Below are 230,686 nucleotides of genomic sequence, written 5' to 3'. Positions count from 1 at the left end.
AGTCTTTGGCGGCCAAGTAATTGCGCACCTCGACAATAAAGGCAATGTGACCCAAGAAAGTGGTGAACTCTTCGCGGTTGATGGGATTGATACCAGCGCTAGCTTAAGCTCAGCTGAAGCAATCAAAATTGCCCAAAGCCAAGTCAAATATGATTTCAACGCCAAAAAAGCTGGTGGCGCAGAAGTCAGCAGCGAACTCAAAATCTTGCCACGCGAAGGCCAAGATTCAGTGATCGTCTTCCATGTTAGCTTGCACATTGAAGATGGCACCGAAGCAACTGCTCACCACGAGTTCTTCATCAACGCCAAGACTGGCGAAACCGAGCTGTACTACAACGACATGGATGGAGTCAACGCAACTGGAACTGGCAAGAGCTTGTACAGCGGCAATGTCTCAATTACTACCGATTTGGTGAGTGGGGTTTACTATCTGCGCGATAACTCACGCGGCGGGATGTACACCACTAACATGAACAACCGCACCACTGGCGGTAGCACCTTCACCGATGCTGATAATGTTTGGGGCACCAACACGACTGCTAATGTTCAAAGCGCTGGCGTTGATGCCCACTATGGCGCTCAATTGACTTGGGACTACTACTTGAGCAGCTTTGGCCGCCGTGGCATCGATGGCAATGGCTTCCGCGTGTTGAGCCGCGTGCATTATGGCAATCGCTATAACAACGCCTTCTGGAACGGCTCAAGCATGACCTATGGTGATGGCGATGGCACAACCTTCCGCCCATTGGTTTCGCTCGATGTTGCAGGCCACGAAATTACCCACGGTCTGACCGAAAAAACCGCTGGCTTGATCTATAGCAACGAATCGGGTGCTGCTAACGAATCATTCTCGGATATTTTCGGCACGATGGTCGAATATAGCAGTGGCTCAGGCGATTATCTGATTGGCGAAGATATCTACACCCCAGCCACCGCTGGCGATGCTTTGCGCAATATGTCGAACCCAGCTGCTGAAGGCGACCCCGACCACTACAGCAAGCGCTACACTGGCACTGGCGATAATGGCGGCGTGCACATCAACAGCGGGATTCAAAACCAAGTCTTCTATCTGTTGGCTCAAGGTGGCACCAACCGCACCTCTGGTCAAGCAGTAACTGGCATTGGCCGACCAAAAGCCGCTGCGATCTTCTATCGCGCCTTGACGGTCTACTTGACCCCAAGCTCAAACTTCAAGGCCGTGCGCACTGCAACCCTCAACGCCGCCCGCGACCTCTATGGCGCAAGCAGCGCTGAATACAACGCAACCGCTCAAGCCTGGACGGCTTGTGGCGTGCAATAAGCGCTAGCTAAATCTCGTTTCCAAGCACACGCTCCATTTGGAGCGTGTGTTTTTGTTACTTCTTCTATTGAATGCACAAAGTTGCTCAGATATGGTAAGATCAAGCCAGCGGCCAACCCCAAAGGAGCTTCAATGATGATAGCGCTCACCCAACCAAGCCTCAACCAACCATGGGATGAAGAGCATATCAAGGCTTTGTTGCGGTTTCCGCGCTATCCGCTACGCTTGTTGCAGGCCGATCCATGGCAAACCTGGCTCAATCAGCGCGGTGGTTTAGCAAATATTTACAAATATCTGCATGAATATGCTTTTGTTGCCAGCCAACAACGAATTTTAGCCGTTATTTTAGCAAGCCCCGAAGCTACCGCCGATTTTTATGCTGATCATTTGAGCATCAGCCGTACCACCTATTTTCATCGCCTCAACGAATTGCTACCCGCCGTGGCCTATGCCCTAAATACTTGGCAAATCGATCAGCCGCTGACCCTTGCAACACATTCCAAACCAACCTTGCCACAGCCACTAACCAGTTTGGTTGGGGTCGAACCAACCCTAGCTTTGCTCAAACCCTTGCTGTTACAACCACAAGTGCGGCTACTAACCTTGCTTGGCCATGCAGGCGTGGGTAAATCGCGCTTAGCCTTGGCCTTAGCTCAACAAACCCAATTTACTGCTTGCTGGTATCTCGATTTGGCCAATATCACAACCATGACGGCAATTGAGCCAGCATTAATTAGCTTAATTCAGCCAACTAGCCCAACCCTCAGTGGATTAATTCAGCAGCTCGACCAGCAATCCACATTATTGATTTTTGATAATGCTGAGCATCTATTTCCGCTGACTGAATTGCTCGAAAACGTATTAAGTAGCGCGGCTAGCCTCAAAATGTTAGTAACCAGCCGCCGCGCAATGCAGCTTTATGGTGAATACGAATATCAGGTTCAGCCCTTGGCAACTCCACATCCCGCCGATTATCTACCCCCCAGCGAGTTGGCCGAAATTCCAGCGGTGCAACTCTATTTGCAACGAGTACAAGCGGTCAATCCGCAGTTTCAGCTTGATCAAACCAATGCCCAAGCCATCAGCGAACTAAGCATCGCGCTCGAAGGCTTACCTTTAGCAATCGAATTAGCCGCCTTGCAAAGCAAATTTTTCGCCCCCCAAGCCTTGCTCAATCGGATTAATCAGCAGCAACGCTTAAATATTTTGCAACGCCCCCAACAGCGCACAGCCCGCCAACAAACCTTGCGCGGCACGCTCGATTGGAGCTTTGGCCTGCTCGAACCAGATTTGCAAAGCCTGTTTAGTCGTTTGGCGGTATTTGCTGGTGGCAGCACAATCGAAGCTGCGGCGGTGATTTGCGCGAGCCTTGAGCCACAACCAGAGCAAACTAGTGGTCTACGTTTGGAAAGCCTGCCCCAAGCAGTCGACCAAGTTCAGGCAGGCTTGATGGCCTTGGTTGATCAAAGTTTATTGCAACAAACAATCGCAAGCCATGGCGAACCGCGCTTTCAGATGCTCGAAGTTACGCGCGAATACGCCCTGCAACAACTCAACAATCGCGGCGAAACGCTGCTGTTGCAACGCGGCTATGCCTTGTATTATTTGCGGTTGGCCGAACATATTATGGCTTGGCAAGCACCGCAGCTTTTTCAACGGCGCACCGAAATGTTGCAACAGGAATATCGCAACTTCAAAGCGGCAATTCAATGGGCGCTCGACCATCACGAAGCCGATCTGAGTGTGCGCTTGGTGGTGCTGCTCTGGGATTTTTGGACTTATTATGGGCATCAACAAGAGGGTCGCCAAATTGCTGAGGCCGTGATTGCCCAAACCGCCAGCTTACAATCGCCATTACGTGCCCAATTGTTGCGCTTAGTTGGTTGGTTGGCCCATGATCTGGGCGAATATACCCTGATGCACCATTCGTTTCAGGCAAGTGTTGAGATGGCCGAGGGCATGGCCGACCACCATAGTTTGGGGTTGTCGCTACATGGATTGGGCGAATTGGCTCAGATGCATGGCAATTGGCAACAAGCGCAAAGCCAACTCCAGCAAAGTTTCACAATTTTCCAAAACCTTGAGCAACAGGAATTGCAGGCCTGGTCGTTAGAACATTTGGGGCGTTTAGCCTTAAGTCAGGGTCAGTTCGAGCAAGCTTATGGACTATTTCACAAAAGCCTCGATCTCTTTCAGGTGCTCGATTCAAGCTGGGGCGCGATGTTTGCCCTCGGCCATCTTGGCCAAGTAGCCTTGTATCAAGCCGATTTTGCCAAGGCTCAACACTATTTGGAAGAATGTTTACAGGTTAGCACGGCCACCGGAGCAAACCGCAGCGCTATGGTTTGTCAAACGCTCAATTATCTGGGCGAATTGGCATTGCAACAACAACGCTTGGAGCAAGCCAGCGAATTACTGCATAATTGCCTCAATTTGAGCCATGAAATTGGCTATCGTGGTTGTATTGAGCTAGCCAACTATAGCTTAGGTTTGTTGGCGTTGAATGAAGGCAAGCTGGCTCAAGCTCGCAACTACTTGCATGAATCGCTGCATTTACAACAAGCCTTGAACGAACAATGGCGAGCCTTGTTGGTAATTGAAGCCTGCGCTGAATATCTGAGCCAGCATCAACCACAAGCTGCGGCCTGCCTGTACCTTAGCAGCGAGCATTTACGCCAAAGCCTCGCGATTCAGCGACCACCGCTGTATCAAGCCAAATATCAACAATTAACTCAGCTATTGATTGATGATTTAGCCAATACCAAGCCCCTAGCTAGCCTTGAAAGCGCCTTAGATTTTGCGATTATCCAGATTCGCTAGCCTTGAAAGCGCCCAACTGTGCTACACTGCCTAGCAGAAACCACTACATTTGCTGTGAGGATGTTTATGCGCCGTTTTTGGATTGGGATCATCACGCTGATTGTATTGCTGAGTGGCTGCGATGCCCAGCAATTTCTGGCCACGCCAAAGCCCAGTAGCTCCAATAATTCAAATCAACCGCAAGCCGATGTTAATCACATGGCGTTGGGCAATCCTAGCGGAGCCTTGCCCGAAACCAGCAGCAGCGATAATTACTTGATCCAGCGCCCAGAATATAGCCTAGCCTACAATCGCAAACTGAATATTCTCAATTGGGTCAGTTGGCATTTGGATATTAGCGATTTGGGTAGCACCGACCGCAGCCAATTCACCACCGACCCCGATTTGCCTGAAGGCTGGTATCGGGTTAAGCCGACCGATTACACCAACAGCGGCTATGATCGCGGCCATATGTTGCCATCAGCCGATCGCACCGCCTCGGAAAGTATCAATCGCTCGGTGTTTTATATGACCAACATCGTGCCCCAAGCTCCCGACAACAACCAAGGCCCATGGAAAGAATTCGAGGATTATTGCCGCGATTTGGTGCGTGATGGCAAGCAACTTTATTTGATTGCTGGCCCCGAAGGCTCCGACGGCAGCATCGGCGATCCCAAAATTCGCGTGCCCAAGTATGTTTGGAAGATTGCGCTGGTGCTTGATGCTAACGATCAGATCAGCGATATCAATCGCAATACCGAAGTGATTGCCTTGCGCATGCCCAATCGCGATGGGATTCGCGATAAAGATTGGCGCGATTATATCGTTTCGGTTGCGACCATCGAAGAAAAAACCAAATACACCTTTTTCACCAATTTGAGCAGCGAACTACAAACGAGCCTCAAGCAAAAAGTTGCTACTCCCTAAATCATGCTTTTCACTCAACCCCTCGCCTACAATTGCCGAGGGGTTGGGGTGAGCAAGCGTCGCGCAATACTTGCCCGAATTGTTTGGGCTTGGCTAGCCGTCAAAATTAGTTCAGCCGCTTCAGCTGAGCCAAACTCAGCCAGCCCACTCGCTGCGGCCTCGCGGCTAGCGCATTGCGGGGCGGTTTTAAGCAATTCTGCCAACTCGCCAAAGGCTTGTGCTCCGCGAATACGTACCATTGCCACAGCGGCGTAGCTTTCAGCAAGTTTACCAGGTGCAGCCAACACAATCGTGCGAGCTGTAGCATAACCACAAGCTGTGCCAATTCGCCCAAGCAAATACGCCACCAACCACACGGGAGCTGTGCCTGCCTCAAATGCAGCAATCAGCAATTCGGCAGCGCAGGGTCGGGCATCCGCTGAGCAAGCACTGCATCAACCTGCTTGAAATTGGCGGGATCATGCAAGGCATAGCGTACCAACTCAATCGACGAGTAGTTGTGTAAACCATTTCTAATTAGATTGACGAAGGTCACAGTAATTCCTCTTGATTAATATTTGTTATCGGTAGACATCTTTATGCTTCTTTAGCTATTCCTCATGCATCACCCTAAGCTAAGCATTGCGGTTACATGCAGATCCTTGCTCAGCCACCAAGAATAGGTTGCCCGTTTTGAGATTATTGTTTTGCTGGCAGTCAGCAACGGCTTGCCCCAAGCATACAACGTTCACGGCTGCAAGCAAGCGTAGAAATCAATAATTAACAGCAATGGAAACGCTCCCACGAAATAGCCAGAATATGCTATGATAGCTATAATGATTTAATCCATGATCTCTGTTGATGCGTACCTAGAGCTAAGCAAAGGAGGTCATCCCCGATTAAATTCCCACAAGCCAGAACGTACCTAATAATTCGCAGTATGGTGGTATGTGCAATGTAGCGCAAGGAGACCCGATGATGGTTCGCCGAAATATGCATCGTTCGTTAATTAGCCTGTTGGTATTGACGCTGATTTTGGCTGCGTGTGGCAGCGAGAGCACCACAACCACGACCAGCAACACTGGCTCCACCAATCCCGCCGAAGTTAAAGGCGAAATTACAGTTTGGGCTTGGAATGTGGCCGCCAAGAGCCTCGAAGCAACGGTTCCCTCGTTTAACCAAAAATATCCCAACGTCAAAGTTACTGTCCAAGATATTGGGCGCACAGATGTCTACGATAAGCTGACTTCAGGCTTGCAAGCTGGCGGCGCTGGCTTACCCGATGTGGTCGCGATCGAATCCGACCGCATGGATGTGTATACGTCAACCTTCCCCGACGGCTTGGCCGACTTAACCAGCCGCGCTAGCAAATACGAAAAAGATTTTGATCCTTCCAAATGGGCACAATCCAAAATTAGCGATAAAATTCGCTCGATTCCCTGGGATTCCGGCCCAACTGGTTTGTGGTATCGGGTTGATATTTTCGAGCAAGCTGGCGTAGATCCTAAATCGATCGAAACATGGGCCGATTTGATCGCTGCTGGCGAAAAGATTTTGGCCGCGACCAATGGCAAAACCAAGCTCTTGCCAGTCGATATTGTGGCCGATGATGCTGGCTTCCGTATGATGACCAGCCAATTGGGCGTATGCTGCTATTTCAATAGCGATGGCAAAATCAACCTCAACAACGACAAATCGGTTCAAGCATTGACCTTGCTCAAAGAAATCAACGATAAAGGCTTAGTTGCCAATATCAATGGTTGGGATGGCACAGTTGCCGCGACCAAAAATGGCGATGTTGCCACGGTTCCATTTGGGGTCTGGTATAGCGGCACAATCATCGACCAAGCGCCAGATCTTTCAGGCAAATGGGATGTGATGTTGTTGCCAGCCTTCGAAAAAGGCGGCAATCGCGCTGCCAACCTAGGTGGCTCAACCTTGGCAATTCCGGCTGCAACCAAAAATCTCGATGCAGCTTGGTTGTTCGTTGAGCATGCCTTGGCCACCAGCGAAGGCCAAAACATTATGATGGAAAAATTCGGCATTTGGCCAAGCTATCAGCCAGCCTACAGCGCTGACCTCTATAGCAAGCCAGTGGCCTTCTTCAACAACCAACCAATTTGGAAACTGTTTGCTGATGAGATCAAGAACATTCCAGCAGCAACCTACACCAAAGATTATGCCAAAGGCCAAGCAGTTTTGGCTTCAGCTCAAGCCAAAGTGCTGAGCCAAGGCATGGACCCCAAACAAGCTCTGCAAGAAGCTGCTGCCGAATTGGCCAACCAAACTGGCCGCGAAATCGCCCAATAGTTCATACCCTCACCCCCAACCCCTCTCCCGCCATACGGGAGAGGGGAGTTTGAATTAATAGCCTTTGCCTAGGAGGGTTCTATGGGGTCGCAGCTACTTACACCAGCAGAGCGCCGCTACCAATGGCGACGGCGACTAACCCCGTACATGTTTTTGCTACCAGCATTGTTGATTTTTGGCATCTTTATGCTCTACCCAATTATTGCCTCGTTGCAATTGAGCTTTGAGAGCCAACTCAACCCCAACAGCGGCTTCAGCCTCGATAACTATCGGCGCTTGTTCGGCGACACGGTGTTTCGTAAAGCGCTGATCAACACGGTGTTTTTGCTGGTATTTCAAGTGCCACTGCAACTTGGCCTCGCAATGGTCTTGGCGGTGTTGCTCAATAGCGCGGTGCTCAAATTTCGCACAGCCTTTCGCTTAATCTATTTTCTGCCAGCAATCACGGCCTTATTTGCCGTGGCCTTGATCTTTCGGCTGCTGCTGAATGATGAAAAAGGCTTGATCAACTATGTGCTCAATGGCTTGGGCGTGCAGTCAGTGCCCTGGCTTACCAATGCTTGGCCCGCTAAATTCTCGCTGGTTATGGCAATTACGTGGCGCTGGACGGGCTATAACATGGTGATTTATCTCGCCAGTTTGCAGAGTATCCCAACCGAGTTGTACGAGGCGGCAGAGCTTGATGGCGCAGGCGCATGGGCCAAATTCTGGGCGATTACCGTGCCGATGATGCGCCCCACCATTTTGCTGACTACGGTGCTTTCAACCATTGGCACGTTGCAAATTTTCGATGAGCCATATCTGCTGACCCGCAGCGGGCCATCCAACGAAACCCTCAGCATGGCCACCTTGCTCTATCGCACGGCCTTCCAAAATGCCGAGTTTAATTACGCTTCGGCAATTGCCTATGCCATGGTCTTGATCATCGCCGTCTTTTCGCTTTTACAATTTCGCATCGCCCAGCGCGGGGAGGATTAAGCGATGGCAAAAACCAAGCTTTCCGATGAACTTGTGCCCAAGCCCTTTGTGAGCCGCTTCCAGCGTGGCGCGATCTACCTTTTATTAGTCGTTGGGGCATTTTTATCACTATTCCCCTTCTACTACATGTTTGTCCAAGCCTCGCAGCCCTCAAGCGAAGTGCTGCGCTTTCCACCACATTTGTGGTTTGGCAGCGCTGCTTGGTCGAATATTCAAGGCCTGTTTGACAATGGCTTTGGGCGTTCGCTATTCAATTCGGCCTTTATTGCGGTGGTTTATGCTAGCCTCAGCGTCTTTATCGCTTCGCTGGCGGGTTATGCCTTTGCCAAATTCCGCTTTCGCGGGCGCTCAATCTTATTTGGCATGTTTTTGTTAGTCTTGATGATTCCCTATCATGTCACCGCCGTGCCACTGTTTCAACTCATGGCCAAAATCACGCTCTTTGGCGATCCAACCTGGATCAGCAGCTATCAAGCGGTGATTTTGCCGGCGCTGGCCAATCCGTTTGGCATCTTCTTGATGCGCCAAAGCATGCAAGCCTTGCCTGATGATCTGCTTGATGCGGCGCGAATTGATGGCGCTGGCGAGTGGCGGGTTTTCACCAGCGTGGCGCTGCCAACTATGCGCCCAACCCTTGCAGCCTTGGCAATTTATTCGTTTATGTTTCAATGGAACAGCTTCTTCTGGCCGTTGATTATTATGCGCGACAAAGCCATGGAAACCCTGCCCGTGCGGATCAACGCCCTCGTTGGCTTATCAATTATTGATTATGGCCAATTGATGATGGGCACAGCGCTCACCACCCTACCAATTATGATGATCTTTATCGCCTTCCAGCGCCAATTCATCTCCGGCGCACTCGCAGGCGCAGTCAAAGGATAAATTATGAAGGATGAGGGATGAAGGATGAAATTTAACCGCGAAGAACACGAATTTTAGATTTGTTAAATGCCTAAATTGCAACAAAATGGTAGTAACCGATTGCGCAAAACTTAGTGTCCTTCGTGCTCTTCGTGGTTACAACTCAATCTCTTGCATTTTGGCTTCATCCTTCATCCCTCATCCTTCATCCTTTCAAAAGAGGTTTCTATGCCATTAGGTGTTTGTTATTATCCTGAGCATTGGCCCCAAACGTGGTGGGCCGATGATGCCAAACAGATGCAGGCCTTGGGCTTGGAGTATGTGCGGATTGGCGAGTTTGCTTGGGCTTTGATGGAGCCAGCCGCTGGTCAGTATGATTGGGCATGGCTCGACCAAGCAATTGAAACATTGGCGAGTCAAGGCTTGAACATTGTGCTTGGCACGCCCACCGCCACCCCGCCCGCTTGGCTAACCCATAACCAGCCCGATTTAATGCGGATCGATGCCCAAGGTCGGCGTTTAGGCCATGGTGGTCGTCGCCAAGCTTGTTTGGTCAATCCGCAGTACATCGAATATAGCCGCCAGATCGTCACGGCCATGGCCGAACGCTATGGTCAGCATCCGGCGATTGCCGCTTGGCAAATCGATAACGAAATTGGCAATCATGGCTCGGCGCGGTGCTACTGCGATCATTGCGCTGCGGCTTTTCGCCAATGGCTGAGCCAACGCTACGGCGATTTAGCAAGCCTCAATCAAGCATGGGGCACGGCCTTTTGGAGCCAAACCTACAGCGATTGGCAGCAAATTCCTTTGCCAAATGTACCAGTTGGCGGCGGTCATAATCCCTCGTTGGTGCTCGATTATCGCCGCTTTGCCTCGGATCAGCAGGTGGCATATTGTGCGATGCAGGCAGAAATTTTGCGCCAGCACTCACCAAATCGCACGATTTTAACCAACATTGCACCTGGCGACGATGAGATTAATTGGTTTGATATGGCGCAGCAAGTCGATACAATTGCTTGGGATAATTACCCGCATGGCTTTCCCGATTGGCAAACGGTGGCGATGTATCACGACCATATTCGCGGCCTCAAGCGTCAGCCATTTTGGGTGATGGAGCAACAGCCAGGCCAAATCAACTGGACTCCCACCAATCCGCCAGTGCCACCCAACCAAGTGCGGCTGTGGAGCTATCAAGATGCTGCCCATGGCGCAGCTAATGTGCTGTATTTTCGTTGGCGGGCATGTTGGTTGGGCCAAGAGCAATATCATAGCGGCCTGCGCGATCATGCCAATCGGCCAGCGCGTGGCAGCACCGAAGCCCGGATTGTTGCCAATGAATGGCAGCAGCATGGCCAGCCCGAAGCTGCGCCGCGCAAGGTTGCCTTGCTGGTTTCCTACGACGATCATTGGGCGCAACAACTCGATCCCCATGCTCAAGGCTGGAATTATTGGCAATTGCTGCGCACAATCCATCGCACGCTTACCAGCTATGGGGTTGGGGTTGATATTGTCCAGCGTGGCACGCCACTCGATGCCTATCAACTAGCGATTGCTGTCGCCCCAATGCTTGATAACCCTGCCGAAACTGCGGGCTGGCGCGAGTGGGTTCAGGCAGGCGGCACGTTGATCTGCACGCCACGCAGTTTAACCAAACGCCGCGACAATCGCACTGCTCCTGATGGCTTCCCCAGTGGCTTGACCGATTTATTTGGAGCTGATGTCGCCGAGTGGAGTGCCCTCGACCCAGCCAAGCCATGGGCGGTACAATTTGGCGAGACGAGCCACACCGCACCACTTTGGATGGAAGTGCTGAATGTGACCCATGCCAACACCTTAGCAACCTGGAGCAAGAGTTATGCTAAGGGTCAGGCTGCAATCACCGCCGCGACTTATGGCAAAGGCCTAGCGGTGTTGATGGGTTGCTATCCCACCGAAGAAATTTTGGGCGATCTGTTGCCACGGCTCTGGCCCGCTGCCCAACGCTTGCCCAGCGAAATCGAACGCATCGAGTTGACCGATGGCGTGTTGTGGTTCAACCATGGCGAGCAAGCCCAAAGCATCAAGCTCCAAGGCACCTGGCATGATTGCCTCAGTGGTGAGCAATGCAGTGGCGAGTGTTCAATTGAAAGTTTAGGCATTCGCTGGCTCAAACAACCCTAAATCAAACAAGCCCTGTTGAAAATCAACAGGGCTTTGTAGTTAATCCCAATCTTCGTGGTCGGGGTCGTGGTAGCGTGGGCGGGGCGGCGCGATTGAACTCATATAATCTTGCAGAATCAAAATAGCGGCTAATTCATCGACATGATCACGATGTTTGCTTTTTTTGATGCCCATGGCTTCGAGCGAACGCTCAGCCTCAACGCTGGTAAAGCGCTCATCATACAAGGTAATCGGAATTTTGGTGCGTTTTTCCAGCCCACGACTGAAGGCTTGCACCGCTTTGGCCTGCGCCCCAACCTCGCCACGCAAGGTCAAAGGCAAGCCAATCACCACCTCAACGACCTCGTTATCAGCAATCATTTGCAAAAGCTGAGCATAGGCTTTATCGGTTGGCTGTGCTGGAAGGGTTGGCTGGCCGCTGGCGATAATTCGGTCGGGGTCGCACATAGCCACCCCGATCCGTTTGTTGCCAACATCCAAAGCGATGATTCGGCCATGGGTTGGACGATCACTCATTCCTGCACCTGAACATTAATTTCGGCTGGATCGACGGGCAAGCGCTCGACTTCGGGAACTGACACAATATCACCAATCAAGCCGCTTTCGCGTAAGGCTTCCAACTGCGCCAAGGCTTCGGCTGGGGTTAGGCCTTTGATGCTCTCGGCGATTTTCAGTTTGGTGCTATCGGGCAGGCCAACTGCGGTTTTGGGAGCAACTTCGACCGTTGCCAGCAACAAACTAGCGCCTGAATCATCCAAGCGCACTTGGCTGCGCACAATGCTAGTGGTGTCAGTGCTGAATGATGGGTCTTTGATCCGCAAGGCATTCGGCAAAGCCCGATTCAACTGCTCGGCAAAACTGCCACGCACCGCCAAGCCTTGGAAATTCGCCGTCACGACCAACTCAAAGCCGCCATCGGTTTCGGGCACGGGTCGGGTTTGAATATCGTAAAGCGAAGGGTCTTGAGTCAAGGCATCGACATTCGGCAAAAATTCAACATCAGCCAAGACTTCGCCTTCTTGCAGCACGGTTTGCATTTGAGCAGGAATCGCACTGCGAAATTGAGCAACAGCTTGGGGCAACAAGGGCATCCAATCACTTTCGACTGGCAATTTCAGCAGCGCAGTTGTACCACCTTGAATTGGCTCAGGATTGATCGAAAAGAGCGCGCCTTCATAGCCTTCAATCGTCCAAACCGGATCTTGGCTAGCAGGCATGTTGTAGCGCGTACCACCAGCACTGGCCACAATTTGCAACGAACCAACCCCGCTGACAATTCCGGCAAAATTGCCTGTAGCGGCTGGAATCGTCGTTTCGGCTTGGGTCAAAAAGATAATTTCTTCGCCAGCCGAGTTGAGCACTCGTACCCGCGTATTGGCAGGAATTGGGTAGGCCTGCGTGTTGCGGTTATAAACTTCGAGGATGCCAGTTGCTGCTTGATCAGGTTGTTCGGTCGCCGTAATTACCGTACCACGCACGCTCACCGAAATTGGCACGTTGATCAAGCGCCCTTGAATCGCCGCCGAGCTTGGCTCGCTAATTGGGTCGGCTTGATAGTTGAGCCGCACATCTTCGTAGGTTTGGCCGCCCGAGGTTGGAGCTGGCCGCACCACCACGGTTACGCCGCTAGCCAATTTATTGCCAAACAGCAGCCATAACAACGCGATAATCGCAATCGCCCCCAAAATAACCATGCCCCACAAGGGATAATTGCGTTTGGGCGCGGTTTGTTGTTTGAGTTCAGCTTTTTCGTCAGCGCGTTTTTGCTCAGCTCGGGCGCGGCGAGCTTTGGCATCTTGGCGATGCATATCATCGCTGGTTAATTCAATATCTTCGGGGCGAATCCGTGGGCGGGCTGGCGCAGCGCTGGCAGTATCGCCACTCAGCGCATCAGAAAGATCGTTGAATGAATCAAAATCCCAGCTATCGTTACCACGCGCTTGTTCATGCTGACGCAAGCCAGTTTCGCCAGCAGTCGAAGCCACCGAAAGGCTATCGAGGGCATCAGCCCAATCGTCGATTTCACTGCGAGCTGGTTGGCTGGGTGCTGCCGTTGGGATCGGTTTGCTAATGCTGGGGCTGGTTTGCAACCGATCGGTGGTTGAAGCAGAGGGCAACCCTTCCAGCGAAGCCAAAAAATCTTCTTCGGGGCTAGCTGGCGCAACTGGTTTAGCTGGAGCTGGCGGAGCAGCAGGTGCTTTGGTTGAAACAACGGCTGACTCAATTTCAACCACCATCATCTGGCAGGTCAAAGCCGCTTTCACCACCTTGGGATCACTGGTATAAAGCGTTAACTCAATGCCCTCGCGATTGGCAGTTTCGCGCAAGCGATCACAGGTTTTACGGCTTTGTAACGAAATCGAGCCTTCGGGCATGAAAATATCAACATGCTCTGCTTTGGCATTGCGCACTTGCTGAATAATGCTATCAATTGGGTCAGCAAGGGCAATCGTGATCAGTTCAGTTTTGCCAGTTGTCATTGGGTTGCCCCCAAAGCTTTCAGAATGAACACACATCGGATGCTGTGGTGTTGGCAGGATCGGCAATATTGTACAACGATCTTATCCTGATGAGGGCAACACCACAGTTTGGTCCCTCATTGGGCGATTGGGGTGAGCTATGAGTGAACCATCACCCTTAGCCCATTCCTTTCAAGGATAGGTTTTAACCAATAGTATGGTGATCATCAAAAATCGGTGATCACCACCCTTCCGTCCCGCCTCAAGGCGGGAAACGCAGGGGGCTTTAATCCCCCTGCACCCCCTCAAGGACAATTCGGGAATGTCTCACATCCACCGATTCCGTGGTTCGAAACAGACCATGATTAAAACCTACCATTGCAAACTGGTTCCCCCTCGCCTCGCGTGCGGGAGAGGGGGCTATGGGTGAAGTTCCAGTTACAGCAAACCGCTGGCTTCGGCTAAGGCTTGATCAAGCGCAGCCACATCGCGACCGCCAGCTTGGGCAAAATCGGCGCGACCGCCACCGCCACCGCCAACTTTGGCCGCCAAGGCTTTGACTAAATTGCCAGCATGCCGACCAGCTTTGACTTGATCGGCGGTTGCAGCGGCTAGCAGCAAAGGCTTACCATCGATCACCGTGCCGAGAATCACCACGCCACTGCCAAGTTTATCGCGTAGTTGTTCGCCCAAACGGCGGAAGCTATCAGCATCGCTGGCTTCAACGCGGGCAACCACCAATGGCGTGCCAGCTTGCTCAATTTTTTGGGCGAGCAAACTATCAACCTGACCAGCAGCAAGTTCGCCGCGCAAGCGTTCGATTTCGTCACGGCGAGCTTTTTGGTCGAGCAACAGGGCATCGAGTTTTTCTTCGACTTTGCCTGGTTGTGCACCCAGTTTATCGCCGAGCGTGCGAATCAATTGAGCTTGTTGGCTGACCCATTCAGCAGCAGCGCGGCCAGTTACCGCCTCGATCCGCCGCACACCTGAGGCAACCGAGCCTTCGCTGACGATTTTGAAGAAGCCAATTTCGCCTGTGCGGGCAACGTGAACGCCACCGCAAAGCTCGCGTGAGCAAACTGGCGCTTCGCTGTTGGTATGGATGTGATCACTTGCATTGCCACAGCCAACGGTGACCACCCGCACCACATCGCCATATTTTTCGCCAAACAAGGCCATTGCGCCCAATTCGCGGGCTTGCGGCAAGGCCATTTCGGCAGCCTCAACCTTGCTATCAGCGCGAATCCAGGCATTGACTTGATCTTCAATTTGCTGGAGTTGTTCGCTGCTCAAGCCTTTTTGGTTGTTGAAGTCGAAACGCAAGCGTTCGGGCGCAACCAACGAGCCTTTTTGCTCAGCGTGATCGCCAAGCGTATCGCGCAAGGCTCGATGCAGCAAGTGGGTCGCTGTATGATTGCGCACAATATCGCGGCGACGTGCTGCATCAACCGTCACGGTGACTTGCTCGCCAAGGCTCACGCTGCCTTCGCTGACCTTGCCACGATGGACAAATACACCAGGTACGGGCTTTTGCACATCGTCAATCACGATGGTACCATGCGGCCCGACCAACACGCCACTATCGCCCATTTGGCCGCCGCTTTCGGCATAGCAGGGCGTGCGATCAAGCACAAAGGCCACTTCTTGACCACGTTGAACCGTGCCAAGCTCCTCGCCATCGAATTCGAGCGCCAAGACATGGCCCCAGCTTTCCAGCTCGTTGTAGCCAGTAAAGCTGGTTGGAGCCAAATTACGCTCAGCCCAGCGTTCAGTCACTGCGCCTTTTTTGAATTGGGCAGCACCACGGCCACGAGCGCGTTGAGCCTCAAGTTCAGCCTCATAGCCCGCCAAATCAACCGTCAAACCACGTTCGGCCACGATTCGTTCGGTCAAGTCGAGCGGAAAGCCATAGGTATCGTAGAGTTTGAAGGCATCAGCGCCACTGAAAACGGCTTTGTCAGCTTGATTGGGCAACATCGCTTCGAGTTGGCGCAAACCACCAGCCAAGGTTTTGTTGAAACGTTCTTCTTCGCCTGTCACAACCTCGGCAATATAGGCTTGTTTGCTGCGCAACTCAGGGTAAGCAGCGCCCATCATATCGATCACTGTTGCGATCGTTTCGGCCAAAAACGGCGCTTTGAAGCCGATGGTTTGGCCAAAATAGGCCGCCCGCCGCACCAATCGCCGCAACACATACGAACGACCTTCGTTACCAGGCCGCAAGCCATCGGCAATCATAAAAGCGATCGAGCGGCTATGGTCGGCGACAACGTGATAGGCCGAGCTATTGGCTTGATAATGTTCGCTACTGCTACCCAGTAATTCCATCACCGTGTGGATAATTGGCGTGAACAAGTCGGTTTCATACGAGCGAAACACGCCTTGCTTGACAATTGCCAAGCGTTCGAGGCTCATGCCGGTGTCGATTGATGGCTTAGGGAGCAGCGTTAATACACCGTTTTCATCACGGTTGTATTGCATAAACACCAAGTTCCAAATTTCCATATAGGTGTCGTCTTCAGAGTTAACACCTTCAGGCACTTGGTTATCAGGATCATCGCCAATGTAATAATGAATTTCCGAGCATGGCCCGCGTGGCCCAACATCACCTGCCGACCACAAATTATCTTTAGCATCGAAGCGCAGAATCCGCTCGGCAGGCATATAGGCCAGCCATAAATCATGAGCTTCTTCATCGGCAGGAATTTGCTCATCGCCTTCGTAAATACTGACCCACATACGTTTGGGATCAAGCCCAATTTCTTGGGTCAGAAACTCCCAGGCAAAGCGGATGGCATCTTTTTTGAAATAATCGCCAAACGAAAAATTGCCCAGCATCTCAAAAAAGGTGTGGTGACGGGGCGATGGCCCGACATTTTCAAGGTCGTTTTGCTTGCCAGAGATGCGCAAACATTTTTGCGATGAAACTGCGCGGCTGTAGGGACGGCTTTCGCGACCTAAAAAGACATCGTTAAACTGAACCATCCCAGCCACTGTAAACAACAGGGTGGGATTATCGGCAGGAATCAGCGAGCTACTTGGCACGACGGCGTGCCCTTGCCGCGCAAAGTAGTCTAAGAAACGCTGCCGTAGCTCTGAACCTTTCATTTAGGAAACCTCAGTAAAAAGGCTATAGGCATAAGGCTATAGGCTATAGCCACCAAATAATAAGTCGGTGATTGATTATCTTTTGCAAGCTATGGACACAAAAGCCTAGAGCCTAGAGCCAATAGCCTGATTGATTATACACGATGCTGATGGGCTATTTGTGCATCAGGTTAGGCTTAATTCAAACAAACTATAGGCTTCGTTGGTATTATGCCAGTTGAGTTGGGTGATTAATTGAGCCTGCCGACTGCCTCGCCAAATTGGAGTTAATAAATTTCCGCATTCGGGCAGGGTGCGAGCATGAGCCAAAAGCTGCGTTTGGGCGGCCAAATCACCCTCAATTTGGGCAATAAAGCCATCATGTTCGCAAATCATCCAGCCACTGCCATCCGCCAGCACATACAATTCTTGGCGCTCGGCACAGCGTTCAAGCTCAGCTTGATCGAGATTGCGCACCGTCCACTGATAGACATAGCGCCCCGCTTGCTCCTGCAAATTCGACGCTTGGCTCAGATCAACCAAACTTGGGTCGTGCGAAATTTCGGCTTGAGCAGCAGGCAGATCATTCAATTTGTACCACTCAATAAAGCCTACGTTGGCAAAATTGAGTTTTTCGGCCATCGAATGCATGCGCTGATTACTCTGCTCGGTCATATAGCCAAGCGTAGCTGCGCTCCAACTTTTGGCCCAAGCAATTGAATAGTCGATCAATTCGCGACCCAAACCTTGGCCTTGGAGCTCAGGATGAATGCGTAGTCCACCAAACCAAGCCTGAGTTGGCGAGAGCACTCGCAGGCGCAATACCACGACTGGCACTTGCCAACCTGCCATCTCGCCAACATACAAATGGCCTTGCGGCAACCAATATTCCCAAACATCGCCAATATAATCGGGCTGACCATTCCAGAGGGTGTTGCACCAAGCTACAATCGGCTCGCGATCAGCGAGGGTTGCTGGGCGCAACGTCATTCTATTTGAGATCGTCGTCGTCGTAGGCATGTAAATCATCAAACTCTATATCATCGAGATCGACGGCACTGCCGTCGCTATCAAAGTCATCAAGGTCAAAGCCAATTCCTGCCAAGCCCGAATCTTCTTCGAGGCCACTGGTGAGCGTATGCAAAGCCCGTTGCAAGGTTGTCGCATTTTCAGCTGCAAAATACGAGAGACTATTGGCATTCAAACGGGCCTGCTGGCCATCATCAAGCGGGCTAGCGCCCAGCAAAATGACGGGCATCGAAGCGATCGTTTTGCCATAGGTGCTCAAAAAGCGTTCGAGTTCGCGTTCGGCAAAAATCGATTGATCTTCGCTTTCCAAATCAAGCAGCAAAATCACGCCATCGGTATTATGCAATACATGCTGACGATCAGCGGCAGTCGATCCAGCCGAACGCAAAGTATGTAGCATATAAACTGGCTTAATATCGCCAAGGGCAGCATTTGCAGGACGGTAGCGAGCTACGAGGGTTGGTTCTTCGGCTGGCGGGGTATCCCACGTTACTTCGCGTTCAGCCAATGGAATCGCTGTAACCAATTGGGCGGCTAGTTTCACTGCATTGCGGGTAGGTGGACCAAACAGCACGACTTTGCAATGCCATTCATTTGTCTCATGATTGAGCCGTGACATAGCTCCTCCGAAATTCCACTGCAAAAACGATGGGCAGTCGCAAGGATTATAGCATTGTCTCGCAGCTTAGCGCTAGCCATCGACTTAAACCTAATCAGCAGTAAACCCAGTTATTCTTGGTCGATCTCTCTTACGACGACAATTCACAAATTGCCCTTTAGGGGGTGCAGGGGGATGAAAACACCCTGCGTTCCCCGCCTTGAGGCGGGGCGGAGGGGTGGTGATCCAGCTAAAACACAAACTTGCTCAAGAATGTATACGTTCTAAATATAAAAAGCCCTGCTCAACCGAAGTCGAACAGGGCGTTGATCAAGCAAGTTGATTAATCTTATGGCAAGGCATTCAGCGCATTGCGCACCAAATCTTGGTTCGCGCTAAAAATAATCACAAATTCTTGGCCACTGCCTTTAACCCCAACATGGACATCATCATCGCTTCGGTTTGGATCTCCAGCCCGAATCAATAAATCGCCATTTGGGTTAAGCGTGCCATTGAATAAGCTCAAAAATTCATCGCCATCGGCGGCGCTATCCCAGCGCAATGTCCATTGCAACACAGGCGTGAAATCGCTGCTGTGTTCATACAGGGTCATGCGACCGCCGCCAATTCCTGCTGCCGCAGCGTCCATATCGCCAGCAGTCGCGGTATATTCGAGCAACGATTTAACGTCAAACTCGCCAACTGTATTGGTCATAGCGGTTGTCCAATCAGCACCGAGCACTGGCAACAGATCAAATTGATCGGGCAGGGTTGGGTTATCGCGGGTAGCACTCAAATATTTTTCAGGGTGTAAAATTTGTTCGGTCGAGGTTGGTGGGTCTTGCAACGCCTTGGTCACTGCATCCCAACCACCTTCGGCATAAACTGCTTCAGCAAAAGCTAGGCCATCTTCATAAGGAAAGACTAGCCCATCGCGCAACACACCAGGCACTTGATCAAGAATGCTGCTGCTATCTTGTTGTTCTTGCAAGGTTCGCAATAATTCTTGCAACTCGGCAGGCGACATGCGCGGCACAAGATCGTTTTGCAGCCAATCACTCATTAATTTAGTCGCATCGCCTTCAACCAACGAACGAAAGGCCAATGATCGATCAGCATCAAATTCGCCAACTTTCAGGCCATCTTGCAAGTTAATCAATTGATCTTGCAAGTTATGATTGAATTCATGGGCATAGGTAATTTGATCTGCTGGTGGAAATTCACTATTTTCAGCAATAATATAAAAGGTATCAGTTTCGGGATCATAAAAGCCGCCGATTTGTTCAGTTTGCAAATCGATATACAATTGCTGCAAATCAATATCTTTTTCGGCTAAGCCAAGCATCCACAATTGGCTAGTTTCATGACGGAAATCTGCGGGGGTATTTTCGGTCTCCATCTCTTTGACAATATAATTGCGCAATTCATCGCGAGTGAGCATGCGCCGCGTGACTGGGCGTTCTTCTGGCAAACCTCGTAGCGCGATCACTTCTTGCTCTATTTGCTTCATTACTTCAACAATTTGCGCTGGCGGCTCCACGCCACCTGGGCCTGTCGGGGTCGGGGCAGTCGGATCAACCGTTGGAGTTGGGCCAGCTTCAGGCGTTGGCTCAAGCGCTGGGCTAGTTGGCTCAGCAATGCTGGTTGGCGGATTATTCAAACGCTCTTGTAAATCATTCACTTGGTCTTGCAACTGACGGTTTTTATCTTGCACCTCATCAGCAGCAGTAATTTGATCTTTCAATTTGCCAAATTCAGCTTGGGTAGTAGCATCGCGCGAGATAATTGTGCCGCGTTCAAACCAGAGCCAACCGCTAGCACCAAGCGCCGCCAACAGCAACACCACCAAACCAATAATTGCGAAACGTGTTCGATTCATGGACATTCCTTCAAAACTAGGCCGAGATCTCTCAAACGTGTATTGAGCATATCACAGCTTTGGCCGCTTGGAAGTGAAAAAGTGGTGAGCAGTTGGCGTTCATTTGCCGATTGCGTGTACAATCAATAGAGCGCGATTCACTCACAATGAGGTTCTTATGGAAAGTATTAGCGTTTTTTTAGTCGATGATCATTTGGTTGTTCGCCAAGGCTTGCGCGATTTTCTCGAACTCCAAGATGATATTGAAGTTGTCGGCGATTCGGGAATGCCGGTTGAGGCAGTTGGCCAGATTAAGCAACTGTTGCCCGACGTGGTGATTATGGATTTGGTGATGCCTGAAATCGACGGGGTAGAAGCCACCCGCCGCGTCAAGGCCGTCAGCCCCACCACTCAAGTGATTGTCCTCACTTCGTTCTCTGACGATGAAAAAGTCTTTCCGGCAATCAAGGCAGGGGCAATATCTTACCTATTAAAAGATGTTAGTCCGCTGGAATTAGCGCGGGCCGTGCGTTCCGCCAAACGCGGCGAGGCGGTGTTGCATCCCGAAGTTGCCGCCAAATTGATGCAAGAATTCTCTGCACCACGCAACAACGACCCCGATGCTGAAGCCCTAACCGAGCGCGAAATGGATGTGTTGCGCTTGATCGCCCGTGGCCATTCCAACCGTGAAATCGCTGATTCACTGATTATCAGTGAAAAAACCGTCAAAACCCACGTCAGCAACATTTTGTCGAAATTGCACTTGGCGGATCGTACCCAAGCCGCGATTTATGCCCTACGCCAACGCCTCGTCCCCATGGATGATCCCTTACCTGGACGCTAGTTTGGCGCAAGCCGCCGCTCAGTTGAGTGGCGGTTTTAGTTTTTTAGGCCGATTTCTCGTTAATTTTTTGCACATCCCAAACCCGCTTACTCCAACGACTGTAGAATATTTGATACTTCTCACCTTTGACCATTTCAAGATAGTGCTGTTGCTTAACTGATACGTTGCCAAGTTGTTGAAATTTCGCCGTGTATTCAACCCCAGGAATACTACGTCTCGTATCAAAACCGATAAATGTATCAATCACAGATTCAATCTTTCCTGTAATCAAATCGATAATTTTAAATATTACTTCTTTAACCAAATTCAGGAATATAAATAGAAACACAAAAGATATTATAACACCTACAAATGCATTATCAAAATTCCATAATAATCTTTTTATAGAATTACCTAAAAATAGATAGATTAATATTACAAAAATCACAAAATTTATAATTGACCATATAATTTCTTTACGTTGACTATTCGATAATTCAAATGGTTTTGACAAGTTTGTTAATGGCGTATGACTTGCTGATTCTTCATTGGTTAACTGATCAATAGTCGCTTGATTCGATTCAAGTTTGACCTTCCAAAGCTTTTTACTTTTTGGGCTATACATTATTCGATAGAATGATGACAATTCAACAGTATTATATATTTCTTGATCAACTTGAAAATCACCAAGACGCTTAAAAAAAGCCATATAGATGATGCTTCCTTTATGACCATGAAACCGATCTACTTTGAGTAATTGGTCCGATTCAACATACACAACCCCATAGACAAGATCATGTAAATGTTTATTAAAATATGTAGCCGCAACAATCAAACCGATAACGATCAACAATGGAATCAAGGTAAAATTTTTGGGTGAAACAAGCGTAAAGATTCCAATAATTGGCACTAAGGCAAATAATAATGGAAACAAGGCTTTAACAAAATGATACCAGCGTTGTTTGCCAGTCATTGCCATGCTTGGAGCCTGCTTTGAACGAAGCGTTGCAGGCTTTAATTCAGTTTTTTCGGCTAAATCTGGCCAGCCACAGCGTTCACACGTAGCTTGATTATCGGGAATTTTGGTATAACAATTTGGGCAATTCATCATTTTACTCCTTCGCTCATCGCATCAATAATTAGCTTAGCCAATAATTTAGGTTTAAGAATCGAGTAATTGTGCCTCCCATAACGTTCTAGTCCAGCGACTATACGTAATTTGATATATTTGATTTTCAATTAGATCTATATACTGTTGCTCATTAATATTCAGGCGATTATTTCCTTCAAATATTGCATAAAAACGTTTCCCTCTTCGGCCATAGGTAAATTCCACCCGAATCAATCGATCATTATCAAGCTCATTCGTATTCGAAATTAAATCTAATAGAGCAAGAACAATGATTCCTAGATTATAAAAAATAAAGATATATATAATAATTATAAATACATTCAAATCAGATAACTCTAAATTTGGATTAAAAATAACATATATTGGGTACAAAGAAACAAGAATACTATGTTTCATCAGTGTAAATAATAATTCTTTTCGCTGAATAAATGTCATTTTTCTTTGTTTATTACTTGTATTTTCCTGATCATTTGGTTTTATATCAGAAATCATGTTATCAGGTTTTTCATCTTCAATTTTCATACTCCAAATGATTTTACTTCTTGGGCTATACTGTATCTGATATATTGCTCCTAACTTAGCGTTATCAAACATCTCAGCATCAATTGTCACACAGCCAAGATCTTTAAAGAAACCAAAGTAGTAAACTCTGCTATTTTGAACACGCTCAACCCTAATGATTTGAGCTGACTTAATATAGGAATTTCCGTCAATTAATTCATGTAAACTAGGAATTTTATAAATACCAATAATTATAATGCTGATACCTAATCCAAATACTAACCAATTAAATTGCATTGGTAAAAGAATACCAAAAATAATAATACTTGGTATTACAAGCAGTAATAACCCAAAAAGGCTGCTCAGAAAAAAATTCCAACGTTGTTTGCCGTTTAGGGGCACAGCATTACGCTGAGCTAAACCTACCTTAGCTTGCTGCGATTGAGTGTTTCTTGGTACACCAGGCCCACCACATTTAGGGCAGCGGGTTTCACCTGATGGGAATTTGATATAACAATTTGGACAATACATAACCCTGCTCCATCGTTCTCACATGCTAGAACTTACTTTTCGCGTTTACTTCGCCAAAGATCAAAGCTTAATCGGCCAATTTTAGCCACTAGATAGAACCCAAAAATCCCGATCATCAGCCAATACAACCAGCCATATGAGCTGAAAAACCACCAACAAACAATGAGCATTATTGACCAAGGCACTAAGCCAACCAAAAAGAATTGCCAGGCTTGCTTGGCAGTCAGTGGCTGAGAACCAGGTGGCGCAACCACAATCTGCAAGGCTTGTTCGTCGATCATTGCGCCACAATTGGCACAATTGCCAGCCGCATTGGTGAGGGTCGCGTCACAATCTGGACATTGCATCGAGATTCCTATTCTGCTGAATTAGCCAACCTGTTGCATCGCCCACAGCCGTTTGCTACGTGGGCTATAGGTCACTTGGTAAATTGCGCCTTGGAAGGCTGCATTATAGTTTTCGCGGCCAATATTCAAGCGGCCAATTCGTTCGAAATTGCCATAGTAGGTACGGCTATTTTTATTTTTAACAACTTGGGTTTTGGTCAAACGATCAACTTGCACTTGGGCCACGCCACTGAAAAAATCGACCAAATTCATAATTGCTTGCCAGCCCATCACCAAGCCAAATAGCCCCAAAATAAACCAAAAAAAGCTAATCTCCTCGGAAAAGCCCGATCCTCCAATAAACCAAATGGGGATCGCCAAGATGATGAGTGGAAAAAACGCGCCAAATAGCAATTGGGTCTTTTGGCCGCTGGTCAACGGTACAGTTGTGGGCATGGCGTTGCCCATCATTGTGGCGTTTGGTGGTGGCGCAACGCTTTGCATCGGCGCTTGATCCCAGGTCGAAGCAGGCTCAGCAGTTGCTTGCTCCCATGAACCCAGCGCTTGGGTTGCTGGATTCGCAGGCATCGAAGCAGGCATAGTTGGCTCCCAAACCCCAGCATCATTGGTTTGATCGCGGCTCCAAGCATTGGCGGTTGGCGATTCACCAAAGGCGGCTGAAGAAGTTGCGGCTGCCGGCGCACGCAACGGCCAATCGCAACGCGGGCATTTTTCAGTGCTATTTGAAACATTGCTATAACAATTTGGGCATTTCATCAGCATTTCCTCCATTAATAGTGTACGCCTAGAAGCATCGCGTGTTGCGCTAGCCAACAGCGATCAGACAAAATCCCCCCAGATGGGCTAGATCGGGATAGTTCAAAATACCGATAGTACGCGCTTGACAGCGCTAATTTGGATTGCTATAATGCGACCGTTATCGATAACGGGATCGATAACGGGATCGATAACGAGGTCGGTACCACCTCTAAAACCCTCCCTTCCATTCGCCGTTTCAACTTAAACTACAGTGTTCGCAACTTGTGTTCGTTGGGTGTGCAATTAAGCTCATCAACAGCATTTGTGGCAAAACCCAAGCCACCACCCACGAAAACTTACTCCAAGGAAGGACATGACGATGAAGTCTCCTCGCGCGAAGTTCATGATGGTTTTGATGTTGCTCATGACGATGGTTTTGGCCAGCTGTGGCGAAGCCGCAACCCCAACCACTGCGCCAACCGATGGCGGCACTGGTGGCACGACCGCCAATACTGACAACAGCAAATTCACCATTGGGATCTCAATGCCGACCAAATCATCAGCCCGCTGGATTGCCGACGGCGATAATATGGTGAAATATTTCCAAGAAAAAGGCTTCAAAACCGACCTTCAATACGCTGAAGACGATATCCCAACCCAACTTTCCCAAATTGAAAACATGGTCACCAAAGGGGTCAATGTTTTGGTGATTGCGGCAATCGACGGCGAAACCCTCTCAGATGTTCTGCAAAGTGCTAAAGACAAGAAAATTCTGGTTATCGCCTACGACCGCTTGATCAAGAAAACCCCTAACGTTGATTACTACGCCACCTTCGATAACTTCCAAGTTGGTGTCTTGCAAGCTAGCTCAATCGAAAACAAACTTGGTTTGAAAGAAGGCAAAGGCCCATTCAATATCGAGTTGTTCGGTGGCTCATCCGACGATAACAACGCCTTCTTCTTCTACAATGGCGCTATGTCGGTCTTGCAACCTTACATCGATAGCGGCAAGTTGGTGGTTGTTAGTGGCCAAACTGGCATGGATAAAGTTGCCACCTTGCGCTGGGACGGTGCAACCGCTCAATCGCGTATGGACAACATTTTGAGCGCCTTCTACGGCGACAAACGGGTTGATGCAGTGCTCTCACCATACGATGGTATCAGCATCGGGATCATCTCATCGCTCAAGGGTGTTGGCTACGGCAGCGCCGACAAACCAATGCCAGTCGTTTCAGGCCAAGATGCTGAGGTGCCCTCAGTCAAGTCAATTATCGCTGGCGAACAAAGCTCAACCATCTTCAAAGATACCCGCGAGCTTGCTAAATCAGTGGTAGGCATGGTCGAAGCTTCGTTGTCAGGCAAAGAAGTTGCCGTCAACGATACCAAAACCTATGACAATGGGGTCAAAGTTGTTCCTTCACAATTGCTGGTTCCGGTGGTCGTCGATGTAACCAACTGGGAAAAAGTGTTGATCGACAGTGGTTACTACAAAAAAGAAGACATAACCAAATAATTCTGGCAGCAAGGTCTGTGTGTGGGCAACGCTCATGCACAGACCTGCTTGCATATGAACAACTTGGCCATCTTCTCAGCAAACGAGGCACAGGTTATGTCTGATGTACTACTTGAAATGCGCGGAATCACCAAAACCTTTCCTGGGGTCAAAGCGCTGAATGATGTCAACCTGCAAGTGCGCCGAGCCGAAATTCACGCCTTGGTCGGCGAAAATGGCGCAGGTAAATCAACCTTGATGAAGGTGCTCAGCGGGGTCTATCCCCACGGAACCTACACTGGCGAGATTATTTTCGAGGGCCAGGAGTGTCGTTTCAACGATATTAGCGCCAGCGAAAAACTGGGGATTGTGATTATTCACCAAGAACTGGCCTTGATTCCGTTTCTCTCAATTGCCGAAAATATCTTTCTCGGCCACGAAACTGCCTCACGCGGCGTGATCAATTGGAATACGGCAATTGCCAAAACCCAAGCATTGCTCAAAAAAGTGGGGCTGAGTGAATCACCCAATACCTTAATTACTGATATGGGCGTGGGCAAGCAGCAACTGGTGGAAATTGCCAAAGCGCTTGCCAAAGAAGTAAAACTGCTGATTCTCGATGAACCAACTGCTAGCTTAAACGAAAGCGACAGCGAAGCCTTATTGCAATTGCTCTTGCAATTCAAACAACAAGGCATTTCATCAATTCTCATTTCACACAAACTGAATGAGGTTTCTAAAGTTGCCGATGCGATTACGGTGCTCCGTGATGGCGCAACCATCGAAACTCTCGATTGCCACAAAGAACAAATTAGCGAAGACCGAATTATCCGCGGCATGGTTGGCCGCGATTTGAGCCATCGTTTCCCGCCGCGCGAGGCCACGATTGGCGAAACGATGTTTGAAGTCCGCGATTGGAATGTCTATCACCCACTCCACGCCGAGCGCAAAGTTGTCGATAACGTCAGCTTTACTGTGCGCAAAGGCGAAATTGTCGGGATCGCTGGCCTGATGGGTTCGGGCCGCACCGAATTAGCAATGAGTATTTTTGGCCACGCTTATGGTAAGCATATCAGTGGCCATGTATATAAAAATGGCCGTGAGATCGATGTTCGCACGATCCAAAAGGCCATTCGCAATGGCATTGCCTATGTCACCGAAGATCGCAAAGGCTATGGTTTGGTGTTGATCGATGGGATTAAAAATAATATTACCCTCGCCAATCTACCAGCCGTCGCCCGCAACTCGGTGATCAACGAGCCAAAAGAGTTGCGCGTCACCAATCAATATCGTGATGATTTAGCCATTCGTAGCTCCAGCGTCTTGCAAAAAACCGTCAATCTCTCGGGTGGCAATCAACAAAAAGTTGTGTTGAGCAAATGGCTGTTTGCCAACCCCGATATTTTGATTCTCGATGAGCCAACTCGCGGGATTGATGTGGGGGCCAAATACGAAATCTACACGATTATCAATCGCTTGGCGCAAGAAGGCAAAGCCGTCATCGTAATCTCTTCGGAATTACCCGAAATTCTCGGCATGTGTGATCGCATTTATGTGATGAATGAAGGCCAGATTGTGGGCGAGATGCCTGCTGCTGATGCCTCGCAAGAGAAAATCATGAAATGCATTATGCAGCAGGAGGTTAACCAGCCATGAGCGCTGAACTAAAAACCAATGAATCCAGCAAAGCGGCTGGTTTCAACTTCGCCACCGTTGTCGATTTCGTCAAAAACAATATGCGCGAATATGGCATGCTGGTTGCCCTTGTGATCATTGTGCTGTATTTCCAATTTCAAACCGATGGGGTCTTGCTGCAACCACTCAATGTCACCAATGTGATTTTGCAAAATAGCTATATCGTGGTGATGGCCTTGGGTATGCTGCTGATTATCGTGGCAGGCCATATCGATCTTTCGGTTGGCTCGGTAGCAGCCTTCGTCGGAGCAGTCGCTGGCTATATGCTGGTCGAAAAAGATTATCCAGTAATCGTCGCCTTTGCTGCTTGTATCGGCATCGGTGCAGCAATTGGCGCGTTTCAAGGCTATTGGGTGGCCTTCCGCAAAATTCCAGCCTTTATTGTGACCCTCGCGGGCATGTTGATTTTTCGCGGCTTGACCTTGGTTATGTTAGGTGGCACCTCACTTGGCCCCTTCCCTTCAAGCTTCCGCGAAATGAGCACTGGCTTTATTGGCGACCCAATCGGCGGAGCTGAATCAGCTCTCCACATCACAACACTGATTGTAGGCTTAGCCTTTGCGTCCATCATCGTTTACCTAGATCTAGTCGGTCGCAAAAATAGCCGCTCATTTAACTTCCCAGTTATGTCTACTCCATTATTTATCGCCAAAAATGCCCTAATCGTTGGGATTATTCTGGCCTTCTGCTATATCCTTGCTTCCTACGAAGGCTTGCCCAATGTCTTACTGATCTTGATCGGCTTAATCGCGCTGTATATGTTTGTCTCCAAAAAGACCGTGATTGGGCGACGGATTTATGCCTTGGGTGGCAACGAAAAAGCCGCTAAGCTCTCTGGTGTGCCAACCGACCGCCTAACTTTCTACACCTTCATCAATATGGGGGTTTTGGCAGCCATCGGTGGTTTGATCTTCACCGCTCGTTTGAACTCAGCCACGCCCAAAGCGGGCACCGGCTTTGAGCTTGATGTAATCGCCTCGGTCTTTATCGGCGGTGCATCAGCCTCAGGTGGCATTGGCACAGTCTTTGGCGTTGTGATCGGGGCGCTGGTGATGGGCGTACTCAACAACGGTATGTCGATCGCTGGCGTAAGTGTCGATTGGCAACAAGTGATCAAAGGCGCTGTGCTATTGGTCGCGGTCTACTTCGATGTATCCAGCAAAAATAAAGGTTAATTGCAGGTAGCCAAGGCATTAGTCTCGCTAGGCTAGTGCCTTCACCAATCTAAAAGGAGTTGCCATGAGTCGGCAAACATACGCGATCGGTGTCGATTTCGGCACCGAGTCGGGCCGTGCTGTGCTCGTTGATGTGCGCAATGGTCAAGAAATCGCCACGGCAATCTATCCCTATGCCAATGGTGTAATCGACGAGAAGCTGCCCGGCACCAACATTCGGCTGGAGCCAGATTGGGCACTACAAGACCCCAATGATTATCTCGATGTGTTCAAAATAACCATTCCTGCTATTCTCAAAGAAAGTGGCGTTGATCCAGCCGATGTGATTGGGATTGGGGTCGATTTCACCGCTTGTACGATGTTGCCAACCAAAGCCGACGGCACGCCATTGTGTATGCTGCCCGAGTGGCGCAACACTCCTCATGCTTGGGTCAAATTGTGGAAACATCACGCGGCCCAGCCCGAAGCCAATCAACTCAATCAGATTGCTCGTGAGCTTGGCTATAGCTTTCTTGATCGCTATGGCGGCAAGATTAGCTCGGAGTGGTTTTTCCCCAAGGCTTGGCAAATTCTCAACGAAGCCCCCGAAGTCTATGCCGCCGCCGATCGCTTGATCGAAGCAACCGATTGGGTAGTGTGGCAATTGACCGGAGTTGAAACCCGCAACGAATGCACCGCAGGCTACAAAGCCATGTGGTCGAAATCCGAGGGCTTTCCACCCAACGAATTTTTCAAAGCACTCGACGAACGCATGGAACAGATCGTCGATCAAAAAATGTCGCGCACACTCTTGCCGCTTGGCGCAAAAGCTGGCGGTCTCAGCCAACAAGCCGCCGAATGGACGGGCTTGCGGGCTGGCACAGCAGTTGCCGTCGCCAATGTTGATGCCCACGTCACCCTGCCAGTTACCGGCAATACCGAAATCGGCACGATGGTGATGATTATGGGCACCAGCACCTGTGACGTGATGAACGGCGAACATCGCGCTGAATTGCCAATTGTCGAGGGCATGTGCGGCGTAGTCGATGGCGGGATCGTGCCGGGCATGCTGGGCTACGAGGCAGGCCAGAGCGGGGTTGGCGATATTTTCGCTTGGTTTATTGAGCATGGTGTGCCTGGCAACTATTTTGAGCAAGCCAAAGCCGAAGGCCTCAATATTCATAGCTTGCTCGAACGTGAAGCCGCGACCCTTAAGCCTGGCGAGAGCGGTCTCTTGGCGCTCGATTGGTTCAATGGCAATCGCTCAACCTTGGTCGATGTTGAACTCAACGGCTTGGTGTTGGGTATGACCTTGGCCACCACTGCGCCCGAAATTTACCGTGCCTTGCTTGAAGCGACGGCCTATGGCAAACGCGAAATTATCGAAACCTTCAATCAATCGGGCGTGCCAATTCGCAAATTGATTGCGGCTGGCGGCCTGCCCGAGAAAAACCAGCTGCTGATGCAAATTTATGCTGATGTGACCAACTATGAAATTAGCGTGATCGCCAGCAAACAAGCTCCAGCGCTCGGTTCGGCCATGCACGGCGCAGTTGCCGCTGGGGTTGAAGCAGGTGGCTACGCCGATATTGCCAGCGCCGCCAAACACATGGGTCGGCTTAAAACCGAAACGTTCAAGCCCATTCCCGCCAATGTTGAAATTTACGACCAGCTCTACGCTGAATATAAAGTGCTGTACAACTACTTTGGCCGTGGCGAAAACGATGTGATGAAGCGGCTCCGCATGCTGCGTCACGCCGCACTCACGGCTTAGTTGCAGCCAGATTGGAATACGACAATGTTAGAAACAATTAAACACGAACTTTGGAAATTGCACCTTGAATTGCCCAAAAATGGCTTGGTGACTTGGACTTCGGGCAATGTCAGTGCCCGTGATCCTGAAACCAATTTGGTGGTGATCAAGCCGAGCGGCGTGATGTTTGAAGATTTGCGCCCAGCCGATCACGTAGTCGTCGATTTAAATGGTAATGTGATCGAAGGCGACTTAAAACCATCATCGGATACCGCCAGCCATTTGTATATTTATCGCCATCGCCCTGATGTGAATGGGATTGTGCATACCCACTCGCCATTTGCCACGGCTTTTGCCGCCAATGGCAAATCAATTCCGGTTTATCTCACAGCAATGGCCGATGAATTTGGTGGACCGATTCCATGTGCTGGCTTTGCCTTAATTGGTGGCGAAGAAATTGGCCAACAGGTGGTTGAGCACATTGGCACATCGCCAGCGGTATTGCTGCAAAATCATGGCGTTTTCACGATCGGCAAATCGGCCAAAGCTGCCGTCAAGGCTGCTGTAATGACCGAAGATGTAGCACGAACAACGTGGTATGCCTTGCAAATCGGCCAGCCCCAAGAAATTGCCAGCGATGACGTTGCCAAATTGCACTATCGCTATACCCATGTGTATGGTCAATAACACGAGGGGTCAGGGGCTAGGGGTCAGTTTGAAAAACGATAAGGGTCAGAATTTAGGAGCTAGGAGTCAGTTTAATTAATCCTGATCCCTGATCTCTCGTCCCTGACCCCTCAACTATAGAAAGGCCAGTCAATGCTTGACTTGAAACAATACGAAGTTTGGTTTATTACGGGCAGCCAACATTTGTATGGCCCCGAAACTTTAGAACAAGTTGCCAAACACTCACAAATTATCGCCGCTGGGCTTGATCAAAGCAGCACAATTCCGGTGCGGGTGGTCTTCAAGCCTGTGCTCAAAACGCCCGACGAAATTTACAATTTGGTGCTCGAAGCCAACGCCGCCAAAAACTGCATTGGCTTGGTCGCGTGGATGCATACCTTCTCGCCAGCCAAAATGTGGATTGCTGGCCTACGCAGCTTGCAAAAACCATTGGCTCACTTGCACACCCAATTCAACAGCGAAATTCCATGGTCGGAAATCGACATGGATTTTATGAATCTCAACCAAGCGGCTCACGGCGACCGCGAATTTGGCTTTATTGTCAGCCGTATGCGCCTAGAACGCAAAGTAATTGTTGGGCACTGGCAAGATAGCGAAGTGCATGATCGGATTGCTGCATGGACTCGCGCCGCCGCTGCTTGGCACGATGCCCAAGGAGCCCGCTTCGCCCGCTTTGGCGACAACATGCGTGAAGTTGCCGTGACCGAAGGCGATAAAGTTAATGCTCAAATGTGGCTTGGCTATAGCGTCAGCGGCTATGGCGTGGGCGATCTCGTGCGCTTTATCAACGAAGTTAGCGATGCCGATATCAACAGCACGTTGCAAGAATATGCCGAACAGTATGAATTGGCAGCAGGCTTGCAAACTGGCGGCGAGCAGCATCAATCGCTACGCGAAGCCGCCCGCATCGAGCTAGGCTTGCGCTATTTCCTTGAGCATGGCAATTTCAAAGGCTTTACAACAACGTTTGAAGATTTGCATGGCTTGGTGCAATTGCCAGGTTTAGGCCCACAACGCCTGATGGATCGCGGCTATGGCTTTGCTGGCGAGGGCGATTGGAAAACCGCTGCGCTGGTGCGGGCGATGAAAGTGATGAGCGCTGGGCTAAACGGTGGCACCTCGTTCATGGAAGATTACACCTATCACTTTGGCAGCAACGGCATGAAAGTGCTGGGCGCACATATGCTCGAAATCTGTCCATCAATCGCTGCGACTAAACCACGGCTCGAAGTCCATCCCTTGGGCATTGGTGGCAAGGCCGACCCAGTGCGTATGGTATTTGATGCCAAAACTGGGACAGCCGTCAATGCCTCAATCGTAGAAATGGGCAATCGTTTGCGCTTGATCAATAGCGTGGTTGATGCAGTTGAAACCGACCAACCCTTGCCCAAATTACCAGTTGCCCGCGCCTTGTGGCTACCCCAGCCCGATCTCAAAACCGCTGCGGCGGCTTGGATCTACGCAGGCGGAGCGCATCACACGGGCTTTAGTTTTGATCTGACCAGCGAACATCTCGCCGACTTTGCTGAAATTGCTGGCATGGAATATTTGCAAATTGATCGCAACACCAACGTTCAGCAATTCAAACAAGAACTTCGTTGGAACGATCTGTACTATCACTTGGCCAAAGGTTTGTAAACCCACGGCAAGCAACCCAAGTCGCAACGCTGCGCAACCTTGGCAACGATCGCCAACTGTGGTGGATTGGCGATCCTCTAGCCTTGAGTAGCAGGGCAACTTGGCGTGAGCAACGCTGGGACAAAATCGGCTATACTACCGACTTGCGTCCCAGCGATCTGAAATGCACCATGCTATTGGGAGTTCGCCATGACCATTCATCGTCCACAAAAAGTCACGATCAAAGATATTGCCAAACTGTGTAATGTTTCGACCCAAACCGTTTCGCGGGTGCTCAACAATCGGCCTGATGTTTCGCCGCAAACCCGTGAGGCCGTTGAAAAAGCCATCGCTGATATGGGCTATCAGCCAAGTGCCTTAGCCCGCAGCCTCGTGCAACAGCAAAGCTTTACCTTGGGGGTGATTACCGCAGGCTTGCAATATATGGGCGTGTCGCTCACGTTGAATGGAATTGCCGAGGAAAGCGAAGCCTCGAATTATGCGCTGTTGCTCAAGGAATTGCCGCGCTTTGATCTGACCAACATTGTGCCAATTATTGAAGCGCTCATGGCTCGCCATGTCGATGGAATTATCTTTGCGGCGGCTGAACTGAACGAAAATGTCGAATTGGTGCAGGCTCAACTTCCAGCAACCTGCCCACCGATTGTCTTTGTCAAAAGCCAACCTAATGAGCGCTTTACCACGATTGGCATCGATAATTATGGCGGTGCACGCCAAGCAGTCGAACATTTGCTGAGCATTGGGCGACGCGAAATTGGCCTGATTTGCGGGCCAATCGAATGGCTCGAAACCCGTCAACGCCGTAGCGGCTGGTACGATGGGTTAGAGGCAGCAGGCATTACGCCAACCCAGCAGCAAATTGGTATTGGCAATTGGTCGGCGGCCAGCGGCGAGCAAGCCTGTGCTGAATTATTCAAACGCTACCCGCAAATGGATGCCGTATTCGCTTGTAACGATCAAATGGCCTTGGGTGCGTTGCATTATGCCAGCAAACATGGCATTCGCGTGCCCGAAGCATTGGCAGTTGTAGGCTTTGATGATTTAGCTGAGGCCGCTTATTTTTCACCAGCACTCACCACGATTCGCCAACCATTGCGTGAATTAGGCCGCTTGGCCGTTCAAACCCTGTTGCAATTGATCAATCCGAGTGAAGGCCAAATGCCACCAGTTGTAACAACCATGCCAACTCAATTGATCGTGCGCGACAGTAGCCTGAGCTAGGCAATTTTACGGGTAACCAGCGCCAATTCCCAGACGATTTTGCTATGCTGGCTATAGGTTACAACATAATAATTACCTTCAATTACTCGTTCGTAGTGATATTGTTGCAGTTGTTGGTTGCCAATTGCACTAAAATCGCCATAAAACCGCCTGCCACCACGCTTGCGTACCTCTTGTAATGATTGCAATTGATCAATTTGCACTAGCACCTGACCGCTGATCCAATCGCGCACCAATTGCACGAGATAAAAGCCCACTACGGCGATCATCAGTCCGATTATGGGCCAAATCAAGGCTGAAACCTGCTTAAGTGCAACATGGAACGTGACAATAATGCCTATAAGAAATAGCAGCGCAACCAATAAGGTAACAATATTTCGCCGCAATCCTTGGCGTTGCTGCGTGGATAACGCGATGTGTTGGCTCATAATCAGGGGCTTGAGCATTCGTTTACAGTTGGGGCATTGATTAATATGCAGCGCAACTTTTTGCTGGCAACGTGGGCATTGCATGGCGATCTCCTCAAAACCAGAATTCGCCATGCAATACGTTCAAGGTTAAACGTTGGTTGCCTTCAAGACTTCCAGCACTTCGGCGGCCATTTCGTAGCGCCCAAACGATGGCATGATGTAGACCCCTTGGATGCGATCATAGGCCGAAGCTAGAATTTCTTGCGAAACTTGCACCCCAATCGCCCGACCATTAGCCCCGGCTTCTTTCATGCGTGCCAATACATCCTTGGGCAAGGTAATGCCTGGCACTTCGTTATGTAAAAATGAAGCATGGCGATAGCTCTGAACTGGCATCAAGCCCAAAATAATTGGAATTGGGAGCGAACCAAGTTTATCGAGGAAACGATCAAGTTCAGTCGCATCATACGAAATTTGGGTCATGGCATAGTGTGCGCCAGCCGCCACTTTTTGATGCAATCGATCAATTTCCCAATCGGGGTCTTCAGCGTTGATATTCAGCGCCACCCCAATTAAGAAGTTGGTTGGCGTGCCAATATCGTTGCCAGCAGTATCCACCCCGCTGTTCATACCCGCAATTACCTTAACCAGGCCAATGGTATCAACATCGAACACGCCCGATGTACCAGGATAGGCACCAAACGAGGGTGGATCGCCTTTCAAGGCCAAGATGTTGCGCACCCCCAAGGCATGCGCCCCAAGCAAATCGCTTTGCAAGCCCATCAACGAGCGGTCGCGAGTCGTAAAGTGCAAAATCGTTTCCATGCCCACTTGTTGCTGAATCAAGTTACACATGGGCAAGGCACTCATCCGCACCCGTGCCATCGGGCTATCAGCAACATTGATAAAATTGACTCCAGCTGCCTGCATTTGGCGAGCACCTTCGAGGCAGCGCCGTGGGTTGTGGCCTTTGGGTGGATCGATTTCAACGCTGGTAACAAAGGCACCATCAGCCAACATACGGCCAAGTTGGGTCGTTTCGGCGCTCTTGCTGGGCAATTGCACGCTTGGCGCTTCTTCATCAACAATCGTAATATTCAGTGTGCTAGCTGGATTCAGATCCTGCAAGGCGCTGTGCATGCTGCTAATATGCTGCGGAGTAGTGCCACAACAGCCACCAACAATCTGCACGTTCAATTCTTCGACCATCCGGCGGGCATAATCGGCCATATATTCAGGCGACGATGGATAAAATACGCGGTTATGGCGCTCGGTCGGCCAACCAGCGTTTGGTTGCGCCGAGATCGGAATCGTGGCATTAACGGCTCGCATGCTCTGGACGACCCGAAAGACCCGTTGTGAGCCAACCGAACAGTTGACCCCAACCACCGCCACGCCCAACTCAACCAGCTTGCGCACTACTTCCTCAGGCGTGTTACCAAGCACCGTGCGGCCATCTTCAGCAAAGGTCATCTGCGCCACGATTGGCAAATCGCCAACTTGTTTGGCAGCTTTAACCGCAATCAGCATCTCGCGTAAATCGCTAAATGTCTCGAACATCAACAGATCAGCACCCTGCTCCAGCAATGTACCAATTTGTTCGGCAAAGGCTTCGTGGGCTGCTTGCTCAGTCAAGGGGCCATAGGGTTGCAATAAAACACCCAATGGGCCAACCGCACCAGCAATCAAGGTGTTGGTGCCAGCAATCTCGCGGGCTTCACGAGCCAGCTTCATGCCGCGATGATTAATTTGGCGGACTTTATCGGCCAAGCCAAAAGGCTCCAGTTTGAAGCGATTTGCGCCGTAGGTATTAGTTTCAATAATATCGGCCCCAGCCTCAATATAACTTTGGTGAATTTCACGCACGACATCTGGCTGGGTCAGATTCAAGGCATCGAAGCACTCATCAAAATCAATGCCGCGACCATACAGTTGAGTGCCCATCGCGCCATCACACAGCAAGGCTCGTTGCCCTAGTTGTTCAAGAAATGGATTCGCCATAGCCTTAGTTCCTTGTCCATTGGTAAAGTTGTTGTCGCACGATCGCCGTTGATCGCCAGTAACTATAGCATACTGCTTAACATTTGCACGTTTCTATGAATTGTTCGTTATTTTGCTAATCCTCACCCTTCGCACCCTTCGCGGTTCCGCATTGACTCATCCCTAGTTCTCCACCCTTCCGATCCCCGATCCCCAACAACCGATCCCTGATCCCTAGCCTCTGACCCCTCGTTTTTGAGCTTGTGGCCGATTTTTTGCTATAGGCTCAGTATCGTTTCGTATGGAGCAACAATCGGTTTATGACAGTTCAAACGACTACGTGCTGCTCAACCTGCAATTTTGCCGAAAACCCGCCGAGTGCGCGGTTTTGTGGCAATTGCGCTAGTCCTTTGCCACTGCACTGTTTTAGCTGTGGCGCGGCCAATCCACCTGGCTTTCGCTTTTGCGGCACATGCGCCACTGGCTTGATTGAGTATATTCCTGCGGCCACAACACGGCGCGTGGTCACAATTCTGTTTGCCGATGTTTGCAACTATACCAACCTGACCAATCGGCTGGGTGCTGAGCATATGTATAGTTTGCTCGACCCATGTTTGCGACGCTTGGGCGAAACAGTACGGCGCTTCGAAGGTACAATCGATAAATTTACCGGCGATGGTTTAATGGCGGTTTTTGGCATGCCAGTCGCGCTAGAAGCACATGCTGCCCAAGCTGCGTACGCCGCATTAGCCATGTTTGAAGAATTAGCCGCCTACAACGAAACGATCGCTCAGGCAGGGGTGCAATTTCAAATTCGGGTCGGCTTGGCCAGCGGCGAAGTGATTGCTGGTTTGCTTGGTTCTGATCGCTATAGCGATTTGACCGTGATCGGCGGCCCAGTCAACTTGGCGGCGCGGCTGCAACAAGTGACCGATCCTGGCACGATTATGGTCGATGGCGATTCAGCTCAATCATTACAAACGAATTTTATGTTCAACGAACAGCATCCAGTTGCCCTCAAAGGTTTTGAGCAACCAATCGCTGCGGCTATTTTAGCGGGCAAACAATTGGCTCAGGCGGTAGTTGATGGTAGTTTTGGATTGCCCTTGATTGGGCGCGAAGCCGAATTGCAGAATCTGATTGGCGCAACCGAGCTATTACACAACGGTATGGGCGGCGTGATTGGCCTAACTGGCCGGGCTGGCGTTGGCAAAACCCGCCTGACCGCCGAAATTATTCAGCATTTGCATAGCCGTGAGGTCAAAGTATTGACCAACGATTGTAGCAGCGCCACTCGAATTGTGCCTTACAGTGCCTTTTTGGGCTTGATTCGCCAGCTTTTCCAGATTGATCATGCCGATTCTGCCGCCACAATTCACCATAAAATCCAATTGATGATTCATAGTTTGGGCAATATGCCGCTCGATCTTTTGCCTTACATTGAATATTTGCTCTCGCTCGATTTTATTGATCAAAGTTTGGTTGAGCGGGTGCAGCATCTTGATGCGGCTCAATTGAAGCGCCATGTCTTTTTGGCAATTCGCGAATTATTGGTAGCCTGTACCCGCCAACAATCGATGGCAATTGTGATCGACGATGTGCAATGGGCCGATGATCTGTCGTTGGAATTGCTCGAATTTATTGCCGAAACCTTTGATGCTTCGTCGTTGCTGCTCTATATGGTGGCGCGTGATGATGAAACACCGCAGATTCGCCAAACCTTCAATCGGATTTTGGCCCAAGCCCGCCAACGTGGTTTGGTGCTTGAACTTAATTCACTTAGTCCTGAAGCAGCCGAAGCCTTGATCAAACAAATTCTGCCCCAAGCCTCAGCCGTGATGATCGATCATTTGGTGCGCCAAGCCGATGGTGTGCCATTTTATTTAGAAGAATTAGCGCGTCATGCGCTGCATGCTGGCCTTGATATTCAAGCTCAAAGTAGCGATAGCCTACAAATGCCGTCAATGCCGCTTTCGCTACAAGCGCTAATGCGTTCACGTTATGATCGGCTACCCAACGATTTGGCGCATAGTTTGGCGCTGGCGGCGGTGATTGGCCGCCGTTTTAGCCAGCAACTACTCTGCCAACTACGGCCTGAGCAATCGATCAATCAGCAACTCCAACAATTGCAGCAACGGGGGTTTGTGCAGCCAATCGCCAACCATCACGATGATTGGGCATTTAGCCATTTGCTGCTGCAAGAAACAATTTACTCCAGCCTATTGCAGCAACAACGCTATAGCTTGCACGGCGAGGTTGCGCTAGCACTCGAAACCCACGATGAGCAACGGCCTGAATTGTATATCGATGCCTTGGCCTATCACTTCAGTCGCTCGCAGCTGACCCACAAAGCCTTGGAATATTTGCTGTTGGCGGCGCAACGGGCAGCCAGCCGTTTTGCTAACGACGACGCGCTGCGCTTGTATGATCAAGCTATGCCCTTGCTTAGCGAACTGGATCACCCAGCAACCGAGCAAGCCGTCAGTTTGTTTCATGGGCGTGGCGATGTGCTCAGTTTTGTTGGGCGCTACGATGAAGCACGCATGGCCTATCAGCAAGCGATCAGCCAAATTCAGCCAAGCTCGGAAAGCCAAGCAACCCATGCCACGATTTTGCGCCAATTAGCGGCAACCTATGAAAAACAGGGCAATTACGACGAAGCGATGCTGCATTTGGAGCAAGCTCGTTTAGTTTTAGCTGATGGAGCTTTGTTTGATCATGCCCGCATTGACTGTGATGCAGGCTGGATCGCCTTTCATCGCGGCAATTTGACCCAGGCTGAGCGGTTGCTCAACAATGCCTTGACCATCAGCGAACTGAATCAACACCATGGCTTGCAAGCGCTGGCCGCCAATCGCCTAGCGGGAGTCTATTGGCAACGGGGGAGTCTCAAAGCTGCCCAAGCCTTGGTCAACCAAAGTTTGGCGGTCAGTCGCTATTTAGGCGATTTACCAGCGATGAGTCGGGCACTCAACAATCTTGGGGTAATTGCGATGGAGCTAGCCGATTGGCATGCTGCCGCCAATTACTACGAGCAAAGCCTAGAAACCACCCAAGCTATCGGCGATTTGAATGGCCAGATTTTGGCAATCAACAATCGTTCACATTGTATGTTGATGCTTGGCTTGCTCAACGATGCGCTGCGTTTCTCGCAAATGGCCTTGCGTTTGGCCCGCCAAATTGGCGCAAAATTACATATGGCTACAGCCTTAATTCAACAAGGCACGATTTCGTTTTACGTTCAAGATTATCAACGTGCTCGGCGCTACTATTTACAAGCCGAGCAACTATTTCGTGAGCTAGGCCATTACGACCCCAAGCGGGTAATTTTGGCCGAAATGCTTGGACGAATTGGCTTTGTTGAAGGTCGGCGGGCTTGTGCCAATCGAATGGCAGCCCGTGCTTTGCGACTGGCCCAGCAACTCAATGAACCGCAATCGCTGTTTCGCAGCCAAGCCTTACAGATCTATTTGCAAGCCTATAACGGCCAACGTCGCCAAGCCAGCGAGGCGATCGATCAGCTGCTGCAATTATCGGTCAACAATAATTATTTGTTAGCATTGGGCTTAACCATTGGCGCAACGATTAAGCGCCTGAATGGCGATTACAATATTGCCCTAGCCCATCAAGAACGCGCCGATATTTTATTTGAGCAGATGAATACCCCTGCAATGCTGCGTGAATATGTATAAAATCCCCCTGATTCAAAGCTGAACCAAGGGGATTTCAGCAAGCTACATCGGGCTTATTGAGGGATTGCTTGTTTGAGGGTTTGCAATTCGGTAAATAATTTCGCCAAAATTTCGGGATACTCGGCACCATCAATCGTGGCGATCGATTTGCTACCCGTAGTCAGGGTATAGCTAAACATATCGCAGCAACTGCCCAAATCCCCATAACTTGGGTCAAGACTCGCAAAGGCCGGATCATTCAAAATCGCTTGGAGTGCGGTCAATTGTTCGGGCGTGGCATCGCCGACACGTAAGGTACTTGCAGCGCTCACGCTGGCTAATTCTAGTTTGCCATCACTCCAAATTGTTAGGGTTTCATTGATTCCAGCAATTCCACCAGTTTGGGCGAATGTCAGCAGCACTTCAGGGTTGGTTGCACTGGTTGCAATTGGCGCAGTTGTGGCGGTAGCTGGTACGCTGGTTGGAGTTGCGCCACCACAGCTTGCCAAAACCAACAACAGCAATCCAAGCCATAATCGTTTCATTCAGTCGTTCCTCGAACATAGGTCTCATAACGGGCAATTTTATATTGGCTGGGGCTAAACAAGATGCTGCCTTCGAAGCGGGCAGTTGCATCGGGCGAAAGCGTACTATTGCCAGGGGTGATCGTATCGACCCCAATAATTTCATCTTTTTCGTTGTAGGTTACCAGATAGATGATAATTGTTCGCGTGCGTTTTCCGCCTGTGTTGGTGATCTTGCCAGTTACCTCATAGAAAATTCCATCGGGGTTAATTGCTAAATCATCAATCTTCAAGTCAGGGTATTCAAAGGCACTGCCCAAGGCATTATCTAAACCAAATGCTTCATATTCAATTGTTTGATATTCAGGTGCATCGCTGAGCACCAAAATCCATGGTGCTCGTTCGCCCGGATTGACCACTGCGAGCACTCCATAACCTGTCTCAAAGTCAACTTCTTTGTTATCAACCAAAAAGGTTGCTTCAATTTTGATCGCACTTTTGGGCGTATCGGTGTTATTGGTCACCATGCCATACATCAATAAGGTTGTGCCAGCCCTACGCGAACCAATATTCGAAAGCGTAAATTCATCTTCAGCATTCGGATCGGCGGCCTGCGGAGTTTTCGCAGGTGGTTCAGCCGCCACAACCTCAGGCGTTGGAGTTTTTCTATTAGCAACTGCGGTGGCAGCACTGCCAATGGTTGGACGTGGGCGTTGGGTTGCCAGATCAGGAATTTGCACAAAAATATCGGGATCTTTGGGCGGTAGTTTTTCATCAAAAGCCGAATTTATTGTATAAACGCCCAAACCACCAATGATCACGATTGAGAGTAAGGCTAACCAAAACCATGGCGAAATGCCGCGCCGTGGTGGTTGACCAATCAGCACTGGATTCGCTTGGGGCATTGAGCCATACTGCGGTTGGGTTGGTCCTAAATTGCCAGTGTTTGGCATCGCGCCATATTGCGGCTGGCTGGGATGGCCAGCATAATTGGGCTGACTAGGATGTCCGCCATATTGCGGCTGGCTCGGCTGGGCTGCGCCATAACTTTGCTGGCTTGGGAAAGCAGCATAATTAGCAGGCATAGGCTGCTGTGGACGTACAACCGTTGGCCCTGAATAATTTTCATAGCCAACTGGAGTTGCCGCATTATTCATAATCGAGCGCAGCACACGGGCAATCTCGCCCATGCTTTGCGGGCGATTTTGCGGCGCTTTGGCCATCATCGCCATAATCAAGCCATCAAGGGCTGGCGGCAACAAGGCTCCGGTGGTGCTGGGGGCTGGCGGCTGAGTATAAACATGGCCAAACATAATTTGGGCCGTATCGCCCTCAAATGGCAAGCGTCCAGTTATCATTTGAAACAGCAGCACACCCAAGGCATAAATGTCAGTGCGGGCATCAAGCGGTTGTGCTTGAATTTGCTCAGGAGCCATATACGAAAGCGTGCCAATAATCATGCCACTTTGGGTTAATTGATGTTCTTTCGATTCGCTATCGGCCAAACGCGCCAAGCCCAAATCAACCAATACAGCGCTGCCATTGAGGCGAATCAAGACATTGGCTGGTTTGATATCGCGGTGCAAAATCCCTTGGCTATGGGCATATTCCAAGGCATCGGCTAATTCGGCAGTAATTTTCAGCACTTTTTCCAAGGGCATGCGACCTTGGCGCAACTCATCGCTAAGGCTTGGACCTTCGATCATTTCCATCACAATAAAGGGCATGCCTTTATCTTCGTCAACATCGAATACCCGCACAATATTGGGGTGCGATAGCTGTACTGCCACCTGGGCCTCGCGCAAAAAGCGCTGGCGAGCATCCTCGGTTGCATTACCCAAAATAATTTTAATTGCCACAGAACGCCCAAGTTGTGGATGGATCGAGCGATACACAGCGCCCATACCACCAGCCCCCAAGGGTTGGCCCAGCGTATATTTGCCTAAGGTTGTGTTGGTTAAATCTGTCATGATCGCCTCTTGTTGCATGCACCACGCCGATCCATCTTAGCACACCATAGCAAGATTGTATGTACAAACGATGAATATTGCTTAAACGTTCCTTCATAATTGACGTTTGGATGCACAGTTGTGTTTCCGTTAAAAAGCAAATGCCCGCTACGCACTCAGCGAGCAGGCATTTGACCAATTGGATCGCTAGTATTATTGAGCCGCAATCCGGATGGTAGCTTGTTCAAGCACCCCGTACAACCAGGTTGGTACAATCCCCAAACCAAAGATCAACAGGGTAATGGCGGTCATGACGATGCCAGGCCCAAAGCCAACCTTGATTGGTTCGTCGGTTTCCGCAGGCGCAAAATAGACAGCCTTGAGGAAACGCAGGTAGTAGTACAAGCTGATTACGGTATTGCTGACTGCGAAGATCACCAGCCACTTTGCGCCTTCTTGCCAAGCAGCAATAAAGACATAGAACTTCACAAAGAAGCCTGAGAGTGGTGGAATCCCCGCCAACGACAAGATTGCAACCGTTAAGAGCAACGCCAAGCCAGGCGCACGGCGGCCTAAGCCATTCAAGTTGCTAAAGTCGGTGCCACCCACTGCATCTTCGACCAAGGCCAAGATACCGAAGGCACTCAAGTTGGTGACGGTATAGGCAATCAAATACATCAAGAGCGAGATGCCGCTATCGCGTTGGGTGCCAACCAAGCCTAACATCAAGAAGCCTGCTTGGGCAATTGATGAATAGGCCAGCATACGCTTGGCATTTGTTTGGGGCAAAGCCGCCAAGTTGCCAACCAGCATGGTCAAGGCTGCCAAAATCGCGATCAGGCTCGTCCAGCCGCCAAAACTGGTACTCGTGCCAATTGCTGCCGTACCAAGAATGCTGGGTGCGCCGAAGCCGGTCACCAACACCCGATAGAGCAAGAAGAAGCCAGCGGTTTTTGAGGCGGTCGAGATAAAGGCCGTCATCGAAGTTGGCGCACCTTGGTACACGTCAGGCGACCAAGCATGGAACGGCACAATCGCAACTTTGTAGGCCATCCCCGCGAGGATGAACAACAGCGCTAAGATGGCAACACCTTGGCTTGGGCCTTCGGGGTTAACAAAGGCCAATTCAACCGCCGTTGCGACTGAACGCAAGCTGGTTGGAGTTGTGGTCATGGTCTGGCCATTCATCAAGGTCAAGCCCAAGAGCAAGCTCATGCCAAACAGCAAGATTGCCGATGAAAGCGCCCCGAAAATGTAGTATTTGGCCCCAGCTTCGGTGCTGACAGGGTTGCGGCGGAAGTAGCCAGCCAACACATACAACGGAATACTGGTCAATTCAATGCCCAAGTAAATCATAATTAATTCGCCGCCAGCGGTCATGAAAATCATGCCAAGGGTAGCAAATAAGATCAGAGCATAGAATTCAGCTGGGTTGTTCGAGGGCTTGGCTTTGCTGGTCAAAATCACTGTCACAAAGGCTGCGCCGATAAACACCAAGCGCCCAATGTGGGTCAGTGGGTCAACCACAAATGCCCCGCCCAGAATACTGCCATCAAGGCCGCTGCTGCGCAGATTTTGGAAGATACTGAAGTCGTAGAACTTCCAATCGCCAAACTGCACCCAAGTGAAGAAACCACCTTGGATCAGCACCATCACAAATGCCAAACCCAAGCCCATCAAGGTCATGCTGATAGCTTCTTCGGTACGATCGTTTAATGCTTCCTTGCCCTTCGACCAACGCGTCAGGACATCGCCAAGCAGCACCATGGCCGCAATCGCCAGTAGCAAAAACTCAGGGATGAGCCGCGTAAAATCAGCTATTTGAAAATTCACGTCATTCCTCCCTAACGTCCTGCTAGATCAATCATGCGCTGGGCAATGGGCTGGACACCGGTCGCAATGTAGTCCATGATGATGCTGGGGAATAAGCCAACCCCAACCACGACGATTGCCAAAACTGTGCCTGAGAATTTTTCTTGCCAAGTCAGCGGTGGCAAATCATGGTAGTGCGGGTCTTTGACCTCGCCCATAAACGCCATATAGCCAACCCGCAAAACATAGGCCGCAGTAATTGGAATCGACAAGGCTGCGACTGCCGCCACCAAGGGATATTGGTTCATCACGCCAGTGAAGATCGTGAACTCGGCCATAAAGCCTGCCGTGCCTGGCATCCCCATCGACGAGAGACTCGCAATAATGAAGACCACAAAGGCAAATGGCATAACTTTCATCAAGCCACCCAGTTCAGGCAATTGGCGGGTGTGAGTCCGTTCATAGACCATCCGACCAACCACCGCAAAGAACAAGGCGGTCATTACGCCGTGGGCAAACATTTGCATCACTGCGCCGTTGAGTGCGGTTTCGTTCATTGAGGCCAGCGCCAACATCACCAAGCCCATGTGGCTCACCGATGAGTAGCCGATCACATACTTGAAGTCTTTCTGAACCATCGCAATCGATGCCCCATACACGACGTTCATTAAGGTCATCACGGCAATACCTGGCAACCAGAATTGTGCGCCGTTTGGCATGAGCCACAGCGCTGCCCGTAATGCACCATAGGCTCCCAGCTTCATCAACACCCCAGCGTGGAGCATCGAAACCGCTGTGGGAGCAGCCACGTGACCTGTTGGCGACCAGGTATGGAAGGGGAACATCCCCGCCAACACGGCAAACCCAACAAACACTGGCAAGAAGAAGATTTTTTGGAATTCGAGGCTGAATACCCGTTGTGAAAGCTCGACCATATTAAAGGTACCGCCCACAACGTAAATCGCCACCATCCCAATCATCAAGGCTGCTGAACCAACCATCAAGTAAATGGTAAGTTTCATCGCGCCATATTCTTTGCGCGTCGAACCCCAAATCCCGATCAGCAGGTACATTGGCAACACAGCCAATTCATAGAACACGAACATCAGGAACAAGTCCAGCGCCATAAATACGCCGTACACGCCGACCACCAGCAAGAGCAGCAGGACGAAATATTCCTTGACCCGATCTTCGATATTCCATGAGATGAATGTGCCAGTGAAAATCACCAAACCATTCAACACAAGCAAGGGCAAGCTGATCCCATCAGCGCCAACCAAATAGGCCATGCCAAGCTGCGGAACCCAATCTAGCTTTTCGACAAACTGCATCTTGGTGCCCATATAGCCCGTTGCATTGGGATCATAGGCAAAAAAGACCAGCAAGGCGATGCCAAACGAGATTGTCGCAACCACTGCCGAGATAATCCGCATGGCTTGTTTTTGCTCTTTGGGCAAAAACATAATCACCAAAGCCCCAAGTAAGGGAATCAACCAGATGAGGCTCAGGTACGGAATGCCCGCTGGCAAACTTTCGATCAAATGCATCGTTTAACTCCGTCCACGTTACAGGTTTGTAAACACCTGAGCCATCACCGTGGCTGCGTAGTTTGATAAATCCATCAGTGGCTTGGGGAAAATCCCAAACACCAACAGTACAATAATCAACGGTAGGGTTACGTTGAAGGCCCAATCACCAACTTTGATGTCTGGCAAGTTGGTCAGCTTGTGGTTAACTGGCCCGTAGAAGATCTTTTGATACATTCGGATCAGCACCAAGGCAGTCACAATCAAGCCCAACACGGCAATTGTGGTGATTACTGGCTGCGTGCCCCACGCGCCACGGAAAATAAAGAATTCACCGACGAAGCCCGCCAAACCAGGTAATCCAAGGTTGGCAAACATCGCCACGCCCATAATCCCAGCAAAAATTGGCATAACTTTACGCAAGCCACCAAATTGATCAAGCTGGTACGTGCCAGTCCGTTCGTAGAGTTCGCCCGCGAGGAAGAACAATGCGGCAGTGCTGAAACCGTGGGCAACCATCTGTGCTTGCACCCCATTCATTGCTGAGGCGCGAATATTCACGGCTAAGTCGCCAAGACTTTCGGGCGCTGCCGAAGCTACTGCCGCCAAGCCAAGCAAAACATAGCCCATGTGGTTAATCGAAGCATAGGCGATCAAACGCTTGAGGTTGGTTTGAGCCAAGCCAGCGTAGGCACCAAACAAAATGCTGGCCAAAGCCAAGATTGCCAAGGCTGGCGCGAAGAATTTGGTTTGTTGCGGGAAGAGCATAATCATAATGCGGATCATGCCATACGCACCCATCTTCGACATCACGGCTGAGACAATCATCGAGCCACTGGTTGGGGCATTTTCGTAGGTGTCAGGCTGCCAGGTGTGCAATGGCCAAACTGCCAATTTCACCGCAAAGGCCACGAAGATGCTCCAGAAGACAATTGCTGCTGGAGTACCATTGCTTGTGCCCAAAATGCTGGTCAAACCAATATCTTCGACGGCGCTGAACAACATTGATTGCAAGGTTGCGCCGCTGGTGTAGCCTGCACCCAATTTTGGCGCAAGCAAGGCTGGATCAACGGGCAAGCCCTGACCCAAACGTGAGAGCACCACCAAATCGAAGGTACCAGTTGCCAGATAGATAAATTCGAAGATCAACAACATTGCTACCGAGCCAGCCATCGTATACACGAAGAACTTGAAGGCGGCGTAGCGGCGGTTTTCACCACCCCAGTTGTTGATAATAAAGAACATTGGCACCAAGCTGAATTCCCAGAACAGGAACAACAGCAAGAAGTTGAGCGATACGAAATAGCCCAACATCGCCGATTCCAACAACAACATCAAGGCCAAATAGACGTTTTGGCGATGTTTGATGCGGAAGGCCGCCAAGATACAGACTGGCGTTAACGCTGTGGTCAAAAACACCAGCGGGAAGTTCAGGCCATCAAGGCCAACAAAATAGTCAGCGTTGAAAAATGGAACCCAGCGCACCCGATCCACTTGCTGGATCATGGCTTGATCGCCAGCGACAGAAGCGAGAGTTGGATTAAACCCACCGCTAAGCCACAAGAAGAGCGTGAGCCCGAGTGGCACCAAGCTCCACGCAAACACCCCCCAAGCAATCGTGCGGCTGTTTTCGGCTGGCTTGGGGAATACCAAGGCCAGCAACATCCCCACCAATGGCGAAAGGGCAATTAGCGTGGTGATGCTCCAATCACTGAATTTGATAAATTCGTTCAGCATTCGCTCACGCTCCTAGAAGGCATACATATAAATCAAGGCCAACAGCACCACGCCACCAAAGATGTAGGCACCGTAGTCTTGAATTTTGCCCGTGGCCGATTGACGCACACCGTCGCCCACCATAATCGTACCTTCGCCAATATCGTCGGTGACGGTATTCAACGAGAAGTCGTCGATGATGAAGTTGACGCGGCCAATAAATAGCGTTACCAAGCCAGTCAAGTTGACCACCCGATCAACCACATGGCGGTCGATCCAGTTCATGACGTGGCCTGCGCCATAGGTTAGGGCAATAAAGGTCTTGTCGTAAATCTGGTCAATGTAGAAGCGATTTTCTAATAATGTCCAGATTGGCCCCAAAGCGCCAGCCAAGGGGTCACGATCGTTGGCATTTTTGAAGGCATTGCGATAGGTCAAATAGCCTAAGCCAATCCCAACTAATGCCACCACGGTTGCAATTCCTGCCACCATCGGATCAGGGGTAGGAATATGACCACCTGGATTCACATAATCGCTAAACCAGTGAATGCCAAAGAACAAGCCTGCATTCACAAAGCCTGCGCCAACCGCAAACAAGCTCAAAATGATCAACGGAGTCGTCATCGAGCGTGGCGATTCGTGTGGATCATGCGCTTCGTGATGATGGTGATGATCGTCGTGGTCGCCATGACCGTGATCGTCGTGACCATGAGCCGCAGCGTGGGCAGCTTTACGTGGTTCGTAACCACGGAACTTGCCAAAGAACACCACCGCAATTTGGCGGGTCATATAGAACGCCGTCAAGAAGGCAGCGGCAGTCAGCACGCCATAAATCACATAGTGGTGATTGATGAAGGCATCAAGAATAATTTCATCCTTCGACCAGAATCCAGCGAAGGGGAAAATCCCAACCAAGGCCAAGTAGCCTGCCATATAGGTCAAGAAGGTTACTGGCATGAATTTGCGCAAGGTACCCATGTTGCGAATATCTTGGGCTTTATCTGGATCATGGCCAACGGTCGCTTCCATCCCGTGGATCACCGAGCCAGAGCCAAGGAACAAGAGTGCTTTGAAGAAAGCGTGGGTCAGCAAGTGGAACAAGGCTGCAACCCAAGCGCCAATCCCCAGTGCCGCCACCATGAAACCAAGCTGCGATAAGGTCGAGAAGGCCAGAATGCGCTTGATGTCATATTGCGCCACCGCAATCAGGGCTGCGAACAAGGCCGTGAATGCGCCAATAAAGGCGACCACTGGCAACACTTCGCTGACCGCAAAGATTGGGAAGGTGCGAATGACCAAGAACACCCCAGCCGCAACCATAGTCGCAGCGTGAATCAGCGCTGAAACTGGCGTTGGGCCTTCCATTGCATCGGGCAACCAAACGTGCAGCGGAAACTGCGCCGATTTGCCAACCGTGCCAAGAAACACTAAGCCCGCCATCAATGAAGCAGCGCTAATTCCAGGAATCAAACTAGTCGCAGTTTTGATGCTTTCCAAAAATTCGCCGTTGTAGATTTGGCCTGATTCGTGGCCGAAGGTCAACGAGCCAGCCTTGTTGTAGATGTACATCATCCCCAACATCATGCCCACATCACCAATCCGGGTGGTAATAAAGGCTTTTTTGGCAGCTTCGCGAGCCGAAGGCTTGAAGAACCAGAAACCAATCAACAAGAACGAACACAGACCCATCAACTCCCAGCAGATAAAGAACAGCAATAAGTTATCTGCCAGCGTCATTCCCAACATCGAAGCGGTAAATAACGCAATATAGGAGAAGAAGCGCGATTGGCGTTGGTGGCCTGCGGGGAATTCATCGTGAGCCATATAGCCCACTGAGAAGAGGTGAATACACCATGCAGCCAGCGTTACCATTGCCAACATCAGCACCGTAGCACCATCTAAGCGATAGCCAAAGTTAAAAAACCCAGAGCCATCTGGTGCCCATGCAAACGATTTAGCATAGAAATTCCCAAATGTTGGAATTGCGGTTTCCGCATGGCCACCTTCAGCGGCAGCTTCGCTAGCCGGTTCTTGGCTAGCTGCAGCAACCAATGGTGCATTAGGGAATCCTTCGCTGATCGATTGTGCCAAAACACCCCAGGCAATCACCGTAGCCAGGCCAAGCAAGACTAACGCCGTGGTATACGACGCTTTGCGCGAGCGCCCAATCGGTGGCACGAGGGTGATCAACACAAATGCTGCCAATGGCAGCAGCGGAATCAACCACGCAAGATCAAAAAACGGCATTGATCAGTCCCCTACTTCGAGACGAATTACAAAGGGTGGTCAAAGTGGTTTCCACTCTCGCCGGCCTTTGCAATGCGTCACTATCCTTTAAGTGTATCTATTTCGTCAGCGTTAATCGTCAGGCGAGCACGATAGATTGCAATCACCATTGCCAAACCAACCGCCACTTCAGCAGCGGCAACTGCGATGGTAAAAATTGCAAAGATCAAGCCCGCTGTGCCCGTTGGTTGTAGGTAGCGCCAGAAAGCGACTAAGTTAATGTTAACTGAATTCAACATCAACTCAATCCCCATCAGCATCCCCACGATGTTGCGCCGCGAGAGCGCCCCAAACAGGCCGATGCAGAACAATCCGGCAGCGAGGGTAAGCACCCACACTAATGGGACAGAACCAACCATCGTTTTCTCCTTATGCCTGTTCGGAATCGAGCAGAATAGCCGCGCCTTCAGCCTCACGCGGCATAACCGCACCTTCAGCGTCACGAGGCTCGACAATCCCACGTTTTTTCAACGCAATCTCTTCAGCCAAGGTCAGCACACGGCGGCGGCGAGTTCGTTCTTCATAGGCAATTACAATCGCCCCAATCAAAGCCATCAACAACAAAATTGAAACAACTTCAAAAGGCAAGAGGTATTCACCCATAAACGAGCGCCCAATCTCGGTAGCGGTCGCAACTTGCAAGCTAGCCGCAACCCCTTCAACCGGAGCTGGGCCAACTTGAGCCAGTTTCGAAGCTTCTTCCCAAGTTGAGCCATGCTGCCAGAGTGTTGGCACAATCACTCCGAATAGCCCCAAGGCAATCAACAGGGCTACCCACCAGCGCTCAAACACCACGCGCACACCTTCACCAGTAACTTGGCGTGTGAGCATGATAGCAAACAAAACGAGGATTGAAACAGCCCCCGCATAGACCAAAATCTGGACAACTGCTAAAAATTCAGCTTCCATCAGCAAATAGAGCGCTGCCACCCCGATAAACGAGGCAATCAGCCATAATGCTGAGTGGATGATGTTTCTGACTGTCACGACCATAATGCCCGAACCGAGCGTCAACAGGGCGATAACAATAAAAACACCTACCGCAATCGGGTTCATCAAGCTAGTCCTTCCGTATGAAGGATGGAGCAATCGCCCCATCCTTCACGCTTGCGCTTTTACGATAATCCAAGAGCAAGTTCTTCATCGGTTGTGTATAAGTGTTTCTGGACGTTGCGGTTGGTCAGGCGCATAATCAGCGCGACAGCCCCAGCATTGATCAAGAGGGTCAGCCCCACGGCAATTGCCAAACGCCCCCAATTGGTGGCATCAGCAGTGCTTGGTGCACCAAACCACTCGGTCAATTTCGGCCATTGTTGATCCCAGCGCAGCAGCGCTACCCAGAACGAGGCGCTGAGAATGTTGACCAATACCAAGGGCAGCAAGAACTTCCAAGCAAAGCCCATCAGTTGGTCAACCCGCAAACGTGGTACTGTCGCACGGATCAAGACCATGATAAAGAACAACGCGAAGGACTTGAGCAGGAAGTAGATTAATGAAAGCAAACCACCAGCAAAGCCACCCAGCGCATCAACCCCAGGCCCGTTGCCACCACCAAGGTAGAGGGTCGCGGTGATAAAACAGACGGCTAAGTTGCTCATGTAGTTTGAGAGATAGAAAACCGCAAACTTCATGCCGCTATATTCAGTCATATAGCCTGCAATAATTTCTGAGTCGGCTTCAGGAATATCGAAGGGTGTGCGTTCGCCTTCGGCTAAGCTGGCCGTGAAGAACAAGGCAAAGCCCAACAAACCCACTGGTGAGAAGACATACCAGCCCAAGCCCGCAAAGTCATTTTGCGCTTCGACAATCTTTTGCAGCGACATCGAGCCAGTCATCAATACCACGGGGATAATCGCCATAACTTGGGGAATTTCATAGCTGATCAATTGCGCAACCCCGCGCATCCCCCCCAGCAAGGCAAATTTGTTGTTGGAACCCCAACCAGCCATCATCATGCCAATGCTGTGCAAACCGCCAGTGGCGATCACAAACAATACCGCTGCGTTCAAATCGACGGGGAACATTCGGCCCCACGGAATAACCGCAAACGAAAGCACGGTTGCCCCCAGCATCACCACTGGAGCCAAAAAGTGCACAATTCTATCTGCTTCACGGGGCGTTGCATCTTCCTTGGTCATCGTTTTGATCGCTTCGGAAATTGGCTGCAACAACCCTTGAGGACCAACGCGGTTGGGGCCGCGGCGGTCTTGCATATACGAAATAGCGCGGCGTTCATACCACGTCAGGAACATCATGCCAACCGAACCGCCCACGAGAATGAGGGTTACTTTAATGATGCTGGCAATCAGAACACTCAGCCATGATGCAAAGCCTAGTTGTGTTAGTGCATCAGCCATCGATTATTCTCCTCGTTGGGCACGTTTCGCAGCGCGAATTGCCTCAAGCTTGGCACGTTTGTCTTCCGACATGTTCTGACCAATCGCGGCAACTGGGCCACTTGGCGCGGCGCTGGCTGCTGGCGTATCAACAACTGTTTCCACAATTGGCGCAGCTTCAGCGACTGGCGCAGCAGCTGCATCGCCACCACCACGCTTCGCAGCGTTGGCAGCACGAATTGAAATCAGCTTGGCAACTTTTTCTTCTGGCATGTTTTTGCCAATTGCTGCCACAGGGCCACGTGGCTTAGCGGCAGCGGCTGGCGCTGCGCCTGCTACGGGAGTTGCAGCAACGGCAACCGCAGCACCACCCTTGACCTTTTGGCCATGGTCGCGGCCAATCGCGCCTGGGCGGCGTTTGATATTGTTTTGCAACTTCTTCATGGCTTGTTCTTTGACATCCGACCACATGGTTGGCGCAATCGCTTCGTAATACGAGATTGGGCGCAACAAACGGTCGTAGTTCACATCAAGCTCTGGGTGGTTGCCGGTTGATAATTCAAAATCATGGTCCATTTTGATTGCATCAAATGGACAAACTTCGGCACAGTAGCCACACGACATACAGGTGTCATATTCCAACACAAAGTTGGCAGCGGCTGGAACTGGCTTACCAGTTGCTGGATCTTTCGCTTGGGTAATGTGAATCACCTGTGGCGGGCAGATCCGCTCACATTGGAAACATGAAGTACACAATTCATGGCCAGTTGCATCATCGTAGAGCAAAATTGGCATGTTGCGATAAGCTTCAGGCAGCACCAGCCGCTCTTCGGGATATTGCACATTGAATTGGCCTTCGGTATCGGCGCGGTCGCTGTTGGGTTTGCCAAACAAAGCTTTGCGGAATTTGCGAAACACAATTCCCAAGCCTTTGGTCATCCCCTGACCAGCCCGAAAATCCGCGTCATTGCGTTCAACAACAAACACGTCTTCAGTTGCTAAGTGGCTCAACGTCATCGGTCTACCTCGCCCATCACGATATCGATACTACCCAAGATAACCACAACGTCGGCAATCGAGTAGCCTTTGCACATATCAGCCAGCGATGAAAGGTTGATAAACGATGGAGCACGTACTTTATAGCGATACGCGCTACCTGAGCCATCGCTCACAAGGTAGAAACCAAGTTCGCCTTTGGGCGATTCAACCCGCGCATAGGCTTCGCCAGCAGGAGCTTTGAGGCTTTGTTGCTTGACTTTGGGGTTGATAAAGCCACCAGTTGCGTCGGGCAATTGTTCGAGCGCTTGCTCCAAAATTTTGTACGATTCGCGCATTTCGGCGATCCGTACCAAGAAGCGGTCGTACACATCGCCAACTGTACCAACTGGTACTTTAAATTTGAAGCGATCATAAACGGCGTAGGGTTCGGCTTTGCGAATATCATAAGCAACGCCCGAACCACGCAGCACTGGGCCAGTCACGCTATAGGCCAGCGCCAACTCTTTGGGCAACACGCCGATATTACGGGCACGAGCCAAAAGAATTTCACTGTTGAGCAACAAGCCTTCAAAATCGTCGAAGTAGTGCGGTAAACCCTGCATCAACTTCTTCAATTCGGTGATGAACCAATCGTCGATATCGCGTACCACCCCACCAAAGCGGCAGTAGTTACACATCATACGAGCACCCGACACATACTCAAACATGTCGAGAATTTTTTCCCGTTCGCGCATACCCCAGAGCAATGCCGTTTGCCACGCGCCCATGTCGCCGAGCATAAAGCCCATTGCGGTAGCGTGGTTCAAAATTCGCGAAAGCTCATCCATAATCACACGAATGTATTGGGCACGTTCAGGCACTTCAACGCCGGCAAGCGTCTCGACAGCCCGGGCATAGGCATGATTGTTGACCATCGAATTAAAGTAATCGAGGCGGTCGGTGAAGGGCATATTTTGCAAATAGGTATTGACTTCACCAAGCTGCTCGTGATTACGATGCAAATAGCCAAACACTGGTTTAAGGTCAACCAAGGTTTCGCCATCGACAGTCACCAACATCCGAAACACACCGTGAGTCGAAGGGTGCTGAGGACCAATATTAATTTGCAGTTCTTCAGTCTTTAGCATTGACTATTCTCCCGTGACGTGAGTATATTTATCGCCCGTCTTGGGGAAGTCTTTCCGCATTGGAAAGCCCTTAAACTCATCCCACATATAGATCCGTGCCAGATTTGGATGGCCAGGGAACACCACGCCATACATATCGTAGGCTTCGCGTTCTTGCAAATCGGCACCAGGCCAGGTGGGCGTTAGCGATGGAACAATACACTCTTCTGGGCTACGACCAATCCGCACCCGCACCCGTAGGTCGGGGCCACCCTCAGCAGCGTTATAGAATTGATAGACAACTTCGATTAACCCTTGTTTGAGGTAATCGACCGCTGTGATGTTAGAAAGCAAATCGTAGCCAAATTTATCACGGATGAAGTGGGCAACTTCGACAAGTGCCTCAGCCTTAACCACTGCATCAAAATCGAGCAATACGGTTTGGCCTTCGCCATGAGCTTCGGGTTGGTCGGTTGCTTGGGTATCCCAACGGGTATCTAGGGCGTTGGGCATTTCGGTTTGCAGGATCGAGCGCAGTTCGCCTCTAGCCAGCAATGCCATGGGCTACCTCCTCGATCGTTACCGTGCCAGCCCGCAACATTGGCTTGGGCTGATTGCCTTCCAAGGCTTTAGTTGATGCATCGCGTTCGCCTTTGCCACCCAAGGCTGGGCTAACAAATGGCGGCATTTTGGGCGTGCCACCCACGGGGTCAGCCGTCCCAGGAATTCCAGGCACTTCCAAGCCTTCAGCGCCAAAAATTGGCACTGGAAACTCGTTGACCACGCCTTCATCATCGCCATACCAACGCACTTGTTGCAAGGATTGCACATCAATTTGCGCTTGCAAGGTCATCAAGGCATGCAACAACGCTTCAGGGCGAGGTGGGCAACCTGGAATATACACATCAACCGGAACATATAAATCAACGCCGCGCACCACATTGTAACCATCGCGGAAGGGGCCACCAGAGGTTGCACAAGCTCCCATCGAAATTACATAGCGTGGCTCAGGCATTTGGTTAAACAAACGAACAACCTGTGGAACCATTTTCTTGGTCACAGTCCCAGCAACGATCATCACGTCAGCTTGGCGGGGCGAGGCGCGAAAGAGTTCCGAGCCAAAGCGCGAAATATCATAACGCGAAGCAGCTGCGGCAATCATCTCAATCGCGCAGCAAGCTAACCCGAACTGCATCGGCCACACCGAAGAGCGGCGACCCCAGTTGTACAGCTTATTGATGGTCGTAAACAGCACCCCCTGCTGCTCAAGATCCATTTGCGTTTGTAGATCAGACATACGCCCTCCGGGCAAAATGGTGAATTGAATTAGGCCAAGGCCCAGCGCAGCCGCGCCGCCTCCGCGCCGTCACTCCCCTATTCGTCGCTTAAATCCACTCAAGTGCGCCTTTTTTCCAGGCATACACCAAACCGATGGTCAGAATTGCTAAAAAGACCACCATTTCAAAGAGGGCAAACAAGCCCAGTTGCCCATAAGCCACTGCCCATGGATACAAAAAGACCGTTTCGATATCGAAAATCACAAAGGCCAAAGCATACAAGTAGTATTGAACTTTGAATTGGACCCAGATATCGCCAATCGCCTCCAAACCACACTCGTAGGTCGAAAGCTTGACTGGTGTGGGTCGGTTGGGCCGTAAAAAGGCCGACAGCACCAGCGGCAAGAGCGGAAAGGTGATCGCGGCAAGCGCGAAGATCCCGATAAACGCATAGTTTGTAAGCATAGGTCGGTCTCCTAGTGATGCCTGTTACAAACACACAAAGAGCGAGACGGGTAAGCCCCAGTACTCGCTGTACATAATTGCACTAACACCGTGCAGCCATTGCGAAGTATATCACAGGCAGATTAAACTGACAAATAACTTTTAACCCTCAAGAGGTGGTTTTTAGCCCTTTATAATCAGCTATTTTGAAAATATAAAATTATGTCAAGTTCTCATCTGAGGTGATGCCAAACGCTGTAACTGCGGGTTTTAGAGGCTAAAAAAGGGGCAGCAGCATCAAGCTATTGTCAATGCTGCTGATCAGGGTTAACGTGAAAGTTTGAGCTCGATCCGCCCAATCCGAATGATGTCGCCATAGACAATTGGGGTTGGATCAGCGACTTCAATATCATTAATAAAGGTGCCGTTGGTTGAGCGCTGATCTTCGAGCCACCAGCTATCACCACGCCACTCCAATAGCGCATGCTCCGAGGATAAAAATGAGTCGTTCAGGGCCACATCGCTATCTGGCCGCCGCCCAATCATATTGACCGCGCCAAGCTCAAAGGCATAGCCACGCTGCAAACCAGTATCGCCACTCGACATGACAATCAGTTTGCCATATAAATTTTGCGCCGCTCCCGCCAGCACGCCCGCACCACCAGTTCCTGTGCCAACTACCTGCAATTCGCGCCGAATAACCCGCACTACCTGATACAAAAAGAAGTACAAGAAAAAGATCACGCTAATTCGTAAGAGCAAGATTACAAAATCAAGCGTAGCACTGGTGATGCTCTGACCCATTTAGGCCTCCTCAAAACGCAATTCCAAGCCGCCGAGCGACACAATATCGCCGTTGCGCAGTTCCCGTTCTTGCACCGGATCACCATTAACAAAGGTTCCGTTGGTCGAACGCACATCGCTGACCCAAAAACGTCGCGCCCGATAGCGCAGTTGGGCATGCTCGCGCGAAACCCGACTATCTTCTAAAATCAAGTCGTTGTTCAGGCCACGACCCAAATTGGTCACCGATTTTTTAACTGGAATCCGGTGTTCGCCTTGGTCAGTATACAAGATTAAGTTGGCTTTTGGCGTAGCTGGTTGGCCATTCATTGCCGCACCATTTGGCCCGATCATTTGGGTATTGCCGCCCAAGTGCGCTGGCGCTTCGCTGATTTGACCATCGATCATAATTGAGCGCTGCTTAACCGCCGGATCAGCCACCAACTCCACATTTGGATGGTTGATCATGGTAAAACCACGCTCACGGGCTAGCTCAGCCAAATAACGCGCCATCTCATGCTGCAAATTGGTTTTAACTGGCTCAAACGCCTTATAATCATCGGGATGCAAGTGCGCTTTATAGGCATTCGGCACCAAAATCCGATCCATACTAATCGTTTGTTGGCTTTCCATGGCCCGCTCAAGGCGCTTGCCAATTTCGGCTGGCTGAATTGGGCTGCGGAACAAGCGTGCCACATTGCCCTCAACCATTCCTTCCATAAATTGTTCAAAGCGTGATAATGCACTCATCGCTATTCCTCCGTGCGCAGGAGTTGACTAAGCAGCAATCTGCGATAGATCAACCAAGAATTGTTCAATCGCCGCATCGCCGCGTAGATGAAAAACCAGTTTAGTCGCTTTAGCCTCAGCTAGGCGTTTCAACACCTTTGGTCGTCGAGCCTTTGGGTAATTCCAAACAAAGTCAAAGGCAACAGAATCAAGTTTTTCAGGGCAATCTGGCGCTAAATCAGGCCGCGAACGCCCATGATACATAACTCGGCGTTTGACTACTCGCCATAAACACAATAAGCGTGGCTGATCAACAAAAATAATAGTATCGGCATAAGGCCAACGTTCATCGAGCGTTGCTGAATAATTGCCATCCATAATCCATTCCGACGCTTGCACCAATTCGCGTTGTTGCGCTCGCCATGTCTCGCGATCTGGCTCAACCCAATTTGGTCGCCAAAAATGGCTATCGAGATGAATCACTGGCAAATTCAAAACTGCCCCAAGCCGCTTGGCCAGCGTACTTTTGCCCGAACCCATAGAGCCAAAGATCAAAACCCGTCGAATCGCTTTCACTTAGCTGGCTCCTTGACCGCCGCCCCCAAATATGAAGGTTCTAGGCTGGTCAAATCGTCGCGTTCGCCCGCTTGCAGCCGATTCCAAGCGATCTCGGCCAAAAAACCAGCGCGGCGCAAACCAACCGCTGGCGATGGAATCACGACCCCAGCCCCTCGCGCTTCGTTAATTGATAACGCTAAACGAGGGTCAACATCACCGCAAACTAAAGCCAATTCAGGAATTGCCGCCAACAATTCTTCGCGCGAAACATTGCGTTCAACCCCGATTCGCGTCCAAGCTCGGCGTAAGCGATATTCAGCCATGGCATAACGATCGCGGCCAAGTTTGATCACCGCAACCACGCTGCGCCCGATCCGCTGATGAGGATAGGCCAAGGTTTCAAGGCTGCTAATGCCAAGCAACGGCAAATCGTGGGCCAAAGCTAGGCCTTTGGCACTGCTCATGCCAACTCGAATGCCGCTCCACGAGCCAGGCCCAACCGAAACTGCAACCCCAGTTAATTCAGCTGGGGTCAAATCAAGGTTGCTGAGTAATTGCTGCGCCATTGGCAGCAATTGGCTGGAATGGCCGCGCCCAGCAAACCAATTGGCTTCAGCGCGTAATCCAGCGGCATCGTACACGGCAACCCCAGCGGTGTCGGTGGCAGTATCAAAGGCAAGTAACATAACAATCTCAATCTAACAACACAGGCAGAAGGCCCAATTATTTACCACGTAAGCGCTGGATCAATTGCTTATAGCGCTCGCCATGCGGCTTGAGTCGCATCATCCGTTTGGTTTCGGCTAAGTGATCGATCCGAATTTCCAGATATTCACTGGGCAACGAATCGGCGACCCGTTCAGCCCATTCGATCACACAAATAGCGCTATCGTCCCACAATTCTTCCAAACCAATCGAATCGAAATCCTTGGCATTGCCCTCAAGTCGATACAAATCGATATGGTGAATACGGGTACGACCATGGGTTTTATCGGCAGTATAGTTATTGACTAAAACAAAAGTTGGGCTGGTAACGTCTGCTTCAGGGATACCAAATGCGCTGGCAATGCCCTTGGTGAGGTGGGTTTTGCCCACGCCAAACGTCCCAAACAACAGCACTAAATCGCCAGCGGTTAAGGCTGCGCCGATCTGCTGACCAATTCGCACCGTGTGGGCTGGCCCATGGCTAACCACATCGATGCTATCAGGCTCTAAAATGGCAGGAATACGTGCTTTCATAGGCTCAATTGTAGCATATGCTGGCTGAAAACGGGCATCATCCCAATTGCCATGGTTGCTATGCTCTACGCTACTTGTCAAGCCGATCAACGCCGCTTTAGCATAGCGCCTAAATTAGCAAACACCGATGATATTTCGCTGAAATCATTATGTTCAGACAATCTTCTAACATTGGCCTACTATGTTTTTAACAAGGCTCTGCTATGCTAACTGCAACGACAACTGAATAGGGAGGTTTCGCACAGATGAATTTGAATATTTACACCGAAAAATCACGCGCAGCTATTTTTGATGCCCAAAGCATCGCTTCTCGCAACGGCCAAAGCGAAATCACACCAGAACACGTTCTTGTGGCCTTGCTCGAACAAACTGATGGCGTGGTTCCGCAAATTATCACCAAAATGGATCGCGATCCGCAGGCCTTGGTCGCTGCGGTTAATGATGAAATTCGCCGTTTGCCACGAGTTAGCGGCACGCAAATGCAGCCTGGCATTGGCCAACGCTTAGATCAAGTATCGCAAACTGCTGAAAATGAAGCCAAAGGCATGGGCGATGAGTATGTTTCCACCGAACATCTCTTGCTTGGCTTGGCCAGCGAACGCGCCAAAGGCCCATCGCAACGCTTGCTGACCTCGTTTGGCATTACCAAAGATGCGATTCTCAAAACATTAACTGCTATCCGTGGCAATCAACGGGTCACCGACCAAAATCCTGAGGGCAAATATCAAGCGCTCGAAAAATATGGCCGCGATTTAACAACGCTGGCCCAACGCGGCAAGCTTGATCCAGTCATTGGCCGCGATGAAGAAATTCGCCGCACGATTCAGGTGCTTTCACGCCGTACCAAAAATAATCCAGTCTTAATTGGTGAGCCAGGTGTTGGTAAAACCGCGATCGTCGAGGGCTTAGCAGCACGGATTGTGCGCGGCGATGTGCCCGAAGCGCTGCGTAACAAACGTTTGATCGCACTCGATTTGGGAGCGCTGGTTGCAGGCGCAAAATTTCGCGGCGAGTTTGAAGAACGGCTCAAAGCTGTGCTCAGCGAAGTAACCTCGGCTGATGGTCGGGTAATTTTGTTTATCGATGAGTTACATACCGTAGTTGGGGCTGGCGCTGCCGAAGGCTCGATGGATGCCTCGAATATGCTCAAGCCCGCTTTGGCTCGCGGTGAACTGCACACCATCGGGGCAACCACGCTTGATGAATATCGCAAATATATTGAAAAAGACCCAGCATTGGAGCGCCGTTTCCAACCGGTTTTGGTCGGCGAACCAAGTGTCGAAGATACCATCTCGATTTTGCGCGGCTTGAAAGAACGCTACGAAACCCATCATAACGTGCGAATTACCGATGCAGCGATTGTCGCCGCCGCAACCTTATCCAATCGTTATATCGCTGATCGCTTCTTGCCCGACAAGGCGATTGACTTGATCGACGAAGCTGCTGCCAAACTACGCATGGAAATCACCAGCGATCCGGTTGAACTTGATGAGATCAAGCGCAAACGCATGCAATGGGAAATCGAGCGCGAAGCCTTGAAACGCGAGAAAGATCCTGCATCCAAGGAGCGCTTAGAGCGGCTCGAACGTGATTTGGCCAACTTGCGCGAACAACAAGCGGTGCTTGATACCAAACTTTCCAGCGAGCGCGGTGCAATCAATGCCATCGCTCAACTAAAGGAAAAAATCGATCAAACTAAGGTGCAAATTGAGCAAGCCCAGCGCCAATATGATTACAACCGGGCTGCCGAGCTGCAATATGGCACGCTCAACAGCTTAGAGCAACAGCTCGGCGAGGCCGAAGCCAAAGTTCGTGATATGCAAGAACATGGCATGTTGCTCAACGAAGAAGTCTCCGAAGAAGATATTGCTCAAGTTGTCGCCAAATGGACGGGCATTCCGGTTTCCAAGCTATTGGAAGGCGAATTGCAGAAACTGGTCAAGATGGAAGAACGCTTGCATGCCCGCGTGATCGGCCAACACGAAGCGGTCAAAGCCGTTTCCGATGCAGTGCGACGTTCACGGGCCGGCTTGCAAGATCCCAATCGTCCACTAGGCTCGTTCTTATTCCTTGGGCCAACTGGGGTTGGTAAAACCGAGTTGGCACGGGCATTGGCTGAATTTCTGTTCGATGACGAAGCAGCGATGGTGCGGATCGATATGTCGGAATATATGGAGCGTCATGCCGTGGCACGGCTGATTGGCGCACCTCCAGGTTACGTTGGCTACGAAGAAGGCGGCCAATTAACTGAGGCCGTGCGCCGTCGCCCCTATAGCGTGGTGCTGTTCGACGAAATTGAAAAAGCCCATCCCGATGTGTTCAACACGCTGTTGCAATTGCTCGATGATGGTCGCCTGACCGATGGCCAAGGTCGGTTGGTCGATTTCACCAATACCGTGGTGATTATGACCTCGAACATCGGCAGCAATCGGATTCAAAGTTTGGTTGATGATGAAGAAGCGATGCGCGAAGCCGTGCTAGAAGAACTGCACGACGAGCTACGGCCTGAATTCCTTAACCGGATTGATGATGTGATTATCTTCAAGCCCTTGACCCAAGCTGAAATCAAACATATCGTCGATATTCAGGTTGATCGGCTGAGCAAACGCTTGAGCGAACGTAAACTTAAATTGGTGTTGAACGAAGCAGCTCGTCAGCACTTAGCTCAAGTTGGTTATGACCCAGTGTTCGGCGCACGGCCACTCAAACGCGCCATCCAGAGCGAATTACTCAATCCATTGGCTTTGGAAGTGCTCAAAGGTAAATTCCCAGGTGGCACAACCGTCAATGTTGATGTTGAAAATGGTAAACTCAGTTTCGACTAAGTGCTAGCAATCGCAGCCCTCATCAGTAGCTTGATGGGGGCTTTTGTTGGTGCGAAAAATGCCCTATACTAGCTCCATTCAGCCAATTGTCGATGGAGCAGTGTATGCCCTTTCGTCGTCCACGTCGCGGGCGGATCAGCCCAATTCGACGTAAACAAGGAGTTTCTGTGGCCGAAACAAGCGTAGAAAAAATTACAGCCGCCGCCAATGGCTTGCTGATGATGAGCGAAACCGATGCCCCCTTCACGCCGTTTGCTTGGGATGCTGCCACCCCATTCAGCCCCGAAGCCCTCGCCAATGGCCAGCCCATCCAAACCATTAGCCTTGAGCAATTCTTGGGCAACGCCACAACCGTGCAAGATTGGCATGGCGAGGCTGAAAAAGCTACAGTTAGCCAATTTCAGCAGTTGGTCGAAGTGCTCAAGGCCGAATTAACCGACATCCAAGTTTATCGTGTGGGCGAGATTAACATCGATGCCTATATTGTGGGCAAGGATAGCGCAGGCAATTTGGTTGGTTTAAAAACTCAGTTGGTCGAAACCTAGACCAAAAACCATTGCACCAAAAATGGTTTACAACGCCGCCGCAGCCGATCGCGCAAATTGTAGAGATCATTGGCCTGCAAGCCGAGCTGTTTCGCCAAAGCTGTAATGTTGTTATCCTCGCACAACAAGGCATACCAATATTGCTGGGCAATTGGATACAGCGGATCATCAACCATCGCGTGAACTTCAGCCGCCATGTGCCGTTGAAGTTCACAGCGCTCAACATGCTCATCGGGGGAAAGATCGGGCGAAGCAATCGTGTCGCCTAATTCACGTTGATGATCGCGCCCGTGGCTTTGGCTAAGATAATAGGTTTGATCTTGGGGCTTGGGCGTATAAACATTGCTACTTTCGTGGATTCTGCGTCCACCACTACCACCATGTTTTTTAGCATCCTTGGCTCGCCACCAATGAATAATCGCCCGATCAGCGATGGTGTGAATATAGCTACGCAAACGAGCTTCAAAGCGAAATTGAGGCAGCGAACGTTTGACATTTTCGTAGGCTACTAAATCTGGTGAATGCTCACACAATTGCGAGCCATTGCCCAGCGAAAAGCGCTTGCAACGATACCAGCTCAAAATCTCATCCATAATCGAGACCCAAATCAGTTCATGACTAGGATGTTGTGGATCGCAGGCGGCGGCGACCGTGGCATAATCGTGATAGACATTGACCACCACATCAGCAAATTTGGCAGGGTTGGGGATTGGGTTGCGTTGCAAGATTGCACAACTGCGCTGGCAAAGAAGCTGGCATCCCGCCCCATCCAAATTCCAGCACTGTTGTTGATTCAAATCAGCTACTATATCAGTTAAGTCGTCGGGCTTAGTCATATGCTGCCTCATTCTAAACATAATTCAATTACTACAATCGGCTGCACTGCATAACAAATGGTAATGCTAGGATGATTTGCAGAACATGGCGGCACACGCGAATTATTCTCTCGTAAAATTGGGATAGCGTAGGCTCCTTATTTCAATCATTTTAATAAGCCAGCAGACAATTGGTGAACAAAATGACGGTAACAATTGATAACAGTTGTTGGGGATAGCGCTATTAAAGCACGATCTATTTATATATCACAACAGTTCTTAAGGACTTATTGTGGATAGGACTAAGTGCTAGGCATGGCCTATATCCAACCAGCTTTGTCAAACTGAAAACGAGGACTAGAGCGAATTAGGCTAAATGAACCCTTAAAAAGTGTTAGAAAGCCACGTTGACCAAACCCTTAGCAACCACTCAAGCCCATTTCAAGAAAGCAAACCTATGCCAGAGCAACCAATCGTCCCATGGAAAGTGCGTGCTTGGCACTGGATCAAGCAATGGTGGCAAGATATTGTCCATGGCGCTGATCCATTTGCGACGCTCACGGCAATTTTGGCCTTGTTTACGGCATTAATTGGGGTTATGGGCGCAGTTAATTTGGATTATGGTGGTGCACCAACCGCAGTTATTTTGCTGGATTTTGGAGTTACGCTCTGTTTGGGCGGCTTAGCCTGGTGGATGTTTCGCCAACCCAATGCGCTTTGGCCACGCTGGATTGTAGTTGCGGTGCTCACGCTGGCCTGTTTTTATGTGCTGGCGACGATTCCCTCGGATGCGGCGGTAGTGGTCTTGACGATGTTGCCAATTTTGATGGCGATGTTAGCGAGTCGGCGTTGGTGGCCAATCGCCTTTTATCCGCTCTCAGTCACGATTGTTGCGTCAATTCATGCTGGCGGTTGGCGCGTGTTTACGCCAGCAATCATCGCATTCAACATTTTGGAGTTTTTGATGCTCTGGGGGGTCACGTCGCAGGCAGTCCAATTTGCCAAAGCGCGGGTCAAAACCGAAGCTCAACTGAGCAAAGAGCAGCAAGTTCGCCAATTTATGCGCTTTTTTCAGCACGAATTGCGCTCCTACAGCAATAGCCTTGATGTGCTGTTGCCAATGCTCAATCAGCATCTTGCCGAACAAACAGTGATCGATCACAACGCGATTCACCCGCAAGAGTTGGTGCGCGTATTACAAACCACCGCCGATTCAATTCGCCAACTAACCACCGAATTGTTGGTGCTCACCCGCGAAGGCCAATTACTGCCGCAGCAACGAATGCCCATCCAATTATTGCCGCTGCTGCAAACTGAACAAGCTGAATGTCAAAGCGAAATGCAACGCCATGGCTTGAATTCGACGATTCAGATCGATTGCCCCGCTGATTGTATTGTGGTTGGCGATGCACTTTTTTTGCGCTTGGCGATTCATACGATTTTGCAAAACGCAATTGAGGCGTTGTTACGCTACCCTGGCGAAGGTCAAATCTTCATTCAGGTTGAACAAACGCCTCAATCAACACAGATTGTGATCTACGATACGGGCAAGGGCTTTCCTGCCGATTTGCTTGATCATTTAAATCAGGCTCAATCATTAAACCAAGCCTTGGGCTGGACGACTAAAATGGGTGGCAGTGGCTTAGGTATGCCCTTGATTCGCCATGTGGCGCTCTTGCATGGTGGCACTGCCCAGTTTAGCAATCGGCCAGAGGGCGGTGCACAAATTAAGCTCAATTTGCCGCAGGTTTAGCGATCGTCAAACGAAATAGCAATGGTGCACCAAAAGTCGTCCATACACCAATGATCAAATAACGGATACCATCAGCAATCAGCGTTTCGGGCAAAACGCTTTTGAGCAGCGCCCGCAACACAAATACAATGCTAATGCCCAGCCCAATTTTGATCAATTGCCGCCACCAAATCGTTTGCACCTGAAATTGAGCGTAGCGTTGTTGCAAACCCAACGTGCCCAACGAACCAGCCAAAAAGCCAAGCATCTTAACTCGATCAGCACCAGGATCGACCAATAAGCCAATTAAACTGATCGCGGCAAGCGCTAAGGCCAAGCCTTCTTGCTGTTTGCTTGGCAAATTGCTGATAATTGGCGTGAGATAGATACTGGCAACCACAATTAAACTGCCAAAAAACCAACCACCAAGGATATCAATCGGCCAATGCACACCCAAATAGAGCCGCGAAAAGCTAACCAGCAAAATCATAATGCCAGCCATGGCCCAAGCCCAGCGCTGGCGCAGCCACAATCCAACAAACGCCCAAAAAACCAAAGTATGTTGGGCATGGCCGCTGGGAAACGAAGGACTCCACGAGCCATCATCTTCGAGCGCGGTAGCTTTAGCGCCTTCACTCAATACAAATCGCTCAGGATGGGCAGCGGCAGGTCGAGCAGTATCAAACCAATCTTTCAGCCAAGCATTGGTATAAAACGAGCCAAGCAACATCACCAACAATCGAACGCCTAAGTTGATTCCAACACACCAAAAAATCAGCGGCCCAAGCAGCAGGTAAAAATCCTCGCCGCCAATATTGGTAATCCACAAAAACAGCCGATCAAGCACTGGGTTATGCCATTGCTGCAAACGTTCAAGCAAATCGAATTGCATCGCCAACCTCACTAAGATGATTGGCGCAATTATACGTTAATCAAAAACGGCTCCTTGGCAGCAACCAAGGAGCCGAAGCACTGGACGAATAAATGAGTTTAGCGACGTGGGCGAGCCAAGGTTGGGGTGATTTTCACACCGCGAATTTGGGTTCGACCAAGGGCAGCCAACACGCGGTTTGCAGCATCATCTGGCACATCAACAAAGGTGAAGTTATCGAAAATGTCGATTGCGCCGATTGCGCGGCCTGGCAAGCCTGATTCGTTGGCAATTGCGCCAACAATATCAGCTGGGCGCACACCTTGTTCGCGACCAATATCTACAAACAAACGGGTCATGCCTTCTTCGCGGAACGAGCGGCCACCGTTGTTGCGATCACCACCGCGTGGCCCACGGGCAGCACGATCGCCACCGCGATCGCCACCACGTTCACCAGCGCGACCATTATCGCGGCGATCGCCACGGCGACCATTATCGCGACTATCGCGGCGATCACCACGGCGAGCATCGAAGTTGGCTTCGTCTTCAACCATTTCTAAAGGATCTTCGGCGGTCAAATCTGGTTCGCCAAGCATCATCTTGAAGGCAGCAGCAGCCAAATCGGTTGGTGAATATTGTTCGGCCAATTCTTCAGCCAAGACCAAATATTGCTCCAAACCACCTTGTTCGTTGTGTTGCTCGATCAATTCACGCAAGTTATCTTTGAATGCTTCGCGGCGGCGGGCAACCACATCGGCAATTGTTGGCAAGCGCAAGCGCTGAATTGGAGCACCAGTCATGCGTTCGATCGTGCGCAGTTGGCGGCGTTCGCGTGGAGTTACCAAGGTTACGGCAACACCCGAACGGCCAGCCCGACCAGTTCGGCCAATCCGGTGAACATAGGCCTCAGGATCAAGCGGAATATCATAGTTGATCACGTGGCTGACATGTTCAATATCCAAACCACGGGCAGCAACATCGGTTGCAACCAAGATTTCCACTTGTTCTTCGCGGAAGCGCTTCATCACGCGATCGCGCATAGCTTGGCTCAAATCGCCGTGCAGCAATTCAGCGCCATAGCCACGAGCCAACAATTTTTCACCAAGCTCATCGACCATGGCCTTGGTGCGGCAGAAAATAATCGCCGAGGTTGGCATTTCAAGGTCAAGAATCCGTGTGAGCACTTCAAATTTATCGCGTGCGCCAATTTCATAATAGACTTGACGAATTTGCGGCACAGTCAATTGTTCGCGTTCGATCGTCACCATTTGGGGTGATTTCAAGTATTTGCGAGCCAAACGCGCGATTTCATCGGGCATGGTAGCTGAATATAAAGCGGTTTGGCGATCCTTGGGAGCGCGTTCCAAAATATATTCAATATCATCAACAAAGCCCATGTTGAGCATTTCGTCGGCTTCGTCGAGCACCACGGTGCGCACGGTCGAAAGATCAAGCGTGCCACGTTCCATGTGGTCCATCAAACGGCCAGGCGTGCCAATGACGATATTGACCCCACGCTTCAAAGCGCGAAGTTGGCGATCAATTGGTTGACCACCATAGACTGGCAAGGCACGAATATTCAAATATTTGCCATACGCTGAAATAGCATCCGAGACTTGGACGGCTAATTCGCGCGTTGGGGTCAAGATCAAGGCTTGCACACCCATGGCTTTGGGATCAATCCGTTCGATCGTTGGCAACGAAAAAGCAGCGGTTTTGCCGGTACCTGTTTGCGCTTGGGCGATAATATCATTGCCACTGAGCATCAAACCAATACTTTGGGCCTGGATTGGAGTTGGTTCTTCATAGCCAAGTTCAGTAATTGCCCGCAACGTCGCTTCGCCTAGCCCAAGTTCCGTAAACGTAGTCATTAAAACGAGTATCCTTTCGGTGAATGTAGGGTTAACAGCCCGTTGCTGTTACCGTCCCGCAGCGTGCGGAGTCGCCCTAACCCCCCGAATGGCAAGCAAGCGACGCGCACGACACAAAAAACGCGGGGGCTACACCGCCCGCGTTTTCGTTCTCTGCTTAGCGTTAGATCCGATTATAGCATGATTTTTTGATTATGCCAAAACGCAGATAGGTGCATCTTCTTAATTTTTGATTGCGCTGGCTCAGTTCAAATATTGTTCAATTTGCTGAAGCCAGGGGGTTTGAATTGCCTGATTGGCAGCTTGTTTGAGCAACATTTGGCCATCGGGCTTGGCTTGTTGCCAACGGGCAAGCGCATATAAATAGGCCAATTGAGGATCATCAGGGCTCGTTTGATAGAGCGGCGAAATCAAGTCTTCAGCTTCAGCCGCCAACGAGCATTGCAACGCAGTATTGGCGACAACCCGCCGTGCCAACCCATCCACTGGCGTATTCAGCGCTTGGCGGGCATACTGCAAGCCACTGCTACAGCGGCGCAAGGGTGTATTGATATAAAAATTAGCAGCCTCTAGGGCCAGACTACCACTTAATGGGCCAGTCGCAATCGCTTGATTATAGGCAGCGACAGTGCCATTAAAATCGCCTTGGCTTAGGCTGATCGTCGCCGCAACTAAATAATTTTCGCTACTAGCTGGCTCCAAATTAACCGCTTGTTGCAAGGCAGCAAGTGCCAAATCGAGCTGTTGGCTGCTAGCGGCAATTTTGGCTTGGGTGCGCGGCAGGGTCGCAACATTTGGCCATTGCGCTTGGGCCGTGGCGATTAATGTTAAAGCCGTGGCACTATCGCCAGCACTCCAATGCAACAAGGCGCGTTGGTTAGCGGCAAAACTCGCCATTTGATCACTGGCAGGAATTTGGCTAAGCAACAGATCGGCGGCTTGCCACAAACCCTGTTCACTCCATAAACTGGCCACCCCAAGCATCCGTTGGGTTGGATCTTGGGGCACAAGTTGCTGCATCCGTTGAATTCGTTGTTGCCACTGCCATGGATTCGCCAAGCGTGGGCCGTTGGTTTGCGGTTGAATTTGGGCTAAAAATTGTTGCGCAAGGTTTGGATCATTGGGCAATGCCAACTCAACGCTGCGCAGCCAAGCCCAATTCTGCCAAGGCTGGGGCAAGGCTTGAGCCTGATTTAATTGATTGGTCGCACTAATCAAATCGCCCACACGCAGCGCTAATTCAGCCCGTAGCAAGTGGCTCCATGGATCAGATTCTAAAGTACGGATTGTTGTTTGAACCGCAGCTTGATCGCCACGTTGCAAGCCAGCCCAGCCATAGAATTGCCAAGCTTGTTGGTGTTGTTCAACATTCAGAGGTTGGCGAAATACCTCGATTAATTGATAATCAGCCGCTTGCCACTCGCCACGGGTCAAATACAATTCAGTCAAGGCTAATTGATTGGGCACACTTGGCCGGGTTTGGTTTAATTGTTGATATAAGCGAGTTGCTTGATGCCAGTTGCCAGCTAAACGCGCTTGAGCCGCTTGCCGCGCCAAACTTGGTGGCTGCCGAATAAGCCATACCAACCCAATAATAATGATTAAACTGGCTCCAAGCCAACGCCAAATCCGTGCCACACGAGCCTCCCCAACCAGATTTAGGCCTATTATCCACGATTTTAATAAAGAGGCTAGGAGCTAGGGGTCAGGGATCAGAAGTTTTGATCTACGACAAGCACGAAGAGCGTAGAAACCGCGAAGAACACGAAGGCTGATCTTGCTATAGCCCACATCCAAGAGCCTAAGCCTAATTCCTGAAGCCTAGTGCCTGATCTCTGACCCCTAGCAATCAATGCTAAAAAATCGTTATAATAACACAATTGTTCGATAATCAGTCGCAAGAACGACCATAAATAAGCATAAGCACAGTATAATTAATGATGTGATTTAGGAGGTCGTATGCCACCATTAAAAGTCCATGCACCCTACGAACCGCGTGGCGATCAACCACAGGCGATTGCCCAATTAGTCAATGGATTAAATAGCGGGCTTGTCCACCAAACCTTATTGGGGGCAACAGGGACTGGCAAAACTCATACAATTGCGCGGGTAATTGAGCAAGTTCAACGGCCTACCTTGGTGATGGCGCACAACAAAACCCTCGCAGCGCAGTTGTATGCTGAGTTCAAAGAATTTTTTCCTGAGAATGCCGTAGGCTATTTTGTCTCCTACTACGATGCCTATACCCCCGAAGCCTACGTGCCATCGAAGGATTTGTATATTGAAAAAGAAGCGCAAATCAACGAAGAAATCGATCGTTTGCGCCACGAAGCAACCCAAGCGCTGTTTACCCGCAGCGATGTGATTATCGTGGCCTCGGTTTCGGCGATCTACGGGCTTGGCTCGCCAACTGATTACGGGCAAGTTGCGCTCAAGCTTAAAACTGGCGAGATTCGTAATCGCGATAAAGTGCTGCGAACGCTGATCGATCTGCAATTTGAGCGCAACGATCTTGATTTTCACCGTGGCACTTTCCGCGTGCGTGGCGATACGCTCGAAATCTTTCCGGCCAATGCTGAAAGCGCCTTTCGGATCGAGATGTGGGGCGATGAAATTGAGCGCATGGTCGAGGTTGATCCCTTGACGGGCGAGATTTTGACCCAAAAAGAGCAAATCGAAGTCTTTCCAGCCAAGCACTTTATTCCCAACGCCGACAAAATGCAGGCAGCAATTGGCGATATTCGGCTTGAGCTTGAGCAGCAATTAGCTCATCTCGAAGGCGAAGGCAAAGTGCTTGAAGCGGCACGGCTCAAACAGCGCACACTCTACGATCTCGAAATTATGGAAGAATTGGGCTACTGCTCAGGGATTGAAAACTACAGTCGGCATATGGATCGGCGCAGCGAAGGCCAAACGCCATGGACATTGCTCGATTACTTTGCTGATGATTTTCTCTTGGTGATCGACGAATCGCATATTTCAGTGCCGCAAATTCGTGGGATGTTCAATGGCGACCGTTCGCGTAAGCAAACCTTGGTCGATTTTGGCTTCCGTTTGCCCTCGGCGCTTGATAACCGCCCCTTGATGTTTGATGAATTTTCCAAGCATGTGCATCAAGCAATTTATGTTTCAGCTACGCCTGGGGTCTACGAATATCAACATCATGAACAGGTAGTTGAGCAAATTATTCGGCCAACTGGCTTGCTCGACCCTATGGTTGAAGTGCGGCGCACCCGTGGCCAAATCGACGATTTGCTGGGCGAAATCAAACAGCGGGTTGATACTGGCTCGCGGGTATTGGTCACAACCCTAACCAAGCGCATGGCCGAAGACCTGACCGATTATCTCAAAGAAATGGGTGTGCGCACCCAATATCTCCACTCTGATGTTGATACGATTGAGCGAATCGACATTCTGCGTGATTTACGTTTGGGTGTTTTTGATGTGCTGGTGGGGATCAACCTGTTGCGCGAAGGCTTAGATTTGCCTGAAGTTTCGTTGGTGGCAATTCTCGATGCTGATAAAGCGGGATTCTTACGCTCTGAATCATCGTTGGTCCAAATTATTGGGCGGGCTGCCCGCCACATCGATGGCACGGTGCTGATGTATGCCGATACAATTACCCCTGCCATGGATTATGCAATCAGCGAAACCCGTCGCCGTCGCCAAATTCAAGAGCGCTATAATCAACAACATGGCATCGAACCCAAGGGGATCGTCAAAGCAGTACGCGACTTGACCGAAGGCATGAAGAAAGTTGCTGAAAAACCAGCAGCCTACCAAACCGCAGCCAACCCCGACAGCATGACCAAAGAAGAACTCTTCAAAGTTATCAACGAGCTTGAAAAGCAGATGAAACAAGCCGCCAAAGATCTAGAGTTTGAAAAAGCGGCCTTGCTGCGCGACCAACTGACTGAAATGCGCCAAACCCTAGCCTTGATCGACAACACGGCCTTGCTTGAGAGTGTTAATCACAAGCCACGGGCTAGAGCAGTGGTCGTGGCTGAAGATCCAGGCAAGCGCAAAGTCAAAGGGCGTTCACGCGGCAAACTTTAATCGCAATGCGCGGCTGGTTGATTAGAGCTAGCCGCGCACCACCACCCAAACTGCTACCCCTAAAAAGAGTTGAACCACCGAGCTACCAATTAATAAAGCAAACGCCCCAGCCCGTGACGTGCGATAGACCAAAGCCCCAAAGCCAGCATTGATCAGCCAAGCGAGCAAGCCAACCAAGGGCAAGGCTAATAGTTGTTCGCGGGCTTCGACTCCACTAACCGCACCAGTTGCATCAATTCGGATTGGCACTTCAAGCGGCAGTTGATTATAGCGCCAAGCAATTAAGCCCCAAACTGCAAAATTGAGCAATAGCCCAACCACCAGCGCCCAACGCACCGCATTATTCAACCAAAAATCATAGGCAATCCGCGTGGAACGCACCACCCCTTCACTTTGAACTTGCACCACCCCCAAATTGAGGCGGCTTTCGACCTCTTGGATGAAGCTATCACGTTGGGCTGGGGTAATGACATAACTGCCGCCAGTCGTGCGCAAAAGCAGGGCTTGTTCGGCGGGTTGGGTACTAAAGAAATTCAAAACCTGCTCATCATTGGCCTGACCAACGCCACTGGTATAGCCAAAACGCGTGAGCAACCCAGGCTTTTGCTTGACATCAACACTTGGCTCAACCGCTGTAATCAAGTTCATCGGCACAACCGCAGTATTGCCCAACCAGTGAATCGTCAAGGCATTGCGATCAACGCGATAGTGCAAGGTTAAGGCACTGCCAACCCGATACAGCATAATCACGCTAATCAAAAAGCCCGAAACTGCTGATGCAAACCAAGCAAACGTCGTTAAATCGATGCGCCATGCGGTTGCAGCGCCAGAAATATCAGCGAGCAATTGCATCGTTGCCCAAATCGTTGCGCCAATGATCAGCACGGTAATTGCTAGGGCAACCCATACCCGCATCGTTCGTTTGGCCCACCATCGATTCATGGAAACTCCTCAGATTAAACAACAAGTGGCGGGTCGCCATTGACCCGCCACTATTCTACCTGTTTTTGCTTATGGTGTTGGCGTTACTGCTTCCGTTGGAACAGCCTCGCCAGTTGGAGTTGCAGTAACTGCCGCCGGATCGGTAGTTGGCTGCGGAATCGTGGTTGGAATTGGCTCGATCGTTGGGGGAACGGTCGTTGCGGTTGGCTCAGGGAAACGTTGCACAGCGGCAGCAGTCCGTTTTTCCTCAACCCACTTAAGCACAGCCTCATCGCGCTTGGTGGTCAAATCAGTTTGACTTGGGCGCAATTCACGCTGATGCACCAAAATAATGTGCCAGCCTTGGGTCGATTGATAGGGCTTGCCAATTACCCCAACTTCTTGGGTTGAAATTGGCTGGGTAATTCCCAAGGCATCAAATTGAGTTAGTGGTCGCATGCCTGTGGCTGGATTATCGACTGCATTATCGTTGGTATTCAACACTTGCACATCAGTAAAGCTAGCCGTATCGGTCAACTGGGCAGCAATATCATCGATTTTGGCTTTGGCTTGCGCCCATTGGGTTACAGTCATGGGGTTGGTTGGGTCGGTAATATTCGCAGTTACGAAAATTTGCTGCGCATCGGCATAAATTTCCTTGGTTGCTTGATCTTCGGTAACCAACTTTTCGCCAAGTTTTTTGCGTAGCAATTGCAAGCGTTCTTGGTGCAACACAAAGGCCTTAAATGCTTCGCGATCAAATGGCAAGGTTGCCAAGCCATAGGTCGAAGTTTCTTCGATAAATTCGCGCAACGTGCCAAAATAGGTCGTGACTGCCGAATCAACCCGATTGCTAGCTTCGCTGAGAGTTGGGGTTGACGTTGGGGTCGGAGTCAACGAAGCAGTATCAGTTAAACCAGTGGTTGAGGTTACTGGCGCAACTGGGTTCATCACTTCGTTGGCGGGAGCAAACTTGGTTGCCAAGCTTTGTTGCAATTCTTCATCGCTGACCGTAATGCCTTCAGCGACAGCATTGTTTTCAAGCACCTTATCATTGATCAGCTGATCAAGCACAGCATAATCAAGCGGCGCATTCTGATCTTTCAAGCCTGCAATATAATTGGTAACATCGGTAGCAAATTGCTCAGTGCCTTGCAATTGATATTGGGCATATTGCTGAATTTGTTGAGCCAAATTAATCGCTTGTTGGGCTTGCATAATTTGGCGATATTGTTGATATTCGGCGTTGGTAACTTCAACCCCTGCAACATTCGCAATCGTTTTATTAGGGACAATCACCTTCTGAATGACCAACCCAATCCCAATCAGGAGCACCGCCAAGCCAACCGCCGCAGCAGCGATCAGCAATACACGAGTGCTTTGCTTGCGTTCTTGATCCGAGCGAGCACGTTGCCGTTTGTTCAGGGGCTTCGGGTGCTGCACATTATCGGTATGTTTTGCCATAATCCTTGCCTACTCCATTGGGGAAAACTAAAGTAAAGCAGGCACAGCGCGAAGTTCGCGACTGTGCCTGTGCTTCATTAAACCAACAACGCAGAACTAACCGCGGGTATTTTCAGAAACGAATGGCAACAGCGCCAAGTGACGAGCGCGTTTGATTGCAACATTCAATTTACGTTGATATTTAGCACATGTGCCAGTGCGGCGGCGGGGCAAAATCTTGCCGCGATCCGAGACCATCCGTTGCAAGCGCTTGATATCTTTGTAATCGGGCACAATCCCCTCAGCCGTGAAGACACACACTTTGCGACGGGGTGTGTATTTGCGGCGACCTGCCGACTTACGGCGTTGATCTGACATGCGAACGGCTCCTTGTATGTTCTAGTAATTCAAATTCAGCAGTTTTAGAATGGGATATCGTCATCGCCGATATCTGGCTCGTTGAAACCACCACCACCGCCGTAGCTGCCACCACGATTATAATCATTGGCGGAGTTATCGCGGGGTGGGCGTTGATTGCCACCAGCTTGGTAGCCGCCGCTGCGCGACTGGCCTTGGCCTTGCTGTTGGTCGGTACGATCAAGAATGATCATATCGCTGGCAACCACTTCGGTACGAAAGCGCTTTTGGCCGCTATCGTCATCCCACGAGCGGGTTTGCAGCCGACCCTCGATATACACGCGGCTGCCTTTGGTCAGATACTGATTACAGATCTCGGCCAATTTGTTCCAGACCACGACCGAAAACCACTCGGTTTCATCGCGGGTCTCGCCATTGGGGTCTTTCCACTGACGACCAGCGGCGACAGTGAAGTTGGTCACAGGAGTTCCTTGGGGCGTAAAACGCATTTCAGGATCTTTGCCCAAGCGACCAATAATCATCACTTTATTTAAATCTTTCGCCACGGTTTCCTCCCCGTTGGTTTTAGCGCTTGGTTTCGTCGCGGATCAACAAATAGCGCAGGATTTGTGGAGCCAACTTCAAGTGGCGTTCGACTTCAGTCACGCGATCAGCGTTCAAGCTGAAGTGAGTCAAGAAGTAGAAACCTTCAGTGTAGTCGTCGATAGGATAGGCCAATTTGCGGCGGCCCCAAGGAGCGCCTTGTTCGGTGCTAGCTACTTCGCCGCCTTGAGCTTTGATATAGCCTTGGATGGTCTCGATGGTCGTGTTGAGTTCTTCCTCGCCACCCAAATCAGGGCGCAGGACGGTCATCATTTCGTATGCACGCACGATGTTTTCACCTACATGAAACATTAAATTGCCACCGTTTCATGGCACGGGGCCGCCAATATCCAATTGAGTTATATGCATGGAGTCAAGGGGTTGCGTTGGCAACCAGCACCAATATGGCGCGAGGAGGATTCGCAATCGAACCACTCGAAGACTCCTTCCTTCGGGTTTGCCCCGTTTTGCCATGGGTTTGGTCGCCACAAGGCTACGGAGCAGAAAGGCCGCCGCAGTATAGCATAAAAGCCAGCATAGAGCAAAGCGCCTAGAACATAAAAAATGAGGGTGGTTGTTAGGAATCAGCAGTTAGTTAATTTTAATCCACGAAGGACACGAAGGGCACGAAGGGAAATTGGCTACAGGCTTTTGGCTCTCGGGGATTGGTTGAAATTTCATCAAATATTCCGCTAGCCTATTGCCTTCAGCCCATAGCCATTCTCTGCGCCTCTGGGTTAAAACCTGATCCCCGATCCCCGACAACCGATCTCCATTTGTTATCGATTCCGTCGTCGGCTCGTGATTGCTGGTGCAGCGGCGGCAATTGGCTCAGCCTTAGCAGGCTCTGGTTGGGGCGGCGCACCAGCCCGAATATGCAGCAGCAAACTATCGAATGGCTCTAGAATCAAGGTCAAATTCAACAAATCATCACGTCGCCAAGTATTGCGCCCAGCATATTCGACTGCTTGGCCGCGCACTAAATCAAACAAATGATAGTCACCTTCGGCCATGTGCATGCGATCAACGGGCATGCTCAGGGTGGCAGTGCGCCGATGTGGTCCCATATTCAGCACCACAGCCAAGCGTTCTTCATGCCAAACTCGTAGCACGCTCCAAACCGAGGGCATATCGCAGGGCATTACATTAAACAGTTGCTTGCCATGACGCAAAATCGGGTAGTTGGCGCGAATGCTGAATAATTGTTTGAGCCAGGCTTCTTGTCCCACTTCTTGTCCCGTCCAAAGCATTGGCACAAAGCCGCAGCCAACCATGCCAGTCAATAGCAACCGCGCCAAACGCGAACCACGTACTGCATCGGCGATCGGGTTGACATCACGTGTATCGTGGGTTTCGGTAAAACAAACCCGAATCGAGCCCTTGGGTAAGGCCAAAAAGTGATCTTCGAGCCATTCGCCCAATTCGTAGGGTGAGAGCACGCCCAAGCCAGCGTGGAAAAACATCAAATGCGCTAGATAATCGTAGGCAAAATCGTGATTAATTGGAAACAACGGGCCATACAATTCGCATAATAACGCTGCTTGCGGGTTGATTTGGCGCAAGGCTTGGCGCATGCGCTCAACAATCGTCAATACGCCAAATGAGGTGCTAGCAGCCATGCGCTCCAAGCGCCGATCCCAATTCGGCTCCTTGCGATGTGGCGCATCAACTCGCCAACCATCAATCTGATAGGTTTGGGCAAAACGAGTTGTCCAATCAACATAGAAATCTTGAACTTCAGGATTCGCCCAATCGAAACTGTAGGTATCGTTCCAGCCGTGCGATGAAACCAAGCGACCGCGCTCATCGCGACAAAACCAGCCTGGCCGCTCTTGCACATAGCGGGCAGTGCGCGAACAACCTTGCACCACCAGATCGCATAAAATTCGCATGCCCAAAGCGTGCGCTTGCTCAACTAAGGCCTTAAATTCTTCAGCAGTGCCCAAACTTGGCTCAAGCTGCTCAAAATCTTCGATCGCGTATGGCGAGCCAGAAGCCTGCCAGTTCATATCCCACGGCTGGCCCGAAAGATTGTTATAGCGCCAAATTGGCATGAGATTAATCGTATCGAAGCCCAAATCGCGCAAACGGGCTAGCTCTTGGCTGAATTTGGCAAAACCACCCCATAAACCAACGTGGGTTTCATAGATGTTGGCGGCACAAACCCAATCGGGCACATCGGGCAAGGTTTGCACGCCCAGCACAGGCCAAGTGTTATGAAAGGCATGCATCGCATCGTACCAATTGCCATGCACCAACATGCAATATTGCGTGCCGCCGCTCAGCGTGGCATCGGGCGCGAGCCAGCCAGCAATTTCAAGCTCGTGGCCGACTGTTAATGCCAAATCGTTGCCATCAATATCGGGCCAAGCCGATTGGCTTTTGCTCCAATACCAACAGAGCAAATTATCGCTCTCGCTGGTGCTGTGCAAGGCCAATAACCCAGGTCCGCGATCTGGTGCATTTTCAAATAAGCGTCCGCGGCGAATGGCGGGGGCAATTGCCTGAGTCGGTAATGCGCCACGCCGCAATTTTGAAACTGCGGCAATATCGAGCCGTGGCCGAAAACTATTGCTAGGCGCTTCAAACCGAGCTTCGCTATAACTGCCAACTCGCGCATAGGGCCAACTCAGCCGTACCCAATGCACCCGCGCCTCGTTGCCACCGCTGTTGGTCACAGCGACCGAGCGCCGAATCAAGGTTCCAGTAATTTGCAAGCTATCGCTGATGCGCAAAAAGCCCAAGCCAATATTGATCGTTAATTCAGTTACGCCGTCAACTTCGCGGCCATGATGGCTTAAATAGCGGGGAAAATGAGTTTCGCTGACCCAACCATCGGCTAATTGCACATCGACCGACATACCAATGCTGCCGATATTCAAAATGTTGGCTTGGTTGGGGCGACGCAGCAAGGTGAGCATGCCCGTTGAGGTGGAAAACCCAAGCTCCATCTCGGCGGTGCTCACAACCAAATTTTGCTCATGCTGATATTCGTAATACATACAACATCTCGCACTGATAGGGCAATTGCGACCTATGGTTTAGCGCAGCAAACCAAATTGACTTGCCAGCCGTAATCAATCATTAAAATTGCCCAAATATCCATCAGCATACCACAGCTTAGCCCAAGTTGAGAGTTTTCATCAAGCTTTTACGGCTGGCTTGACAGGTTTTGGCAGCTTTGGCGTGCTAGAGTGCTAGCAGAAATTGAGTTGGCAATGCGGCCAGCGGTTGCAACGAAGCACCACCAACCATTGTTGAAAGGACAAACTCATGCGTCAACCTGAACGTCCAGTTGGGATCGTTGGGTATGGAGCATATGTTCCGCGCTATCGAATTGCAGCCCAAGAGATTGCTCGAGTATGGGCCGCTGGCGAAGGAGCATTGCCAATTACATCAAAAAGTGTGCCTGGCCCCGATGAAGATACTATTACCATGGCGATTGAAGCAGGTCGGAATGCGCTCAATCGCGCCCAAATCGACCCACAGCAATTAGCCGCTGTGTGGGTTGGCAGCGAAAGCCACCCCTATAGCGTCAAACCCAGCGGCACATTGGTCGCTGAAGCCCTAGGCACATCGCGCTGGATCAGCGCCGCCGATTGGGAATTTGCCTGTAAAGCTGGCACCGAAGCCTTGAGCGCAGGCATGGGCTTGGTTGGCAGTGGCATGGCCGATTATGTGCTGGCAATTGGCGCTGATACGGCCCAAGGTCGGCCAGGTGATGCCTTGGAATATACCGCTGCTGCCGCTGCTGGAGCGTTGATCGTCGGGCCAGCTCAACAAGCGATCGCCACCATTGAAGCCACCCTTTCGTATGTTTCTGATACCCCTGATTTCTTTCGCCGCGCCGATCGGCCTTATCCGATGCATGGCAATCGCTTTACCGGCGAGCCAGCCTATTTTCACCATGTCAGCACTGCGGCCAAGCAATTGTTGGCCGAATTAGGCCGCACTGCTGCCGATTATCAATATGCTGTGTTTCACCAACCGAATGTTAAATTCCCGCAAACTGTCGCGAAACAGGTGGGTTTTGCTCCAGAACAATGCCAAGCGGGCTTGTTGGCGGGCGAAATTGGCAACAGCTATTCGGCAGCCTCGATGATTGGTTTATGTGCTGTGCTCGATGTGGCTCAAGCTGGCGACCGCATTTTGCTGGCTTCCTATGGCAGTGGGGCTGGCAGCGATGCCTATTCGTTGGTGGTAACTGAGGCTTTGGCAACGGCTCGTCATTTAGCACCACCCACCAGCGCCTATCTCAAACGTCGGCAATTAATCGATTATGCCACCTATGCCAAGTGGCGCGGCAAAATTGTTGAGTAAAGGGGTAGGAGCATGCAACAGGTTTTTATTGCAGGCACAGCTTGCACCGCCGTTCGCGAACATTATGATCGTTCATTACTGGATTTGGCGTTAGAGGCGCTGCACGGCGCGGTTGGGACGCTTGACCCAAATTTAATTCAGGCTTTGTATGTTGGCAATGCGCTAGGCGATACGCTGAGCGAGCAAAGCCAACTAGGCGCGTATATCGCTGGTGCGGCTGGCTTGAACTGTGAGGCTGTGCGGGTTGAAGCGGCTGGCGCTAGCGGCGCATTGGCGTTGCGCCAAGGTTATTTGGCAATTGCCAGCGGCCAAGCCGATGTCGTGGTCGTGCTAGGTGTCGAAAAAGCCACCGACAAACTCGATGCCGCCTTGCAAGCTGCCTTGGCCTTGGGCTTGGATGGCGAACTTGAACGGGCACTTGGGCTGACATTAACTGGGGCTTGGGCACTGTTGATGCAACGTTATTTGCATGAATATCAATTGCCAGCCACCGCCTTCGCGCCATTTGCGGTTAATGCTCATACTAATGGGGCGGGCAATCGCCATGCGCTGTATCGCTTTGCAATCAATGCCCAGAAATGGGCCAATGCAGGCCAAATTGCCGAGCCATTGAATATGCTCGATTGCTCAACCGTGGCCGATGGTGCAGCAGCAGTGGTGTTGGTTAGCCAACGCTATGCCCGCGAAGTAGCGCAGCCAATCGCAATTGTGGGCAGCGCAACCAGCAGCAGCAACGTTGCCTTGGCGCAACGGTCTGATTTGTTGTGGCTTGAAGCGGCAGCAGCCAGTGGTAACAACGCTTTGCAACAAGCTAAACTCAAACGCGATGCCATCAATATTATCGAATTAAGCGACCCGCATGGAATTGCCGCTGCTCTGAGCTTAGAGGCACTTGGTTATGCTGAACGTGGCCAAGCTACGCAACTGGCCGCCGAAGGTGTAATTGCCAAGGATGGGGCATTGCCTTTGGCAACTGCTGGCGGTTACAAAGCTCGTGGTGATGTTGGTGGCGCGACCGGAGTCTATCAAGTAGTTGAGTTAGTGGCCCAATTGCGCGGCCAAGCCGGAGCCAACCAAATTGCCAATGCCAAAACTGCGCTGGCCCAATGCTTGGGTGGCGTTGGGGCAACTGCCGTGACTCATATTTTGCAAGTAGCGGAGGTCTAGATGAATTTACCAAAACAATGGCGACTCAAAGGCCAACGCTACCGTCTCGAAGGCCAGCGCCATAGCGATGGTCGGGTGCGTTTTCCGGCTCAGCCAGCCAAATTGGGCGAGGCCAGCGACGCTTGGCAGCCTTATCAATTAGCCAGCACTGGCGAACTCTATTCGTGGACGGCGCAGCGCAGCAATCGTAGCGAATTCGACCACGAGCCAATCGTACTTGTCGGCATGATCAAGCTGGCTGATGGTTGTATGCTCACTGCTCAATTAACCGATTGTGAGCCAAGCGAGTTACAGATTGGCATGGCGATGGAAGCCGTGACCCGCAGTTGGGGTAAGGTCGGCGACGATGATTTGTTGGTCTATGGCTATAAATTCCGGCCAAAACTCGTTGATTAATTGATCCACGAAGATCGCGAAGTTTTCATTAAATTAAACCGCGAAGGACACGAAGAGCACGAATGTTGAGTTAAGTGGAAGCTTGAAATTTATAAAAATGACAAAGAACCACTTAACCCAACTTAGCGATCTTCGCGTCCTTCACGGTTAAAAACTCTACTCGACGGTTGCGCGTTCGCGGCGTTCGAGGTGAATCAGCAGGTGGGCAATATCGGCAGGGTTGATGCCTGCCAAGCGTGATGCCTGGCCCAAGGTTGCTGGGCGGAAGCGTTTGAGCACTTGTCGCGCTTCGATCCGCAAGCTAGGAATCGCCTCGATATTCAAATCGGCAGGTAAGCGCCGATCTTCCATTTTGCGCACTCGCTCAACCGAGGCTTGCTCTTTGGCAATATAAACCGCATATTTGGCGCTTAGCTCAACTTGCTCGGCTACATCGGCCTCAACTGCTGGCAGATCAGGCTGGACTTCGGCCAATTGGGCATATTTGACCCCGACCCGCCGCAGAATATCTTCGCCTGAAGCAGGTTGCAACAATGGCTCGATGCCAGCATTTTGCAGGCGGCCATTGGTTTCAGAGCTAGGCGTATAGCGCAAACCACGCAGTTGCTGGGTTGTTTGATCAATTGCCCATTGTTTGCGCTCAACGTGCTCAGCCCGTTCAGCACTGACCAAACCAAGTTCAGCCGCCAACGGGGTAAGCCGCAGATCGGCATTATCGCCACGCAACAACAGCCGATGCTCAGCCCGCGAGGTAAACATTCGGTATGGTTCGCGAATTTCCTTGGTCACCAAATCGTCGATCATCACGCCAATATAGGCTTGGTCGCGGCGCAAAATAAATGGCGCACGCTCGGCGACCTTCAAGGCTGCATTAATCCCCGCCATCAAGCCTTGAGCGCCAGCCTCTTCATAGCCAGTTGTGCCATTAATTTGGCCAGCAAAGAAGAGATTTGGTAGACGCTTGGCTTCCAGCGAGGCGGTAATTTCGCCAGTTGCGACGGCATCATACTCAATTGCATAGCCAACCCGCATAATTTCGACCTTGCGCAACGCCGGAATCGAGCGCAACATAGCCCATTGCACATCTTCAGGCAGCGAGGTATTGCAGCCCTGGACATAGATTTCGAGAGTTTCCCAGCCTTCTGGCTCAAGGAAAAACCCATGCGATTCTTTATCGGCAAAGCGCACAATTTTATCTTCGATCGATGGGCAGTAGCGCGGCCCAACCCCCTCGATCACCCCGCTAAACATCGGGGCACGATGCAAGTTATCGCGAATATGCTGATGAAACTCGGGCGTAGTGTAAATATGATAGCAGGGCAATTGTGGTTGCCAGCCATCAAGCATTGGCTCAGGGTAAATTGGGTTGGGCGGGCCATGCACCAACGATTCAGGCCGCTGACCATCATAATTAAAGCCAAAATACAGTGGTGTGCTGGAACCTGGCTGAATTTCTAGCCCACTAAAATCGACAGTGCGGGCATCGATCCGTGGTGGCGTACCAGTTTTCAAGCGCACCAGTGGAAAGCCCAACTGGCTCAGATCGCTCGAAAGATTGATTGCTGGTTGCTCGCCCATCCGCCCAGCAGGGATGATCGATTCGCCAGTGATCGCGCGGCCACGTAAAAATGTGCCCGTGGTCAAAACCAAGGCTTTGGCCCGATATTGCCAGCCCGTTTGGGTTTCGACGGCAAAACGCGCCCCATCGGCTTGGTCAGCCAAGGGAATAATGCGCTCAACCATGGCCTGTTTGAGCGCTAAATTTGGCTGAGCTTCAAGAAACTCTTTCATGGCCTTGGCATACAAACGCTTATCGCTTTGAGCGCGTAAGGCTTGCACGGCTGGGCCTTTGGTTTCATTCAACAGCCGAATCTGGATTAGAGTGCGGTCGGTGATGACCCCCATCGCGCCGCCGAGTGCGTCGATTTCGCGCACAAGGTTGCCTTTGGCTGGGCCGCCAATTGATGGATTGCACGACATGTGCGCCAATTTATCAAGATCGATCGTTAGCAAAAGGGTTTGCGAACCCATACGAGCAGCCGCCAAAGCCGCTTCACAGCCCGCATGCCCGCCGCCAACGACGACCACATCATAAGTTAAATTTAGCATAGCTCAACAAGACATAAGTGAAGGACACGATAGTTTATTGTACCGCAAACTTGATATTTTGGGGATGCCAGAGCATAGAGCAAAGAACATAGAACATAGGAGTGATGATCGACGCTCGGAATTCGGAACCGCGAAGAACACGAAGAACGCTAAGCCTGAGTTGATCCATTGTTTGAATTGCCAACAAATGTCTTAGCATGATAAATCTAAACTTAGTGCCCTTCGTGTCCTTCGTGGTTAAATTTCATCCTTCATCCTTCATCCCTCATCCTTTCTCAATGTTGGTGTTGCTCAGTCAGGGTGCAATAGAGTTGCGGCGTGTTACATGAGCATTCAAGTTGCAAGGTGGCATGGCCAATATTGTAGCGATGGCAAAGCACTTCGTTGATGGTGCTAATCAATTGAGGGCTACGCTGTGGGCCTTGTTGATCGGTTACAACGTGGGCTGAGAGTGCTCGCATGCTGGCGGTGATGCTCCAAATATGCAAATCGTGAATCGCTTGCACGCCTGGAATGGTTTGTAAATCGCTGACCACTTTTTCAACATCAATATCGCGTGGCGTAGCTTCCAACAACACATCGATCGAATCGCGCAGAATTTGCCAAGCATGCCAGATGATAAAGCCAGCAATTAATACTGAAACAACGGGATCAAGCCAGCGCCAATTGGTGAAGAAGATTATAACCCCGGCAATCGTTGCGCCAATGGTCGAAAGCACATCACCCATCAAATGCACAAAAGCGCTGCGCAGATTCAGATCGTTTTCGCTGCCACGATACACCAACCACGCCGTGCCAGCATTCACCAAGACCGCCAACAACGAAACCCCAATCATTACGGGAGCATCAACTTCCAAGGGGCTGCGCAAGCGCTCAATCGCTTCCCAACCGATGCCTAAAGCGATGCCAACTAAGGTCAGCGAATTAACAAAGGCCGCCAAAATACCAGCGCGGTGGTAGCCAAAGGTTTTGCGGGCATGGGCTGGGCGGCGCGTTAGCCAGAGGGCAATCCAACTCACCAACAGCGCCAACACATCGCTAGCATTATGGGCAGCATCGGTGAGCAAGGCCAAACTATTGGCCCACAAACCAGCAACAATTTCGACTCCCACAAAGCCAAACGTGATTGCCAAGGCCCAAATTAAGCGGCCACCGGCATCGGCAGGCACGCTATGATGGTGATGATGTCCGTGGTCGTGATGTCCGCTCATCGTTCTTCCTCCAACACAGCTAAAATTGGCGCAACCGATGGATCAGGCGTAGAGCCATGGCGAATATGATTCAGACAAACTAGCACGAGCACTCGCACATGGTCATCATCAAGGCTATAAAACACTAATTTGCCTTCGCGGCGTTGTTTGACCAAGCGCAACTGGCGTAGCACCCGTAAATGCTGCGAAACCGCCGACTCGGAATAATTCAAAATTGCCGCCAGATCAGCGGTGCAAAGCTCTTGCTCAAGCAAACAACCAACAATTTTGACCCGCGTCGAATCGGCTAAGGCTCGAAAGGTTTCGGCCATTAAAAAATAGCTTTCGTCGTCGTGGAGCATTTGCCGCCCACGCTCAACCATCGCCGGGTTAATTCCATCTTCATGTTCAACCATGCGCTAAACCTCAAATGAACGATTGCACAATTGCTAAATTATCAAATCGAATACAACTCGTCAAGTATTTCGCAACCTTTTCTTTTAGACCACGTATCAAATTCATAAAGTTCAGTCTTGACTGAACATGTTAAACGTGCTACTCTTGTTCAATCAGTACTGAACAGGATGAACTATGGCCATAGATAATCTACAAGCACGTTTAGCCTATGCCGAGCGGATTGCCGTTTTTTACGAAAAAGCTGGGGGAATACCGCGTATGGCTGGTCGAATTATGGGCTGGTTGTTGATTTGCGATCCACCGCAGCAAAACGCGGCGGAGCTTGGGCAGGTGTTGAGCGCTAGCAAAGGCTCGATCAGCACAATGACGCGCTGGTTGTTGCAAATTGGCTTGATCAACAAAACTGCCGTGCCGGGCGACCGTCGCGATTATTTTGAGATTCGCAAAGGGACATGGGCCGATTTGCTGGCTCAACAATTTCAAGCGGTCGGCGCTTTTCGCGAATTAGCTACCCAAGGCTTGGATCTATTGACCAATCCTGAAGGCGAAGAAGGCGCACGGCTGCGCGAAATGCGTGATTTATATACATTTTTTGAGCGTGAATTACCGTTGCTCATTGAAAAATGGCGCAGCGAACGAAAGGAATGACCATGACCACGGTTGTTCAAACCACGAATCTGACGAAAACCTATGGCAAAAATCGTGGAATTGATAGTTTAAATTTACAAGTGCAGCAAGGTGAAGTTTTCGGGTATTTAGGCCCAAACGGCGCTGGCAAAACGACGACAATTCGCACTATTTTAGATTTTATTCGGCCAACCAGCGGCACAGCCCAGATTTTTGGTCTTGATTCGCAGCGCGATTCGGTGGCAATTCACCAGAAAATTAGTTATTTACCTGGCGAATTGGTGATGTATGAAAAAATGACTGGTATGGAGATGTTGCATTATTTTGGCCAGCTACGCGGCAATGTGAGCCAGCAAGAAATTAAGCAATTGGCTGAGCGTTTAGAGCTTGATTTAAAGCGACCAATTCGCACGCTCTCCAAGGGCAACAAGCAAAAAGTCGGGCTTGTGCAGGCATTTATGGGCAAACCTGAGCTTTTAATTCTCGATGAACCGACTAGCGGGCTTGATCCATTGGTGCAGCAAACCTTTTACCAACTGGTGCTCGAAGCCAAAGCGACTGGCCGCACGGTTTTCCTCTCGTCGCACGTGATGTCGGAAGTTGACCATATTTGCGATCGGGTGGGGATTATTCGGGCCGGCAAGTTGTTGGCAATTGATACAGTTAAGGCGCTCAAAGAGCGGGCGCGGCGCACCATCGATCTCTATTTTGCCCAGCCAGTTGAGCCAAGTGCATTTGCCCATATTCCTAATATTGATGGCTTGCAAGTGCTTGGCAACCATGTGCATTGTGCTGTGACTGGCTCGATTGACCAGTTGATCAAAACTGCGGCCCAATTTGAATTACACGATTTGGTCAGCCAAGCCACTGATTTGGAAGATATTTTCTTGGCCTACTACAAAGGAGAAGTCAGCGATGTTGCGTAATATTTTTACCAAAACCATTTACGAACGCCGCCGCTCGCTTTTGTGGTGGGGGCTAGGAATTATTCTACTGATCGCGATGCTGATGGGGTTTTATCCAGCGATGCGTAACCCCGCCACCAGCGAACAGCTTACCAAAGCCATGGAAGCCATGCCCAAAGAAATGTTGGCAGCCTTCGGCGTAACCGATGTCGCCAATTTGATCACGCCAGCTGGCTATATTCAAGGGCGTTTATTCGGCTTTATGCTGCCGCTGATCGTTATGATTTTTACGATTGGGCTTGGCTCACGGGCGATTGCTGGCGAGGAAGAAGCTCGCACGCTTGATTTAATTCTGGCCCACCCAATACGGCGTTCAACGATTGTTTGGCAAAGCTTTGCCGCGCTGAGCGTGCTTACGATTGCTATGGGCTTGATTACATGGCTCAGCTTGTGGATTGGCGCAGTTTTGCTGGATATGGAGATTGGCGTTGCCGAGCTAGGTGCTGCATCATTTAACATGAGTTTGATGGCGCTGTGTTTTGGGTCAATCGCCTTATTAATTGGGGCGGCCACAGGCAAACGCGCCATGAGCATGGCTGTCGCAACGATCTTGGCGGTGATTGGCTACTTTGCCAATTCGCTAGCCAGCGTGATCGATTGGCTTGAGCCATTTCAAAAACTCTCGCCATTCTATTACGCCGATTACAACCAACCATTGAAACACGGCTTCCATTATTTGCCAATTTTGGTCTTGGGCGGTGTGATCGTGCTGTGTGGATTTGCTGCGGTTAAATTATTCGAGCGCCGCGATGTGGCGGTGTAGCAATTAAAATTGATCAGGCGGTTGGATACAGATTAATCTTATCCAACCGCTCTTTTTTATGTTAAGCGAACGACTCGATCAGCCAAGGCTTGCACGGCGGTACGATGGCTAATCAACAACACAGTTTTATCCACCAGCAGAGGCTTGAGCGCGGCTAACCAAGCAGCTTCGTTGGCATAATCAAGTTGGGCGGTTGGCTCATCGAGAATTAAGATTGGGGCTGGTTTAAGCAGCACCCGCGCCAAAGCCAAGCGCTGGCGTTCGCCGCCACTTAATTTGGCTCCTTGCTCGCCAATCCATGTCTCTAAGCCAGCCGGAAGTTTGGCCAGTAAATCACTGAGTTGGGCGACTTCTAAAGCTTGTACTAGATCAGCTTCGCTGGCAGCGGGATTAGCAAGGCGTAAATTATCGCGCAAACTGCCGTTAAACAGCTCGGTATGCTGCGAAACATAGCCAATTTGCTGATATAGATCGGCCAAACGCAACTGGCGAATATCACAATCGCCCAGATAAATCGCGCCTGCTTGAACATCCCAAAAGCGCAGCAACAATTGAGCAACGGTGGTTTTTCCCGCTCCACTCGGCGCTTGCAAGGCGACAATTTCGCCTGGAGCCAGCGCAAAGCTTAAATCGCGCAGCACAAGCTGGTTTTCTACATAGCCAAAATCCACATGCTCAAACCGAATATGGCTTGAAGTTGGTAAGCTGCTTGGCTCAGCAGGATCGCTGACCGCTGGCGGGGCATCGACCAACTCAAACATGGCCTTCGCCGCTTGTTGGCTACTTTGCCAAATATGTGCTGCTTGAATCAGGCTACCCAACGCCTCAAAACTGGCCAACGTGCTTAGTCCAATTACGCCCAAATAAAGCGGATCAAGCTGGCCTTGATCAACAAACCAACTGCCCAGCGCCAACAGCAACAACGTGCTCAACAACACCAAAGCATTCAACAAGCTGGTGCTGGTAATCCGTGCATTGGCCAAACGACGTTGGCTGGTCGCGAGTTGCTGGCTTAATTGAGCGAGCTGCTGCTGCACCAATGGCTCAGCATTGGCCGCTATAATATCAGCACTACCCGCAACCGCTTCAACGACTGCCTGATTCAAAGCCTGTTTTTGTTGATTAACCTTGGCTCCAGGTTGGCGGCTTTGCCACAGGCTCAAGGCTGGCACGCTCATCCCAATCAAGCCATGGCAGAGCAACAACACCAAGCCCAATTGCCAAACAAACGAGCCGATCAAGAGGCTGGTTGCCAAGGCGACCAATAACGCCACCCATGGCGGAGCAATCGCCCGCACATACAAATGTTGCAAGCTATCGATATGGCTAATCGTGCGCGTCAGCAAATCGCCACGGCTGTAGTGCAACAAACGGGCGGGAGCGAGCGGCTCCAAGGCTGCATATAGCCATGAACGCAATTGAGCCAAAATCCGAAAGGTCAAACGATGCGAAAGATAACGCTCAGCATAACGCAACACGCCACGGGCAATCCCAAAGAAGCGCACGCCCAAAATCGCCACCTGCAACTCAGCAATCGAGGGCATTAGGGCGGCTTTGGCAATCAAATAGGCCGAGGTCGCAATTAAGCCAACGCTACTGCCAACCGTGGCAAAACCCAGCCCAATCACAAAGAACACCTGCCAACGTTCGGCATAGAATAATTGTAATAAACGCTTCAAGCGGTTAATCCTTTATGATCTACACGATGCGAGAATGGCTGAAACCGCGAAGCGCACGAAGGATCAGGCTATTGGCTTGTGAGATTCCAACCGATATCCGATAGCCAATAGCCCAAAGCCATCTTCTCCTCTGCGCCTCTGCGTTAAGCTTGCATTTCTTGGTCAACCTCATGCGAAAATTCGATGATTGTGCGTCCATGCCATAGCTCGGCCAAATTGCGCCGAATTTGCTGGGCAGTTGCTCGATCGAGATGGGCAAACGGTTCGTCGGCCAGAATAATTGGGCAATCTTTGAGCATGGCGCGGGCAATCGCGATCCGCTGGCGCTGACCACCACTTAAATTGGCTCCACCTTCGGCTACCAATGTGGCATACCCCGCTGGCAATTGCTCAATAAATTCATCAGCACAAGCCCAACCTGCCGCCTGCTGAATCGCCGCAAGGCTAGCAGCGGGCTTAGTTAAAGCAATATTTTGAGCAATCGTGCCATTAAAAAGATAGGGGTGCTGCGGAATATAGGCGATCATGCTACGCCATTGGGTAAGATCAAACTGATCGATCGGCGTAGCTCCCAGCTTGATCTCGCCAGCAGTTGGCTGAATTAAGCGCAATATTGCTAATACGAGGCTGGTTTTACCTGCACCACTAGGCGCTTGAATAACGCTATGCTGGCCGTGGGGAAAGTGCCAATCGCCTTGTTGCAGCACGTTTGGCCCATCCTCGGCGTAGCAAATTGCTAAATTGTGTACGCTCAGATCGCCCAGCACTGGCTGAATCTTGCCCATAGTTGCAACAGCTGCTCGTGGCTGAGCCAAAAAATGATTAATCTGCTCGGCAGCCTCAAGCCCTTGCATGCCAGCGTGATGTTGCGCACCCAAGGCCCGAATTGGTGCATACACTTCGGGAGCCAAAACCAGCACCAACAGGGCATCGTAAAACTGCAAACTGCCATTCAGCAAGCGCAAGCCAATTTCGACCGCAACCACCGCCGTACTGAGGCTGGCGGTTAATTCCAGCACCAAAGCCGAAACGAAGGCAATTTGCAAAACTGCTAAGGTTGCGTCGGTAAACTTGCGGCTAAGTTGGTCAATCTGTTGAATTTGGGCACGACTGCGGCCAAACACTTTGAGCGTGGTCAAGCCTTGCAGCAAGTCCAACACGCGGGCATTCAGGCGACGCAATTGCACCCAACGCTGTTGGCTCAGATCACGGGTATGCAAGCCGACCAGCACCAACATCACGACACTAACTGGCACAGTCAAAGCCAGCACGATCGCCGATAAACGATCATAGGGCCAAACCCAAGCGATCATCAACAATGGCACAATTGCCGCCAGCATGCGTTGAGGCAAGTAGCCCGCCAAATAATCATCGAGCAATTCGACCGTTTCGCCTAGAATTTGCACTCGTTCGCTAGCAGATTGTTGGCCTTGAGCTGGACCAAGCGCCAGCATCTGCCCAACGAGGCGTTGGCGGAGTTGTTGCTTGACGTTTTGGGCAAAGCGTTGAGCCGCCGATTCGGCCAACCATTGCAAGCCAAAACGCAGCAGAACAACCAAGCTCATCGCCCCAAACCATGGCCACAGCTCAGCCAAACCCAAGCCATCGCGAAAAACGCCTGCAATAATGCTAGTTAAGCCGATGGCAATAGCGACTGTGGCCAAGCCAACCAAGCTGTGCAAGCCAATGCTCAGCCACAACCAAACTTTGCTCGGCTGAAGATTCGGTTTAAATTGGGCCTCAACTGTTGCCATGGTTTGCCTTTATAGAACATAGAGCAAAAAACATAGGGTTGGGAATCGGGCTTTAACGCAGAGGCTTGATAAGGATGAAGGATGAACATCAGTGTAAATCTGTGCCAATCTGTGGCTAAACATACACTTCGTATCTTCACAGTTTCAAGCCCTTCGTGTTCTTCGTGGATCAAAACTTAACTGGCCCCTGAAGCCTGAACCCTGACCCCTTAGTTCAATAGGTCAATTTCGATTTTGTGCTGACTCGTTGCCGGAAAACCCAATAGGTCCAAGCCTGATAGCCCAAGACAATCGGCACAAAAATCAAGGCGACAAAACTCATAATTTTGAGCGTGTAAGGGCTTGATGAGGCATTGTAGATCGTTAGGCTCCAATTCGGGTCGAGGCTCGAAATCATCACCCGTGGGAACAACGCCATAAAGATCGTGATCACTGAAAGCCCAATTGTTAAACAGGTCATGATAAAAGCCCAACCTGTTTGCTTGGTATGCACAAACCAACCAGCACCCAACAAGGTCAACAACGCCGACACTGGAATAATCCCTGGATTTACGCCCAGCCGACTAAATGTGTCGGTTGCGGTGTAGGTTGCCACAATAAATGCCAAAATCAACACTGTGGCCACAGGCCCGATGCGCTGGGCTAATTTCAACGAACGCTCGCGCAGCTCGTCTGTGGTTTTCAAATTGAGAAATAAGGCTCCGTGCAGCAAAAACATGCTCAGCGTGGTCAAGCCCACCAGCAAGGCATATGGATTCAGCAAATCAAAGAAATTGCCCACAAATTGCTTATCGGCATCAATTGGCACGCCGCGCAACAAATTGCCCAAGGCCACGCCCCAAAGCAAGGCGGGCACGGCGCTGCCGAAGAAAATCACCCAATCCCAAGTTGTGCGCCAACGTGGGTCGGCGACTTTACTGCGATATTCAAACGCTACCGCCCGCACAATCAAGGCACAGAGCATTAAAAACAAGGCCAAATAGAAACCGCTAAACAAGGTCGCGTACCATTCAGGAAAGGCCGCGAAAATCGCCCCACCTGCGGTCAGCACCCAAACCTCGTTACCATCCCAAAATGGCCCAATTGTATTGATAACCACGCGACGCTCTTGATCGTCGCGGCCAAGCCATGGCAAGAGCATGCCCACGCCATAATCGAAGCCTTCAAGGATGAAAAAGCCAATAAACAGCACCGCTACCAGCACAAACCAGATACTATTCAGATCCATGGCAGACCATCCTTTCAGCTTAGAGCACTAAATCAGCTTCGACCGTCGCAGGGCTAGCATCGGGAATATGATTGGCTTCGCGCACGATCAAAAAGACCATCACGCCAATCAAGACCAGATAAATCAGACTAAACCCGATTAACGAGGTCAGCACGCTGCCGCCAGAAACCGCCGTCGAAACTCCATCGCTGGTGCGCAACAAGCCATAGACGATCCATGGTTGGCGGCCCATTTCGGTAAAGATCCAGCCGCTGGCGTTGGCGATATAGGGCAAACTAAGCGCCAAGGTCATCAGCCATAAATACCAATTTGGGAAGTTCAAGCGCTTGCGTAAGCTGAAAAAGAGGCCAATGATCGCCAACCCAAACATAGCCATGCCTGAGCCAACCATAGTCCGAAACATCCAATAGGTCATAAAGACATCGGGGGTGTAATTGCCAGGGCCGTAGGTTTGCTCAAATTCAGCTTGGAGATCTTTGATGCCTTTGACTTCGCCATCAAAGCGGTTGTAGGCCAAAAAGCTCAGCAAGCCTGGCACTTTGACCACGAAACGATCGCGTTGTTCGGGCACATCGGCCACCGTAAACAACGACATTGGCGCGGGATCAGCGGTTTCCCAGAGCGCTTCGGCGGCGGCCATTTTCATTGGCTGCACTTTGATCATATATTGAGCTTGATTATGCCCAACCACCATCACCAAAATTGTTGAAACCAAGGCATAGCCCAAGGCCAATTTGAACGAGCGCTGAAAAATCAGGCGATCGGCAGGCTTGGGCTGTTTGCGCAATTGCCATGCGCTAATGCCCAAAACGAAAAATGCTGCCGTAACCATGGCGGCGGTAACGGTATGCGGCCATTGCACCCACACATGGCCGTTGGTCAGCAAAGCCCAAAAATCAGCCATTTCGGCGCGACCATTGCGTAACACATAGCCAACTGGCTGGTGCATAAACGAATTGGCGATCAAAATCCACAAACTGGAGAGCATCGTGGCAATCGCCACCAGCCAAATCGAAGCCAAGTGAGCGAGCTTGGGTATGCGATCCCAGCCAAAGATCCAAATTCCTAAGAAGGTCGATTCAATAAAGAAGGCCATCAAGGCTTCGATGGCCAATGGAGCGCCGAAAATATCGCCGACAAAACGCGAGTATTCCGACCAATTCATGCCAAACTGAAACTCTTGGACAATCCCGGTGGCCACACCAATCGCAAAATTGATCAAAAACAGATGGCCCCAAAATTTGGTCATACGTTTATAGGTGATATCGCCAGTGCGATAGTAGATGGTTTGCAGCAAAGCCACAAAGAATGAAAGCCCGATTGTTAGCGGCACAAACAAAAAGTGATAAACCGTTGTGACGGCAAATTGCCAACGAGCAAGAATCAATGCATCCATACGACGTACTCCTTGAGCATGGATTGTAGGAATGTCTGCCGCAGATGCTTGCTGGCTAGGTGGTTGTAGTCAACATGCACTAATTAAATGGTATCGAATCGCGGGGCTGGCATGGTGGCTAAATCGGCATAATAGCGTGAAGATCCCGCTACCTTAGTGTTAATTTCGTTAAGCAGGTGGTCAGGCGGCCAACGATACTTAACGCATCAAAGCCAAAAATAGGAGCATTGGTGCTTGCTAAATTTCCCTAATAGTACGATTATGTGTAGAATAGAACACGCCCCCAAGCTGTGGGTTGACCAGAGAACTGAAGGTTTCGCCCAATCACCAACGATTTTGCCTGTGGGGGTTGCCATGGCAACTCAGAAAAAATTGCTCGCTTCACGGCCTCAGATAGCCTTAGTTAAAATGAGCGAACAATCTGTGCAACAACGAATAACCGGCGCTTTAGCCGATGAAATAGGGGCGCGTCCGGCAACCTCAACCGCCGAAGCTCGCGCCGCCGCCGTGATCGCTGCCCAAATGCGTCAAGTTGGCCTCGAAGTTGGCGTGCAAACCTTCTCCGCCGCTGCTGCGCCAACCGCAGGCTTGGGCTTATTGGCGGCGATCGGTTTGTTGGCACTCGGCTTAGGCTGGTGGTTTCCCTATCCTTCTGTCGCCTTGATTGCGCTGCTGCTGTTATTGGCAGGCCGCGAATTGCATGGCCCGCCTGTTTTGGCAGGTTTGTTACGTCAACGCCCAAGCCAAAATGTGATTGGAACACGGGCGGCAACCCGTACTCCGCGTGCTCGCATCGTATTATTATGTCACCTTGATTCGCCGCGCATGCTCTCGCCACGCCGTGCCAGTTGGCTACGGGTTTGGTTGCTAACGATTCCATTTGGATTTAGTTTGAGCCTGATTGCGCTGGGGGTAGCGATTTTTCTGCCTGCTTGGCATAGTGTGCTGTTAATTCCAGCGTTCTTTTTATTGCTCAGTTTGCTGGTGGTGATTCGGCGTGAGTGGAAGGCCGATTGGACGGTTGGCGCGGTTGATGCCGCCGCCGTTGGCACGGCAATCGCATTGGCAGCCGATTGGCCGCAACGTGAAGATGTTGAGCTATGGGTCGTGGCGCTGGGCGCAGGGGCTGCCGCTGGTTCGGGCATTCAAGCCTTATTGAATACATATCCCTTCCCCAAAGCCGAAACGTGGTTCGTGAATCTGCCGTGGCTGGGCCGTGGCAACCTCACGATTGTAGCGGGCGAAGGGTTGTGGCGCGAACGCAAACCTGATCCGCAACTCACCAAAATGTTCCACGAACTACAATCTGCCAGTGCTCCACTGATTCGCTCGGCCTATCGAGGCGAACGCTTGGATAGTGCTCGGCTATTGGCCATGGGCTATCACGCGGTCAGCGTGGTTGGCTTGAAATCCGATGGCACAGCAGCGGGCTTCCGTCAACCAGACGATGAAACCCGCTTACTTTCTGTGCCACAAATGGAATTGGCCTTGCGCGTGTTGCGGCGGGTGCTCGACCGCTTTGCCCGCAGCCATAGCAACGAGCCGCAATTACCCTAAGCAAGGCGTTGCTTGAGACTTGGCGCAAACCGAAATACCGTCAGATCCAACACCAGCATAAACAACAACGAAGCGCCGACCAAGGGGAAGGCCAAGCTTGCCAGCACCACCATCAGCAACACGGGCTTCCAATGAGGGAAGTTGGCTGGTAAATTGGGCGCACCCAAGCGGCCCTCAGGGCGACGCTTCCACCACAACACGACCCCTGAAACCGACAGCAGCAACACCGTCATGGCCCCAAACAAGGCTAAAAGTTGGTTGGCAAGCCCGAAATATTTGCCTTCGTGCAGCGAAATCCCCATGCTGACAGCTTTGGGAACCATGGCATAATCGCGCCAGCGAATGTCGGCTAAAATCGCGCCGCTATATTGATCGACGTGAATTGTGGCTTCATCAGCAGGATCATTGGCCACCGCAGCAATGGTGTACACGCCTTTTTCGCCATCAGGTGGGCTAACCGTAAAGCTGGCAATCACCCCACGCGCTTTGGCGACTTCAATCACCGAATCGAGCGTGACGGGGGTTGCGGCTTGTGGGCCTTCGGTAGCGCTGCTTGGCACAGGTGCACTCGCTCCATCACCGCGATGTTCAGCATGATCAGGGTCAGATTGAGGCAATGGCGCTTGTTCAACTGCCCACGGCACAACTTTGTCGGTCGTGGTGTTGAGGCTGCCTGTCAGCACTGTTGATTCAGGAATATTGCTCCAAAGTTGATTGGGGTAACCGCTCCAAACATTAGCAAATTTATCGCCCCAATAACCTGTCCACGGCAAGCCCGAAATCAGCAAAAACAACACAATCAACGAGGCATACATCCCAGGCACGGCATGCAAATCGCGCCAGAAAATTCGTTTGTTTTTGCTGCGCAAGCGTGGCAGCCAAGTGCCCCAAATGCCACTTTTCGAGCGAGGCCACCAGAGATACAGCCCCGAAAGTGTCAGCAAAATCGCCCAGCAAGCGGCTAATTCAATAATCCGATCGCCCGTTGTGCCAATCAGCAACTCGCCGTGCAATTTCAAAGCAACCGTTTGTAAATTCCAATCTTCATCGCGCTCGCCAAGTACTTGGTTGGTATAAGGATTAACGAAAACCGTCAGATTACGGCCATCGCTGGTGCTCATACTAATTTCGGTGCTGCGATCATGGGCATCGCTTGGACGAATTTTGCCAACGCTGGCAGCGGGATAAGCAGCTTGGGCAGCGGCCAATTGGCTAGTGTAGCTTTGCGCCGAGCCACTGGTGTGTTGGACATTGATCAAATTGCCGTACATCAAACGGTCAAGTTGGGGCTTGAACAGATAAATGCTGCCAGTTACGGCTAGGACAATCATCAGCGGCACAACAAACAAACCGGCATAGAAATGCCAACGCCAGATTGCGCGATAGAAAACAGATTGCGAACGGCGTTCGTCGGTGGTTGCTCCGTCGTTGGTGGTTGTGGTAGTCGTCATTCAAAAACCTCGTTGTGGTGCTGGTTGGAGCCACAGGCAGCTAAACCACCTGTGGCGATCGACATTAATACTGTTGTTGCAGACTGCCACCTGGATCACGCCGTTGTGGGGTTGCAGGCTCTGGTAACCATTGTTGAATTGCCGTTATGAGATCGTCGATTGGGTTGCTGCGCCAAACCACCGCATGCCCATTGACATAGGCGCTAGGTGTGCCAGCTAGGCCATTGGCAACTTGCCAACGACTAAACGCCACGATTTCACGGCCAAAATCGGGGCGTTGAAAACAGGCTTCAAACGCTTGACGATCGAGGGTGGTTGCTTGCAGCACTTGAGCTTGGGCTTGTTGACGCGGGTTGGGTGCGGTCAGCCAAGCCGCATCCCGCATCAACGCATCGTAGGCTGGCCAAAATTGACCTTGGCTGCCAGCACATACGCTCATCACCGTGACATCGACCGACCACGGCGAAACTTCAGGCATCGCCAACATATGAATACGCAAGTAGACATCGCCTGAATCGATAAATTGGCTGAGAAAGCCCTTCGATTCCATGGCCAAATGCAGGTCACGGCAATGGCTACAAGTCAAATCGGTATACAAATCGAGCACGATTGGCGCAGTTGGCTTGCCAAGGCTCCAATCGGTGGTCGATTCGCGGGTAAATTGGGGGATTGGTGCTGCGGCAACCGCAGTTGGTTGGCTCGTTGGAAGCGTTGCTGGTGCAGTTTGATCTGGCATTTGCCAAACACTCAGCATCAACACCAGCACACTAATCGCGATGCTAGCCAAACCGCCAACTAAAAAACGGCGTTGGCTAGGCACAATTACACGGCTTGAGAGCATAGGTGGCCGCCTTACTTCAAACTTAATAAATAGGCCACCACGTCATCAACCTGTTGTGGAGTTAAGGCATCGCCATAGCCTGCAAACATCAAGCCTTGGGCAAAACCATCAACCACAAAACCATTGGGATCAACAATTGAGCTATGCAAATATTGGCTGGCATCCTGACCTGCCACCCGAGTAGCGGCGCGATCAGCAATTCCAGCCAAGTTTGGGCCTACCGTTTGCGGCTTACCGGCCTCGACCACATGGCAGCTCAGGCATGGCGGCCCACCAACAATCGCGGTTGTACCATCAAAAATCGCTTTGCCAGCAACAGCATCGCCAGTGCTTGCGCCACTATTACTTGCTATTGGCGCGGTCGTTGGAACCCCGGCAAATACGCCTACTTCTGAATCTTTCGCTGCCGAACCACAGGCAACCAAACCAAGTAAAGCCAAACCTACCAAGGCATAGCGCACACGCAAAAGAATTGTCATGCTCGGAACACTCCCAAACTCAAAAACCCTCACCATGCAGCGCACGATGAGATCACAAAATCATTAATTGTGGGTTGAGTTGGGTTTAGCGCGGAGGGGGTGTGGTCAATTGAAGTTGAAACGAATCAAAGGGGCGTTGAATCAGCCAATTCAAACGGCGCAAGCTGTGCAAAGCGATGACGGCAATTGGCCAAAAAGCAACCATCGCAAACATTGCCACCAAGCTCGTGCCCATACCGGTTTGGGCTAGGCCGCTTGGCGTGCCACTTGGAGTTGAATTGTGCTGAGTTGTAAGTTCGCAGACGAACATGCTGGCTTGATGCGCCGCTGGCATCGTTGGCATTGGTTGGTGTTGCAGCAGACAGTGAATCACACATCCCAATGGGCACACCAAAGCCAGTTGGACAATCATTGCCCAACCTAAAAGAGTGCGCCACGATAGCGTTATGCGTTTTTTCTGGTACCACCCACGCATACAGATTTGCTTCCGCCTGATGTTGCCGCCGAATTGAGCGCTATCTTAACATAGTTTAAGCGGCTTGCGATCAGGTCTTAACTTGATTCAGTAGATCTCTCAGTAGAATTTTTGCATTTTCGATTTTTGTTTCGCCACCCTTCCGTCCCTCCGTCGGAGGGAAACGCAGTGGGTTTTCATCCCCCTGCACCCCCTAAAGCACAATTATTGGGTTACCATCAGACTGTGAATGTATCCAACGTATCTATTTACTAACAGCAATTACACCACTGCTTTTGTTTTCGCCCAAGCAAGGTATCATGGTTGCTAGCATTATTCAGCGTGAGGTAGCGTCGATGCGCATTTTATATTTAGGTACGCCTGAGATTGCGGTTGCACCGCTTGAGTTGTTGCATGCTAGCGGCCATGAGATTGTCGGTGTGGTAACCCAGCCTGATCGTCCGGCTGGGCGCAAAAATGTGTTGACTGCGCCGCCAGTCAAACTTGCCGCTGAACGCTTGGGCATTCCAGTTTTTCAACCAGAAACCCTCAAAGATCCGGCTGCGGTCGAACGTTTACGGGCGTTTGAGCCTGAGGTTGGGGTGGTGGCAGCCTATGGCGAAATTTTGCGCAAACATGTATTGCAGATTCCAGCCTTGGGCTATTTGAATATTCACCCGTCGATTTTGCCGCTGTATCGTGGACCAGCCCCCGTAACTGGGGCGATTTTGGCAGGCGATGACTTGGTTGGCGTTTCAATCATCAAGCTAACGGCCAAAATGGATGCTGGGCCAATTCTTGGGCAGGTAGTGATGCCGTTAGCCAAAACAGCCCGCGCTGGTGAATGGACGGCCCAACTAATGCGCCAAGGTGGCGAGTTACTGGCTCAAGTGTTGCCAGCCTATGCTGCGGGCCAAATTCAGGCTCAAATTCAGGATGATAGCCAAGCTACTTATACCCAAATGATCAGCAAAAACGACGGCTTGATCGATTGGAATTTGCCAGCCTTGGTGATCGAACGTATGACCCGCGCTTATGATCCTTGGCCTGGCACAGCAGTTAAACTCAACGATCAGCCATTTAAAATTCTGCGAGCCAAAGCTCATACCAGTTGGAGCGGTAACGCTCAACCTGGCATGTTGATCGAGCAGCAAGGCCAAATTTTGGTGGCAACTGGCAGCGGTGCACTCGAATTGCTCGAAGTTCAGCCCGCAGGTAAACGCCCTATGGCTGCCAGCGATTGGCGACGCGGAGCCAAAGATATCGAGCATCTCTAGCTTCAAGCGCTGATATTTAACCGCGAAGGACGCGAAGAACGTAAATGGTGTAATGAGTACATGCCTGAATTGCATTTAACTATGCTAGCACTTCAAAACCAACATTCGTGCGCTTCGTGTTCTTCGTGGTTAAAAACAACCTAATCCTCAGCAATCGGTTGCCAGCGATAGGCATCACCATCGGGCACGACATAGCCAAAACTTGGCGTTGGAAAATGGCATGGGGCAACTAAGGTTTTGCCATCACTGACCTGCCGCAAGACCGCTAGGCGAGTGGCATGCGCTTGATTGTTATCAACATCCAACCCAGTAGCAAAACTTGGATGAAACATTTGAATTGGGTTGAAAAAGATATCGCCTGCAATTAACACTCGCTCACCAGTGCCATGATCGATCAACAGCCCAGTGTGGCCCGGGCTATGGCCTGGAGTAAACCAAGTTGTGATGCCTTCAGCCAATTCAAAATCAGCCTCAAAAAATTCTAAATAGCCCTGCTCGTTTAGCCACAACACCTGATCTTGCAAGTAACCAGCGCGTTCGGGCGTATGAGTTTGCATAAATTCAATCAGGCCTTGTTCAGCTTTATGGGCCAAATAGCGGGCATTGGGGAACCGCGCTTGCAATTTGTCATCAACATAATGCGTATTCAAGCCAACATGATCAACATGCAGATGGGTTAAGAACACGGTATCAATTGCCGTAGCATCAATTCCCATCAAACTTAATTGAGCCTCAAGCTGTTGACTGCTCAGCGCTGGCGTTGGTGGTGGCGCTTTGCCCAAACCTGTGTCAACCAAAATCGTGCGACCAGCCTGTTGAATCAAATAGCAATGCACTCGTCCCAGCAAGGTTTCAGCGTTATAAAATGAGCTAGGATAGGCCGCACGAACCTTATCCCAAATTGCGTCGCTGACCGGCAGCATCGGCCATGGCGTGGTGACATCAACGATTGCCGTAATTGTGGTAGGCCCAAGTTGAATTGTGCGCTGTTGCAGCTCGGTTGTCATCAATTAATCCTTTCGTTTGGGTCTATGCTATACTTGTTGAATATGTTGAATTGACGTTCAACTTGATTATATTGAACTATGGTTCAATTTGTCAAGAGGTAATTAATCATGACTGATGATTTAAAATCACCCAAAAAACCCTCGGCGCAACGATCTGATGCGCAACAAAACCATGGCCGGATTATGGCGGCGGCCAAAGCACGATTTGCCAGCGATGGGCCAAGCGCCGCCATGGATGCGATTGCTCGCGATGCAGGCGTGGCGGTTGGCACGCTCTACCATCATTTTGGCTCCAAAGAAGGCCTTTTGAATTTGGTGATTCAGGAGCATTTTCAGGTGGTGACCGATTTTCTGGCGAGCTTGCAAGATTCGGCTGATCCTTGGTGGGCGGTTGAGCAGGTGGTGCGGGGCATGGCTAAACGCCAAATCAAAGATCGAGCTTTTAAAACCATGATTCACCAACATAGCAATTTGATCGAAACCACCAGTCAAGCCAAACGCGGCTTTGATCCAGCGATTCAAGCCTTAATTGATCGTGCGCAAGCGGCTGGTTTGGTACGGCCAGATTTACGAGCTGGCGATTTATCGGCCTTGTTGGCGGGCCTGCCAATCGGCGACGATCAAGCTGAGCAACGCGAACGCTACCTCTTGATTGTGTTGCAGGGGATCAAAAGTGAAAACGCATAAGCATGTATAATGGGGCGGGCAGACTCCATTTGGTGAGTTTGCCATTGAATTTGCTTGCTCAACAACGCATGAAGGAGCGTTTTCAATGCAATACGGCACAAAATTAGCCGAAGGCAAAACCAAGATTATCTATGCTCACCCTGAAGATCAAAGCTTGGCTTATATGGTCCAAAAGGATTCGATTAGCGCTGGCGATGGGGCTCGACGCAATGAAATCGACGGAAAAGGCGCGATCAGCGGTCGCACCTCGGCTAATGTCTTTGCCTTGCTCAACCGCAGTGGCGTGCGCACCCACTATCAATCCGACCCTGAACCTGGGGTAATGCTGGTTGAACGTTGTGAAATGTTGCCCTTGGAAGTAGTCATGCGCCGTTTGGCAACTGGCTCATATTGCCGCCGCCACCCTGAAACGCCCGAAGGCACTCGTTTTAGCCCACCATTGGTTGAGTTTTTCTATAAAGACGATGCCAACCACGATCCCCAAATTTACTTGGAAGGGATTGTTGCAAAGGGCTTGGCGATTGCCGAGGAAGTCAGTTTTATCGAGCAAGAAGGCACGCGGGTGTTTGAGTTGCTTGAACAAACTTGGGCTGAGCGCGGTGTGCAATTGGTTGATCTCAAGATCGAATTTGGCCGCACTGCCGATGGTAGCCTGATCGTCGCCGATATGATCGACAACGATTCATGGCGTTTGTGGCCTGATGGCGATAAGAGCAAAATGCTCGATAAGCAAATTTATCGCAATTTGCAAACTGTTACCGAGGAAGCGCTGCAAAACCTCAAAGCCAAATACGAGGAAGTGCGCGATATTACTGAGAGCTTCCGCTAAATTAGTGCTGATTACTACGCCGCGTTCCATTCGGTGGAGCGCGGTTTTTGCTTTAAGAGAGAAATTGCAAGGGTCGGCGGGCGGCGGCAATTCCAGCCTGCACAATGCGCTGAGCAACTTCGACCCGATAGCGCCAATGCTCGATCTGGCTATCATAGTGTTCGGCTTGGCTTTGCTGGGCTTGGGCATCGGCAGCTTGCGGCTGAAATTGGTCGGGTATCTCCCAATCAAGGCCATCAACTTCGCAATAATTAAGCTTGAAGCCGCCACGATGCAACAAAACAGGCCATTCGGCATCAGTGCCCAGTGCATCAAGCGGCGGGCTATTGGCCAAAATAAAATGCGCCGCAACTGGAGTAAAGCCGCGTGCGCCAGCACTAATATCCATCGGCATGCCAAGGAAAAACGAGGCCATTGTATTGCTAGTACGCTCAGTTTCGATCAAGGCACGGGCGTGAGTGGCGTAGGCTTGCCAAGTGCGGCCAATAATTAAACAATGGGTTTGCGAACGTTGAGCAATGCTGGTCAATTCACTGGGGCGCGTTTCGACCCAACGCAATGCACGGTCAAAATCAATTGCATGAATATAGTTTGGTTGAGTTTTGAGTGCTTCGGCCAAGGCCAAGTGGCGGCCTTGAAACCATTCAGTGGTTGGCACTGCCTTAACATTTGGCAGTTCGTTGAGGCTTTGCAGCAATTGAGCATCAATTGTTGGCGGCGTGGTGATCACAATTGCTCGATACAATTGGATTAATTGGGGTAAAAGCCGTTCAAAACGGGCTAATTCGCCGCGTGGCTGCCAAGCTGAGGCTAAAACTAAGCTCATCGTTGCCCTTCACTCAAGCGCAAATCGACCAGCGTAAGTTGCACCGAACTGCGCCCATTCCATTCGTTGATGCCCACAGTATAAACGATATCGATCTGCGAACCATTGGGTAATTCCGCCAACCAATCGCCAAGGTTAAAGCCAATTGCGGTTTGATAATGGCGACCTTGTTGTAAACGCAAGCGCAAATGTTGATTTTCAGCACCAACCCCACGCGCCTCGATCACCGTTACGCGCCGACTGCAAAAGCGTGGCTGGGGATTTTCTAGCCCAAACGGAGCCATTTTTTCGAGCACGGCCAGCGTGTCAAGATTCAGTTGATCAAACGTCGCCTCAGTATCAATTGGCAACTGCGGCACCATCATCGCATCGGTAATCTGTTGATTGGCGATTGCTTGTAAGCGTTGTTCTAGCGCTGGAATATGCTCATTGGCAATCGTAAAGCCAGCGGCGGCGGCATGGCCACCATATTTTTCAAACAAATCGGCACATTCAGTCAAGGCATTGACAATATTGAAGCCTGGAATCGAACGAGCGCTACCCCGACTGCGCTGTTCTTCTTTGCCCATCACCAGCACAGGCCGCGCAAATTCTTCGGCCAATTTGCCAGCTGCCAAGCCCACCACCCCATGATGAAAATCCTCGCCCACAATCACCAAAATACGTTGATCAAGCTGGCCGCTATTTTGGGCCAATTCGCGGGCGGCCTGCTGCACATCGCGGGTTAGGGCTTGACGCTCAATATTGGTGCTATTTAATTGATCGGCAAAGCCATCAGCTTGGGCTTGATCGGGAGCCAGCAACAAACTATAGGCGATTCGCGCATCGACCAAACGGCCAGCGGCATTAATGCGTGGCGAAAGCCGAAACCCAACGCTACTCGCATCAATTTTGCCTTGTTCAACTCCGGCCACCCGCAACAACGCCTTTAAGCCTGGGCGTTGGCTTTCGTTCATGGCCTGCAAACCAAAATGAACCAACACCCGATTTTCGCCAGTCAAGGGCATCATGTCAGCGATTGTGCCCAGCGCCACCACATCGAGAATGTCACGTGCTCGCAAGTTGTCGGGCTGAATACCTGCTCGCCACAATGCTTCATACAATTTAAAGGCCACACCAACCCCACACAACCCCTTGAAGGGATAGGCACAATCGCTGCGTTTGGGGTCAACCACGGCATAGGCAGGTGGTAAATTGACTGGCGGCTGGTGGTGATCAAGCACAATCGTATCGAAGCCCAACTCGTTGGCGCGGCTAATTTCGGCAATGTTGCTAATACCACAATCAACTGTTACCAGCAAATCAAGCCCTTCCTGATGCAACTTTTCGATTGCTGCCAAATTCAGGCCGTAGCCCTCGCCCTCACGCTTGGGAATGTAGGGGCGCACTGGCAGACCAAAGGCTTTGAACAATTGCATCAACAACGTAACTCCGGTCACGCCGTCGGTGTCGAAATCGCCGTAGACCACGACCCGTTGTTGTTGAGTAACTGCCTGCTTAATCCGTTCGACCGCGCGATCCATATCGTGCAACAAAAAAGGATCGTGGCGTTGTTTCCAATCGATATTGAGAAATTGCTCAACCGCTGCTGCATCGCGCCAACCGCGACCCCATAAAATAGCTGCCAGCAATGGATGATACTCGCCGAGGCTGCGAAGTTGGCTGGGCGAGGCCGATGTTGGCAATTGCCAATGGCGCATAACACGTTGGTTGAGCATAAAATCCCTCACGAGCTGGATTAGTTTGGCGATTGTAGAGACAAGCAGGCTAATCGTCAAATTGGTTTGGCTGAATACTTAAATTATAGAGCCATAAGCAAGCAATTTTTGGCATGTCAAAACGCCGATTAATCACAATCGATTAATCGGCGTTTCGTTAGACGCTCCTATTTTAGCGAGCAGGAATTGACCGAAATTGATTTGGGCTTGGATTGCTTGGCAGCGCCCGCAGCGGCAAGCCTGTTTCGGTTGCTAATTGCTGACGCAACCCAGTTGGTTGGCTGAAATTAGCACTGGTTGTGATTGAGGCAATGTTGTTATATTCAAAATTGAAGGCTTCGTGCAACTCCAAAACTGCGCCATAGCTGGTTGCTAGATTGTAGGCATCGGCCTGAACATACAGCTTAGTTTGGGCTGCAATTCGGTTAGCCCACTCGCTGCGCCGTGCTGAATAATATTGATCGTATGGACGAAGCGTGATCGATTGACCTGGCGCAAGCGCCTCGGTCACACCCCAAACAATGCCTTGGTTCGCGACATCCCACCATTGTTGATTAACATGGCTAGGTGCTGGATTGGGCGCGATATACAAATCGACCCAAAATGCTTCGCTCGTCGCACAATTACCTTGATTGGTGACTGTTACAACCAATTGCTGGTCAACTGTGATACTGCTCACCTGTAAATCGGCATAGCAATAGCCCAACACCAATGGCAAGAAGTTTTGGCTTGTGCCAATAAATGGCGTGCCAGTGGGGCTAGGCGTGTTGCTTGGTGTCGCCGTTGCTGTATTCGTTGGTGTATTAGTGACCGTAGCTGTTGCGGTACTGGTTGGCGTATTACTTGGTGTTGCCGTATTAGTTGGCGTATTGCTTGGCGTTGCTGTCGCCGTGTTCGTGGCAGTTGCCGTAGCGGTTGCCGTTGGCGTGTTGGTTGCGGCGCTTGGCACACAGCCAGCCACCACAATATCATCAACATTCCAGCCAGGAGCACTAACCAAGCTGTCGCTGCCCATGCGGAAGCGCAACCAAACTGTTTGACCTGCCAACGAGCTTAAATCAGCAGTTTCTTCAATGTAAACTGGATAATCGCCGCTCAAGCCAACAAACGCAGATTGTCCTGCTAAGGGATTATCGCTCTCAAGTGTCAGTACGCCATCGTAGCCCGAGCTTGTAAAGAAACTACCAAGATCGTTAAAGGTTACGCCATCGGTGCTATATTCAACCACCCCACCATCATAATAAATATCAAATGGCGTGTTGTTGCGTTTGGCTGAGCGTTCGGGCATTGGGGTTGGTTCACCGCCACCACCTTCGGTATCAAACTCAAAGCTATAGTTATGGTTGAAATACAACGTTACTTCACTCGCGCCTGCTGGAATTGTGATGCCGGCCATCGTCGTTAGCCGTTGATCGCTAATCGTCTCAGGATTATCGGCATGCCACGAAAGGCTGGGGCTATTAAAACTGCTGCTATCCAAGCCCCATGTTGGGCCTGTGCCACTGACATTCCATAGTGGCTCGCTGCTCACGCTATCACTGAACAATACTTGCAGATTGCTGCCTGGCACGCATGCACTCGGCGGAATGGTTGGGGTAACCGGCAAAGCGGTATTGCTGGGCGTTGGCGTGTTGCTTGGGGTATTCGTCGCCGTATTGGTTGGCGTGTTGCTTGGGGTTAACGTTGGCGTGTTCGTCGCTGTGTTGGTTGGTGTATTGGTTGGTGTATTGGTCGCGGTTGGGGTGGCTGTCGCTGGGGGCGCAACCCAACATTGCGAAAACTCCGAGGTTTCGTTGGTTGCAGTATTCGTTGCTAAAATCGTGATGTTTGGGGCTGGGCTGGGAAACAGCTTGGTAAATGCGCCATTTCCAGCGGCATCAGCCGTAAAAAAATCACTTTCTAAGAATTGTTGGCCCTCGCCATAGCCCGAAACATCACAGGTGGTATTGCTGTAAAAAGCCAAACGTAACTCTTGGCTAGCAGTGCTATTGAATGTCCCTTGGACTGCAACCGTTGTACCATCATCGATAACACTGACGACTACTGGATAATTTTGGGTGCTGTTCGGGCCTGCATCAAGATCATCAAGATCGTTGGCAGTCGGGCCATCATTATTAATATCAACACCTAGCTCAGTATTGAACGCAATGATATTTTCGCTAAATAAGCCTTCACCGCCGATTTTGATGTTACTTGGGGTCATTCCGCTCAATTCGAGCAGCGCAATGCCGTCGCCTTGATTGCCAAGCGGGCTATCATCAAGCGCTACGCCGATGCGATTGCCTTGCACGGCAACATTGGTAGGATCGAAAACAAAGTTTACGCCATTGCCATTATTGCCACTAATCAGGTTGCCCTCGGCATCATCGGCGGTTTCGTCGCCATTAGTGCCCAGCACTAAGCCAGTAACTTCATTTTGAATTTGCACCCCAGCCCCATTTGGGCGAGCTACTAAACCAGTGATATTCGTACCAATGTAGTTGCCACTGATGATCGTATCGGTAATTGGCTGATCGCCACCACCAACGCCAACCCCTAGATCGACGTTGCCGCTAATGATATTGCGTTCTAAGCCATCGCTCATGCCATCGCCGTTGGTGCCGATGCGTGTACCGCTTGGACCAAAGCGCAACACGACCCCACGCTGATTGCCAATTGCTGTCGAGCCAGTTGGATCAAGCCCGATAATATTGCCAGCAATCACATGATCATTTGGAAAGCCGTTGGAGCCACCGCTAAATTCGGCAATTTGCACGCCCTCGGCGCTATTGCCACTGATCACGTTGCCTTCGACGGCATCGCGTACACCATCGCCATTGGTTCCAATGATCGTCTCACTGGCATTACCACCGATATTAATACCTGCTTCATTAGGTGTAGCGATGGTTCCGGCTGCATTTAATCCAATATAGTTGCCACTAATTTGATTATTCGATGAGCCATAAATATAGATGCCTAAGGTATTGCCGCTAATGATATTGCGTTCGGCGGCATCACCAATGCCATCGCTGTTGGTGCCAATTGTGACATTGCCAATTGTCGGCCCAAAAAATTCTACGCCAGTACGATTACTGCGGGCAGTATTGCCGTCGCTGGCCACCCCAATATAGTTGCCTGCGATACGAGTATTCGCGCCACCCGAGAATGAAATACCATTAAAAGTTTGGCCAGCAATAATATTGCCTTCGAGCGCATCATTACTGCCATCGCCATTGGTTCCAATCATCGCTTGAGTGCTATTCGGATAGAGCAAAATGCCCATATTATTGCCATTGACGGTTTGGCCGTCGGGTTCGAGGCCGATAATATTTTGAGTTAGCCAAACGTTGTCGCCTTGGACGTTAATCCCAACCCAGGTATAAAAGCTTGGGCTACGAGCAGCGTTCAAAACCAAGCCACGAATTACCGAGCCATCAGCTTCGGCCAGCAAAATTTCAGTATCTGTAATTCCCACAGGGTCGCTCAACCCTGAGCCATCAAGCTCGACCATCAAACTCATTGGCCAAATGCTACAATCGCTGCCTGCTTGACTACAGCCGTCGATTTGGATTTGCGTTTGCAGGGCTGGCAATTCGCTCGTCAGCGCAATCGTTTTTACACCCGCCCCTGGAATCGCAAAATTAATCGTGTCAGCATCAACATTGGCATTCGCCGCGTTAATCGCTTCGCGCAAGCTACAATCTTGGTTGCCAGTGCCCGTGCCAAGAGCATCGCACGCGCCATCGTTGGTATCAGCAACCGTATTGACCACAAAAATCCCTGTCGGCACAAATGGTCTTGGCTGCGCTACAGGTTTTGGCGCGGCTGGCGGCAAATTCAAGGCTCGCAAGCGTTGAATCGTAAGCGGCACTTCGCGCTGAGCAGGCGCTTGATTCAAAGCTTCAGCCCGTTGGATAACAGATTGATCGAGTTGTTTGGCAGTTGGTGGGGCTACCCGTTGGGCAGCAGCAGGGCGATTAAGCAGCGCCCCCGTCACAATCAATAAACCGACCATTCCTAATGAAAGCAAACGAGTAAAACGCAGTGAAAATGCATGCTTCATAGACCTACCTCAAACATCAGCATCGACGACCTCACACAAAACACACCTTTGGAATTAGCCTTGAGTAAAAATTACCAAAGATGCAACAACGAACACCAAATGCTGATGCTTGGTGTCCGTTGTGGTGCTACGCTCAAGGTTATGGCAAGTAATAGCAATTAATCATCAATTGGGTTTATGCTAGGCATGGTTGTGATGATTAATCAAAACTATTGCCACAAATCAGCTTGTTTAGCCATAATAATGCTCATAACCTTGTAGGTGAGCTTGGCACTAACAAAATTTGGCGAATGTAAATTTTCAATTGGTGCTAATTCCATTATATCAAAGGCCACAACCTTAGAGGATTCTTGCACTAGAATACGGGTAATTTCGAGCACTTCGCGCCATGTCAGGCCATCAGGTTCGGGCGTACCAGTCGCTGGGACTAAGCCAACATCCAAGCCGTCAATATCGATTGTAAAATAGACTTGCTTGCCCCGTACAAAATCGCGCAAGGCTTGCAGATGCAACCCATCATGCACATTTTCACTATAAAAGGTCGTAATCCGTGGGTCAGTTTTGATCATGTGGGCTTCGCTAATATCCAATGATCGAATGCCCAATTGCAACAAATCGCCAGCGCCAACATCGAGAATCCGGCGCATCGCACAAGCATGGGAGTGCTTGCTGCCCTCATATTCATCGCGCAAATCGGCGTGAGCATCAATCTGCACTGTCACGAAATCGCCGTGTACCGCGTGGAGGCCTTGAGCAACCGCGCCGGAAACTGAATGTTCGCCGCCCAGCACACACACCAATTTGCCCAAACGTGCAGTTTGCTCAACCGCCTTGGCAATGCTGTGCATAGCGCTATCGGGGTCTTGATCGTTGACATCGACGCTGGGCAAGGTGTGCACGCCCCAGTTTTTGGCTGGCTCAGTATCGAATTCACGATCATAAAATTCGACCTGTTGCGAAGCCTCAATAATTGCCGTTGGCCCATTGACCGTGCCACCACCATAACTCACAGTAGCCTCAAAGGGGATGGGCAAAACTACCACTTTGCTGGTCTCCAGCGTGCTATACTGCTGATCTAAGCCCAAAAAGTTATCGGGAGTAGTATGGGTCATCGTGTTCCTCATTCCACAAAAGTACTATTAAGAACCATAAAGAGAACCATAGAAGCCAACCGTAGAAACGGGTATAATCACCATTGTACGAGACAAACGGGCGCTGACGATCAGCAATTTAGTTGATAACGAGGATACCAATGAGCGTCGAACATGCATTAGCCGACTTTCTAGAAGCCAATCTTGGGCGCTTCGCCAAACATACTGGCGATTTGCTGCGCCAAATTCCCAAATCGCCCTATTCCAAGCTCTCGGACGCAGAGTTGATTCCTCGCATGCAAAAACCATTTGTGGCGACAATTTCGGCTTTGCGCGGTGATTTGCAAGCCTTAATCGATTTTTCACGTCAGTCGATTCGGCTTGTAGCTGATAATCCTAACGCCAATAGCGAAACAGTGGCCCAAGTTGGCGAGGCGATTTACGAAACCTTGAAATTTGCAGCCCGTGAATTGTTTGTTGATAATGAACTAAATTATGCTTTAGTTTTAGCGGTCGCTGCTGAGGTTACCTTTATTGCTAATAAAAATAGCTATCAAGCCTTTGTCGATATCCGCGAAGCCCGCATTCGTGAGCGCGAAGAAACTTTGCAGCAAATGACCAGTGAACTAGATCAAGCCAATGCTGCTTTGCGCGAACTGGCAGCACCAATCGCGCCAATCCACGATAATATTTTGGTTTTGCCCTTGGTTGGCTCGATCGATACCAATCGTGCTCAAATGTTGACCGAAGATCTGCTTGAGCAAATTGTGGCACGGCAATCGGATATTGTGATTATGGATATCACAGGTGTGCCGATTGTTGATACCAATATCGCCAATTATTTGGTGCAAACCACTAAGGCCGTGAGTTTGTTGGGGGCACAAGTAATTTTGGTCGGTATTAGCGCCGAAGTTGCCCAAACAATTGTTGGCCTCGAAATCGATCTGCGCCAATTGTCGGTTCGTGCCAACTTACAAGATGGTATCGAATATGCGCTCGAACAAGTTGGGCTTGGCATTCGCCCATTGCAAGAGCAACGGCGTGGCTAAACTCAATTGGCACGATCAACGTCCGTTAATTTTGCTCGATATTGATGGGGTGATCAATATGTTTGGCCGTTTGGGGCGCGAACAACAGCACATCCCGCCGGGGATTCCAGTGCAATATCCGCCCCAAATTCATGCTTCGATCGCCCGGCTGGCCAAAATCGGCCAATTAATGTGGTGTTCGACCTGGCTGCAACTAGCCAATACTGGCTTACATAGCGATCTTGGCTTACCAGAATTGCCCTTGATCGAGCCATTGCCCGAAAATCCGACGGCGATTTTGTGGAAACTCAACAGCGTTGCCAAGCACCTCGCCGATTGGCAAACCCCGATCTTTTGGATCGAAGATGGTTTTCGGCCTCAAGTGCATACCTGGGCGCAACAACGCAGTAAACAAGGCCGATTTACTCAATTAATCGATGTGCGCGAAACTGGCTTAGTGCCCCAAGTTGTTGATCAACTCGAACGGACGCTGGCTCATTTCGCGGTTTGAGGAAACCAAACGATTCATGTTGACCCATCTTGATGATCAAGGGCGAGCGCATATGGTTGATGTTGGTGACAAAGCGGTTACCCAACGCCAAGCCCAAGCCCAAGCCGATGTGCGTATGCAACCAGCAACATTAGATCTTTTGGTGGCCGGAGAATTGCCCAAAGGCGATGTTTTGGCAACCGCCCGCATCGCTGGAATTATGGCAGCCAAACGTACTGCCGATTTAATTCCCTTGTGTCATCCACTCCCGCTAAGTTCCGTAACGATTGAAATCGAGGCGCATCCTGCGCAATCGCTGCTTCGTATTATCAGCACGGTGCGTTGCACAGGCCGCACTGGCGTAGAAATGGAGGCGCTGATGGCAGCATCAGTCGCAGCCTTGACCATTTACGATATGGCCAAAGCTGTTGATCGTGCTATGGTGATCGAGCAGGTTTTTGTTCGGAATAAAACGGGCGGCGCACGGGGCGATTTCCAGCATCCCCTAACTCCGCTTGATACCTCAGAGTAAGCTTTGATTATCGAGCGTGTAGAGCCTCGCCTGAGACCTACGTTTGTCCCAACGATGTGGCAGAATGGTCATGAAAGGTTGTCTCTATGCGTGCAATTGTCTTTAGTGGTGGAGCCAATCGCGGCTCACTCCAAGCCGGAGCAGCTCTCGCGCTGCTCGAAGCCGGCATTATCCCCGATTTAGTCGTTGGTTCCTCGGTTGGTTCAATCAATGGGGCAGTTTTAGCTTGTCATCCTAGTTTAGCTGGCATTCAACGCATCGCCCAGCGCTGGAAAAGCGTCAAGCGCGAGGATATTTTTCCTGGTGGTTCGTTGCGCTCAGCCTGGCGGGTGGTGCGTGGGCGTGGTTCGCTGCATCATAATCATGGCTTGCGACGCTTTATTCTCTCGCTGCTACCGCCCAATATTCGGCGCTTCAGCGATTTGTCCATTCCCTTTTTTGTCACGGCCACCAATTATCGCACTGGTGATATGCATTTGTTTGGCGATGATCCCCGTGAGCGCTTGGTTGATGCCTTGATGGCCAGCGCTGCCGTGCCACCCTATTTGCCTGCTTATCATTATCGCGGCGAAACTTACCTTGATGGTGGGTTCGTCTCGAATTTGCCAATTGGCGTGGCTTTGCAACAAGGGGCTAGCGAAATTTGGGCCTTGGAAATTGGGCTTGATGCAGCCGCCACCGTGCCGCCGTTTGGGATGCGTGGCTCGTTGACCCGCACTTTTGATGCCTTGATGCGTCGTCAAATGGCTCATGAACGCGAATTAGTGCGCTTGGCAGCTAAGGCTGGAGTCAAAGTGCATCATATTCAAATGTTGCATTACAGTGGGCTTGATGTGCGTGATTTTCGCTATAGCAGCCAATTGATGGATTTGGGCTATCAAAGCGCCAAAACCTACCTGAGTGAACAAAACCAACTAGCACCAGTCGCAGCGCCAATAGAACCAGCTCGTCGCAGCAAAGTCGAGGCGGCTTTACGCACCAGCATTGCGGCTCAAGCTCAATTGGCTCGTTTGCGCTTTGGCATTTTACGCGGTATGTTGCGCCGCCAAGGCTTACCCCAGGATTCAGTTATTCCACCAAGTTAAATTATTGTTGAACTTTTTGCTGATTGGGCGTAGTTGGTTACTACGCCCAATTGTTGTTAAGCGGCGCTGCGCGAACCACGCCCACGAATTGCCCAAACAATGTTGGCAATCATGCCATAGGAGATATAGCTGAGGGGTAAGACATATAAAAATTGGCTTGGCCGAGCAAGTGCCAACACAAAGATCGCGATAAAGGCGATCCGAATTGGCAAGAAGGTTTCAAAGGCGATTTGCTCGACACTAGGGAAACGCAAGGTGCTAATCATCAAAAAGCCAGTAAAGCCAATTAATGCTGTTGCCACATACGGGTTGAGTGCACCAGTGTAGAGCGCCAACGAAGCAGCAGTCATACCCGCCATCGGAATCGGCATACCCACAAAAAAGCGCTTATCCGAGCTGGTAATCAAATTGTAGCGGGCTAAACGGCCAGCGCCACAGCACACAAAAATGCCCGCAGCGATTGTGCCAATCCAGCCAACTTCGCGCAACGATATTTGGTAGATCAGCAAGGCTGGAGCAGTGCCAAATGAAACTACATCGGCTAGTGAATCCAATTCCTTGCCAAACTCGCCACTTACGCCCAACATCCGCGCGGCGCGACCATCGAGCGTATCAAAACTTGCAGCCAAACAAATGAGCACAGCGGCTTTGAAGGCCTGACCATCAACAGCAGCAATAACTGCTAAAAAGCCGCAAAACAGGTTGCCCGACGTAACAAGATTGGGAACCCATGAACGGCGAAATTTCACAGCCATGCTCCAATCTGGGTCAACCCACCTTTGATGGCCTGCCCCTTCTTGACAAAGACGTTGATCGAGCCGCTTGGCACCAGAATATCGGTACGTGAGCCAAATTTAATTAAGCCAAAGCGTTCACCTGCGCCTAATTCTTCGCCAACCACTGGCCATGTGATGATTCGACGAGCTACCAATCCAGCAATTTGGCTAATCAACACTGGGCCATGCTCAGTTTCTAGGCCTAAATAAGCCCGCTCGTTGACGATATCGGCTTCGCCATCCCATGCAGCGCGAAATTCGCCTTGCACATAATCGCGATATTGGACTGTGCCAGCGCAAGGGGTGCGATTGATATGTACATCGAACACCGATAAGAAGGTGACAATTCGCGTGGCTTTGCCGCCAATAAAGCGTGGCTCATCAACTTCATCGATCATCGTAATATGGCCATCGGCGGCGGCGTATAAAATTGAACTATCGGCGGGGCATTCGCGATCGGGGTCGCGGAAGAAATAGCTGGTAAAGGCTGTGAGCGCGAGAGGTAAGATCGCTGCCTTGCGACTAAATAACGCTGTCAGGGCGGTCAAGCCCAAGCCGGCTCCGATGAAAGGCATGCCTTCGATGGCAATACCCGGCAGTGAACGGCGAACACGAGCGCGGTTAGAAGGCATGAAGCGACTCCTTAAAAAAACTATTAGACAGGCCGTAAGTGGCGCTGCAACACGCATGCTTGGATTGAGGCGTAATTATACCATCGTGCTTTGTTAATTTCGCATTGCGTCAAAAATTCGACAGAGTTGGCTTGATTGCATACAATGCCAACCGCTTGCAAGCCCATACCCAAGGCTTGAACTTAGCACATACGAACCCTGCAAAAAAAGGTTTCAGCGTTTAGCCTGTTGGTGCGATGATTGCTTGCAACAATTGCACCACAAAGCGCGTCATATCGATAGCAAAACTACACAAGGTTCGGAGGCAAACAATGCAACCACGGTTATTGCGCTCCTATTACGACCGCAAACTTGCTGGCGTATGTGGAGGCTTAGGTGCTTATTTTGAAATTGATTCAACGCTGGTGCGTTTAGTCATGATTTTACTGGTCTTTACGGGCTTAACGTTTTTGATTTATCCTGTATTGTGGTTGATTATGCCGAGCGAAAAACCTGGGGCAATGCCACCGCCCTTTATGCCGCAGCAGCAAGCGGGGGTTGTGCCGCCACCACAGCAACCATTCAGCAATGTTAGCTCGCCCTATCGCTACGACCCATTTACTGGCCAGCCAATCGCTGAGCAACCAGAAGCCTATACTGGCACAACCGTCCAAGTCCGGCCTGATCAGTATATTCCGCCTTATTCGCAGGCTCAGCAACCAGCCCATGCGCCACGGTCAACCCGCAACAACAAGAAAGTGCTAGGGTTGTTGCTGCTGGCATTTGGCTTGATCACCTTTATCGATAAATTTGGTGGGGCAGCAGAATTTATTACGCCATTGTTGTTGATTGGCTTAGGGATCATGTTGTTTCGGCGGCGTGGCTAGAAGCGGGAGATATTGGTTATGACAGCTGCGACAGAACAGGTGCAACGTCGCTCATTATTCTGGCCCTGTTTGCTGATCGGCCTCGGTTTGCTCGGGGCACTATCGGCAATCAATCTCTTCGATGCCAGTTTGTTTGATCTGCTTGATGAGTTCTGGCCAGTCTTGTTGATCGGGGCTGGCCTCGATCTTTTGGTGGCGCGGAATCGACCACGCTTCGGGCTGGGCTTAGCATTGGTAGTTTTGAGCGTGTTGGGCTTGTATGGCCTTACCTATACTGAACCCAACTATGAAATCTATAGCTCTGCCGCATCCATGCCTCAAATGGCAAAGGTTGTGGTCAGCGAGCGCGGCAGTACGCTTGAAATCAAGCCCGAAATCCTCGACGGTCAAACCTCGATTGCAGGCGTTGTGCAAGCAACCAATATTGGCTTACGTGAACTGAATCCAGATAGCGAACATATCAGCATTGTTTTGGGTCAAGATGAGCCATTTGGTGGTAATAAAGGCCCGCAAACAATTTTGGTTTCGATGAATCACCCAGTTGATTTCGATTGGGATTTGCGTGATGTAACGTTAAATGCTGATTTATCGACCTTGCAAATTGGCAAAGTTGATGCTGAATTAGATGCAGGCTCGGCGGTGATTAGCTTAGCTGAGCGTGGTGAATATCATTTCAATATCGATGCAACCACCTTGGAATTAAGCTTGCCCGTCAATATTCCCGTGCGAATTCAGCGCGATGATAATGCAACGGCATTCAATCTCAGTCGCGATTTGAATATTCAGCAAGTTGATGATGATGTGTATAGCAGCCCCGATTGGGAAGCTACCCCAGAGGAGTATCGCTTAGATATTTATCTTTCAGGATCAGCATCAAGCATCACGATTAAATAAGCCTTTGCCTTGCCAACCGAACCAATCCCGCAGCCATGAAGTTCATGACTGCGGGATTTTTAGGTTAAGCTTGGGCTAATTCAACGTATTCTTGCTTGATAATTTGGTCGGGCGTAACTCCGGCCAATTGCAATAATTCGCTGATGATTTGGGTTTTGCCTTCAGCGTCACGGGCCGACCATGTGCGGCTCTTGATTTCCAAATAGGTGCCTTTGGCCGGGCCACTGGTGATCATGTCGATATTGATCGCAAAATCAACCTCGCCATACATAATCCGCCAGCGGCGGCGATATTTCTCAACTTCGATCACATGATCGGGCGAGAAATATTCACGATAGAAGCGTAACGAACGATCAGCTGGCGCGGTGTAGCGTGCCCGTGAAAGCAAGACTGCCGAGGGCAAATCTTCGCGTTCATTGGGCATGGTCAAAGTCAAATTGTATTTTGGCTCAAGCCGCGAGCCATCAACCCGATGATCTTCACGGTAGCGAATCCGCCCACGATTGGGATCATCGAAGGTGAAGTAGGTATCGTATTGCTTGCGTTCGCTCGCCTTGGTAATTTCGACCGCCTCCGATTCGAGGAAAGCTTCAACGCTGCTAGCATCGTCCAAACGGGCTTTGACTTGAACTTCGAAGATTTCAGCTTGTTTAACTCCGCCGATTGCCAGAATTTTATCCAACAAATTGACTTCACGTTGGCTAAGGAATTGGTTGATCGTTTCGGCGATCCGCAGGGCATTGCTCCGAACTTCGGTTTCATCAAGCGTCAACAATTGGCGATCTTGCAGCACAAATGCCCCATCAATCAACACATGGCGTACATCGCCTGAGCGGGCTGAGTAGACCAAGTGATTGTAGATTGAATCGTTGCTGTAGTTGTAGGCTGGGGCTGGCACGACGTGCAATCCACCCAAATCAACAATTGTGATATCGGCGCGTTTGCCAGCTTCGACGCTGCCAACCAAATGATCAAGGTGTACAGCTTTAGCACCCATGCTCGTAGCCATAGCAAAGGCTTGCTTGGCGTTGACCACAGTGGGATCGCCCGTGACACCCTTGGGCAAAATTGCCGCCAAGTGCACTTCCAACCACAAATCTTGGTCGTCGTTGGATGCAGGGCCATCAGTGCCAAGCCCCACATTCACACCAGCTTGTAGCATTTCGCCATATTTGGCCACGCCGCTCGCCAGTTTGAGGTTGCTGGTTGGACAGGGCACGGCTCCCGCGTTATGCTTTTTGAGCAATTGCATATCGCGTTTGTCGATGTGCACACAATGGGCTGCAATCCCTTTATCGGTAAAGGCATCCAAATCGGCGACATAGGCGATTGGCGATTTATCGACCAACTGGCGAGCTTCTTCGACTTCGCGGGCGGTTTCGCTGAGGTGAGTTACCAGCGGCACATCGAATTCGCGGGCCAATTCGGCGGCAGCGCGATAGATGGTGCTGTTACAGGTGTAGGGTGCGTGCGGCGCAATCGCTGGAATCACCCGACCATGATTTTTCCATTGCTCGAAAAAGCGGCGAGTGCGCTCGAGACCTTCATCGTAAGAAGCAGCATCGGGGGTGGGCCATTTCATCACAGTTTGACCACAGATCGCCCGCATCCCAGCTTGATCGGCGGCGCGGGCTACTTCTTCCTCGAAATAATACATATCGACGAAGCTGGTAATGCCGCCCTTGATCATTTCGGCACACGAGAGGCGCGTGCCATGGTAGACAAATTCGGGGTTAACAAAGCGACTTTCGACTGGAAACATATAGCCATAGAGCCACACATCCAGCTGCTGATCGGCGACGATGCCGCGCAACAAACTCATTGGAACGTGAGCATGGCCATTGATTAAGCCAGGCACAATGGCATGATTGTTACAGTCGATCGTTTGGCTGGCGGTATAGCGTTCGCGCAACTGGCTGCTTGGCCCGACCTCGACGATTGCACCAGCCTGAATTGCCACCCCACCATCACGAATGATCGTGCCTGCTGCGTCCATTGTGACGACGATGCCGTTAAGCAGCAGGGTATCAATTTGTTGTAAAGCCATTTGGCCTCCTTATGTTGCACAAAAGCACAAGCATCATCGCTTGTGCCTTAGATGGCATATTTGGGTCCCGTCTGGCGGGAGGTATTCAGGTGATTGTACCACGATTTCGGTTAAATGTGGATCAAGCGGCGGCTAAATGTTGGGAAAAGACATATTTAGTTGTGTTAACGAGGGTTTGTGCTCCCATTATGAATGCTTGGGTTTCGTGATAATCAAGCACACTATACAGCTGGGCAATTCGTTGGCGCAGGGCGCTGCGGGCAGCATGCCAATAGCCCCAGCCTGTAGCATTCAGCCGCAAACCGCGATCATCGCGGGTGATCCATTGTTGGGCTAATAACCCATCGATCGTGCTTTCGGCGCAAATGCCCAAATAGGGATCAACTGCGATTAATAGATCTGGGCGCGAGATCGGATTATGATGTTTAACAATCGAGCGCAAAATCATGCCTTGGGCCGGGCTGATACCACAGGCCTGCCATGCCAAGGCTTTGGCATCGGCGCGATAGTTGCTCAACGCGGTGCAAACCATCAGGGCCCGTTCTTCAAAAATTACAGCTTTATGAGCGCTAGGCCTTGGTCCATAGGCATATAGCAAATGATCAAGGCAGGCTTGGGTTGGAATCGCCTCGCATAAACGTTCGCCATATTCGGCTACAGCATGGGCCGCAGCTTCCGGCCAAACGTCAAATAATTCTTGAATCAAATCGGCTCGTTCAATCAGATACGCCAAGTAATGTGGCCCAGGTTCGTATTTGCCACGTTCAAGCACTAACCAGCCTTTGCGTAAAGCCTTCTCTAACACACTCGCTACAATCAATGGGGTGTAATAATGGAGATAATTGACATAGCCATGAAGAGTTTGACGTGGATAACGCACAACGGCTTCGATCAGCAATAGATCGCGCCAAGAGCCAAAGGTGCGTTTGCCAAAGTTGTGCCAACGGGGATGGTCGATCAAGCTGTGGTAGACAGCATGAATGGCGGTGGGCAAAGAGTGTACTGTCATCATCGCGCGGCCTCCTCTGAAAGCACATACGCTGACTTTGACGCACAGATGCTCAGTTTATGGTATCCCAAAAGTCATGATCTTATTGATCTAAGAGTACATAGGCGAGGTAGGCCAAGGTTTCTCGGCTAGTAGCTTTGATACTAGCCCAATTCGTAGTTGGGCTATTGGCTTTGACGGGCGCTCCAAAGCTGGTAATGCCATAGTCGTGGGCCATTTTGAGTGCTCGCAAGAGGTGCGGTGGGTCGGTCACAATCAATAAACTATCGATCTGCTGGCGCTGCATTTCATCGTGGACTGCCAATAAAGTGCTACGGGTATCGCTGCCTTGGGCTACACTGATGATTAAGGTTGGATCAATTGCGTGTTCGATCAAATAATCGTAAGCGACCGAAGCTTCTGAGCGAGTGTCGTTGAGGCCAGTGCCACCTGAAACGATGATTCGGCGGGCATAGCCCAAACGATACAAACGAATTGCTTCGGTTAGCCGCGCTTCCAAAACTGGCGATGGCTCACCATCCCATTGGGCTGCGCCCAGCACTAACAAGGCATCAACTGGGCGTAATTCAGCTCGTTGGGCTTGGCGATAGACAATATAACCTGTGCTAATAAAAATTACCGCTGCCAAACACAAGCTGGCGAGTAGCCCGCGGATGCTGCGACGAAGCCATTGTTTTGCTGGTGATTGCATTGCGATCCTTTGCCTTAGTTTGCTGCTTTGTACGCTATCCTACCACGCTCAAGCCAGTTGCGGCGCAATCTCTGCTACAATTTTAGCATCATAACATAGATGAGGTTGCTGATGACTGGACGTTTACCTTTGCTGACCCGCCGTGGCGATACCTTGCGCTACGACCGCGAAAAAGGCATTGTTGCTATATTAAATCGCCGTTTGTATCCGGCCCAAACTTTGTGGGTTGATTGTGCTGATCTTGAAGCCGTGGCTCAAGCCATCGAGACGATGGTGATTCAGGGTGGCCCACCCTTGGCCTATGCTGCTGGCTATGGGTTGGCCTTAGCCCTCGATCAAGCTAGTGACTATTCGTTGGCACAACAGCAAGTGGTTTTAGCCCAAGCTTTGGAACGCTTGCGCCGCACTCGCCCAACTGCCGACGATTTACACACCATTTTGGCTAAGGCCGAACGCTTAGCCTTGCAGGCACTTGAGCAAAATCAAGCTCCAAACGAGGTGGTTTATGGCTATGTTGCGGGCGAAATTCAGCGTGGCGACCGTTCAGCCGAACGTTGTGGCGTGCGAGCAGCCGAGTTGTTGACTGATGGCGATACGGTTTTGACGGTTTGCTATCCTGGTGCGGCCTTTAATTGGATGCTCTACACGGCAGTGGTTAAACAGGGCAAACAAGTTGCGGTCATGCCCACCGAAACCCGACCCTATGGCCAAGGTATTCGGCTAACTGCCTCGCAAGCCTTGGAAATTGGCTCACAGGTGACCGTCATTAACGATAATATGTCGGGCTTTTGTTTTAGTCGCGATATGATTACGGTTTATATAACGGCTGCTGATCGCATTGCGCTCGATGGCTCGATTGCCAATAAAGTTGGAACCTATACCAACGCCGTGCTGGCAAAACGTCATGGTGTGCCGTTTTATGTGTTGGGCTACGATGGCCCTGATCTCAACACCGCAACTGGTGCTGAGATTCCGATTGAAGAACGCAACGGTGATGAAGTGCTAATGATGAATGGTCAGCGCATCGCTCCTGAAGGCGTGCGCGGCTATTATCCAGCCTTTGATGTAACCCCGCCAGAGCTGATTAGCAGCATCGTGACTGATCGCGGAATTTATCGGCCAGCCATGATTCAGCGCTATTTAGATGATAGCAGCGATGCACCACTTGAGGTTATTCCGTTGTTAGGCTAAATTTCAAGCCCAGTGCCAAGTTGTTAGGCTTAGCACTGGGCTTTTTGGTTAATCAAGCGCAATTCGAAAATGGTAGGCGCTGATCGTCAAGCCTTCGCGAAAATAGAATTTATGGGCTTGTTCACGATGAACGCCACTATCAAGATGCAGCTCGTTGCAGCCTTGGGCTTTGGCTTCGGCTTTGAGCCAATCCAACAGTGCTTTGCCATGACCACTGGAGCGTTGGCTAGCTGAAGTAATCAGATCATCAACATACAGCAACATTCCAGCATACAGCATTTCCATAAAACGATAGCCTGCCACTGCTTGGACTTGGCCATCAACCACGACGGCGACCATCCGATAGCCATCGCGCTGGATCATCCTTTGAATTCGGGCGACATACTCTGCTTCAACTAAGGCAGGCCGTAGCTCATGCATCACGGCAAAGGTGCTGGCAATCTCAGCAGCGCTTTCAATTTGTTGAATTTGCATTGGGTTGCTCCACAACAGCATAATCGGGGCTATTATCGCAGGTTTTCGGCATGTCACCCTATCCAAATATGCTCTATGTTCTTAGTCTACGATATTTTTGGCTGCCGCTAAAATCACCATCACCGGAATTAATGCTGTAATTTCAAGGGTGTAATCGCTGCGCCCACGTTGGGTAATAATCCCAGCGTTGCGTAATTCCTTGAGATGATGATATAACTGGCCCGCCGATTGCATATTCAAGCGTTCCAACAGGCTTTGGCTGCTGGCCGGATTTTCCAGCAGGGTCTGGATAATTTGTAAACGCACGGGGCTGGCCAAGGCACTCAATACACCAATGAGTTGTTCGGCAGGGTAGCGCAGCAATTCGCCTAAGCCATATTCGCCCTGCCAAACATAATTGCCAAGCGCCGAATTAATTGAGCCAGCAAACAGAAACGCTCCATGACCAAGCTCATGCTCATAATCGCTGCCTGTGCGTTGTTGTAATTGGCGCACCAAGCCCAAGTTCTCGTCAATGGTTGGCGGTGTTGCCGGAGCTTGGGTTTCTAAGGCACTGACCCGGGCTTCCAACGTGGCAATTCGGTCGAGCAAGGCTTGCGCTGCATCCATGAAATTGGTTCCTCTGGCTGAAATCACCCTATTTTAGCTGGCTTGCGACCGATTGGGCAAATGCAGGCTCTAGCGCTACTTGCACGGCAAATTGCTGCTGCATAAACGTTTGCAGCAGGCCAAGCCATGTGGCATCGGGCAATTGATTGAAAAAGAGCACAACCACCCGCGTTCGATCAGCCCATTCGCCCTGAGCAGGCTGGATAAACATCGCTTCAGTTAGCATTGCCGGCAGGCTACCACCCTTAGTGCCAAAATGTTTGAACATTGCTTCATTGCCAGGAATGGTCATGGGCCATTCTAGATATTCGCGCATAGTTTGCGAAACTTTAGGGCTGATCAGTTGATTATTGCCAACCAACGCCATTACCTTAGCATAATCGCTGGCGCTGCCTCTGGGCATAATATGGCTAAAAACTTGGCCTTGTTCAGCCAAAGTTAGGGTTATTTGGCCTTGATTACGCACAGTTTCGCGCCATGCTGGCTCTGTTTTGTAGCGCTCAGCTAGCGCCAAGGCTTGTTGCTCGATGCTCGCTTGATCCAACTTCAATAAGCTTGGCAGGGTGCTTGAATCGATTGGTGCATCGGGGTTCATTACCAACAGAAAAAGCCCCATAATTGGTAGAATTTTGGTTTGCTGCTGCATTCCTAGTGTTTTGATCGTTTGATCAAGCACTGCCATTCCCAAGCGATCGATCAAATAATCGGTAGCGGCGTTATCGCTCTCGAAAATCATGGCTTGAACAAGGGTTTTGAGCGGCACGGTTTTTTGCGGGTCATTGGCAAAGCCGCGTTGATCGGCGGGAATTTCAAGCCGTTTTAATGCCGCCGGATGTGCGCCGCCATCAGTATTTGGCCAATACCACAGCTCCCAATCGGCCATAGCAATCGGCTCTTCAGGATCAAGCGTGCCCGCCTCGACTGCTTGGGCATAGCTTGCCAAGACCACGATTTTCATGGTCGAGGCGAGCGGCAATGGCATTTCAGCATTGAATTGAATCACTGGATCAGCTTGGTTGATGCTGCCATCGCTGTTGGTGCTATAGCTGACCATCGACGTATTGGCGGCATGTTGGCGTATAAAATCGAGCATTTGATCGGAAGTTTGAGGATTGCTAATTGTTGCGGTGGTTGCTGTCGCCGCCACTGCACTTGGCACAGCCGTTGGTTGAACGCTCGCACCGCCACATCCAACCAACACGATCACTAACATGAACACCCAAAACCAGTTAGCCATGTATCCTAACCTCTTACAATATTCTACTATTCTAGATTATATGAAATAATATCAATAAAATTAGAATATTGCAAGCGATAGTTTGCATTTAACTCAGCCTGCCTGGCACAACCCGCCAATGGCTCCAAGCGACTTTGCGATCGCCTAGTTTAATTTCGCTGATTTCAAAAGCTTGATCAACAAGGCTAACCTTATAAATTTCTGGCTGAATAATATCCCACGCATGAATTCGGACTTTGACCAGGTAGAGTGGATTTTCAGCTGTGCTCTCAGGATCGAAGCCCCAACGATATTCCAAATCGGTGGCTGCGGTGATAATTTGGCGGCCACGGGTCGTGCGATCAGCATTGCTTGACCTAAATTGATCGAGCGCAAGATCGCGGACGGCTTCGGGGAGTGGCGGACGCTTTGGCATGCTTAGCTCCTTAGTTAGCAAGATGTATTGAGTATAGCAAGCGTGATTTAACTAGATGCAATGGATTTGATTGCTATACTCCTTATGATTTAGATTAAGAGGTTGTATGCTATGCGAGATCTATTTAGAATTGAGTTGATTCAGCCAACTCATAAGAATGCTATGTTAGGAAGTATCACCATCAACTCGGCAAAAGGAGAGTTTCAAGAGTTTTTTATGCGTCGTTATCATATTGGACAGAGCAAGATTATATTCGGCAATGGCGCGATGCATTAGAGCGGGTTTACTATATGGAAGAACCAGCAGCGCTTATAACTGATATGTATGACCCTGTTGATCGCGAATGTTTGATTAATTGGTGGCAGTTATATCCTGAAGGCGATATGGTCTATATCTATAATCAACTGCTCTATTTAGTGGTATGGCCTACATTTTCAGAAAAAGATCCATATAAAATTATAGAACCATGTTCAAGTTTCAATGAAGATGGGGTTAAACTTTCAGAGTGGATTATTCAACGCAACGCTATTGAGGCAGGGTATCATAAACTTTGGTAACCTAAAATAGCTAGCCCACTCACAAAGAGTTGAGCGGGCTAGCTATTCATATTGAGTATTTATTTAATTGTCATCGGCAGGAAGATTTGGTGAATGCCAACATCGAAGGTGCCCAATACATCTGGCCCTTGCAACTCGCCATGATCATCGCTGGCGTAGAGTTCGATATTGTAGCGACCACGCGCTGCCTCGTTGAAGGTTACGTTGAAAGTCACATTCATGCTAAAGCCAGTTGGGCCGCTGCCTGTAAAGCTACTGGCTTCAACATCAAGCTCGGCAGTATCGCTGCTGAGGATGGTTTCACTTTCGGCAATCGCTGTGCCGATGATATCACCCTCGCTGTTGAGCAAACTAAATGTGCCCGAAACACCCTCGGTAAAGCGTGCCCACAACCCAATTCCATCGGCATTGACCAAGCGTAAATCAAGGCTATCGATAATCCGCCATGGATCGGTGGTGTGAGTCCAGCTAATCGTGAAGGTTGTTTGCAAGCCCACATCTACGCCGCCTGTATCGGGAGTGATGCTGCTAAATCCGACGCTATTGCGCAAAACTGCCAAATTAACACTATTCGAATCGCCGCCGCCAGGCGCAGGATTGCGCACAATCACACTATGATTGCCCAGCGCTGTATTGACTGGCATTGAGAAATTAATTTGAACATTATTTAAGAAGGTGGTTGGACGTTCAATTCCATCAACAAACACCTTGGAGTTAGCGCCAAAACCTGTGCCGCTGACGCTGATTTGCACTGGCAAGCCAATTGCTTGTTGCACAAAACTATTGGGCGTAATGCTGCTGATAGTGGGCACTGGGTTGCCTGGAGCAATAATTTGGGTGCTAATTTGTTGTTGATTATTGGCGGTAATTGGCTCATCAGCAGGCGAACTAAGCGTGCCACGGCTCGTGATCGTTCTAACTTGGGTTGGCGTAACATTGATTACCACAGTAGCACGGGCATTGGGCGTGAGCGTGCCAAGTGTACAACGCAAGGTCGTGGCATTGCTGAAGCTACATGTGCCTTGGCTAGCGCTAATGTTGCCAAAACTGACCGAGCTATCAAAGGTTTGCTCATAAATCACGCTCGTTGCGGTAATGATGCCTTGGTTGATTAAGCTCACATTGTATTGGAATGGGGTGTTGACCTGCACCGGATCAGCCGAATCGCGCAGGCCGACCGCCAAATCAACTTCTGGCTGCGTCCATTGGGCAAAGCGCTTCGACGATTGATCACCAGCGGTATCGAAAATCCCGCCAACAAATAAGTTATCGCCACGCACGCTCAGGGCAAAGCCACGGCTGGGCGAGAGCGCAACTCCACCGCCGCGAATCCCACTGCCAAGCGGTTGCCAGCGCGTACCATCCCAGCGAGCAATATTATTAACCAAGGTTGGGCTGGCATTTTGAGTGATATGAGTAAACGAACCAGCAGCATAGAGATCATTGCCACGAACTGCCAAAACTTGGGCCGTGCCTTGCCCACCAAAGCCTTGGGCCAACGGCGACCAAACTCCAGTTGTCGGGTGAACGAGGGCGATCGCACTGGTTCCAGCCACGCCATCAGCTGCATTGAACGAGCCACCAACCGCAATCTGCGTACCAAATGCAGCTAACGAAAATACAATATCGTCAGTACCACCGCGCAAAGCTTGCCAGGCTGTGCCATTCCAACGGGCAATATTGTTGGCACTCACGCCGCTAGCAGTGCTAAAATCGCCACCTGCAAATAAGGTTCCGCTGCGGAACACCAAGGCATGAACTGGCCCACCAATGCCTGAGCCAAGCGCCGACCATGAATTTCCGCCGTTGGTACTGCGAGCAATATGATTGACGGTTATACCATTGATTTGAGTAAAATCGCCGCCGATCACAATTTCACTGCCGTTGATGGCAATTGCCCGCACTGAGCCATTGATACTATTGGAAATTTCAATCCACTGCTGATCGCCAATATCCCACTTGGCCACGCCTGCGGTGTTGATTCCGCCTGCCTCGCTAAAATCGCCAGCAACGATCAATTGATCACTGCCAAATGGCGCGATTGCCCGCACGGTATCATTGGTGCCATTTTCAGTTTTGCCAAATAATGGCGACCATGTGCGGGTCGTTGGGTTGAACAGCGCAATATTGTTGATCGCTTGATCGCTGGCGCGGTTGAATTCGCCGCCGACAAATACACCTGAAGTACTCGCATGCACCGCAAATACTGCATTATCAGGCCCGCTGATTGTGCCGCCCAAAGGCAAAAATTGGTGTGGTTGGTTGCTGCCAGTTGGTGTGGGAATAAACAAGCTCACAAAACCAATCGGCTCGAAGATGTTGTTAATTTCGCCAGTGACGAAAAATTGTTCAGTTGTGCCGATGCGCTCGATTTGGGTAATTTTGAGTGGTGAATTTGGTACAAACTGCCATGTCGTGCCGTTCCATAGCCCCATTAAGCTCCCCGACGTTACCAGCCCGCTGGAATTCACCAGACCAAAATAATTGCCCCCAACAAAGATTCGCCCAGGTAATTCGGCAATCGCGCGAATTTCAGATGGTAAATTTGGCGATCCAGTTGGATTAAAGCCACGGCCAGTGAAGGCTTCCCACGTATTGCCGCCGCGCCAAGCTGCCGAGCCGCCCACTGGCGAAACAACGCCTGCACTGGTGAAACTACCACCAACCACCACAAAATTGCTGTTGCGAAAATCGACAAAGCGCACCCGACCATTTACGCCGTTGTTCGCGCCAGTACCAAGGCTTTGCCATGCGTTGCCATCCCATAAGGCGATGTTGTTGGCAACCAAACCATTGGCGCTAGTAAATACCCCGCCTGCCACAATTTGGGCCGTGTTGCTCGGATTGAAGGCTACAGCAAAAACTTGGGCATTTGTGCCTGCTACACCATCAGCCAAGCCGCTCCATGTGCCATTCGTCCAGCGGGCAATTCGATTAACACTCACACCATCAATACTCGTGAAGGTTCCACCAACATACACAATATCGCCATTCGCATCGGGCACAACCACCACGGCATCGACTGAGCCATTAACATTGGTAGCCAACGCCGACCATTGTTGAGTAGCAATATTCCAGCGGGCGATACTATCAGCGGTAATCCCGCCAGCACTAGCGAACTCGCCCACGGCATAGACATTGCCGCTGGTCGAAGCATCGATCGCCTCGATTTTGGCATTTGTGCCGCTGATACCACTGCCCAGCGCAAACCAACGCTCGCCATTCCAGCGGGCTACTCGTGAGGCATTGATGCCGCCAACTCGGCTAAACAACCCACCAACAAACAGATCGTTATTCAATGTCGTAAGCGCATTAATCTTATTATTGGCATCGGCCACCAAATTATCGTTATTCCAAAATTGGTCGTCGGCCACCGCATTGAGTGCCGTGGGAGCCTGCAAGCTTGGCTCTGATTGAGCTGCATTGGCCTGAAATTGCGGCCAAGCGCCACCGATCACCAGCATCACGATTGCCAAAAACTGCACCATCCGTCGCATACATTCCTCCTAATCAATAGGTGAAAACTCATCGCAACGGCAGGATAGCCAGTGACTATCACGCAACTATCACGCTAGCTAGAGAGTTTGTATGAACTAATGTGACATCGGGCAATTTACTCGGCGCTTAGCTGACCATAAGCCAAACGCTTATGGTATACTGCACGCAGAAATGCGGCAAACCACCTGTTGGGGGCGCTCATGGGCAATTTCATTAGCCAGTTTTTTCTCCTGTTAATCCCAATTCTCGAAATCGCGATTTTTGTGCGAATCATCATGTCGTGGTTTGATCCAACGGGTCAATCACGCTTTGCCTTGATTCTGCGCGAAATCACCGACCCAATCTTGCTACCAATCCGGCGAGTTATTCCATCGATCGGCATGTTTGATCTCTCGCCGTTAATTGCGCTGCTGATTCTGCAAGTTTTGCAAACGGTTTTTCAATCGGTTAGCTAAAGCGCTAATTGATTTTTTAGTCATGCCGTGCCGTGGATGCAACGCCCAGTGGGTGGCTTCCACGGCTTTTTGTTGAAAGGATTCAAGCATTGGCACGTCGTTACCTTATGTTGTTGGTCTTTGGTGCGGGGATCTGTACGCTCGGCATCGAAATGACTGCTTCGCGGCTTTTGGCTCCTTACTTCGGTACATCACAGTTGATTTGGGCCAATGTCATTGGTTTAACTTTGCTCTATTTGACGATTGGCTATACCCTCGGCGGGCGTTGGGCCGACCGTCGGCCTGAATTGGGCTTGCTTTGTACAATTATTTTGGTCGGGGCAATTACTGCTGCGGTGATTCCTTGGATCTCACGGCCAATTTTGAAGTGGTCGCTTGAGGCTTTTGCCACTCGTTCAGCAGGTTCGTTTATTGGCTCGTTGCTGGGGGTTTTGGCCTTGTTCTCAGTGCCAATCACCTTGTTGGGCATGGTTAGCCCCTTCGCAGTGCGTCTCGCCATTCGCGATGCTGCCGATGCAGGCAAGGCGGCGGGCAACCTCTCAGCCATTTCGACGCTTGGCTCGATTCTCGGTACCTTCTTGCCGGTGCTCTTCCTCATTCCTACGGTTGGCACAAATATGACAATTTATATTTTTGCCATGGGCTTGTTGGTGCTGATTTTGCCTGGCTTCTGGTTGGAGCGACGTAAGTTGCTGCCAGTCGCTTTGGTGGCCTTGATCGTCGTGGTGGCATTGGCATTTTGGCCGCAAAGCGAGCCAATTAAGGTTGCCGATTGCCGTGGCTGTAGCCTGATTACCGAAGATGATTCGGCCTACAACTATATTCAGATTGTCGAACGGGGCAGCGATGCCAACAAAATGATCGGCTTGGTGCTCAACGAGGGCCAAGCCATCCACTCAATTTACTACCCAAAATTTGAGCAAACCAATAATGCCAGCGATTTGCTGACCAACGGGCCATGGGATTTTTACAATATTGCGCCTTACTTCTACCCAAACCGCAGCATGGAAAGCGTCAACAGCATGGCCATGGTTGGCTCGGCAGCTGGCTCAGTGCCTAAACAATTTCTAGCAATCTACGGCAAAGATTCAGTGATCGATGGAATTGAAATCGATCCACGAATTGTTGAATTAGGCCGTGAATACTTCGCGATGCACGACGTGCAATATTATCAAGCACGCGGCGAAACTCCCCAGTTTCCTAATTTTAATACCCATGTTGCTGATGGCCGAATTTTCTTTGCTGGCAACGACAATAAATATGATATTATCGGCATGGATGCCTACAAACAGCCCTATATTCCGTTTCACCTCACCACCCGTGAGTTTTTTGAAACGGTGCGCGACCATTTAGCTCCCAACGGGGTTGCTGTGGTTAATGCAGGCAAGCCCAATACATCTGCTGGTGGTGATTATCGCTTGGTCAATGTGTTGGCCAGCACCATGAGCAGCGTGTTTGCCCATGTTTATATGATCGATGTGCCGAATAATTTCAATACAATGTTGATTGGTATTCCTGGCGATGTTGGCGATGGCGTTGCCAACTTTGAAGCCAATCTCGCAACCATTCAAGACCCGACTCTGCGCTATGTGATGGAGCAAGCACTGGCCAGCAATAGCAGCAAAAAGCCAATTCGCCGTTGGGATGGTGTAGGCGAAAATCGGGTCTTTACCGACGACCTTGCCCCAGTAGAATCGGTGATCGACCGAATTATTTTGGGGCAGGTTGATGAAGGCCAATAGTATGTCAACCAGCGATTCAGATTCACAAGAGATTAAATTGCGCCGCGCCAAGCGCCCCAAGGGCATTGTGCTGATGGTGCTAGCATTTTATGGAGCCGCCGCGTTGGTGGTGATTTCCGCCTTGGCAACTGGCGGAACTGATGTCATGCCCAGCGACGTGGCCAGTGTAGTCACGATTTACCTGATTGCCTTGGCTTTTGGCTTATGGCGTTTGTGGCGTTGGGCTTGGTTTGCCACCGTGATTATGTTTATTCTCAGCACCTTTTATGTGTTCAGCAATGCCCTGCTGCTGAGCAATTCGATCATCAGCGTCGAGGTGCTTTCGCCATTACTGCTGATTGTGCTGGCCTTGGGCTATTTGCTCTCCAAAGATATTCGCACAATCTATTTGCGCAATGGCTGGGAGCCGGTAGAAGGATGAAGGATGAAGGATGAGGGATGAAGGATGTGAAAATTAGCGGATTATTCGTGCAATTCGTGTAATTCGTGGCTAAAAACTAAACCCTCATGTCCTTCGTGTCCTTCGTGGATCAATTTTTAACCTATAAACACAAGTTAAGGTATCAGGTTTGGTAAGGTCAATGGGATAATAGGGGTCACTGGCCCCTAACCCCCGACCCCCGACCCCTAAAGTTATGAAAACACTTTCACTACTAACATCGGATAATTGGCACGATTACGCCTTGCTCGATAGTGGCAATGGCCGCAAACTTGAGCGTTTTGGCCCAGTTACCGTGATTCGCCCCGAAAGCGAAGCCTTATGGCAACCCAAACTCGATGCCAAGGCCTGGGAAGCGGCTCATGCAATTTATGAATATCAAGGCAAGGGCGAAAATTGGCGTAAACTCAAGCCACACCCTGAAACATGGATGATGAGCTACCAAGGCTTACGCTTCAAAGCCCAACTTACCCCATTTCGCCATGTTGGGGTTTTCCCTGAACACGGCGCACAATGGGATTGGGTTGCCGAACAAATTAAACGAGCAACCGAGCAACCACGAGTGCTCAATCTGTTTGCCTATACTGGCGTGGCCTCGTTGGTCGCTGCTCAAGCCGGAGCCAAAGTAACCCACTTGGATGCTTCTAAGGCTTCGGTCGATTGGGCCAAGGAAAATCAAACAGCTTCACACCTTGCGCCCGATTCAATTCGCTGGATTATTGATGATGCTTTGAAATTTGTGCGGCGTGAAGCGCGGCGCGGCGCTCACTACGAAGGTATTATCATGGACCCACCTGCTTTTGGTCGGGGCAGCCAAGGCCAAGTTTGGCAATTTGCCGAATCGTTTCCGGTGCTTTTGCAAGAATGTCGCACGATTCTGGCGCCTAAACCATTGTTTTTCTTGGTAACGACCTACGATACCCGCTCCTCGGCTTTGATGTTGGCCAACACGCTGGGCGATAGCTTGGCGGGTTTGCCGGGCGAGCTTGAGGCTGGCGAACAAACCTTGCGCGAACAATCAGCAGGTCGTTTACTATCGACCTCGATTTATGCCCGCTGGAGCGCCAAATGAGCCATGAATGCTGGCTGATTCGCCATGGCGAGAGCGTTGCCAATGCTGGCGAGCGCACGCCCGACCCGGCCAGCGTTCCCTTAACGGCATTGGGTTGGCAACAAGCGCATGGCTTGATCGAACGCTTGCCCAAGCCTAATCGGGTGATCGTTTCGCCATATCTGCGCACCCAACAAACCGCTGAGCCATTGCTAAAACACTATCCTGAGCTCCAAGCTGAGGTTTGGTCGATCCACGAATTTACCTATCTTTCGCCCAGCCTCTGTCGCGATACCAACCAAGATGATCGGCGGCCACTAGTTGATGATTATTGGCAACGTTGCGACCCTGATTATCGGCATGGCCCCGATGCCGAGAGCTTTCGCATGCTAATCGAACGGGTGCAAGCCGCCATGCAACAACTCCAAGCCTTGGATGGCATTAGCTGTGTTTTTGCTCATGGCCAGATTATTCGCACCATGCTTTGGCTGCAAACCCAAACCATCACCACGCTTGATCAAGCAGTGATGCGGCGTTGGCATCTTGATGGTGGCAGTCGCTTGGTTGGCAATACTGAATGTATTCGTTTGCTGTGGGAATAATTTAACGCAACCCCGCGCCCAAACTACGTGAGCAAGGTGAGCTTTTAAGGGTAGGACGACGTTGCGAACCACTGCGACGCTGGTTCATCAGTGGATGGATAACTAACTCTAATTGCCCTTGAGGGGGTGCAGGGGGCTTTAATCCCCCTGCGTCTCCCGCCTCGAGGCGGGACGGAAGGGTGGTGATCACGGATGATTGTGAATAACCTACCCTTGAAAGGGATGGGCATGTTGCGGTGTTATAACGGCAATTGAGGCTTGGGCAAGCCTTCTAATTCAGCATATTCATAGACGATTGAGCGCAAGTGATCGAGGCTATTAAGGATAAAATAGTGCTCGTGATAGCCATAGGGTGCTGAAGCAGTGTCGGCAACCCGTTCAATATCGAACTCATAGCGCGGGGTTTCTGGATTGAGCGCGTGCAATAACTCGCCTGGTGATGAGAGCAAACCAGCCCCCAAAACCTTCAACTCGCCATTTTCACGCAACAAACCAAACTCAGTACTAAACCACCAAATCCGTGCAATACCTAATTGCTGGCGTTCATCTTTGGCCGAGAGATACAGCGGCCCAAACAATTGGGCAATATCGGCAAATTCGCGGTTGGTAAAGGCTGGCAAGTGGCCAAAATACTCGTGAAACAAATCGGGCAGCGGCGTAAATTCCAGTTCATGCGGGCGACGAATATAGTTGGTGACCGGAAAACGGCGCTCGGCGATATGCTCAAACCACTCGGTTGGCCCAAGATAGGCATTTTGGGCATCACCCAAAGCCCAGCCAGTTAGCGTGTTTAGGTAATCGCTAACTGCTAATGGGTCGGGCAAGTGCGTGCGATCGAGATTCAAAATGTCGATGCCTTCGAGAAAGAGCTTGCAGGCATGTTGTTGAGCGAGGGGCATTTGACGCTGCCAGAGCGCTGCCCATGTATCGTGATCTTCTTGTGGATATTCCAAGCGGCTGAGCGTTGGCGATGCGGTGGCCATTGATCACTCCTTTGTGTAAGCCATAGGCTGCCAACCAAGCCCAAGCATGGGAGTGGGGGTGGCAGCAGTGCCAAAATCGTTGCCTCGCTATTGTACCAAATCTCAGCCGATTCCCCAACAGCCTATTGCTAGAATTGCATAGAACTTATGTGATTTTCGGCATAAGCCTATTCATTTAACAGTGTTTGCAACAGGTCATCATCAAAGGGCTGTCGAGTGCGCAAATTGCTCAATTGTTGTTCATGGGCATGCACCCGATCAAGCCCTAATGGGCGTTCTTGTTCAACAACTGCTTGCATTAGAGCTTCGGCTGTTGGTACATCACCAAGCTTCCAATATAGTAGGGCGATTTTCCACTGAACGTTTAATGCGATACCTCGATTAAAATGCTGCATAATGGCATATGCTTGATTCAGCTTTTCGATTGATTGGTGATAGTTTTTTTGCAACATCGCTACATTTGCTTGACCTTGCAACATGTAAGCACGCCCTTCATCAAAATTCATGCGCTCAACAATCGTCAGTGCTTGCTCAAAGGCTATTTCTGCTTGGTCAAGTTGATTCAATTTAAGATAAGTTTCACCAAGATTATAGAGTGCACGACACTCATCAGCTTGGTTCTCAAATTTTTGAGCTAAAGCGATTGCCTCAATGAGATAGCTAACCGACTCCTCATGATACCCAAGTAAGATCAGGTTTGTAGCAAGATTATTAACTCGCATACTCTCAATAGCCCCACCATGACCGCTTAATCGAAACAACCTTAAAGCTTCCCGTTCTAACTCTAGCGCTTTTTGCAGGTATGCTTGCCCTCCCATTTCACTGTAACATGTGGCCATATCACCCAAGCACAATGATTGTAAGTAGAGATCGTTAAGTTCTAAATCAATGGCATATGTTCGCTCGTGCCACACTATCGACATTGAGTAATCACCATCTTCGCGATATTGATTCGCAATGGCTCCTGCAAAAAGTGCGGCTTTATCGAGTTCTTGAATCCGTAACGCCGCATCAAATACGAATTCGCGTTCGGCTAAAGTGCTATAACGTCGTCCTATCCGAATCCGACTAACCCCAGCACTTAAAGATCCTAATTCAACCAAGATCTGATCTGTTACTGCTGAAATTGGTTGCTGCAGTGCCCATTGCCAAATTGCTACAATATGGGCATATTCGCGGTCAAAATTATCAATGCTTTGAGTTTGAGTAGCGCCGCCTGCTCGAAAATCCTGATAAATAATTTTGAGAGTTTCAACACTGGCTTGGGCATAATTTAACTGGATTTGAGCTTGTTCTGCTTCGTCCAGATAGCGCCGTAGCACGCTGCGCACCAGGTCGTGCATACGCCAGCGCTCTTGGCGATGCTCGAATTGAATCAAGTTGTGCAAGGCCAATTTATACAGCAAGTTTTCGTTGGCCATGTTGAAATCAAGCCCTGCTGTTGCTAAACCCATGGCGCTGCTAAATTCGGCCACAATCAGGCTGAGTTGACGCGCCAAGGCTTGCAATTCGCTGGGCAAACGGGCGTAACTCAGGGCCAACGATGCCGCCACGCTGGCCTGCGGATCATCGGGGTGTTCCAAGGCAGCGAGTTGTTGCTGTTGATCGTGCAGTTGGCTCAGATATTCATCAACGCCAAGTTCAGGGTTTTGGGCCAAAATACTGGCACTGATACGCAAAGCCAAGGGTAGATAACCACAGGCAGCGGCCAATTTCTGGGCAGTTTCAGCCTCAAGTCGTGGGCAAATTTGCTGAAGCAAAGCGATGGCCTCAGGCTCCTGAAACTCGGTCAGATGCAGTTGAGCCATCAGCGGCATCGCAAACCGCAAGCGGCTGGTGACCAACAAACAACTACCAACTGGCGGGGTTAAATCTTGGACATGGGCCAAATCTCGCGCATCGTCAGCCAAAATCAGCACCCGCTTATCAGCCAACACTGCATGATAAATTTCAAGCAATTTTTCGCGTTGTTCAGGCAATTTGGCATTCGGCTTAAACAGCGCAATCACCGTGCCCAGTGCTTGCTCAATCGTCAGCGGTTGCTCGCGCGAGCCATACAAATTGAGCACAATTTGGGCATCGGGAAAATGCGGAATCAACTGATGCGCCAAATAGATTGCTAACTCGGTTTTTCCAACCCCACCCATGCCTTGAATGCCGCTGATCACCGCACCCCGTGCGGCATTGTGGGCGATATCGATCGCATAGTTAGCTTGTTTGAGTTCGGCTGTACGACCCACAAAATCGGCCAAAATCGGGCGAAGTTGGTGCAACGACGGTGCTTGGGTTGGCGTGTGTGCTTGCGGTTGTTCGTTATTGAGCAAGCTGGTTAATTGTTGAATTAAGGCTTTTTGATAGCGATGATAGGTCGCTTTGTGCACATTCAGCAATGAGCAATAGGTTTCAACTGGCGCACCTGGATAGGTCGTCAAAACGTTCAGCACTGCTTGTTGATTGGCTTCAAGTGGCAATTGCTGCAATTGTTGGTAAAACGCAGTTAATCCACCCTGTTGCTGAATCATGTGCCGCCAATCAGTATGGCTAAGCAAGCGTTCTGGTCGTTGTAACACATCTTGCACGGTGCGTTCATTCCACATTGTCATCATGCCGCCTTTCTCGTTTTATACGAACTCAAAGCTAGGCCAAGCAAAATCAGAGCTAAACTTAGGCCACTGACCCAACCACCAATAACCAAGCTCTTGGGTCGATAGCTGAACTCGACTGTGTGTTGGCCTGCATCAACCCATACGCCGCGCAAAGCATAATTGGTGCGATAGAGTTGGGTTGTTTGGCCGTCAACGCTTACTTGCCAATCGTTGGTATAGGCATCGGCTAAAACCAACAAGCCTGCCGCTGAGGTTTCGACCTGCACCAGCGCCCGATTTGGACTGTAGCTCACGGTAGGAGTCAGCGTTTGGCTCGGTGCTTGACCAAGTGCAGGAATTGGCTGGGCCACAATTGCTTGCTTGGCTGGGTCAAAATCGCTAGCTGCCAGCCGATCAAGCTGGGCTAATTCGTCGCTAATTACCTCGGTTTGATAGACCATCCAGGCGCGTGGCAAAACCTCAGGATTACGATAAATCGTGCCTTCATCGTTGCGTTGCACTAATTCTAATGGTTGATACAGCTCAGGGTTGGGGCTGTTAGGCGTGAAAATCAGATATTCCACATTCAGCATATTCAGCAAACGCCGCTGGTTGTAGGCCATGGTGAAATACGCATGCAGGCTATTGCCACCCTCGCCAAGTTTATGATAATCCTTGCCATCCATCAGGCGAGTCAGCCGATTGTATTGGGCTAAATAGAGCGATTGATAGCCGCGAATATCCTCAAGTCCAAAGGCGCTAAATACATTCGTCGGCATGGCTTGATAATCGGCTCCAAACACGCGAAACACCCCGGGTTGGCTCAGCAGAAAATTGATCTGGCGGGTTGGCGGGTATAGAATTGCCGGATCTTGCAAGGCTGGCTCGGCAGCCAAACTGGCTTGCTGATCAGCGGTTGGCTGGAAGATCGCTGGATCAACGCTAGTGTTGTAGCTGCCGCCATACCAAAGCAAATCGCCCAGCAGAATCAACAAAATAGCAAGATTGCTCCAACGCCGTGGGATGCGTTTGATCAACAACCCCACCAATGCTAAACCACTCAGGCCCAGAATAGCAAGGCTGATTGGGTTGAGTGCCAAACGCAGCATGGTGCTATATTGAGCATAGCGCGAATTGGCGGTGAATAAGGCGATATGTTGCAAAGCCCAACCAGTTACCCCAGGTAAACCTAGTAGCAAGAGGCCGCGTTGCACCCAGAGCGCCCGATTTGGCTTGTTGCTCGGTTGCTGCAAACTTTGTAAGCCAAAGCCCGCCAACAGCGCTATCGCAAAACCCCACAAACTAAACCAACGCTGATGATCGGCGAATTGGCGATAGGGTGGAACCAACCAAAGCAACAGTTGGAGCAATGGTGTACCAATCGCCACCGCAAACGAGCCAAGCGCCAAGCAGGCAAACAGCTTCACACCAGGCTGTTGGCTGCGCCAAATCGCCAAGCCTGCCAAGGCCAAACTTACGATGCCAGCATAAGGTTGAATGCCTTGCAACAAATGTGGTTGCCATGCGCTGGCAGTTTCGCGGGCGGCTCCATCAACAATCGGCAATGCCAAACGCAGCAGCCAAACCATAATTGAGCTAGCCGAACCAAGCCCTGAGCCAATATCAAGCCGTTGGCCTTGAGCCGAAAGCGCAATTTGTGGCAACAACTGCACCGCGCTCAATCCGAGCGCCAAGCCAATTGCACTGCTAAATTGGCCAATTTGTTGGAAGCGTAAGCGCCAAGTTGGCAATGCCAACAGTTGAGCCAGCAGCAAACAGCCAACTCCAACATACACATAGAAGGCTAGTTGAATTTGGCTGACCAACGGCAAGGCCAGCACCAAACTGGCAAGCAGCCAATCGCGCCAACGTTGGCTTTGGCTGGCACGTAGCACCGCCCAAAAACACCACGGCAGCATGGCACAAGCAGCACTAAATTCGGGGAAATGCAGCCAATTGAGCAAAAAGCCGCTGAGCATATAGCCCACGGCAGCGAGCGTTGCTGGCATCGGCTCAAGCTGCATGCGCTGGGCAAATTTAAACGTGCCAATCCCTGCCAACCACACATTCAACAGCGTGTAAATGCCAAAGGCATAGCCAACTGGTAGCAACACAAACAGCCAACTCAAAGGGTAAAAGAAGGCTAACTGACCATCGGCCAATAACGGCGTGCCGGTTAAAATCGTCGGATTCCACAGTGGCAACGCGCCTTGCTCAAGAATGTGGTTAGTCACCAAGCGGCGCGGGTAAATTTGGGTAACCAGATCGCTATTGATTGGATTATTGACTGCCACCCGTTCGTAGGAAAAGCGCCAAGGATGCAGGTGGGCCACGATATCCAGCGGCAAGAAAATGTTGCCCAGCACCACCCGCCACATTAAAAGCAGGGCGACAAAGGTAATGCTGAGATACGGCCACCAGCGTTGCCACTGGCGCAAAAATAGGCTTGGTTGCATGGCGCTCATTCCATTAAAAACCCATGGGCTGAGACTCAACCCATGGGCAACGATCTAATGCTCAATTATACGTCATGAGCCAAGCTGCGAGATTATGGCTGACAAACCGCCCAGCCAATTTCAGGGCTAAGCTGTTGTTTGGCAGAATCGTAGTGTGTGCCGATCAAGCCAGCCACACAGGCCAATGCTTGTTTTGAACCATCGGGCAATTCGAGCGTGATTGGTACACTAGCCAAGCCACTAGGGAAGCGGCGGTTGCTAATGCCGTCGCCAAGGCGTTTGCTGGGAGTAACATTTTTTGCAGGTTGATCAAAAAAGTACTGCACCAGCCTTTCTTGATAGGTTGCGGGGTTGTAGGGCAAATCAAGCTCATGATCAAGCTCAGCATTTAAGAGGGTGGTACGCGGCTGCTCAAACAGCGGATTACGCAGCGTTGGCTGTTCTTTGGCATCTTTGATATAAGGAAAGAGGTCGGCAACCCAGCCCGTGACAACTTCACCACCATACTGATCATAAGGTTTGTAGAGTTGTTGCCAGAAACTATGCGGCGGTTGGCCTTCGCTGGTCAAAATCAAGCCCTCGCAAATTGGGGCTAGCCGCTCCGTCCACCAAAGCAAATCATATTCGGCCAAGCGTTTGACGCGCTCAGCGATTGAGCGCCAATCGGCAGGCGTGCCCAGCAGTGTGATATTGGGAATGCCACAAACGCAAACTGCCCCATAATCAAAATAATGCTCAAAACTTTCCATCAGCCCAATTCGGCTGGCAGTACGGCTAATTGAGGTTGTGGTTGAAAAATCGCATTGCAAGGTTTGGGCAAGTTGGTCGGGTAATGCTTGATTGAGGAATTCTGCCCATAGTTCGATTGCTTGGGTCCATGCTGCTTGACTACTGAGATCATCAACCCGAATGTTAAGTTGCTTTTTAGCTTCATGGGCAACAAAACGCTGGCGCAAATGCTCAGCATGCCGATTGACATGATTTGCAAAGCCTTGAGCGATCGTTAGCCAAAGACAATCAGGCGTGAGCACCAAGGGATAGTGCTGGCTAAAAGCCAGGTGGATTGTTTGAATTAATGGATTATCGGTATTCGTTTTGACCAACAACTGAGCCGGATCATGGCTGGTTTGGATGAGTTGGCGTTTGATCCGAGTCGCAAATTGCGCCTGAGCCACAACCAACTCAAACGAACCTTGATAAGGCTCAACTGCATCAACCACGAACTGAATTGAGCCATGGCTTTGGGCTAAAATTGGGGCGTTTGCAGGCATCTTAATCCTTCTCCATTCAGTCAAATCACACTTAACTCACCTAGCACAGCTAAATTTCATTAATACACCGCCCAACCAATTTCAGGGCTAAGTTGATTGGTATCACGATTGTAGCCTGTGCCAATCAAGCCTGCGACTAGCCTAACGTTCGTTGCTGGTCCATCAATATGCTCGCGATAGGTTGTCGTCACTTTAGCTAAACCACTCGGAAAAATCCAAGGCGCAAGACCGCTTTCTCTCGATTCAGTTTCAAACTCCAACACCTCAGGATCAAATGGCTCTATTTCCGCCAAATTTACCAATGGTTCAGGTTGAGTTGGTTGGATTGATGGTGAGGCAAGCGGATCATGCAAAAGCTGGCGTTGGTGGGCAAGCATTGGGTTACGGCACAGCTGGCCAGGCTTGCCAACTTTCTTGATATATGGAAACAAATCGATAATCCAGCCATCAATTTTGTCATCACAAAAACCACTGGTTTGATGATAGATTTGTTGCCAAAAACGATGCGGCGGTTGGCCTTCGCTGGTTAAAATCAAGCCCTCGCAAATTGGGGCTAGCCGCTCCGTCCACCAGCCAAGATCAAAGGTTGCTAGCCGTTTTACCCGTTCAGCGATTGAGCGCCAATCGTCCGGTGTGCCCAATAGCGTGATATTTGGAATGCCACAGATTGGCATAAAATCATAGTCAAAAAAGGCTTGAAAGCCCTCCATCAATACAATCTGGCTGGCGGTATGGGTGATTGAAGTTGTGGTTGAAAAGTCACATTGCAATGTTTTAACTAGGTTTTTAGGTAAGGTTTGGCAAAGTCGGTCGGCCCAAAAACCAATCGTATCAGCCCATGTGATCCCTTCATCAACCCGCAAGGTTTTTTTGCCTGTATGTTCAACTAAGCGTTGGCGTAATTGTTGATAGTATTGATTAACGTGCGAACTAAAACCTTGGGCGATTGTCAGCCAAATGCAATCTGGGGTGAGCACCAGCGGATAATGTTGCCCATAGGCTAGCTCCAAACAACTCAATAATTGATGATCACTCCCAGTACGGGCAAATAATTGAGTTTGGGTTTGCAAGGTTTTCAGTGGTGGCAGCCCTTGCCAAAGCGGCAATTCTTGGGGTTGCAAGCACCCTGGCGAGCTTTGGCATGGTTCAACTGCATCGACCATGAACTGAATTGAGCCATGGCTTTGAGCTAAAATTGGGGCAATTGTAGGCATCTCAATCTTTCTCCATTAACTTGTGCGATCAGCTTGATAGGCCGATTCGATGATATTGCCAGCCAAAAAACGCGAACGCAGCGATTGCAAGGCGGCTTGTTTGAATGCTGGCGGGGCATCGCGGCGTAACAGCACCCGCTGGGCATAATCGCCAAGGTCTTGAATCACCCGCTCATAACGATAATAGGCCAAGGTTTTGTAGTCAATCCTTGGTTGGCCGTAGCCTTCAAAAAACCATTGTTCTTCATGCTGCTGAACTGGTACGCCGATGACTGAGCCAACCACAAACCGCAAATCACGCTCTTTGGGGGCAAACATCGGGTAATCCCAATCGACGATATTAATCTGTTGAATCTGATCGAGCACAATATTGGCAGTGTGAATATCGCCATGGCTCAGGCCAAAATCGCCAGCATTGGCCCGTAGCTCATGGCCTAATGCGCTGATGCGCTTAATCAGATAGCTGATTTCGACCGATTTGACTCGCCAAAAGTCGATCAATTCGGCGCTATAGCTATCGCCAATTGGCCAAGTATTGATGCTGTTGTGAATTGCCTGAACCGTTGGCAGCCAGAGCGGGTGAAATTGCTCCCATTGCAGCATGTGGCGTAGTGGCGCACGCACTTGCATGGTGTGGATTCGGCGCAATTGTTGACCAAAACTCCGCCATTGCAGCGCCGACATGCCTTGATCCATGCCAGTTGAGCCTTCGATATAGGGGTAGAGCACGCTATGAAATTGTTGACAATGGCCCCAAAGGTGCTGGGTGCGGGTATCGACTGGCGCAACCGCCGCCACTCCCCGATCCTTGAGATAGCGCGATAATAACACCCCTGCCTGATAGATTGAGCCAGTCTTAAGCTTGAGAAAGTAGGGTTGTTCGTTAGTTTGCACATGGTAAATCGCCGCACGTGGGTCGTTACCGCGATTGATTTGCTCGATGCGGTTGGGCTGAATGGCATAGGTTTGGGCGAGGTACTGACGAATTGTGGCAGGGTCGGGGGCAAGGGCTTGCTGCATAACAGTCTTCCTTCAGCGAAATAACTGGCTTGCCTTACGCCCTTGGAAAGCAAGCTAAAACACCAAAAATCGGCTCAGATCACGTGATCGCGGGCTTGTAGAAAAATTTCAAGTCGGGCTAGAGCCTCGGCCATGTTGGCGCGACCAAAGCCTAAACGCACAAAACCAGGGTAATCGTAGACTTCGCCTGGCACCATCAAGGTACTTTGTTGCTCGACTAAATCCAACACAAACTGTTGGCTATCCTTGGTTTGCTGCAATTGCACAAAGCTAATCGGGCCTGCAAGCGGTTTGTGCCAACGCATACGATGTGACCAACGCGCGAAAAAGTCATCCAATAGGCGCAAATTGGCATGCACAATCTGCAAGTTGCGGTCGAGCAATTGTTGGCGGTTGCGCAAGGCCAGTGCTGCCAAAAACTCACTTGGGGCTGCATTACACAGGCTGGTGTAATCTTTGAGTTCTTGCAAACGCTGAAAAAGGGTTTGATCATGGGTCGCAACCCAGCCGATGCGCAAACCAGGCAGGCCATAACTTTTGGACATTACGCCCAGCGATGTGGCCAATGGGTAGGCATCGCAAACCGCAGGCAGCCGATCAGCCGGATCATGTTCAAGCTCGCGATAAACTTCATCAAAGAAAAGTCGAATTTGGCGGCTGCGGGCAATTTCAACCAAGCGCTCAAATTCATGCAGCTTGAGCTGCGCTCCGGTCGGATTATTAGGCGTGGTTAATGCAATCAGCTTGGTATTGGGCCGAATCTGCTGCTCAAGCCAATCCAAATCGATCGCCCAAGCGTTATCAAACTCCAAACGCCATTCGCTAATTGTGGCTCCAGTTGCGCGGGCAACCTCATAGTGCGATTGATAGCAGGGCATTTGGATAATCGCATGATCGCCAGCCTCAAGTACCGCATTGAAATACCAAAAAATTGCTTCCTCAGCGCCAGCAAAGACTAACACTTGAGTCGGATCAATTGTGGTATAGATTTTGGCAATTTCGGCACGCAGATAGGGCGCACCTGGAGCCTCGGTATAGCCCAACCAGTGTTGATTAAATTGCGCATTGGCCTCTGGTTCTAACGCCAACAAATCGCCAATCGTCACTGATTCGCTATCGGATGAACCAAGCATATATTTGGCACTAAATTCAAAAGGCACAAAAAAACGTTCAAGCTTGAACGGACGCAAGTGCATAGGTTGGGTTCCTTGTTGCTAAGGCTGACACACGGCGAGGAGCGGTTGATGCTGGTGTGTTGGTTAATAAGTATCGACCTAGCAGTTTTGAATGTCAAGCAGCTTGGGCAATATCCAGCTGCTCAATAATCACAACTTCCTGTACTTCGTGCTCTTTGCGAATTTCTCCTAAAAGCCATTTGCTCTATAATTCGAATTAATCTTTGGTTTAGAGGAGCATCGTAATGGCGCAGGTTGTTGATCTCACGATTTACCCGATTAAATCGACTGCTGGAATTACCCTCGATCAAGCTCGCTTGGAGTTGCGTGGCTGTGCGCATGATCGACGTTGGGCAATCGTTGCCAGCGAAAATCGTCGGATTCTGACGGCTCGCGAACATGGCAACCTGTTGGCAATTCAAAGCCAGGTTGGGCCTAATGGCTTGCTGGTGCATTTGCCAAATCACACCGAGTCGATCGTCTTGCCCTATTTATTGCAGCCAATTGAGCGGGTCAATTTATGGGCCGAGGAACAGCACCCAGCCATGGTCTACAACCAAGCAATTAATCAAGCATTTAGCGAATATCTGGGAATCGATTGTTTGGTGATTTATATGGGCGAAGGTTGTGAACGCCCGCTGCCAAGCGATATGCCATCGGGCTACACGGGCCGCACCACCGACCGCGTAAGTTACGCCGATGATTATCCAATTTTGCTGGCTTCACAGGCTTCGTTGGCCGATCTCAATCAACGCCTTGAACAACCAGTCAGTATGCGCCATTTTCGACCAAACATTGTGATCGATGGCACACGAGCCTACCAAGAAGATCAATGGCAGTGGTTGCAAATTGGTGAATGTTTGTTTGAAGTCGCTCAAGCTTGCCCACGTTGTGTGCTGATTACTGCCGACCCAAGCACGGGCCAAAAACATGCACAGCAAGAGCCATTACGCACATTAGCTCGGTATCGCAAAACTGCCAATGGCGGCGTGCCATTTGGCATTCAGCTCGTGCCACGTAAATTGGGCACAATTCGCCACGGCGATCAGGTTGTCGTGCTCAAACAGCCTGTATAATCAATTGATCACATTTTTTAGGAGCAAACATGAGCGGCCAACAACGCAGCGCAATCAAACCTGGCATCCAAGTGGCGATTGTGATCAAGCAGGATCAGGCTACTGGCAAGACCACCACCGGCATTGTCAAGGATATTCTGACCAAATCGCCTAACCACCCGCATGGCATCAAAGTGCGCTTGGTAACAGGTGAAGTAGGGCGGGTCAAGCAAATTTTGGCTGCGCCGAATGGCTAAAATCGCCCTACTTCACCTAACCAATCGTTAAGGAATCGCGAATGACTGCTGAACTCAAGGCGGCATTTGGCCAGTTTTTCGATTGTACTGATCTGCGTTTTCTTGATGAACTGCTGGCACAAGCTGGCCGAGGCACAATTCCATGGCAATATGTTACGCCATGGGAGATTCGCTATCTCGTCGAAATTGATGCAGAAGGTTGTAGTCTCGAAGTCTATGCCATCAATCGCTTTACCAACGATCAGCATTTAAAAATTGATAGCGCAGGCGTAATCAGTCATTTGCCTAGCCCAATTGGCTATTACTCCTACGATCCAGCGATTGAAGGCGACCGCGAGGCCCAACAACAAGCGATGTATGTATATAATCGGGCAATTTACGCTGAACTACGTGCCAAAGGCCTAATTGAACCTTGACAGTGATTCATTCGACTCCTTAAAATAGCAAGGCTGTGCTATTTAATTGGAATGGAGCAATTGAATTATGGATATTGATGCGCTGTGGGAATATGCTGATCCTGCTGTGAGCGAAAGCCGCTTTGTCCAAGCCTTAGCCGAAACCAACGGCGACGATCAGCTTGAACTGCTCAGCCAAATTGCCCGCACATTTTCGTTGCGTGGGCGGTTTGCTGAAGCGCATGAACGGCTCGACCAACTCGAAGCCCAATTGTCCTTAGGGGGCGAACGACCCAAAGTGCGCTACTACCTAGAGCGAGGCCGCACCCATAATTCGGCTGATGAGCTAGAAATGGCTCGTTATTTTTTTGCCCAAGCATGGGAATTGGCCAGCCAAGCGGGTTTTATCGGCTTGGCGGTTGATGCCGCCCACATGTTAGCAATTAGTTATGGCGGCGATCAACAAGCGCTGATTTGGAACCAACGTGGCTTGGAGCTAGCCCGAACCTCTGATGACCCCAAAGCTCAAGCGCTCATTCCAGCGATGCTCAATAATGCCGCTTGGGATCTGCATGAACGAGGCGAGTTTGTTGAGGCTTTGGCATTATTCAAAGAGGCCGAACAGGCATGGCTGCAACGCGAACGCCCGCGCCAAATCCAGATTGCCCGTTGGTCGGTAGCGCGATGTTTACGTTCATTGGGCGAATATCAATCGGCGCTAGCATTGCAACAAACATTGGCCGCTGATCTGCAAGCCGCAGGCATCACCGATGGCTATGTTTTCGAGGAAATTGGCGAGAATTTAGCCGCCTTAGGCGAGCATGAGGCAGCTAAACCTTACTTTGAACAAGCCTACCAAGCTTTAGAGCAAGATGAGTGGTTTGCCCAAAACGAGTCAGCACGCTTGCTCAACCTTAAAATTCGCGCAGGCAAAGCCTAATCACAGCTGAAACCTTGAGCAAATATAGTCGGGAATCAGGGGCATAAAGCAGGTTCTCATCAGGATTAGCCATCGATAAGCTATCCACAATGGTAAAAGCTGAATTCTCGTCCCTGCATTCTCGCTAGAATGGTATCCAATCCATATCCGCGAATCGCGTTATGGTACAAACGCCCCAGTGCGATATTCGATAATAAACCGCGTCCAAAGGGCCAATGAAGCGGCGATGATGAACAAACTAGCGGCAGTGGCAGTTGCTCGCCCGAACCGCCCGCGCTGGGCTAAAGTCGCCAAACCAACACCGCCACTCAAAGCTAAGGCTGGCAAGATAAACAGCCACCACCGCACAGTTTGTTCCGACCAAAGCAACGAGCTAAGCGAAAGCACGAAGGTTGCCAGCCAAGCCCAAATTGGAGTTGCTAGCCGTGATAAGCCTTGACGCAGGCTAAATGCACCGCCCAAGCCTACCAACCAAAACCAAGCCGGAACTCGCCCATCAAGCGCAATTAGATCGTTCCAGACTACGCCCCACAATTTTTGGCCGAACGGACGTGGCGCTGGGCAAATCACACCATTATTGGCAAGGGTTGGATCGCCCAAGAAATTGCTGTAATACAAGCCAACAGCCAACACGACGGCGCTTGTCCCAACCATCACCAAACGCCCCAGCACTTGCCACTGTTTTTGCCAAACCAAGAATCCCGCCAACGCCACGCCCCACAACCCGAACGATAACATCGTGCCACTATGCTGTAAGGCGGCGATCGTCAAGCCAGCAATCAGAGCTGGTTGCCATGTTCGCGGCTGGTTGCTGGCAAGCCATAAGCCCAGCCACGCTAAGATTGGTATGGCAATTGCCTGCCCCAGCACATTACTCCATTCGCCAATCACCATTGCCCGCAGCATCGCTAAAGGAGCAAGATAGAGGCTGGCTGCCCATAACGCCGCCCGTGCTGGAGTTCGTGCATCGCGGGTGCGATCAATCAGCCACCACAACAACGGAATCACCAACGCATCAGCACACGCACCAACAACCTGAATCAAAATGCCACGATTAACGCTGGCAGGCAGCAATAAACTTAAAGGTTGCGTGATGAGATACGTGCCAGGGGGATAGGGCGAACGGCCCGCACCTGCGGCACAAGGCAAACCTTCAGTAAAGAGTAAATCGCCGCTGCCCACACTCGCCAGATTATTGACATTCAACAAGAGATCGCTGAAATTAGTTTGAGGATGGCGAATGCCGATCAAGCGCAAAGCCAAGCCCAAAGCGGTCATGCCAGCAACTAAGGCAATTTCGGGGTTTTGGCGGCGCTCAGCCAACCAACGCCCAAGCCCAGCTACCAGCAAACAAGCCAAAGCAATTGTGCGCAACTGGCCAGTATCAATCGTAATCACCGTCCGCACGGTTGCCAACAAAACACTTAAGCCGCTGCTGGTCACCAAGATCGCGCCAGCCGCAGTCAGCGGAGCCAAACCCGCCAAAGCAGCACCAAGCCCAACCACAATTACAACGAGCAGCAAATCGAGCCAAGCAGCCCATGGCAGAAACCATGTATGGCTTAACGGCTGAGCCTGCATCCGATACAGCACCACTCCCAACAAACGTGGGTCAGGGCTAGCATTGTAGGTTGGGGCTTGTAATTCGAGGGTTAAACTGCCATCGCTGCTAGCAGGGGCGAACAGATGCAACGTGCGTTGGCCTGGTGGCAAATCGGTACGAATTGCTGCACCATTGGCTTGCAGTAAAAACGGGGTTTGTGGCACTGATGGCGGCGCTAAACTCAAGCGAACCATATGGGCACTACCATTGAGATACGGTACATCAATCGTCGATTCGGGTTGGGTCCAGCGATAGGTTTCATTGGTGGTGAGATCAACCGTGGCTGGTTCGGGGGCATGCACATGGTCAAGATAGGGCTGATCGTACATCAAGGCAAATTGCTCGCCTGACTCGCCAATGACTAAATCGCCGCCAATTGCTAGGTTGAATGGGACTAAACGTTGCCAGCCAAGCCATAACAATAGCCCTGCAACCATGCTACTTAGCAGCAGTGGCCGAGCATATCGACCCAACGCCATTTGCACAAACGCCCCTTAAAATCCACTACCACGAATGATCAACAGCAGGCCAACCACAATAATAATTGCCCCAAACATCTTTTCGAGGGTCAAGGTTTCGCCCACAAACCACCAAGCAAACACAATTGTGGCAACGTAGCTTAAGCCCAGCAAAGTATAGCCAAGCTCCAAACGCCACCAAACTACGCTGCTAATCCAGGCTACAACTCCCACAAACAGCAAAAGCAGGCCTAGCCAAACTTGCCAACGGCGTATGCCATAACGCAGCACTTGCCAAGTGCTTAAACGGCTCGAATGGGCTAGTTGCACCCCAACCATCCCCGCTCGAACGATCAAATTACCCAACATCATCGCCAGTACTGCGCCAATGATCCACCACGTTTGCATCATGCTTGTTGCTCGTTCGTTTGTTAGGGGTCGGGGATCGGTTTTCGGGGATCGGGTTATGCAAGGGTCATAGGCTTTTGGTATTCAGTTTCCACTGCTATTTGTCGATCCCGACCCCCGATCCCCAACGACCGACCCCCAATTAATTAAATACTATGCCCACCGCGAAATAAGAGGCTGACTCCCAGCAAAACCAAGCCGATTCCGGCGAGGGTTTGCCACGACATGCCGCCGCCAAACCACCACCAATTGATCACCACCAACAGAATGGTGGCGATGCTCCAAAGTGGGTAGAAGAAGCTGAGTTGGCGGCGAGCTAGCAACGCCAACCATGGAATCAGCGAAAGCAGTATTAAACCAATCCCCAACATGCCCCAAAAACTTTGGCTCACCTGCCATAAGCTTTCAAGGTTATGTTGAGTTGCGCTGAGCAGAGCCTTGCGATAACACAATTGACCAGCGATGAGCAAGCCAAGCGCACTGCCAAACAAGCGGATCGCCGTGCCATGCTCGCCAAGCCCGCGTTTAATCGACGCGGCTAAAACGGTAAACTGCATAATCACAAATTCCACTGCGAATAGCCCAACGGCGTTGGATGGTAAAGTAGGGTGCGAACAAACGCCCATAATCTTCATCTTGGCGAATCGCATCACCACGATCAAGCCAGTGCATCAAACGCCCAGGCAGATTCCACCAATCTTGGGCTGGAATATCTTCGAGCATCAAAATTTCGCCGCCTGGTGCTAAAACGCGGTGTAATTCGCGGGCAGTGATTTGGGCTAAGGCATCATCAAGGTGGTGAATAACGCCGACAATTAACGCTGCATCAAAACTAGCATCGCCAAAGGCCAAAGCATTGCCGTTCATCACCCCAAAGCGGTGATCGCTCAGGGTCGCAGCGTAGCGCACATAGCCTTGCGAAAGATCAACGCCCATATAGCTGTGATGGGGAAACGATGAGGCAAATTCACCAGTGCCACAGCCAAAATCCAAAAAACGGCGGGGCTTGGTTTGCAGCCATGGCGTAAGTTCATCGGCAATAGCGGCGCGTTCGCCAACATAATTATTTTCAACAATTCGCCGCAACGTGGCCCATAAAGCTGGACGCTGGGCAATATTGGTTAAAAAGGCTTGCATATATATTCTCAATAACTAAATGTATTTGGCGATTATACCGAATGATTGGGTTTTTGGGCGAGGGTTAAAATTGATAGCCCAAAAGGAAAGCTAGAGCCTGATTCAAGCCATCGGGCCTCGAAGCGCATGGCTGTGCCAAACAATTTATTGGCCAAACGTCCAGGCAGTTGCATCGCCGATTCATTGGTTGGGGCACTTGGCCGAATCCGCTCAATCAAGCGTTGGAGCAAAATCAACGGAAACAACAGGCTGTTAATATACGAACTGCGCTCAATTGTGAAATTGGCAGCGCGTAACAACTGTTGTACTTCCTTATTAGTGTAACGGCGACGGGTATGCACCGAGCGATCATGGGCTGAATAGAGCCAATGATAGGCTGGCATCCGCAATAACACCCAACCACCTGGCTTCAAGACGCGATAAATTTCCTGTAACGCGGCGACTTCATCAGGGACAGCTCGATGATACAACACTTCAAACGAGGTTACCAAATCGAAACTTTCATCGCGATAGGGCAAGGTCAAGACTGAACCTTGAGTTAATGGTGCATCGGTTTTTTTGCGCCCCAACTGCACGGCTGCCTGCATCAGATCCAAGCCATAGGCTGGGCCATAATCGCCTAATAAATAAGCGACATTGCCCGCCGTACCACAACCAGCATCAAGCGCTCGCCAAGCACGCTGGGTCGGCAATTGATCAAGCCATGCTTGGGCAATTTGGCGCATGCCCACATACCACCAATGTTGCTCCTCGACTGCCGCCATCACGCTATATTCGATATCTTCCACAATGTTGCCTTTTAGCAAGAACTCCGCAGAGACTATACCACGATTTATAGGGATCAGGTGTCAGGGGCTAGGGGCTAGCATTCAGACACAGAGCATTCCAGCCTAAGCATTCGGGCAATTTGTGGCGACAAGCCTTAACCTTCGTGATCTTCGCGTTCTTCGTGGTTACGATACTTTACCGCAGAGGCGCAGAGGAGAGCAGGGCTGTTGGCTTTGGACTAGCGGAGGTTGGTTTGAAATCCCAATAATTCTTCCCATAGCCAATAGCCGAGCGCCTATAGCCTTAACCTTCGTAATCTTCGCGTTCTTCGCGGTTGCATATTGCTGACCTCTGACATCTGACCCCTGATCCCTCATCCCTTCGTGCTCTTCGTGGATCGGTTTGAGCAAATTGCTTGTTACAATAGCCAACAGCATGATTTCAACTAGAAAGTTTGGCAATGTTAACCAGCAAACATAATCCAGCAATTAAGCAAATTCGGGCTTTGCGCCAACGCCGTGAACGTGAAACCACCGGCCTTTTTTTTATTGAAGGTATTCGCAATGTGACCGAGGCAGTACAAGCCCAAGCCCCGATTGAGCAATTGATCGTTGCGCCCGAGCTGTTGCGTAGCCAATTTGCCCAAGATTTAGTTGAGCAGCAGCGCCAACAAGCCACAACTATTCTCGAAGTCAGCGGCGAGGTGTTTGCCAGCCTTTCGAGCAAAGATGGCCCACAAGGTTTGGCAGCGGTAGTACGCCAACAATGGGCCAGTTTAGCCGAGGTTAGGCCCGACCAAGGCTTGTGTTGGATCGCGCTCAATGCGATTAGTGACCCTGGGAATTTGGGCACAATTTTGCGCACTGGCGATGCAGTTGGCGCAGCAGGCGTGATTTTATTGGGCGATTGCACCGATCCCTATGATCCAGCAACGGGGCGAGCCAGCATGGGAACCTTATTCAGCCAACGCTTGGTGAAGGCAACCTGGGCCGAATTTAGCCAATGGCTTGGCCCAAGTGGCTTTAATTTGGTTGGGGCGGCGGATTCAGCCAGCAGCCACTATCGCAACTATGATTATCCCCAACCGTTGATTTTGCTGATGGGCAGTGAGCGCGAAGGCTTGGATGCCGAGCAACAAGCCCAATGCCAAGCCTTGGTCAGCATTCCCATGCGTGGCCAAGCCGATTCGCTGAATTTGGCGGTGGCCACAGGCGTGCTGTTGTATGAAATTCTGGCTCAAGCTTCGGTAAGCAAGGCCTGAATGGCGGCAATCGCCTGCTGATTTGAGCGATAGTGAATGGCCTTGATGCCAACGTTTCGCGCAGCTTCAACTACCACTTCAATATCATCAAGGAAAATCATTTCGTGGGGCTGAACCTTGAGTCGTTCGCAGGCCAAACGATAAAACGCCGGATCAGGCTTTTTCAGGCCTTCTTCGTGCGAGTAGATGATTAAATCGCAGATGTCTTCAAAGCCATAGGCGGCTTGTTCGCGCTGGCGTGCGCCCACAAAACTATTGCTCAAGATGGCGGTGATATAGCGTGGGCGTAGGCTGGCAAAAAAATCGGCCAATTCGGCATTGAGTGTGCCTAAATATTCAGCCCATAAATCGGCCAAAAAAGCGGCTAATTGGTTAGAATCTAGGCCTAAGCGTTCGGCAATGCCAGCCTCAACTGCTTGTTCGCTGATTGTGCCAATGCTGCCACCAAGCCAAAGATCGTGTAGCTGTTGATTGATGCTGCCCGCAGCCAAACCCAGTTGTTGCTCCCAACGTTCAACCCAATCGGTACGCGGCGTAATTTCCAATACTCCGCCAATATCAAATACAATTGCTTTGATCATGATTTTGCTCCAAATACGCTTGATCATGGCAGAACTCCAAGGCCGATTGCAATGATAAACTGCTGAAAAGCGCCAATCCGATGCTCTGGTATAATGGCACGTTGTTGTCGATGAAACGATTTGAGGCTGGTTTGGTACAAAACTGGTGGCAACGCCGCGCTGCATGGTCGCTGCGTCAATGGATCATTACAATCGCAAGTGTGTTGCTGATGGCGCTATGCTTGTTAACCGCGCTTTATCAGTTGCCGACCCATGTGCGGATTGCCAGCGACGGCTTGGGCGATCAGCCTTTTTTGGTTTCAAGCGAGGCACTTGGCCAAGCCGCCACCGATCTTGGCACGGTCTTCCCCGATGAACTCGACGCAATCGGCGGGCGTTTTCGCTGGACACGCGGCAGCACCCAAATTCAGATTCCGGCACTCGGCGCACATAGCAGCTATACACTTGAGCTTGATTTAGTTGGCTGGCCCGATGATGTGCTACGCAGCGATTTACCTCAACCATTTGTGCATGTGTTGGTCAATCAACAGCTTATTGCCGTATTTGAGGCCAGCAGCCAACGCACCATCTATCAAATAAGTACGCCAGCGCTCAATCAAAGCAATCTTGAGCTTGAATTACGCCTGAGCCACGACCCACAGCAACTTGCCCCCTTGGATAATACCGCCACCTTCACTGGCACAACACTGTATCCCAACGACCGCCGACCTCATGGTTTGCGTTTGTATGGCGTTAGCGCCACGACCAATACTGTAGGATTTAATCTGCCTGCCTGGAGCCTAATTTGGCGCGTAGCAGTGGCCTTGGGCTTGATCCTCTTGGCTGGTTGGCTCTACCCGCGTGAGCGTTTGCCATTGTTTTTGCTTGGGTTGCTCTTGGTCGTTTTTTGGCTGACGCTAGGCTATTTTGCCCGTCACTGGCTGTTACCATCGTTTGAGTTGGTGCTGTTGGGGCTTGGGTTTGTGGTGGTTTGGAATTGGCAACGCCAGATTATTGATACTTGGTTACATTTCCGTCAACGCTTGTTACAAGGTCAAAATCTTGATTATGGTTTAGCAATGGCCGCACTGATTGGCCTGCTGGCTATCAGTTGGCCCAGCCTTAGCCAAGCCGCCAACGAATGGCTCCCCAAAGCCAAAAAGCTCGATCCTGGGGCAATTATTGTGGTTTCGTTGGCAGTAGCTAGCTTGTTTATTGCAGGCTTCTACTGGGGCGATCTCAATCGGCTGCTCGATCGGCTCAATCGGCGTTTGCGCACCCGCCAAGGCTTGGGCTGGGCCTTGCTAGGCTTAGTGGTTGGAGTTTGGTTAATTTATAGCTGGGGCGTAATTCGCCAAATTAACTACCTTGGCAACGCCGATTACTCCGATAATGGCGTAGTTGCCCGCAACTTGGTGGCGGGACGCGGCTGGGTCGTTGATTATGTAACCCAATTTTTCAAACTGTATCCCAATGGCGACGTGACGCGGGTGCAAGAAACCTGGCCAATGTTGCAACCAGTCTGGATCGCGCCATTCTTTGCCTTGTTTGGGCCTGAACCGTGGGCCGCCAAAATCCCCAATCTGATCTTTTTTAGTTTGTTGTCGATCTTGGTCTATCGAATTGCCCGCCAGTTGTGGGATCAACGGGTTGGCTTGATTGCGGTGCTGTTGGTGCTGATCAATCGGCATATGTTCCGCTTGATGATCTATAGCACCTCGGATTTGGCGTTTGTGCTGTTCTACACAGCGGCGATTTGGCTGCTCTGGCGTAGTTTGGCAACCCATAGCAAAGAGCGCTTACTTGGCTCAGGTTTAATCATCGGGCTGATGTGTTGGCAAAAAACCAGCGCCGTGATTGTGGCAATTGGCATGGGTTTGTGGCTAATTTGGCGTTTATGGCAGGTCGAAGATCGCTGGAAGGCCTATCGAACTGCCGCTTTGTGGTGGGTACTACCAGCAGTTTTAGTGTTCTCACCCTATATTGCCCGCAACCTGCATGAATTTGGCAAGCCCGCCTTTTCGACCGAAAGTTATGATGCCTGGATCATCGGTTACACAAATTTCGATTCGATCTACAATATCTACACCAACGAGCAAGGCTTGCCCGGCAGCAACGGCTTACCCGAGCCAAGCTGGATTCTGCGTTGGGGCTATCAAAAGACCTTTGATAAAATTGGCAATCAATTTGAGGCGACCCGCAACTATTTGTTGCCAGCTAGCCCTGCCTTGGGTATGTTTAGCGGTCGCGGCAATTTGATGGGCAATAATGATCAGGGAGTTAATGGTCAGCCCTATGTGTGGTTGATGTTGGGTGCGTGGCTGAGCTTAATTGGGTTGATTGCTGCTCGCCACCAACAAGCCAGCTTGATCGCTTTGGTTGGAGCGAGTTTCACACCATATGTGCTGTTCTTGGCGCTGTATTGGCATGCCGACGAAGAACGCTATTTTGTGCCATTAGTGCCATTTTTGGCCTTGCTGGCAGCTGGCGCGTTGGTGGCAATTCACGATGCAATTGCTCGTTGCTGGAACCAGCGTGGTCGTCCGTTGGCCTTGTTGGTAGCAGCTCAACTGCTGGTGTTGGCGCTCACCCCAGGTTGGGTCGAGGCCGCCAACAAAAGTGCCACCGTCGCAGGCAGCGAGTATGCCGAATGGCAACCCGATTTGCAGGCCTTCGAATGGTTGCGCCAAAATACCCCACCAGAGGCAGTGGTGATGACTCGCGTGCCATGGCAACTCAATTTTCATGCTGAACGGGCTGCTGTGATGAATCCAAATGTGGCCGATTTAGCAGTGATCAAACAGGTTGCTGACTATTACAAGGCCTCGTTTATTCTGGTTAATGCTGTGCAAAACAACAAAGATCAAGCCCAAATTGGCTTAGGCCGCTTGCTCAAAGGCGAGGAGCTACCTGGGTTTGTGCTACGAGCCAGCTTTGCGGGGCCGAAAAATCGCACAGTCTATATCTACGAAATTCAATAAATACAGTTTGCTGGAGCCAAAACTGTAGCTGCAATGTACCAACGACTCCAAACTGATTGATCATCATACAAGGCTATTGCATTGATCGATAGCCTATGAGCGAATAGCAAGTTATGCGCATACTCATGATTGCGTCGTCGTTTCCCAAATATCCAGGTGAGATGACCGCGCCCTTTATCGAAGAAATTGCCGCCGCCGTGGTTGAGCGTGGCCACGAGGTGCATATGCTTTTGCCCGATCACCCCGAACTCAAACGAGGCGATCAGGTACGAGGCATCCACATCCATCGCTATCGCTATGCGCCGCATCCGAGCTTAAATGTTTGGGGTTATGCTGGCGCGTTGCATAATGATGTGCAAATGCGCAACGCCGCTCTTTTGGTTGCACCCTTAGCAGTTGCTTCGGCGTGGCGCACTATGGCTCAGCTTACCGCCCAACAACCCTTCGATTTAATTCATGGCCACTGGTCGATTCCGAATGGCTTTCCGGCTTGGTTGCTAGCGCGGCAACGTAAATTACCACTGATTATCAGCACGCACGGCTCGGATGTCTCGGTGGCTGAGCGCACTGCCCCGACTGGCTGGATCAATACAGCGATTATGCGCTATGCCTCGGCTATCACCGCGCCATCGAGCGATCTAACGACGCGGGCGGCAGCTTTGGGCGCAGAACCTGCTAAATTGCATGTACTGCCCTATTGTGTCGATGCTGTTGATTTTCGGCCCGACCCCGCCGCTGGCGCAGCGTTTCGCCAGCAACATGGCCTCGATGATACTACGCCGTTGCTATTTACGGTTGGGCGTATGGTCGAGAAAAAAGGCTTTCGCTATTTGGTGCAAGCCTTCGCTCAGGTGCTAACCCAGCACCCAACCGCCAAATTGATGATCGGTGGCTATGGCCCAGGCTTAGAGCAACTTATAGCCCAAGCCGCCGATTTGGGAATTGGCGAGGCCGTGCTATTTCCCGGGGCAATTGGCCACGATGTCATTAATAGTGCTTTGAATGCCGCTACAATCTTCATCCTGCCTTCGGTGCGCGATCGCAGTGGCAACGTTGATGGCTTGCCCAACACTCTGCTTGAAGCTATGGGCGCGGGTCGGCCAATTATCGCCAGCAAGATTGCCGGAGTACCTGGAGTAATTACTTCGGGCGAACATGGCTTGTTGGTAGCACCCGCCCAGCCACAAGCGCTGAGTGCCGCTATCAACGATCTACTCAATCAACCAGAACGGGCTAGGCTGCTGGGCAAAGCAGCACGTTCACGGGTCGAAAACGAATTAACTTGGAATCGTTATGCCGCACGGCTTGAACAGCTGTATACTGCGGCGATTCAGCCGACATGTTAACAACAATCATTCTCGTGCCAAGCTTGTTTGGCACATGGTTTTCAGTTTCGCATAGATGCCAATCTATGAAACAATAAAGGATTTAGTGTGAGTACCTTTGCAGATTTACGCAGCGCGATCGAAACACGACGTGCTCAAGTTGGGGTTATTGGCATGGGCTATGTTGGCTTGCCAATGTTGGCTCGGGCAGGCAACGTTGGATTCAATGTACTGGGTTTCGATATTAGTGCTGAACGAATTGCCAGCATCAACGAGGGCGTAAGCTATATTGGCGATGTGCCAAGCAGCGATTTGGCCGCACTCCGCAATAATAAGTTGATCGAAGCAACCGCCCAATTTGAGCGATTGCGCGATTGCGACATTATTATTATTTGTATGCCGACCCCACTCAACGAAGCTCGCGACCCCGATATGAGCTATATCGAATCGGCGACCAACGAGATTGCCGCACGACTTCGCCCAGGCCAATTGATTATTCTTGAAAGCACCACCTACCCCGGTACCACGGTTGAAGTGCTCAAACCAGCCTTTGATGCATGCAATCTCAGCGTAGGCGAAGATTATTTCTTAGCCTTCTCGCCCGAACGGATCGATCCAGGTTCGGTTAATTTCAAGGTGCACAACATTCCCAAGGTAGTTGGCGGGGTTACGCCGCAGTGCAACGAGCTAACCTCGTTGTTCTACGGCCATATCGTGACTGCGGTAACCGAAGTTTCATCGCCAGCCGCCGCCGAAATGACCAAACTGTTCGAGAATATTTTTCGCAACGTCAATATTGCCTTGGTCAATGAATTGACCCTGATTTGCGATCGCATGGGCTTGAATGTTTGGGAAATTATCGATGCCGCCGCGACCAAGCCATTTGGATTTATGCGCTTTACGCCTGGCCCAGGTTTAGGCGGCCACTGTATCCCGCTTGATCCCTTCTATTTGGCTTGGAAGGCGCGGCATTATGATATTTCGGCGCGTTTTATCGAGCTAGCAGGCGAGATCAACTTGACCATGCCACGCTTTGTGCGCGATCGGATCAGCCATGCCCTGAATGATCAAGAACGCAGCATCAAAGGCTCGACGGTTGTACTGCTCGGTGTGGCCTACAAAAAAGACATCGACGACTATCGTGAATCGCCAATTTTCAAAGTAATGGATTTATTGGCAGCTGATGGGGCCAATGTGTACTGTTGCGATCCGCATGTAACCGTATTCTATGATCACCATAATCATGAATACCAAACCGTGCCGCTGACCGATGAACTACTACAGCAAGCCCATTGCACCGTGATTGTGACCGATCACAGCGACTTTGATTATGCCAAGATCGTTGAGCAAAGCCGCGTGGTTGTGGATACCCGCAATGCCACCCGCGAAGTCAAAACCCACCGCGAAAAAATTCGTTTGTTGTAGTGCTAGTTTTAACCACGAAGGCCACGAAGCGCACGAAGATTAATTACTTCGTGTCCTTCGTGCGCTTCGTGGATCAATAACTATCATTCTTTATGCTCTATGTTCTATGCTCTATGCTCATGCTTTTGCCTTTTACTACTAGTCATGCTATACTAATCGACGGTGTGCCAGCCATTGGGCTGGTCGCTAGTGACGCACGTCGTCTGCATGGCACCGCTCCTGCCGATCCTTTGGGTGATTGGTTCAGTGCTGGAATAACTGCGGCGGCGGAGGAAAACATTATTTTGTAAGGAGTCATCCCTTGACCGACACAACTACCAACCGTGTAGTGTCGCTGAAGGCCCTGCTTGAAGCAGGTGTTCACTTCGGCCACCAAACCAAGCGCTGGAACCCCAAAATGCGTCCGTTTATTTTCACGGATCGCAATGGGATTCACATTATCGATTTGCAACAAACTGTCACCAGCTTGCAAAGCGCCTATCGCTTTGTAGCCGATGCAGTTGCTGGCGGCGGCAAGGTGCTCTTCGTAGGCACCAAGAAGCAAGCTCAAGAAGCTGTGCGCGATGAAGCCACCCGCTCAAATCAATTGTATGTGACCCAACGCTGGATGGGTGGTTTGTTGACCAACTTCTCAACCATCAAGCGCCGCTTGCAATTCTTGCACGATTTGGAAGCTCGCCGCGACCGTGGTGAATTCAACTTGGTTACCAAGGCTGAAGCATTGAAGTTGGAAGACGAAATCGTTAAATTGAACCGCGTATTCGGCGGGATCAAAACGATGGAACGCTTGCCAGCAGCCATGTTCGTGATCGACCCACACAAAGAAACCTTGGCAATTAGCGAAGCTAAGAAGCTGGGCATTCCAGTCGTGGCGATGGTTGATACCAACTGCGATCCCGATCCAATCGATTACCCAATTCCATCAAACGACGACGCGATTCGCGCTATCCGACTGATGGCTGGCAAAATTGCCGACGCAGCTTTGGAAGGCCAAAACCGCCGTCAATCACAACATATCGAAGAACGTGCTTTGGCAGAACAAACCAAGTACGAAGAAGACGCATTCTAGGCCGAGGTCATTCCGGCCTGCGCTCGCGAATGCCGTCCTAGTATCGATAGACACCCAGACCCCGGACGAGCAACAATGCTCGTCCGTTTTTACAACAAGGAGAATACCCTGTGAGTATCTCGATGGATCAAGTCAAGGAACTCCGCGAACGCACCGGCGCTGGCATCCTCGACTGCAAGAAGGCGCTGACGGATACCAGTGGCGATGTTGACGCTGCAATCAAGATTTTGCGCGAAAAAGGCTTGGCCGCCGCCGCCAAGAAATCATCACGCGATGCCAGCGATGGCCGGATCGAAGTTTATGTGCACCCAGGCAATAAAGTTGTTGCCATCGTGGAAGTAAACTGCGAAACCGACTTCGTGGCCAAAACCGACGATTTCAAGAAATTGGCCTATGATTTGGCCTTGCACGTTGCTGCAACCAACCCATCATATGTCAATCGCGAAGAAGTGCCAGCTGCCGAAGTCGAACGCGAACGCGAAATCTTGCGCCAACAAAATGTCGATAGTGGCAAGCCAGCCAATATTGTCGAAAAAATTGTTGAAGGTCGCATCGAGAAATTCTATGGCGAAGTGGTCTTGCTCGAACAAGAATTCGTCAAAGACCCCAGCGTCAAGATCAAAGATTTGGTCCAAGAAGCGATTGCTAAATTGGGCGAAAACATCGTTGTCCGCCGCTTTAGCCGCTTTGAAGTTGGCAGCAACTAAACAGTGCGACGATTGGCGCAACCCAATCTATTCACTCTTCAACCGTCGTTTGTGGATTGTTCTCAATCCGCAGGCGACGGTTTTTTTCTGAAATCACGCAGGTGTTTGTTTCTTCCTTGCTTTTGACCTTTTGACTTTCACTTGGAGGGTTCTGGTATGCAACCACGCTACAAACGGGTTTTGCTCAAGCTCAGTGGCGAAGCATTGGCTGGCGATGGTAAAACCAATATTTCGCCTGACGTGTTAAACTATATGTCAGCCGAGATTAAGCCATTGTTGGCGCATGGGGTGCAAGTGGCAATTGTGCTTGGCGGCGGCAATATCTGGCGTGGTGGCCCAGCAATCAAAGCTGGAATGGAACCACCCCAAGCACATTATATGGGCATGCTGGCAACAATTATCAACGCCTTAGCCTTGCAAGATGCGCTTGAGCGGAACGGCATGCAAACCCGTGCCATGACCGCGATTAAAATGGATGAGGTGGCAGAATCGTACATTCGACGGCGAGCGGTGCGGCATATGGAAAAAGGCCGAGTGGTTATTTTGGCCGCTGGCACTGGTAATCCTTATTTCACCACCGATTCGGGCGCAGCTTTACGCGCTGCCGAACTCGATGCCGATGTGATTCTGATGGCCAAAAACCGGGTTGATGGGGTGTATAGCGCTGACCCACGCACCGACCCCAAAGCAACCAAATTTGACCATATCACCTATCTTGATGCCCTAACCCGTGGCTTAACGATTATGGACAGTACGGCGCTGACCTTTTGCATGGATAATAATCTTCCAATCATTGTATTTAGCCTCGATAGCCCAGGCAATTTGGAACGAATTGTGCTAGGTGAGCAGGTTGGTACCTTGATTAGCAAAGCCAGCACTGAAGCCCCCGCTACCGCTGGGTAGCATTAGCCAAATGACAAGGAGTTTTAGTATGACGGTTAAAGATGTTTTACGCGATGCCGAAAGCAAAATGAAAAAGAGCATCGATTCGTTGCGCCATACCCTTGGTGCTGTGCGCACGGGCCGCGCCTCTCCCGCCTTGGTCGAAGATTTGAAGGTTGAATATTATGGCTCTGAAATGCCGCTCAACCAGTTGGCCAACATCGCTACCCCTGAATCACGGATGATTACGATTCAACCTTACGATCAAGGGGCAATCAAGGCGATTGAAAAGGCCATCCAAAATTCCGAGTTGGGCATCAACCCCAGCAACGATGGCCGCGTCATTCGCTTGGCGATTCCCCAATTGACCCAAGAACGGCGTAAGGAGTTGGTCAAGCAGGTCAAGGCCAAAGTTGAAGATGGCAAAGTCGCGATTCGCAATGTGCGTCGCGAAGCCCAAGATGCCATTCGTAAATTGCAACAAGATAAGGCCATCTCGGAAGATGACGAGCGCCGTGGCCAAGAAGAGTTGCAAAAATTGACCGACCGCTTCCAAAAGGAAGTTGAAACGATCGGCACAACCAAAGAAGCCGAGGTCATGGAAGTCTAGGACTTGTGGTTGTTGGCGAATTATAGCTTGGCCTACCACCAGTAGGCCAGCGCTTAATGCAACGCAACTGACTGTCCAAGCCCGAAAATCCCCCATGAGCCAAGTGTAAGTTTTGATTCTTGCAAGGCTCATTTCACCACCGCACCCCATGCGGTGGTTTTTTAATTTTTTATCTATCAGCCTAGGTACTATATGCTACTATGACCTTTTTCCTACAAGGGTTATTCCAGGGCTATGGTATGCTTTTGGCGCATTGCCCGATCCACACCCACATTTAATACATTTGAGGATGCCACCATGCCCGATCAAGATCACAATCAAGCCATCAATCGGCGGCAGTTTCTCAAGTTGGGCGCTATGTCCGGGTTGCTTGCCAGCATGCCCGAGCTAGCCGCTGCCAACGAGGGAAGCCCTATTCGGCTACGAGAGCCAGAGGTAATGCAGGTTGGAGTTATCCTGCCCACAGAATTGCACAGCCATCGTGCAACGCTAGCGTTTTTGGCAGGTTTACAGTTTGCCAGCGAGCAAGCAGCAGTTCCCTTCCGATTTAATCTTCAAACGCCCCAAAGCCTCAGCCACCTATTCACCGCCAAGGCTGCGACGGCGGATATTTGGCTCAGCCTTGGCACAGCCTTCGGCATCCAAACCTTAAGCGACTGCTTGCCCAATCAGGCGATCATTGCTGCAACCTTGGGCGAACATTTCGCGGTTGCCAACCCCAGCCCCAATCTGTTGATCAATAGTTTTGGCCTGGCCGATGCTGCTTGGCAAAGCGCAGTGTGGGCTAGCCAACAACGAGGCAAACGCGCCGTCATCATTCGTTCAACAGCACTCAGTGGCTACGATTGTACGTGGGGTTTTGCCCAAGGTCTATTGGTGGCAGGCGCTGAGTTAATTGGCGATTTTAACTTCGATTCAGCTGATCTGGCCGCCAAAGTTGCCAGCCTCAATCCTGATGTTGTGTACCTAGCGCTCAATGCCGCTGAATCACAGCAATGGTGGCATAGCTATACCGCCAGCAGCAAAACCTTATGGATTACCCCCAATGCCACGCTCGATGCGAAATTAGCGCAACGGCTGCGCAAACAAGGGTTGGATATAGCTTATGCTGGTGGTTGGAGCGTGGCGAGTAATCCAAGCTTTCAACAGGCATTTAGCAAAGTGTCTGGGACTGAAACAACCCACCATCATGCACTTGGCTACGATACCGCTTTGTTGATTGCCAGTGCTCGGGCTGGGCAAAAAACGATTCGCTACGATGGATTGCGGGGGGCAACCAGCATTAACGCCTATCGCACAAGCCATGCTCCAACCTATTTGCACTTTTTGGTTAGCCAACAACGCCAAGCAGCACCAATTAGCTTGGCAGCGCTTGATCAATCTAGCGTTCAACAGCGGCTTGATTCAACGCGCAGCGGCGTAATTCAACCGTATTTTGAATAAACACAAAGACTCGGTTTGCTTGATTCTCTAGGGTTTGGTGTGCTGAAGGAGATCACCGATGATTGGATTAGCAGCCCCACTGAGTCTGCGGGCAGCGACTCCCAACGATGAGTCGCTGCTGCTTAATTTGTATGCCTCGACACGGGCAGCCGAATTGGCGCGGGTTGATTGGGATGAAACCCAAAAGACCAATTTTATCAAAATGCAATACCGCGCCCAACATGCCCACTACATGCAACATTACCCCGATGGCAGCTACCAAATTGTGCTGCATAAAGCCAAACCCGTTGGCAACTGGTACACATTTCAAAGTTCAACCCTGATGCGCGTTTTAGATATAACGATTCTGCCGCAATTTCGCGGACGCGGCATTGGTCGGCAACTCTTGACCCAGTTTATCGCTGAGGCCAAAGCTAGCCAACGCCGGATTCGTTTATATGTTTATAAAGAAAATCCTCAGGTTCAGGCTTGGTACGAGCGCCTAGGATTTCAAGCTGTCGGTGGCATGAGTATGTACACCGAAATGGAATGGCGGCCTTAGTTTTTGGAGGATCGCACATGGGACAACCGTATGTTGGTGAAATTCGCATGTTTGCAGGCAATTTTGCCCCAGCCGGCTGGATGTTCTGCGCAGGGCAGATATTACCAATCTCAGAGAACGAAACGCTCTTTCAATTAATCGGCACAACTTATGGCGGCGATGGAGAATCGACTTTTGCCTTACCCAATTTACAAAGCCGTTTTCCCTTGCACCAAGGCAACGGGTTCATTTTAGCCGAAACTGGTGGGGTTGAACAAGTCACCTTGATTGTTTCCCAAATCCCTAACCACACCCACCCTGCTTTAGTGAGCGCCAACAATGGCACAACCAATATTCCGCAAAACGCCATTTGGGCCAAAGCTGGCTCAACCAACCTGTATGTTGCTGGAGCAACACCCGGTGATATTTCGCCGTTTGCCGCCAACGCCGTTAGCCAAACTGGTGGTTCGCAGCCACATGACAATATGCAGCCCTTTTTAGCTGTCAACTTTATTATCTCATTGTTTGGCATCTTCCCATCACCAAGCTAGGCGAAAAAAGCGAGCCTTGAATCGTTAAGTAGATGTAGTTATTGAGGTGCTTGTATGTCAGACCCATTTGTCGCTGAGATTCGGATTGTTGGCTTCAACTTTGCACCGCGTGGCTGGGCTTTTTGTGATGGTCAATTGTTGCCAATTTCGCAAAATACTGCTTTATTTTCGTTATTAGGTACAACCTACGGGGGTAATGGCAAAAGCAACTTTGCCCTGCCCAATCTCCAAGGCTGCGCCCCCATGCAGCCAGGCCAAGGCCCAGGCTTAAGTTTACGCGACTTAGGCGAAACTGGCGGTACTGAAACCGTTACCCTCTTACAAAGTGAAATTCCAAGCCATAACCACACCTTTAATTTTGTAGCACTTGATGGGACGAATGCTGACCCAACAAATAATATCTTTGGGGCCAGCGAATCAACTGATACCTTCCGCAATACGGCTGATACAACCTTATCACCGCAAGAACTTACATTAACTGGCAATAACCAACCACATAATAATATGCAGCCCTATCTGACCTTGAATTTTATTATTGCCATGCAAGGCATCTTCCCACCACGTGGCTAAGTTCGAACGATTCGGCATCCAGCTATTTAAATGAGGATGAATTACTATGGCAGAACCATTTTTAGGCGAGCTTCGCCTGTTTTCGTTCGTATTCGCCCCGCGTGGCTGGGCTTTGTGTAATGGTCAATTATTACCAATTAATCAAAATCAAGCCTTATTTTCGTTATTAGGCACAACCTATGGTGGCGATGGTCGCGTCAATTTTGCTTTGCCCGATTTACGCGGGCGTATTCCGATTCATATGGGCAATGGACATACTTTAGGTGAACGCGCAGGCGAGCAAGCCCATACCCTCTCGATTACAGAATTACCAACCCATAATCATATGCTTTCAGCTTCAATCCAGCCCGCCAATAGCGCTAGTGGCTATCCGCCAGCCCGTTCGAGTGGGGTCAATGGCTACACCACCGCTGGCCCAACTGGCACAATGAATCCATTGGCCGTCGGTAGTGTTGGGGGCAGTCAAGCCCACCTGAATATGGCTCCATTTTTAACGATCAGTTTTTGCATTGCCTTACAAGGCATCTTCCCATCGCAGACTTAATAGGTTGAGGATTTAAAGGTATGCACAATCAGCGTTTGGGCATTGGTATGCTCGTCCCTTTCGCAGTCGATCGATCAGCGATTGCCGAGCAATTTGAGCAAGGCTTGCGTAGCGTTCTGGCTCCCAGCATTCACGATGGCATGATCAAGGATGTTCATGTGGTTGTTGAAGAAGTTGGGGCTGGGGTGATTCTGCTTGAGCAAAAAATTCAACAATTGCTTGGCAATCGCCATGTTGATATTTTAGTGCTGTGGCTGCAAAGTGGCTTAATTGAATACATTACGCCATTTTTGGAGCGCATGCCACGCCCAACGCTGGTCGTCAACCTTGGTGAAAATATTCCACGCACGAGCGAACAGCATCCGTGGATTGTTCAACACAGTTTGGGATTATGGCAGGCCCATCATGCGCTTGGACGTTGGGCAGCGGAACAGCTGGGCCGCACCACCGTGCATGCCTTGAGCCACTACGATAGTGGTTATGATCTGCATTATGCCCTTTTAGAGGGGTTCAATCAGGCTGGTGGCGAGACAGTTGGCCACTACCTGAGCCATGTTGCGCCTGATCGCGGCAATTTTACGCCACTCTGGCATTATTTGGCAGAAACCCCTAGCGATCTGCTCTTTTATACAGCATGCGGCCCTGAGGCAAAACAATTTTTAGCGGCGTGGGCGGATAGTCCATTGCTTGGCAAACGATCGTTAGTCGTTAGTCCGATGGTTTGGTTTGAAATCGAGCCTGAGCTACGCTCAAAACTAGCCCTAACGACCTGTTTGCCATGGCATCCGGATCTCCTTTCGTCAGCGAATGCAGCAACAAACCCCTTTGAAGCATTGGCGCAGCTTTTAGGCCTAGAAGCTGGAGCTTGCCTGGCTCAGGCACTGCTTGAGTCGCCCAATTCCGATGATCAAGGGTTGTTGCAGGCGCTGAACAACGCAACCTGGACGACCCCACGTGGCTCAATCGAACGTTATTCAAGCCAACAAACCAGTGTGCCACAGTTGTACCTTATTCAAGCTCATCCAACCGATCAAACCAGCAACCAAGTTATCGCGCTTGAGCTTGCGACACTTGATCTTAATCCACTGCTTCGCACCATTGAACAAGCGCCGCGCAGTGGCTGGCTCAACTCATATTTGTGTGTCTGATGAAGGTAACCCAAACAGAAAGGTATCCCGCTGTGTTGAAACAATCTCGACTTTCTGCTGTGGTAGCGGCACTCCTCGTTGGAGTGCTGTTTGTGCTGCAAGGAAGTGGAGCCTTTGCCGCTCCAAAGCCTGTGCAGCAAGCCCAAACGTCGGCTGAACGCCCCATGGCTGCGCCCCTCCTCGGCTCCAACGATGTGTTGTTGAGCGATATGGGCGGGCTGGGCAATGCTGATGGTAGCATTGCTGTGAATCCTGTGGTTGCCTATAACGCCACCGATAGCCAATATCTTTTGGTGTGGGAAGGCTTAGAAACCGCCACTGGCTCGTTAAACTTGCATGGTCAATTGATCGATGCAGCGACTGGTGCTGAAATTGGCACGAATGACTTTTTAATTGCCGATGACGCTGATGTTCAAGATGCCTATGGCAGACCACAAGTGGTCTGGAATAGCGTCAACAATGAATATTTAGTCGTTTTTGAAGGCGATAGCCAGGTTGCGGCTGGGCTTACCAACGAGCTTGAAGTATATGCGCAGCGGGTTGCCGCCAACGGCAGCTTGATTGGTGCGCCATTGCGGGTTAGCCAAATGGGTGCGGATGGCGTAAATACACTTGATGCCTTCGAACCAGCTGTTACTTATAACGCCACCAATAATCAATATGCAGTGGTTTGGTATGGCGATGATATGGTTGGCGGACGAGTCGAGGCTGAGTTTGAAGTCTATGTGCAATTGCTCGGCTTTGGCGGCGGTAACCTGATCGAGGTTGGCGGCGACGTTAAGGTCTCTGATGTTGGCACGACTGGCAGTGCAACCATTCGCCCAGAAGACCCGAACATTGTGTGGAATAGCGCCAATAATGAATATTTAGTCGTTTGGCGCTCCGATGATAGCGGCACTGACGGCGATTTTGATGTTTATGGCCAACGCTTGAATGCCGCCCTCACCGAAATTGGTGCAGACGATTTCTTGATCGCCAATAATGCCAATCAAGATTCGTTTGATATTAATGTTGGCTATAACCCAACCAATAATCTCTATCTGGTGCTTTGGTCGGGCGATAACGTCACCAACTCGGTCTATAACGTTTATGGCCAGATCGTCAGCGGGGCAGGAGCGGTAACTGGTGGCCTGTTGACCCTCTCATCAACCAACACAGGCGTTTCAACTGACCCAGTTATTACCTATAACTCGCGGGATAACCAGTTTATTATTGCCTGGATGGCTCCCAGCGCTGCTGGTAATACTGAACGCGAAATCTTCACCCAAAAAATTAATGCTGCAACGGGTGCTCGCCTCGCCCCCAATGATGTGCAAGTCAGCGATATGGGACCAAATGGCAATGATAGTTTCTTTGCCAATGGCTTTATTGGGATTGCCTACGCTGGACAAACTCTCAACCATACCTTGGTTGTTTGGGGTGGAGCTGATAATCGTGATGGTCAAACAATTGGCGAATCAGAAATTTTTGGTCAATTGATTACGCCAATTCTGAATGTACGCAAAACCATCACCAGCAATACTACCAACCTTGATGCCTTTGACACCCTGACCTATCAAATCGAAGTTGAACATGCCACGGTGGTTGAAGGCGCTGATACGGTTTCGTTGAGTTTGGCCGATGGCTTTAATCTCAACCTGACCGATGATTTACCTCCCCAACTGAATAATGCCACTATTGTCAGTGCGATTGTTAGTGATGGGGCAAACAGCACCAATGTCGCTGCCAATCTCTCGGTTGGTAGCGGCGATCTCGCAACCTCAACTCCATTTGGCTTGCGCTATCGCTCCAATGGCAACAACAGCGAAAAATTAACCTTAGTGCTGAACACCAAAGTTGCCAATACAACGGTTGCCGGCGCAATTTTTGGCAATGTTGCCAACGCGACGTGGAGCAATACCAGTTCACTTGGCAGTGTTACGGGCTTGACTGATAGTAGCGCGAATGTGAACGCCACAATGGCCCGCGCCTTTACGGTCAGCAAATCGAGCCTTGAAACTAATGCCTTGATCGATCAAAATATTACCTACCATCTTGATGTTGGCGTGATTGAAGGGACGACCAATAGCTTACAATTTGTCGATACCCTACCTGCGAATACCAGTTATGTGCTAGGCTCAATTAACGTTAGTAATAGCAATGGGATGACGATCAGTGGTTTGACTGCCAATGTTAGCGGCCAAACCTTGACGATCAATGCAAGTAGTGTCGTCAATCCAGGTAATGTTGATAACGGCGCAACCGCTGATAGCGATGTGTTCCGCTTATCCTATCAAGTAAAAGTACTTGATGTGCCTGCCAATGTGAGCGGCGTGGTTTTGACCAATAGTGTCAATGCTTCGGCCAGCCCAAGCCAAGTTGATAACGGCAATACCCATAACCTGACGATTGTTGAACCATTCTTGGATGTCAGCAAAACGATTGTTGGTTCATCCTCGGCGGTCGATGCTGGCGATACGGTGCGCTACCAAATTCGGGTCAGCCATACCGCTGCTAGCACTGCGTTTGCCTATGATATCGGCCTGATCGATAACTTGCCAACCGTGCTTGGTTCGCTAGCTGTGGAATCCGCCACGATTAGCGATGGCGCAACCAATACTGATGTAACCAGTAGTTTTGCGATCAATGGCTCAGGCCAGCTTGCTAATACAGGCCTAATCAATCTTGATATCAATACCAATGGCACAGTTGATCAATCCTTGACGATTATCGTCAGTGGGATCACCAAGAATAGTGTGGCTCCTGGCGCAACAATCGCCAATACTGCCAATATTACCTGGCGCAATGCAACCGCGTTCCAGCGATCAAACTACAACGATTCAGGCAGTGCGCCAAATATTTCGGTGCCAACGCCGTTTAATGTTACCAAATCGGTAATTGCAGGTAGCACGCCAACGATTGGCAGCATTGTTACCTACCAATTGAGTATCAATGTCTTAGAAGGTACAACCAGCAATATCCAGATGGTCGATACCTTACCTGCTGGAATGAGTTATGTATCAGGTTCAACCTTACTCAATGCCAATGGGATGACTATAGCTCCGGTAAGTATCATACCAATTGGACAACAGTTAACCTTCGCAACTAACAGTGTGATGAACCCCGGCAACTCCGATGCGCCAAACATCATGGATACTGATAGCTTTACAATTTCGTATCAAGTTCGGGTTAACGATGTGCCTGGCAATGTTGCTGGGACGGTATTAACCAATGATGTTGATGCAACTGCCGATGGTGTCGCAGCCGATAACAATAACTCGGTGAGTGTCACGGTGCGCGAGCCACTCTTGTCGATTGATAAGAGCATCACGACCAGCACCGCCGGGGTTGATGCTGCTGATACCGTGCGCTATCGGATTGAAGTCTTCCCCCTAGCAGCAAGCAATGCCAACGCCTTTGGCCTCAATGTCAGCGATGATATGCCGGCTGCGCTACAAGGCACGGTGATCGAAAGTGCTACGATCAGCGATGGCGCAACCAACACTGATGTCGCTAGCAATTTCAATATCAATGCCAGTGGCGATTTAGTTACTGTCACACCAGTAGACTTGACACTCAATACCAACGGGCCGAGCGATCAAGTTTTGGTGATTGTGATGCGCGGCACGGTTCGCAACACCGTCAACCCAGGTGGCACGATTGCCAATGCCGCAATCGTTACATGGCGTAATAGCGAAAACCTGCAACGTGGCAGCTATACTGCCACCGATCTTGCCCCAAACATCACGATTCCGGCCAGCTTTAGTGTTAGCAAGACGGTTGCTGCCCCAGGTGCAAACGTTGCCGTCGGAGCAACTGTCACCTATCGCTTAAGCACAACGGTGATTGAAGGCACAACCAATAATCTGCAATGGGTTGATACCTTGCCCGCTGGTATGAGCTATGTACCAGGTTCAGCAACCGTTGAAAACGCCAATGGCATGACTATTCCTAGCTTGAATGTCTCATTAAGCGGTCAAGTGCTGACCATCGGTGCTAGCAGCGTAGTTAACCCAGGCAATGTGGATAATGCTGCTGCTGCTGATACTGATAGCTTCACGATTACCTATCAGGCTACGGTCAATGATGTTGCTGGCAATGTTACTGGCACGGTGCTAACCAATGATGTTGATGCAACTGCTAATCCAGGTTTGAGCGACAACAATAACTCCGCCAGCGTTACCGTGGTTGAGCCAATCTTGGCGATTGATAAGGCACTCACGACCAGCGCGGTTGGAGTTGATGCAGGCGATACCGTGCGCTACCGCATTGAAGTCTCGCCACAAGCTACTAGTGACAGCAATGCCTTTGACCTTAATATTAGCGATGATATGCCCGCTGGCATTATAAATATGGTGATTGAAAGTGCCACAATTAGCGATGGTGCAACCAATACCGATGTTGCCAGTAGCTTTAGCATCAACGGCAGCGGCGATTTGGTCACGCTTACGCCGCCAGACTTGTTGCTCAACACCAATGGCACCAACGATCAACGCCTAACGATCGTTGTAGCTGGTCAAGTACGCAACCAGATTAATCCAGGTGGCACGATTGCTAATGCCGCCACCGTGGATTGGAGCAATAGCGCAGGAGTCCAACGCTCCACCTATACTGCCACTGATCTTGCCCCAAGCATTACGATTCCGAATAACTTTAGTGTTACCAAAACCGTGGCTGCCCCTGGCCCTGAAGTTGGCGCAGGCGCAACCGTTACCTATCGATTGAGTACAAGCCTAATTGAAGGTACAACCGATAACATTCAATGGGTTGATACCTTGCCTGCTGGCATGACCTATGTGCCAGCTTCAGCCGTCGTTGAAAATGCCAACGGCATGACTGTCAATGGTTTCGCGGTCAATCTCAGCGGCCAAGTGCTAACTATTAGTGCCAGCAGCGTAACCAACCCCGGCAATGTGGATAATGCTGCTGCTGCTGATACCGATAGCTTTACGATTACCTATCAAGCAACGGTAGCAGGCAACGCCACCAGTGGCACGCCATTAACCAATGATGTTGATGCCAGTGCCGACCCAGGCTTGAGCGATACCAACAATCAAGTCACGGTTACGGTGGTCGAGCCAGAACTCACCATCAGCAAGACAATCAATTCAGTCACCACGGGCATCGATGCGGGCGATGAAGTACGCTACTTCATCAAGGTTCAGCCAACCGCTAGCAGCGGAGCCAACGCCACCAGCGTGATGATTACCGATACCTTGCCAAGCCAATTGAGTGCTACCAGCATTCTCTCGGCAACGGTCAGTGATGGGGCAACCACCACCGATGTGGCTGGCAACTTCACGATTGTTACTGGTCAATTACGCACCACTGGCAACCTTGGGCTTGATCTCAACACCAACGGTGCTAACGACCAAGTATTGACCTTGATGGTTCGCGGTCTGGTAGCAGACTCAACCACGCCACTGAGCACAATCAGCAATACTGCCGACCTCACGTGGCGCAACCCTGGCGGCATCTTCAATGCCAACTATAACGATAGTGCTACGGCTCCCACGATCAATGTCGCGAGCAGTTGGGTTGTTGGCAAATTTATTGTTCCGCCAACGACCCAAGTCAGCATCGGCCAAGTCGTAACCTACACTGTTAGTACGACCGTGATTGAAGGTACAACCCTCAATCCAGTTTGGGTCGATACCATTCCAACTGGTATGAGCTATGTCCCAGGCTCGGCGCAAATCTCGAATGCCAATGGTGTGACGATCAACAATTTCAGCGTCTCGCTCAGCGGCCAAACCCTGACGATTAGCGCAACCAGCATCGTCAACCCCGGCAATACCAACAATGCTGGCAACGTTGATATCGACACCTTCTTGATGACCTATCAAACAGTCGTCGGTAATGTCGCTGGTGGCACGGTTTTGACCAACGACCTTGATTCAAGCGCTAGCCCAAGCTTGATTGATAACAACAATCAAGTGTCGGTAACCGTGGTTGAGCCAACCTTGAGCGTGGTCAAGACCATTACCACCGCGACGGGTGGGGTTGATGCTGGCGACACGGTACGCTACCAAATTCGCGTAGCTCACGTGCCAAGCAGCAACAATAATGCAACATCGGTCTTGCTGACTGACACCTTGCCATTACAACTCCAAAACCTGACGCTGGTTTCAGCGATTGTCAGCGATGGTGCAACCAGCACCAATGTTTCTGGTAATTTCTCGCTCAGCGGTGGTGTGCTCCGAGTAACTGGCAATCTCAATCTTTTGATCGATACCAATGGCTCGAATGATCAGGTACTAACGGTGGTTGTTCAAGGAACAATTCGCGATCTGATTACGCCAAACTCGACAATTGACAACTCAGCAACCACAACATGGTCGAACGCTAGCGGAGTTAGCCGTCCAGTCTATACGGCAACTGGTTCCGCCCCAACCATTACTGCTCCAAGTGTTTGGAGTGTGACGAAGGCAATTTCGCCAGCAGTCAGTACGGTTTCGCCAGGCCAAGTGGTTGAATATACCTTAACCACGACGGTACTGGAAGGCACAACGACCAATCCTCGCTGGGTCGATACCTTGCCTGTTGGTATGAGCTATGTTGCTGATTCAGCCCAGGTGCTCGATGCCAATGGCATGACGATCAATGGCTTTAGCGCTAACGTGAGTGGTCAAACATTAACGATTGCGGCCAGCAGCGTGGTCAACCCAGGCAATGTCAATAACGCCGCAGCAACCGATAGCGATAGCTTTGTAATTCGCTACCGAGCCATGGTTGATAACGACGTAAGCCTTGGCACAACCCTGACCAACGACGTTGATGCAACCGCCGACCCAAGCCTGAGCGATAACAACAACTCGGTTAGCGTGACTGTGCGCGAACCCGACTTGACGCTAAGTGTTGCTGAAACCAGCGATGCTCAACTCGAAGCAGGCGATCCAATCACCTTTGTCGTGACGGTCAATAATCCTGCTGGAGCCAATGCGCAGGATGCGAACACGGTTGCGATTACCAGCAGCTTTACCAGCAACCTCAGCAACTTGAACATTGTGAGCGCCCAACAAACTGGCGGGGCAACTGGTGGTAGCTTTGCAATTGTTGGCAACAACCTGCAAACTAATACCCCAGCAAGTATGCCAATTGGCTCACAAATTGTCTTGACGATTAGCGCTGAAGTGAATAACACTGCTGCTCCGGCTAGCTTGGCAGGCATGCAAAGTGGCGTAACTTGGCGCAACGCAGCCGATGTGAGCTTGCCACGCTATAGCAAGACCGATAGCATTAATGACTCAATTGCTTCGTTCTTTGCAGTAACCAAGGCAATTGTGCCAGCCGCTAGTACGGTTTCAGCTGGCCAGACCGTCACCTATACCCTCGAAGTTGAGGTGATTGAAGGCAGTACCAGCAATATCGTGCTAACAGATACCTTGCCAGTAGGCATGAGCTATGAAGTTGGCTCAGGCGCAATCTTGAGCAACGGCGGCATCACGCTGAATAACTTTACCGTGACCAGCGTAGGCCAAACAGTGATCTTCCGCGTCGATCCAGCGACCAATCCTGGTAGCTACCCAAGCGATGGCCTCGATACCGATAGCTTTAGCTTGATCTATCGTGCAACCATCGGCCAAAACGTGGCTTCAGGTACGGCCTTGACCAACGATGTTGATGCAACGGCTAGCCCCAACCTGAGCGATAACGACAACTCGGTCACGGTAACGGTGGTTGAGCCAGACCTCAACATCAATTTGAGCAAACTTACGGCTGATGGTGGCGTAGATGCCGCCGATAGAATCCGCCAACAACTAGTGATTAGCCATACCACCAACAGCTTGGCCTCGGCCTATGATGTTGATTTGAATGTTGACTTGCCAGCAAGCTTTGGTACGCCAACCTTGATCTCGGCGATTGTCAGCGATGGTGCAACCAGCACCAACGTCAGCGGCAACTTAGGCTTCGATGCCAACGGTGATTTGATCAACACTGGCAACATTAATCTCTTGATCAACACCAATGGCAGCAACGACCAACGCCTGACCGTGATTGTGGAATACACGCTGCCCAATAGCATCAACCAAGGTGCAACGGCAAGCAGCGAAGGCTCAATCACCTGGAAGAATGTTAGCGGTTCGCAATTACCAAGCTTCACTGATGATAGCAATGTGTTGGATTACAGCGTAGCAACCAGCTTCGCGCTTGAAAAAGCCGTGGCGAACACCAGCATTGCAAGCACAGTTGGCAGCCAAGTAACCTTCGGCGAAGTTGTGACCTATGTCTTAACCGCAACTGTACTCGAAGGCACGACCAATAACCTGAGCTTTGTTGATAGCCTGCCAGTTGGTTTGACCTATGTCGCTGGTTCGGCCAGTGTAGCCAACGCCAACGGAATGACCGTCAATGGCTTGACCGCTAACCTCAGTGGCCAAACCTTGACAATTGCTGCCAGCAGCGTGGTCAACCCAGGCAACGTCAACGATGCTGATACGATCGATAGCGATAGCTTTACCATCACCTACCAAGCAACCGTCAATGGCAGCAGTAGTGTGGTGCGTGGCGCGAAACTGCTGAATAGCGTCAACGGTAGCGCCGACCCAAGCTTGACCGATACGGTCAACACCGCCACCGTCGATGTTGCTGAACCAACCTTGACCATCGTGAAGGCAGTTGATGACAGCACACCTGACTTTGGTCAAGTGCTCGATTATACCTTGACGATTGAACACACCGCTCAAAGCAATTCGATTGCCTATGATCTGCTGGTTGCAGATAGTTTGCCAACTGGATTGAGCGCGGTTGCTGGCTCACTAAGCGTTATCTCAGGCCCAGCTCCAACCAGCTTTGTAATCAATGGCTCAACCATTGAAGCAACCTTCGCTAGCTTCGCAACTGGCTCAACCACAGTCCTAGGCTACCAAGCCCGAGTCGCTTCGCCACCAGCTTTGGCAATTGGCGCAAGCTTGGTCAACGAGGTTGATCTCACCTGGACTTCGGCCAGTGGCACGGTCAACTTAGAACGCAGCTACAACGCCAGCGATGATGTAACCGTCACCCTAACTAGCGTCGATTTGGCAATCAGCAAGCAAGTTACACCAAGTGTTGCAACACCAGGTACACCAGTCACCTTTACCATCCATTTGACCAATACTGGCAACCTGCAAACCAGCAACATCGTCTTGACCGATATTGTCTCGCCATTGCTGACCAACGTGAATGTGAGCAGCCAAGGCCTGACGATCACCGATACGGGAGCCAACCCAAGTTACGTTTGGACGGTCAACGATCTTCCAGCGGGCGCAAGTGGTTCGATTCAAATTTCGGGGATTATCAGCCCAAGCTTGGCGAGCGATACAACCTTAATCAACAATGTCAGCGTCAGCGATGATATTGACCAACTGCTGGCCAACAATAGTGCTAGCGCGATTGTGGCCTTGGTTGTGCCACGCATCAGCTTCAGCCTCAACAATTACGAGGTGGTCGAAGCAACTGGCAGTGCAACCGTGACGGTTCAACTGAACGCACCAAATCCAAATAGTGCAGTTCAGGTAACCTTTGCCACTAGCAATGGCACGGCAACGCTCAGCGATTACACCCCAGTCACCCAAACGCTGACCATCCCACAAGGTCAAACCAGCGTTCAAGTGATTGTGCCAATCATTGATGATAGCACCTATGAACTGAACGAAACCATCTTGTTGAGCTTGACCAACCCAGCTGGCACAGCCTTCGGCACACCAATCACCAGCACAATCACAATCATCAACGACGATCGAGCCTTGGTCTTCATCCCAATGGCGACCAAACCAGCATCGGTTGACGTAGTGGTTGATAGCATTCAAGTGCTGAACGGCACAGTCCGCGTCACAATTCGCAACACAGGTTCGGAGCCACTGTCGGGCGGCTATTGGGTTGATGCCTATATCAATCCATTCCAAGCACCAACCGCAGTCAACCAACCATGGAATAGTATTGGTCTCTTCGGGATGGCATGGGCAATTCCAACCAATGCGCCTGTGCTAGCGCCGAATGCAACCCTGACCTTGATCAGCGGTGGCCAATACTATCGCTCAGATTTGAGCTTCGTGCCACCAGGCCAACTCAGTGCTGGCAGCCGAATCTATGCCCAAGCCGATTCGTTTGGCTTGACCAACTATGGCGCAATTCTGGAAACTCACGAAATCAATGGTGGAACCTACAACAATATTCGCGGGCCATACATTGTGCCTGCCAACACCACCTTGGTCTTTGACGAGCAACGCCCAAGCACCCCAGAAGATTTGACTGGCGTGCCAGAACGACCATTACCACGCTAAACCCAAACGAACGCTTAACGGAAGTCACGGGGCAGTACTACTGCCTCGTGATTGTTTTAACCACAGGAGTAAATCTCAGTACTAACCAAGAAGGGGACTACAGATTGACATATGTATAAGCTAGTTATGTTACTATGGCAAACAGATTCGGGAGGTTGCCATGGAACTAACAGGCACATTCAACAGCTTTCCTTTACGTGAATTACTCGAACTGATGCAGCAAAGCTCAATGTGTGGCGAGCTTGAAATTGTCGGCAAACATGGACGTGGCTTGATCCTGACCCGCGATGGGTTGGTGCGCCACGCTGAATATAACGATAAAGTTGGGCCAGAGGCAGTTTGGCTGCTATTTGAAGAACCCAACGCTGAATTCGCGGTGCGCGATTTACGCGAGCTAACCCAAGAAACGATGCTCTCGGATGCAATGAGTTTGTGTGACGAGGCTGAGGATCGCGCTCGTTCATGGAGCGAATTGCGCATTTTCATCCCTAGCGATAATGCGATTCCCTATATTCGCAATGGGGCAACGCCCAGCCAACCGCTCGATTCGATGGCGGTGGCAGTGGCACGGACAATCAATGGTGAAAGTAGCATTCGCCAAATTGCAGAACGTTTGATCATCGAGCCAATCGATGTTTCACGGGCAATCGTCCGCTTGATCAAAGCTGGCGTAGTGGCAATTATGGGGGTTGATCCTGCTAAAAGCTTAGCAACCAAGGTTTTGGAGCCAACGACTGCACCGATGCCATTGGCTAGCTTAACGCCAACCCTAACCCCAGCCAAACAACCTGAGTTAACGACGGCTCCACTGCCCACCCAACCAGCAGCAACGCCAGCGAGCGATATTAGTCGCCCAAATCAAGGTGGTTTGCTTGGGCGTTTGGCTCAAGGCCCAGCTCGCCGCTAAAAAATATTGCAACAGCTTCCTTGATTGGCTACAGTGCTCCCGTGCTGTAGCCAATTTGTTTAAGTAACGTTAAACAGCAGCCCAGAGCAATCATGGCTACAGGCCGAAGGCTCTCGGCTAGCGGAACAGTTGGTGGTATTGCAATAGCCTATAGCCCAAAGCCAATAGCCTATAGCCTGATTACTTCGTGCCCTTCGTGAATCGACTACATACCCAACAAGGTTTTGACCGCATGATAATAATCGACCAAGCCATCGATGCTAACCCACTCGTCGTCGGTGTGCAAGCCTGCACCTTCTGGCCCCCAACAGACCGCTGGAATTCCGGCATCGCTGTAGAAGCGGGCATCAGAGCCAAAATGCTCACGGAAGAGGTGGGCTTGGCGACCAAGGCTGGTTTGTTGAGCGTCAACAATGCGTTGTAAGTTTGGCTCCTCGGCTGGCGTATTTAGGGCCGTGCCACGATGCAAAATCTGCACATTGGGGTTGGGTTCGCTGCTCGTCGCAAAGGCTTGCTTAACGTTATCAATCACCGCATCAGCACCTTCTTCGGGTGTCCAGCGAATATCAAGATTCAGTTGGGCATTGGCTGGAATGCGATTGCCAGCATCGCCGCCTTTGATAATCGAAGGCGTAACCGTGGTGCGCCAAATTTCTTGCGCAGGCGTTGGATAATATTCGTACAAACGCCCAAGGCCACTTGCCAAACGCTCAATTGGATTCACGCCTTCCCAAGGCCGCGAGCCGTGGGCTGGCACGCCTGGTTGCTCAACCGCCAGCCATAAAATGCCCTTGGCTCCATGACAAATATTCAGGTTGGTCGGCTCGCCAGCAATAAATAAATTAGCCTGCCAGCCTTCATCACGCAATAAGGCCGTGCCATTAGCTCCGCCAATTTCTTCATCGGTGACAAATTGGAAACTAACACTGGGGCGTTGTTCAGCAGGTAATTGGGCAATTTCTTTAATAATTTCAATGTAGACCGCCGCCGATCCCTTCATATCTTGCGTGCCACGGCCATACAATTTGCCATCACGCTCGAAGGCTTGCCATTGCTCAGGGCGGGCTGGCACAACATCCAAATGGGCATTTAAGATAATATCGCTGCGCAGTTCTTGGTTGAAATTGACCACCAACATTGGGTAGCCATTAGCATCGCGGTGATGCAGCAAGGCCGCTGGATAATCAGCCAACTCAGCTACCACCAAATCGATCACTGGCTGCAAATCGCGTTTTTCGGCGGAAACACTGGGAATCGCCACCAAGCGCGTGGTCAGATCAACCAAACTTGTACGGATTGACACACAGAACCCCTTTCGATAAACCTGACTGTATTGTAGCAAAAGCCCCAGCGCATCACGCTAGGGCTGAAGGTGGAAATCTTGCTGCATGCTTTGATCTAGCGGCCTGGACGTGCGCCAACCTGCACTTGCACATCGCGAGTACGGCCATTGCCCTCAGCCACAGTAACCGTAATTCGATCACCCGGCTGGGTCGTTAATTCCAATAATGAAATCACATCGCCCGATTCGAGCATTGGCTCACCATTGACCGCCACAATCACATCGCCAACCTGTAAACCAGCCTCAGCAGCAGGGCCATTGTAGAGTTGGGTAATAATAACGCCTTTGCTTGGCAAATTGTTAACTTCAGCAAAATAGCTATCAACACTGCTCAAGGCTGCGCCAAAGAAGGGGTGGGTATAGCTACCATCGCGAATAATGGCGGGAGCAACCAGCTTAACCAAATTGACTGGCACAGCAAAACCCAAGCCAATATTCGCGCCCCGCCCTGATGGATCGAGAATAAAGGTGTTGACCCCGATCACTTGGCCTTGGCTGTTGAACAACGGCCCGCCCGAATTACCAGGGTTAATTGCTGCGTCAGTTTGCAACACTCCAGGAATTGAAAAGGTACTACCGCCGCCCTCATTCTTCGCCCCACGAATTGCACTGATGATCCCTGCCGTGGCAGTCCGATTTTCGCCGTAAGGATTACCAATCGCCACCACGACATCGCCAACTTGTACCGCCGCCGAATCGCCAAATTCGACTGGAATCAAAATATTGGCATTCGGATTGCGAACCTTAATTACTGCCAAATCTGAATCGCTATCAACCCCAATTACATCGGCAATCGCCGCCTCGCCATCGACAAAATTAACCAACACACTGCGGCTACTGCCAACAACGTGATTATTAGTAACGATATGGCCTTGTTTATCGATCACAAAGCCAGTGCCCAGCGATTCGCCTTGGCTGCTTTGCACATCGATGCGGACTACCGAAGGATTGCCCCGATTATAGACCGCGCGAATCACATTGCTATAGGCATCAACCCCAGACTGATTGACCGGCATCTGGGCGGCAGCGGTTGCCAGTGGGCCAGTTGAAGGCACAGCAGCGGCATCGGCCACACTGGGCTGAGCCGTCGAAGCCTGATTGACCACATCGCAACTCACCATCAACAGCATGCCCAGCAAAATGCCACTCAACATCCAGCCCAAACGATCACGAAGCTGCATACAACCTCCAAATATCAAAACATCGGGAATCTAGAGCGAGTATAGCAAAAGCAGCGCCATCCTCCTACGGTCAAAGTTGGCTATAATTGTCCTAATCCATGTTCAACGATTGTCACTCGTTGTTGCTAGGACAATCTGTTAAAACACATACTATTGGTTTATTGCTCCACAAGGATGGCTCTATGTTTGGTTCATTTATCGCGCGGCACTTCGATTTTCGGCCAGTTGCGGCTCGCCAATGGGTTCAATTGATCTTTGGCTTGAGCATGTATGGCCTCGCAATCAGCTTTATGATGCAGAGCCATTTTGGGTTGGGGCCGTGGGATCTCTTTCATCAAGGGATTAACAAACTAACTGGCTTGAAGGTCGGTTTAGTTAGCGAACTAGTTGGCTTTGCGTTAATGGCGATGTTGCTGGTGGTTGATATTCGCTTTGGTTGGGGCACAATCAGCAATATTATTTTGATTGGGCTGGTCACCGACCTAACGATGCCGTTTATTCCTGCAGTAAGCTCATGGCCATGGCAATTGGGCTACTATCTGGTGGCCTTGGTATTGTGTGGCATTGGCATCGGAGCCTATATCGGGGCCAATATGGGAGCTGGCCCGCGCGATAGTTTTATGCTGTTTTTGGTGCGGCGTTTCAACTGGCCTGTGCGTCACGTTCGCACTGGCATTGAGCTTTCGGTGCTATTTTTGGGCTGGATCATGGGCGGCGATGTTGGTTGGGGCACGTTATTGTTTGCGGTTAGCATTGGGCCTGCGGTGCAATGGGGCTTGAAATTATTCAAAGCCTTGCCGCATTCGGTCAAGCCTGAGCCAGCTGTGGCGGAGCCAACCGAAGTTGCACCCTCAGTTTAATTAAACAAAACCACGCAAGCAAAAACCACGCTAGTTCATCCTAGCGTGGTTTTGTTCTATTTAGTAAGGGCCAATTCAAACCAGCTTGGCGGAATATTGAAGAACAATTGGGCTTCCCACCAGCCGATAAATAGCACCCAAAGCGTCATAATCAGCCAGCGTCGATAGCTTTTTGCCCCAATTATCAAGGCTAAGGGAATTAATGCTTGGGCCACCCAACTGCACCAATACCCAACTTGGGCCAAATTATCCCATTGTAATCTGAACATTGTGATATAGGTTAGCCGCAACGGAGTCCAAGTACATAGCAGAATCAACGCAATGGTTTGGCTGATCGAGCGCCAGGCAATCCCCTGTGACAAGATTGGCGTAGCCGCCGTTGGCCGTGCCATACAATCTCCTTGTGGAGTCGCAATTAAATATCGATAGTTTGGTTATAACAAAGTGGGTCATTTCAGTCAATGCAAACGAGGATGACTCAGGGTGCGATTTCCTTCACCACGCTGGGGATATCCTAAAATAAGCGTTCTTGGGCTGCATCGGGGTCAATTGGGGCTTGGCGCTCAAAACTAAAGGCTGGCAGTTCAGCCAAACTGGTAATGCCAAAAATGTGCAAAAATTGGCTGGTTGTGCCATAAAGCACTGGCCGACCAATTGTTTCAGCCCGACCAACCTCATAAATCAACTCACGCGCCAAGAGCGAACGCACGACTCCACTCGAATCGACCCCGCGAATTGCTTCAAGCCCAGCCCGCGTTACTGGCTGACGATAGGCGATAATCGCCAAAACCTCAAGCGCTGCTGGCGAGAGTTTTTGTGGTTGGCTGACCCCTAGAAAGCGTTCGAGGGCACTAGTAGCTTCAGGAGCACTAACCAATTGCAAAGTACCAGCTTGATCTTGCAGCCGAATGCCGCGCCCATTGAAGCGCTGGCGTAAATCAGCAATCAACAGCGGAATGTCCTGCTCACGCAATTCGAGGGCATTGGCCAACGTGGCATACTCAACCGGATCGCCAGCGACAAACAGCACAGCCTCAGCTCGCAGCAAGACATCGGGGTGTAAATGCTCGGTCGGGATTGGCATTGGCGATAGTAATTCAACTGGCTCAATCAAAACAGCAGGCTCAAACTCAGGGTTTGCAACTACCTCAATTGAGAACGATTCGGCTTCAATTTCTGGTTGGTCAGTTTGGGCAATAGGCATAGGTGGTGCTTGATCTACATTCATTGCTAGCTGGTTTGGTGGCTTGGCGAAATATTGAACCAACTGGGCAATCGCCAAGGCAAACAGCCTGAGCCAATGGCGCAGCAATGTTTGAATTGATGATTGCCCAGTCATGGAATTTAGACAGTTGCTTCGGTTCGAGCAACTTTAACTTCAATCCGCCCAAGGCCAATTTTGTTGAGCATAATTTTGCGCTTGAGGGCTTGAATATTTTCGCCATTGGGAATCGACTTAGGACATTCTGAGCAGTTGAACACGGTATGGCAGCGCCAAACGCCGGTTTCTGAGCCAACAATATCTAAGCGAGCCTTAATCGCGGTGTCGCGTGAATCTTCGACAAAGCGATAGGCGCGAGTTAATGCTGATGGACCATAATATTCGCCATTGCTCCAGTGAACTGGGCAGGCCGAGGTACAGCAACCACATTGATTACAGCTAGCGGCCAAAGCGATGCGGTTGGCATCTTTGGGGCTTTGCAAGCGCTCCTTGCCATCAGCAGGCTTGGCGATGTCGGTGACCAAATAAGGCAACATCACAGCATCTTTAGCAAAGAACGAATCGAAATCAACCACTAAATCGCGAATGACTGGGAAGCCTGGTAATGGCCCTACGGCAATTTCAGTGCTATTCAAGGACAGCACACGGGTGGTCGAGGCCAAGCGATTGCGACCATTAATCATCATGCCACAGGAGCCGTCGATGCCCGATTGCGAGCCACGCCGAAAGGTCAAGCTGCTATCTTGCTCGTCTTTGATGCTGTTCAAGGCATCAAGAATCGTGGTAAATTGATTTACCTCAACATGATAGACCTGATATTTGGCGGTAAAATCGGTGGCAGCATCGAAGCGTGGCACACGAAATGTTACTTTCATTGAAACTACTCCACTAGGTTCTAGCGCTTAGAGCGCAGCCACGCTTGCTTTTGCCACAGCATCGGCCACATCGAGCAGCCGATCAAGCTCTAGGGCTTCGAGCAATTCAGTATTAAAACGCCGATTTTTATCGTGCAGGGCAATTTGGCCAAATTGTTCACGCAAGCTATGCACTAAACCAACGTGTTGTTCATCGCTGGCCGCAGTATGGGCCTGGCTATTGAAGGCTTGACGCAGGTTTTTGCGCACAAGACCCAATTTGTGGCTACCTTTTTGGCCGAACAAGCCTTCGATTTCATCGCTGGCATTGCTGGTGGCGTAGCTTGGCACATTGCCATAGCTAGCCGTGCCCAATTTGCCGGCAATTGCCGCGCCTGCCAGTTTGGCAAATACCACCGCCGCCGCCAATTCGTTGCCGGGCAAGGCTTGCTCGCCATGTACGCCGTTATTGGCGCAAGCCCCAACTGCATACAACCCTTCAAAGCCTGCCACACTACCGTTGAGGTCGGTTGGCAAACCACCAAGGCTCGATTGTTGGGTTGGCTTGACTGGAATTAGATCTCTGCTTGGATTAATGCCTGCGAAATCTTCGGCGTAATCCAATAGGTGTGGGTAGCGCTCTTGAATCTGGCTGGTTGGCAGATGCCGAACATCCAACCAAACATGGCCACCAACGCCCTTGCCAGCAGCAATTTCGGCGCTAACTGCAGCGGTTACTTCAGCCAAGCTTGCTTGTTCGTTGGTAAAGCGTTTTTCGCTGGCGTTGAGCAGATGTGCGCCATCGGCAAGCACTTGTTCGTTGATAATCAAGCCAGTATTGGCCACGCCCAAGGGATGGAAATTGACCAAATCCATGCCTGTTAGGTTGATGCCAGCTCGCAAAGCAGCGGCATGCCCATCGCCAGTTGAGGCATATGAATCGCTGGAATTGGCGTAGAGTTGACCATAGCTGCCAGTTGCCAGCACCGTTACTTTGGCGTTGATAACTTCGATTTCGCTGCTGCGAATATCGAGCACACTGACACCGCGCACGTTTTTGCCATCAACCACCAAGCCCAGCATAAACCATTCAGGATACACTTTGATGCCAAAGCGCACGACTTCGCCATACAAGGTCGTGACAATTGCGTGGCCAGTTTGGTCGCCAGCGTTGGCCAAGCGTGGTTGGCTATGGCCATAGCCAACTTGTTGGGCGATGCGGCCACTCTTCAAGCGGCTAAATGGCAAACCCATGTGCTCTAGCTCATACACAGCGGCAGGAGCTTGCTCGCACAGCGCTTTGACCGCAGCGGCATTATTGCTTTTGCCATAGGCCAAGGTATCGCTGATATGCGCTTCAACACTATCACTGCTACTATTACCTAAGGCGGCGGCAATGCCTGTGCGTTCGACGACCGAAGCCGCCCGAACTGGATACTGTTTGGTCACAATCGCCACATCGGCTTTGGGCGCGTTACGTTTAATTTCAAGGGCGCAGCGCATCCCAGCGATGCCACTGCCAACCACAATTACATCATGCTGAATCACAGACGACACTCCTTATGCCAAAGCCCACAACGTCCAGAAGCCCAAAATTGCCCCAGCGATACCCAAGACAATCAACAAAAAGTTGATCGTATGGCGCACAGCGCTATTGGTTGTCCAGTCGTAGATGACATTGCGAAAGCCGTTGAGGCCATGAAACAGCGCACAAATTAACAAAAGCCCTTCGTTCAGCACATACCACAGTGGAAATGCGCTGAAGGTTTCGCGCATGCCGTTATAGGTCAGTGCTGGCGTATCAAGCTTGGTGAAATAGGTAAAATACAGGTGGATTGGCAAAAACAGCAACAAACCATACGAAGAAAGGCGTTGCAGAATCCACAACAGCGTGCCCGCACCAGGTTCCACTTTAACCTTTTGAGCGCGGCTTGTAACGCTGATAACATCTCGGTGCACCATTGAAGCGATTCCTTTCCAGCCGTTACGCCGCCAGATTGGCGATAATCTTAATAAAGAGCAGCACAAACAGCGCCACCGTCAAGACCAACGAAAGCCAGAAAGAGGCTCGTTGGAAGCGAGCGCCAAAACCTGCCTCAAGGGTCAAAACCCGCAAGCCAGTTAGGGCATGCAACACCACCAGCGCCACAACCACCGCATGGGTAATATGCCAGAAGGTCGTGTTGTACGCAGCCATCGCCGTGTTGAAGGCCGCCGCAGCGGTGCCAGCCGGCTCATCGCTGGTGCGAATTACCGTGCTCAATTCCCAAATGTACGTCAGCATATACACCGTGAGCAACAAGCCCGAAAAACGGAGTAAAATGCGCGCTAGATACGAGGCACTCGTTTGATAACGGTCCAAAATCGTGCGAGTGGACACGTAACCTCCTTATTGATGCTGAATTCCAAATTACTGGCTAAGAGCCTGCAAGCGTTCCACAAAAAGATCAAGCTCTGTCTCTAAGGTATAGAAAAATGGCGATACCCGCACATGGCCAGGCCGATGATCAACGATTATCCCCTGCTCAGCCAAGGCGGCCACCAGCTTAGCATGCTCGGCACTTTGGATCATCACGATCCCTGCATGCTGCTGTGGGTCGCCAGAAATAGTTAATTGATAGCCTGCATCGCGTAACTTGGCCACCAAATAGGCCACCAGTTCGCTGGTGCGCTGTTGAATTGCCGCCACGCCATGGTCAAGGATGATCTGCATGCCAGCATGGCCAGCATAGACCGCCGATAAAGCAGGCGTGCCAACTTCAAAGCGCCGCGCATCGGGAGCAAACTCGAAGTTGTTGGGGTCGAAGGCAAATTGGTTGGCATGGCCAAACCAGCCGGCAACCGTTGGTTTAAGCTGCTGAATCAGGCTTGGGCGGACATAGCATTCAACAATGCCTGTTCCACCAAGCAGCCACTTCAAGCCCCCAGTCATGTAGAAATCCAGATCGCTGGCAACCACATCGACTGGTACTTGCCCCGCCGCCTGATAGCCATCGATCAGGCATAATGCGCCTTTGGCATGGGCTAATTTGGCAATTTCAGCAATTGGCTGAATTGTGCCACTAGCAAAAAAGACATGTGAGGTAGCCACCAAGGCCGTGCGCTCATCAATCGCAGCCTCGTAGGCTTCCAATGGCACATGCACGCCATCGGGCGATGGCAAAAGCACCACCTCAACCTCAGGATGCGCCAACCATTGATAGGGAATTGTTGGAAAATCGAGGACGGTTGAAATCACCTTGGGCCGTTGGCGATAATCCAAGGCACTGGCGATTACCGAAAGAGCCACGCCAACGCTAGGAGCCAAAGCCACCGAGCCAGCCGGAGCATTAAATAAGCGTTCGGTGGTCGTGCGTAAAGCAGCGCACTCACCGAGCCAAATCTTATACCACGCCGATGCCCCGTACTCTTCCCATAAATCCAAATGCTGATTAACTGCCGCACGCACGCGGCTGCTCAATGCGCCAAGCGAACATGTATTTAGATAGGTTTTGCGGCTCAAAATCGGGAACTCAGCCCGACTAGCCAACCAATCACGCGGTGCAGTGCTCATGGTTGTAAACACAAATATCACCTGCCGATCAGAAATTTCTGATCAGAGGCTCGCGAATCAGCAACTCTAGAAACTTGTTTGGATTATAGCGCAGTTTAAGGGGAGTGTCGAACGCAAATCAATGCCTTCTAAATCAGCAATTTTAGCCAATTAGGGCAATCAATTCTAAAAAGGCGGATTGGCTAAAACTCAAATTTCTACTATCATAGAAGCTTAGCACAACCATAGCGATTAATCAGCCAATCTTTATTTAATGCAGAGGCGCAGAGCAAGCATGGCTATAGGCTACAAACACTAGACTATCGAAAAATCTGCTAGTATCCCCATAATTTCCGATAGCCAAAAGCTCATAGCCCATAGCCTTCATGCCCTTCGTGGTTTCAGCCTGCGATTCCTCAATGCCTTTCGTAGCTCAACCTGCTATGGAACCCACACTGGATAGCTACCATACTCAAATGCCTGAATCGCCTGCGTTGCGGGATTCCAGACCAGAACTTGCGGCGTTGCATAGATTGGCCCAGCCTCATCACAGCTATAATCGCCCTTGGCAAAGGTCAGCCAATCGCCAGTTGGGTTCCAAGCTGCCCCATGAATTGCTTGCCCATTATCGGCCAAAATCGGGCTTAAATTGGGATTGCGGGCTGGTGTACTAAAATCTGGAGCCTGCACACTCAACACTTGTGCACCCAAACAAGCACTAATATGAAAATTATCAATATAGGCGATTTGTTCACGCTCTTGGTTAAATTGCAACCGCAAAATCCCATTGCCGCCGATGTCGGTCACGGCTTGGGGAGCGCCATCAACCACGGCCCACCATTGCATACCATTGCCCGATGCTCCCAGCAAATTAACTTGACCACCATGAAAATAGATTTGGTCGGCATAGCTCAAAAGTTCATCAACCGCCCAAGTGCCATTTTCATCTTCCACTAGCTCAAGCATTGGGCTAAATGCCCCATCATCAAGGTTGGCTGTGCCAATTTGATTGCCATTATGCACTAGCAACCCAAGCCCATCGCTGAGCCAAGCAGCACGATAACCAATCGTGCTCACCACGGTACTGGCAGGCGTAGCACTATTCAAATCATACACATCAACAAAGGCCTCGCCCATGTCGGTTAATTTGAGCAGGGCAAATTTGCCATCGCCGCGCGGCGACCAAATTGGCTCAAAGCTACTCGGCAAGCTCAAAAGCTCTTGAAAGTCGGTGGTGTAAATATGCAGAAAATCGCCTTTGAACAGACTCAAATAATTCAGGCTGGGGTCGATTCCCAAGCGTGATAACGGTAATGACCCTTGTTCTTTGTAGGCCGTTTGCAAATCGCCACCAGTTGGCGTGATTGAGTTAATTGCAAATCCCAAGGGATCGATAAAATAAATTCGACCTGTTAGCAGCGAGGTATCGACCAAGGCATTGGGGTCGTCAAGCGTTGGTGTAGCAAGCTCGGCGGTTGGCTCGCTCGGAGCTAAACTTGCGGTAGCTAGCACCTCAACTTGGGCGGCGGTAGTTAGGGTTGGCGGTGGTGTAATCGTTGGCTGAACTGCTTGGCTGCCACATCCAGCCACAAGTAACAAGCTTAGCAGACCACTGAATAAGCGTATACGCATATAAACTCCTCAAATCAAAAAAGCGTGCCTTGGTTATAGCACGCTCCTGATCAATTCACCACGATAGCCAACTTAATCGCATCTGAGAAAAAGCTGATGTTATGGTTGCAATTGGACATCCATATGTACGGTTTGCTCGATTGGCACAGCCAACGATTGGCCAGCATCTTCACCTTCAAGTTTCATAATGACTGACATCGTTTGGTCAAAGACGTTTGATTTCAACATCCCAGTTTTTTCATCAATCACCACAACACCCTTTTGGGTATTGCCGTTTTTACCATTTTCAATAGTCATTTTGATATTTTCATCTTCGGCCAAGCCTGGAAAGTTGAATTCGCCTAAGGCAAAATCGCCAGTCAGATCGAAGGTTGCCAAGCCCGCGTTACGTTCTTTCAAGGTATAGGTATTGGTCAAAACCATCGAGAAAATTTGCAAATTCAGATCGGTTACATCTTGCCATGAATCGCCAATCACCATAGGTTTACCACCAAATGGAATAATTGTGGCTTTAGCATAGCTTTGCTCAAGTGTTTTGGTCAGCATATCACGCATCATGGCAACTTCAGGCGTGATTTCATTCTCACCGAGCAGCTTGTCGATCCATTGATCCATGCCATCGATCTTGTTAACCGATGCTTCCGGGCTTAGGGTAATCGTGATTGGTTGGCCAGTCATGCCAGCAAATTGGGCCAACTCTGGAGAATCGGTGCTGGCAGCTGGATCAGTTGAATCGTAGGTCATGGTTTGATCAGCGGTTTGGCTTTCAACCCGAATCGAATCAATCATAACCTGCATCACGGTTTCACCTTCGGCTGAGACCGAAATGATATTTTGTTGCATCGCCATCGTGGTTGTAGTCACTTGAGTTTGCTCAGTGCCAAACATACTTTGGGTGGTATGTTGCACTTGGGTCGATGTATAGCGATAGGTTTGATTTGGCTGAACATTCAATTTAAGCGTTAGGCTTTCACTGTTGGTGGCGGCTTGTTCATTTGTGCCACAAGCGACTAACCCAACCAAAACCAACAATACTAACATCCGTCGTAGCATAAAGAGGCCTCAATTGCACTAAAAATCCAAGATCGCTCTCGCCGATCTTGGCATCTAATCGTACTAACTATACTCGATTTTTATTGCAATAGTTCAGCCTTCTGATGGATTTAGGCTATTTTGCGGGCTTGACGACTAGCTAAGGCATATAACACCGTGGTGATGGTGAAGGAGCCACTAGGAAAGCTGAAAAAGTAGCGGAATGAAAGCAGCGCCAAGCCCAACGAAACAGCACTATTAAACCGCCAGATCGAACGCAAACGGGCCAGATCATTGCCAAACGCTCGCATTATCAACAAATTCAGGCCACCATAGACAATCAGCAAATAGCCCATGGCCAACGAAAAGCCCGTATTGAGTTCGAGCATGGTGCGTTGGGCGGCAGGCAATTGCACCTGAATTTGTTGCAAACGAGCAGCAGCACCTGAGTTGGCCGAGGTTTCAAATAATTGAAAATGCGTGTGACCAACCCCAACCAAGATAAAAATCCAAGCACTGAGCTTGCCAAAAAAACCTGGTTTCATTGATGTACTCCTTGAATAAGCTGCTTGTTTCGTGGTGCAGCCCACCATGTTAGCCCTGCCAAACCAGCCAATAACAACCATTGCGGAGCCAACCAAAGCTGACCAGCCAACAAATTCAGTCCTAGCCACAAGCCGCTATAGGCCAAATATTGCCCAACGATCAGCCGTGCTTGAGCGTTCGGCTGTGGATGCTGCTCTAAGCGCCAAACTTGATAGGCCAACCAACCAAGATGGATCGTGATCATGTGCCAAGTTGCTAAAAGTTCTAGGCGTGGGCTGGCGGCCAAGGTAGTTTGGTTCATGGCTTGAATCCCCGTTAATTGGCCGCCAACCCCATGAATTAACGCCGTTGCCCCACCAATCAAGCCTACAATTGTGGTTCGTGCTAACATCATTGCTCCTATATCGTTGACTGACCCGCCAAACCAGCCTTGATCATCTGGTTGACGACAATATGATGAAATGGTCGAATCACATTAAAATAAACTGGCCCTGTCCAAGCGTGATAGCGCACAATTGTGACCGTGTGTAGGTTGTAATTGTCGCCACCAAGCGGCTCCAGCACAATCGCCAACCAAGCAGTGAGATGCGATTCGCTGGCCGAGGCCACCAAATATTGGCCTTCGGCAGCGGCTGTCACCTTGAAAAAGCCCAAGTTTTGGCCAACTTGCATGGGCACTTGCTCAGGTCGTAGCTGGTTTGAGTTGGGTATGCCTTGCTGGCGCATGCCCAATAAGCGCACAAAACCCCAACGAATCGCATACAAACTTTGCATCCAACGGGGGTTATAGCCGATCATGGCTGCAATAAAACGGCGTAACTCATGCTCAGGCTGGGTTGTATGAATTTGGCGCGTCTTAACATCAACATGATTCGCTTGGGCGATCAGCGGTGCCAGTATTGGGTGCTGCGTGATCGACATCGGAGCCTCCTGGAATTGCATATAAACGTAAAAATTCGTCGTAGATTTGGCGTAAACGGGCCATTGGCAACATTGGTTGCATCAAAATAGCGCCCAGCAAAATGCTATAACCGTGTTGAGCCATTAACAAACCGCGCTCAGCATCGCCAGTGATCGCGCTACACAGTTCGGCCACGAAACTTATGCGCAAATGATCGATGCGTTCGATCATGGCTCGAACCTCAGGATCAGTTGCGGCCCAGCCGCGCATGGCAATCTCCACATCCCATGGGTCATTGGCGGCATAAATTGCCACAATCGTTAGCAAATCGAACAAAGCGCGTAATTTTTGAGCTGGATCGTGATAGCCCGCCAAGTGCTGAATCACATCCAAGGTGTCTTGTTGCTCGAATTGCTGCAACAGCGCCGTTTTGTAGCTTGGCCAACCGCCAAAATGATGATAGAACGAGCCTTTGGTCACCCCCAGATCGGTGGTTAAGCGCTCAATCGTCAAGGCTGCCACCGATTCACTGCTGAGAATGCTCAAGCCATGCTGCAACCAATCCTCACGTCGTACTCGCGCCATATGGGCCTCCGTTATGCCACAACTAAAACATACCATACTGTATGGTATTGTCAAATCAGGTTAAAACTCTAAAAATATTATCCATGAAAAGCTTTGACATTGGCTAAGCTGGCGACCTACAATGATCAAATGGTAAGGAACGGCCCTGACCACATGGAGAAATGTATGACGACTTCAGAACAGCCTCTCGCACCTACGCCCCCAATGGGTTGGAACTCGTGGAACATGTTTGGTAGTACGATTCATGAAGATTCAGTCCGTGCCACTGCTGACGTGCTGGTTAGCTCAGGCCTCAAGGATTGTGGTTATAACTATGTGGTGATTGATGATTGCTGGTCAACCAAAGTTGGCCGCGATGGCAACGGCGATTTGGTTGCCGACCCCGAAAAATTCCCGAGTGGCATCAAAGCGCTAGCCGATTATGTGCATAGCCTTGGCTTGAAAATTGGCATCTACTCCGATGCAGCACATTTGACGTGCGCCAGCTATCCTGGCAGCTTTGGCTTCGAGGAGCAAGATGCCCAATTGTGGGCTTCGTGGGGCATCGATTTCCTCAAATATGATTTTTGTTTTGCCCCAACCGACCAAGCCACTGCGATCGACCGCTACACCCGCATGGGCGAGGCTTTACGCAAAACTAAGCGCCAATTTCTCTACTCGTTGTGTGAGTGGGGTGGCCGCAGCCCGCAGCTCTGGGGTCGCTCGGTTGGCGGGCATATGTGGCGGGTTACTGGCGATATTTTCGATAGCTGGGTTGATATTTGGGTTGCGCCACACAAATATTATGGGGTAGGCGTTGATACAGCGATTGATATTGCCGCCAATTTAGCCGAATACGCTGGCCCCGATGCCTGGAACGATTTGGATATGCTGGTGGTTGGGTTGAAGGGCAAGGGTCAAATCTCCGGCGGCGGCTTATCATTCATCGAATATCAAACCCATATGTCATTGTGGACGATTGCCTGTTCGCCCTTGATGATCGGCTGCGATATTCGCAATATGGATCGCGATACCACCAGTTTATTGACCAATCGCGAAGTTTTGGCTGTCAACCAAGATAGCTTGGGGATTGCTGGGCGGCGCGTGAAACAAACCGGCACCTGCGAAATTTGGAAAAAACCGCTCGCCGATGGATCACTGGCGGTTGCCTTGATTAATCGTGGCGCAATTGGCAGCGATTTAACCTTGCGAGCTAGCGATATTGGCCTGCTGGATACGCCGAAATCGGTGCGTAACTTGTGGGAACAAGCAGATATTGCCGAGTTTGGCGAGGCTTGGCAAACCCGCATTCAACCGCACGAAACATTATTGCTCAAAATCAAAGCCTAAAGTTCGCAGCAAAAACCCCGTGAGATCGAAATGATCTCACGGGGTTTTTGCTTAATTCCTAGCCATCATATTGAACAGGACACATATAAACCTTGTAGACCGGAGTCTGAGGCACTGAGGTCGCGGTTGGCGTGCGAGTGGGGGTATTGGTTGGAGTACGAGTTGGCGTATTCGTCGGCGTATTGGTTGGGGTACGAGTTGGCGTATGGGTAAAGGTTGGCGTTGGTGGCGTACCCGTTGGGGTATTGGTTGGGGTACGGGTATTCGTTGGGGTGTTGGTTGGTGTGCTAGTTGGTGTATTGGTCGCAGTATTGGTTGGCGTGCGTGTAACAGTTGGCGTAGCCGTATTTGTAGACGTGGCAGTTGGTGTAGCCGTTGCAGTGGCAGTAGCGGTATTGGTTGCCGTAGCCGTTGGGGTATGGGTAATTGGCGTTGGCGTGCCCCCACCCAATTCACCCGAATAGCTAAAATCGTCGATCGCCAAGTAGTTGCCATTATCGTTAGTATCAACAATATAGTGACGGAAGCCAATCCGGCCTACCGTGGGTTGGCTCAAACCACTAAGGGTATAGGTGAACTGGGCCCAATCGTTACATGGATAGCCATCGCTCCCATCGGGATCATTGCCTGTATCGAGATCGGGATTAATCTGGCCAAGTAGATTCGAGAAATTACCAGTATTATTGCCACTAGCGACATTCGTGCTCGTTCCGGCGGTGCTATAGCGAATATCCAAACGATCAGGATTTAAAGGGCAATCAGCAGCCCGCGACCAAAAGGAGACAGTCTTACCATTTTCTAGCAATAACGGTGGGGTTAACAGCCAGTTGCTAACGATTGATGTATCGCCACTAATTGATGCCCGCCAAGAAGATGCTGCATACGAATCATCATCACCTGAGTGTGAATCAAAATAGTTATAGCCATTCGATTTGCCTTGTTTCCACACGATGTGTTGGCTCGTGTTATCGTTGCGTGGTTCGCTGCCATTCACCACGAACCACCCATCCGCCAAGGCATCGGAGAATGAATCGAAATTTTCATTCAAAACCGTTGGCGCATTAGGTGCTTGCGGGCGAACCCAGCCTTGTAAACCGATTCCAACCAACAAGAGTATCCCTAATAGCGAGGCTCTAAAGCGTGTTGCCATTGTCGATCGACCTCCCAAATAATTAGTGCAGATAGCCCTAAGTATAAGAAAACACTTAACAATCTGCAACATGGAAATGGGAAGTTAGTACTAGGTAGCTTGGCAGCACTGGCAGATAGCAACTAGGACTATCTGCCAATACAAATGCTTGATTAGCCGACTTTTACCACAATCTTGCCGCGCACCCGACTACTTTGGATGCGTTCGTGGGCCGCTGCCATGGCCGTAAAATCGTAGACGTGCTCAACTTCAACCCGCAATTTTTGGCTATCGATCAATTTGGCAATCTCGGTTAATTGGGCTTGATCAGCATGCACCAAATGGTTCAGGCTTTTGCCAGCGTGGGCTGCGGCCAAATCGGCGGGCGGCGCACCAACAATCGTTACCAAGCCAGCTTGGGGCTTTAACACTGCATACGAACGTGCTTGAACTTCGCCACCAACTGTATCAAACACTACATCAACTGGTTCAATTTGTTGCTCAAACGGCGCAGCAGTGTAATCGACAAATTGATCAACACCCAGTTCACGCACAAAGCCTTCATTCCGAGCCGAAGCCGTAGCAATCACATGAGCGCCGCGTAATTTGGCCAATTGCACCGCCACATGGCCAACGCCGCCAGCCGCTGCATGCACCAGCACGCGATCGCCAGCCTGCAACCCAACCAGATCGAATGCTTGCCAAGCAGTCAAGGCCACCAACGGCACGGCTGCGGCTTCTTCAAAGCTCAGACTTTGCGGTTTGGCAGCAACTTCAAGCGCTGGAGCTACCACATATTCAGCATAGGCACCGCTAGGAGTGGGAAAATTGACCATACCATAGACTTCATCGCCAAGCTTCCATTGGCTAACATTCGAACCAACCGCAGCAATTGTGCCCGCCACATCCCAGCCAAGCGCCACCGGAAACGCTTGCTCTTCGAAAAAGGCGATCATGCCTGAGCGCACTTTATAATCAACCGGATTGATGCCGATAGCATGAACTTTAATTAACACTTGATCGGCGGTAGGCTCAGGCCGCGCAATTTCTGCCTGCACTAATTCGTCAACGCCGCCATACCGATTAATTTGAATTGCCTTCATTGTCGTCATATCCAGATATCCTTCCATCTATACAAATATTGCTTGCACTTAGTATAAAGCGTGCTATGATTTTGACAAGAACGCACAATTTTGTTGGGTACTAACAATTTTGATACTATTGGATTGCAAAGGGCTAAATCGTATGTGTCACGATTATGGATTCAGCTATTCATGCCCGGTTGAGGCGACAATTGCGGTCATTGGCGGTAAGTGGAAGTGTGTGATTTTGTTCCATCTCTGCGATGGCAAGAAACGATTTAGCCAATTGCAGCGCTTCTTGCCATCAATTACTCAGCGTATGTTAACCCTACAATTGCGTGAACTTGAGGCCGATGGCGTAATTACGCGGACGGTCTACCCCGAAGTGCCACCACGGGTCGAATATGCGCTGACTGATTTTGGTGAAAGTTTGCGGCCAATTTTGTTTTTGATGCGTGATTGGGGTCAGGAATATCGCGAGGCAGTTGCCACAACCAAAGCGCGGCAAGCGACGAACGTCAACTAAAGTTTACTCAGCCTGCAACAAACGCCGATAGGTTTGCAGGGCGAGGGGAATGCGCGGGCCATACCAGGTCAATAATTGGCCATCGCAGCAATCAATTCGCGCAGCCAAGCCTTGCAATTCATCAGCATCGGCTTGGCTAAATGCATAGGGTTCGTTGGGCAGTAAAATCCGATCTGGTTGCAAGGCCGCAATCTCTGCCAACCCCAAATGTGGATAGCGCCCCGCTGGATCAGCCAAACAATTGCTAGCCCCACAGCATGCCAATAAATCGGCGGCATAGGTCGCTTGGCCAACCCACATCCAAGGGTCGCGCCAAATTGCCGTGGCTACCCGTTGTTGGGTGGTTGGTTTTAGCACAAGTTCAGCCTGAATTGCCGCAATCAACGAATCAGCTTGTTCAGTTCGCCCAACCATGCCCGCCAATTTGGACAAGCTAAGCATTGCTTGCTGTACGCTTTCGATATCGCTCACATAAATCGTTAGGCCTGCCGCTTCGAGCGCTGCAATATCACGCTGGCGATTTTCTTCCTTATTGGCGATAATCAAATCTGGGGCCAGCCCAATAATCTGCTCGCGATTGGGATTTTTGGTTCCGCGCACTTTGGGCACTGCCGCCACTTGTTCAGCGGGCACAATGCAATAATCGGTGATGCCCACAACCTGCTCGGCCAAGCCCAACCAAAATAAATACTCAGTCAAACTTGGCACCAACGAAACAATGCGTTGTGGCACATACTCGAAGTGCAGCAAACGATCCAAATCGTCGGTTATGTCAAATGAAGAGTTGCCCAACCACATATCCCACAAAATTCAAAATTAAATTATAGAACAACAAGCCATAGGCGACACTGATAAAGGTTTCTTCATAGGGCTTGGAGAAAAGCACTCGCAGCCCTTTCAAACAAGCTGCCATAAAGAGTAAACTGAGCGCCAAACCCATCACCAAACCAACAAACGACAGAAATCCACCAATCAACGAAAAAAGCCCGCCTACAACCAGCATGATTGGCGGCCAAGCCATGGCTAAGGCCGTCGCAAACTCATCACGTTGGCGAAAACTCAAACGCTGACGTTGGGCAATAAACGAAATTAACGCCACAAAGCCCGCCGTATGCCCAACCACATTGACCAACAGCAATTGGGAAGCCTGCTTGCCCGTCGAATGATTCACTAACATCGCGATCAGCAACAATAATAAACCACTGACAAATGCGCCAACTGCCGTATAAATTAAACTATTTTTGAGCGAGCCACGCCCGCGAACCAGGCCAAAGGGCGGCTCACTGGGCTTGCCAGCCAAGGCAATCGAGGCTTGCAGCAGTTCAGGTAATTGCATAGTTGGGGCGGGAGTGGTTGGCGGCGATGATGGAGCAGACTGAGATGACGATGGCTGAGTATTACGAAAACTCATTGGAATCCTCCACGCAAAGAGCGAGATTGCAATAGTTCGCGGTAGGTGGCGAGGGTTTGTCGCGCCACAACTGGCCAATCGAAGCTGCGCCGCACAATCGCTGCGCCAGCAGCACCCCATTGCGGCCAATATTCGCGCAAATCGAGGGCTAACCGCAGCGCATTGGCCAAGGCCCGCTGATTGTTGGCTGGCACAAGCAAGCCATTATGGCCGCTGATAACTTTATCAGGAATCCCACCAGTCGCAGTTGCCACCACTGGCAAGTGATGAATCATGGCTTCGAGTGTGACCAACGACGAACCTTCATACAAGGTTGGATGAACGAACAAATCAACATGTTCATACAGTGAATGCAATTCACGATCACTCAGACGACCAAGCAGGCTGACATGTTGCGCTAAGCCTAGGCTTTGGGCTTGCTGTTCAAGCGCTGCTTGCTCTTTGCCAGTGCCAACCATCAACAAACGCCAGCTTGCAGGCAGCAGATCACGCAATTCGGCCAAGGCCGCCAAGAGCAGATGATAGCCCTTGTTGCGCTCCAAACGGCTGACAGTCAAAAAAACCACATCGTGGTCGGCGAGCTGCAAGCGCTGCACCAACTCATTACCAATTTGCCCATTAACCTGGCCCAGGGACTCGGCCACATCAATCGCCGAGGGCAACACCGCAACCCGCGCCGAATCAACGCCCAACAAATTTGGTAGATCGTCGGCGGTACAGGCATCGGTGGCAATTGCACAATCAGCTTGGCGGTGGCTCCACGAATATTGGGCGCGAAACGGGGCATAAGCAAGCTGTTTGCGCCAATCAACATTCTTATATTCTTCCATGCCATGGGGATTGGCCAATTGAGGAATTCGGCGCAAACTGGGCTGCTGTTGACGCACCAATCCCCAGCCCAACGCACACAAACCTTGGGTATGCACAATATCAATCTGGCTTTGCTGGGCAGTTTGGGCTACAGCACTAGCTTGTTGCCAAGTAAAAATCGGATAATTAAACTGTCGCCCGATAATGCTATTTGGTCGCAACCATGGGCTAGTACGATCATAACGGGTTTCATGCAGTTCAATCAACGGGTTTTGACACAAACGAGCATAGGCCTCGCCAGCAGTTGGCGCATCATGGGGAATCGTTTGAGTCCAAAGATCGAGCTTAACCCCCAAATCGCTGAGATGGGTCACCAAATGAAAGACATGGCGCTCGATGCCGCCAAAGCCATGCAACGGAAAAACTGCCCGACAAAGCATGGCGACACGTAATTGGTGATCGATTGAGGCTCCTGGGATTATTGCCATTGCACAACCAAACTAAGCAATTTCCCCCTCGCTCGCTGGGCGGGAGAGGGGGCTAGGGGGTGAGGACATCTACAAACTACCAATAGGATTCGCGGAATTCGCGGTAAAAGTTTACGGTATACTCGAGACCTTGGCGCAAACTCGTGGTTGGCTGCCAACCCAACACTGCTTGAATCCGGCGATAGTCGCTATAGACGCTGCCAATGTCGATGCGGGCTTTTTCAGGGGGAAACGGCACCAAACGATATGAGCCAGTTCCTGCAACTTCCGTCAAGGTCGAAATCAATTGCAAATGGCTAATTGGCTCAGGGCCGCCGAGATTAAACACCTGACCATCGGCAGCCGGATTCATGGCTGCTAACAGAAAAGCTTCAACTGCATCATCAACATAGGTATAATCACGCTGTTGTTCGCCATCGCCATAAATGCTAATCACTTCATTATCAAGTGCCTGGCGCACAAACCAACCCAAGGCAGTTTGGCGAGCGTGGCGGACCAACATACGTGGCCCATAGGTGTTGGTCATGCGCAAAGCACAAGCCCGAATCCCATAGACATTATTATAAAGAATGTGATACCACTCGCCCGCCATCTTGTTGATGCCATTAACATCGGTTGGGTGCAACAAATGCTGCTCATCAACAGGCACGTAATCGGGGCGGCCATAGATTTGGCGGGTGCTCGCAAAAACAATTTTAATCGCTGGATTATTGTGGCGACAAGCCTCTAAAATTGAAAGCTGCGCCCGACAATTAATATCCAAGTCGTTGAAGGGATTCTCCATTGAATCAATATGGCTAACCTGACCAGCGAGATTAAACAGATAATCCTGGCCTTGTACCAAATATTGCAACGAATGCTGATCGCGGACATCGGCAATGTTAATCCGAACTTGTTCAGCCAAGCCATGGACATTGGCCATATTGCCGCCATATTCAGCAACCAATGAATCAACGATCACAACTTCAGCGCCTAATTCGACCAAACGAAATGCGAGATTCGAGCCAATAAAGCCCAAACCGCCAGTAATCAAACAACGCTTACCACGAAATGCCTGCTCTAGCACACAACCTCCATAAATAGCCGTTAGCCCGCGTCGCGCCCAAGAGCACGTTGGCGAGCAGCTTGTTCTTTAAGATGTTTGCCAAGGATGACCAACTTCCACCAAAGCTGCAACAACTGAATCAGCGTGCGCCACAAACGGGGGAAATTGAAAAACTGCGATTTGCCATAGGTGCGATGATAGTGATGCACTGGCACTTCAGCAAAATTAAACCCAGCATCTTGTAATTTTTTGACCAATTCTAAGCAGATTGTACCGCTATCGGATTCAAGATTGACTACATCGAATACTTTGCGGCGAATCAGCCGAAAATCACAATCAACATCACGCAATTTAAAGCCAAATAAAAATTTGACTCCATGGTGATACACGCGGCCAATAATTTTACGATGCAATGGATCAGAACGGGCAATCTTATAGCCGTTGACAATATCAACCTCAGGGGTCAGCACTTGATACAAATCGCGCAACTCGTTGGGGTCGTATTGGGCATCGCCATCAGTATAAAACACCAGATCTTTGGTTGCCGAGGCAAAGCCTGTGCGTAATGCTCCGCCATAACCGCGGTTTTTGGGGTGGTGAATTGGGCGGAAACGTGGATATTTGGTGGCTAAATCATCAAGCACTTGCGCGGTATAATCGCTGCTACCATCGTTAACCACGATCACTTCATAATCATCGGTGAGTTCGGGTAAAACGTGAAATGCTGTAATCACCAAGCTACCAATGGTGCCAGCATCATTATAGGCAGGGAAGAAGACCGAAATACTTGGACGTTCGCTGGTCATTTATGATCCTTTGACTGGTTGTTAATCGTTTTGATCAGTGTCAACAGCAGCGATTATAGCAGAAAGCGCCGCCTCTGCCGCCATAACTTGGTGTTAATTGGGCTACTTTGGCTTTTACAGCGTTGCGATTTAACTGAGGTTAAACGAAAATCGCGAATGCTACAGCATTGTAGCATTCGCGATTCGTCAGATCAGGGTAGGATGACGGCTTAGCGCACGCGCCCACGTTGGAAGAGGTTGACAATCCCAAGCAATACGACGGCACCAATCAGCGCGGTCAAGACGCTCATCAAATTGAATACATTACCGGTCACGTCGCGATTGATCAAAAAACCACCAATAAACGCTCCGATGATCCCGACTACAATATTTAATACTGCGCCTTGCTGAGCATCAGTGTTCATAATTTTGCTAGCAACCCAACCGATCAATGCGCCGAAGATAAGCCATGCAATAAGTGAAAGCATTGTTAATTCCTCCAAATAATTATTTTAGTAATCAGTGCTTGGATTATTTAGCCAAAAATTAGCGAACGCGGCCACGTTGGAAGAGGTTTACAATCCCAAGCAGCACAACTGCACCAATCAACGCAGTCAAGACGCTCATTAGATTGAATACATTACCGGTCACGTCGCGATTGATCAAAAAACCGCCAATGAATGCCCCGATGATCCCGACCACAATATTCAATACTGCACCTTGTTGGGCATCGGTATTCATAATTTTGCTAGCAACCCAACCGATCAATGCGCCAAAGATAAGCCATGCGATAAGTGATAACATTGTTGATTCCTCCGTGTGATAATTTCAATAAGTGCTTGTGTTGACTACTGTGATTGCTTATGCAGAAAGTGTGCCAGCATTCTTTTTTCAGTAGTTGTAGATTGTTTATGCATTGTTCAATCTACGTATCGTTTCTACTGTTCTGCTTATGCAGAAAGTGTGCCAGCATTTTTCTGTTTGCAATGTTCAGTCTGTCGTTCTGAATTGGAGTAAATGCAGAAAGTGTGCCACGGAGGAAAGTATGAGGGATGAAATATGAGGGATGAAAAATTTTATCGATCGAATTTGTAAACAGAGGCATAGAGAATCATATTGGCTATTGGCTATTGGCTATCGGAACACCCTTGGTAATTGCAAAAAATCTATTATTCACAAACCAATAGCTACTCGATCTTCATTGTTCTATGTTCTTCATCCTTCATCCCTCGTCCTTCATACTTTGTATGACTTCTGCTATTATGCATATATCGACATATTGCATGAGGTAACGGACACATCATGGCAATTCCATTAGGCGCAGCCCGTGGGCGCAGTAGCCAACGTAGCGCTGTATTAAAGTTGGGCTTGCCAGCAGTCGGCGAGCAATTATTAAGTTTGATGGTTGGGCTGGTTGATACCTATGTGGTGGGACACTTGAGCTTAGCTGTAGCCGCCGCCAATGGCTACGATCGCCAAATCGCTTTGGCGGCGACTGGTATTGCAAGCCAAGTCACATGGACATTAATCACCTTTTTTATGGCAGTAGCTCTCGGTAGCACCGTGGTCATTGCGCGGTTTGTTGGGGCTGGCGAACATGAACAAGCCAACCAAACGCTGCGCCAAGCCTTGCTAATTGGCTTAGCGATGGGCTTGCTCAGCCTGTTCTTGGCGTATACATTTGCACCGCAACTCATGGATTTACTCGGCGCAAACGCCCAAGTTCGCCAATACGGCGCTGGCTATTTGCGAATTTCAGCCTTATCCATGCCGTTGATGGCCATGCTCTACGTCGGTAATGCAGCCTTGCGCGGCTCCGGCGATACTCGTACACCGCTCAAGGTAATGTTGGTGGTCAACGGGATTAATGCTGGTTTATCATTGTTGTTGGTCAATGGCTATCTCGGTTTTCCAGCAATGGGGATTAATGGGGCAGCTTTTGCCGCGATGAGTGGTCAGGGCATCGGCGGATTAATGATACTAGCCACGCTGATTCGCGGACGCTCCGGCTTGAAACTTGATCAATTGCCGCGCCCAAATGGCAACTTAATTTGGCGGATTTTACGCCAAGGCCTGCCATATGGCGCTGAACAATTTATTTTTCAAGCAGCGTTGTTGATTTTTATCCATTTGATCAACGATATTGGCACGGCGGCCTATGCCGCTCACAATACGATTATCACAATTGAAAGCATTTCGTTTTTGCCAGGCATGGGTTTGGCGGTGGCGGCAACAACGTTGGTCGGCCAGCATATGGGCGCAAATCAGCCGCAACAAGCGAGTGAGAGCGGTTTTGAGGCGTTTCGGCTTGGGGCAATCTTTATGGGAGCCATTGGCCTGTTGTTTGTGATTGCGCCTGAAGTATTTTTGCGCTTTTTCGTCGCCGACGAAGAGGTTGTGCGGTTGGCAGCCTTACCTTTGCGGATGGTCGGTTTTGCTCAGCCCGCCCTGGCTGCTAATTTTATCTTTAGCGGGAGTTTGCGCGGCGGTGGCGAGCCAAAGTGGCCTTTGATTAGCAAAATGCTGAGCGTTTGGTGTGTCCGCTTACCCTTGGCTTGGCTGCTGGTCAGGCAATTCGAGCTTGGCTTGAATGGCATTTGGCTGGCAATGTGTACTGATTTTGCCGTCCAAGGCACGTTGGCTTGGTGGCGCTTCCGCCAAGGTAAATGGCAAAGTGCGAAGGTTTAACGAGGGGTCAGAGGCTAGGGTTTAGGGGTCAGGTTTGAGGGTGTTTATTTTGATTGAAAGATGAGCACCCTCAGTTAATCGCAATTTGAATCGACTAGGATTAAATGCTATCTTGGCAATGGCTATCGATTCTATCATTTTGAGGAGATTAATATGAATCGAGAAATTGTTGATCGAATTCCAATAGAAATCCAAAAACAGATCGTTTACAATTTTCTGTTGCTTCGTGAGGATATTCAACCTTGCATTGGGACACTCGTTGGGTATCGCATGCTGATTAATTCATATGTAGAAACAATCAGTATCGCTGACTGCCAACATGTTATGCAGCACCTAGATTCAGCAATCAAACAATTAGAATGGTGCTATTTGACCTATATCAGAAGCCTACAACAATAAATTGGGGCTGAGGAACATTATTCCCCAGCCCCTGACAACTGAACCCTAGCCCCTCGTGATTACCACTGAGCCAAGCTGGTTTGTTCGTGCTCGATTTGATCCAAGAACCACGAGGCTTCCATGGCTGCCATACAACCACTGCCAGCAGCGGTGATCGCTTGGCGATAGACATGATCTTCTACATCGCCCGACACGAAAACCCCTGGAATATTGGTACGGGCACGGCCTTCACTCACGATATAGCCGTTCTCATCCAACTCAATTTGATCTTTGAATAACCAAGTGTTGGGAATATGCCCAATGTATGGGAACACCCCATCGGCAGCAAAGGTTGATTCCTCGCCAGTTTTGACATTTTGCAACGCTACGCCTTCAACCTTAACCGTGCCTTCAACTTTGGTGACCACCGTATCCCAAATAAATTTAATTTTCGGGTTATTTTGGGCACGTTCGATCAACACGGGATCGGCGCGTAATTGGTCGCGGCGATGGATGATATGCACTTCCTTAGCATAGCGGGTCAAGAACAAACTTTCATCCAAGGCACTATTACCGCCGCCAACCACTACCAAGGTTTTATCGCGGAAGAAGAAGCCATCGCATACGGCACAATAGGAAACGCCACGATTAGCCAATTCTAATTCACCAGGTACGCCCAATTTACGCGGCGAAGCCCCAGTCGCAATAATCAAGGTTTCGGTTTCGACAATCGTGCCATTATCAATATGCAGCTTGAAAGGCCGTTCGCCCAACTCAACTTTTTCGACAATCCCATCTAAAAAGTGGGTGCCAAAACGGGCTGCTTGTTTTTCCATTTTATCGGCTAAATCAAAGCCATTGATCGCATCGGGGAAACCAGGGTAATTTTCAACTTCGCTGGTCGTGGCAATCAAGCCACCAGGCTGAATGCCGCGAATTACCAACGGGGTTAAATTGGCGCGTGCAGCATACAGCGCCGCCGTCAAGCCAGCTGGCCCCGAACCAATCACGGTTACTTTTTGCTTTTCCATCTGAATAAGGCTCCTTTGTTGGCAGCATCCCCGCATTTCCAGTTGGCATGGTCGCTGCATGTCGCATCAGTATAGCACGACTTATTGCTAGTATACATCAATTTTGTAATAAACGCTACACTTTATTTTAGGAGCATCTTTTTGGGTGTTATATCGAATGATCAACCTGCACGCTGGTAGTGCATGGCGACCGCTCCGCAGCGCAGTGGGATTGCTGAGATCAACGTGAGTCGGCGCGTGTTGGGCAGCCCACTTGCGTACAAAGTAGGGCCATGGCCAGCGATCCTCGGATGGACGAGGAACTTGTACTCATCGATCAGATCTAGTCGGTCTAGTTCGATCGCGAGCCTACCGCTCCCAAGCAGGACACCATTTGGGGTCGCGTCCTTAAGCTGCTGGATAGCCGTGCGCAGATTGCCCGTAATGAGCTGGCTGTTCGTCCAGGGAAAATCCGTTCGCGTCGAGGACACCACATATTTAGGCTTGGCCTCCAGCTTGATCGCCCACTCGCGCAGCGCCAGTGGTGCCTCGGTGGTGCCGCGAGCGACCGCTGGCCAGGCGCTTTCCATCATCTCGTAGGTGATACGACCCCAGAGCATCGCCCCGCTCTCATCCATCAGTTGGGTGAAGAAGGCGTGGGTCTCGTCGTCAGCGATGCCTTCCTGATGATCAATGCAGCCGTCGAGGGTGATGTTGATACTAAAGGTCAAGTTTCCCATAGTGTCCTCCGTTTGAGCCAAGGCGAACATCCAGCATACCGCAGCCTCGTTAGTATAACGAACATTTGTTCGTTTTTCTACCCCCTCATAGATTAACCTAGGAGTATGGCAACGATTCGGCAGTCTGTTATGGTCAAAGAGCGGTTGCATTAGCAGCAATCTTTATTGTCCAGTAATTTGACCATTACTTTTTTTGAGTGTTAACCAGCCAAATCCCGCCAATCACCAAGCTACCACCGATGATTTGGAAGATATTTAATGATTCATTCAAGAGCGGAATTGAGATCAAGGCGGTTAAGACTGGCTGGCCCAACAAACTGACCGAAGCCGTCGCAGCTTTGATATGGCCAAGCGCATAGTTGATCGCCAACCAACCGCCGAGGTGTGAAACCAAGCCCAAGCCCAGCAACGACCACCATGTTTGGGCGCTAAACCCAATGATGCTATAGCCACCAATCAGGCACATCAAGCCCAAAATCACCACACTCACCACAATTCCCAAGGTCATAAAGGTCAAGGTATCCAGTTCAGCGCGGGCACGTTGGGTCGTGAGCAAATAGGCAGCATAAAAACCACCTGCTGAGATCGCCAACAAATCGCCTTGGCTAATCGTAAGTTGTTGCAAATTTTCGCCCATAATCACCACCACGCCAATCAGGGCAATCGCCATGCCCCACCAAAAGCGCTGCGGCAAACGTTCGCGAAAAATCAGCCAAGCGCCCAAGCCAACCCATAGCGGGGCATTATTGGCAAACAGGGTTGAGTTGGCGGCTGAAGTCAGCAGAATTGCGCTATTCCACAGGGCTAAATCGAAGGCAAAGAAAACGCCGCCCAACAGCGAAAGCCGTGTCGCTTGCTTGGGCAACTGTTTAGGCCGCTTGGCAAACCACCATGGCAGCAAAATCACCGCTGGAATCAGCATGCGATAAAAGGCCGAAACTGGCCCAGGCACAACCGCCCACTTGACCCAAATTGCTGATAACGCGATACAAACAATGCCAATTGCCAGCGCCACATAGGCTCGCCACGGTATTTCGACCCGATTCTGATTGGTTGAGATTTGCACTGCCTGCATCGAAAGTTCCCCACTATTGCTGTATTCGTTTATGCCAATATGCGCAGTGTACCATAGCAGGGATCGGTCGTTAGGTGGAAGAACATAGAGCAAAGAACATAGAACATAGGGGTTGAGGATGGGTTATTGGGGCTGAGATTATTTAACCACGAAGTGCACGAAGAGCACAAAGGGCTATAGGCTTTTGATTATCGAAGATCATTGGGATAGCTAAAAGCGTTCCGATAGCCAGAAGCCTTCAGCCAATAGCCTTATCTATACTCTGTGACTCTGCATTAAAGCATTAATATTTTATGCTCTATGCTCTATGTTCTATGTTCTGGCTTTGTGCTACCATGAACCCAAGCATTTTGCTTGCGGCATTGAATTTTTGCGATTAGGATAGAAGCATGACAGATCAATCAACTCAGGAGCACCCAATGACAGAGACGGCAACAATGGCGATGCCGCAAATTCACGACACCATTTTGGACGCGATCGGGAATACGCCCTTGGTTCGCTTGAATCGGGTTAATCGGGGGGTTCGCGCCCAAGTGCTGGCCAAAGTCGAATACATGAATCCAGGTGGCTCGGTTAAAGACCGCATCGGGATTGCCATGATCGAGGATGCCGAGCGCTCAGGCCGACTCAAACCAGGTGGCACGATTGTCGAACCAACTAGCGGGAATACTGGCGCGGGCTTAGCAATTGCGGCGGCAATCCGTGGCTACAAAACGATTTTTGTGATGCCCGACAAAATGAGTGACGAAAAAATTCGTTATTTGCGTGCTTTAGGAGCCAAGGTCGTAATTACCCCGACAGCTGTCGAGCCAGACGATCCACGCTCGTATTATTCGGTTTCCAAGCGCTTGGCCGAAGAAACCCCTAACGCAATTCTGGCTGGTCAATATTGGAACCAAGCCAACCCTGAGGCTCATTACCGCACCACTGGACCTGAAATCTGGCGACAAACCGCTGGAAAAATCGATGCCTTTATCGCAGGCATGGGCACTGGCGGCACAATCAGCGGTACGGCTAAATTCTTGAAAGAGCAAAATCCCAATATTCAAGTCGTCGGGATCGACCCAGTTGGTTCGTTGTATACCGAATATTTCCGCACTGGCCAGCTTGGCCCAGCCTTTGGCTATAAAGTTGAAGGGGTTGGCGAAGATTTCTTGCCTACCACGATGCACTTCCAATATGTTGATGACGTGGTGCAGGTTGGCGATAAAGAATCGTTCGTGATGACCCGCCGCATGGTGCGCGAAGAAGGCTTATTTGTCGGCGGTTCATGTGGTATGGCCGTAGCCGGTGCGATGCGCTGGTTGCGTGCTCAAAATTGGGACGAAAGCAAAACTGCCGTGATCCTGCTGCCCGATTCTGGCGTGCGCTACATCAGCAAAATCTTCTCAGACGACTGGATGCGCGAAAATGGCTTCTTGGAAAGCGAACCAATTAGCCAATTGCTCGATATTCGACCACGCTCGGTCATTTCATCCAAAGCAACGCACACCGTGGCCCAAGTTATCCAAGATATGAAAGCCAACGATATTTCGCAAATGCCTGTCGTGCGCGATGATGGTACCTTGGTTGGCTTGATTACTGAAGTTGATTTGTTAGATTATCTGCTTTCGGGCGCTGGTCAGATGGATCATCAGATTAGCGATATTGTCAGTAGCGCCGTAGCAACCGTCGGCCCCGACACCAGCATCGATGCTTTGACCGAAGTATTTAGCCGTGGTCAAGTCGCGGTCGTGGTCGATGAATCCGACGTTGTGCGCGGGATCATTACCAAAATTGACATGATTGATTATTTAGCCAATAAGGCATAAGATCTAGCCAATCGCTTCGTGCGTTGGCTTGCAAGATCGGCTGTGGCTCATTCAACAAGCAGCATCCAATCCCGCAATTGGGTGCTGCTTGATCTACATCCTCTGCTGTACTCCACTCAACTTGGCAGTGCTCCTTCGCTCGCTAACGTACCCATTGATAGATTTTGGAGCATTTGGCTATGACCGAGGTTAAAGCTGCATTTTTTGTTCGTTCTCCAGGTCGGGTAAATTTAATTGGCGAGCATACCGATTACAATGCTGGCTTTGTGATGCCACTGGCGCTTGAGCGTGGCACAACGTTTCAGGTTCAACCCCGTGATGATCAGCAGTTGATTGTGCACGCCCTACGTTTCAACGCCCATGATCAAGCCGATTTGGCTAATTTGGCGGCTGGCACGCACGGCGATTGGCGTGATTATGTGCGGGGCACGGCCCAAGCCTTGCTTGATGCTGGCTACTCATTGCAAGGCGCTGAGATTAATATTGATGGTGATTTGCCGCTGAGTGGTGGATTAAGCTCATCGGCATCATTAGAAGTTGGCTTGGCTTTTAGCTTACTCCACGCCCAAGGCATCACGATTGCGCCCGCTGAATTAGCTAAAATTGCCCAACGCGCCGAAATTGAATATGCCCATGTCAATTGTGGAATTATGGATCAGCTTTCGATTGCCGCAGGCGTTGCCGGCCATGCCACATTAATCGATTGTCGCTCGTTGGAAATTGAGGCTGTGCCGATTCCGGCTGAAGTGGCTGTTTTGGTGATTGATAGTGGCGTGCCACGCACCTTGGCTGGCTCGGCCTATAATCAACGCCGCGCCGAATGTGAACAAGCTGTGGCAATTTTGCGCCAACTCGACCCCAATATCACCGATTTGCGCGATGTGAGCAGTGATTTGCTGGCCCAAGCCGTCGAACAAGATCGCTTTGAAGATGTGATTTATCGGCGTGCCCGCCATGTTGTCAGCGAAAATGAGCGGGTGCATAAAGCTGCCGCCGCGTTTCGCGCTGGCGATTTTGGCTATGTTGGCGAGTTGATGAACGAATCGCATTGGAGCTTACGCGATGATTATGAAGTTAGCGGCCCTGAGCTTGACCAATTAACTAAGTTGTTGCGTGATATGCCTGGGGTTTGGGGTGCTCGATTGACTGGCGCGGGCTTTGGTGGCTGTTGCGTGGCCTTGGTCGAAGCAAGCCACGTTGATGCGGTGATTGCAGCTTTAGCTCCAGCCTATCATGCCGCAACTGGCCGCACCTGCGAAGCCTTCAGCACTAAAGCCTCAGCATTGACGGTTCATAACATAGAGTATAGGGCATAGAGGTCAGGGTTTGAACATTAAATGTTAATCCAGAGCCGATGAGGCGATGGGCTATTGGCTATCGGAGCTTGGTTGGAAATATCAACAATTATTCCGCTAGTCAAAAGCCTATCGCCTCATACTTCGTGCTCTTCGCGTCCTTCGTGGTTAAAAACCTGCTCCTGCGTTCTCTAACCTATTAATCATCAAGCCGTGGCGTAACGATATCGACCCAAATCCGGCGGGTGCGTTCTTGGGTCAAGTCGGTATGAATATGCTTGATTTCGCTATAGGCATCAAGCGCATTCGGCCCCAACTCGCGGCCAATCCCGCTATCTTTGTAGCCACCAAATGGCGCTTTGGCATTGATCAAGTGATGATCGTTGATCCAAACTGTGCCAGCCCGAATTGCCCGCGCCACTTCTTGAGCATCTTGCAAATCGCGGCTCCACACGCTGGCGGCCAAACCATAGTTGGTATCGTTGGCAATTGTGATTGCCTCACCAACCGTGTGATAGCGAATTACCGACAGTACCGGCCCGAAAATTTCTTCTTGGGCGATGCGCATCTGGTTATGCACATCGGTGAAGATCGTTGGTCGCACAAAATGGCCATTGGCAAGATTGGGATCATCGATACCCACCCCGCCGCAGCGCAACGTTGCCCCTTCTTGAATTCCCAGTTCGATATAGGCTTCGACCGCGCGTTTTTGAGCAGCTGAGACCAACGGCCCCAAATCAGTTGTCAACTCCAATGGATCGCCTAGCACCAATTGTTCAACCCGCGCAACCATCCGCTCAACAAATTGATCATGCAGTGAATCGGGCAAGAGCAAGCGCGTACCAGCCTCGCAGCTTTGGCCAGAGTGCATAAAGGCCGCCCAAATTGCCCCATCAACCGCCAAATCAAGATCAGCATTGGGCAGCACCACGACTGGCGATTTGCCACCAAGCTCCAAAGTAACGCGCTTGAGATTGCGCCCAGCGACTTCGGCAATTCGGCGGCCAACCTCGGTTGAGCCAGTAAAAGCAATTTTATCGACCGCAGGATGGCTGGTCAGGCGTTCACCGACTAAACCACCAGGCCCAGTCACCACGTTAAAAACGCCATGCGGCAACAAATCGGCTTCGTGAATCAATTCGGCCATGCGCAAAGCAGTAACCGGAGTCAACGAGGCAGGCTTGAGTACGAGGCTATTGCCAGCCGCCAAAGCTGGGCCAATCTTCCAAATTGCCATCAAAAAGGGGTAGTTCCAGGGGATAATTTGGCCACAGACCCCAATTGGCTCACGCCAAACCGCATTAGCACTCGGCGAAGGAAAATCGATATAGGGCAAGGTTTGCATGGGATGCTGCCGCGCCAAATCGGCAAAATAGCGCAAATGCTCGATGCCAACCGGAATATCCAGCCATGAACTTTTACGCAGGGTTGCGCCGCCGTTGAGCGTCTCTAGTTCCGCCAATTCGTCGGTGTTTTCTTCAAGCAAATCGGCGATTGCTTCGAGGGTTTTGGCGCGATCAACAGGCCGCATTTGCGCCCATGAGCCAATATCAAAACTCTTCCGCGCAGCCTCAACGGCTCGATCAATGTCGTGGATGGTGGCTCGCGCAACTTGGGCGATTGGCTCGCCGGTGGCGGGGTTGTACAGGGTTTCGCTAGCAGCATCGCTGGCCGCGACCCAAGCTCCGTCAATATACAGACCAAACGAGCGAAGGCTATCTGATTGAGTCATCTCGGCGTTCTCCGTTGAAGGCGCACAGTCGTTATTGCATGATCATACCCTAAGCAGGTTTATGACGCAAGGTGTCACGTTATGATTGGGGATCGGTTGTTGGGGGCGGGGATCGGAACCGCGAAGAACGCGAAGATCACGAAGAACGGCGATAGGATTAATAGATCAATTCAAATACTAAGCATATTCCGATAGCCAATCGCCTTCAGCTGATAGCCCAACATTTCATCCCTCATCCCTCATCCTTCGATACTCTGCGCCTTTGCGTTAAAATCAACTAACCTGCAACAAAGCAGCCTTCAAGTAGGCCAACGAATCAATCAAGGCGGCATCAGTATCGCGCCCATAACCACCTGATTTGGGCAAACCACCAATTTCTAGAATGGCCGGGCCGTGAAAATTGGCAACAACCAAGGCTCGACAATAAGCCACAAAATCAATCTTGCCCAGACCCAAAGGCAGGTGGCAATTAACTTCGGGCAAGGGCGTATCGGAGATATGCAGCATACTCATGCGTGGAATTAACTGCAAAAATCCCGCTAAATCCTCTGGCAAGGTATGATTGAAATCCCAAACAAAGCCTAAATCTGGCACAGCATCTAAGAGTTGGCGGCATGCTTGCGGCGTGGTAAACAAGCGCAAGATGGGATCGTTGTGCTCAAAACCAAATTTAAAGCCATGCTGCTGAGCCAAAGCTACCCCAGCCGCAAATTGGGATTGCAAGCTAATTTCAAGTTCAGCAACCTGTTGAAATTCCAGCACTGGCTGATTGTTCAAATGCCAATGCACATATTTACAACCCAAGCCAGCAATTGCAGGCAAATTGGCTTCGAGCACTTCGAGTGGCGTTTGGCCTGTTGCCGCCCGACCAGTAACATCAATTTGCAGGTTGATTTCCATCACTGCCATAATATGTTGAGTTTCGAGCTGTTGCCGAATGCTAGCAAAATCGGCTCCCAAGGCGGCGGCTTGTAGGCCTGCTGGCTTGCCCTGAAACTGAATACTGGCAAAACCATTGGCAGCCGCAAAATCAATTTCATCACGGGCGGGTCGCCAATTCTGCGCGAAAAAACGCCCATTCAGACCAATCTGTAAACTCATCGAAGTATTCCTTACTAAATCAATTGGTTGATTAAAGAGATATGCCGGAGTTTTGGATTCGGCCTAAAGACCGATCATGCTGCTTGATGATTTGTGCTATCCTAGCCACACTTAATGGATTATAAGTTGGAAGACGATTATGGTTTTCAATGCATTCATGGGCGTGATTCACGCACGGAAAGGGTTCAACAAGGGCGCAGACAGGATAGCTGCGCCTAAAATCTGAACCATTTGCCATTGAAACCAAATGATTAAGACTAGGGGCAGCATTATGCGCCCCTAGTCTTTTTTGATCACTGTGCATAGTGCTGCCCCCTATTTTGGAGGTTGCCCGATGATCATCGCTAGCGCTCAGGATGTTCATTTTAGCATTGGTGGCCGAAGCATTCTCAACGGCCTGAATTGGGAAATTCATGAACACGCCCGCATCGGCTTGGTTGGCTCAAATGGTGCAGGCAAATCGACGTTGCTGCGCTTATTGGCAGGCTTTGAAACGCCGACGACTGGCCACATTAGCACACGGCGCGGATTGCGCATCGCCTATCTTTCGCAGCATATCGTGGGCGATCAGCGCACACCGTTGCAAACCGTCATGGCCGCCCGCCCCGATTTGACTGAGCTTGAGGCCCAAATTCAGGCCTGCGAAAACCAACTGGGCGAGCCAGCCATCGCCAATGATCTTCAGCGGATGAATCAGGTTTTAGAGCGTCACAGTCGCCTATTGAACCAATTCGAGGAGCTGGGTGGCTCGATGCTCTATAACGATGCTCGCGGCTATCTACAGCAATTTGGCTTTGATGGTAACGATCTGAGTTTGCCAACCAATTCGCTCAGTGGCGGCCAACGCAAAATGATCGGCTTGGCAAGTTGTTTGATGCAACGCCCCGATTTATTGCTGCTTGACGAGCCAGAAACCCACCTCGATTTGAACCGCCGCGAATTTTTAGAGACGACAATTCGTGAGTTTGCTGGGGCGGTGGTGATTGTCGCCCACGATCGCTACTTGCTCGATGAAACCATCACCAGCGTTGTGCATTTGGAAGCTGGCAAAACCAGCCTCTGGCTTGGCAATTATTCGACCTACGCCGTCAATCGCCAATTGGCCTTGCAACGCCAGCAGCAAGATTTTATCGCACAGCAAAAGGAAATTAATCGCCTAGAAGAGGCAATTAAACGTTTCCAATTATGGGCTTCATTAGTGCCCAATGAGCGCCATATCAAGCAGGCACGGGTCAAGCAAATGCAAATCGACAAAATGGATAAAGTTGAAAAGCCCGTGCTTGAGCGGCGCAAAGTCGGCTTGAGTCTACGCTCCGAGCAACGTGGCGGCCAAAAAATCATCGATCTCCGTGATGTCAGCATGAGCTTTGGCGACGATTTAGTGCTTTTGGGAATTGAACAAACCATCTGGCGTGGCGAACGGGTTGGGATCGTCGGCCAAAATGGAGCTGGTAAAAGTGTGCTTGGTAAGTTGATGCATGGGCAATTTGAGCCAAGTGATGGCATGGTTTGGGTTGGCCCATCGATCGAAATTGGCTATTTTGCCCAAGGCGTTGAGACGCTTGATCATAGCCAAACGCCGATTGATGTGGTACGCCTCACTCGCTCGATGTACGAAGGCCAAGCGGTGGCATTTTTAGGTGGATTTTTGTTTAGTTATGCCCAATGTCGCCAAAGCATCGGCTCGCTTTCCGGTGGCGAACGGGCACGTTTGCAATTGGCCTTATTGATGTTAGCCAAGCCCAATTGTCTAATTCTCGATGAGCCGACCAACCATTTAGATATTGATTCGGTCGAAGTCTTGGAAGATGCCTTAGAACGCTACGACGGCACAGTCATTGTCATTTCACACGACCGCTATTTTCTTGATCGCGTGGTTGATCGAGTTTGGGCGGTCAATGATGGTAGTGTCAAAGCTCATCTGGGCGGCTACAGTGCTTGGCGCGAAGCTGGCAAAGCCCCGCCACCAGTCATTGAGCCTGTAGTAGTTAAGGTTAAGGCCAAAGTTAAACGCTAAGAATATAGAGCATAGAACATAGAGCATAGAGAATGGGGATCGGTAGCTGGGGATCGGGGATCGGGAATTTTACGCTGCACCTCTGCGTTAAACGAATAGGTATTTAACGCAGAGGTGCAGCGTGTTATAAATACTGAACTGTTTGGAAATTTGCAGCTAATCAGGTCAATCTGTGCCAATCTGTGGCTAAAAATCAGCCTTTGTGCTCTTCGCGTTCTTCGCGGTTTCGTTAGCCTAACCCCTGAATCCTGACCCCTAAAAAAAAACCAACCCCAGCCTTAGAACCGAAGCTCCGAGGCTGGGGAAAGAACCCGACACCAAAGGGTAACGAAATTACCGCTTGGTGTATTGCTTGGCGCGGCGAGCCTTGACCAAACCTGGTTTCTTACGTTCCTTTTTACGAGCGTCGCGGGTCAAGAGGCCAGCAGCCCGCATAATTGGCTTGAATGCTGGATCAGCATCGACCAATGCGCGAGCAATACCGTGGCGCACAGCTTCGGCGCGGCCAGTATCACCACCACCACGAACTTTGATCAACACGTTGAACGAGCCAAGTTGATTGGCAGCCAACAACGGTTGGCGAATCAATTGTTGATACAAAGCGCGACCGCCGAAGAACTCTTCTGAGGTGCGGCCATTGACCACAAATTCGCCAGTGCCAGGATACAAGCGTACCCGAGCCACGGCGGTCTTGCGGCGACCAGTGCCTTGGAAATAGCGTTGTTCACTCATCGTTATTAACCTTTCACCGCATAGACTTTAGGTGATTGTGATGCATGAGGATGGCTCTCACCAGCATACACCTTCAGTTTTTTGATAATATGGCGGCTCAAGCGATTGCGTGGCAACATGCCTTTTACCGCGAAGTAAATGATCCGCTCGGGGTGGGTTTGCATCATCACTTTATAAGCGGTGCGCTTCAAACCACCAGGGAAGTTCGAGTGGCGATAGTAAATTTTTTGGTTGGCTTTATCGCCGGTAACGCGAATTTTCTCAGCGTTGACCACGATCACAAAATCGCCACCATCCATGCTTGGCGTGTAGGTTGGCTTGTGTTTGCCGCGAATCAGGGTTGCAATTTGGGTCGCGAGCCGACCAAGCACCTGATTTTGTGCATCGACGACCAGCCATTCGCGCTGAATCTCCGAAGCTTTTTGGCTATAAGTCTTCATGCTGCTGAATTCCTCGTGTATGAATTGTGAATTATGCCACGCTGGCATGTTCACAAATCGTTGTAAGGTTGGCGATGAGAAGCGTTGGCAACCTGCCCGTATTCACATCGTTAGCCTTGATACGTCCGAAAATAGGTCGTGCCATCCCAGCGTGAACTTGTCGCCAATGGCTGAAGTGCTGGGTCATAGCCAATCGACTCTAAATACAACCCCTGTGGGGGCGCGGTTGGGCCTGCGTTACGACGATCGCGACTAGCAATAATTGCCTGCCAAGCTTCCAATGAAAGCTTGCCATCGCCAACCATCAGCAACGTACCAACGATATTGCGCACCATATGCTTAAGGAAAGCATTGGCCTGCAAATGCAGGACAGTCACTGGGCGACCAAGCCACTCTGCGGGGCGTAATTGCGCCAGCATACAGGTGCGAGTTGTCGAGCCTTCGTGACCAGCGCCAGCGAACGCCGCAAAATCGTGTGTGCCAATCAGGGTATCCAAGGCCGCCTGCATCGCCACCCAATCAAGTTGATGATCGAGGCGCAGCACCCGCCCAGAGAGCGTAGCTGAAGGTGCAGGTGCACTATCGAGAACATAGCGATATGTTCGTTGACGGGCACTAAAGCGAGCGTGAAAGCCGGTTGGCATCTCCCATGCTTCGTGAACACTGATATCGGGCGGCGTAATGGCATTGATTGCCTTAGCAATTGTATCCAAACTGCGCGGCGTATCGCTCACGATATGGGCGACTTGGGCTAGGGCGTGAACTCCTGCATCGGTACGACCGGCAAAAATCCAACGCCCAGTATCGCTTGTTAATCGTTGCCAAGCGGTTTCTAACTCCGTTTGCACGGCGCGACCGCCTGGTTGCCATTGCGAGCCGCAAAAAGCAGTGCCGAGATATTCAAAACACAATGCTAAAGTACGGCTCATAGGGCAAACTAGACCAATTCAATCCGAGCCATTTCCGCAGCGTCGCCTTTGCGGAAGCCCATCTTGACAATCCGCGTGTAACCACCTGGGCGTTCGGCGTAAGCAGGAGCCACTTGGAACAAAAGGTTCATGGCAATCTTGCTGTGCAGCTTCGAAAGCGCCATCCGGCGATTGTGGGGAGTATCAAAGCGACCCAATGAAATCAATTTTTCAACTTCTGGTTGAACTGCGCGGGCCTTGGCATCAGTGGTTGTAATGCCGCGATGCTCAATAATCGCAATCATCAAGCTGCGGTATAAGGCTTTGCGCTGAGCCGTTGGCCGGCCCATCTTCTTGCCAGACTTGCGGTGTCTCATGAAACGATCCTCGTCTATTCAGCGCTACCGTCGTTCAGACGGGCAGCGACATTGGTGTTCAGAATAGCGGAGTTGAAAGGCAAGGTTGGCAGTAAATTGCGCTCGATTAATTTCTCGCGAATTTCGTCCATTGATTTTTGCCCCAAGTTCCGCACAGCCAGCAGTTGCTTCTCGTCCATCTCCAGCACTTGCCCAACCTTGGTGATGTCGGCACGCTTGAGACAGTTGTAGGTGCGGGTTGAAAGGTCAAGATCTTCGATAGGCATATCGTAGATCTCGCTGGGAATAACCAGACCATTGGCATCGCCAACTTGCTCTTGTTCATCGTCAAAGCGATTGAAATCGGCGATGATCGATGAATATTGAACCAGCACTTGCGCGGCATAGCTGAGAGCATCGCCTGGCTTAACCGTGCCATCAGTCCAAATTTCAAGCAACAACCGGTCGAAGTCGGTCATCCCGCCAATGCGGGTGTGTTCCACAACGTAGTTAACCTTGTGCACCGGCGTGAAGATCGCATCCACCGGGATTTCGCCAATCGGCACCGGGTCACGATTTTCAGCTGGCAGATAGCCGCGGTGACGTTCCACGGTCAACTCCATATCCAAGCGAGCATCGGAGCTATCGAGGGTTGCGATGTAGTGATCGGGGTTAACGATCTCCACATTTGAAGGGCATTCAATATCGCTTGCCCGCACCACGCCTGGGCCAGTCTTGGATAAAATCATCTTGACTGGGCGTTCGGCGTAGGAGCGCAAACGAATGCCTTTCACATTTAACACAATCTCGGTAGCATCTTCACGCACGCCTTGAATTGGCGAAAACTCGTGGAAAATCCCATCAATTTTAATCTTGATGACCGCTGCCCCAGGGATGGACGACAACAACACCCGTCGCAGCGCGTTCCCTAATGTGTGCCCGTACCCGGGATCCAGAGGCTCAATTTTGAACCGCCCATAGTTCTCCGCCGCTGCGACACATTCGAGTTTGGGCATTGCAATGTCTAGCACGTATCCGCCTCCTGCTGGGATAGTGATACCGATTACGTCCGATTAGCGGCTGTAGAATTCAACAATCAACTGCTCGTTAATCGACATATCCAACTCTTCGCGTGATGGGAAGGTTTGTACAACCCCTTCCATCTTGCCAGCGTCAAGTGACAACCAGCTTGGTGGTGACACGCGGTTGAGTTGTTTGGTTTCTTCGAGATCTTTGAAATAATCGCGTTTGCGGCTTTCGGCTCGCACGCCAATTACATCGCCAACTTCAACCAAGGCTGAAGGAATATCGGTTTTGCGGCCATTCACGGTAATATGACCGTGGTTGACCAACTGGCGAGCTTGGGCGCGAGTTACTGCATAGCCTAAGCGGAACACCACATTATCGAGGCGACGTTCCAAGATTTGCAAGAGCACAGCACCGGTTTGGCCGGTAGTACGGGTCGCAATGCCATAATAGCGGCGGAACTGGCGTTCCAAAACACCATAGATCCGGCGAACTTTTTGCTTCTCGCGCAACTGAACACCATAATCAGACAATTGTCGTCGTCGGACTGAAGCCCCATGTTGGCCAGGGGGCTGGCTCCCACGGCGCTCAAGCACCTTGCGGCCACTGTTACCGCTCTTGAGCATTAGGTCAACGCCTTCGCGGCGTGCCAATTTACATACTGGACCAGTATATCGAGCCATGTTCTTGTTTGTCCCTTCGCAATTCCTAATTGCCAAGGCAGTTTACACACCGACTCCTATTTCCACGTATAGGAACAGCCGTGCTTCATCCTGCTCACGTATTTTAATCGTGGCGTTGCTACTACACACTTCGGCGGCAGCATGCTGCCGCGAAGCCATTACACGCGGCGGCGCTTTGGTGGGCGACAACCATTGTGTGGGATTGGCGTAACATCGGTGATTGCAATAACCGACAAGCCAGTAGCTTGCAGTGCCCGCACCGCTGATTCACGGCCAGCGCCTGGGCCTTTTACATACACTTCGACGACGCGCATGCCGTTATCCATGGCTTTGCGTGCTGCTTGTTCAGCAGTTACTTGGGCTGCATAAGGAGTGCTTTTGCGCGAGCCTTTGAAGCCACTTGCGCCAGCGCTGCTCCAGCAAACCACGTTGCCAGCTGGGTCGGTGATCGTAACGATCGTGTTATTAAAGGTTGCTTGCACGTGAGCTTGGCCACGCGGCACATTTTTACGCTCACGGCGACGACCGCGTTGAGGGCGGCGAGCTGCTCCCGCTTTTGCTTGTTTCGCCATTCAAGGCCTCCGAAATAGCGTTGAAAATAAAAATTCAGGAAATTACTTCTTGGTAGCTTTCTTCTTGCCACCGATTGCTGCGCCTTTTTTACCACGGCGGGTACGGGCGTTGGTTTTGGTGCGTTGACCGCGCAATGGCAAGCCTTTGCGGTGACGAATCCCACGGTAGCAGCCAATATCCATCAAACGCTTGATGTTCAATTGAACAGCCCGACGCAAATCGCCTTCAACGGTGTAATCTTGGTCGATGATTTCGCGCAAACGAATCACTTCGTCTTCGGTCAAATCTTTGACCCGAACATTTGGATTGATATTGGTGCGAGCCAGAATTTCAGTGCTGGTGGTGCGACCAATCCCGTAGATGTAGGTAAGGGAAATTTCCACCCGTTTGTTGCGGGGAATATCAACCCCTGAAATACGTGCCATTCGATGCTCCTCTTAGCCTTGCCGTTGCTTATGCTTCGGGGTGCGGCTGCAAATGATGCGGACAACGCCCTTACGACGAATGACCCGGCAATATTCACAGCGTGGTTTAACTGATGGTTGAACTTTCATCGGAACCTCGCTCGTAGACACACAACAATCCAACCCCCAGTCCGCTTCGGCCCGAGGCATTGGTTGCGGTGGTCAGTGTGTTATCTGTACCGATAAGTAATACGGCCACGAGTCGGATCATAGGGCGAGAGTTCGACTAGCACGCGATCGCCTTTGAGAATCCGAATATAATTCATCCGAATCCGGCCAGAGACATGTGCTAATACTTCCAGCCCGTTATCCAACGCTACTTTAAACATCGCGTTTGGCAGTGGCTCAGTAATAACGCCCTCGACCTCAATGACATCCTTCTTCTTGGCCATATAACTCCTTAAAACTAGCACATCAGCGGTGGCAATGGTCGCATGCGTTGCGAGTGGTGCGCGATTGCCCCAAAGGATAACCCGTCACTGGGCTGTGCAATACGCCAGCAGACGGTGTATAGCATACGCAGCAAGCTAGAAGCATAGGCCGTCGGCCCATGCTTCTGCATCGGTACCTATTACTATACCACAAATTTAGCACGGCTTTGCCGATTCAATTGCTTGAACCATGCGTGCAGTAATATCGTCGATATCGCCGAGGCCATCAATTTCATGCAAGATTCCTTGCGTGCGATAATGGGCAATTAATGGCGATGTTTGGGCTTCGTAAACATCAAGTCGATGGTTGATCGTCTCAAGGTTATCATCGCTGCGTTGGTACAAATCGCCTTCGCAGAGATCACAAACACCCTCGACTTTTGGTGCTCGGAAGTATGTATTATATACAGCTTGACATTTTCTGCAAGTCCAGCGCCCAATCACTCGTTGAATCAGCACATCTTTATCGACATGCAGCAACAACACTGCGTTGATCGCATCGTTATGTTCAGCTAGGGCTGCTTGCAGGGCTTCGGCTTGCTGAGGCGTTCGTGGAAACCCATCGAAAATCACCCCATTTTCACAATCGGGTTGGCGTACCCGTTCCAAAACCATGCCAATCACAACATCATCGGGCACAAGCTCGCCTTTATCGAGATACGATTGGGCGAGTTTGCCCAGTGGTGTGCCTTCACGCACAGCCGCCCGAAACATATCGCCGCTAGCAATATGCTTCATGCCGGTTGCTGCTTCCAACTCAGTTGCCTGGGTTCCTTTGCCCGCTCCAGGCGAACCAAGCAAAATGATGTTCATAGGTCAGTGCTCCTCGGTGAGTCAGCAAAGGATGGCGAACGCCGTTGTTCGCCATAGCGCCGCCTGCCCACAGCAGTTAGCGTTTCTTAGCGCGAGATGAAGCCTTCATAATTGCGCATCATCATTTGGGCTTCGAGTTGGCGCATGGTATCGACCGCCACACCAACCACAATCAACAAACCGGTGCTGCTAAAGCCAATTTGCAAGCCGGTAATTTGTTGCACAAAATAGGGCAAGGCTGCAACCACCGCCAAGCCAACCGCGCCAATCAAGGTGATGCGGTTCAAGACTTTGGTCAGATAAACTTCGGTGTTGCGACCTGGGCGAATGCCTGGAATAAAGCCGCCGTTGCGTTGCAACATTTCAGGCAAGTTTTGTTGGTTGAACATCACCAAGGCATAGAAGTAGGTGAAGAGCAAGACCAACACAAACATCGCCAAGGTAAAGGCCAAGCCATTCGGGCCAAAGCTATTGACGAAGAAGTTGGCAACGCCATTGAAGAAGCCCGAACCATTGGGATTCCAGAAGTAGGAAGCAACGGTGCTGGGGAAAATCAAAATGCTTTGGGCGAAGATCAAGGGAATCATCCCAGCCATATTGACCTTTAATGGCAAGTGGCTTGATTGACCGCCATAGACCTTGTTGCCGCGCACGCGCTTGGCATATTGAACTGGAATGCGGCGTTGGCCTTCGGTGATCAACACAATCCCAACCACAGTGGCCAAGGTTACGATCAGCAGCAAAATCCCGCCGATTACGTTATTGCCTGAGCTTGAGGTGGTGATAGCTTGATAGACCATACTTGGCAGCGCCGTAACAATCCCGCCGAAGATAATCATCGAGAGACCATTACCAATCCCACGTTCGTCGATTAACTCACCCATCCAAACCAAGAACATCGAGCCAGCAACCATAATCGTCAAGATCGAGAAGGTTTGGAAGAAGTTTTCGGTGATACTGAAATTCAACGTACCGAACAAATTAATCCCGCTGTTGATCAAGGATTTAATTTGGCCATAGCCTTGGAGATAGGCCAAGGGCACAGTGAGGAAATACTGATAGCGCTGAATACGATTGCGGCCCTGCTCACCCTCTTTGCTCAATTGCTCCAGCGCTGGGATCAACGGAATCAGCAACTGCATAATAATTTGAGCCGTGATGTAGGGATAGACCCCCATGGCTGCGACCGAGAACTGCCGCAACGCCCCACCCGAGAGCAAGTTGAGGAAGTTAGCCAAATCGCTCAACGGCAACTGACCATTAAACAACCGATCGAGTTCGGCTGTATCGACCCCTGGCACTGGGATAGCCGCGATAAAGCGGAAGATCACCAGCATCATCATGGTGAACAAAATTTTCTTACGCACTTCGGCGATTTTAAGCGCGTTGACCACAGCTTGAAGCATCGAATTCTCCTGTGTAATGCACGAATGACCTTCATTTGCAAACGGCGTAGCCTTGGGCAGAGCCCGCTACGCCGTCGCAAGAGAAGGTCATCGCATCACCATTGTTTAGGCGGCAGCGTCAATCAGTTCAACTGAACCGCCCGCAGCCTCAATTTTTTGGCGAGCGCTGGCGCTAACCTTGTGGACACGCACCTTGAGGGCTACGTTCAGGTCGCCATCGCCGAGGACTTTGATCGGTTGCTTGAGGTTTTTGATCAAGCCGACTTCGCGCAGTGCTTCTGGCGTTACATCGCCATTGTTCCATTCGATCAAATCACCGACATTGACGACGGTATATTCAACCCGGAAACGGTTGGTAAAGCCACGCTTGTAGGGCATCCGGCGGACCAAAGGATTTTGACCACCTTCAAAGTGTGGGTAGGGGTTTGGCCCTGAACGAGCCTTTTGACCCATCATACCTTTACCAGAGGTCTTACCTTTGCCCGAACCATGACCACGACCAACGCGCTTGCTTTTGCGAGTTGAGCCTGGTGCTGGCTTCAGATCATGCAATTTCATTACTTGGCCTCCGTCGCAGTCACTTCCTCGACAGTTACCAAGTGCTTGATCTTGAAGATCATCCCACGGACAACCGGAGTATCTGGAAGTTCGACCACTTGGTTCAATTTGCGCAAGCCGAGTGAGCGCACGGTATCTTTTTGCGCTTGGCTATAGCCGATTGAACTCTTTTTATAAGTAATACGCAAAGTCATCGTTACTCCTCCGTACCGCTGATAACGGCGCGGCTTTGGCCGCTCAGGCGGAATGACGATGCAGCGCGACCACGGCGACGGCCTTCTTCTTGCGGAGTGCGCAATTCAGAAAGTGCCTTCAAGGTAGCTCGCACTACATTGACTGAGTTGTTGCTGCCCAATGATTTGGTCAGAACGTCCTTGATGCCAGCGGCTTCAAGCACGGCCCGCACGCCACCACCAGCGATAACGCCAGTACCAGCTGAGGCTGGCTTGAGCAACACTTTTGATGCTTTATAGGTTGACACAATTTCATGTGGAATGGTGGTTCCGATAACGGAAACCGCGATCATATTGCGTTTGGCTGATTCAGCGCCCTTGCGGATCGCCTCAGGTACTTCAGAAGCCTTGCCCATCCCTAGCCCGACATTGCCGTTGCCATCGCCAACGACTACGACGGTGCTAAAGTTGAAGCGGCGGCCACCCTTGACCACTTTCGCGACGCGGTTGATTTGGACAACCCGTTCGTCCATTTCAACTTCATCAGCGCCAGTTCGATTTCGCTTCGCCACGTTGCCTCCAGAGTTGATTAGAATTCAAGTCCGCCTTCGCGTGCCCCGTCGGCAACAGCTTTCACACGACCGTGATATTTGTAGCCACCGCGATCGAACACCACTTTGGTAATCCCAGCGGCGCGAGCGCGTTCTGCAACGGCCTTGCCAACTGAATGTGCTTGTTCGAGTTTGCGTTGCTCACCAAGGCTGCCGCGTAATTCGGTATCGATCGTTGACGCGGAAACAAGCGTATGACCAGCGAGATCATCGATCACTTGGGCATAGATATTCAGGCCTGAGCGAAACACATTCAAGCGTGGGCGCTCGGGCGTACCACTGAGTTGACCACGAAGCCGACGATGCCGTCGGGCCCGCAATTCGCGGGATGTAAATTTCGACATTGCTATATTTCTCCTGTAGGTGGGTTAGGCGGCGCGTTAGTGATGCCACGCTACGCCGCCGCCAACAGCCTACTTCTTACCAGCTTTACCGGCCTTGCGGCGGATCACTTCGTCGCTGTACTTGATGCCTTTGCCCAAGTAGGGTTCGGGTGGACGCAGCTTACGAATATTGGCTGCTTGGTCGCCAACTTTTTGCTTGTTGGGACCTTTGATCACAACCCGACGCTCGGCTACTTCAAAGCTGTTGCCTTCGTATGGCTCAACCCGCACTGGGTGCGAGAAGCCAAGTGAAAGCACCAAGGTTTTGCCATCAAGCGTAGCGCGATAGCCTGTACCATTCATTTCGAGCGTTTTTTCAAAGCCCTTGGTTACGCCATCGACCATATTGGCGACCAGCGTCCGTGAGAGACCGTGAAAAGCGCGAGCCTGACGGCTATCGTTGACGCGGGTAATTTCTACCGTTGCGCCATTGATATTAACCGTAACTTCAGGCCGAATTGATTCGCTCAAGGTTCCTTTGGGGCCTTTGACCGTGACCAGATTATTACTGTCAACGTTCACAGTTACGCCAGCTGGAACTTCAATCGGTTTACGACCGATACGTGACATGGGTCATTTCCTCCACGAGTGATGACGGTAATGCTACCGTTGTCCTCGTTTAGTATTACCAAATGTAACAAACAATTTCGCCGCCAACGCCTGCTTTCCAAGCGGCATCGCCGGTCATCAACCCCTTAGGAGTTGAAAGGATGCTCAAGCCCAAACCGTTACGCACCCGAGGAATCTCGTTGCGCTTGGTGTAGACCCGCAAACCTGGGCGGCTAACCCGCTTCAAGCCGGTAATAACTGGCTTGCGGTCAGCAGCATATTTCAAGGTCAACACCAAGTTTGAGAATGGTGTGCCTTCTTGAACTTCAAAGCTCTTGATATAGCCTTCGGCTTGCAAAATTTCAGCAATACCGCGCTTGATTTTCGACAATGGAATCGTCACCGTTTGGTGACGCGCCATACCCGCGTTGCGGATGCGTGTCAGCAGGTCGGCAATTGGATCATTAACGCTCACTAGCTCGTCCTCCTGGTTCTACCAGCTTGATTTTGTTACACCGGGAATCAGCCCCTGTGATGCCAACTCGCGGAAGCAGATCCGGCAGATACCAAATTTTCGCATGTACGCCCGAGGCCGACCACAGCGCTTGCAGCGATTGTATCCCTGCGTTGAAAATTTTGGTGCGCGATTCGCCTTGACGATCATTGATTTCTTAGCCATAGACTGTTTTGGCCTCCCAGTAAGAGTCGTTGGTTCACTACACCTGTAGTGCCTGACCAACTCTAGTCACGAAACGGCATCCCCAACGCCTTCAACAAAGCAAAGCCTTGTTCGTCGTTTGGAGCGGTGGTAACAATCGCCACCTCAAGACCACGGATTTTATCGACTTTATCGTATTCGATTTCAGGGAAGATGATTTGTTCCCGAATACCGATACTGTAGTTTCCGCGACCATCGAACGATTTGCGGCTTAAGCCTTGGAAGTCGCGGATACGGGGTAACGCCAAGTTGACCAGACGATCATAGAAATCGTACATCCGGTCGTTGCGCAGGGTTACCATTGCGCCGATCGGCATGCCTTGGCGGAGTTTGAAGGCTGCCAACGATTTCTTAGCGCGGGTCACAACCGGCTTTTGACCTGCAATCATGGTCAAGTCGCCAATAGCTGCTTCCACCGCTTTGGGGTTTTGCAACGCTTCACCTAAGCCAATGTTGATGACGATCTTGGTAATCCGAGGCACTTGCATAGGGGACTTAAAGCCAAAGTCCTTGAACAATGCAGGAGCCACGGTCTTCAAATAGACATCCTTAAGACGTGCCATGGGTTCCTCACTTCTGGGGTTCGGCGGCAGCATTGGTAACCAAGGCTACCAAACGGTTGCGGCACAACTGCGCCAGCCCAGATGGCAAATACGATAGTTCCAACCAAATGAGTAGTCAGCAACCTACGGTTGTTCATTGCTCATTTGTCTTCGACCTTGCTAATTAGGCAACGTCGGCATTGCATTGTTTGCAAACACGAACTTTTTTGCCTTCGTCGTTGACGCGATGGCCAGTGCGTGAAGGCTTGCCACATGCTGGGCAGATCAACATGACTTTTGAGACATGCAAAGCTGCTTCAACTTCGAGGATACCGCCTTGGCGATTCCCCATTGGCTTAACGTGTTTTTTGACAATATTAACATTTTCAACGACGACGCGTTCTTTTTTGGGCAAAGACAGCTTGATTACACCTTCGCGGCCTTTTTCGCGCCCACTAAGGACCACTACGCGGTCGCCCTTTTTGACGTGCATGGTTTTGCCTCCATAGTCACCGCTATGTGGTTGCCCACAAGCGTTGTATTGTACCACAGCTCGTGAAGAATGTTACAACACTTCTGGAGCAAGTGAGATGATCTTCATAAACTGCTTTTCGCGCAATTCACGGGCGACCGGCCCAAAGATACGCGTGCCGCGAGGGTTGCCTTGTTGGTTGATAATGACAGCAGCATTATCATCAAACTGAATCATTGAGCCATCGGGGCGGGTATAGCCCTTTTTGACCCGAACGATCACGGCGCGAACAACTTCGCCCTTTTTGGCTGAGCCACCTGGGTTGGCTTGCTTGACGGTTGCGATAATCGTATCGCCAACGCTAGCATAGCGGCGCTTGGTGCCACCGAGTACCCGAATACACAACAGCTCTTTTGCGCCTGTGTTATCGGCAACCCGCATACGAGATTCTTGCTGGATCACGACGAGGCCTCCTCGGTTTCGCCTTCAACGGTTACTACGTCTTGGCGCAGAACATTCAAGCCTTCGCGGCGGTTTTTGGTGGCGATTTCAACCACGCGCCAGCGCTTGAGCTTACTCAAGGGGCGGGTTTCTTCGATCACCACGGTATCGCCTACATGGCATTCGTTGTTTTCATCGTGGGCGTAAAACTTGCTGGTTTGACGCACAGTTTTGCGATACAACGGATGGGGGCGCAGGTAATCGACTGCAACCACCACGGTTTTGTTCATTTTATTGCTGACAACCCGACCAACTTTTTGCTTGCGGCTATCAGTTGTTGCTAAATGCTCGTTCATTAATTTCCCTCCGCCACCAAGGTGCGTTCGTGGATGACCGTTTTGGCGCGGGCGATATCTTTTTTCAACAACCGCACGCGGGCGGTGTTGGTCAATTTGCCAACTGATTTTTGGAAACGCATGGTGAACAACTCTTGTTTGTTATCGTTGATCAACTTTTCCAAATCAGCGTTACTCATGTCGCGCAGTTCACTAGCCTTCATTTGAGCCAACCTCCTGCGATGCCTTGGTTACGAATTTGCACTTGACTGGCAATTTTTGGGCAGCGCGGCGCAGTGCTTCTTGGGCCACATCTTCGGGCACGCCGTTCAATTCGAACAACACGCGACCTGGCTTGATCACTGCGACATAGTATTCAACTGAACCTTTACCGGAACCCATCCGTGTTTCCGCAGGCTTTTGGGTAATTGGACGATCTGGGAAGATCCGAATCCAAACTTTACCGCCCCGCTTCACATAGTTGGTGATGGTACGGCGGGCCGACTCGATTTGGCGACTGGTGATCCAGCCAGCTTCGAGCGAGACCAAACCAAAATCACCGAATGCCACAGTTGCGCCGCGTTGAGCAATACCCTTGATGTTACGAGGGCGGTGTGGGCGGCGATATTTCATCTGCTTGGGCATTAACATGGTTTACGACCCCTTGCCCGAACGAGTGTTGGTTTTTGGCGCATCGGCTGCTGCAGTTGCAGATTGGCGTTCGCGTTGACCAAGCACATCGCCCTTATAAATCCAAACTTTAACCCCGATTCGGCCATAGGTAGTGTGAGCATGCACCAAGGCGTAGTCAATGTCTGCGCGGATGGTGTGCAAGGGCACACGACCTTCACGTTCCCACAATGAGCGGCTCATTTCAGCGCCACCCAAACGGCCTGAGCATTTGACTTTGATGCCTTGAGCACCAAGCCGCATGGCACGTTGGGTTGCTTGCTTCATGGCGCGTTTGTGTGAAACCCGCTTGCTGATTTGTTCAGCAACGCTTTCGGCCACCAGGTAAGCATTTAATTCAGGCTGGTGAATTTCTTGAATATTCAAGCGCACCTTTTTGCCTGTGAGTTTTTCAATTTGGTTTTTGAGGGTATCGACGTTCGCGCCGCGTTTGCCAATGACAATCCCTGGCTTAGCCGTGTGGATGGTCACTTCAACCCGATTGGCTGAGCGTTCGATATCAACAAGTGCTACACCAGCGTTTTTCAACTCATCGGCACCTTCAATATATTTGCGCAGTGCCAAGTCTTGGTGCAGTTGTTCAGTATAGTTACGTTCGGCAAACCACTTCGATTTCCAATCTTTAATGATGCCGAGGCGGAATCCATTCGGATGCACTTTACGACCCAAGAGATCCTCCTAAGATAATGATGAACTAAAGGATGAAGTATGAAGGACATCATTGCACGATGCCTTCATCATTCATGCTTTATATTCTACAAGACTTCGCCGTCATCGACGATCACGGTAATGTGTGACGAACGCTTCAAGATACGATCACCACGGCCACGCGCACGAGGCATATAGCGCTTGAGCACTGGACCAGCATCGACCATAATCGTTTTAACGACCAGATCCTCGGGTGACATTTGATAGTTGTGATCGGCATTGGCCTTGGCCGACTTGATCACGCGGGCAATTTCTGGGGCTGCCTTGTGGGGCAGATATTGCAAAATCCCCAGCGCTTCCGTCACATTTTTACCGCGCACGAGGTCGGCAACCAGCCGAACTTTTTGCGGCGACATGCGGAAGTTACGCAGAATGGCTTTAGCTTGCATTGCGCACCTCTTACTTTAATTTGCCGCGCTTGTCGGCCTTTTTGCCACCGTGCCCACGGAATGTGCGGGTCGGCGCGAATTCACCCAACTTATGACCAACCATGTTTTCAGTGATATACACTGGCACGTGACGGCGGCCATCATGGACAGCGATGGTATGACCAACCATCTGAGGGAAGATGGTTGAATCGCGTGACCACGTTTTGAGTGGGCGCTTTTCATTGCCACGATTCATCGTTTCAACGCGGCTCAAGAGCCGAACGTCAACGAATGGACCTTTTTTGGTTGAACGAGACATTCGTTTCCTTCCTTTAGTTGCAGTAGTTGTTGTCACTACTCACGAGGGAGAAGGCGCTGCACGAGTTATCGGAACCCAGTGCAGCGGCGGCCAAGCCGCCCTTGCTCCAAGGTGAGGAGCGCCATCACAACGAAGCGCTCCCCAGGGATTATTTTTGCTTGCGAGTCCGCACGATAAAGCGTTGAGTGCGGGGGTTGTGGCGAGTCTTTTTGCCCATTGCTGGCTTGCCCCATTTGGTTTTGGGGTTCATCCCAGTTGGGGCGCGACCTTCACCACCACCGTGTGGGTGATCAACAGGGTTCATTGCTGAACCACGCACGACTGGGCGACGGCCCAACCAGCGACTGCGACCAGCTTTCCCAATCATGATGTTTTGGTGATCAACATTGCCGACTTGACCCAAGGTAGCCATACACTTGATGTGCACCATGCGCATTTCGCCAGATGGCAAACGCACAGTGGCGTAGTTACCTTCGCGGGCCATCAATTGGGCGGTGTTACCAGCACTGCGCACCAATTGGCCACCACGACCAGGGGTCAATTCGATGTTGTGAATTTGCGAACCGATTGGGATGTTGGCCAATGGCAAAGCATTACCAATGCGAATTTCGGCATTGGGGCCAGCCATCAAGGTATCGCCAACTTTCAAGCCCAATGGAGCAATGATATAGCGTTTTTCGCCGTCGGTGTAGTGCAACAAAGCGATATTCGCTGAGCGGTTTGGATCGTACTCAATCCCCGCCACTTTTGCTGGAATATCAAATTTCTTGCGCTTGAAATCGATCAAGCGATAGCGGCGCTTGTGGCCACCACCACGGTGACGGGTGGTAATGTGACCGTGGTTGTTACGGCCAGCATGTTTCTTTAAGGGTTCGGTAAGCGACTTTTCTGGCTCGAACTTCGTGATTTCTGCGAAGTCCGAGACGGTCATGCCACGCCGACCCGGCGATGTCGGTTTATAGCGTTTGATGCCCACTGCGTAACCTCCTAGAGATCTTCGAAGATTTCGATCCGTTCGCCTGGAGCCAAGGTAACGATGGCTTTTTTCCAACTGCGGCTATAACCGCTTTGTTGGCCATTGCGAGTACGGCGAACTTTCAACTTACCCTTGACATTCATGGTGTTAACAGCTTTCACGTTGACGTTGAAAATCTGTTGCACAGCAGCCTTGATCATCGGCTTGTTGGCTTCTTGTGCCACCTCGAACGTGTATTTGCCCTCTTCCATCAACGCCGTATTTTTTTCGGTGATGACGGGGCGAATAATAATATCGTGCGCGTTCATCGGTTGCATCTCCTACTTTTTGCCCAGAATTGTTTCAACAACGCTGAGTGCCGACTTGGGCAAAATCAAGGTGTCGTAGGTCAACAGATCCCGAACATTCAGGTAGGCTGCCAACAAGGTCTTGACATTTGGCAGGTTGCTGGCTGATAACGTGATGTTATCGCTCTTTTCACCCAATGCCACCAGCGTCTTATCGCCGACTAAGGGCAAGTTTTTCAACAAAGCCAGGAAGTCTTTGGTTTTTGGTGCATTCAAGCTCAAATCATCTAAGAAAATGATTTGGTTTTCAGCGTATTTGGCCGAAAGTGCCGAGCGTACTGCCAAGCGGCGCATTTTGCGAGGCATGGCTTTGGTGTACTTGCGGGGCTTTGGCCCGTGAACAACACCACCACCTGAGTGATGGGGGGCGCGAATAGCGCCTTGGCGAGCGCGACCAGTACCTTTTTGGCGATACAACTTGCGCGTGCTACCACGTACTTCACCACGAGTCTTGGTGCTGTGAGTGCCCAAACGTGCATTAGCCAGTTGGCGAATGACTGCTTGGTGCATCACGGGAATGTTAGGCTCGATGCCGAAGATGTAGTCTTGCAGCTCAAGCGTGCCGATGGCTTGACCGGCTTGGTTATAAAGCTTGGCTTCCATGCGTCAACTCCTATTTCTTCGTGGCCTTAGCTGCCCGTGAGACCATCACCAAACCATTCTTAGCGCCTGGCACTGAGCCTTTAACTAAGATTACGTGGCGTTCAAGGTCAATTTTTACCACTTCCAAATTTTGAACGGTTACGCGATCATTGCCCATCCGACCAGCCATGCGCATGTTTTTCCAGACGCGGCCTGGGGTGGTGCCTGAACCAATCGAACCTGGGGCGCGATGGCGGTCGCTTTGACCGTGAGTTGCTGGGCCACCACGGAAACCGTGGCGCTTGACAACACCAGCAAAACCGCGACCTTTGCTTGTGCCGACGACATCAATCTTTTCGCCGATTTGGAAAATATCAACATTTACCACGTCGCCGACAGTGTGTGCGTTCAAGTCAGTGGTTTTCACTTCGCGCATGAAGCGAACCAGCCGACCAGCAGCTTTCAGGTGTCCTTGGATTGGCTTCGTTACTTTTCGTGGTTTGATTTCGCCGAAGCCGAGTTGGACTGCTTCATAGCCATCCTTGTCCTTGGTGCGAAGTTGGGTGACCACACATGGGCCAGCTTCGATCACGGTGACAGGAATGGTTTCACCTTTTTCGGTGAAGATCTGGGTCATGCCAATTTTGCGACCCAAAATACCATTGAGCATTGGTTACTCCTTAGTCCATAGCGTGCGGAGCCTCTGGGCTACCACGCCCAGCCGTATTGGCTATGGCTCCAAGCGGGGTTCCCGATTAGAGCTTAATTTCAATATCCACACCAGCGGGCAAGTTGAGCTTCATCAAAGCATTGATCGTTTGCTGGCTTGGATCGATCACGTCAATCAGACGCTTGTGGGTCCGAATTTCGAACTGTTCTTGGCTGTCGCGGTCAATGAAGGGTGAGCGCAACACGCTGTATTTTTCGATCTTGGTCGGCAACGGCACTGGGCCAGCGACCTGGGCACCGGTGCGTTCTGCCGCATCCACGATCTGGCGTGCCGACTGATCCAAGATCTTGTGGTCATACGCCTTGAGGCGAATGCGAACTTTTTGCTTTGCCAACGTCATTACTCCTAAGCGCAAAAGAAGGCAGGTGTGACGGGCACACCTGCCAGCCGTTTTATAGCTTATGCGATGATTTCGGTCACGATGCCTGCACCCACGGTGCGGCCACCTTCACGAATCGCAAACTTCAAGCCTTGTTCGATAGCTACCGGAACGATCAACTCCACCGTCATTTGGATGTTGTCGCCTGGCATCACCATTTCCACGCCTTCGGGCAAGCCAATCGCGCCCGTCACGTCCGTCGTCCGAACGTAGAACTGTGGGCGATAGCCACTGAAGAATGGGCTGTGGCGGCCACCTTCTTCTTTCTTCAACACGTAGACCTCGGCCTTGAACTTGGTGTGTGGTTTGATCGAGCCTGGTTTTGCCA

Annotated in this window: 216 protein-coding genes (1 of these 216 cut by a window edge); 71 read left to right on the top strand and 145 right to left on the bottom strand. The window is 50.5% G+C overall.

Features of this window, described 5'->3' with window-relative positions; genetic code table 11:
* The 3 genes from LCH85_15205 to LCH85_15195 all read left to right on the top strand — a co-directional run.
* On the top strand, positions 1–1,300 hold the 3' portion of the coding sequence (locus LCH85_15205) for a M4 family metallopeptidase (GenBank protein ID MCA0353341.1). It extends 299 nt beyond the left edge of the window; the window shows 1,300 of its 1,599 coding nt (coding positions 300–1,599); the start codon falls outside the window, past its left edge; it ends in the stop codon at positions 1,298–1,300.
* 132 nt (positions 1,301–1,432) lie between these two features.
* Positions 1,433–4,120, top strand: a complete 2,688-nt coding sequence (locus LCH85_15200) for a tetratricopeptide repeat protein (GenBank protein MCA0353340.1) — start codon at positions 1,433–1,435, stop codon at positions 4,118–4,120.
* Positions 4,121–4,186: 66 nt separating this feature from the next.
* Positions 4,187–5,026, top strand: coding sequence for a DNA/RNA non-specific endonuclease (locus tag LCH85_15195; GenBank protein ID MCA0353339.1), 840 nt, complete (start codon positions 4,187–4,189; stop codon positions 5,024–5,026).
* 26 nt (positions 5,027–5,052) lie between these two features.
* Here the strand turns inward: LCH85_15195 and LCH85_15190 are convergent, their stop codons facing one another.
* Complete coding sequence (locus tag LCH85_15190; protein ID MCA0353338.1) at positions 5,053–5,382, bottom strand: hypothetical protein; 330 nt, start codon at positions 5,380–5,382, stop codon at positions 5,053–5,055.
* 29 nt (positions 5,383–5,411) lie between these two features.
* Positions 5,412–5,561 (bottom strand): hypothetical protein, encoded by a 150-nt coding sequence (locus tag LCH85_15185; protein ID MCA0353337.1) that lies wholly within the window; start codon positions 5,559–5,561, stop codon positions 5,412–5,414.
* A 419-nt stretch (positions 5,562–5,980) separates the two neighbouring features.
* On the opposite strand from LCH85_15185, the gene LCH85_15180 reads away from it, so the two are divergent.
* The 4 genes from LCH85_15180 to LCH85_15165 all read left to right on the top strand — a co-directional run bounded on the left by LCH85_15180 (position 5,981) and on the right by LCH85_15165 (position 11,317).
* On the top strand, positions 5,981–7,315 hold the full coding sequence (locus LCH85_15180; GenBank protein ID MCA0353336.1) for a sugar ABC transporter substrate-binding protein: 1,335 nt from the start codon (positions 5,981–5,983) through the stop codon (positions 7,313–7,315).
* A gap of 81 nt (positions 7,316–7,396) precedes the next feature.
* On the top strand, positions 7,397–8,293 hold the full coding sequence (locus LCH85_15175; GenBank protein ID MCA0353335.1) for a sugar ABC transporter permease: 897 nt from the start codon (positions 7,397–7,399) through the stop codon (positions 8,291–8,293).
* 3 nt (positions 8,294–8,296) lie between these two features.
* The gene (locus LCH85_15170) at positions 8,297–9,175 is read left to right on the top strand and encodes a carbohydrate ABC transporter permease (protein MCA0353334.1); all 879 of its coding nucleotides are present in this window, start codon (positions 8,297–8,299) and stop codon (positions 9,173–9,175) included.
* Between the two features lie 207 nt (positions 9,176–9,382).
* Positions 9,383–11,317 (top strand): beta-galactosidase, encoded by a 1,935-nt coding sequence (locus tag LCH85_15165; GenBank protein ID MCA0353333.1) that lies wholly within the window; start codon positions 9,383–9,385, stop codon positions 11,315–11,317.
* Between the two features lie 39 nt (positions 11,318–11,356).
* On the opposite strand, the gene ruvX is transcribed toward LCH85_15165, so the two are convergent.
* The 6 genes from ruvX to LCH85_15135 form a co-directional block, all read right to left on the bottom strand.
* Positions 11,357–11,833, bottom strand: a complete 477-nt coding sequence (gene ruvX, locus LCH85_15160; protein MCA0353332.1) for a Holliday junction resolvase RuvX — start codon at positions 11,831–11,833, stop codon at positions 11,357–11,359.
* On the bottom strand, positions 11,830–13,797 hold the full coding sequence (locus LCH85_15155) for a hypothetical protein (protein MCA0353331.1): 1,968 nt from the start codon (positions 13,795–13,797) through the stop codon (positions 11,830–11,832). The genes ruvX and LCH85_15155 overlap by 4 nt, the downstream gene beginning before the upstream one ends.
* Before the next feature lie 417 nt (positions 13,798–14,214).
* Positions 14,215–16,884, bottom strand: coding sequence for an alanine--tRNA ligase (alaS, locus tag LCH85_15150; GenBank protein MCA0353330.1), 2,670 nt, complete (start codon positions 16,882–16,884; stop codon positions 14,215–14,217).
* 165 nt (positions 16,885–17,049) lie between these two features.
* On the bottom strand, positions 17,050–17,853 hold the full coding sequence (locus LCH85_15145; protein MCA0353329.1) for a GNAT family N-acetyltransferase: 804 nt from the start codon (positions 17,851–17,853) through the stop codon (positions 17,050–17,052).
* Position 17,854: 1 nt separating this feature from the next.
* The gene (locus LCH85_15140) at positions 17,855–18,511 is read right to left on the bottom strand and encodes a hypothetical protein (GenBank protein MCA0353328.1); all 657 of its coding nucleotides are present in this window, start codon (positions 18,509–18,511) and stop codon (positions 17,855–17,857) included.
* Between the two features lie 328 nt (positions 18,512–18,839).
* Positions 18,840–20,369 carry a hypothetical protein gene (locus LCH85_15135; protein MCA0353327.1) on the bottom strand — a complete coding sequence of 510 codons (1,530 nt, stop codon included), beginning with the start codon at positions 20,367–20,369 and terminating at the stop codon, positions 18,840–18,842.
* A gap of 157 nt (positions 20,370–20,526) precedes the next feature.
* Between LCH85_15135 and LCH85_15130 the strand changes: the two genes are divergently transcribed.
* Positions 20,527–21,192, top strand: a complete 666-nt coding sequence (locus LCH85_15130; protein ID MCA0353326.1) for a response regulator transcription factor — start codon at positions 20,527–20,529, stop codon at positions 21,190–21,192.
* A 43-nt stretch (positions 21,193–21,235) separates the two neighbouring features.
* Here the strand turns inward: LCH85_15130 and LCH85_15125 are convergent, their stop codons facing one another.
* From LCH85_15125 to LCH85_15110, 4 genes are read right to left on the bottom strand one after another with little or no spacing between them, the layout of a single operon-like run.
* Positions 21,236–22,282, bottom strand: coding sequence for a hypothetical protein (locus tag LCH85_15125; protein ID MCA0353325.1), 1,047 nt, complete (start codon positions 22,280–22,282; stop codon positions 21,236–21,238).
* A 51-nt stretch (positions 22,283–22,333) separates the two neighbouring features.
* Entirely contained in the window at positions 22,334–23,335 is a 1,002-nt protein-coding gene (locus tag LCH85_15120) for a hypothetical protein (protein MCA0353324.1), read from the bottom strand.
* A gap of 32 nt (positions 23,336–23,367) precedes the next feature.
* Positions 23,368–23,682, bottom strand: a complete 315-nt coding sequence (locus tag LCH85_15115; protein MCA0353323.1) for a hypothetical protein — start codon at positions 23,680–23,682, stop codon at positions 23,368–23,370.
* A 21-nt stretch (positions 23,683–23,703) separates the two neighbouring features.
* A complete protein-coding gene (locus LCH85_15110; GenBank protein ID MCA0353322.1) occupies positions 23,704–24,438 on the bottom strand; it encodes a hypothetical protein in 735 nt (244 codons plus the stop codon).
* A 355-nt stretch (positions 24,439–24,793) separates the two neighbouring features.
* Here LCH85_15110 and LCH85_15105 point away from each other — a divergent pair, with 355 nt between their 5' ends.
* The 7 genes from LCH85_15105 to LCH85_15075 all read left to right on the top strand — a co-directional run bounded on the left by LCH85_15105 (position 24,794) and on the right by LCH85_15075 (position 34,060).
* Positions 24,794–25,933: a sugar-binding protein gene (locus LCH85_15105; GenBank protein ID MCA0353321.1), complete on the top strand. Its 1,140-nt coding sequence runs from the start codon at positions 24,794–24,796 to the stop codon at positions 25,931–25,933.
* Between the two features lie 96 nt (positions 25,934–26,029).
* Complete coding sequence (locus LCH85_15100; GenBank protein MCA0353320.1) at positions 26,030–27,568, top strand: ATP-binding cassette domain-containing protein; 1,539 nt, start codon at positions 26,030–26,032, stop codon at positions 27,566–27,568.
* Positions 27,565–28,782, top strand: coding sequence for a sugar ABC transporter permease (locus LCH85_15095; GenBank protein ID MCA0353319.1), 1,218 nt, complete (start codon positions 27,565–27,567; stop codon positions 28,780–28,782). The genes LCH85_15100 and LCH85_15095 overlap by 4 nt, the downstream gene beginning before the upstream one ends.
* Positions 28,783–28,846: 64 nt before the next feature.
* Entirely contained in the window at positions 28,847–30,535 is a 1,689-nt protein-coding gene (locus LCH85_15090; GenBank protein MCA0353318.1) for a ribulokinase, read from the top strand.
* Between the two features lie 24 nt (positions 30,536–30,559).
* Positions 30,560–31,201, top strand: coding sequence for an L-ribulose-5-phosphate 4-epimerase (locus tag LCH85_15085; protein ID MCA0353317.1), 642 nt, complete (start codon positions 30,560–30,562; stop codon positions 31,199–31,201).
* A 132-nt stretch (positions 31,202–31,333) separates the two neighbouring features.
* Positions 31,334–32,839, top strand: a complete 1,506-nt coding sequence (gene araA / locus LCH85_15080; GenBank protein ID MCA0353316.1) for an L-arabinose isomerase — start codon at positions 31,334–31,336, stop codon at positions 32,837–32,839.
* Positions 32,840–33,028: 189 nt separating this feature from the next.
* Positions 33,029–34,060 (top strand): LacI family transcriptional regulator, encoded by a 1,032-nt coding sequence (locus tag LCH85_15075; GenBank protein ID MCA0353315.1) that lies wholly within the window; start codon positions 33,029–33,031, stop codon positions 34,058–34,060.
* On the opposite strand, the gene LCH85_15070 is transcribed toward LCH85_15075, so the two are convergent.
* Together LCH85_15070 and LCH85_15065 are read right to left on the bottom strand one after the other, a co-directional pair.
* Positions 34,057–34,572 carry a hypothetical protein gene (locus LCH85_15070; GenBank protein MCA0353314.1) on the bottom strand — a complete coding sequence of 172 codons (516 nt, stop codon included), beginning with the start codon at positions 34,570–34,572 and terminating at the stop codon, positions 34,057–34,059. The genes LCH85_15075 and LCH85_15070 overlap by 4 nt on opposite strands.
* Positions 34,573–34,617: 45 nt before the next feature.
* Positions 34,618–36,471 carry a bifunctional homocysteine S-methyltransferase/methylenetetrahydrofolate reductase gene (locus LCH85_15065; protein MCA0353313.1) on the bottom strand — a complete coding sequence of 618 codons (1,854 nt, stop codon included), beginning with the start codon at positions 36,469–36,471 and terminating at the stop codon, positions 34,618–34,620.
* A 299-nt stretch (positions 36,472–36,770) separates the two neighbouring features.
* Here LCH85_15065 and LCH85_15060 point away from each other — a divergent pair, with 299 nt between their 5' ends.
* Positions 36,771–40,142: a tetratricopeptide repeat protein gene (locus LCH85_15060; GenBank protein MCA0353312.1), complete on the top strand. Its 3,372-nt coding sequence runs from the start codon at positions 36,771–36,773 to the stop codon at positions 40,140–40,142.
* 53 nt (positions 40,143–40,195) lie between these two features.
* On the opposite strand, the gene LCH85_15055 is transcribed toward LCH85_15060, so the two are convergent.
* The 19 genes from LCH85_15055 to tsaE form a co-directional block, all read right to left on the bottom strand.
* On the bottom strand, positions 40,196–40,666 hold the full coding sequence (locus LCH85_15055) for a hypothetical protein (GenBank protein ID MCA0353311.1): 471 nt from the start codon (positions 40,664–40,666) through the stop codon (positions 40,196–40,198).
* Complete coding sequence (locus LCH85_15050; protein MCA0353310.1) at positions 40,663–42,615, bottom strand: protein kinase; 1,953 nt, start codon at positions 42,613–42,615, stop codon at positions 40,663–40,665. The genes LCH85_15055 and LCH85_15050 overlap by 4 nt, the downstream gene beginning before the upstream one ends.
* A 192-nt stretch (positions 42,616–42,807) precedes the next feature.
* A complete protein-coding gene (locus LCH85_15045) occupies positions 42,808–44,427 on the bottom strand; it encodes an NADH-quinone oxidoreductase subunit N (protein ID MCA0353309.1) in 1,620 nt (539 codons plus the stop codon).
* Between the two features lie 11 nt (positions 44,428–44,438).
* Entirely contained in the window at positions 44,439–45,953 is a 1,515-nt protein-coding gene (locus LCH85_15040; GenBank protein ID MCA0353308.1) for an NADH-quinone oxidoreductase subunit M, read from the bottom strand.
* A gap of 18 nt (positions 45,954–45,971) precedes the next feature.
* Positions 45,972–47,669: an NADH-quinone oxidoreductase subunit M gene (locus tag LCH85_15035; GenBank protein MCA0353307.1), complete on the bottom strand. Its 1,698-nt coding sequence runs from the start codon at positions 47,667–47,669 to the stop codon at positions 45,972–45,974.
* A gap of 12 nt (positions 47,670–47,681) precedes the next feature.
* Positions 47,682–49,895, bottom strand: coding sequence for an NADH-quinone oxidoreductase subunit L (gene nuoL / locus LCH85_15030; protein ID MCA0353306.1), 2,214 nt, complete (start codon positions 49,893–49,895; stop codon positions 47,682–47,684).
* Positions 49,896–49,975: 80 nt separating this feature from the next.
* Positions 49,976–50,293: an NADH-quinone oxidoreductase subunit NuoK gene (nuoK, locus tag LCH85_15025; protein MCA0353305.1), complete on the bottom strand. Its 318-nt coding sequence runs from the start codon at positions 50,291–50,293 to the stop codon at positions 49,976–49,978.
* Positions 50,294–50,303: 10 nt separating this feature from the next.
* A complete protein-coding gene (locus tag LCH85_15020; protein MCA0353304.1) occupies positions 50,304–50,990 on the bottom strand; it encodes an NADH-quinone oxidoreductase subunit J in 687 nt (228 codons plus the stop codon).
* 59 nt (positions 50,991–51,049) lie between these two features.
* The gene (gene nuoH / locus LCH85_15015) at positions 51,050–52,291 is read right to left on the bottom strand and encodes an NADH-quinone oxidoreductase subunit NuoH (protein MCA0353303.1); all 1,242 of its coding nucleotides are present in this window, start codon (positions 52,289–52,291) and stop codon (positions 51,050–51,052) included.
* A 3-nt stretch (positions 52,292–52,294) separates the two neighbouring features.
* On the bottom strand, positions 52,295–53,287 hold the full coding sequence (locus tag LCH85_15010; protein MCA0353302.1) for a 4Fe-4S binding protein: 993 nt from the start codon (positions 53,285–53,287) through the stop codon (positions 52,295–52,297).
* Positions 53,284–54,396: an NADH-quinone oxidoreductase subunit D gene (locus tag LCH85_15005; protein ID MCA0353301.1), complete on the bottom strand. Its 1,113-nt coding sequence runs from the start codon at positions 54,394–54,396 to the stop codon at positions 53,284–53,286. Before LCH85_15005 ends, LCH85_15010 begins: the two co-directional genes overlap by 4 nt.
* Before the next feature lie 3 nt (positions 54,397–54,399).
* Positions 54,400–54,936, bottom strand: coding sequence for an NADH-quinone oxidoreductase subunit C (locus LCH85_15000; GenBank protein MCA0353300.1), 537 nt, complete (start codon positions 54,934–54,936; stop codon positions 54,400–54,402).
* Complete coding sequence (locus LCH85_14995; protein MCA0353299.1) at positions 54,920–55,672, bottom strand: NADH-quinone oxidoreductase subunit B; 753 nt, start codon at positions 55,670–55,672, stop codon at positions 54,920–54,922. Before LCH85_14995 ends, LCH85_15000 begins: the two co-directional genes overlap by 17 nt.
* Positions 55,673–55,760: 88 nt before the next feature.
* Positions 55,761–56,117, bottom strand: coding sequence for an NADH-quinone oxidoreductase subunit A (locus LCH85_14990; protein MCA0353298.1), 357 nt, complete (start codon positions 56,115–56,117; stop codon positions 55,761–55,763).
* 306 nt (positions 56,118–56,423) lie between these two features.
* Positions 56,424–56,900, bottom strand: coding sequence for an FHA domain-containing protein (locus tag LCH85_14985; GenBank protein MCA0353297.1), 477 nt, complete (start codon positions 56,898–56,900; stop codon positions 56,424–56,426).
* Positions 56,901–57,629 (bottom strand): DUF3662 and FHA domain-containing protein, encoded by a 729-nt coding sequence (locus LCH85_14980; GenBank protein ID MCA0353296.1) that lies wholly within the window; start codon positions 57,627–57,629, stop codon positions 56,901–56,903.
* Positions 57,630–57,656: 27 nt separating this feature from the next.
* The gene (locus LCH85_14975) at positions 57,657–58,184 is read right to left on the bottom strand and encodes an AAA family ATPase (GenBank protein ID MCA0353295.1); all 528 of its coding nucleotides are present in this window, start codon (positions 58,182–58,184) and stop codon (positions 57,657–57,659) included.
* Entirely contained in the window at positions 58,181–58,852 is a 672-nt protein-coding gene (tsaB, locus tag LCH85_14970) for a tRNA (adenosine(37)-N6)-threonylcarbamoyltransferase complex dimerization subunit type 1 TsaB (protein MCA0353294.1), read from the bottom strand. Before tsaB ends, LCH85_14975 begins: the two co-directional genes overlap by 4 nt.
* Before the next feature lie 37 nt (positions 58,853–58,889).
* On the bottom strand, positions 58,890–59,405 hold the full coding sequence (gene tsaE, locus LCH85_14965; GenBank protein MCA0353293.1) for a tRNA (adenosine(37)-N6)-threonylcarbamoyltransferase complex ATPase subunit type 1 TsaE: 516 nt from the start codon (positions 59,403–59,405) through the stop codon (positions 58,890–58,892).
* 245 nt (positions 59,406–59,650) lie between these two features.
* On the opposite strand from tsaE, the gene clpB reads away from it, so the two are divergent.
* Complete coding sequence (gene clpB / locus LCH85_14960) at positions 59,651–62,230, top strand: ATP-dependent chaperone ClpB (protein ID MCA0353292.1); 2,580 nt, start codon at positions 59,651–59,653, stop codon at positions 62,228–62,230.
* A gap of 104 nt (positions 62,231–62,334) precedes the next feature.
* Positions 62,335–62,775 (top strand): nuclease A inhibitor family protein, encoded by a 441-nt coding sequence (locus LCH85_14955; GenBank protein MCA0353291.1) that lies wholly within the window; start codon positions 62,335–62,337, stop codon positions 62,773–62,775.
* Here LCH85_14955 and LCH85_14950 read toward each other — a convergent pair.
* Entirely contained in the window at positions 62,772–63,611 is an 840-nt protein-coding gene (locus tag LCH85_14950) for a hypothetical protein (protein MCA0353290.1), read from the bottom strand. The genes LCH85_14955 and LCH85_14950 overlap by 4 nt on opposite strands.
* Before the next feature lie 436 nt (positions 63,612–64,047).
* Here LCH85_14950 and LCH85_14945 point away from each other — a divergent pair, with 436 nt between their 5' ends.
* Positions 64,048–65,343, top strand: a complete 1,296-nt coding sequence (locus LCH85_14945; GenBank protein ID MCA0353289.1) for a HAMP domain-containing histidine kinase — start codon at positions 64,048–64,050, stop codon at positions 65,341–65,343.
* Here LCH85_14945 and LCH85_14940 read toward each other — a convergent pair.
* The 3 genes from LCH85_14940 to LCH85_14930 form a co-directional block, all read right to left on the bottom strand.
* Positions 65,324–66,214: a phosphatase PAP2 family protein gene (locus LCH85_14940; protein MCA0353288.1), complete on the bottom strand. Its 891-nt coding sequence runs from the start codon at positions 66,212–66,214 to the stop codon at positions 65,324–65,326. The two genes, LCH85_14945 and LCH85_14940, sit on opposite strands and share 20 nt — an antisense overlap.
* 98 nt (positions 66,215–66,312) lie before the next feature.
* A complete protein-coding gene (locus tag LCH85_14935) occupies positions 66,313–68,064 on the bottom strand; it encodes a DEAD/DEAH box helicase (protein ID MCA0353287.1) in 1,752 nt (583 codons plus the stop codon).
* A 243-nt stretch (positions 68,065–68,307) separates the two neighbouring features.
* Positions 68,308–69,702, bottom strand: coding sequence for a hypothetical protein (locus LCH85_14930; GenBank protein MCA0353286.1), 1,395 nt, complete (start codon positions 69,700–69,702; stop codon positions 68,308–68,310).
* A 321-nt stretch (positions 69,703–70,023) separates the two neighbouring features.
* On the opposite strand from LCH85_14930, the gene uvrB reads away from it, so the two are divergent.
* Positions 70,024–72,120, top strand: coding sequence for an excinuclease ABC subunit UvrB (gene uvrB / locus LCH85_14925; GenBank protein ID MCA0353285.1), 2,097 nt, complete (start codon positions 70,024–70,026; stop codon positions 72,118–72,120).
* A 27-nt stretch (positions 72,121–72,147) separates the two neighbouring features.
* Here uvrB and LCH85_14920 read toward each other — a convergent pair whose 3' ends face one another.
* From LCH85_14920 to LCH85_14895, 6 genes are all read right to left on the bottom strand, one after another.
* Entirely contained in the window at positions 72,148–73,062 is a 915-nt protein-coding gene (locus tag LCH85_14920; GenBank protein ID MCA0353284.1) for a PH domain-containing protein, read from the bottom strand.
* Between the two features lie 69 nt (positions 73,063–73,131).
* Positions 73,132–74,505 carry a SurA N-terminal domain-containing protein gene (locus tag LCH85_14915; GenBank protein ID MCA0353283.1) on the bottom strand — a complete coding sequence of 458 codons (1,374 nt, stop codon included), beginning with the start codon at positions 74,503–74,505 and terminating at the stop codon, positions 73,132–73,134.
* A 96-nt stretch (positions 74,506–74,601) separates the two neighbouring features.
* Positions 74,602–74,862 carry a 30S ribosomal protein S18 gene (gene rpsR, locus LCH85_14910; GenBank protein MCA0353282.1) on the bottom strand — a complete coding sequence of 87 codons (261 nt, stop codon included), beginning with the start codon at positions 74,860–74,862 and terminating at the stop codon, positions 74,602–74,604.
* A 44-nt stretch (positions 74,863–74,906) separates the two neighbouring features.
* On the bottom strand, positions 74,907–75,407 hold the full coding sequence (locus LCH85_14905; protein MCA0353281.1) for a single-stranded DNA-binding protein: 501 nt from the start codon (positions 75,405–75,407) through the stop codon (positions 74,907–74,909).
* A gap of 19 nt (positions 75,408–75,426) precedes the next feature.
* Entirely contained in the window at positions 75,427–75,732 is a 306-nt protein-coding gene (gene rpsF / locus LCH85_14900; protein MCA0353280.1) for a 30S ribosomal protein S6, read from the bottom strand.
* 491 nt (positions 75,733–76,223) lie between these two features.
* A complete protein-coding gene (locus LCH85_14895; GenBank protein MCA0353279.1) occupies positions 76,224–78,446 on the bottom strand; it encodes a hypothetical protein in 2,223 nt (740 codons plus the stop codon).
* 271 nt (positions 78,447–78,717) lie between these two features.
* On the opposite strand from LCH85_14895, the gene LCH85_14890 reads away from it, so the two are divergent.
* The 3 genes from LCH85_14890 to LCH85_14880 are packed head-to-tail and all read left to right on the top strand — an operon-like array spanning position 78,718 to position 81,327.
* Positions 78,718–79,764: a hydroxymethylglutaryl-CoA synthase gene (locus LCH85_14890; protein ID MCA0353278.1), complete on the top strand. Its 1,047-nt coding sequence runs from the start codon at positions 78,718–78,720 to the stop codon at positions 79,762–79,764.
* Between the two features lie 12 nt (positions 79,765–79,776).
* Positions 79,777–80,931, top strand: coding sequence for an acetyl-CoA acetyltransferase (locus LCH85_14885; GenBank protein ID MCA0353277.1), 1,155 nt, complete (start codon positions 79,777–79,779; stop codon positions 80,929–80,931).
* On the top strand, positions 80,932–81,327 hold the full coding sequence (locus LCH85_14880; GenBank protein MCA0353276.1) for an OB-fold domain-containing protein: 396 nt from the start codon (positions 80,932–80,934) through the stop codon (positions 81,325–81,327). It begins immediately after the preceding gene.
* A gap of 156 nt (positions 81,328–81,483) precedes the next feature.
* Here LCH85_14880 and mnmG read toward each other — a convergent pair whose 3' ends face one another.
* From mnmG to LCH85_14865, 3 genes are all read right to left on the bottom strand, one after another.
* A complete protein-coding gene (mnmG, locus tag LCH85_14875) occupies positions 81,484–83,436 on the bottom strand; it encodes a tRNA uridine-5-carboxymethylaminomethyl(34) synthesis enzyme MnmG (protein MCA0353275.1) in 1,953 nt (650 codons plus the stop codon).
* Between the two features lie 275 nt (positions 83,437–83,711).
* Positions 83,712–84,647, bottom strand: a complete 936-nt coding sequence (locus LCH85_14870; protein MCA0353274.1) for a cation diffusion facilitator family transporter — start codon at positions 84,645–84,647, stop codon at positions 83,712–83,714.
* Complete coding sequence (locus LCH85_14865; GenBank protein MCA0353273.1) at positions 84,644–85,042, bottom strand: metalloregulator ArsR/SmtB family transcription factor; 399 nt, start codon at positions 85,040–85,042, stop codon at positions 84,644–84,646. Before LCH85_14865 ends, LCH85_14870 begins: the two co-directional genes overlap by 4 nt.
* Before the next feature lie 175 nt (positions 85,043–85,217).
* Between LCH85_14865 and LCH85_14860 the strand changes: the two genes are divergently transcribed.
* The 3 genes from LCH85_14860 to LCH85_14850 are packed head-to-tail and all read left to right on the top strand — an operon-like array spanning position 85,218 to position 87,398.
* A complete protein-coding gene (locus LCH85_14860) occupies positions 85,218–85,691 on the top strand; it encodes a MarR family transcriptional regulator (GenBank protein MCA0353272.1) in 474 nt (157 codons plus the stop codon).
* Between the two features lie 2 nt (positions 85,692–85,693).
* Entirely contained in the window at positions 85,694–86,596 is a 903-nt protein-coding gene (locus LCH85_14855) for an ABC transporter ATP-binding protein (protein MCA0353271.1), read from the top strand.
* Positions 86,586–87,398 (top strand): ABC transporter permease, encoded by an 813-nt coding sequence (locus LCH85_14850; protein MCA0353270.1) that lies wholly within the window; start codon positions 86,586–86,588, stop codon positions 87,396–87,398. The genes LCH85_14855 and LCH85_14850 overlap by 11 nt, the downstream gene beginning before the upstream one ends.
* Before the next feature lie 56 nt (positions 87,399–87,454).
* On the opposite strand, the gene cydC is transcribed toward LCH85_14850, so the two are convergent.
* The 4 genes from cydC to LCH85_14830 all read right to left on the bottom strand — a co-directional run bounded on the left by cydC (position 87,455) and on the right by LCH85_14830 (position 93,455).
* Complete coding sequence (gene cydC, locus LCH85_14845) at positions 87,455–89,077, bottom strand: thiol reductant ABC exporter subunit CydC (protein ID MCA0353269.1); 1,623 nt, start codon at positions 89,075–89,077, stop codon at positions 87,455–87,457.
* 143 nt (positions 89,078–89,220) lie between these two features.
* Complete coding sequence (cydD, locus tag LCH85_14840; GenBank protein ID MCA0353268.1) at positions 89,221–90,831, bottom strand: thiol reductant ABC exporter subunit CydD; 1,611 nt, start codon at positions 90,829–90,831, stop codon at positions 89,221–89,223.
* Positions 90,832–91,045: 214 nt separating this feature from the next.
* Complete coding sequence (gene cydB / locus LCH85_14835; protein ID MCA0353267.1) at positions 91,046–92,059, bottom strand: cytochrome d ubiquinol oxidase subunit II; 1,014 nt, start codon at positions 92,057–92,059, stop codon at positions 91,046–91,048.
* Positions 92,060–92,078: 19 nt separating this feature from the next.
* Positions 92,079–93,455 (bottom strand): cytochrome ubiquinol oxidase subunit I, encoded by a 1,377-nt coding sequence (locus LCH85_14830; protein MCA0353266.1) that lies wholly within the window; start codon positions 93,453–93,455, stop codon positions 92,079–92,081.
* 354 nt (positions 93,456–93,809) lie between these two features.
* Here LCH85_14830 and LCH85_14825 point away from each other — a divergent pair, with 354 nt between their 5' ends.
* Positions 93,810–95,012: a hypothetical protein gene (locus LCH85_14825; GenBank protein ID MCA0353265.1), complete on the top strand. Its 1,203-nt coding sequence runs from the start codon at positions 93,810–93,812 to the stop codon at positions 95,010–95,012.
* On the opposite strand, the gene LCH85_14820 is transcribed toward LCH85_14825, so the two are convergent.
* From LCH85_14820 to LCH85_14805, 4 genes are all read right to left on the bottom strand, one after another.
* The gene (locus LCH85_14820) at positions 95,009–96,463 is read right to left on the bottom strand and encodes a PepSY domain-containing protein (GenBank protein ID MCA0353264.1); all 1,455 of its coding nucleotides are present in this window, start codon (positions 96,461–96,463) and stop codon (positions 95,009–95,011) included. The two genes, LCH85_14825 and LCH85_14820, sit on opposite strands and share 4 nt — an antisense overlap.
* 64 nt (positions 96,464–96,527) lie before the next feature.
* Positions 96,528–97,304 (bottom strand): DsbA family protein, encoded by a 777-nt coding sequence (locus LCH85_14815; GenBank protein ID MCA0353263.1) that lies wholly within the window; start codon positions 97,302–97,304, stop codon positions 96,528–96,530.
* Between the two features lie 11 nt (positions 97,305–97,315).
* Positions 97,316–97,783, bottom strand: a complete 468-nt coding sequence (locus tag LCH85_14810) for a cytochrome c (protein ID MCA0353262.1) — start codon at positions 97,781–97,783, stop codon at positions 97,316–97,318.
* 85 nt (positions 97,784–97,868) lie between these two features.
* A complete protein-coding gene (locus LCH85_14805; protein MCA0353261.1) occupies positions 97,869–98,195 on the bottom strand; it encodes a hypothetical protein in 327 nt (108 codons plus the stop codon).
* A gap of 398 nt (positions 98,196–98,593) precedes the next feature.
* Between LCH85_14805 and fmt the strand changes: the two genes are divergently transcribed.
* Positions 98,594–99,514 (top strand): methionyl-tRNA formyltransferase, encoded by a 921-nt coding sequence (gene fmt, locus LCH85_14800; GenBank protein ID MCA0353260.1) that lies wholly within the window; start codon positions 98,594–98,596, stop codon positions 99,512–99,514.
* Positions 99,515–99,654: 140 nt separating this feature from the next.
* Here the strand turns inward: fmt and LCH85_14795 are convergent, their stop codons facing one another.
* The gene (locus tag LCH85_14795) at positions 99,655–100,521 is read right to left on the bottom strand and encodes an MBL fold metallo-hydrolase (protein ID MCA0353259.1); all 867 of its coding nucleotides are present in this window, start codon (positions 100,519–100,521) and stop codon (positions 99,655–99,657) included.
* Positions 100,522–100,629: 108 nt separating this feature from the next.
* Between LCH85_14795 and LCH85_14790 the strand changes: the two genes are divergently transcribed.
* On the top strand, positions 100,630–101,208 hold the full coding sequence (locus LCH85_14790; protein ID MCA0353258.1) for a TetR/AcrR family transcriptional regulator: 579 nt from the start codon (positions 100,630–100,632) through the stop codon (positions 101,206–101,208).
* 85 nt (positions 101,209–101,293) lie between these two features.
* Complete coding sequence (locus LCH85_14785; GenBank protein ID MCA0353257.1) at positions 101,294–102,037, top strand: phosphoribosylaminoimidazolesuccinocarboxamide synthase; 744 nt, start codon at positions 101,294–101,296, stop codon at positions 102,035–102,037.
* 52 nt (positions 102,038–102,089) lie between these two features.
* On the opposite strand, the gene LCH85_14780 is transcribed toward LCH85_14785, so the two are convergent.
* The 4 genes from LCH85_14780 to speB form a co-directional block, all read right to left on the bottom strand.
* Positions 102,090–102,863, bottom strand: coding sequence for a hypothetical protein (locus tag LCH85_14780; GenBank protein MCA0353256.1), 774 nt, complete (start codon positions 102,861–102,863; stop codon positions 102,090–102,092).
* On the bottom strand, positions 102,860–104,581 hold the full coding sequence (gene recJ / locus LCH85_14775) for a single-stranded-DNA-specific exonuclease RecJ (GenBank protein MCA0353255.1): 1,722 nt from the start codon (positions 104,579–104,581) through the stop codon (positions 102,860–102,862). Before recJ ends, LCH85_14780 begins: the two co-directional genes overlap by 4 nt.
* A gap of 172 nt (positions 104,582–104,753) precedes the next feature.
* Positions 104,754–108,623: a CSLREA domain-containing protein gene (locus LCH85_14770; protein MCA0353254.1), complete on the bottom strand. Its 3,870-nt coding sequence runs from the start codon at positions 108,621–108,623 to the stop codon at positions 104,754–104,756.
* Positions 108,624–108,832: 209 nt separating this feature from the next.
* Positions 108,833–109,735, bottom strand: a complete 903-nt coding sequence (gene speB, locus LCH85_14765; protein MCA0353253.1) for an agmatinase — start codon at positions 109,733–109,735, stop codon at positions 108,833–108,835.
* A 140-nt stretch (positions 109,736–109,875) separates the two neighbouring features.
* Between speB and LCH85_14760 the strand changes: the two genes are divergently transcribed.
* The 4 genes from LCH85_14760 (at position 109,876) to LCH85_14745 (ending at position 112,849) form a co-directional block, all read left to right on the top strand.
* On the top strand, positions 109,876–110,763 hold the full coding sequence (locus LCH85_14760) for an STAS domain-containing protein (protein ID MCA0353252.1): 888 nt from the start codon (positions 109,876–109,878) through the stop codon (positions 110,761–110,763).
* Complete coding sequence (locus LCH85_14755) at positions 110,756–111,253, top strand: hypothetical protein (GenBank protein MCA0353251.1); 498 nt, start codon at positions 110,756–110,758, stop codon at positions 111,251–111,253. Before LCH85_14760 ends, LCH85_14755 begins: the two co-directional genes overlap by 8 nt.
* A 16-nt stretch (positions 111,254–111,269) precedes the next feature.
* Positions 111,270–111,764, top strand: coding sequence for a cyclic pyranopterin monophosphate synthase MoaC (gene moaC, locus LCH85_14750; protein ID MCA0353250.1), 495 nt, complete (start codon positions 111,270–111,272; stop codon positions 111,762–111,764).
* An 86-nt stretch (positions 111,765–111,850) separates the two neighbouring features.
* Positions 111,851–112,849, top strand: coding sequence for a patatin-like phospholipase family protein (locus LCH85_14745; GenBank protein MCA0353249.1), 999 nt, complete (start codon positions 111,851–111,853; stop codon positions 112,847–112,849).
* A 56-nt stretch (positions 112,850–112,905) separates the two neighbouring features.
* Here LCH85_14745 and pssA read toward each other — a convergent pair whose 3' ends face one another.
* Together pssA and LCH85_14735 are read right to left on the bottom strand one after the other, a co-directional pair.
* Positions 112,906–113,598 (bottom strand): CDP-diacylglycerol--serine O-phosphatidyltransferase, encoded by a 693-nt coding sequence (pssA, locus tag LCH85_14740; GenBank protein MCA0353248.1) that lies wholly within the window; start codon positions 113,596–113,598, stop codon positions 112,906–112,908.
* Positions 113,595–114,257, bottom strand: coding sequence for a phosphatidylserine decarboxylase (locus LCH85_14735; protein ID MCA0353247.1), 663 nt, complete (start codon positions 114,255–114,257; stop codon positions 113,595–113,597). The genes pssA and LCH85_14735 overlap by 4 nt, the downstream gene beginning before the upstream one ends.
* Positions 114,258–114,568: 311 nt before the next feature.
* On the opposite strand from LCH85_14735, the gene LCH85_14730 reads away from it, so the two are divergent.
* Together LCH85_14730 and LCH85_14725 are read left to right on the top strand one after the other, a co-directional pair.
* Positions 114,569–115,123, top strand: a complete 555-nt coding sequence (locus LCH85_14730) for a PspC domain-containing protein (protein ID MCA0353246.1) — start codon at positions 114,569–114,571, stop codon at positions 115,121–115,123.
* 18 nt (positions 115,124–115,141) lie between these two features.
* Positions 115,142–116,017: a DUF5668 domain-containing protein gene (locus tag LCH85_14725; GenBank protein ID MCA0353245.1), complete on the top strand. Its 876-nt coding sequence runs from the start codon at positions 115,142–115,144 to the stop codon at positions 116,015–116,017.
* 64 nt (positions 116,018–116,081) lie between these two features.
* Here LCH85_14725 and LCH85_14720 read toward each other — a convergent pair whose 3' ends face one another.
* The 3 genes from LCH85_14720 to LCH85_14710 form a co-directional block, all read right to left on the bottom strand.
* The gene (locus LCH85_14720; protein MCA0353244.1) at positions 116,082–118,064 is read right to left on the bottom strand and encodes an amidohydrolase family protein; all 1,983 of its coding nucleotides are present in this window, start codon (positions 118,062–118,064) and stop codon (positions 116,082–116,084) included.
* Between the two features lie 121 nt (positions 118,065–118,185).
* Positions 118,186–119,076 carry a hypothetical protein gene (locus LCH85_14715; GenBank protein ID MCA0353243.1) on the bottom strand — a complete coding sequence of 297 codons (891 nt, stop codon included), beginning with the start codon at positions 119,074–119,076 and terminating at the stop codon, positions 118,186–118,188.
* Between the two features lie 79 nt (positions 119,077–119,155).
* Complete coding sequence (locus LCH85_14710; protein MCA0353242.1) at positions 119,156–119,764, bottom strand: YdcF family protein; 609 nt, start codon at positions 119,762–119,764, stop codon at positions 119,156–119,158.
* Positions 119,765–119,875: 111 nt separating this feature from the next.
* Between LCH85_14710 and LCH85_14705 the strand changes: the two genes are divergently transcribed.
* Positions 119,876–120,955, top strand: a complete 1,080-nt coding sequence (locus LCH85_14705; GenBank protein ID MCA0353241.1) for a s-methyl-5-thioribose-1-phosphate isomerase — start codon at positions 119,876–119,878, stop codon at positions 120,953–120,955.
* A gap of 48 nt (positions 120,956–121,003) precedes the next feature.
* Here the strand turns inward: LCH85_14705 and LCH85_14700 are convergent, their stop codons facing one another.
* The 4 genes from LCH85_14700 to LCH85_14685 all read right to left on the bottom strand — a co-directional run bounded on the left by LCH85_14700 (position 121,004) and on the right by LCH85_14685 (position 123,690).
* On the bottom strand, positions 121,004–121,429 hold the full coding sequence (locus LCH85_14700) for a GNAT family N-acetyltransferase (GenBank protein MCA0353240.1): 426 nt from the start codon (positions 121,427–121,429) through the stop codon (positions 121,004–121,006).
* Positions 121,430–121,510: 81 nt separating this feature from the next.
* Entirely contained in the window at positions 121,511–122,038 is a 528-nt protein-coding gene (locus LCH85_14695) for a winged helix-turn-helix domain-containing protein (protein ID MCA0353239.1), read from the bottom strand.
* Positions 122,039–122,066: 28 nt separating this feature from the next.
* Positions 122,067–123,275 carry a class A beta-lactamase-related serine hydrolase gene (locus LCH85_14690; protein MCA0353238.1) on the bottom strand — a complete coding sequence of 403 codons (1,209 nt, stop codon included), beginning with the start codon at positions 123,273–123,275 and terminating at the stop codon, positions 122,067–122,069.
* Positions 123,276–123,363: 88 nt separating this feature from the next.
* Positions 123,364–123,690: a hypothetical protein gene (locus LCH85_14685; GenBank protein MCA0353237.1), complete on the bottom strand. Its 327-nt coding sequence runs from the start codon at positions 123,688–123,690 to the stop codon at positions 123,364–123,366.
* Between the two features lie 251 nt (positions 123,691–123,941).
* On the opposite strand from LCH85_14685, the gene LCH85_14680 reads away from it, so the two are divergent.
* A complete protein-coding gene (locus LCH85_14680) occupies positions 123,942–124,247 on the top strand; it encodes a hypothetical protein (protein ID MCA0353236.1) in 306 nt (101 codons plus the stop codon).
* Positions 124,248–124,306: 59 nt separating this feature from the next.
* On the opposite strand, the gene LCH85_14675 is transcribed toward LCH85_14680, so the two are convergent.
* Positions 124,307–127,744: a DUF11 domain-containing protein gene (locus tag LCH85_14675; GenBank protein ID MCA0353235.1), complete on the bottom strand. Its 3,438-nt coding sequence runs from the start codon at positions 127,742–127,744 to the stop codon at positions 124,307–124,309.
* Between the two features lie 201 nt (positions 127,745–127,945).
* Between LCH85_14675 and LCH85_14670 the strand changes: the two genes are divergently transcribed.
* The 5 genes from LCH85_14670 to LCH85_14650 all read left to right on the top strand — a co-directional run bounded on the left by LCH85_14670 (position 127,946) and on the right by LCH85_14650 (position 132,034).
* Positions 127,946–128,200 carry a YggT family protein gene (locus LCH85_14670; protein MCA0353234.1) on the top strand — a complete coding sequence of 85 codons (255 nt, stop codon included), beginning with the start codon at positions 127,946–127,948 and terminating at the stop codon, positions 128,198–128,200.
* A gap of 89 nt (positions 128,201–128,289) precedes the next feature.
* Entirely contained in the window at positions 128,290–129,942 is a 1,653-nt protein-coding gene (locus LCH85_14665; protein ID MCA0353233.1) for a fused MFS/spermidine synthase, read from the top strand.
* A gap of 1 nt (position 129,943) precedes the next feature.
* Positions 129,944–130,363: a hypothetical protein gene (locus LCH85_14660; protein MCA0353232.1), complete on the top strand. Its 420-nt coding sequence runs from the start codon at positions 129,944–129,946 to the stop codon at positions 130,361–130,363.
* A 214-nt stretch (positions 130,364–130,577) separates the two neighbouring features.
* Positions 130,578–131,453 (top strand): class I SAM-dependent methyltransferase, encoded by an 876-nt coding sequence (locus LCH85_14655; GenBank protein MCA0353231.1) that lies wholly within the window; start codon positions 130,578–130,580, stop codon positions 131,451–131,453.
* Positions 131,450–132,034, top strand: coding sequence for a histidine phosphatase family protein (locus tag LCH85_14650; protein MCA0353230.1), 585 nt, complete (start codon positions 131,450–131,452; stop codon positions 132,032–132,034). The genes LCH85_14655 and LCH85_14650 overlap by 4 nt, the downstream gene beginning before the upstream one ends.
* Positions 132,035–132,273: 239 nt before the next feature.
* On the opposite strand, the gene LCH85_14645 is transcribed toward LCH85_14650, so the two are convergent.
* The 7 genes from LCH85_14645 to LCH85_14615 all read right to left on the bottom strand — a co-directional run bounded on the left by LCH85_14645 (position 132,274) and on the right by LCH85_14615 (position 142,759).
* On the bottom strand, positions 132,274–133,017 hold the full coding sequence (locus LCH85_14645) for an amino acid hydroxylase (protein ID MCA0353229.1): 744 nt from the start codon (positions 133,015–133,017) through the stop codon (positions 132,274–132,276).
* Positions 133,018–133,184: 167 nt separating this feature from the next.
* On the bottom strand, positions 133,185–135,623 hold the full coding sequence (locus tag LCH85_14640; GenBank protein MCA0353228.1) for a tetratricopeptide repeat protein: 2,439 nt from the start codon (positions 135,621–135,623) through the stop codon (positions 133,185–133,187).
* A complete protein-coding gene (locus LCH85_14635; protein ID MCA0353227.1) occupies positions 135,620–138,058 on the bottom strand; it encodes a YfhO family protein in 2,439 nt (812 codons plus the stop codon). The genes LCH85_14640 and LCH85_14635 overlap by 4 nt, the downstream gene beginning before the upstream one ends.
* 92 nt (positions 138,059–138,150) lie before the next feature.
* The gene (locus LCH85_14630) at positions 138,151–139,329 is read right to left on the bottom strand and encodes a DUF4419 domain-containing protein (protein MCA0353226.1); all 1,179 of its coding nucleotides are present in this window, start codon (positions 139,327–139,329) and stop codon (positions 138,151–138,153) included.
* A gap of 59 nt (positions 139,330–139,388) precedes the next feature.
* The gene (locus LCH85_14625) at positions 139,389–140,543 is read right to left on the bottom strand and encodes a DUF4419 domain-containing protein (protein ID MCA0353225.1); all 1,155 of its coding nucleotides are present in this window, start codon (positions 140,541–140,543) and stop codon (positions 139,389–139,391) included.
* A gap of 15 nt (positions 140,544–140,558) precedes the next feature.
* The gene (locus tag LCH85_14620) at positions 140,559–141,563 is read right to left on the bottom strand and encodes an aminoglycoside phosphotransferase family protein (protein MCA0353224.1); all 1,005 of its coding nucleotides are present in this window, start codon (positions 141,561–141,563) and stop codon (positions 140,559–140,561) included.
* A 74-nt stretch (positions 141,564–141,637) separates the two neighbouring features.
* Entirely contained in the window at positions 141,638–142,759 is a 1,122-nt protein-coding gene (locus LCH85_14615) for an aminotransferase class I/II-fold pyridoxal phosphate-dependent enzyme (GenBank protein MCA0353223.1), read from the bottom strand.
* A gap of 224 nt (positions 142,760–142,983) precedes the next feature.
* Between LCH85_14615 and LCH85_14610 the strand changes: the two genes are divergently transcribed.
* The 4 genes from LCH85_14610 to LCH85_14595 all read left to right on the top strand — a co-directional run bounded on the left by LCH85_14610 (position 142,984) and on the right by LCH85_14595 (position 145,385).
* On the top strand, positions 142,984–143,814 hold the full coding sequence (locus LCH85_14610) for an MOSC domain-containing protein (GenBank protein MCA0353222.1): 831 nt from the start codon (positions 142,984–142,986) through the stop codon (positions 143,812–143,814).
* A 29-nt stretch (positions 143,815–143,843) separates the two neighbouring features.
* Positions 143,844–144,050 carry a YwbE family protein gene (locus LCH85_14605; GenBank protein MCA0353221.1) on the top strand — a complete coding sequence of 69 codons (207 nt, stop codon included), beginning with the start codon at positions 143,844–143,846 and terminating at the stop codon, positions 144,048–144,050.
* Positions 144,051–144,091: 41 nt separating this feature from the next.
* Positions 144,092–144,466, top strand: a complete 375-nt coding sequence (locus tag LCH85_14600; GenBank protein MCA0353220.1) for a hypothetical protein — start codon at positions 144,092–144,094, stop codon at positions 144,464–144,466.
* Positions 144,467–144,533: 67 nt separating this feature from the next.
* Positions 144,534–145,385 (top strand): hypothetical protein, encoded by an 852-nt coding sequence (locus tag LCH85_14595; protein ID MCA0353219.1) that lies wholly within the window; start codon positions 144,534–144,536, stop codon positions 145,383–145,385.
* Between the two features lie 159 nt (positions 145,386–145,544).
* Here LCH85_14595 and LCH85_14590 read toward each other — a convergent pair whose 3' ends face one another.
* From LCH85_14590 to LCH85_14570, 5 genes are all read right to left on the bottom strand, one after another.
* Positions 145,545–147,473 (bottom strand): hypothetical protein, encoded by a 1,929-nt coding sequence (locus tag LCH85_14590; GenBank protein ID MCA0353218.1) that lies wholly within the window; start codon positions 147,471–147,473, stop codon positions 145,545–145,547.
* A gap of 9 nt (positions 147,474–147,482) precedes the next feature.
* Positions 147,483–147,857, bottom strand: coding sequence for a hypothetical protein (locus LCH85_14585; GenBank protein MCA0353217.1), 375 nt, complete (start codon positions 147,855–147,857; stop codon positions 147,483–147,485).
* Positions 147,858–148,000: 143 nt separating this feature from the next.
* On the bottom strand, positions 148,001–148,411 hold the full coding sequence (locus tag LCH85_14580) for a hypothetical protein (protein ID MCA0353216.1): 411 nt from the start codon (positions 148,409–148,411) through the stop codon (positions 148,001–148,003).
* Positions 148,380–148,991 (bottom strand): class I SAM-dependent methyltransferase, encoded by a 612-nt coding sequence (locus LCH85_14575; protein ID MCA0353215.1) that lies wholly within the window; start codon positions 148,989–148,991, stop codon positions 148,380–148,382. Before LCH85_14575 ends, LCH85_14580 begins: the two co-directional genes overlap by 32 nt.
* 32 nt (positions 148,992–149,023) lie before the next feature.
* Positions 149,024–149,779 (bottom strand): class I SAM-dependent methyltransferase, encoded by a 756-nt coding sequence (locus LCH85_14570; GenBank protein MCA0353214.1) that lies wholly within the window; start codon positions 149,777–149,779, stop codon positions 149,024–149,026.
* Positions 149,780–150,219: 440 nt separating this feature from the next.
* Between LCH85_14570 and LCH85_14565 the strand changes: the two genes are divergently transcribed.
* Positions 150,220–151,020 (top strand): RNA methyltransferase, encoded by an 801-nt coding sequence (locus LCH85_14565; protein ID MCA0353213.1) that lies wholly within the window; start codon positions 150,220–150,222, stop codon positions 151,018–151,020.
* On the opposite strand, the gene LCH85_14560 is transcribed toward LCH85_14565, so the two are convergent.
* Positions 150,996–151,628: an HAD family phosphatase gene (locus tag LCH85_14560; protein MCA0353212.1), complete on the bottom strand. Its 633-nt coding sequence runs from the start codon at positions 151,626–151,628 to the stop codon at positions 150,996–150,998. The two genes, LCH85_14565 and LCH85_14560, sit on opposite strands and share 25 nt — an antisense overlap.
* An 83-nt stretch (positions 151,629–151,711) precedes the next feature.
* Here LCH85_14560 and LCH85_14555 point away from each other — a divergent pair, with 83 nt between their 5' ends.
* The 15 genes from LCH85_14555 (at position 151,712) to LCH85_14485 (ending at position 176,506) form a co-directional block, all read left to right on the top strand.
* Positions 151,712–154,561, top strand: a complete 2,850-nt coding sequence (locus LCH85_14555; protein ID MCA0353211.1) for a glycosyltransferase family 39 protein — start codon at positions 151,712–151,714, stop codon at positions 154,559–154,561.
* A 125-nt stretch (positions 154,562–154,686) separates the two neighbouring features.
* Positions 154,687–155,907, top strand: a complete 1,221-nt coding sequence (locus LCH85_14550; protein MCA0353210.1) for a glycosyltransferase family 4 protein — start codon at positions 154,687–154,689, stop codon at positions 155,905–155,907.
* Positions 155,908–155,994: 87 nt separating this feature from the next.
* Entirely contained in the window at positions 155,995–157,311 is a 1,317-nt protein-coding gene (locus LCH85_14545; GenBank protein MCA0353209.1) for a nucleotide sugar dehydrogenase, read from the top strand.
* A 301-nt stretch (positions 157,312–157,612) separates the two neighbouring features.
* Positions 157,613–158,380 (top strand): 30S ribosomal protein S2, encoded by a 768-nt coding sequence (rpsB, locus tag LCH85_14540; protein ID MCA0353208.1) that lies wholly within the window; start codon positions 157,613–157,615, stop codon positions 158,378–158,380.
* Positions 158,381–158,502: 122 nt separating this feature from the next.
* A complete protein-coding gene (gene tsf, locus LCH85_14535) occupies positions 158,503–159,087 on the top strand; it encodes a translation elongation factor Ts (protein ID MCA0353207.1) in 585 nt (194 codons plus the stop codon).
* Positions 159,088–159,243: 156 nt separating this feature from the next.
* Positions 159,244–159,990 carry a UMP kinase gene (gene pyrH, locus LCH85_14530; GenBank protein MCA0353206.1) on the top strand — a complete coding sequence of 249 codons (747 nt, stop codon included), beginning with the start codon at positions 159,244–159,246 and terminating at the stop codon, positions 159,988–159,990.
* A 28-nt stretch (positions 159,991–160,018) separates the two neighbouring features.
* Positions 160,019–160,579, top strand: coding sequence for a ribosome recycling factor (gene frr / locus LCH85_14525; GenBank protein MCA0353205.1), 561 nt, complete (start codon positions 160,019–160,021; stop codon positions 160,577–160,579).
* Between the two features lie 297 nt (positions 160,580–160,876).
* Positions 160,877–162,022, top strand: a complete 1,146-nt coding sequence (locus tag LCH85_14520; GenBank protein MCA0353204.1) for a hypothetical protein — start codon at positions 160,877–160,879, stop codon at positions 162,020–162,022.
* Positions 162,023–162,080: 58 nt separating this feature from the next.
* Positions 162,081–162,563: a GNAT family N-acetyltransferase gene (locus LCH85_14515; GenBank protein MCA0353203.1), complete on the top strand. Its 483-nt coding sequence runs from the start codon at positions 162,081–162,083 to the stop codon at positions 162,561–162,563.
* A 17-nt stretch (positions 162,564–162,580) separates the two neighbouring features.
* Positions 162,581–163,093 (top strand): tail fiber protein, encoded by a 513-nt coding sequence (locus tag LCH85_14510; GenBank protein ID MCA0353202.1) that lies wholly within the window; start codon positions 162,581–162,583, stop codon positions 163,091–163,093.
* A gap of 54 nt (positions 163,094–163,147) precedes the next feature.
* Positions 163,148–163,663 carry a tail fiber protein gene (locus LCH85_14505; GenBank protein MCA0353201.1) on the top strand — a complete coding sequence of 172 codons (516 nt, stop codon included), beginning with the start codon at positions 163,148–163,150 and terminating at the stop codon, positions 163,661–163,663.
* 46 nt (positions 163,664–163,709) lie between these two features.
* Positions 163,710–164,207 carry a tail fiber protein gene (locus LCH85_14500; GenBank protein ID MCA0353200.1) on the top strand — a complete coding sequence of 166 codons (498 nt, stop codon included), beginning with the start codon at positions 163,710–163,712 and terminating at the stop codon, positions 164,205–164,207.
* Between the two features lie 20 nt (positions 164,208–164,227).
* On the top strand, positions 164,228–165,355 hold the full coding sequence (locus LCH85_14495) for an ABC transporter substrate-binding protein (protein MCA0353199.1): 1,128 nt from the start codon (positions 164,228–164,230) through the stop codon (positions 165,353–165,355).
* A gap of 32 nt (positions 165,356–165,387) precedes the next feature.
* Positions 165,388–175,599 carry an isopeptide-forming domain-containing fimbrial protein gene (locus tag LCH85_14490; GenBank protein ID MCA0353198.1) on the top strand — a complete coding sequence of 3,404 codons (10,212 nt, stop codon included), beginning with the start codon at positions 165,388–165,390 and terminating at the stop codon, positions 175,597–175,599.
* Positions 175,600–175,759: 160 nt separating this feature from the next.
* On the top strand, positions 175,760–176,506 hold the full coding sequence (locus LCH85_14485) for a DUF4388 domain-containing protein (protein ID MCA0353197.1): 747 nt from the start codon (positions 175,760–175,762) through the stop codon (positions 176,504–176,506).
* 205 nt (positions 176,507–176,711) lie between these two features.
* On the opposite strand, the gene LCH85_14480 is transcribed toward LCH85_14485, so the two are convergent.
* Both LCH85_14480 and LCH85_14475 read right to left on the bottom strand, forming a co-directional pair.
* Complete coding sequence (locus LCH85_14480) at positions 176,712–177,809, bottom strand: M20/M25/M40 family metallo-hydrolase (GenBank protein ID MCA0353196.1); 1,098 nt, start codon at positions 177,807–177,809, stop codon at positions 176,712–176,714.
* 95 nt (positions 177,810–177,904) lie between these two features.
* Positions 177,905–179,029, bottom strand: coding sequence for a trypsin-like peptidase domain-containing protein (locus LCH85_14475; protein ID MCA0353195.1), 1,125 nt, complete (start codon positions 179,027–179,029; stop codon positions 177,905–177,907).
* Between the two features lie 182 nt (positions 179,030–179,211).
* Here LCH85_14475 and LCH85_14470 point away from each other — a divergent pair, with 182 nt between their 5' ends.
* A complete protein-coding gene (locus LCH85_14470; protein MCA0353194.1) occupies positions 179,212–179,889 on the top strand; it encodes a hypothetical protein in 678 nt (225 codons plus the stop codon).
* A 56-nt stretch (positions 179,890–179,945) separates the two neighbouring features.
* Here LCH85_14470 and LCH85_14465 read toward each other — a convergent pair whose 3' ends face one another.
* The 13 genes from LCH85_14465 to LCH85_14405 all read right to left on the bottom strand — a co-directional run bounded on the left by LCH85_14465 (position 179,946) and on the right by LCH85_14405 (position 190,193).
* A complete protein-coding gene (locus LCH85_14465) occupies positions 179,946–180,281 on the bottom strand; it encodes a hypothetical protein (protein ID MCA0353193.1) in 336 nt (111 codons plus the stop codon).
* A gap of 122 nt (positions 180,282–180,403) precedes the next feature.
* Positions 180,404–181,228 (bottom strand): SMC-Scp complex subunit ScpB, encoded by an 825-nt coding sequence (scpB, locus tag LCH85_14460; protein ID MCA0353192.1) that lies wholly within the window; start codon positions 181,226–181,228, stop codon positions 180,404–180,406.
* Between the two features lie 5 nt (positions 181,229–181,233).
* Positions 181,234–181,986: a succinate dehydrogenase iron-sulfur subunit gene (locus tag LCH85_14455; protein MCA0353191.1), complete on the bottom strand. Its 753-nt coding sequence runs from the start codon at positions 181,984–181,986 to the stop codon at positions 181,234–181,236.
* 27 nt (positions 181,987–182,013) lie between these two features.
* Positions 182,014–183,513: an FAD-binding protein gene (locus tag LCH85_14450; protein MCA0353190.1), complete on the bottom strand. Its 1,500-nt coding sequence runs from the start codon at positions 183,511–183,513 to the stop codon at positions 182,014–182,016.
* A 12-nt stretch (positions 183,514–183,525) separates the two neighbouring features.
* Positions 183,526–183,927: a hypothetical protein gene (locus LCH85_14445; protein MCA0353189.1), complete on the bottom strand. Its 402-nt coding sequence runs from the start codon at positions 183,925–183,927 to the stop codon at positions 183,526–183,528.
* 22 nt (positions 183,928–183,949) lie between these two features.
* A complete protein-coding gene (locus LCH85_14440) occupies positions 183,950–184,345 on the bottom strand; it encodes a hypothetical protein (GenBank protein MCA0353188.1) in 396 nt (131 codons plus the stop codon).
* A 30-nt stretch (positions 184,346–184,375) separates the two neighbouring features.
* Positions 184,376–185,530 carry an aminotransferase class V-fold PLP-dependent enzyme gene (locus tag LCH85_14435; GenBank protein MCA0353187.1) on the bottom strand — a complete coding sequence of 385 codons (1,155 nt, stop codon included), beginning with the start codon at positions 185,528–185,530 and terminating at the stop codon, positions 184,376–184,378.
* A 408-nt stretch (positions 185,531–185,938) separates the two neighbouring features.
* Positions 185,939–187,129 carry a hypothetical protein gene (locus LCH85_14430; GenBank protein MCA0353186.1) on the bottom strand — a complete coding sequence of 397 codons (1,191 nt, stop codon included), beginning with the start codon at positions 187,127–187,129 and terminating at the stop codon, positions 185,939–185,941.
* A gap of 99 nt (positions 187,130–187,228) precedes the next feature.
* On the bottom strand, positions 187,229–188,182 hold the full coding sequence (locus LCH85_14425) for a DUF6263 family protein (GenBank protein MCA0353185.1): 954 nt from the start codon (positions 188,180–188,182) through the stop codon (positions 187,229–187,231).
* A 110-nt stretch (positions 188,183–188,292) separates the two neighbouring features.
* Positions 188,293–188,706: a hypothetical protein gene (locus LCH85_14420; GenBank protein MCA0353184.1), complete on the bottom strand. Its 414-nt coding sequence runs from the start codon at positions 188,704–188,706 to the stop codon at positions 188,293–188,295.
* Positions 188,703–189,098: a hypothetical protein gene (locus LCH85_14415; GenBank protein MCA0353183.1), complete on the bottom strand. Its 396-nt coding sequence runs from the start codon at positions 189,096–189,098 to the stop codon at positions 188,703–188,705. The genes LCH85_14420 and LCH85_14415 overlap by 4 nt, the downstream gene beginning before the upstream one ends.
* Positions 189,099–189,106: 8 nt before the next feature.
* On the bottom strand, positions 189,107–189,628 hold the full coding sequence (locus tag LCH85_14410; GenBank protein ID MCA0353182.1) for a DUF2867 domain-containing protein: 522 nt from the start codon (positions 189,626–189,628) through the stop codon (positions 189,107–189,109).
* On the bottom strand, positions 189,570–190,193 hold the full coding sequence (locus LCH85_14405; GenBank protein MCA0353181.1) for a TetR/AcrR family transcriptional regulator: 624 nt from the start codon (positions 190,191–190,193) through the stop codon (positions 189,570–189,572). The genes LCH85_14410 and LCH85_14405 overlap by 59 nt, the downstream gene beginning before the upstream one ends.
* Positions 190,194–190,358: 165 nt before the next feature.
* Between LCH85_14405 and LCH85_14400 the strand changes: the two genes are divergently transcribed.
* Positions 190,359–191,522, top strand: coding sequence for a glycoside hydrolase family 27 protein (locus LCH85_14400; GenBank protein ID MCA0353180.1), 1,164 nt, complete (start codon positions 190,359–190,361; stop codon positions 191,520–191,522).
* A gap of 58 nt (positions 191,523–191,580) precedes the next feature.
* Here LCH85_14400 and LCH85_14395 read toward each other — a convergent pair whose 3' ends face one another.
* Together LCH85_14395 and LCH85_14390 are read right to left on the bottom strand one after the other, a co-directional pair.
* On the bottom strand, positions 191,581–192,672 hold the full coding sequence (locus tag LCH85_14395; protein MCA0353179.1) for a choice-of-anchor J domain-containing protein: 1,092 nt from the start codon (positions 192,670–192,672) through the stop codon (positions 191,581–191,583).
* Between the two features lie 152 nt (positions 192,673–192,824).
* A complete protein-coding gene (locus LCH85_14390; GenBank protein MCA0353178.1) occupies positions 192,825–193,763 on the bottom strand; it encodes an NADP-dependent oxidoreductase in 939 nt (312 codons plus the stop codon).
* Positions 193,764–193,896: 133 nt separating this feature from the next.
* Between LCH85_14390 and LCH85_14385 the strand changes: the two genes are divergently transcribed.
* Positions 193,897–194,259 (top strand): helix-turn-helix transcriptional regulator, encoded by a 363-nt coding sequence (locus tag LCH85_14385; GenBank protein MCA0353177.1) that lies wholly within the window; start codon positions 193,897–193,899, stop codon positions 194,257–194,259.
* Positions 194,260–194,262: 3 nt separating this feature from the next.
* Here LCH85_14385 and LCH85_14380 read toward each other — a convergent pair whose 3' ends face one another.
* From LCH85_14380 to LCH85_14350, 7 genes are all read right to left on the bottom strand, one after another.
* Positions 194,263–195,051, bottom strand: a complete 789-nt coding sequence (locus LCH85_14380; GenBank protein ID MCA0353176.1) for a helical backbone metal receptor — start codon at positions 195,049–195,051, stop codon at positions 194,263–194,265.
* Positions 195,032–195,670 carry a hypothetical protein gene (locus LCH85_14375; GenBank protein MCA0353175.1) on the bottom strand — a complete coding sequence of 213 codons (639 nt, stop codon included), beginning with the start codon at positions 195,668–195,670 and terminating at the stop codon, positions 195,032–195,034. Before LCH85_14375 ends, LCH85_14380 begins: the two co-directional genes overlap by 20 nt.
* The gene (locus LCH85_14370) at positions 195,667–196,968 is read right to left on the bottom strand and encodes a glycosyltransferase family 4 protein (GenBank protein ID MCA0353174.1); all 1,302 of its coding nucleotides are present in this window, start codon (positions 196,966–196,968) and stop codon (positions 195,667–195,669) included. The genes LCH85_14375 and LCH85_14370 overlap by 4 nt, the downstream gene beginning before the upstream one ends.
* Positions 196,969–197,044: 76 nt before the next feature.
* Positions 197,045–198,034 (bottom strand): GDP-mannose 4,6-dehydratase, encoded by a 990-nt coding sequence (locus LCH85_14365; GenBank protein MCA0353173.1) that lies wholly within the window; start codon positions 198,032–198,034, stop codon positions 197,045–197,047.
* 20 nt (positions 198,035–198,054) lie between these two features.
* Positions 198,055–198,819 (bottom strand): glycosyltransferase family 2 protein, encoded by a 765-nt coding sequence (locus tag LCH85_14360; GenBank protein MCA0353172.1) that lies wholly within the window; start codon positions 198,817–198,819, stop codon positions 198,055–198,057.
* A 209-nt stretch (positions 198,820–199,028) separates the two neighbouring features.
* Positions 199,029–199,286 carry a GlsB/YeaQ/YmgE family stress response membrane protein gene (locus LCH85_14355; GenBank protein MCA0353171.1) on the bottom strand — a complete coding sequence of 86 codons (258 nt, stop codon included), beginning with the start codon at positions 199,284–199,286 and terminating at the stop codon, positions 199,029–199,031.
* Between the two features lie 58 nt (positions 199,287–199,344).
* A complete protein-coding gene (locus tag LCH85_14350; protein MCA0353170.1) occupies positions 199,345–199,602 on the bottom strand; it encodes a GlsB/YeaQ/YmgE family stress response membrane protein in 258 nt (85 codons plus the stop codon).
* Positions 199,603–200,100: 498 nt separating this feature from the next.
* Here LCH85_14350 and LCH85_14345 point away from each other — a divergent pair, with 498 nt between their 5' ends.
* Entirely contained in the window at positions 200,101–201,486 is a 1,386-nt protein-coding gene (locus LCH85_14345; protein MCA0353169.1) for an MATE family efflux transporter, read from the top strand.
* A gap of 153 nt (positions 201,487–201,639) precedes the next feature.
* Positions 201,640–201,885, top strand: a complete 246-nt coding sequence (locus LCH85_14340) for a hypothetical protein (protein MCA0353168.1) — start codon at positions 201,640–201,642, stop codon at positions 201,883–201,885.
* A gap of 59 nt (positions 201,886–201,944) precedes the next feature.
* Here LCH85_14340 and trxB read toward each other — a convergent pair whose 3' ends face one another.
* The 3 genes from trxB to LCH85_14325 all read right to left on the bottom strand — a co-directional run bounded on the left by trxB (position 201,945) and on the right by LCH85_14325 (position 204,689).
* On the bottom strand, positions 201,945–202,895 hold the full coding sequence (trxB, locus tag LCH85_14335; GenBank protein MCA0353167.1) for a thioredoxin-disulfide reductase: 951 nt from the start codon (positions 202,893–202,895) through the stop codon (positions 201,945–201,947).
* A 161-nt stretch (positions 202,896–203,056) separates the two neighbouring features.
* Entirely contained in the window at positions 203,057–203,614 is a 558-nt protein-coding gene (locus LCH85_14330; GenBank protein ID MCA0353166.1) for a dihydrofolate reductase family protein, read from the bottom strand.
* 184 nt (positions 203,615–203,798) lie between these two features.
* Entirely contained in the window at positions 203,799–204,689 is an 891-nt protein-coding gene (locus LCH85_14325; GenBank protein ID MCA0353165.1) for a DMT family transporter, read from the bottom strand.
* Between the two features lie 419 nt (positions 204,690–205,108).
* Here LCH85_14325 and LCH85_14320 point away from each other — a divergent pair, with 419 nt between their 5' ends.
* Both LCH85_14320 and galK read left to right on the top strand, forming a co-directional pair.
* Positions 205,109–206,500, top strand: coding sequence for a cystathionine beta-synthase (locus LCH85_14320; protein MCA0353164.1), 1,392 nt, complete (start codon positions 205,109–205,111; stop codon positions 206,498–206,500).
* Between the two features lie 179 nt (positions 206,501–206,679).
* Positions 206,680–207,816, top strand: a complete 1,137-nt coding sequence (gene galK / locus LCH85_14315) for a galactokinase (GenBank protein ID MCA0353163.1) — start codon at positions 206,680–206,682, stop codon at positions 207,814–207,816.
* A 178-nt stretch (positions 207,817–207,994) separates the two neighbouring features.
* Here galK and LCH85_14310 read toward each other — a convergent pair whose 3' ends face one another.
* On the bottom strand, positions 207,995–209,527 hold the full coding sequence (locus tag LCH85_14310) for an aldehyde dehydrogenase family protein (protein MCA0353162.1): 1,533 nt from the start codon (positions 209,525–209,527) through the stop codon (positions 207,995–207,997).
* A gap of 273 nt (positions 209,528–209,800) precedes the next feature.
* Positions 209,801–210,628, bottom strand: a complete 828-nt coding sequence (locus LCH85_14305; GenBank protein MCA0353161.1) for a sugar phosphate isomerase/epimerase — start codon at positions 210,626–210,628, stop codon at positions 209,801–209,803.
* Between the two features lie 334 nt (positions 210,629–210,962).
* Between LCH85_14305 and LCH85_14300 the strand changes: the two genes are divergently transcribed.
* Positions 210,963–212,645: an ATP-binding cassette domain-containing protein gene (locus LCH85_14300; GenBank protein ID MCA0353160.1), complete on the top strand. Its 1,683-nt coding sequence runs from the start codon at positions 210,963–210,965 to the stop codon at positions 212,643–212,645.
* A 333-nt stretch (positions 212,646–212,978) separates the two neighbouring features.
* Here LCH85_14300 and rpsI read toward each other — a convergent pair whose 3' ends face one another.
* The 34 genes from rpsI to tuf all read right to left on the bottom strand — a co-directional run.
* Positions 212,979–213,377 (bottom strand): 30S ribosomal protein S9, encoded by a 399-nt coding sequence (gene rpsI / locus LCH85_14295; GenBank protein MCA0353159.1) that lies wholly within the window; start codon positions 213,375–213,377, stop codon positions 212,979–212,981.
* Between the two features lie 5 nt (positions 213,378–213,382).
* Entirely contained in the window at positions 213,383–213,817 is a 435-nt protein-coding gene (gene rplM / locus LCH85_14290; protein MCA0353158.1) for a 50S ribosomal protein L13, read from the bottom strand.
* Positions 213,818–213,927: 110 nt separating this feature from the next.
* On the bottom strand, positions 213,928–214,746 hold the full coding sequence (gene truA / locus LCH85_14285; protein MCA0353157.1) for a tRNA pseudouridine(38-40) synthase TruA: 819 nt from the start codon (positions 214,744–214,746) through the stop codon (positions 213,928–213,930).
* Between the two features lie 8 nt (positions 214,747–214,754).
* The gene (rplQ, locus tag LCH85_14280; protein ID MCA0353156.1) at positions 214,755–215,102 is read right to left on the bottom strand and encodes a 50S ribosomal protein L17; all 348 of its coding nucleotides are present in this window, start codon (positions 215,100–215,102) and stop codon (positions 214,755–214,757) included.
* Positions 215,103–215,116: 14 nt separating this feature from the next.
* Complete coding sequence (locus tag LCH85_14275) at positions 215,117–216,112, bottom strand: DNA-directed RNA polymerase subunit alpha (GenBank protein ID MCA0353155.1); 996 nt, start codon at positions 216,110–216,112, stop codon at positions 215,117–215,119.
* Positions 216,113–216,154: 42 nt separating this feature from the next.
* The gene (rpsD, locus tag LCH85_14270; GenBank protein ID MCA0353154.1) at positions 216,155–216,790 is read right to left on the bottom strand and encodes a 30S ribosomal protein S4; all 636 of its coding nucleotides are present in this window, start codon (positions 216,788–216,790) and stop codon (positions 216,155–216,157) included.
* A 158-nt stretch (positions 216,791–216,948) separates the two neighbouring features.
* Complete coding sequence (rpsK, locus tag LCH85_14265) at positions 216,949–217,362, bottom strand: 30S ribosomal protein S11 (GenBank protein ID MCA0353153.1); 414 nt, start codon at positions 217,360–217,362, stop codon at positions 216,949–216,951.
* Positions 217,363–217,404: 42 nt separating this feature from the next.
* Positions 217,405–217,788 (bottom strand): 30S ribosomal protein S13, encoded by a 384-nt coding sequence (rpsM, locus tag LCH85_14260; GenBank protein ID MCA0353152.1) that lies wholly within the window; start codon positions 217,786–217,788, stop codon positions 217,405–217,407.
* A 12-nt stretch (positions 217,789–217,800) separates the two neighbouring features.
* Positions 217,801–217,917, bottom strand: a complete 117-nt coding sequence (gene rpmJ, locus LCH85_14255) for a 50S ribosomal protein L36 (GenBank protein ID MCA0353151.1) — start codon at positions 217,915–217,917, stop codon at positions 217,801–217,803.
* Positions 217,918–217,997: 80 nt separating this feature from the next.
* The gene (infA, locus tag LCH85_14250; GenBank protein ID MCA0353150.1) at positions 217,998–218,219 is read right to left on the bottom strand and encodes a translation initiation factor IF-1; all 222 of its coding nucleotides are present in this window, start codon (positions 218,217–218,219) and stop codon (positions 217,998–218,000) included.
* A gap of 195 nt (positions 218,220–218,414) precedes the next feature.
* Positions 218,415–219,071, bottom strand: coding sequence for an adenylate kinase (locus tag LCH85_14245; GenBank protein ID MCA0353149.1), 657 nt, complete (start codon positions 219,069–219,071; stop codon positions 218,415–218,417).
* Between the two features lie 86 nt (positions 219,072–219,157).
* Positions 219,158–220,477, bottom strand: coding sequence for a preprotein translocase subunit SecY (secY, locus tag LCH85_14240; GenBank protein ID MCA0353148.1), 1,320 nt, complete (start codon positions 220,475–220,477; stop codon positions 219,158–219,160).
* A gap of 105 nt (positions 220,478–220,582) precedes the next feature.
* Positions 220,583–221,035, bottom strand: a complete 453-nt coding sequence (gene rplO / locus LCH85_14235; protein MCA0353147.1) for a 50S ribosomal protein L15 — start codon at positions 221,033–221,035, stop codon at positions 220,583–220,585.
* Positions 221,035–221,229, bottom strand: a complete 195-nt coding sequence (gene rpmD, locus LCH85_14230) for a 50S ribosomal protein L30 (GenBank protein MCA0353146.1) — start codon at positions 221,227–221,229, stop codon at positions 221,035–221,037. The genes rplO and rpmD overlap by 1 nt, the downstream gene beginning before the upstream one ends.
* Positions 221,230–221,231: 2 nt before the next feature.
* Positions 221,232–221,741 carry a 30S ribosomal protein S5 gene (gene rpsE, locus LCH85_14225; protein ID MCA0353145.1) on the bottom strand — a complete coding sequence of 170 codons (510 nt, stop codon included), beginning with the start codon at positions 221,739–221,741 and terminating at the stop codon, positions 221,232–221,234.
* A 56-nt stretch (positions 221,742–221,797) separates the two neighbouring features.
* Positions 221,798–222,163 (bottom strand): 50S ribosomal protein L18, encoded by a 366-nt coding sequence (rplR, locus tag LCH85_14220; GenBank protein MCA0353144.1) that lies wholly within the window; start codon positions 222,161–222,163, stop codon positions 221,798–221,800.
* A gap of 69 nt (positions 222,164–222,232) precedes the next feature.
* Positions 222,233–222,772 (bottom strand): 50S ribosomal protein L6, encoded by a 540-nt coding sequence (gene rplF / locus LCH85_14215; GenBank protein ID MCA0353143.1) that lies wholly within the window; start codon positions 222,770–222,772, stop codon positions 222,233–222,235.
* 55 nt (positions 222,773–222,827) lie between these two features.
* Complete coding sequence (gene rpsH / locus LCH85_14210) at positions 222,828–223,226, bottom strand: 30S ribosomal protein S8 (GenBank protein ID MCA0353142.1); 399 nt, start codon at positions 223,224–223,226, stop codon at positions 222,828–222,830.
* A gap of 18 nt (positions 223,227–223,244) precedes the next feature.
* On the bottom strand, positions 223,245–223,430 hold the full coding sequence (locus tag LCH85_14205) for a type Z 30S ribosomal protein S14 (protein MCA0353141.1): 186 nt from the start codon (positions 223,428–223,430) through the stop codon (positions 223,245–223,247).
* Between the two features lie 62 nt (positions 223,431–223,492).
* Complete coding sequence (gene rplE, locus LCH85_14200) at positions 223,493–224,032, bottom strand: 50S ribosomal protein L5 (GenBank protein MCA0353140.1); 540 nt, start codon at positions 224,030–224,032, stop codon at positions 223,493–223,495.
* A 163-nt stretch (positions 224,033–224,195) separates the two neighbouring features.
* Positions 224,196–224,504 (bottom strand): 50S ribosomal protein L24, encoded by a 309-nt coding sequence (gene rplX, locus LCH85_14195; GenBank protein MCA0353139.1) that lies wholly within the window; start codon positions 224,502–224,504, stop codon positions 224,196–224,198.
* Between the two features lie 72 nt (positions 224,505–224,576).
* Positions 224,577–224,945, bottom strand: coding sequence for a 50S ribosomal protein L14 (gene rplN / locus LCH85_14190; protein ID MCA0353138.1), 369 nt, complete (start codon positions 224,943–224,945; stop codon positions 224,577–224,579).
* The gene (rpsQ, locus tag LCH85_14185; protein ID MCA0353137.1) at positions 224,942–225,280 is read right to left on the bottom strand and encodes a 30S ribosomal protein S17; all 339 of its coding nucleotides are present in this window, start codon (positions 225,278–225,280) and stop codon (positions 224,942–224,944) included. The genes rplN and rpsQ overlap by 4 nt, the downstream gene beginning before the upstream one ends.
* Complete coding sequence (gene rpmC / locus LCH85_14180; GenBank protein MCA0353136.1) at positions 225,280–225,483, bottom strand: 50S ribosomal protein L29; 204 nt, start codon at positions 225,481–225,483, stop codon at positions 225,280–225,282. Before rpmC ends, rpsQ begins: the two co-directional genes overlap by 1 nt.
* On the bottom strand, positions 225,473–225,910 hold the full coding sequence (gene rplP / locus LCH85_14175; GenBank protein MCA0353135.1) for a 50S ribosomal protein L16: 438 nt from the start codon (positions 225,908–225,910) through the stop codon (positions 225,473–225,475). Before rplP ends, rpmC begins: the two co-directional genes overlap by 11 nt.
* Positions 225,911–225,913: 3 nt before the next feature.
* Complete coding sequence (rpsC, locus tag LCH85_14170; GenBank protein ID MCA0353134.1) at positions 225,914–226,618, bottom strand: 30S ribosomal protein S3; 705 nt, start codon at positions 226,616–226,618, stop codon at positions 225,914–225,916.
* Between the two features lie 86 nt (positions 226,619–226,704).
* Complete coding sequence (rplV, locus tag LCH85_14165) at positions 226,705–227,046, bottom strand: 50S ribosomal protein L22 (GenBank protein MCA0353133.1); 342 nt, start codon at positions 227,044–227,046, stop codon at positions 226,705–226,707.
* A 10-nt stretch (positions 227,047–227,056) separates the two neighbouring features.
* Positions 227,057–227,344: a 30S ribosomal protein S19 gene (gene rpsS / locus LCH85_14160; GenBank protein ID MCA0353132.1), complete on the bottom strand. Its 288-nt coding sequence runs from the start codon at positions 227,342–227,344 to the stop codon at positions 227,057–227,059.
* Between the two features lie 148 nt (positions 227,345–227,492).
* Positions 227,493–228,320 (bottom strand): 50S ribosomal protein L2, encoded by an 828-nt coding sequence (rplB, locus tag LCH85_14155; GenBank protein ID MCA0353131.1) that lies wholly within the window; start codon positions 228,318–228,320, stop codon positions 227,493–227,495.
* Between the two features lie 11 nt (positions 228,321–228,331).
* Positions 228,332–228,628 carry a 50S ribosomal protein L23 gene (gene rplW, locus LCH85_14150; GenBank protein ID MCA0353130.1) on the bottom strand — a complete coding sequence of 99 codons (297 nt, stop codon included), beginning with the start codon at positions 228,626–228,628 and terminating at the stop codon, positions 228,332–228,334.
* Positions 228,629–228,640: 12 nt separating this feature from the next.
* The gene (gene rplD / locus LCH85_14145; protein ID MCA0353129.1) at positions 228,641–229,270 is read right to left on the bottom strand and encodes a 50S ribosomal protein L4; all 630 of its coding nucleotides are present in this window, start codon (positions 229,268–229,270) and stop codon (positions 228,641–228,643) included.
* Between the two features lie 10 nt (positions 229,271–229,280).
* Positions 229,281–229,919, bottom strand: a complete 639-nt coding sequence (gene rplC / locus LCH85_14140) for a 50S ribosomal protein L3 (GenBank protein MCA0353128.1) — start codon at positions 229,917–229,919, stop codon at positions 229,281–229,283.
* 85 nt (positions 229,920–230,004) lie between these two features.
* On the bottom strand, positions 230,005–230,313 hold the full coding sequence (gene rpsJ / locus LCH85_14135) for a 30S ribosomal protein S10 (protein MCA0353127.1): 309 nt from the start codon (positions 230,311–230,313) through the stop codon (positions 230,005–230,007).
* A 65-nt stretch (positions 230,314–230,378) separates the two neighbouring features.
* Positions 230,379–230,686 (bottom strand): elongation factor Tu (gene tuf, locus LCH85_14130; GenBank protein MCA0353126.1); only part of this gene is annotated, 308 nt, incomplete at its 5' end.

The organism is Chloroflexota bacterium, assembly GCA_020161265.1.
In the GTDB taxonomy this organism is placed as follows: domain Bacteria; phylum Chloroflexota; class Chloroflexia; order Chloroflexales; family Herpetosiphonaceae; genus Herpetosiphon.
Note: the sequence above shows the minus strand (reverse complement) of the source record. Positions and strands in the feature narration are given on the sequence as shown.

What these genes read in the sequence shown, in the direction of transcription:
- LCH85_14620 (MCA0353224.1), bottom strand. Translation starts at nt 141,563, where the DNA reads ATGCAGCAAGCCCTTGCCCCCGACCCTGCCACAATTCGTCAGTACCTC.
- LCH85_15090 (MCA0353318.1), top strand. Translation starts at nt 28,847, where the DNA reads ATGAGTCGGCAAACATACGCGATCGGTGTCGATTTCGGCACCGAGTCG.
- LCH85_14810 (MCA0353262.1), bottom strand. Translation starts at nt 97,783, where the DNA reads ATGACAATTCTTTTGCGTGTGCGCTATGCCTTGGTAGGTTTGGCTTTA.
- secY (MCA0353148.1), bottom strand. Translation starts at nt 220,477, where the DNA reads ATGCTTCAAGCTGTGGTCAACGCGCTTAAAATCGCCGAAGTGCGTAAG.
- LCH85_14375 (MCA0353175.1), bottom strand. Translation starts at nt 195,670, where the DNA reads ATGAGTTTTCGTAATACTCAGCCATCGTCATCTCAGTCTGCTCCATCA.
- LCH85_14370 (MCA0353174.1), bottom strand. Translation starts at nt 196,968, where the DNA reads ATGGCAATAATCCCAGGAGCCTCAATCGATCACCAATTACGTGTCGCC.
- LCH85_14360 (MCA0353172.1), bottom strand. Translation starts at nt 198,819, where the DNA reads ATGACCAGCGAACGTCCAAGTATTTCGGTCTTCTTCCCTGCCTATAAT.
- rplQ (MCA0353156.1), bottom strand. Translation starts at nt 215,102, where the DNA reads ATGAGACACCGCAAGTCTGGCAAGAAGATGGGCCGGCCAACGGCTCAG.
- LCH85_14330 (MCA0353166.1), bottom strand. Translation starts at nt 203,614, where the DNA reads ATGGGAAACTTGACCTTTAGTATCAACATCACCCTCGACGGCTGCATT.
- LCH85_14300 (MCA0353160.1), top strand. Translation starts at nt 210,963, where the DNA reads ATGATCATCGCTAGCGCTCAGGATGTTCATTTTAGCATTGGTGGCCGA.
- LCH85_14675 (MCA0353235.1), bottom strand. Translation starts at nt 127,744, where the DNA reads ATGCGACGGATGGTGCAGTTTTTGGCAATCGTGATGCTGGTGATCGGT.
- LCH85_15145 (MCA0353329.1), bottom strand. Translation starts at nt 17,853, where the DNA reads ATGACGTTGCGCCCAGCAACCCTCGCTGATCGCGAGCCGATTGTAGCT.
- rpsR (MCA0353282.1), bottom strand. Translation starts at nt 74,862, where the DNA reads ATGTCAGATCAACGCCGTAAGTCGGCAGGTCGCCGCAAATACACACCC.
- LCH85_14670 (MCA0353234.1), top strand. Translation starts at nt 127,946, where the DNA reads ATGGGCAATTTCATTAGCCAGTTTTTTCTCCTGTTAATCCCAATTCTC.
- LCH85_14710 (MCA0353242.1), bottom strand. Translation starts at nt 119,764, where the DNA reads ATGCAATCACCAGCAAAACAATGGCTTCGTCGCAGCATCCGCGGGCTA.
- frr (MCA0353205.1), top strand. Translation starts at nt 160,019, where the DNA reads ATGACGGTTAAAGATGTTTTACGCGATGCCGAAAGCAAAATGAAAAAG.
- LCH85_14780 (MCA0353256.1), bottom strand. Translation starts at nt 102,863, where the DNA reads ATGAGCTTAGTTTTAGCCTCAGCTTGGCAGCCACGCGGCGAATTAGCC.
- LCH85_14565 (MCA0353213.1), top strand. Translation starts at nt 150,220, where the DNA reads ATGTTAACCAGCAAACATAATCCAGCAATTAAGCAAATTCGGGCTTTG.
- LCH85_14795 (MCA0353259.1), bottom strand. Translation starts at nt 100,521, where the DNA reads ATGACAACCGAGCTGCAACAGCGCACAATTCAACTTGGGCCTACCACA.
- LCH85_14245 (MCA0353149.1), bottom strand. Translation starts at nt 219,071, where the DNA reads ATGAACATCATTTTGCTTGGTTCGCCTGGAGCGGGCAAAGGAACCCAG.
- rplC (MCA0353128.1), bottom strand. Translation starts at nt 229,919, where the DNA reads ATGCTCAATGGTATTTTGGGTCGCAAAATTGGCATGACCCAGATCTTC.
- LCH85_14890 (MCA0353278.1), top strand. Translation starts at nt 78,718, where the DNA reads ATGCGTCAACCTGAACGTCCAGTTGGGATCGTTGGGTATGGAGCATAT.
- LCH85_14935 (MCA0353287.1), bottom strand. Translation starts at nt 68,064, where the DNA reads ATGACTACGTTTACGGAACTTGGGCTAGGCGAAGCGACGTTGCGGGCA.
- LCH85_14520 (MCA0353204.1), top strand. Translation starts at nt 160,877, where the DNA reads ATGCCCGATCAAGATCACAATCAAGCCATCAATCGGCGGCAGTTTCTC.
- LCH85_14550 (MCA0353210.1), top strand. Translation starts at nt 154,687, where the DNA reads ATGATTGCGTCGTCGTTTCCCAAATATCCAGGTGAGATGACCGCGCCC.
- clpB (MCA0353292.1), top strand. Translation starts at nt 59,651, where the DNA reads ATGAATTTGAATATTTACACCGAAAAATCACGCGCAGCTATTTTTGAT.
- LCH85_15005 (MCA0353301.1), bottom strand. Translation starts at nt 54,396, where the DNA reads ATGCTAAAGACTGAAGAACTGCAAATTAATATTGGTCCTCAGCACCCT.
- rplO (MCA0353147.1), bottom strand. Translation starts at nt 221,035, where the DNA reads ATGAAATTGCATGATCTGAAGCCAGCACCAGGCTCAACTCGCAAAAGC.
- LCH85_15060 (MCA0353312.1), top strand. Translation starts at nt 36,771, where the DNA reads ATGACAGTTCAAACGACTACGTGCTGCTCAACCTGCAATTTTGCCGAA.
- rplV (MCA0353133.1), bottom strand. Translation starts at nt 227,046, where the DNA reads ATGCAAGCTAAAGCCATTCTGCGTAACTTCCGCATGTCGCCGCAAAAA.
- LCH85_14320 (MCA0353164.1), top strand. Translation starts at nt 205,109, where the DNA reads ATGACAGAGACGGCAACAATGGCGATGCCGCAAATTCACGACACCATT.
- LCH85_14445 (MCA0353189.1), bottom strand. Translation starts at nt 183,927, where the DNA reads ATGGTGCACCGAGATGTTATCAGCGTTACAAGCCGCGCTCAAAAGGTT.
- LCH85_14745 (MCA0353249.1), top strand. Translation starts at nt 111,851, where the DNA reads ATGCGTGCAATTGTCTTTAGTGGTGGAGCCAATCGCGGCTCACTCCAA.
- rpsI (MCA0353159.1), bottom strand. Translation starts at nt 213,377, where the DNA reads ATGAGTGAACAACGCTATTTCCAAGGCACTGGTCGCCGCAAGACCGCC.
- rpsM (MCA0353152.1), bottom strand. Translation starts at nt 217,788, where the DNA reads ATGGCACGTATTTCAGGGGTTGATATTCCCCGCAACAAACGGGTGGAA.
- LCH85_14420 (MCA0353184.1), bottom strand. Translation starts at nt 188,706, where the DNA reads ATGAAACCAGGTTTTTTTGGCAAGCTCAGTGCTTGGATTTTTATCTTG.
- LCH85_14510 (MCA0353202.1), top strand. Translation starts at nt 162,581, where the DNA reads ATGGGACAACCGTATGTTGGTGAAATTCGCATGTTTGCAGGCAATTTT.
- LCH85_15050 (MCA0353310.1), bottom strand. Translation starts at nt 42,615, where the DNA reads ATGACAGATTTAACCAACACAACCTTAGGCAAATATACGCTGGGCCAA.
- LCH85_15175 (MCA0353335.1), top strand. Translation starts at nt 7,397, where the DNA reads ATGGGGTCGCAGCTACTTACACCAGCAGAGCGCCGCTACCAATGGCGA.
- LCH85_14855 (MCA0353271.1), top strand. Translation starts at nt 85,694, where the DNA reads ATGACCACGGTTGTTCAAACCACGAATCTGACGAAAACCTATGGCAAA.
- galK (MCA0353163.1), top strand. Translation starts at nt 206,680, where the DNA reads ATGACCGAGGTTAAAGCTGCATTTTTTGTTCGTTCTCCAGGTCGGGTA.
- LCH85_15010 (MCA0353302.1), bottom strand. Translation starts at nt 53,287, where the DNA reads ATGACGTTGAGCCACTTAGCAACTGAAGACGTGTTTGTTGTTGAACGC.
- pyrH (MCA0353206.1), top strand. Translation starts at nt 159,244, where the DNA reads ATGCAACCACGCTACAAACGGGTTTTGCTCAAGCTCAGTGGCGAAGCA.
- LCH85_14760 (MCA0353252.1), top strand. Translation starts at nt 109,876, where the DNA reads ATGAGCGTCGAACATGCATTAGCCGACTTTCTAGAAGCCAATCTTGGG.
- LCH85_14515 (MCA0353203.1), top strand. Translation starts at nt 162,081, where the DNA reads ATGATTGGATTAGCAGCCCCACTGAGTCTGCGGGCAGCGACTCCCAAC.
- rplR (MCA0353144.1), bottom strand. Translation starts at nt 222,163, where the DNA reads ATGTCGAAATTTACATCCCGCGAATTGCGGGCCCGACGGCATCGTCGG.
- LCH85_14630 (MCA0353226.1), bottom strand. Translation starts at nt 139,329, where the DNA reads ATGCCTGCAAACGCCCCAATTTTAGCCCAAAGCCATGGCTCAATTCAG.
- scpB (MCA0353192.1), bottom strand. Translation starts at nt 181,228, where the DNA reads ATGACTGGGCAATCATCAATTCAAACATTGCTGCGCCATTGGCTCAGG.
- LCH85_15100 (MCA0353320.1), top strand. Translation starts at nt 26,030, where the DNA reads ATGTCTGATGTACTACTTGAAATGCGCGGAATCACCAAAACCTTTCCT.
- rplF (MCA0353143.1), bottom strand. Translation starts at nt 222,772, where the DNA reads ATGTCACGTATCGGTCGTAAACCGATTGAAGTTCCAGCTGGCGTAACT.
- LCH85_14605 (MCA0353221.1), top strand. Translation starts at nt 143,844, where the DNA reads ATGAGCGGCCAACAACGCAGCGCAATCAAACCTGGCATCCAAGTGGCG.
- LCH85_14415 (MCA0353183.1), bottom strand. Translation starts at nt 189,098, where the DNA reads ATGTTAGCACGAACCACAATTGTAGGCTTGATTGGTGGGGCAACGGCG.
- nuoK (MCA0353305.1), bottom strand. Translation starts at nt 50,293, where the DNA reads ATGGTTGGTTCTGTCCCATTAGTGTGGGTGCTTACCCTCGCTGCCGGA.
- LCH85_14575 (MCA0353215.1), bottom strand. Translation starts at nt 148,991, where the DNA reads ATGCAAGCCTTTTTAACCAATATTGCCCAGCGTCCAGCTTTATGGGCC.
- LCH85_14990 (MCA0353298.1), bottom strand. Translation starts at nt 56,117, where the DNA reads ATGCTTACAAACTATGCGTTTATCGGGATCTTCGCGCTTGCCGCGATC.
- infA (MCA0353150.1), bottom strand. Translation starts at nt 218,219, where the DNA reads ATGGCCAAGAAGAAGGATGTCATTGAGGTCGAGGGCGTTATTACTGAG.
- LCH85_14850 (MCA0353270.1), top strand. Translation starts at nt 86,586, where the DNA reads ATGTTGCGTAATATTTTTACCAAAACCATTTACGAACGCCGCCGCTCG.
- LCH85_15120 (MCA0353324.1), bottom strand. Translation starts at nt 23,335, where the DNA reads ATGTATTGTCCAAATTGTTATATCAAATTCCCATCAGGTGAAACCCGC.
- LCH85_14625 (MCA0353225.1), bottom strand. Translation starts at nt 140,543, where the DNA reads ATGCCTACAATTGCCCCAATTTTAGCTCAAAGCCATGGCTCAATTCAG.
- truA (MCA0353157.1), bottom strand. Translation starts at nt 214,746, where the DNA reads ATGAGCCGTACTTTAGCATTGTGTTTTGAATATCTCGGCACTGCTTTT.
- rplP (MCA0353135.1), bottom strand. Translation starts at nt 225,910, where the DNA reads ATGTTAATGCCCAAGCAGATGAAATATCGCCGCCCACACCGCCCTCGT.
- recJ (MCA0353255.1), bottom strand. Translation starts at nt 104,581, where the DNA reads ATGCTCAACCAACGTGTTATGCGCCATTGGCAATTGCCAACATCGGCC.
- LCH85_14405 (MCA0353181.1), bottom strand. Translation starts at nt 190,193, where the DNA reads ATGGCGCGAGTACGACGTGAGGATTGGTTGCAGCATGGCTTGAGCATT.
- rpsE (MCA0353145.1), bottom strand. Translation starts at nt 221,741, where the DNA reads ATGGACGAACGGGTTGTCCAAATCAACCGCGTCGCGAAAGTGGTCAAG.
- LCH85_15155 (MCA0353331.1), bottom strand. Translation starts at nt 13,797, where the DNA reads ATGACAACTGGCAAAACTGAACTGATCACGATTGCCCTTGCTGACCCA.
- LCH85_14950 (MCA0353290.1), bottom strand. Translation starts at nt 63,611, where the DNA reads ATGACTAAGCCCGACGACTTAACTGATATAGTAGCTGATTTGAATCAA.
- rpsS (MCA0353132.1), bottom strand. Translation starts at nt 227,344, where the DNA reads ATGTCTCGTTCAACCAAAAAAGGTCCATTCGTTGACGTTCGGCTCTTG.
- LCH85_15020 (MCA0353304.1), bottom strand. Translation starts at nt 50,990, where the DNA reads ATGAACCCGATTGCGGTAGGTGTTTTTATTGTTATCGCCCTGTTGACG.
- cydB (MCA0353267.1), bottom strand. Translation starts at nt 92,059, where the DNA reads ATGGATCTGAATAGTATCTGGTTTGTGCTGGTAGCGGTGCTGTTTATT.
- LCH85_14690 (MCA0353238.1), bottom strand. Translation starts at nt 123,275, where the DNA reads ATGGCTAACTGGTTTTGGGTGTTCATGTTAGTGATCGTGTTGGTTGGA.
- rplE (MCA0353140.1), bottom strand. Translation starts at nt 224,032, where the DNA reads ATGGCACGTCTTAAGGATGTCTATTTGAAGACCGTGGCTCCTGCATTG.
- rplM (MCA0353158.1), bottom strand. Translation starts at nt 213,817, where the DNA reads ATGAAGACTTATAGCCAAAAAGCTTCGGAGATTCAGCGCGAATGGCTG.
- LCH85_14735 (MCA0353247.1), bottom strand. Translation starts at nt 114,257, where the DNA reads ATGCCTTCTAACCGCGCTCGTGTTCGCCGTTCACTGCCGGGTATTGCC.
- LCH85_15115 (MCA0353323.1), bottom strand. Translation starts at nt 23,682, where the DNA reads ATGCAATGTCCAGATTGTGACGCGACCCTCACCAATGCGGCTGGCAAT.
- LCH85_14650 (MCA0353230.1), top strand. Translation starts at nt 131,450, where the DNA reads ATGAGCCATGAATGCTGGCTGATTCGCCATGGCGAGAGCGTTGCCAAT.
- rpsD (MCA0353154.1), bottom strand. Translation starts at nt 216,790, where the DNA reads ATGGCTCGATATACTGGTCCAGTATGTAAATTGGCACGCCGCGAAGGC.
- alaS (MCA0353330.1), bottom strand. Translation starts at nt 16,884, where the DNA reads ATGAAAGGTTCAGAGCTACGGCAGCGTTTCTTAGACTACTTTGCGCGG.
- LCH85_14205 (MCA0353141.1), bottom strand. Translation starts at nt 223,430, where the DNA reads ATGGCTAAGAAATCAATGATCGTCAAGGCGAATCGCGCACCAAAATTT.
- LCH85_14310 (MCA0353162.1), bottom strand. Translation starts at nt 209,527, where the DNA reads ATGACTCAATCAGATAGCCTTCGCTCGTTTGGTCTGTATATTGACGGA.
- nuoL (MCA0353306.1), bottom strand. Translation starts at nt 49,895, where the DNA reads ATGCCGTTTTTTGATCTTGCGTGGTTGATTCCGCTGCTGCCATTGGCA.
- LCH85_14915 (MCA0353283.1), bottom strand. Translation starts at nt 74,505, where the DNA reads ATGGCAAAACATACCGATAATGTGCAGCACCCGAAGCCCCTGAACAAA.
- fmt (MCA0353260.1), top strand. Translation starts at nt 98,594, where the DNA reads ATGCGCATTTTATATTTAGGTACGCCTGAGATTGCGGTTGCACCGCTT.
- mnmG (MCA0353275.1), bottom strand. Translation starts at nt 83,436, where the DNA reads ATGCTAAATTTAACTTATGATGTGGTCGTCGTTGGCGGCGGGCATGCG.
- LCH85_14955 (MCA0353291.1), top strand. Translation starts at nt 62,335, where the DNA reads ATGCCCTTTCGTCGTCCACGTCGCGGGCGGATCAGCCCAATTCGACGT.
- LCH85_14645 (MCA0353229.1), bottom strand. Translation starts at nt 133,017, where the DNA reads ATGGCCACCGCATCGCCAACGCTCAGCCGCTTGGAATATCCACAAGAA.
- LCH85_14885 (MCA0353277.1), top strand. Translation starts at nt 79,777, where the DNA reads ATGCAACAGGTTTTTATTGCAGGCACAGCTTGCACCGCCGTTCGCGAA.
- LCH85_14615 (MCA0353223.1), bottom strand. Translation starts at nt 142,759, where the DNA reads ATGCACTTGCGTCCGTTCAAGCTTGAACGTTTTTTTGTGCCTTTTGAA.
- uvrB (MCA0353285.1), top strand. Translation starts at nt 70,024, where the DNA reads ATGCCACCATTAAAAGTCCATGCACCCTACGAACCGCGTGGCGATCAA.
- LCH85_14340 (MCA0353168.1), top strand. Translation starts at nt 201,640, where the DNA reads ATGAATCGAGAAATTGTTGATCGAATTCCAATAGAAATCCAAAAACAG.
- LCH85_14920 (MCA0353284.1), bottom strand. Translation starts at nt 73,062, where the DNA reads ATGAATCGATGGTGGGCCAAACGAACGATGCGGGTATGGGTTGCCCTA.
- LCH85_14390 (MCA0353178.1), bottom strand. Translation starts at nt 193,763, where the DNA reads ATGACGACAATGAAGGCAATTCAAATTAATCGGTATGGCGGCGTTGAC.
- LCH85_14895 (MCA0353279.1), bottom strand. Translation starts at nt 78,446, where the DNA reads ATGTATTACGAATATCAGCATGAGCAAAATTTGGTTGTGAGCACCGCC.
- LCH85_14825 (MCA0353265.1), top strand. Translation starts at nt 93,810, where the DNA reads ATGGCAACTCAGAAAAAATTGCTCGCTTCACGGCCTCAGATAGCCTTA.
- LCH85_14385 (MCA0353177.1), top strand. Translation starts at nt 193,897, where the DNA reads ATGTGTCACGATTATGGATTCAGCTATTCATGCCCGGTTGAGGCGACA.
- LCH85_14465 (MCA0353193.1), bottom strand. Translation starts at nt 180,281, where the DNA reads ATGGCACGGCCAACGGCGGCTACGCCAATCTTGTCACAGGGGATTGCC.
- LCH85_15200 (MCA0353340.1), top strand. Translation starts at nt 1,433, where the DNA reads ATGATGATAGCGCTCACCCAACCAAGCCTCAACCAACCATGGGATGAA.
- ruvX (MCA0353332.1), bottom strand. Translation starts at nt 11,833, where the DNA reads ATGAGTGATCGTCCAACCCATGGCCGAATCATCGCTTTGGATGTTGGC.
- LCH85_14505 (MCA0353201.1), top strand. Translation starts at nt 163,148, where the DNA reads ATGTCAGACCCATTTGTCGCTGAGATTCGGATTGTTGGCTTCAACTTT.
- LCH85_14880 (MCA0353276.1), top strand. Translation starts at nt 80,932, where the DNA reads ATGAATTTACCAAAACAATGGCGACTCAAAGGCCAACGCTACCGTCTC.
- LCH85_14585 (MCA0353217.1), bottom strand. Translation starts at nt 147,857, where the DNA reads ATGATGCAAACGTGGTGGATCATTGGCGCAGTACTGGCGATGATGTTG.
- LCH85_14345 (MCA0353169.1), top strand. Translation starts at nt 200,101, where the DNA reads ATGGCAATTCCATTAGGCGCAGCCCGTGGGCGCAGTAGCCAACGTAGC.
- LCH85_14985 (MCA0353297.1), bottom strand. Translation starts at nt 56,900, where the DNA reads ATGGGTCAGAGCATCACCAGTGCTACGCTTGATTTTGTAATCTTGCTC.
- LCH85_14400 (MCA0353180.1), top strand. Translation starts at nt 190,359, where the DNA reads ATGACGACTTCAGAACAGCCTCTCGCACCTACGCCCCCAATGGGTTGG.
- LCH85_15110 (MCA0353322.1), bottom strand. Translation starts at nt 24,438, where the DNA reads ATGAAATGCCCAAATTGTTATAGCAATGTTTCAAATAGCACTGAAAAA.
- LCH85_14695 (MCA0353239.1), bottom strand. Translation starts at nt 122,038, where the DNA reads ATGGATGCAGCGCAAGCCTTGCTCGACCGAATTGCCACGTTGGAAGCC.
- LCH85_14455 (MCA0353191.1), bottom strand. Translation starts at nt 181,986, where the DNA reads ATGAAAGTAACATTTCGTGTGCCACGCTTCGATGCTGCCACCGATTTT.
- LCH85_15195 (MCA0353339.1), top strand. Translation starts at nt 4,187, where the DNA reads ATGCGCCGTTTTTGGATTGGGATCATCACGCTGATTGTATTGCTGAGT.
- tsf (MCA0353207.1), top strand. Translation starts at nt 158,503, where the DNA reads ATGGATCAAGTCAAGGAACTCCGCGAACGCACCGGCGCTGGCATCCTC.
- LCH85_14355 (MCA0353171.1), bottom strand. Translation starts at nt 199,286, where the DNA reads ATGCTTTCACTTATTGCATGGCTTATCTTCGGCGCATTGATCGGTTGG.
- LCH85_14555 (MCA0353211.1), top strand. Translation starts at nt 151,712, where the DNA reads ATGAAACGATTTGAGGCTGGTTTGGTACAAAACTGGTGGCAACGCCGC.
- LCH85_15000 (MCA0353300.1), bottom strand. Translation starts at nt 54,936, where the DNA reads ATGGCATTGCTGGCTAGAGGCGAACTGCGCTCGATCCTGCAAACCGAA.
- LCH85_14655 (MCA0353231.1), top strand. Translation starts at nt 130,578, where the DNA reads ATGAAAACACTTTCACTACTAACATCGGATAATTGGCACGATTACGCC.
- LCH85_15065 (MCA0353313.1), bottom strand. Translation starts at nt 36,471, where the DNA reads ATGGCGAATCCATTTCTTGAACAACTAGGGCAACGAGCCTTGCTGTGT.
- LCH85_15130 (MCA0353326.1), top strand. Translation starts at nt 20,527, where the DNA reads ATGGAAAGTATTAGCGTTTTTTTAGTCGATGATCATTTGGTTGTTCGC.
- rpmJ (MCA0353151.1), bottom strand. Translation starts at nt 217,917, where the DNA reads ATGAAAGTTCAACCATCAGTTAAACCACGCTGTGAATATTGCCGGGTC.
- rpmC (MCA0353136.1), bottom strand. Translation starts at nt 225,483, where the DNA reads ATGAAGGCTAGTGAACTGCGCGACATGAGTAACGCTGATTTGGAAAAG.
- LCH85_14860 (MCA0353272.1), top strand. Translation starts at nt 85,218, where the DNA reads ATGGCCATAGATAATCTACAAGCACGTTTAGCCTATGCCGAGCGGATT.
- LCH85_14995 (MCA0353299.1), bottom strand. Translation starts at nt 55,672, where the DNA reads ATGTCTGATCTACAAACGCAAATGGATCTTGAGCAGCAGGGGGTGCTG.
- LCH85_14640 (MCA0353228.1), bottom strand. Translation starts at nt 135,623, where the DNA reads ATGATGACAATGTGGAATGAACGCACCGTGCAAGATGTGTTACAACGA.
- LCH85_15040 (MCA0353308.1), bottom strand. Translation starts at nt 45,953, where the DNA reads ATGCATTTGATCGAAAGTTTGCCAGCGGGCATTCCGTACCTGAGCCTC.
- LCH85_14485 (MCA0353197.1), top strand. Translation starts at nt 175,760, where the DNA reads ATGGAACTAACAGGCACATTCAACAGCTTTCCTTTACGTGAATTACTC.
- LCH85_14305 (MCA0353161.1), bottom strand. Translation starts at nt 210,628, where the DNA reads ATGAGTTTACAGATTGGTCTGAATGGGCGTTTTTTCGCGCAGAATTGG.
- LCH85_14725 (MCA0353245.1), top strand. Translation starts at nt 115,142, where the DNA reads ATGACAGCTGCGACAGAACAGGTGCAACGTCGCTCATTATTCTGGCCC.
- LCH85_15135 (MCA0353327.1), bottom strand. Translation starts at nt 20,369, where the DNA reads ATGAATCGAACACGTTTCGCAATTATTGGTTTGGTGGTGTTGCTGTTG.
- LCH85_14325 (MCA0353165.1), bottom strand. Translation starts at nt 204,689, where the DNA reads ATGCAGGCAGTGCAAATCTCAACCAATCAGAATCGGGTCGAAATACCG.
- LCH85_14830 (MCA0353266.1), bottom strand. Translation starts at nt 93,455, where the DNA reads ATGGATGCATTGATTCTTGCTCGTTGGCAATTTGCCGTCACAACGGTT.
- LCH85_15070 (MCA0353314.1), bottom strand. Translation starts at nt 34,572, where the DNA reads ATGCAATGCCCACGTTGCCAGCAAAAAGTTGCGCTGCATATTAATCAA.
- LCH85_15085 (MCA0353317.1), top strand. Translation starts at nt 30,560, where the DNA reads ATGTTAGAAACAATTAAACACGAACTTTGGAAATTGCACCTTGAATTG.
- LCH85_14730 (MCA0353246.1), top strand. Translation starts at nt 114,569, where the DNA reads ATGCAACCACGGTTATTGCGCTCCTATTACGACCGCAAACTTGCTGGC.
- rplX (MCA0353139.1), bottom strand. Translation starts at nt 224,504, where the DNA reads ATGCACGTCAAAAAGGGCGACCGCGTAGTGGTCCTTAGTGGGCGCGAA.
- LCH85_14595 (MCA0353219.1), top strand. Translation starts at nt 144,534, where the DNA reads ATGGATATTGATGCGCTGTGGGAATATGCTGATCCTGCTGTGAGCGAA.
- LCH85_14700 (MCA0353240.1), bottom strand. Translation starts at nt 121,429, where the DNA reads ATGCAAATTCAACAAATTGAAAGCGCTGCTGAGATTGCCAGCACCTTT.
- LCH85_14815 (MCA0353263.1), bottom strand. Translation starts at nt 97,304, where the DNA reads ATGCTCTCAAGCCGTGTAATTGTGCCTAGCCAACGCCGTTTTTTAGTT.
- LCH85_15140 (MCA0353328.1), bottom strand. Translation starts at nt 18,511, where the DNA reads ATGTCACGGCTCAATCATGAGACAAATGAATGGCATTGCAAAGTCGTG.
- LCH85_14805 (MCA0353261.1), bottom strand. Translation starts at nt 98,195, where the DNA reads ATGATTGTCCAACTGGCTTTGGTGTGCCCATTGGGATGTGTGATTCAC.
- LCH85_15180 (MCA0353336.1), top strand. Translation starts at nt 5,981, where the DNA reads ATGATGGTTCGCCGAAATATGCATCGTTCGTTAATTAGCCTGTTGGTA.
- LCH85_14350 (MCA0353170.1), bottom strand. Translation starts at nt 199,602, where the DNA reads ATGTTATCACTTATCGCATGGCTTATCTTTGGCGCATTGATCGGTTGG.
- rplD (MCA0353129.1), bottom strand. Translation starts at nt 229,270, where the DNA reads ATGGAAGCCAAGCTTTATAACCAAGCCGGTCAAGCCATCGGCACGCTT.
- LCH85_14980 (MCA0353296.1), bottom strand. Translation starts at nt 57,629, where the DNA reads ATGAGTGCATTATCACGCTTTGAACAATTTATGGAAGGAATGGTTGAG.
- LCH85_14945 (MCA0353289.1), top strand. Translation starts at nt 64,048, where the DNA reads ATGCCAGAGCAACCAATCGTCCCATGGAAAGTGCGTGCTTGGCACTGG.
- LCH85_14660 (MCA0353232.1), top strand. Translation starts at nt 129,944, where the DNA reads ATGTCAACCAGCGATTCAGATTCACAAGAGATTAAATTGCGCCGCGCC.
- LCH85_14770 (MCA0353254.1), bottom strand. Translation starts at nt 108,623, where the DNA reads ATGAAGCATGCATTTTCACTGCGTTTTACTCGTTTGCTTTCATTAGGA.
- nuoH (MCA0353303.1), bottom strand. Translation starts at nt 52,291, where the DNA reads ATGGCTGATGCACTAACACAACTAGGCTTTGCATCATGGCTGAGTGTT.
- LCH85_14475 (MCA0353195.1), bottom strand. Translation starts at nt 179,029, where the DNA reads ATGCAGCTTCGTGATCGTTTGGGCTGGATGTTGAGTGGCATTTTGCTG.
- LCH85_14685 (MCA0353237.1), bottom strand. Translation starts at nt 123,690, where the DNA reads ATGCCAAAGCGTCCGCCACTCCCCGAAGCCGTCCGCGATCTTGCGCTC.
- LCH85_14495 (MCA0353199.1), top strand. Translation starts at nt 164,228, where the DNA reads ATGCACAATCAGCGTTTGGGCATTGGTATGCTCGTCCCTTTCGCAGTC.
- araA (MCA0353316.1), top strand. Translation starts at nt 31,334, where the DNA reads ATGCTTGACTTGAAACAATACGAAGTTTGGTTTATTACGGGCAGCCAA.
- LCH85_15055 (MCA0353311.1), bottom strand. Translation starts at nt 40,666, where the DNA reads ATGAAACGATTATGGCTTGGATTGCTGTTGTTGGTTTTGGCAAGCTGT.
- LCH85_14705 (MCA0353241.1), top strand. Translation starts at nt 119,876, where the DNA reads ATGACTGGACGTTTACCTTTGCTGACCCGCCGTGGCGATACCTTGCGC.
- speB (MCA0353253.1), bottom strand. Translation starts at nt 109,735, where the DNA reads ATGACCCATACTACTCCCGATAACTTTTTGGGCTTAGATCAGCAGTAT.
- LCH85_14470 (MCA0353194.1), top strand. Translation starts at nt 179,212, where the DNA reads ATGTTTGGTTCATTTATCGCGCGGCACTTCGATTTTCGGCCAGTTGCG.
- LCH85_14580 (MCA0353216.1), bottom strand. Translation starts at nt 148,411, where the DNA reads ATGCAGTTTACCGTTTTAGCCGCGTCGATTAAACGCGGGCTTGGCGAG.
- LCH85_15125 (MCA0353325.1), bottom strand. Translation starts at nt 22,282, where the DNA reads ATGATGAATTGCCCAAATTGTTATACCAAAATTCCCGATAATCAAGCT.
- LCH85_14820 (MCA0353264.1), bottom strand. Translation starts at nt 96,463, where the DNA reads ATGACGACTACCACAACCACCAACGACGGAGCAACCACCGACGAACGC.
- LCH85_14560 (MCA0353212.1), bottom strand. Translation starts at nt 151,628, where the DNA reads ATGATCAAGCGTATTTGGAGCAAAATCATGATCAAAGCAATTGTATTT.
- trxB (MCA0353167.1), bottom strand. Translation starts at nt 202,895, where the DNA reads ATGGAAAAGCAAAAAGTAACCGTGATTGGTTCGGGGCCAGCTGGCTTG.
- LCH85_15075 (MCA0353315.1), top strand. Translation starts at nt 33,029, where the DNA reads ATGACCATTCATCGTCCACAAAAAGTCACGATCAAAGATATTGCCAAA.
- LCH85_14500 (MCA0353200.1), top strand. Translation starts at nt 163,710, where the DNA reads ATGGCAGAACCATTTTTAGGCGAGCTTCGCCTGTTTTCGTTCGTATTC.
- LCH85_15170 (MCA0353334.1), top strand. Translation starts at nt 8,297, where the DNA reads ATGGCAAAAACCAAGCTTTCCGATGAACTTGTGCCCAAGCCCTTTGTG.
- tsaE (MCA0353293.1), bottom strand. Translation starts at nt 59,405, where the DNA reads ATGAAAGCACGTATTCCTGCCATTTTAGAGCCTGATAGCATCGATGTG.
- LCH85_15035 (MCA0353307.1), bottom strand. Translation starts at nt 47,669, where the DNA reads ATGCTGAACGAATTTATCAAATTCAGTGATTGGAGCATCACCACGCTA.
- LCH85_14870 (MCA0353274.1), bottom strand. Translation starts at nt 84,647, where the DNA reads ATGAGCGGACATCACGACCACGGACATCATCACCATCATAGCGTGCCT.
- LCH85_15105 (MCA0353321.1), top strand. Translation starts at nt 24,794, where the DNA reads ATGACGATGAAGTCTCCTCGCGCGAAGTTCATGATGGTTTTGATGTTG.
- rpmD (MCA0353146.1), bottom strand. Translation starts at nt 221,229, where the DNA reads ATGACTTTGCGTATTACTTATAAAAAGAGTTCAATCGGCTATAGCCAA.
- cydD (MCA0353268.1), bottom strand. Translation starts at nt 90,831, where the DNA reads ATGGCAACAGTTGAGGCCCAATTTAAACCGAATCTTCAGCCGAGCAAA.
- LCH85_14715 (MCA0353243.1), bottom strand. Translation starts at nt 119,076, where the DNA reads ATGATGACAGTACACTCTTTGCCCACCGCCATTCATGCTGTCTACCAC.
- rplW (MCA0353130.1), bottom strand. Translation starts at nt 228,628, where the DNA reads ATGAACGCGCACGATATTATTATTCGCCCCGTCATCACCGAAAAAAAT.
- LCH85_14785 (MCA0353257.1), top strand. Translation starts at nt 101,294, where the DNA reads ATGCAATACGGCACAAAATTAGCCGAAGGCAAAACCAAGATTATCTAT.
- LCH85_14600 (MCA0353220.1), top strand. Translation starts at nt 144,092, where the DNA reads ATGACTGCTGAACTCAAGGCGGCATTTGGCCAGTTTTTCGATTGTACT.
- LCH85_14635 (MCA0353227.1), bottom strand. Translation starts at nt 138,058, where the DNA reads ATGCAACCAAGCCTATTTTTGCGCCAGTGGCAACGCTGGTGGCCGTAT.
- rpsK (MCA0353153.1), bottom strand. Translation starts at nt 217,362, where the DNA reads ATGGCGAAACAAGCAAAAGCGGGAGCAGCTCGCCGCCCTCAACGCGGT.
- LCH85_15095 (MCA0353319.1), top strand. Translation starts at nt 27,565, where the DNA reads ATGAGCGCTGAACTAAAAACCAATGAATCCAGCAAAGCGGCTGGTTTC.
- LCH85_14790 (MCA0353258.1), top strand. Translation starts at nt 100,630, where the DNA reads ATGACTGATGATTTAAAATCACCCAAAAAACCCTCGGCGCAACGATCT.
- LCH85_14425 (MCA0353185.1), bottom strand. Translation starts at nt 188,182, where the DNA reads ATGCTACGACGGATGTTAGTATTGTTGGTTTTGGTTGGGTTAGTCGCT.
- LCH85_14720 (MCA0353244.1), bottom strand. Translation starts at nt 118,064, where the DNA reads ATGGCTTTACAACAAATTGATACCCTGCTGCTTAACGGCATCGTCGTC.
- LCH85_14865 (MCA0353273.1), bottom strand. Translation starts at nt 85,042, where the DNA reads ATGGTTGAACATGAAGATGGAATTAACCCGGCGATGGTTGAGCGTGGG.
- LCH85_15165 (MCA0353333.1), top strand. Translation starts at nt 9,383, where the DNA reads ATGCCATTAGGTGTTTGTTATTATCCTGAGCATTGGCCCCAAACGTGG.
- tsaB (MCA0353294.1), bottom strand. Translation starts at nt 58,852, where the DNA reads ATGTTACTTGCCTTTGATACTGCCACCGACACCGCTGGGGTTGCCGTG.
- LCH85_14610 (MCA0353222.1), top strand. Translation starts at nt 142,984, where the DNA reads ATGGCGCAGGTTGTTGATCTCACGATTTACCCGATTAAATCGACTGCT.
- LCH85_14940 (MCA0353288.1), bottom strand. Translation starts at nt 66,214, where the DNA reads ATGCAATTCGATTTGCTTGAACGTTTGCAGCAATGGCATAACCCAGTG.
- rpsQ (MCA0353137.1), bottom strand. Translation starts at nt 225,280, where the DNA reads ATGAACGAGCATTTAGCAACAACTGATAGCCGCAAGCAAAAAGTTGGT.
- LCH85_14430 (MCA0353186.1), bottom strand. Translation starts at nt 187,129, where the DNA reads ATGCGTATACGCTTATTCAGTGGTCTGCTAAGCTTGTTACTTGTGGCT.
- LCH85_14410 (MCA0353182.1), bottom strand. Translation starts at nt 189,628, where the DNA reads ATGTCGATCACGCAGCACCCAATACTGGCACCGCTGATCGCCCAAGCG.
- LCH85_14395 (MCA0353179.1), bottom strand. Translation starts at nt 192,672, where the DNA reads ATGGCAACACGCTTTAGAGCCTCGCTATTAGGGATACTCTTGTTGGTT.
- moaC (MCA0353250.1), top strand. Translation starts at nt 111,270, where the DNA reads ATGTTGACCCATCTTGATGATCAAGGGCGAGCGCATATGGTTGATGTT.